At 44.3% G+C, this 230,686-nt stretch carries 204 protein-coding genes, 17 tRNA genes and 1 other annotated feature (2 of these 222 only partly in view); of the genes, 139 read left to right on the top strand and 82 right to left on the bottom strand.

From position 1 onward, the window contains the following. The 3 genes from K5620_RS15015 to K5620_RS15005 form a co-directional block, all read right to left on the bottom strand. Positions 1-109 carry the start of a calcium:cation antiporter gene (locus tag K5620_RS15015; RefSeq protein ID WP_016402900.1) on the bottom strand. The gene continues 983 nt to the left of window position 1, outside the view, so the window shows 109 of its 1,092 coding nt (coding positions 1-109); the start codon lies at positions 107-109; the stop codon falls past the left edge of the window. Between the two features lie 375 nt (positions 110-484). Next, positions 485-2,317 carry a mechanosensitive ion channel family protein gene (locus K5620_RS15010; RefSeq protein WP_016402899.1) on the bottom strand — a complete coding sequence of 611 codons (1,833 nt, stop codon included), beginning with the start codon at positions 2,315-2,317 and terminating at the stop codon, positions 485-487. 59 nt (positions 2,318-2,376) lie between these two features. Continuing rightward, positions 2,377-3,432: an alpha/beta hydrolase gene (locus K5620_RS15005; RefSeq protein ID WP_016402898.1), complete on the bottom strand. Its 1,056-nt coding sequence runs from the start codon at positions 3,430-3,432 to the stop codon at positions 2,377-2,379. Positions 3,433-3,690: 258 nt separating this feature from the next. Between K5620_RS15005 and K5620_RS15000 the strand changes: the two genes are divergently transcribed. Next, positions 3,691-4,164 carry a DUF302 domain-containing protein gene (locus K5620_RS15000; protein WP_246612292.1) on the top strand — a complete coding sequence of 158 codons (474 nt, stop codon included), beginning with the start codon at positions 3,691-3,693 and terminating at the stop codon, positions 4,162-4,164. Between the two features lie 296 nt (positions 4,165-4,460). Then, positions 4,461-6,497, top strand: coding sequence for a methyl-accepting chemotaxis protein (locus tag K5620_RS14995; RefSeq protein ID WP_016402896.1), 2,037 nt, complete (start codon positions 4,461-4,463; stop codon positions 6,495-6,497). 10 nt (positions 6,498-6,507) lie between these two features. On the opposite strand, the gene K5620_RS14990 is transcribed toward K5620_RS14995, so the two are convergent. Further along, on the bottom strand, positions 6,508-7,434 hold the full coding sequence (locus K5620_RS14990; RefSeq protein WP_016402895.1) for a GlxA family transcriptional regulator: 927 nt from the start codon (positions 7,432-7,434) through the stop codon (positions 6,508-6,510). A 270-nt stretch (positions 7,435-7,704) separates the two neighbouring features. On the opposite strand from K5620_RS14990, the gene K5620_RS14985 reads away from it, so the two are divergent. The 3 genes from K5620_RS14985 (at position 7,705) to K5620_RS14975 (ending at position 10,704) form a co-directional block, all read left to right on the top strand. Beyond that, positions 7,705-7,995, top strand: coding sequence for a hypothetical protein (locus tag K5620_RS14985; protein WP_215426455.1), 291 nt, complete (start codon positions 7,705-7,707; stop codon positions 7,993-7,995). Between the two features lie 42 nt (positions 7,996-8,037). Next, positions 8,038-10,110: a protein-disulfide reductase DsbD family protein gene (locus K5620_RS14980; RefSeq protein ID WP_221077389.1), complete on the top strand. Its 2,073-nt coding sequence runs from the start codon at positions 8,038-8,040 to the stop codon at positions 10,108-10,110. A 96-nt stretch (positions 10,111-10,206) separates the two neighbouring features. Further along, entirely contained in the window at positions 10,207-10,704 is a 498-nt protein-coding gene (locus K5620_RS14975) for a protein disulfide oxidoreductase (protein WP_016402891.1), read from the top strand. A gap of 37 nt (positions 10,705-10,741) precedes the next feature. Here the strand turns inward: K5620_RS14975 and K5620_RS14970 are convergent, their stop codons facing one another. The 3 genes from K5620_RS14970 to K5620_RS14960 form a co-directional block, all read right to left on the bottom strand. Continuing rightward, positions 10,742-11,524, bottom strand: a complete 783-nt coding sequence (locus K5620_RS14970; protein ID WP_016402890.1) for a substrate-binding periplasmic protein — start codon at positions 11,522-11,524, stop codon at positions 10,742-10,744. Between the two features lie 105 nt (positions 11,525-11,629). Continuing rightward, a complete protein-coding gene (locus tag K5620_RS14965) occupies positions 11,630-12,160 on the bottom strand; it encodes a dihydrofolate reductase family protein (protein WP_016402888.1) in 531 nt (176 codons plus the stop codon). A gap of 126 nt (positions 12,161-12,286) precedes the next feature. Beyond that, positions 12,287-12,919: a glutathione S-transferase gene (locus K5620_RS14960; RefSeq protein ID WP_016402887.1), complete on the bottom strand. Its 633-nt coding sequence runs from the start codon at positions 12,917-12,919 to the stop codon at positions 12,287-12,289. 169 nt (positions 12,920-13,088) lie between these two features. Here K5620_RS14960 and K5620_RS14955 point away from each other — a divergent pair, with 169 nt between their 5' ends. Together K5620_RS14955 and K5620_RS14950 are read left to right on the top strand one after the other, a co-directional pair. Then, the gene (locus K5620_RS14955) at positions 13,089-14,033 is read left to right on the top strand and encodes an L-lactate dehydrogenase (RefSeq protein WP_016402886.1); all 945 of its coding nucleotides are present in this window, start codon (positions 13,089-13,091) and stop codon (positions 14,031-14,033) included. A gap of 183 nt (positions 14,034-14,216) precedes the next feature. Next, positions 14,217-14,546 (top strand): hypothetical protein, encoded by a 330-nt coding sequence (locus K5620_RS14950; RefSeq protein ID WP_016402885.1) that lies wholly within the window; start codon positions 14,217-14,219, stop codon positions 14,544-14,546. A 78-nt stretch (positions 14,547-14,624) separates the two neighbouring features. Here the strand turns inward: K5620_RS14950 and K5620_RS14945 are convergent, their stop codons facing one another. Beyond that, positions 14,625-17,558 carry a glycoside hydrolase family 48 protein gene (locus tag K5620_RS14945; protein WP_016402884.1) on the bottom strand — a complete coding sequence of 978 codons (2,934 nt, stop codon included), beginning with the start codon at positions 17,556-17,558 and terminating at the stop codon, positions 14,625-14,627. A gap of 531 nt (positions 17,559-18,089) precedes the next feature. After that, the gene (locus tag K5620_RS14940; protein ID WP_016402882.1) at positions 18,090-21,302 is read right to left on the bottom strand and encodes a glycoside hydrolase family 48 protein; all 3,213 of its coding nucleotides are present in this window, start codon (positions 21,300-21,302) and stop codon (positions 18,090-18,092) included. Between the two features lie 1,104 nt (positions 21,303-22,406). Here K5620_RS14940 and K5620_RS14935 point away from each other — a divergent pair. Beyond that, on the top strand, positions 22,407-23,072 hold the full coding sequence (locus K5620_RS14935) for a YoaK family protein (protein WP_016402881.1): 666 nt from the start codon (positions 22,407-22,409) through the stop codon (positions 23,070-23,072). A gap of 33 nt (positions 23,073-23,105) precedes the next feature. Here K5620_RS14935 and K5620_RS14930 read toward each other — a convergent pair whose 3' ends face one another. Next, a complete protein-coding gene (locus K5620_RS14930; protein ID WP_016402880.1) occupies positions 23,106-25,094 on the bottom strand; it encodes a methyl-accepting chemotaxis protein in 1,989 nt (662 codons plus the stop codon). A gap of 583 nt (positions 25,095-25,677) precedes the next feature. On the opposite strand from K5620_RS14930, the gene K5620_RS14925 reads away from it, so the two are divergent. The 13 genes from K5620_RS14925 to pstB all read left to right on the top strand — a co-directional run bounded on the left by K5620_RS14925 (position 25,678) and on the right by pstB (position 37,060). Continuing rightward, a complete protein-coding gene (locus K5620_RS14925; protein ID WP_016402879.1) occupies positions 25,678-26,142 on the top strand; it encodes a hypothetical protein in 465 nt (154 codons plus the stop codon). Then, on the top strand, positions 26,135-26,719 hold the full coding sequence (locus K5620_RS14920; RefSeq protein ID WP_016402878.1) for a flavodoxin family protein: 585 nt from the start codon (positions 26,135-26,137) through the stop codon (positions 26,717-26,719). The genes K5620_RS14925 and K5620_RS14920 overlap by 8 nt, the downstream gene beginning before the upstream one ends. A 10-nt stretch (positions 26,720-26,729) precedes the next feature. Beyond that, complete coding sequence (gene lepB, locus K5620_RS14915) at positions 26,730-27,602, top strand: signal peptidase I (protein ID WP_016402877.1); 873 nt, start codon at positions 26,730-26,732, stop codon at positions 27,600-27,602. A gap of 262 nt (positions 27,603-27,864) precedes the next feature. Further along, on the top strand, positions 27,865-29,133 hold the full coding sequence (locus K5620_RS14910; protein ID WP_016402876.1) for an ABC transporter substrate-binding protein: 1,269 nt from the start codon (positions 27,865-27,867) through the stop codon (positions 29,131-29,133). A gap of 86 nt (positions 29,134-29,219) precedes the next feature. Beyond that, entirely contained in the window at positions 29,220-29,846 is a 627-nt protein-coding gene (locus K5620_RS14905) for a helix-turn-helix transcriptional regulator (protein WP_016402875.1), read from the top strand. Further along, positions 29,839-30,282 carry a hypothetical protein gene (locus K5620_RS14900; RefSeq protein ID WP_040307432.1) on the top strand — a complete coding sequence of 148 codons (444 nt, stop codon included), beginning with the start codon at positions 29,839-29,841 and terminating at the stop codon, positions 30,280-30,282. The genes K5620_RS14905 and K5620_RS14900 overlap by 8 nt, the downstream gene beginning before the upstream one ends. A gap of 21 nt (positions 30,283-30,303) precedes the next feature. Next, the gene (locus tag K5620_RS14895) at positions 30,304-30,843 is read left to right on the top strand and encodes a DUF924 family protein (RefSeq protein WP_016402873.1); all 540 of its coding nucleotides are present in this window, start codon (positions 30,304-30,306) and stop codon (positions 30,841-30,843) included. Positions 30,844-30,952: 109 nt separating this feature from the next. Next, positions 30,953-32,692, top strand: coding sequence for a L,D-transpeptidase family protein (locus K5620_RS14890; RefSeq protein ID WP_016402872.1), 1,740 nt, complete (start codon positions 30,953-30,955; stop codon positions 32,690-32,692). Between the two features lie 154 nt (positions 32,693-32,846). Beyond that, the gene (mepK, locus tag K5620_RS14885; protein ID WP_040307430.1) at positions 32,847-33,413 is read left to right on the top strand and encodes a peptidoglycan L,D-endopeptidase MepK; all 567 of its coding nucleotides are present in this window, start codon (positions 32,847-32,849) and stop codon (positions 33,411-33,413) included. A gap of 217 nt (positions 33,414-33,630) precedes the next feature. Continuing rightward, positions 33,631-34,446, top strand: a complete 816-nt coding sequence (locus K5620_RS14880; protein ID WP_152781665.1) for a phosphate ABC transporter substrate-binding protein — start codon at positions 33,631-33,633, stop codon at positions 34,444-34,446. A 77-nt stretch (positions 34,447-34,523) separates the two neighbouring features. Then, positions 34,524-35,459: a phosphate ABC transporter permease subunit PstC gene (gene pstC, locus K5620_RS14875; protein ID WP_016402868.1), complete on the top strand. Its 936-nt coding sequence runs from the start codon at positions 34,524-34,526 to the stop codon at positions 35,457-35,459. Then, positions 35,459-36,301 carry a phosphate ABC transporter permease PstA gene (gene pstA / locus K5620_RS14870; RefSeq protein WP_016402867.1) on the top strand — a complete coding sequence of 281 codons (843 nt, stop codon included), beginning with the start codon at positions 35,459-35,461 and terminating at the stop codon, positions 36,299-36,301. The genes pstC and pstA overlap by 1 nt, the downstream gene beginning before the upstream one ends. Positions 36,302-36,310: 9 nt before the next feature. Next, positions 36,311-37,060 (top strand): phosphate ABC transporter ATP-binding protein PstB, encoded by a 750-nt coding sequence (gene pstB, locus K5620_RS14865; protein ID WP_016402866.1) that lies wholly within the window; start codon positions 36,311-36,313, stop codon positions 37,058-37,060. Between the two features lie 69 nt (positions 37,061-37,129). Here pstB and K5620_RS14860 read toward each other — a convergent pair whose 3' ends face one another. Together K5620_RS14860 and ygfZ are read right to left on the bottom strand one after the other, a co-directional pair. Further along, positions 37,130-37,342, bottom strand: coding sequence for a DUF1289 domain-containing protein (locus K5620_RS14860; RefSeq protein ID WP_016402865.1), 213 nt, complete (start codon positions 37,340-37,342; stop codon positions 37,130-37,132). A gap of 34 nt (positions 37,343-37,376) precedes the next feature. Continuing rightward, positions 37,377-38,321: a tRNA-modifying protein YgfZ gene (gene ygfZ, locus K5620_RS14855; protein WP_016402864.1), complete on the bottom strand. Its 945-nt coding sequence runs from the start codon at positions 38,319-38,321 to the stop codon at positions 37,377-37,379. A gap of 155 nt (positions 38,322-38,476) precedes the next feature. Between ygfZ and K5620_RS14850 the strand changes: the two genes are divergently transcribed. Both K5620_RS14850 and K5620_RS14845 read left to right on the top strand, forming a co-directional pair. Then, on the top strand, positions 38,477-38,722 hold the full coding sequence (locus K5620_RS14850) for an FAD assembly factor SdhE (RefSeq protein WP_016402863.1): 246 nt from the start codon (positions 38,477-38,479) through the stop codon (positions 38,720-38,722). A gap of 127 nt (positions 38,723-38,849) precedes the next feature. Beyond that, on the top strand, positions 38,850-39,107 hold the full coding sequence (locus tag K5620_RS14845; protein ID WP_016402862.1) for a hypothetical protein: 258 nt from the start codon (positions 38,850-38,852) through the stop codon (positions 39,105-39,107). Between the two features lie 52 nt (positions 39,108-39,159). Here the strand turns inward: K5620_RS14845 and nadB are convergent, their stop codons facing one another. Beyond that, positions 39,160-40,773: an L-aspartate oxidase gene (nadB, locus tag K5620_RS14840; protein ID WP_016402861.1), complete on the bottom strand. Its 1,614-nt coding sequence runs from the start codon at positions 40,771-40,773 to the stop codon at positions 39,160-39,162. A gap of 202 nt (positions 40,774-40,975) precedes the next feature. On the opposite strand from nadB, the gene rpoE reads away from it, so the two are divergent. The 12 genes from rpoE to K5620_RS14780 all read left to right on the top strand — a co-directional run bounded on the left by rpoE (position 40,976) and on the right by K5620_RS14780 (position 50,266). After that, entirely contained in the window at positions 40,976-41,554 is a 579-nt protein-coding gene (rpoE, locus tag K5620_RS14835) for an RNA polymerase sigma factor RpoE (protein ID WP_016402860.1), read from the top strand. A gap of 21 nt (positions 41,555-41,575) precedes the next feature. Further along, complete coding sequence (locus tag K5620_RS14830; RefSeq protein ID WP_016402859.1) at positions 41,576-42,112, top strand: sigma-E factor negative regulatory protein; 537 nt, start codon at positions 41,576-41,578, stop codon at positions 42,110-42,112. Positions 42,113-42,144: 32 nt separating this feature from the next. Then, positions 42,145-43,158 carry a MucB/RseB C-terminal domain-containing protein gene (locus K5620_RS14825; RefSeq protein WP_016402858.1) on the top strand — a complete coding sequence of 338 codons (1,014 nt, stop codon included), beginning with the start codon at positions 42,145-42,147 and terminating at the stop codon, positions 43,156-43,158. Further along, a complete protein-coding gene (locus tag K5620_RS14820; protein ID WP_016402857.1) occupies positions 43,142-43,606 on the top strand; it encodes a SoxR reducing system RseC family protein in 465 nt (154 codons plus the stop codon). The genes K5620_RS14825 and K5620_RS14820 overlap by 17 nt, the downstream gene beginning before the upstream one ends. Positions 43,607-43,805: 199 nt before the next feature. Beyond that, a complete protein-coding gene (gene lepA, locus K5620_RS14815) occupies positions 43,806-45,605 on the top strand; it encodes a translation elongation factor 4 (RefSeq protein ID WP_016402856.1) in 1,800 nt (599 codons plus the stop codon). A 1-nt stretch (position 45,606) separates the two neighbouring features. Next, complete coding sequence (gene lepB, locus K5620_RS14810; protein ID WP_016402855.1) at positions 45,607-46,521, top strand: signal peptidase I; 915 nt, start codon at positions 45,607-45,609, stop codon at positions 46,519-46,521. 7 nt (positions 46,522-46,528) lie between these two features. Beyond that, positions 46,529-47,203 carry a ribonuclease III gene (gene rnc, locus K5620_RS14805; RefSeq protein WP_016402854.1) on the top strand — a complete coding sequence of 225 codons (675 nt, stop codon included), beginning with the start codon at positions 46,529-46,531 and terminating at the stop codon, positions 47,201-47,203. Continuing rightward, positions 47,200-48,099, top strand: coding sequence for a GTPase Era (gene era / locus K5620_RS14800; protein ID WP_016402853.1), 900 nt, complete (start codon positions 47,200-47,202; stop codon positions 48,097-48,099). Before rnc ends, era begins: the two co-directional genes overlap by 4 nt. 2 nt (positions 48,100-48,101) lie before the next feature. Then, entirely contained in the window at positions 48,102-48,809 is a 708-nt protein-coding gene (recO, locus tag K5620_RS14795) for a DNA repair protein RecO (protein WP_016402852.1), read from the top strand. A 24-nt stretch (positions 48,810-48,833) separates the two neighbouring features. Then, complete coding sequence (gene pdxJ / locus K5620_RS14790; RefSeq protein ID WP_016402851.1) at positions 48,834-49,574, top strand: pyridoxine 5'-phosphate synthase; 741 nt, start codon at positions 48,834-48,836, stop codon at positions 49,572-49,574. Positions 49,575-49,577: 3 nt separating this feature from the next. After that, positions 49,578-49,952 carry a holo-ACP synthase gene (acpS, locus tag K5620_RS14785; protein WP_016402850.1) on the top strand — a complete coding sequence of 125 codons (375 nt, stop codon included), beginning with the start codon at positions 49,578-49,580 and terminating at the stop codon, positions 49,950-49,952. 14 nt (positions 49,953-49,966) lie between these two features. Further along, positions 49,967-50,266: a hypothetical protein gene (locus K5620_RS14780; protein WP_016402849.1), complete on the top strand. Its 300-nt coding sequence runs from the start codon at positions 49,967-49,969 to the stop codon at positions 50,264-50,266. A 78-nt stretch (positions 50,267-50,344) separates the two neighbouring features. On the opposite strand, the gene barA is transcribed toward K5620_RS14780, so the two are convergent. Beyond that, on the bottom strand, positions 50,345-53,122 hold the full coding sequence (gene barA / locus K5620_RS14775; protein WP_016402847.1) for a two-component sensor histidine kinase BarA: 2,778 nt from the start codon (positions 53,120-53,122) through the stop codon (positions 50,345-50,347). Positions 53,123-53,216: 94 nt separating this feature from the next. Between barA and rlmD the strand changes: the two genes are divergently transcribed. The 14 genes from rlmD (at position 53,217) to rpoS (ending at position 67,217) form a co-directional block, all read left to right on the top strand. Continuing rightward, positions 53,217-54,527: a 23S rRNA (uracil(1939)-C(5))-methyltransferase RlmD gene (gene rlmD, locus K5620_RS14770; protein ID WP_016402846.1), complete on the top strand. Its 1,311-nt coding sequence runs from the start codon at positions 53,217-53,219 to the stop codon at positions 54,525-54,527. A gap of 51 nt (positions 54,528-54,578) precedes the next feature. Next, entirely contained in the window at positions 54,579-56,798 is a 2,220-nt protein-coding gene (relA, locus tag K5620_RS14765; RefSeq protein WP_016402845.1) for a GTP diphosphokinase, read from the top strand. A gap of 22 nt (positions 56,799-56,820) precedes the next feature. Continuing rightward, entirely contained in the window at positions 56,821-57,636 is an 816-nt protein-coding gene (gene mazG / locus K5620_RS14760; RefSeq protein ID WP_016402844.1) for a nucleoside triphosphate pyrophosphohydrolase, read from the top strand. A 134-nt stretch (positions 57,637-57,770) separates the two neighbouring features. Beyond that, complete coding sequence (pyrG, locus tag K5620_RS14755) at positions 57,771-59,402, top strand: CTP synthase (protein ID WP_040307427.1); 1,632 nt, start codon at positions 57,771-57,773, stop codon at positions 59,400-59,402. A 63-nt stretch (positions 59,403-59,465) separates the two neighbouring features. Beyond that, complete coding sequence (eno, locus tag K5620_RS14750) at positions 59,466-60,764, top strand: phosphopyruvate hydratase (protein WP_016402842.1); 1,299 nt, start codon at positions 59,466-59,468, stop codon at positions 60,762-60,764. Between the two features lie 136 nt (positions 60,765-60,900). Then, positions 60,901-61,188, top strand: a complete 288-nt coding sequence (gene ftsB / locus K5620_RS14745; protein WP_016402841.1) for a cell division protein FtsB — start codon at positions 60,901-60,903, stop codon at positions 61,186-61,188. Positions 61,189-61,211: 23 nt separating this feature from the next. Next, the gene (gene ispD / locus K5620_RS14740; protein WP_016402840.1) at positions 61,212-61,916 is read left to right on the top strand and encodes a 2-C-methyl-D-erythritol 4-phosphate cytidylyltransferase; all 705 of its coding nucleotides are present in this window, start codon (positions 61,212-61,214) and stop codon (positions 61,914-61,916) included. Between the two features lie 6 nt (positions 61,917-61,922). Continuing rightward, complete coding sequence (ispF, locus tag K5620_RS14735) at positions 61,923-62,399, top strand: 2-C-methyl-D-erythritol 2,4-cyclodiphosphate synthase (RefSeq protein ID WP_215426456.1); 477 nt, start codon at positions 61,923-61,925, stop codon at positions 62,397-62,399. Beyond that, positions 62,396-63,451, top strand: a complete 1,056-nt coding sequence (gene truD, locus K5620_RS14730; protein WP_016402838.1) for a tRNA pseudouridine(13) synthase TruD — start codon at positions 62,396-62,398, stop codon at positions 63,449-63,451. The genes ispF and truD overlap by 4 nt, the downstream gene beginning before the upstream one ends. Next, positions 63,432-64,187: a 5'/3'-nucleotidase SurE gene (gene surE / locus K5620_RS14725; protein WP_016402837.1), complete on the top strand. Its 756-nt coding sequence runs from the start codon at positions 63,432-63,434 to the stop codon at positions 64,185-64,187. The genes truD and surE overlap by 20 nt, the downstream gene beginning before the upstream one ends. Continuing rightward, the gene (locus tag K5620_RS14720; RefSeq protein ID WP_040307426.1) at positions 64,187-64,828 is read left to right on the top strand and encodes a protein-L-isoaspartate(D-aspartate) O-methyltransferase; all 642 of its coding nucleotides are present in this window, start codon (positions 64,187-64,189) and stop codon (positions 64,826-64,828) included. The genes surE and K5620_RS14720 overlap by 1 nt, the downstream gene beginning before the upstream one ends. After that, positions 64,825-65,403, top strand: coding sequence for a YqaA family protein (locus tag K5620_RS14715; protein WP_016402835.1), 579 nt, complete (start codon positions 64,825-64,827; stop codon positions 65,401-65,403). Before K5620_RS14720 ends, K5620_RS14715 begins: the two co-directional genes overlap by 4 nt. A 4-nt stretch (positions 65,404-65,407) precedes the next feature. Next, positions 65,408-66,211 (top strand): peptidoglycan DD-metalloendopeptidase family protein, encoded by an 804-nt coding sequence (locus K5620_RS14710; protein WP_152781628.1) that lies wholly within the window; start codon positions 65,408-65,410, stop codon positions 66,209-66,211. Between the two features lie 55 nt (positions 66,212-66,266). After that, positions 66,267-67,217 (top strand): RNA polymerase sigma factor RpoS, encoded by a 951-nt coding sequence (gene rpoS / locus K5620_RS14705; protein ID WP_016402833.1) that lies wholly within the window; start codon positions 66,267-66,269, stop codon positions 67,215-67,217. 69 nt (positions 67,218-67,286) lie between these two features. Here the strand turns inward: rpoS and mutS are convergent, their stop codons facing one another. Next, entirely contained in the window at positions 67,287-69,851 is a 2,565-nt protein-coding gene (gene mutS / locus K5620_RS14700; RefSeq protein WP_016402832.1) for a DNA mismatch repair protein MutS, read from the bottom strand. 169 nt (positions 69,852-70,020) lie between these two features. On the opposite strand from mutS, the gene recA reads away from it, so the two are divergent. From recA to K5620_RS14620, 16 genes are all read left to right on the top strand, one after another. Next, positions 70,021-71,064 carry a recombinase RecA gene (gene recA, locus K5620_RS14695; RefSeq protein ID WP_016402831.1) on the top strand — a complete coding sequence of 348 codons (1,044 nt, stop codon included), beginning with the start codon at positions 70,021-70,023 and terminating at the stop codon, positions 71,062-71,064. Between the two features lie 34 nt (positions 71,065-71,098). Beyond that, positions 71,099-71,548: a regulatory protein RecX gene (locus tag K5620_RS14690; RefSeq protein WP_016402830.1), complete on the top strand. Its 450-nt coding sequence runs from the start codon at positions 71,099-71,101 to the stop codon at positions 71,546-71,548. A gap of 142 nt (positions 71,549-71,690) precedes the next feature. After that, positions 71,691-74,315 (top strand): alanine--tRNA ligase, encoded by a 2,625-nt coding sequence (gene alaS, locus K5620_RS14685; RefSeq protein ID WP_016402829.1) that lies wholly within the window; start codon positions 71,691-71,693, stop codon positions 74,313-74,315. Between the two features lie 38 nt (positions 74,316-74,353). Beyond that, a complete protein-coding gene (locus K5620_RS14680) occupies positions 74,354-75,568 on the top strand; it encodes an aspartate kinase (protein WP_016402828.1) in 1,215 nt (404 codons plus the stop codon). Positions 75,569-75,675: 107 nt separating this feature from the next. After that, the gene (csrA, locus tag K5620_RS14675) at positions 75,676-75,855 is read left to right on the top strand and encodes a carbon storage regulator CsrA (RefSeq protein WP_016402827.1); all 180 of its coding nucleotides are present in this window, start codon (positions 75,676-75,678) and stop codon (positions 75,853-75,855) included. A gap of 243 nt (positions 75,856-76,098) precedes the next feature. Further along, positions 76,099-76,191 (top strand) — tRNA-Ser (locus K5620_RS14670). Between the two features lie 11 nt (positions 76,192-76,202). After that, positions 76,203-76,279, top strand: a tRNA-Arg gene (locus tag K5620_RS14665). Between the two features lie 47 nt (positions 76,280-76,326). Further along, a tRNA-Arg gene (locus K5620_RS14660) sits at positions 76,327-76,403 on the top strand. 53 nt (positions 76,404-76,456) lie between these two features. Then, positions 76,457-76,533, top strand: a tRNA-Arg gene (locus tag K5620_RS14655). A 48-nt stretch (positions 76,534-76,581) separates the two neighbouring features. Then, positions 76,582-76,658 (top strand) — tRNA-Arg (locus K5620_RS14650). 45 nt (positions 76,659-76,703) lie between these two features. Beyond that, positions 76,704-76,796, top strand: a tRNA-Ser gene (locus tag K5620_RS14645). An 11-nt stretch (positions 76,797-76,807) separates the two neighbouring features. Next, a tRNA-Arg gene (locus tag K5620_RS14640) sits at positions 76,808-76,884 on the top strand. 59 nt (positions 76,885-76,943) lie between these two features. Beyond that, a tRNA-Arg gene (locus K5620_RS14635) sits at positions 76,944-77,020 on the top strand. Positions 77,021-77,370: 350 nt separating this feature from the next. Then, positions 77,371-77,613: an OadG family protein gene (locus tag K5620_RS14630; RefSeq protein ID WP_040307700.1), complete on the top strand. Its 243-nt coding sequence runs from the start codon at positions 77,371-77,373 to the stop codon at positions 77,611-77,613. A 20-nt stretch (positions 77,614-77,633) separates the two neighbouring features. After that, on the top strand, positions 77,634-79,415 hold the full coding sequence (oadA, locus tag K5620_RS14625) for a sodium-extruding oxaloacetate decarboxylase subunit alpha (RefSeq protein ID WP_016403961.1): 1,782 nt from the start codon (positions 77,634-77,636) through the stop codon (positions 79,413-79,415). Positions 79,416-79,427: 12 nt separating this feature from the next. Next, positions 79,428-80,558, top strand: a complete 1,131-nt coding sequence (locus K5620_RS14620; protein ID WP_016403962.1) for a sodium ion-translocating decarboxylase subunit beta — start codon at positions 79,428-79,430, stop codon at positions 80,556-80,558. 52 nt (positions 80,559-80,610) lie between these two features. On the opposite strand, the gene K5620_RS14615 is transcribed toward K5620_RS14620, so the two are convergent. Beyond that, positions 80,611-80,778, bottom strand: a complete 168-nt coding sequence (locus K5620_RS14615) for a hypothetical protein (protein WP_016403963.1) — start codon at positions 80,776-80,778, stop codon at positions 80,611-80,613. A gap of 412 nt (positions 80,779-81,190) precedes the next feature. Here K5620_RS14615 and K5620_RS14610 point away from each other — a divergent pair, with 412 nt between their 5' ends. From K5620_RS14610 to luxS, 6 genes are all read left to right on the top strand, one after another. Next, a complete protein-coding gene (locus tag K5620_RS14610) occupies positions 81,191-81,796 on the top strand; it encodes a beta-phosphoglucomutase family hydrolase (protein WP_016403964.1) in 606 nt (201 codons plus the stop codon). Positions 81,797-81,805: 9 nt separating this feature from the next. After that, positions 81,806-82,237, top strand: a complete 432-nt coding sequence (locus tag K5620_RS14605; protein WP_016403965.1) for a YqaA family protein — start codon at positions 81,806-81,808, stop codon at positions 82,235-82,237. A gap of 24 nt (positions 82,238-82,261) precedes the next feature. Then, positions 82,262-85,108 (top strand): M16 family metallopeptidase, encoded by a 2,847-nt coding sequence (locus K5620_RS14600; RefSeq protein WP_246612291.1) that lies wholly within the window; start codon positions 82,262-82,264, stop codon positions 85,106-85,108. An 86-nt stretch (positions 85,109-85,194) separates the two neighbouring features. Continuing rightward, positions 85,195-86,772 (top strand): glutamate--cysteine ligase, encoded by a 1,578-nt coding sequence (gene gshA, locus K5620_RS14595; RefSeq protein WP_040307702.1) that lies wholly within the window; start codon positions 85,195-85,197, stop codon positions 86,770-86,772. 34 nt (positions 86,773-86,806) lie between these two features. Then, positions 86,807-87,403, top strand: a complete 597-nt coding sequence (locus tag K5620_RS14590; protein ID WP_016403968.1) for a transglycosylase SLT domain-containing protein — start codon at positions 86,807-86,809, stop codon at positions 87,401-87,403. Between the two features lie 52 nt (positions 87,404-87,455). Beyond that, positions 87,456-87,965, top strand: a complete 510-nt coding sequence (gene luxS, locus K5620_RS14585) for an S-ribosylhomocysteine lyase (protein ID WP_016403969.1) — start codon at positions 87,456-87,458, stop codon at positions 87,963-87,965. A 64-nt stretch (positions 87,966-88,029) separates the two neighbouring features. Here the strand turns inward: luxS and K5620_RS14580 are convergent, their stop codons facing one another. Beyond that, positions 88,030-89,307 (bottom strand): HlyC/CorC family transporter, encoded by a 1,278-nt coding sequence (locus K5620_RS14580; protein WP_040307703.1) that lies wholly within the window; start codon positions 89,305-89,307, stop codon positions 88,030-88,032. A 71-nt stretch (positions 89,308-89,378) separates the two neighbouring features. Beyond that, on the bottom strand, positions 89,379-90,170 hold the full coding sequence (locus K5620_RS14575) for a cytochrome C assembly family protein (protein ID WP_016403971.1): 792 nt from the start codon (positions 90,168-90,170) through the stop codon (positions 89,379-89,381). Between the two features lie 142 nt (positions 90,171-90,312). Between K5620_RS14575 and ffh the strand changes: the two genes are divergently transcribed. Next, entirely contained in the window at positions 90,313-91,707 is a 1,395-nt protein-coding gene (gene ffh / locus K5620_RS14570) for a signal recognition particle protein (RefSeq protein WP_221077388.1), read from the top strand. Between the two features lie 74 nt (positions 91,708-91,781). Here the strand turns inward: ffh and aroF are convergent, their stop codons facing one another. Together aroF and hpf are read right to left on the bottom strand one after the other, a co-directional pair. Then, positions 91,782-93,785 (bottom strand): 3-deoxy-7-phosphoheptulonate synthase, encoded by a 2,004-nt coding sequence (gene aroF / locus K5620_RS14565; protein WP_016403974.1) that lies wholly within the window; start codon positions 93,783-93,785, stop codon positions 91,782-91,784. A 17-nt stretch (positions 93,786-93,802) separates the two neighbouring features. After that, positions 93,803-93,931 (bottom strand) — a sequence feature (Phe leader region). A gap of 85 nt (positions 93,932-94,016) precedes the next feature. Further along, positions 94,017-94,391, bottom strand: coding sequence for a ribosome hibernation-promoting factor, HPF/YfiA family (hpf, locus tag K5620_RS14560; RefSeq protein ID WP_016403975.1), 375 nt, complete (start codon positions 94,389-94,391; stop codon positions 94,017-94,019). A gap of 271 nt (positions 94,392-94,662) precedes the next feature. Here hpf and K5620_RS14555 point away from each other — a divergent pair, with 271 nt between their 5' ends. The 6 genes from K5620_RS14555 (at position 94,663) to K5620_RS14530 (ending at position 104,449) form a co-directional block, all read left to right on the top strand. Further along, complete coding sequence (locus K5620_RS14555) at positions 94,663-96,870, top strand: putative bifunctional diguanylate cyclase/phosphodiesterase (protein ID WP_215426498.1); 2,208 nt, start codon at positions 94,663-94,665, stop codon at positions 96,868-96,870. A gap of 94 nt (positions 96,871-96,964) precedes the next feature. Continuing rightward, a complete protein-coding gene (locus tag K5620_RS14550) occupies positions 96,965-98,737 on the top strand; it encodes an extracellular solute-binding protein (protein WP_246612290.1) in 1,773 nt (590 codons plus the stop codon). Between the two features lie 7 nt (positions 98,738-98,744). Beyond that, positions 98,745-99,836 carry a microcin C ABC transporter permease YejB gene (locus K5620_RS14545; RefSeq protein ID WP_016402251.1) on the top strand — a complete coding sequence of 364 codons (1,092 nt, stop codon included), beginning with the start codon at positions 98,745-98,747 and terminating at the stop codon, positions 99,834-99,836. A 1-nt stretch (position 99,837) separates the two neighbouring features. Beyond that, positions 99,838-100,890, top strand: coding sequence for an ABC transporter permease (locus K5620_RS14540; RefSeq protein WP_016402250.1), 1,053 nt, complete (start codon positions 99,838-99,840; stop codon positions 100,888-100,890). A 10-nt stretch (positions 100,891-100,900) separates the two neighbouring features. Then, a complete protein-coding gene (locus tag K5620_RS14535) occupies positions 100,901-102,472 on the top strand; it encodes an ABC transporter ATP-binding protein (protein ID WP_016402249.1) in 1,572 nt (523 codons plus the stop codon). Positions 102,473-102,508: 36 nt separating this feature from the next. Then, a complete protein-coding gene (locus K5620_RS14530) occupies positions 102,509-104,449 on the top strand; it encodes a transglycosylase SLT domain-containing protein (protein ID WP_016402248.1) in 1,941 nt (646 codons plus the stop codon). Here the strand turns inward: K5620_RS14530 and pdxH are convergent. Continuing rightward, positions 104,439-105,092, bottom strand: a complete 654-nt coding sequence (pdxH, locus tag K5620_RS14525) for a pyridoxamine 5'-phosphate oxidase (protein ID WP_016402247.1) — start codon at positions 105,090-105,092, stop codon at positions 104,439-104,441. The genes K5620_RS14530 and pdxH overlap by 11 nt on opposite strands. Before the next feature lie 196 nt (positions 105,093-105,288). Between pdxH and K5620_RS14520 the strand changes: the two genes are divergently transcribed. From K5620_RS14520 to K5620_RS14495, 6 genes are all read left to right on the top strand, one after another. Then, positions 105,289-106,308 carry a LacI family DNA-binding transcriptional regulator gene (locus K5620_RS14520; RefSeq protein WP_040307276.1) on the top strand — a complete coding sequence of 340 codons (1,020 nt, stop codon included), beginning with the start codon at positions 105,289-105,291 and terminating at the stop codon, positions 106,306-106,308. A gap of 449 nt (positions 106,309-106,757) precedes the next feature. Further along, positions 106,758-107,591: an SDR family oxidoreductase gene (locus tag K5620_RS14515; protein WP_016402245.1), complete on the top strand. Its 834-nt coding sequence runs from the start codon at positions 106,758-106,760 to the stop codon at positions 107,589-107,591. Further along, a complete protein-coding gene (ltaE, locus tag K5620_RS14510; RefSeq protein ID WP_221077387.1) occupies positions 107,591-108,604 on the top strand; it encodes a low-specificity L-threonine aldolase in 1,014 nt (337 codons plus the stop codon). Before K5620_RS14515 ends, ltaE begins: the two co-directional genes overlap by 1 nt. A gap of 13 nt (positions 108,605-108,617) precedes the next feature. Beyond that, on the top strand, positions 108,618-109,898 hold the full coding sequence (locus K5620_RS14505; protein ID WP_016402242.1) for a CinA family nicotinamide mononucleotide deamidase-related protein: 1,281 nt from the start codon (positions 108,618-108,620) through the stop codon (positions 109,896-109,898). A gap of 76 nt (positions 109,899-109,974) precedes the next feature. Further along, the gene (gene msrP, locus K5620_RS14500; protein WP_016402241.1) at positions 109,975-110,982 is read left to right on the top strand and encodes a protein-methionine-sulfoxide reductase catalytic subunit MsrP; all 1,008 of its coding nucleotides are present in this window, start codon (positions 109,975-109,977) and stop codon (positions 110,980-110,982) included. 10 nt (positions 110,983-110,992) lie between these two features. Next, the gene (locus tag K5620_RS14495) at positions 110,993-111,631 is read left to right on the top strand and encodes a protein-methionine-sulfoxide reductase heme-binding subunit MsrQ (protein ID WP_016402240.1); all 639 of its coding nucleotides are present in this window, start codon (positions 110,993-110,995) and stop codon (positions 111,629-111,631) included. A gap of 78 nt (positions 111,632-111,709) precedes the next feature. Here K5620_RS14495 and K5620_RS14490 read toward each other — a convergent pair whose 3' ends face one another. The 3 genes from K5620_RS14490 to K5620_RS14480 all read right to left on the bottom strand — a co-directional run bounded on the left by K5620_RS14490 (position 111,710) and on the right by K5620_RS14480 (position 115,201). Continuing rightward, positions 111,710-112,675, bottom strand: coding sequence for a GGDEF domain-containing protein (locus K5620_RS14490; RefSeq protein ID WP_016402239.1), 966 nt, complete (start codon positions 112,673-112,675; stop codon positions 111,710-111,712). Between the two features lie 158 nt (positions 112,676-112,833). Then, positions 112,834-113,289: a lactoylglutathione lyase gene (gene gloA, locus K5620_RS14485; protein WP_016402238.1), complete on the bottom strand. Its 456-nt coding sequence runs from the start codon at positions 113,287-113,289 to the stop codon at positions 112,834-112,836. Between the two features lie 37 nt (positions 113,290-113,326). Next, positions 113,327-115,201, bottom strand: coding sequence for a hybrid-cluster NAD(P)-dependent oxidoreductase (locus K5620_RS14480; protein WP_016402237.1), 1,875 nt, complete (start codon positions 115,199-115,201; stop codon positions 113,327-113,329). Between the two features lie 309 nt (positions 115,202-115,510). On the opposite strand from K5620_RS14480, the gene K5620_RS14475 reads away from it, so the two are divergent. The 3 genes from K5620_RS14475 (at position 115,511) to dinB (ending at position 118,691) form a co-directional block, all read left to right on the top strand. Continuing rightward, positions 115,511-116,824: a choice-of-anchor L domain-containing protein gene (locus K5620_RS14475; RefSeq protein ID WP_016402236.1), complete on the top strand. Its 1,314-nt coding sequence runs from the start codon at positions 115,511-115,513 to the stop codon at positions 116,822-116,824. A 54-nt stretch (positions 116,825-116,878) separates the two neighbouring features. Then, the gene (locus K5620_RS14470; RefSeq protein WP_016402235.1) at positions 116,879-117,478 is read left to right on the top strand and encodes a peptidoglycan-binding domain-containing protein; all 600 of its coding nucleotides are present in this window, start codon (positions 116,879-116,881) and stop codon (positions 117,476-117,478) included. A gap of 118 nt (positions 117,479-117,596) precedes the next feature. Further along, positions 117,597-118,691 carry a DNA polymerase IV gene (gene dinB, locus K5620_RS14465; protein ID WP_016402234.1) on the top strand — a complete coding sequence of 365 codons (1,095 nt, stop codon included), beginning with the start codon at positions 117,597-117,599 and terminating at the stop codon, positions 118,689-118,691. Positions 118,692-118,883: 192 nt separating this feature from the next. Here the strand turns inward: dinB and K5620_RS14460 are convergent, their stop codons facing one another. Together K5620_RS14460 and K5620_RS14455 are read right to left on the bottom strand one after the other, a co-directional pair. Then, positions 118,884-120,278, bottom strand: coding sequence for an SPFH domain-containing protein (locus K5620_RS14460; RefSeq protein WP_016402233.1), 1,395 nt, complete (start codon positions 120,276-120,278; stop codon positions 118,884-118,886). Between the two features lie 192 nt (positions 120,279-120,470). Continuing rightward, a complete protein-coding gene (locus K5620_RS14455; RefSeq protein ID WP_016402232.1) occupies positions 120,471-121,931 on the bottom strand; it encodes an aminoacyl-histidine dipeptidase in 1,461 nt (486 codons plus the stop codon). 405 nt (positions 121,932-122,336) lie between these two features. Here K5620_RS14455 and K5620_RS14450 point away from each other — a divergent pair, with 405 nt between their 5' ends. The 6 genes from K5620_RS14450 (at position 122,337) to K5620_RS14425 (ending at position 128,499) form a co-directional block, all read left to right on the top strand. Then, on the top strand, positions 122,337-123,626 hold the full coding sequence (locus tag K5620_RS14450) for an NCS2 family permease (protein ID WP_016402231.1): 1,290 nt from the start codon (positions 122,337-122,339) through the stop codon (positions 123,624-123,626). A 96-nt stretch (positions 123,627-123,722) separates the two neighbouring features. Next, positions 123,723-124,952, top strand: coding sequence for an alpha/beta hydrolase (locus tag K5620_RS14445; RefSeq protein WP_016402230.1), 1,230 nt, complete (start codon positions 123,723-123,725; stop codon positions 124,950-124,952). A 76-nt stretch (positions 124,953-125,028) separates the two neighbouring features. Then, on the top strand, positions 125,029-125,424 hold the full coding sequence (crl, locus tag K5620_RS14440; protein ID WP_016402229.1) for a sigma factor-binding protein Crl: 396 nt from the start codon (positions 125,029-125,031) through the stop codon (positions 125,422-125,424). Between the two features lie 105 nt (positions 125,425-125,529). After that, on the top strand, positions 125,530-126,639 hold the full coding sequence (proB, locus tag K5620_RS14435; RefSeq protein WP_016402228.1) for a glutamate 5-kinase: 1,110 nt from the start codon (positions 125,530-125,532) through the stop codon (positions 126,637-126,639). 10 nt (positions 126,640-126,649) lie between these two features. Beyond that, complete coding sequence (locus tag K5620_RS14430) at positions 126,650-127,903, top strand: glutamate-5-semialdehyde dehydrogenase (RefSeq protein ID WP_016402227.1); 1,254 nt, start codon at positions 126,650-126,652, stop codon at positions 127,901-127,903. A 68-nt stretch (positions 127,904-127,971) separates the two neighbouring features. After that, positions 127,972-128,499 (top strand): SixA phosphatase family protein, encoded by a 528-nt coding sequence (locus K5620_RS14425; protein ID WP_016402226.1) that lies wholly within the window; start codon positions 127,972-127,974, stop codon positions 128,497-128,499. Between the two features lie 209 nt (positions 128,500-128,708). Here K5620_RS14425 and K5620_RS14420 read toward each other — a convergent pair whose 3' ends face one another. Continuing rightward, on the bottom strand, positions 128,709-129,845 hold the full coding sequence (locus K5620_RS14420) for a GGDEF domain-containing protein (RefSeq protein ID WP_215426418.1): 1,137 nt from the start codon (positions 129,843-129,845) through the stop codon (positions 128,709-128,711). A 373-nt stretch (positions 129,846-130,218) separates the two neighbouring features. Between K5620_RS14420 and K5620_RS14415 the strand changes: the two genes are divergently transcribed. Then, positions 130,219-132,633 carry a beta-mannosidase gene (locus tag K5620_RS14415; RefSeq protein WP_016402224.1) on the top strand — a complete coding sequence of 805 codons (2,415 nt, stop codon included), beginning with the start codon at positions 130,219-130,221 and terminating at the stop codon, positions 132,631-132,633. Positions 132,634-132,638: 5 nt separating this feature from the next. On the opposite strand, the gene K5620_RS14410 is transcribed toward K5620_RS14415, so the two are convergent. Continuing rightward, complete coding sequence (locus K5620_RS14410; protein ID WP_016402223.1) at positions 132,639-133,484, bottom strand: LysR family transcriptional regulator; 846 nt, start codon at positions 133,482-133,484, stop codon at positions 132,639-132,641. A gap of 133 nt (positions 133,485-133,617) precedes the next feature. On the opposite strand from K5620_RS14410, the gene K5620_RS14405 reads away from it, so the two are divergent. Beyond that, entirely contained in the window at positions 133,618-134,340 is a 723-nt protein-coding gene (locus K5620_RS14405; protein ID WP_016402222.1) for an SDR family oxidoreductase, read from the top strand. Positions 134,341-134,414: 74 nt separating this feature from the next. Here the strand turns inward: K5620_RS14405 and exaC are convergent, their stop codons facing one another. Then, entirely contained in the window at positions 134,415-135,935 is a 1,521-nt protein-coding gene (exaC, locus tag K5620_RS14400; protein ID WP_016402221.1) for an acetaldehyde dehydrogenase ExaC, read from the bottom strand. A 243-nt stretch (positions 135,936-136,178) separates the two neighbouring features. On the opposite strand from exaC, the gene K5620_RS14395 reads away from it, so the two are divergent. Continuing rightward, on the top strand, positions 136,179-137,942 hold the full coding sequence (locus tag K5620_RS14395) for a sigma-54-dependent Fis family transcriptional regulator (RefSeq protein WP_016402220.1): 1,764 nt from the start codon (positions 136,179-136,181) through the stop codon (positions 137,940-137,942). A 41-nt stretch (positions 137,943-137,983) separates the two neighbouring features. Here the strand turns inward: K5620_RS14395 and K5620_RS14390 are convergent, their stop codons facing one another. Both K5620_RS14390 and K5620_RS14385 read right to left on the bottom strand, forming a co-directional pair. Then, positions 137,984-139,330, bottom strand: coding sequence for a family 8 glycosyl hydrolase (locus K5620_RS14390; RefSeq protein ID WP_084681874.1), 1,347 nt, complete (start codon positions 139,328-139,330; stop codon positions 137,984-137,986). A 256-nt stretch (positions 139,331-139,586) separates the two neighbouring features. Then, positions 139,587-142,163, bottom strand: coding sequence for a DUF294 nucleotidyltransferase-like domain-containing protein (locus K5620_RS14385; RefSeq protein WP_016402218.1), 2,577 nt, complete (start codon positions 142,161-142,163; stop codon positions 139,587-139,589). 360 nt (positions 142,164-142,523) lie between these two features. On the opposite strand from K5620_RS14385, the gene K5620_RS14380 reads away from it, so the two are divergent. The 3 genes from K5620_RS14380 (at position 142,524) to K5620_RS14370 (ending at position 145,615) form a co-directional block, all read left to right on the top strand. Further along, on the top strand, positions 142,524-143,984 hold the full coding sequence (locus K5620_RS14380; RefSeq protein WP_016402217.1) for a DUF3360 family protein: 1,461 nt from the start codon (positions 142,524-142,526) through the stop codon (positions 143,982-143,984). Between the two features lie 694 nt (positions 143,985-144,678). Beyond that, positions 144,679-145,263, top strand: a complete 585-nt coding sequence (locus tag K5620_RS14375) for a PEP-CTERM sorting domain-containing protein (protein WP_016402215.1) — start codon at positions 144,679-144,681, stop codon at positions 145,261-145,263. A gap of 109 nt (positions 145,264-145,372) precedes the next feature. Next, positions 145,373-145,615: a hypothetical protein gene (locus tag K5620_RS14370; RefSeq protein ID WP_016402214.1), complete on the top strand. Its 243-nt coding sequence runs from the start codon at positions 145,373-145,375 to the stop codon at positions 145,613-145,615. Between the two features lie 106 nt (positions 145,616-145,721). On the opposite strand, the gene K5620_RS14365 is transcribed toward K5620_RS14370, so the two are convergent. Further along, positions 145,722-146,651 carry a LysR family transcriptional regulator gene (locus K5620_RS14365; RefSeq protein ID WP_016402213.1) on the bottom strand — a complete coding sequence of 310 codons (930 nt, stop codon included), beginning with the start codon at positions 146,649-146,651 and terminating at the stop codon, positions 145,722-145,724. A gap of 151 nt (positions 146,652-146,802) precedes the next feature. On the opposite strand from K5620_RS14365, the gene K5620_RS14360 reads away from it, so the two are divergent. From K5620_RS14360 to K5620_RS14340, 5 genes are all read left to right on the top strand, one after another. Then, positions 146,803-148,779 (top strand): alkyl sulfatase dimerization domain-containing protein, encoded by a 1,977-nt coding sequence (locus tag K5620_RS14360; RefSeq protein WP_016402212.1) that lies wholly within the window; start codon positions 146,803-146,805, stop codon positions 148,777-148,779. Positions 148,780-148,827: 48 nt separating this feature from the next. Then, the gene (locus tag K5620_RS14355; protein ID WP_016402211.1) at positions 148,828-149,322 is read left to right on the top strand and encodes a hypothetical protein; all 495 of its coding nucleotides are present in this window, start codon (positions 148,828-148,830) and stop codon (positions 149,320-149,322) included. 68 nt (positions 149,323-149,390) lie between these two features. Next, positions 149,391-149,888, top strand: a complete 498-nt coding sequence (locus tag K5620_RS14350; RefSeq protein WP_016402210.1) for a hypothetical protein — start codon at positions 149,391-149,393, stop codon at positions 149,886-149,888. Between the two features lie 3 nt (positions 149,889-149,891). Beyond that, positions 149,892-150,881, top strand: coding sequence for an efflux RND transporter periplasmic adaptor subunit (locus K5620_RS14345; protein WP_016402209.1), 990 nt, complete (start codon positions 149,892-149,894; stop codon positions 150,879-150,881). Between the two features lie 107 nt (positions 150,882-150,988). Further along, the gene (locus tag K5620_RS14340) at positions 150,989-152,209 is read left to right on the top strand and encodes an OmpP1/FadL family transporter (RefSeq protein ID WP_016402208.1); all 1,221 of its coding nucleotides are present in this window, start codon (positions 150,989-150,991) and stop codon (positions 152,207-152,209) included. An 82-nt stretch (positions 152,210-152,291) separates the two neighbouring features. On the opposite strand, the gene lipA is transcribed toward K5620_RS14340, so the two are convergent. The 14 genes from lipA to leuS form a co-directional block, all read right to left on the bottom strand. Beyond that, a complete protein-coding gene (lipA, locus tag K5620_RS14335) occupies positions 152,292-153,260 on the bottom strand; it encodes a lipoyl synthase (protein WP_016402207.1) in 969 nt (322 codons plus the stop codon). Beyond that, positions 153,257-153,913: a lipoyl(octanoyl) transferase LipB gene (gene lipB, locus K5620_RS14330; RefSeq protein ID WP_016402206.1), complete on the bottom strand. Its 657-nt coding sequence runs from the start codon at positions 153,911-153,913 to the stop codon at positions 153,257-153,259. Before lipB ends, lipA begins: the two co-directional genes overlap by 4 nt. Then, positions 153,913-154,191: a DUF493 family protein YbeD gene (gene ybeD, locus K5620_RS14325; RefSeq protein ID WP_040307275.1), complete on the bottom strand. Its 279-nt coding sequence runs from the start codon at positions 154,189-154,191 to the stop codon at positions 153,913-153,915. The genes lipB and ybeD overlap by 1 nt, the downstream gene beginning before the upstream one ends. A 124-nt stretch (positions 154,192-154,315) precedes the next feature. Then, positions 154,316-155,494: a serine hydrolase gene (locus tag K5620_RS14320; RefSeq protein ID WP_016402204.1), complete on the bottom strand. Its 1,179-nt coding sequence runs from the start codon at positions 155,492-155,494 to the stop codon at positions 154,316-154,318. A 93-nt stretch (positions 155,495-155,587) separates the two neighbouring features. Continuing rightward, the gene (locus K5620_RS14315) at positions 155,588-156,397 is read right to left on the bottom strand and encodes a septal ring lytic transglycosylase RlpA family protein (RefSeq protein WP_016402203.1); all 810 of its coding nucleotides are present in this window, start codon (positions 156,395-156,397) and stop codon (positions 155,588-155,590) included. Beyond that, positions 156,387-157,364, bottom strand: a complete 978-nt coding sequence (mltB, locus tag K5620_RS14310) for a lytic murein transglycosylase B (protein ID WP_016402202.1) — start codon at positions 157,362-157,364, stop codon at positions 156,387-156,389. Before mltB ends, K5620_RS14315 begins: the two co-directional genes overlap by 11 nt. 8 nt (positions 157,365-157,372) lie before the next feature. Beyond that, the gene (gene rodA, locus K5620_RS14305) at positions 157,373-158,485 is read right to left on the bottom strand and encodes a rod shape-determining protein RodA (RefSeq protein ID WP_016402201.1); all 1,113 of its coding nucleotides are present in this window, start codon (positions 158,483-158,485) and stop codon (positions 157,373-157,375) included. Between the two features lie 2 nt (positions 158,486-158,487). Then, complete coding sequence (gene mrdA, locus K5620_RS14300) at positions 158,488-160,350, bottom strand: penicillin-binding protein 2 (protein WP_040307274.1); 1,863 nt, start codon at positions 160,348-160,350, stop codon at positions 158,488-158,490. Between the two features lie 10 nt (positions 160,351-160,360). Then, positions 160,361-160,831 carry a 23S rRNA (pseudouridine(1915)-N(3))-methyltransferase RlmH gene (rlmH, locus tag K5620_RS14295; protein WP_016402199.1) on the bottom strand — a complete coding sequence of 157 codons (471 nt, stop codon included), beginning with the start codon at positions 160,829-160,831 and terminating at the stop codon, positions 160,361-160,363. Continuing rightward, on the bottom strand, positions 160,828-161,172 hold the full coding sequence (gene rsfS, locus K5620_RS14290) for a ribosome silencing factor (RefSeq protein ID WP_016402198.1): 345 nt from the start codon (positions 161,170-161,172) through the stop codon (positions 160,828-160,830). The genes rlmH and rsfS overlap by 4 nt, the downstream gene beginning before the upstream one ends. 57 nt (positions 161,173-161,229) lie before the next feature. Next, positions 161,230-161,871, bottom strand: a complete 642-nt coding sequence (nadD, locus tag K5620_RS14285; protein ID WP_016402197.1) for a nicotinate-nucleotide adenylyltransferase — start codon at positions 161,869-161,871, stop codon at positions 161,230-161,232. Then, the gene (gene holA / locus K5620_RS14280) at positions 161,864-162,874 is read right to left on the bottom strand and encodes a DNA polymerase III subunit delta (protein WP_016402196.1); all 1,011 of its coding nucleotides are present in this window, start codon (positions 162,872-162,874) and stop codon (positions 161,864-161,866) included. The genes nadD and holA overlap by 8 nt, the downstream gene beginning before the upstream one ends. Position 162,875: 1 nt before the next feature. After that, positions 162,876-163,370 carry an LPS-assembly lipoprotein LptE gene (locus K5620_RS14275; protein ID WP_016402195.1) on the bottom strand — a complete coding sequence of 165 codons (495 nt, stop codon included), beginning with the start codon at positions 163,368-163,370 and terminating at the stop codon, positions 162,876-162,878. Positions 163,371-163,415: 45 nt separating this feature from the next. Continuing rightward, positions 163,416-165,995, bottom strand: coding sequence for a leucine--tRNA ligase (gene leuS, locus K5620_RS14270; protein ID WP_016402194.1), 2,580 nt, complete (start codon positions 165,993-165,995; stop codon positions 163,416-163,418). Between the two features lie 173 nt (positions 165,996-166,168). Between leuS and K5620_RS14265 the strand changes: the two genes are divergently transcribed. Next, positions 166,169-166,663 (top strand): zinc ribbon-containing protein, encoded by a 495-nt coding sequence (locus K5620_RS14265; RefSeq protein ID WP_016402193.1) that lies wholly within the window; start codon positions 166,169-166,171, stop codon positions 166,661-166,663. A gap of 43 nt (positions 166,664-166,706) precedes the next feature. Here K5620_RS14265 and lnt read toward each other — a convergent pair whose 3' ends face one another. Genes lnt through miaB form a run of 5 tightly spaced genes read right to left on the bottom strand, consistent with a single transcriptional unit; the run spans position 166,707 to position 172,178 of the window. Further along, a complete protein-coding gene (gene lnt / locus K5620_RS14260) occupies positions 166,707-168,260 on the bottom strand; it encodes an apolipoprotein N-acyltransferase (RefSeq protein ID WP_016402192.1) in 1,554 nt (517 codons plus the stop codon). Continuing rightward, positions 168,261-169,145, bottom strand: a complete 885-nt coding sequence (gene corC, locus K5620_RS14255; RefSeq protein WP_016402191.1) for a CNNM family magnesium/cobalt transport protein CorC — start codon at positions 169,143-169,145, stop codon at positions 168,261-168,263. Positions 169,146-169,182: 37 nt separating this feature from the next. Continuing rightward, positions 169,183-169,629, bottom strand: coding sequence for an rRNA maturation RNase YbeY (gene ybeY / locus K5620_RS14250; protein WP_016402190.1), 447 nt, complete (start codon positions 169,627-169,629; stop codon positions 169,183-169,185). Between the two features lie 2 nt (positions 169,630-169,631). Then, positions 169,632-170,693, bottom strand: coding sequence for a PhoH family protein (locus K5620_RS14245; RefSeq protein ID WP_016402189.1), 1,062 nt, complete (start codon positions 170,691-170,693; stop codon positions 169,632-169,634). Between the two features lie 57 nt (positions 170,694-170,750). Then, on the bottom strand, positions 170,751-172,178 hold the full coding sequence (gene miaB / locus K5620_RS14240) for a tRNA (N6-isopentenyl adenosine(37)-C2)-methylthiotransferase MiaB (RefSeq protein ID WP_040307283.1): 1,428 nt from the start codon (positions 172,176-172,178) through the stop codon (positions 170,751-170,753). Between miaB and K5620_RS14235 the strand changes: the two genes are divergently transcribed. Beyond that, positions 172,140-172,409 carry a hypothetical protein gene (locus K5620_RS14235; RefSeq protein ID WP_215426421.1) on the top strand — a complete coding sequence of 90 codons (270 nt, stop codon included), beginning with the start codon at positions 172,140-172,142 and terminating at the stop codon, positions 172,407-172,409. The two genes, miaB and K5620_RS14235, sit on opposite strands and share 39 nt — an antisense overlap. Then, positions 172,396-173,553 carry an FAD-dependent monooxygenase gene (locus K5620_RS14230; protein WP_016402187.1) on the top strand — a complete coding sequence of 386 codons (1,158 nt, stop codon included), beginning with the start codon at positions 172,396-172,398 and terminating at the stop codon, positions 173,551-173,553. Before K5620_RS14235 ends, K5620_RS14230 begins: the two co-directional genes overlap by 14 nt. Positions 173,554-173,658: 105 nt before the next feature. Here the strand turns inward: K5620_RS14230 and K5620_RS14225 are convergent. The 13 genes from K5620_RS14225 to lolB form a co-directional block, all read right to left on the bottom strand. After that, a tRNA-Gln gene (locus tag K5620_RS14225) sits at positions 173,659-173,733 on the bottom strand. 38 nt (positions 173,734-173,771) lie between these two features. Further along, positions 173,772-173,856 (bottom strand) — tRNA-Leu (locus K5620_RS14220). Between the two features lie 22 nt (positions 173,857-173,878). Further along, a tRNA-Met gene (locus K5620_RS14215) sits at positions 173,879-173,955 on the bottom strand. 143 nt (positions 173,956-174,098) lie between these two features. After that, positions 174,099-174,173: transfer RNA gene (locus K5620_RS14210), tRNA-Gln, on the bottom strand. Between the two features lie 122 nt (positions 174,174-174,295). After that, positions 174,296-174,370, bottom strand: a tRNA-Gln gene (locus K5620_RS14205). A 37-nt stretch (positions 174,371-174,407) separates the two neighbouring features. After that, a tRNA-Leu gene (locus K5620_RS14200) sits at positions 174,408-174,492 on the bottom strand. Between the two features lie 35 nt (positions 174,493-174,527). Then, positions 174,528-174,604: transfer RNA gene (locus tag K5620_RS14195), tRNA-Met, on the bottom strand. Positions 174,605-175,002: 398 nt separating this feature from the next. Continuing rightward, positions 175,003-176,094, bottom strand: a complete 1,092-nt coding sequence (gene ychF, locus K5620_RS14190; RefSeq protein WP_016402185.1) for a redox-regulated ATPase YchF — start codon at positions 176,092-176,094, stop codon at positions 175,003-175,005. Between the two features lie 25 nt (positions 176,095-176,119). Then, the gene (gene pth / locus K5620_RS14185; protein ID WP_016402184.1) at positions 176,120-176,710 is read right to left on the bottom strand and encodes an aminoacyl-tRNA hydrolase; all 591 of its coding nucleotides are present in this window, start codon (positions 176,708-176,710) and stop codon (positions 176,120-176,122) included. Beyond that, positions 176,710-177,333 (bottom strand): 50S ribosomal protein L25/general stress protein Ctc, encoded by a 624-nt coding sequence (locus K5620_RS14180; RefSeq protein ID WP_016402183.1) that lies wholly within the window; start codon positions 177,331-177,333, stop codon positions 176,710-176,712. Before K5620_RS14180 ends, pth begins: the two co-directional genes overlap by 1 nt. Before the next feature lie 205 nt (positions 177,334-177,538). After that, complete coding sequence (locus K5620_RS14175; protein ID WP_016402182.1) at positions 177,539-178,480, bottom strand: ribose-phosphate pyrophosphokinase; 942 nt, start codon at positions 178,478-178,480, stop codon at positions 177,539-177,541. A 68-nt stretch (positions 178,481-178,548) separates the two neighbouring features. Next, the gene (ispE, locus tag K5620_RS14170; protein ID WP_016402180.1) at positions 178,549-179,427 is read right to left on the bottom strand and encodes a 4-(cytidine 5'-diphospho)-2-C-methyl-D-erythritol kinase; all 879 of its coding nucleotides are present in this window, start codon (positions 179,425-179,427) and stop codon (positions 178,549-178,551) included. Continuing rightward, the gene (lolB, locus tag K5620_RS14165) at positions 179,408-180,001 is read right to left on the bottom strand and encodes a lipoprotein insertase outer membrane protein LolB (protein ID WP_016402179.1); all 594 of its coding nucleotides are present in this window, start codon (positions 179,999-180,001) and stop codon (positions 179,408-179,410) included. The genes ispE and lolB overlap by 20 nt, the downstream gene beginning before the upstream one ends. Positions 180,002-180,205: 204 nt before the next feature. Between lolB and hemA the strand changes: the two genes are divergently transcribed. The 6 genes from hemA to nlpI all read left to right on the top strand — a co-directional run bounded on the left by hemA (position 180,206) and on the right by nlpI (position 186,133). Next, positions 180,206-181,456, top strand: a complete 1,251-nt coding sequence (gene hemA / locus K5620_RS14160) for a glutamyl-tRNA reductase (RefSeq protein ID WP_016402178.1) — start codon at positions 180,206-180,208, stop codon at positions 181,454-181,456. 68 nt (positions 181,457-181,524) lie between these two features. Beyond that, positions 181,525-182,616: a peptide chain release factor 1 gene (gene prfA, locus K5620_RS14155; protein ID WP_016402177.1), complete on the top strand. Its 1,092-nt coding sequence runs from the start codon at positions 181,525-181,527 to the stop codon at positions 182,614-182,616. Between the two features lies 1 nt (position 182,617). Beyond that, positions 182,618-183,457, top strand: coding sequence for a peptide chain release factor N(5)-glutamine methyltransferase (gene prmC, locus K5620_RS14150; RefSeq protein ID WP_016402176.1), 840 nt, complete (start codon positions 182,618-182,620; stop codon positions 183,455-183,457). A 51-nt stretch (positions 183,458-183,508) separates the two neighbouring features. Next, positions 183,509-184,273, top strand: coding sequence for a SirB1 family protein (locus tag K5620_RS14145; protein WP_016402175.1), 765 nt, complete (start codon positions 183,509-183,511; stop codon positions 184,271-184,273). Between the two features lie 10 nt (positions 184,274-184,283). Next, entirely contained in the window at positions 184,284-185,141 is an 858-nt protein-coding gene (gene kdsA, locus K5620_RS14140) for a 3-deoxy-8-phosphooctulonate synthase (protein ID WP_016402174.1), read from the top strand. Positions 185,142-185,263: 122 nt separating this feature from the next. Continuing rightward, on the top strand, positions 185,264-186,133 hold the full coding sequence (gene nlpI, locus K5620_RS14135) for a lipoprotein NlpI (RefSeq protein ID WP_016402173.1): 870 nt from the start codon (positions 185,264-185,266) through the stop codon (positions 186,131-186,133). Between the two features lie 19 nt (positions 186,134-186,152). On the opposite strand, the gene K5620_RS14130 is transcribed toward nlpI, so the two are convergent. Both K5620_RS14130 and ubiU read right to left on the bottom strand, forming a co-directional pair. Continuing rightward, on the bottom strand, positions 186,153-187,025 hold the full coding sequence (locus tag K5620_RS14130; protein ID WP_016402172.1) for a U32 family peptidase: 873 nt from the start codon (positions 187,023-187,025) through the stop codon (positions 186,153-186,155). 13 nt (positions 187,026-187,038) lie between these two features. After that, positions 187,039-188,037 carry a ubiquinone anaerobic biosynthesis protein UbiU gene (ubiU, locus tag K5620_RS14125; RefSeq protein ID WP_016402171.1) on the bottom strand — a complete coding sequence of 333 codons (999 nt, stop codon included), beginning with the start codon at positions 188,035-188,037 and terminating at the stop codon, positions 187,039-187,041. Between the two features lie 140 nt (positions 188,038-188,177). On the opposite strand from ubiU, the gene ubiT reads away from it, so the two are divergent. The 3 genes from ubiT to K5620_RS14110 all read left to right on the top strand — a co-directional run bounded on the left by ubiT (position 188,178) and on the right by K5620_RS14110 (position 191,875). After that, a complete protein-coding gene (gene ubiT / locus K5620_RS14120; protein WP_016402170.1) occupies positions 188,178-188,666 on the top strand; it encodes a ubiquinone anaerobic biosynthesis accessory factor UbiT in 489 nt (162 codons plus the stop codon). A 123-nt stretch (positions 188,667-188,789) separates the two neighbouring features. Continuing rightward, the gene (locus tag K5620_RS14115) at positions 188,790-189,959 is read left to right on the top strand and encodes a sugar ABC transporter substrate-binding protein (protein WP_221077386.1); all 1,170 of its coding nucleotides are present in this window, start codon (positions 188,790-188,792) and stop codon (positions 189,957-189,959) included. A gap of 59 nt (positions 189,960-190,018) precedes the next feature. Further along, positions 190,019-191,875, top strand: a complete 1,857-nt coding sequence (locus K5620_RS14110) for a sensor histidine kinase (protein ID WP_215426417.1) — start codon at positions 190,019-190,021, stop codon at positions 191,873-191,875. Here K5620_RS14110 and K5620_RS14105 read toward each other — a convergent pair. Together K5620_RS14105 and K5620_RS14100 are read right to left on the bottom strand one after the other, a co-directional pair. Then, complete coding sequence (locus K5620_RS14105; RefSeq protein ID WP_016402166.1) at positions 191,872-192,264, bottom strand: hypothetical protein; 393 nt, start codon at positions 192,262-192,264, stop codon at positions 191,872-191,874. The genes K5620_RS14110 and K5620_RS14105 overlap by 4 nt on opposite strands. Before the next feature lie 49 nt (positions 192,265-192,313). Further along, positions 192,314-192,862 (bottom strand): L,D-transpeptidase family protein, encoded by a 549-nt coding sequence (locus K5620_RS14100; RefSeq protein WP_016402165.1) that lies wholly within the window; start codon positions 192,860-192,862, stop codon positions 192,314-192,316. Between the two features lie 287 nt (positions 192,863-193,149). On the opposite strand from K5620_RS14100, the gene K5620_RS14095 reads away from it, so the two are divergent. The 3 genes from K5620_RS14095 (at position 193,150) to K5620_RS14085 (ending at position 197,178) form a co-directional block, all read left to right on the top strand. Continuing rightward, complete coding sequence (locus tag K5620_RS14095) at positions 193,150-193,869, top strand: substrate-binding periplasmic protein (RefSeq protein WP_016402163.1); 720 nt, start codon at positions 193,150-193,152, stop codon at positions 193,867-193,869. Positions 193,870-194,030: 161 nt separating this feature from the next. Next, positions 194,031-195,035, top strand: a complete 1,005-nt coding sequence (locus K5620_RS14090; protein WP_016402162.1) for a TAXI family TRAP transporter solute-binding subunit — start codon at positions 194,031-194,033, stop codon at positions 195,033-195,035. Between the two features lie 58 nt (positions 195,036-195,093). After that, complete coding sequence (locus K5620_RS14085) at positions 195,094-197,178, top strand: TRAP transporter permease (RefSeq protein WP_016402161.1); 2,085 nt, start codon at positions 195,094-195,096, stop codon at positions 197,176-197,178. 143 nt (positions 197,179-197,321) lie between these two features. Here the strand turns inward: K5620_RS14085 and K5620_RS14080 are convergent, their stop codons facing one another. Together K5620_RS14080 and K5620_RS14075 are read right to left on the bottom strand one after the other, a co-directional pair. Beyond that, the gene (locus tag K5620_RS14080; protein WP_016402160.1) at positions 197,322-198,287 is read right to left on the bottom strand and encodes a hypothetical protein; all 966 of its coding nucleotides are present in this window, start codon (positions 198,285-198,287) and stop codon (positions 197,322-197,324) included. Beyond that, positions 198,277-200,169, bottom strand: a complete 1,893-nt coding sequence (locus tag K5620_RS14075) for a motility associated factor glycosyltransferase family protein (protein WP_016402159.1) — start codon at positions 200,167-200,169, stop codon at positions 198,277-198,279. The genes K5620_RS14080 and K5620_RS14075 overlap by 11 nt, the downstream gene beginning before the upstream one ends. Before the next feature lie 339 nt (positions 200,170-200,508). On the opposite strand from K5620_RS14075, the gene K5620_RS14070 reads away from it, so the two are divergent. The 14 genes from K5620_RS14070 (at position 200,509) to K5620_RS14005 (ending at position 214,602) form a co-directional block, all read left to right on the top strand. Continuing rightward, positions 200,509-201,501 (top strand): Gfo/Idh/MocA family protein, encoded by a 993-nt coding sequence (locus K5620_RS14070; RefSeq protein WP_016402158.1) that lies wholly within the window; start codon positions 200,509-200,511, stop codon positions 201,499-201,501. 183 nt (positions 201,502-201,684) lie between these two features. Beyond that, a tRNA-Ser gene (locus K5620_RS14065) sits at positions 201,685-201,775 on the top strand. Between the two features lie 53 nt (positions 201,776-201,828). Continuing rightward, positions 201,829-201,919 (top strand) — tRNA-Ser (locus K5620_RS14060). A gap of 496 nt (positions 201,920-202,415) precedes the next feature. After that, complete coding sequence (locus K5620_RS14055; RefSeq protein WP_016402157.1) at positions 202,416-203,825, top strand: undecaprenyl-phosphate glucose phosphotransferase; 1,410 nt, start codon at positions 202,416-202,418, stop codon at positions 203,823-203,825. Between the two features lie 23 nt (positions 203,826-203,848). Next, on the top strand, positions 203,849-204,424 hold the full coding sequence (locus K5620_RS14050) for a polysaccharide biosynthesis/export family protein (protein WP_246612289.1): 576 nt from the start codon (positions 203,849-203,851) through the stop codon (positions 204,422-204,424). A gap of 74 nt (positions 204,425-204,498) precedes the next feature. After that, on the top strand, positions 204,499-206,718 hold the full coding sequence (locus K5620_RS14045) for a GumC family protein (protein WP_016402155.1): 2,220 nt from the start codon (positions 204,499-204,501) through the stop codon (positions 206,716-206,718). Then, on the top strand, positions 206,715-207,950 hold the full coding sequence (locus tag K5620_RS14040; RefSeq protein WP_016402154.1) for a hypothetical protein: 1,236 nt from the start codon (positions 206,715-206,717) through the stop codon (positions 207,948-207,950). The genes K5620_RS14045 and K5620_RS14040 overlap by 4 nt, the downstream gene beginning before the upstream one ends. Next, entirely contained in the window at positions 207,937-208,995 is a 1,059-nt protein-coding gene (locus tag K5620_RS14035) for a hypothetical protein (RefSeq protein WP_016402153.1), read from the top strand. The genes K5620_RS14040 and K5620_RS14035 overlap by 14 nt, the downstream gene beginning before the upstream one ends. After that, positions 208,988-210,202, top strand: coding sequence for a polysaccharide pyruvyl transferase family protein (locus tag K5620_RS14030; protein WP_016402152.1), 1,215 nt, complete (start codon positions 208,988-208,990; stop codon positions 210,200-210,202). Before K5620_RS14035 ends, K5620_RS14030 begins: the two co-directional genes overlap by 8 nt. Further along, positions 210,199-211,266: a glycosyltransferase family 4 protein gene (locus K5620_RS14025; protein ID WP_016402151.1), complete on the top strand. Its 1,068-nt coding sequence runs from the start codon at positions 210,199-210,201 to the stop codon at positions 211,264-211,266. The genes K5620_RS14030 and K5620_RS14025 overlap by 4 nt, the downstream gene beginning before the upstream one ends. A gap of 32 nt (positions 211,267-211,298) precedes the next feature. Continuing rightward, on the top strand, positions 211,299-212,006 hold the full coding sequence (locus K5620_RS14020; protein ID WP_016402150.1) for a hypothetical protein: 708 nt from the start codon (positions 211,299-211,301) through the stop codon (positions 212,004-212,006). Further along, on the top strand, positions 211,984-212,415 hold the full coding sequence (locus tag K5620_RS14015; protein ID WP_040307270.1) for a VanZ family protein: 432 nt from the start codon (positions 211,984-211,986) through the stop codon (positions 212,413-212,415). The genes K5620_RS14020 and K5620_RS14015 overlap by 23 nt, the downstream gene beginning before the upstream one ends. Beyond that, positions 212,405-213,127, top strand: a complete 723-nt coding sequence (locus K5620_RS14010) for a tyrosine-protein phosphatase (RefSeq protein ID WP_016402148.1) — start codon at positions 212,405-212,407, stop codon at positions 213,125-213,127. Before K5620_RS14015 ends, K5620_RS14010 begins: the two co-directional genes overlap by 11 nt. 65 nt (positions 213,128-213,192) lie before the next feature. Continuing rightward, the gene (locus K5620_RS14005; protein ID WP_016402147.1) at positions 213,193-214,602 is read left to right on the top strand and encodes an O-antigen ligase family protein; all 1,410 of its coding nucleotides are present in this window, start codon (positions 213,193-213,195) and stop codon (positions 214,600-214,602) included. On the opposite strand, the gene K5620_RS14000 is transcribed toward K5620_RS14005, so the two are convergent. Continuing rightward, positions 214,599-215,669 carry an acyltransferase family protein gene (locus tag K5620_RS14000; RefSeq protein WP_040307269.1) on the bottom strand — a complete coding sequence of 357 codons (1,071 nt, stop codon included), beginning with the start codon at positions 215,667-215,669 and terminating at the stop codon, positions 214,599-214,601. The genes K5620_RS14005 and K5620_RS14000 overlap by 4 nt on opposite strands. 78 nt (positions 215,670-215,747) lie before the next feature. Next, on the bottom strand, positions 215,748-217,112 hold the full coding sequence (hutW, locus tag K5620_RS13995; protein ID WP_016402145.1) for a heme anaerobic degradation radical SAM methyltransferase ChuW/HutW: 1,365 nt from the start codon (positions 217,110-217,112) through the stop codon (positions 215,748-215,750). A gap of 227 nt (positions 217,113-217,339) precedes the next feature. Between hutW and ushA the strand changes: the two genes are divergently transcribed. From ushA to K5620_RS13980, 3 genes are all read left to right on the top strand, one after another. Then, positions 217,340-218,998 (top strand): bifunctional UDP-sugar hydrolase/5'-nucleotidase UshA, encoded by a 1,659-nt coding sequence (ushA, locus tag K5620_RS13990; RefSeq protein ID WP_016402144.1) that lies wholly within the window; start codon positions 217,340-217,342, stop codon positions 218,996-218,998. Positions 218,999-219,463: 465 nt separating this feature from the next. After that, positions 219,464-219,829, top strand: coding sequence for a cupin domain-containing protein (locus tag K5620_RS13985; protein WP_016401794.1), 366 nt, complete (start codon positions 219,464-219,466; stop codon positions 219,827-219,829). A 57-nt stretch (positions 219,830-219,886) separates the two neighbouring features. Further along, complete coding sequence (locus K5620_RS13980; protein WP_016401793.1) at positions 219,887-220,270, top strand: nuclear transport factor 2 family protein; 384 nt, start codon at positions 219,887-219,889, stop codon at positions 220,268-220,270. A 72-nt stretch (positions 220,271-220,342) separates the two neighbouring features. On the opposite strand, the gene K5620_RS13975 is transcribed toward K5620_RS13980, so the two are convergent. Together K5620_RS13975 and K5620_RS13970 are read right to left on the bottom strand one after the other, a co-directional pair. Next, entirely contained in the window at positions 220,343-220,504 is a 162-nt protein-coding gene (locus K5620_RS13975) for a hypothetical protein (RefSeq protein WP_016401792.1), read from the bottom strand. A 99-nt stretch (positions 220,505-220,603) separates the two neighbouring features. After that, entirely contained in the window at positions 220,604-221,614 is a 1,011-nt protein-coding gene (locus K5620_RS13970; RefSeq protein WP_016401791.1) for a 2-hydroxyacid dehydrogenase, read from the bottom strand. A gap of 92 nt (positions 221,615-221,706) precedes the next feature. Here K5620_RS13970 and K5620_RS13965 point away from each other — a divergent pair, with 92 nt between their 5' ends. The 3 genes from K5620_RS13965 (at position 221,707) to katG (ending at position 225,446) form a co-directional block, all read left to right on the top strand. Beyond that, positions 221,707-222,123, top strand: coding sequence for a CidA/LrgA family protein (locus K5620_RS13965; RefSeq protein WP_016401790.1), 417 nt, complete (start codon positions 221,707-221,709; stop codon positions 222,121-222,123). Then, positions 222,123-222,800: an LrgB family protein gene (locus K5620_RS13960; protein WP_016401789.1), complete on the top strand. Its 678-nt coding sequence runs from the start codon at positions 222,123-222,125 to the stop codon at positions 222,798-222,800. The genes K5620_RS13965 and K5620_RS13960 overlap by 1 nt, the downstream gene beginning before the upstream one ends. 480 nt (positions 222,801-223,280) lie before the next feature. Next, positions 223,281-225,446, top strand: coding sequence for a catalase/peroxidase HPI (gene katG, locus K5620_RS13955; RefSeq protein ID WP_016401788.1), 2,166 nt, complete (start codon positions 223,281-223,283; stop codon positions 225,444-225,446). A 62-nt stretch (positions 225,447-225,508) separates the two neighbouring features. On the opposite strand, the gene K5620_RS13950 is transcribed toward katG, so the two are convergent. From K5620_RS13950 to K5620_RS13915, 8 genes are all read right to left on the bottom strand, one after another. Next, entirely contained in the window at positions 225,509-225,970 is a 462-nt protein-coding gene (locus tag K5620_RS13950) for a GNAT family N-acetyltransferase (protein ID WP_040307155.1), read from the bottom strand. A gap of 106 nt (positions 225,971-226,076) precedes the next feature. Then, entirely contained in the window at positions 226,077-226,478 is a 402-nt protein-coding gene (locus K5620_RS13945; RefSeq protein WP_040307154.1) for a hypothetical protein, read from the bottom strand. A 96-nt stretch (positions 226,479-226,574) separates the two neighbouring features. Then, positions 226,575-227,645 carry a hypothetical protein gene (locus K5620_RS13940; RefSeq protein ID WP_016401787.1) on the bottom strand — a complete coding sequence of 357 codons (1,071 nt, stop codon included), beginning with the start codon at positions 227,643-227,645 and terminating at the stop codon, positions 226,575-226,577. Between the two features lie 113 nt (positions 227,646-227,758). Then, complete coding sequence (locus tag K5620_RS13935; RefSeq protein ID WP_016401786.1) at positions 227,759-228,475, bottom strand: hypothetical protein; 717 nt, start codon at positions 228,473-228,475, stop codon at positions 227,759-227,761. 108 nt (positions 228,476-228,583) lie between these two features. Next, positions 228,584-228,991, bottom strand: coding sequence for a hypothetical protein (locus K5620_RS13930; RefSeq protein ID WP_215426396.1), 408 nt, complete (start codon positions 228,989-228,991; stop codon positions 228,584-228,586). A 137-nt stretch (positions 228,992-229,128) separates the two neighbouring features. After that, the gene (locus K5620_RS13925; protein WP_040307152.1) at positions 229,129-229,545 is read right to left on the bottom strand and encodes a hypothetical protein; all 417 of its coding nucleotides are present in this window, start codon (positions 229,543-229,545) and stop codon (positions 229,129-229,131) included. A 35-nt stretch (positions 229,546-229,580) separates the two neighbouring features. Further along, on the bottom strand, positions 229,581-229,964 hold the full coding sequence (locus K5620_RS13920; RefSeq protein ID WP_215426395.1) for a hypothetical protein: 384 nt from the start codon (positions 229,962-229,964) through the stop codon (positions 229,581-229,583). A 113-nt stretch (positions 229,965-230,077) separates the two neighbouring features. Continuing rightward, a protein-coding gene (locus K5620_RS13915; protein ID WP_016401783.1) for a hypothetical protein crosses the window boundary here: on the bottom strand, positions 230,078-230,686 show its 3' portion. The gene runs 159 nt beyond the window's last position; the window shows 609 of its 768 coding nt (coding positions 160-768); its start codon lies beyond the right edge, outside the window; its stop codon occupies positions 230,078-230,080.

The raw sequence follows: 230,686 nt of genomic DNA, 5'->3' as shown, positions 1-230,686 counted from the left end.
CAACTATGCCGCTAGTGGGAGCCAGAAAGCTGTCGCCACCTAGCTTAAGAAAAGCAACAAGTAGCATCCCAAAAATTAGTATGTGTTCGCGTTTCAAGAAAGCTGTCATGGTGTTGTTCCAAATAGAAGTTAAGGATAAATATTTGACTTCTATTTTGCCTATATGGGGCAATGAGTATATGTATTTCAGCAATTCATGTACTAGGGGCTGTTGATCTTTGCTGATGGTTTTTGCAGCAATTTATTAGCCATTTAGGCAAGGCAGTGAGTGTGCAGTTAAGTGGGCTTAATAATCACTCGCTAACGCAGAATAAATGGCTAAGAAATGCTGCCCGAAGGGTTCGGATAAGCGAACTTTACTCTTTGTTAAGCACTTCTTGCTTAGCCCACTAGGCTTCTAAGTGCTCGCCGCGATTAAAGCCCGCTTATCTCGAACAACATTTCAACACCAAAGATCAACAGCCCCTAGTCTTTGCCTACATATTTAGTTGAACTGGCTGTCTTTTCTTACTGCCGATGTGAGGACAGGAAAGATAGAGGTGTCTTTAATTTCATAACGGTAGCTGTAACTAAAGTTAGGGAAGGGGAAGCTTTCCTCATCATGCCACTTTTGTACAGTTTGCTGAGCTTTAAGTACCTGTTCTGCTTCGATAGTTTTAAGTTTTCCGGCATATTGGTGCTGGGTTGAAAACGCTAGTTTTGCGCCAACTTGATCAACAGCTTTGTACAGCATAAATAATAAGTCTTCTTGCAGTGCCATAAACTCGTCGTGATCGCGGCAGCGAATGTACAGTACGATCGAGACATTAAGTGAATAGCTGCCTAGCCCCATAAATCTAACCCGCGTTGGTTCCTCTTCTACTTTGGGGTGGCGCAAAAAGTCGCGCCGTAAATTCACCAGCAGTACTTGCAGTTGCTCTACGCTTATTTCTGGTCTTAGCTTGAGTATATGCTCCATACGGCGCCTGTCTCGCCGTTCTAGGTTATCGATTTCCATATTGGCAAATTCAGAGTTAGGTATGGTAATTACTGAGCGTTCTAATGTTCTAATACGAGTTGCCCGCAGCCCAATATTCTCGATAACACCATAAAGGTTCTTGTCGCCGTAGCGACATAGCTCGCCAATTTTAATGCCGCCATCAGCGTATAGAGTTAAGCCGTTAATTAAGTTCTCAAGTAGTGGGCGAATGGCTAAAGCAATTGCCAAACCACCGACACCTAAACCAGCAACCAGTGGAGATATAGATACGCCCATAAACTCCAAGACGTACAAGCCAAGCAACACAATGGTTATGCCGCCTAAAATTTTAGCTAGCACCAAGATGAGTGAGGAATCTGGGGATGATTCTAAGGGTGTATCTTGATACTTTTTGGTGGTGATAAGGATTGCGATATAGATGAAAATAGACAAGACAAACCAAGCAACAAGCACAAACTGTACACTAAGGATCAAGCTTGAACTGATCTGGTAGACCATGCCATAGAGCCAGATACCATCGTCTATGATTTTGCTAAACAACATCATCCACGAGATATTAAATATTAGTGCCAGTTGCTTACCAAATTGCCAATGGCGTTTGCTATTGTTAAAGCGCGCATTCCATAGCTGGCCTAACAAAAAACTGAACCTAATCGCTTTAAAGCTTACTAGTGACATGCTTAGTAACATTATCCATTGCCAAATAGGCAGTCCCGCAAGCAATTCTTGGCTCCACGCGGGAAGAGACATTACTAAGCTTCGTGATAGCAGCGGACCAGGGTTTAAGATAAATTCTTGATAGAGATCTTGGTGCGCTAAGTTTTGCTTCTCACTAATGGCAAATAGAAAGTATTGATGGGATAAGCGGTTAACTGACAAGGCTGAAAACAAATATTGGCCTGCTCTAAAACCCTCTAGCTGTTTTTCAATGATTAAGTCGGTGCCACTAATGCGCCATCGTGACTTTAGGCCTGCTTCATCTGCGGGCAGAGGAGTAAATTGAACTGACTCTCTGGATTCAATACGATTAAGTATTTCCCTTAGCAATACGATTTTCTCCATTACTACAACATTTCGATTGCGGTTGGCTGTGGTGGATAAGTCGAGAGCTTTGCTGGCTTGGTAAAAGGCAATTTGCCCTTCTAAAGAGTTAAATTGTTCGGAGCGCCATGCGCTAATAACTTGCTTAGAACTACGAAGGAAACTGTCTAAGGTTTGCTGAGGAGAGGATAAATCGATACTGCGTTGCGCTGAGACTGGGTCTTCTGTTGAGGCAGCACTCGCCATTGTTGAAACTGAAAGGCTTAGTAAGGTAATAGCAATGAGTAAGCGCGTCATATTAAGCAATGCCCCGTGTATTAGAAGACCCGCGAGCCCCCCATGAGGCTCGCAGTTATTTAGTTAAGGTGAGTGTCAAAAAAGCTTCCTAACTCAGCCAGAGCATCATCAGATTCTGGTAAGTCATAAAACAGTCCCATCATGTAATCACCGTGTGATTGGCCGTCGTATATATGTAAGTCTGCGGTTACTTCTGCTGCGCGCAGAGCACGGTGCATACGAACTGTGTCACTAAGCAGTAAATCACGAGTACCTGATATTAATAGGGTTGGTGGGAAGCCGCTTAAGTCACCATAAATAGGAGACACTAAAGGGTTGTTAAAATCGCTAGAAGGGACATAAATCTCAAAAGTGCCTTGAATTAAGCCTTCTCGGCTACCTAAGGGATCAAGTCCTTTTAAGGTGTGCCAGCTATCACTAGTGTGAGCCAAATCGGTGGCAGGAGTACCAGCAAACAGCGCTCCAGGTAGTTCTAAGCCCAGCTCTTTTAGCCGTAAGGTTGTCGCCAAGGTTAAATTACCGCCTGCAGAAGTGCCAAATAACACCGTGTTGTTGGCAGGTTGCTGGCGAGTAATCTCTTTCCAAACTGCAACAGCATCATCGATGGCGGCTGGGAAAGGATGTAAAGGGGGCTTGCGGTAATCTACCGAAATTACCTTTACATTAAGACCGTTTGCCATCCAAATTGCTTCGCGCAGTGCTGCCTCTTCTCCGCCAAATACAAAGGCTCCACCATGTAGGTGCATGAAGTAGTGGTCAGCGTAGCGAGGGTCAATTTTATCTGGCGTTACTACAAAAGTATCTACGCCCGCTATAGTCTTTTTCTGATAGCTTACAGGTAGGCTTTCTGCGGCTTTTAGGGCAAGTTTAGAAAACTCACTATTTAATTGTTGTTGTACCTCTAGCCAAGCTTTCGTTGAATCTGGCGCTTTTACTTCACTGTTAGAAACTTGACGATTTTCAATTATTGTTGCCATTGTGCTCGATACGCCAATCGGCGTCGGAGTATTGCGGATTTGGGTGCTAGATTGACTGGCCAGAAGCGATGGGCTTAGCAGTGTCAAGCTAAGGGCTGCCACACCGGTGGTGCTTCTAAAGGTTTTAAGATTGAACATACTAGACTCTCCTGGCTTAAACTATTTCTCGCTGGCATCTATTTTTGAGGCCAGCTATTGATGGCCTCAGAATAGTGGCTTTAACTAAGAAATTGGGGAATTAGAGAAATTCATTTTTGCCGCAGTAAACATTTAAAGCAGCGCAAAAAGTCGCTTGTGGATCTGCAAAACAAATAATGCACTAGACTTGATGGTGGACGGTAAAACAGCCACTAGCTTGTTTTTCCAGTATTTATTAATCAATTAGGATGTGGGCAGATGAAGGAAGTCGGGCAAAGCGTTATCAGTAAGATGAGCGTGCTGTTGATCATGTACTGCAGTGTATTTGTTGCAAATGCTGCTAGTGATGGCGTAATCAGTGTGGCCAGCCAGCATGATGTAAACCAAACCGCAGAGCGTATGTTGAGCATACTCGAGCAAAAAGGCATGACAGTGTTTAACCAAGTTAAGCATTCTGATGGCGCAGAGAAAGTGGGTATTGAGCTTAGAGATACTCAATTGATTATATTTGGTAACCCTAAAGTCGGTTCACCTCTAATGAAGTGCCAACAGCTGATTGCCTTAGATTTGCCGCAAAAAGCACTTATTTGGCAAGATGAAGCTGGGAAAGTATGGATTTCTTATAACGATCCTCAGTATCTCGTTAAGCGCCATCAGGTAGCTGGTTGCGATCCTGTGTTTGGCAAAGTTTCTGGTGCACTAGCCGCAATAAGTAAGGCTGCAGCTAACTAATTCTTTTATCTTACGTAGCCAAAGTAGCATCCAGCTGCTTTGGTTCTTACTCCCTTAAATATGTTAATAAAACGTTATGTGATGCAATTGTCATATAAACGTTTTTGTGAGCGTTCTCGCCGATAAAATATTGCACTTATTGACAAAAAATGCCCGTGTAGAGCGCTTGTTGATATAAAACAAGGAAAGCTCTTGTGATGCCTTTGTGATATTTACTTGACCGGTTGTTTTGCTTAAATTAGCTTTAGTAAGTGAATTGTTGACTTTTTAGTCAGTTTTAAGAAAGGGAGTTTGGCATGATTAGTGGGTTTAAAAGTCGCAGTATCTCATTGCAGTTGCAGTTAGTTATTGGCCTGATCATTTTGTTAGGTTTGGGTTTAATGGCGGCTCTGGTATACAACAAAGCCTCTAAAGCGCTGTTTGAACAAGCGATGGCTGATCATGAATCAAAAGTAAAAGCGGTTGCTTCTATGGTTGAAGGGCAATTTGCGTCTTATTTAGAGCGAGCTCAGGATTTAGAAGCTACCTTTCGAAATGGCTATTTGAGTGGCGTAGAAGTGGCTGAACGCACTGTTCAATTTGAGCAGTTTAGCGTTAAAGATGTTCATATTCGTGGTGCCTCACTGATTGATAACAGTCGCTATGTGGACCGTTTTACCGCCGATACCGGCGCGGTTGCTACTTTGTTTAGTGCCTCTGGCGACGATTTTGTGCGGGTGAGCACCTCATTAAAGAACAGCCAAGCTCAACGCGCAGTTGGCACTAAGTTGGGTTTAAATCACCCTGGCTATATCACTTTGGTAAGTGGCCAAGCCTTTCATGCAAAAGTTACCTTATTCGGAAAAGACTATCTCACTTACTATAAGCCGATAAAAAACCAGCAGGGCAAAGTAGCTGCCTTAAGTTTTATTGGGGTACCTATCGACCAAGCCACAGAAGAAATCTTCGACAATCTTTCACAAATTAAATGGGGCGATACTGGTTACACCATTGTGGTAGACAACGATGCTAGCCATTTACTCGGTAACTACTTATTACACCCAGAAATTAAACCAGGCGAATCAATTATTGATCGCCGTGACTACGACGGTAATCAGCCATTTAAAGAAATCTTTAAGCAGCCTTCTGGTCGTTTGTTTTACCCTTATGAATACAATGGTGTAGTGGGTGAGAAATACTTGGTATTTGCCGAAGTACCAGGTTGGAATTGGAAAATACTAGGTGGCACCTTTGTTAGTGAAATCACTAAAGCTAGCCGCGATTTACTGGTGTTAATTGCTTTAGTATCGGTTTCGGTAGCGGTAGTGGTGTTACTGGGTTTAGCCTTGTTACTAAAACAAATGACTAAACCCTTAGAGGTATTAAGCGAAAACATGCAGCGCATGGGTAACGGTGAAATTAGCGTTAGTTTTCAAGATGGCCGAGCAGAATCAAGCAACGAAGTTGAGCAGTTAAGTGCTGGCGCGAAAGAGATGGCTAGTAAACTAAACGACTTGGTTGGAAGTATTCGAAATACCAGTAGTGCTCTGCAAGAGCGCTCCAGCGGTGTTTATCAAGATGCGGAGCATAGCCTAGGCCAGTTGGATAATCAGCAAGCGCAGGTTGATCAAGTAGCTGCGGCTATTGAGGAAATGTCATCCTCTGCGGCGTCGGTAGCGGAACAGGTTGAAGACATTGCTAGCAGTGTGCGCGCTGCTGACGGTAATACCCAGCAAGGGGCAAAACTGGTCGCTCGAATGGTGGGAGAGATTGATTTACTTAATGACCAATTAAAATCCTCAGCCGAGGCCATTGAGTTAGTGGGTAAAGAAAGTAACAACATTCAAGATGTCACTAAAATGATCAACGATATTGCCGACCAAACCAACTTATTAGCACTTAATGCCGCTATTGAAGCGGCGCGAGCCGGAGAGCAAGGGCGCGGATTTGCAGTGGTAGCAGATGAAGTAAGAACGCTGGCCCAACGTACTCAAGAATCGGTTAAAGAAGTGGAAACCATTATCGCCAAGTTGCAATCAAGCACTAGCAATGCGGTGAGCATGATGAGCGAGAGCCAGAAACGCGGTGAGTTTTTTACCGAGCATGCAGCGCAAACTGGTGAAGCCTTAAATGGCATTACCGAGCAAGTTACTAGTATTGCTAGCCAGTCGGAAACCATTGCTGCTACTACCGAGCAACAAGCGCAGGTATCGCAAGAAATTGCTGCTAATGCCTCGCAAATTAGCAACCTTACCAGTGATAGCCGAAACACTGCGGCGCAAACAGCCAGTAGCGCCACCCAACTGCAAACACTGTCGCAAGAGCTGCAGCAACAGGTGGCCCAATTTAGCTAGCCTAACATCACTACTTGGTAAATCGTCGGCGAAAGTCCCTTGGGCTTAAGCCGATGATTTTTATAAATACTTTTCTAAACGCTCCGGCGTCTTCATAACCTACTTGTTGGGCAATGGCTTCAGTGCTTTGCGGGCTTGTTTCAAGTAGTTCACAGGCTTTCTGAACCCGCAATTTTTGCAAATACTGAATAGGCTTTAGGCCAGTAGCTTTAACAAAACGCCTTAATAAAGTTCGCTCTGTGAGAAAGCATTGTTCACACAGTAGTGCCACGTTGATGTTTTGCTGGTAACGGCTTTGTATAAAGTGCTGCACTTTAATGATGTCGTTGTCGCCATGTTCAAAGTTTGGGTTAAAGCTTTGGTAGTAACGTTGTTCGCGCGGCCCTGTGTCTACAACCAGGCTTTTCCCCAATTGGCGCATGATGCTTGGCCGAGTGTATTGCGCGACTAGCTCTAAACCCAAATCAACCCACGACATTAAACCGCCAGCAGTAATAATATCGCCATCGTTAATGAGAATTTGTTCACTGCGCACTAGGCAATCAGGGAAGCGCTTAGCAAAGTCTTCGGCTAAGGCCCAATGAGTAGTTACCTGGCGTTGGTTTAATAAATTTGTCTTAGCTAATATAAATGCGCCAGCACAGGCCGAGCTTACTATACAACCTTGTTTATGCTGCAGCTTTAACCATTGCAAAAGCTCTGCAGTTGGCGAGAGATAATAATCATGATTAATGCTGGGTGGCACGATTACCACTTGTAAGCAGGATGCTTGTGCTTTTACATCGCAATGTTCAACAATGTTACATTCAAAATGATGGTTATATTGCTGCTGTTGAGAGGTACTGTTGGCTAACAAAAACATTTCTTGTAAGCCAAATATGGCGGCCTGAGAGGCGCCAGGGTAGCGAACAATAGTAATAGCGGTAGTTGGTGTCATAAAAGTGATTACAAGGTATTTTTGTTGTTAAGCTTCGACCTAAAAAGTTTTGCTAAGTTGCACCCTTGTATAACATTTTGTTCTACTGCGAAAATTTCTGACTTTAGCCCTTATCCCACTTACATTTTGTTGATCAATTTTTGGTGGTATTACTTGTAATTTATAGCGAGTATCAGTAAAAGATGAACATCATTTTGCTAATCCCAAGCCATGTTTTTTAAGCACACTACTTTTAAAGCTAAAATTACTTTACTGCTTCTAGCAGTGCTATTGGCTACCTGTTTAGCAAAAAACCTTGGCTTGAGTGTCACATGCCCCAGTGCGCATTTAGCGGATGAACAAAGCTTTTCCAGCCAGGTATTAAACGAGCAAAGCTGTCACTTTACTGAACATTTACTTAAGCAATACGTTCAAACTTTAGAGCAAGTATTTGTAGTGGTGCTATTCGCTGCTTTAGCGCTGGTAATGCTGCCACACTTAAGCGCTTTTCAAACCTTTCTTAAACCTACTATTCCGCCTCCTCGGCGAATGCATCGCTCGGTGTGTCATTTTCGAGAATAAAAACTAACGGCAACCTTTTGCGTTAATGTTTATTAATTGGAGATGATATTGAAAATTTTATTACCTTGGCTGTTGTTATTGAGCTTAACGCCGAGCTTGGCGTTAAGCCAAAGCACGGGTTGGTTAACTCATCAACAACACCCACCTGCGCAAGTTCGGCTTATGCTTACTGGTGAGTTTAATCAGCAAACCAAGCTCTTGCCTGCAGTGTTGCAAGTGAAGTTAGAAGACGATTGGAAAACCTACTGGCGCTCGCCAGGAGAAGGCGGCATTGCGCCCAGTATTCGTTGGGATGAGGCAAGCAGCGTTCAATCACTTGAATGGTTGTGGCCGCGCCCCGAGCGCTTTTCATTGCTGGGTTTGCAAACCTTTGGCTACCAACAAGCGGTCGATTTTCCACTGTTGTTAAGAGTTGATTCCAGCGCTCAGGCAAGCCGTATAAGTGGGGTATTAACCCTATCTACTTGCACCAACGTTTGTGTTCTCACCGAATATCCTTTTACCGTTGATGTGAACTTACAAGCGCTGCGCCCAGACAGTGAAGCGATGTATTTATACAACAAAGCAAAAATGGCGGTACCGCTACTCGCTGAAGCTGGCTCTAGTGACTTTGTATGGGATGAAACCAAGCAGCAATTGCAGGTAACACTGCGTGGTGAACATCAATGGCAGTTGCCGCAACTAGTGGTAGATGGTGACCCTGAAACCACATTTAAACTGCTTAATTTGAGCCTACAGCCTAAGCAAGTAAGCGCGGTTTTTAGTGCTGAAAACTGGTTAGCACCCCCCATGCTTACCGACAAAGTATTGCACTTAACTATATTTGATAAGCAGCAGGCTGTTGAGTACCAAGGTAAGGTTGTTACTGGGCAGCTAAGTGCAGAAGAAATCGCTTGGCCTAAGCTATTAGTGTTTGCACTATTGGGTGGTTTAATCCTCAATATTATGCCTTGTGTATTGCCGGTATTAGGCATGAAGCTTAGCTCGGTGATTGCTGCAGCTAGTGTCGACCAAGGGCGAATTCGCCGCCAATTTTTAGCTTCAGCTGCTGGCATTGTTGTGTCATTTTGGATCTTGGCTGGCTTTGTTATGTTGCTTAAAGTTAGTGGCCAGGCTGTAGGGTGGGGGATTCAATTTCAACAACCTTGGTTTATCGGCTTTATGGCGCTGGTAACTGCGTTGTTTGCGCTAAATATGTTGGGGGCGTTTGAAATAAGCCTGCCGGCTTCTTGGCAAACGCGGTTAGCAACCAGCGGTGGAAATAGCTATGGCGGGCACTTTTTACAGGGGATGTTCGCCACTCTATTAGCGACGCCCTGTAGTGCGCCTTTTTTGGGAACCGCGGTGGCGTTTGCTCTGGGAGCAGAACCCTTATCCCTAATCATCATCTTTAGCGCATTAGCGCTTGGCATGGCGTTGCCTTGGCTGTTAGTAGCGGCATTTCCAAGCTTAGCAAAAGCTTTACCCAAACCCGGTAAATGGATGAAGCAAGTAAAGCTGGTTTTTGCTTTGATGTTGCTTGCAACTTGCTTATGGCTGTTAAGTTTACTGGCCAATTTTTTATCTGGTGTTGGGTTGTTACTTGTAACTGCCGTGGTAGTGCTGACCTTTGTTTGGGTACTGCTTAAACAATACGGCGCTAAAGCATTGCTGATAAGTTTTAGTGCCTTGATGTTGCTTGGCGGCGGCGTTGCATTAGTGGGCGCAATGACGAGTGAGCGCTGGGCAAAAGTATTGCCTAATGATTTAGTTTGGCAGCCTCTCCAACAAAGCAACATTGCCGAGCAAGTGGCGCAAGGCAAAGTTGTGTTGGTTGATGTGACTGCTGATTGGTGCATTACCTGTAAGGCAAATAAAGTGGGGGTGCTGCTTCAAGACCCAACATACAGCCGGCTAAAGCTAGATACCGTGCATTTAGTAAAAGGTGATTGGACTAAGCCCTCTAGTGAGGTAAGTGCCTTCTTACAACGTTACCAACGTTTTGGCGTGCCGTTTAATATCGTCTATGGCCCTGCCGCGCCAAATGGTATCGCTCTCCCCGTCATTTTAAGCCATCAGGTGATTGAGCAAGCACTTGCTCAAGCTGCCGGTGATGCATCTCTTTTTCAGGATTGAATTTATGAACTCTATAATTTTTATCGTCGCAAAACCTGCGCTATCTAGCTTGCTGTTAAGTGTTAATAAGCCTGCCTTTTTTGCGGAGGAACGCTCATGTTAAGTAAGTTATGGTCTGTTTTTAAGCAACTCATCAGCATGGTGCTTTTTGTCACTGTGGTAGGCATTGGTGTGGATTTCTGGCGCTCACAAGATTTACCAGAAGGTGAGTTGCCCAACTTAAGCGCAGTTACTCTAGGCGGTGAGGCAATAGACTTAAAGGAGCTAAGCAAAGATGAACCAGTATTGGTTTATTTTTGGGGATCTTGGTGTGGCGTATGTAATTTTGTGAGCCCAGCGGTAAACACCATGGCTAAGCACTTCAATGTAGTGACAGTTGCATTACGTTCTGGCGAGCAAGCCAAGGTACAGGCTTATTTAACACATCATGAATACCAGTTCCCAGTGATTAACGATCCGCAAGCTAACTTGGGCGGGCAATGGGGTATTTCGGTAACGCCAACCTTGATGGTAGTTAAAAATGGAGAGCTAAAACACTATACCGCGGGTTTTACCACCTTACCGGGTATGTGGTGGCGGATGCTAATGGCATAAGCCCCGATATTGAAACTAGGCTGCTCTGCTTAGCGTGTTAGTTGTGCTCAAGTAAGGCAGCATCATCAATAATTTGTTGATAAGCACCAGATTGCTTTAGTTTCTGAAGTCCACGATTAAAAGCAGCCAACAATTGTTTACTACGTTGTTGGTTGTTTCTTGAAAAAATCACATGCGTATAAGTCTGTTGCACCGATTGAGGGTGGTGGGTGAATAGAGCTGCTTTTTTTGCAGGAAAGTGCTGCTTGATTAATTGATAGCCAACATGAATATCGGAAGGAAATATGTCAATTCTACCGACGAGAAGTTTCTTAAGGTTTAGTAAATCAGAAGAAACATACTCTACTTTTAATTCACTTTTTTCAGCTGCTAGATCAAAGGCATAGCCGTAAGTATATTGCTCTGTTGCACCTATTGTTAGCTGTTTTAAACTGTCTATATTGTGCCAATTAAAGGGCTGCTGGCTTAAGTGAAAAAACACTTTGTTGTGCCAAAAGACCGGCTCACTAAATAGCACTGCTTTTTCTTTACTGGTGGTTTTTGCCCATGTTAAAGAGCCATCTACCTTGCCCTGTTCAACATACATATAGGCTCTAGCCCAAGGTAAGAATTGATATTGCACTTCGTAATCTTCTAGGGCAAAAGCTTGACGAACTATTTCTGAATAAAAGCCTTGATGCGCTAAAGACTTAGACGTAAACGGGGGCCACTCTCCACTAGAAAGGGTAACGAGCTCGGCAGCTTTTGTAGGCAGGACTAGCAATGCAAACACAATGATGGTTTTGCAAACATAAACAAAGTAATAAAAATAGCTGCGCACATTTACTCCATGTCTGTTTGCTTTTTAATCATCCGTATTGTTCTAATTAAAGCAGTTATTGCGGTCTTTTTACAGCTTACTGATAGTTTTATGCCTTCTGGTGCCTTAAGCGCGCACATAGTGGCTTTGTACTAGCTCGTTTAGCAAGACCTTGGTTTGCTTGTGCTTAAAGCTTTGGCTTTGCAGTAGCTCCCCGAATAACGGCGCTCCGCCGCCTAACAAAATGGGGAAACGAGTAAGAATAAGTTCATCAATCAGCTCTTTTGCCAAAAACTGTTGAATGGTAATGCCACCATCAATGTATAGATTATGGTAGCCCTGTTGGTTGAGCGATGTTACCAGCTGCTTAAGCTCGCCGTTTACAATGCGTACATCGCCAGTAAAGCCTTCTGGCAATTTTTTTAGGCTGTTACTCAGCAGCATTACCGGTTTGTTGTAGGGCCAATCAATGCCAAAGCTTACAACCTTTTCAAAGGTATTTCGCCCCATAACTAAAGCGTCGATACCCGCCATAAACTCGCCGAAGCCTAAGTCTCCGCCATCGGGGTTCGCAACACTTTCTAGCCAAGCTATATCCCCTTCTTTGTCGGCGATATAGCCATCAAGGCTTAGGGCGATATATACGATATTCGACATGGTGTGTTCTCCAGTTTGCTTGCTGAAATGCACTTGCTAAAAGCTAACTGCTGAGTTTACAGCAACTAGGCTTGTTTCAAGTATAGGCACCCTATCACGGGGTAATTACCGAACTTTTAGTTGTGGTTAAGGAAAATCGATTTCACTGGCGCTCTCTAACCATGTGGGATGCTTTTGCATAATTGAGCGAAACAATACTGAGTCAATAAACTGTTTTAACCACGCTTGCAAATGTGGATAGGGGGCTTGCTCAAACCACCTTAGATCGACCGAAGCAAATTGACGAATAAAAGGCAGCAATGCCATATCTGCTAGGCTCTGCTGTTCGCCCATTAGATAAGGGGTGCGGCTAAGCTGTTGTTCAAGCTCTTGCAAAAATGCCTCACCTTGTTGGCGGTAGTCTTCTGGGCTTTGCTCCGGAAAACGCACCGCGTATTTATACTTATCTAATAAAGGCTTAAATTGCTCATCATTGCGCTGCACCCAATCTAGCATCTTCTGGAAATTAGGGGAAAGCCAAGCCTTGGGATCGTTTTGTTTAAGTGCCCAAAGCATTATCTCAAAGCTTTCTTCGATGACTTGGCCATTGGCTAATTGCAAAACAGGAACAGTGCCTTTGGGGGATATTTCCAGCATTTCTGGCGGCTTATGTTTGAGGACTATTTCTCGTAGTTTTACTGGTGTTTGGCTAACTGCAATAGCTAACCGCGCTCGCATGGCGTAGGGGCAGCGGCGAAAAGAATACAAAATAGTGGACATAACTAACTCTCAAACATGGCGTAGGCCGACCTTACCCAGTTACCTTTTATCACGCAAGTGATTGGTTTAAAGGCTTGCTAAAAGTAACACTTAGCACTATCACTAATTCATTATTAATGCATTTCATATTATGCGGCTAGCGGTCGCCAAAATAAGTTAAGGATGACTAATGGAACATCGAACGCGCAGTGTGGGCATTGTAGGTGTAGGCAATGTTGGTGTAGCAGGGGCTTACGCTCTGTACTTACGTGAAGCTTGTGAAGAGCTGGTTTTGGTAGATATGAATAAGGCTAGAGCAGAAGGGGAAGCCTTAGACTTAATGCATGGGCAGGGTTTAACTGGCAGAATGCAAGTTAGTGCGGGTGAGTTCTCGGACTTGGCCCGTTGCCAAGTTATTGTTGTTACCGCTGGAGTGGGACAAAAATCGGGCGAGAGCCGCTTAGAGCTATTAGAAAACAATGCCAAAGTATTTAAATCTATTGCTGATCAACTCGACCGCTATGCACCTAGCGCCATTGTGGTGGTGGCCAGTAATCCGGTAGACGTATTAACGTTTATGTTGCAGGAGCTGAGCCAGCGCCCTAAACATCGGATTATTGGTACCGGCACTATGTTAGATACTTCGCGTTTAAAAACATTGTTGGGCGAAATGTATCAAGTCGATCCGCAATCGGTGCATGGTTACATTTTGGGTGAGCATGGCGATTCGGAGTTGGCGGCATGGTCGACGGTGAGCATTGGAGGCTTAGCTATTCAAGGACAAACGGTATTTGGCGTAAGCTATTCTGCTAGCCGATTAGAAGAGCTAGCCGAGAGTGTTAAGCAAGCGGCTTACAAAATTATTGAAGGGAAGGGCTACACCAACTTAGCAATAGGAGTAGTGATTGCACGTTTGGTCGAAGCGATATTGGATGACAGCAAAACAGTGTTGCCTGTATCGGTGCGTTTAAGTGGCGAATATCAACTTAGCAATGTAGCCCTTAGTTTACCGGCGTGCATTGGCTTAAAAGGGGTTGAGAAATTGATTGAGCTACCACTTGAAAGCGAGGAGTTAGCTGCTCTGCAAAAATCAGGTGAAACGATGCGAGAAAGCTTGAGCAAGATTGGATTTTAATTGTATTAGTAGGTTAAGACTAAGAATAGTTAGTCAATTTGCGAAATTCGTGCTTGATAAGTGTTTGATATAAAGTTAATTTTTTCTAGCTTCAACGTGGAGTAGAGATGTTTTTAATACCTCTCTAAATAATTCATTTGTTGTTAACGACAAATGATTCAATGGATTGAACTAGGAAATCATATGAAAACTATTTTCGCTTTTATTGCTCTTTTAACTATTTCATTTTCTTCGAGTGCGGCCTACACCGCTAATGTAACGTCAACAGTGCAATGGGTAAAAATCTACAATAATCAAACCATCTATTTTAAGCTGAATGACCATCCAAGCACGCCTTGTGACCAAGATTATTTTATTCTGGATTCGCTGATGGACGATGCTATGACTGAGCGATTCTTTACTATGCTATTGTCGGCTAAAACCACTAATGCGCCTGTATTGGTTGGTTACGGTACTGCACCAGAAGATTGCCGTAGCGGTCGTTCTTTGGCTTATGCGTTAACTCATTACTAAGTTAAAATGAGTTTTTAGGTATTAGAAAAGGAGGCCGGCGCCTCCTTTTTAGATCTTGCAACAAGCTAGCTGTAGCTGCTAGTTACATACTGCGCCGCTTACTACCGGGATTGGCGCTGGTTGGTTCGCCGCTCCTTTGCTACCTTGCAGGCCAAAACTTACCGATTGGCCAGGTTGAATTTGACCATTCCAAGCCAGTGAGCTTGCACTGTAAGGGTTAGTACCACTAACAGTGGCATTCCAAGCGCTGGTCATACTTGAACCATCGTTATAACTCCAGCTTACATCCCAAGTGTTAATGACTGCGTTAGTATTGTTGCTAATGGTAATACTAGCTACAAAGCCAGAGTTCCACTCGTTATCAACAGTGTAACTGCAGTTAGCGACTACTGGAGCTTCGGTTACGGTAATGACTTTACTGCTAGTATCTACTCCGCCTTTACCATCATCAACACTTAGCTCGGCAGTATAAGTACCTGCAGTTGTATAGCTATGGCTAGTGGTTTCGCCGGTGGCCGTTGCGGTATCACCAAAGGCCCAAGCATAACTAAGCGTATCGCCGTCTGCATCGCTTGAGCAACCTGCGTCAAAGGCAACTGGGTCACCAACATATGCACTGCTTGGTGAAGCAGAAAAACAGGCTTCTGGAGGAAGATTGCTATTGGGATCTTCTACCGTAATGGTTACCGTTGCTGGCTCTGAAGTAAGTTGTTCATCGTCGGTAACGGTATAGGAGAAGCTATCTACGCCGATGTATCCAGCATTTGGCGTATAGGTCACTTGTGGACCGTTTCCAGTAACAGAGCCATTAGCTGCCTGAGTATAGGCATAACTAACAATGCTGCCGTTACTGTCGCTACCCTCAAGGGTAATGCTAAGTGGAGTATCCAAATTGCCGCTAACTTCTAGGTCTTTGGCTGTTGGTGGGCAGTTGGCATCACAGATGATGGGGAACAAATCTTCGTATAGCGCGTTGGCGGTAGCAACATCTACTTGAGCCCAGTAACGGTGGTAAGTATAGCTTGGATCGCGGTCTTCGCTGATGGCTGTTTGCAGTTCTACATAGCCAGGATCTGACTCGTTGTAGAAAGGACGCATGCTAGTAAAGGTAGTATCTGCATTTAGCTCTGCTCCTACACCGTTTACACCACTCCAACCGGGAGGAAAGTATACCGAATCGTTAATTCTTTCTCGGTAATCGCCACGACTTTCGGGAGCTGCTACACCTTTATCGGTGCGATGGTTAGCCCAGAAACGATCTAAGATCATTTGCGCGGCGTCTTTCGCTCCTTGGTGTACTTGGCCTTGGTGTTTCTCTTCAGCAGCGGCGTAGTACATTAAGGCTTTAGCCAAACTGTGTGCTACACCAACATCTTGGTTTTGCGAAGTAACGGTAACGTGTAAGTTGTTGTTAGCTACCGGGTTAGCGGGGTCCCATTTCTCTGGTAAGCCACTAAACTCTAGGCCTGCAGCGAGTTTTACATCGTCATTACTAAAATCTAGCACAGCTAAACCAGTGGCCGGATTGCTGTCTAAAATCCAGCCTATCCATTTATCCATTATCGCTTTAGAGCGCGCTTCGCCAGTTATGTAGTAATACTCGGCTACGCGCTCGGTGCCCCAAGCTTGCCAACCAAACCATGTGCCCGAACCGGGATCTTCATAAACGGGGTTTTCATCGTAAACCATGCCATAGAAAGTGGCATTTTGGCGCTCTACTGGGTAGGTGGAGTAAGTGCCGTTCCAACTATTGGTGGCTCCTCCAGAGAATGCACCTTCCGCAGATTGGGTCCATTGGAAAAATTCTAAAGAACGCTCCAAACCAACGGTCCAGTCTTCTACTGAGTTAGGCGCCTGTGGTTTTAGCTCAGGGATTTGCGATAGCGCATACGCTGCCATTGGGTTTTGATATGCGTAGTGAATATGGCTTGAGCCTATGCGCCAGCCCCAGTTTTGAGTGGTATCAATTGGGCCGCCCCAAGAGTAATACCAAGACATTAAATAGTGCGCAGACTCGTAGCCTACACCTGCGCTACCTTGTTCATCTTGCGAGCCAATTTTTTTGAAGTATTTGTCAAACATGGCCAAACGCAAGTAGTCACCCATTTTGGAGGTTTTAGCCATTAAACCCGGAGCAACCACTTCTGGGTCTACGCCTTGATCCTTCATCCACTGTAAGGCCCAATACATCACTTGTACTACACGCGCGTCTGCGTCCGGCGCATTGGTGTAGCGCCATTGTGCGGCTGGGGCTTGCGGCTCAGAGACAAATAGGTCTAAAAAGCCATATTCTCCACCCCATTTAAATTCTTCCCATGATGGGTGAGGCACAGTTTCCCACACCGATTCTTGTTCCCCTCGTTGGAAGGTATTGATGTAAGAAGGAGTAGAAACACCATCGCCAAGGTTGCCGTATTTGTAGGTATTATCCATGTCTAGCAACCAGTGCATGCCGTACACATCCCAGGTGCCATAAGTTGCAGCTAGCCCTGCGCTAATTGGGTCTTCACCCACTGCTGCACCAGAGTCTAGCGCTAGAGGATAGCTAGAGGGGAGAGGTCCTTCTGGAACATAAGTTGCCTTACCCGAGGCATAGTTCGCTGCGGTGGGCTGCATTTCTGAAGTAGGAATAATCTGCTCTTCAATTATTCTCCAAGCTTCAATTAAGGGTTGCCAATCACCGGTGATTTTACCGTGCACTGCTTCTAACCAAAGAATATAGGAATAAGCTTCCGAGGTTGATTCGTGGCCGTGATCGGGGGCCTCAATAATAAAGGTTTCTACCGAGTGGTAAGGACCTCCATCAGCACTTAGATAACCATTAGCAGGGTTATAAATTTCATTACGTAGCTCAGTAAAGCGGTCTTGATATACACCAGCATTAGCCATGCTACTCAAACCAGCACTGGCAAGGGCGGCAATAACAGATAAACGTAATGAGTGGTGTTTGATTTTTCCTGAGAAGCCGGTGGTTTGTTGTGGCTTTATCCAGGATGTTTTAGATAAAAACATGTGAATCTCCGTTTCGTATGAAAACTCATCATTATGATGAGCGAGTATCATCAATAGCCGACGATTCGTTACCGCATAGCTTGGTGCTGTAAGCTAATTTTCCGTTCGCTAGCTATTTACCTTTTGCTTTGCATGTATGTTCATTCAATTTATTTGTAAGAATTGCTAGCGTTTGCTCTTTGGCAATGTCTTTGCGGCAATCTTGCCCTTACAGTATTGACTAATCACATAATTCCCTCATGCGAATAAAGGTATAAGTCAGCTTTTTGATTTTTATTATGTGATTTGATAATAATGATCGAATGTGTGAGAGCAGCACAAACTTAGTGAGTGTTAAGAAATATTAGGCCGATGTTTCAGAAGGTGAGCGGCTCAAAATGAGATCTGGATTTATCGCCTGTTGCTTAGCGAGGTGGGTTGATTGCGAAATGGGTTCTAGTTTGGAGGAAATGCTCATGCTGTTAGTTTTAAACATGAAAAAAGGAGGCCTAGGCCTCCTTTACTTACGGATTATGAAACGAACATTGGATCTTAGTTACACACAGCGCCAGTTACGGTTGCCACAGGAGCAGGGCCGTTAAATACCGCTTTATTACCTTGCAGACCAAAACTTACTGATTGGCCTGGCTGGATGCGTGAGTTCCAGCTTAATGAGCTAGCAGAGTATGGATTGCTACCACTAAAGTTAGCGTTCCAACCGTTGCTCATTACCGAACCGTCGGCGTAGTTCCAGTTAACATCCCAACCATCAATCACTTCGTTACCGTTGTTAGTAATGGTTATGGTTGCAACAAAGCCAGCGTTCCAGTGGTTTTGCACTTCGTACTTACAGCTAGCGCTAGAAACCGGCGCTTCGCTAATAGTGATAGTAGTGCTAGAGGTATCTACACCACCTTTACCATCGTCTACTGTTAGTACTGCATTGTAGCTACCCGCTTGTGAGTAGCTATGTTGAGTTGAAGCTCCGCTGCCATTGCTGTTGTCGCCAAAGGCCCAGCTATAGCTTAAGTTATCTCCGTCTGCATCGTTTGAGCAGTTAGCGTTAAAGCTAATCGCGTCGCCAACATTAGCGCTGGTTGGGGTAGCGGTAAAACAAGCTTCCGGAGGCAGGTTGCCAGCAGGCTCTTCAATGGTGATAGTTACGTTTGAAGTATCTACGCCACCTTTGCCATCATTTACTGTTAACACTGCGTCGTAGCTGCCAGCGGCTGCATAACTGTGCTTAATGCTTGCACCGCTGCCGTTGCTGTTGTCGCCAAAGGCCCAGCTGTAGCTTAAGGTGTCGCCATCAGTGTCTGTTGCACAGCTTGCGTCAAAGCTAATGATATCGCCTACCATTGCACTAGTTGGTGTAGCAGTAAAACACGCTTCTGGTGGCAAGTTACTGTTTAGATCTTCAACAGTGATAGTTACCGTAGCTGGGGCAGAGCTTAGTTGCTCGTTGTCGGTAACTGTGTAAGTAAAGCTATCAACACCTACAAAGCCATTTTGCGGAGTATAAGTAACTTGTTTACCTGTGCCACTTACTGTGCCGTTGCTCGCTTGGCTGTAGTTGTAAGACTCTACCGTGCCATTGCTGTCACTGCCTTCTAGGGTAATGCTAGTTGCAGTGTTTACCGAAGTTTTAACTGCAATGTCTTTAGCGCTTGGGGCGCATCCGTCTGCACAATCAGCCTCAGGGAACAATTCAGCATACAAGGCGTTTGCAGTTGCAACATCTACTTGGGCCCAGTAACGGTGGTAAGTGTATGTTGGATCGCGACCTTCAGCTAAAGCATTTTGCAGCTCTTGATATCCTGGATCTGATTCGTTGTAGAAAGGACGCATGCTAGAGAATGTGGTGTCGGCATTTAAGTCTGCGCCAACCGCATTTTTACCGCTCCATCCTGCTGGGAAGAATACTGGCTCGTTGATGCGTTCTGCATAGTCGCTGCGTGTTTCAGGGGCCGAGACACCTTTATCTGTGCGATGGTTAGCCCAAAAACGATCCAAAATCATTTGTGCAGCATCTTTAGCACCTTGATGAACTTCACCTTGGTGTTTCTGTTCTGCTGCAGCGTAGTACATAAGGGTTTTAGCTAAGTTGTGCGCAACACCCACATCTTGCCCGTGGTCTATTACTTCAACATGAAGGTTTGTATTGGCTTTAGGGTTAGCAGGATCCCATTTCTCTGGAACACCCGTAAAGGCTAAAGTTGCAGCGAGTTTTACGTCGTTGTCACTAAAATCGAGAACTGGTAGGCCTTTTTCTGGTGTAGCGTTTAGCACCCAGCTAATCCACTTATCTAGGATCGCTTTAGCGCGTGCTTCGCCAGTAATGAAGTAGTATTCAGCTACCCGCTCAACCCCCCAAGTTTGCCAACCGAACCAAGTGCCAGAACCTGGATCTTCATAAACTGGGTTTTCGTCGTAGGCTAAACCATAGAAGGTATTGTTAGCGCGGTCTGCTGGGTAGGTATCGTATTTTCCGTTCCAACTGTTGGTGGCACCACCAGAGAATGCGCCCTCAGCTGACTGTGTCCATTGGAAAAATTCTAAAGAACGCTCTAGGCCAATATCCCAATCGCGAACTGAGTTTGGTGCTTTAGGTTGTAGCTCGGCAATTTGCGAGAGTGCATAAGCCGCCATTGGGTTTTGGTAGGCAAAGTGAACGTGGCTAGAACCAATACGCCAAGCCCAGTTTGCTGAAGGGTCAATGGGACCGCCCCAAGAATAGTACCAAGACATTAGGTAGTGAGCAGAGTCGTAACCTTGGCCAGCGCTTCCTTGCGCATCTTGCGAACCAATCTTCTTGAAGTATTTGTCAAACATGGCCAAACGCAGGTAATCACCCATTTTGGCTGCTTTAGCCATTAGACCAGGTGCTACAACTTCTGGATCTTGTCCTCGTTCTTTCATCCACTGCAATGCCCAGTACATAACTTGAACTGCACGAGCATCGGCATCTGGCGCATTGGTGTAACGCCATTGCTTAGCAGGCGCTTGAGACTCTTTAACAAACAAGTCTAAAAAGCCGTACTCGCCGCCCCAACTAAAATCTTCCCAAGATGGGTGTGGCACCGTTTCCCATACCGACTCTTGTTCGCCACGCTGGAAGGTGTTGATGTATGAAGGCGTAGACGTTCCGTCTCCCAAATTACCGTACTGGTAGACATTGTCCATGTCTAACAACCAGTGCATACCGTAAACGTCCCAGGTACCGTAAGTTGAAGCTAGGTCGGCACTGATTGGATCTTCACCTACAGCTGCGCCGTTAGTTAGTGGTAGGGGATAGCTAGAAGGTAACGGGCCTTCTGGTACATAAGTCGCTTTAGCGTTAGCGTATTTATCGGCCGTAGGCTGCATTTCCGAAGTAGGAATAATGTGGTCTTCAATAAGAGCCCAGGCGTCGATAAGCGGTTGCCAATCACCGGTTAGTTTACCGTGAACAGCTTCTAACCAAAGAATGTAAGAATACGCTTCAGAGGTTGATTCATGCCCGTGATCTGGCGCTTCAATAATAAAAGTTTCGATAGAGTGGTAAGGGCCACCGTCGGCACTTAAATAACCATTTTCTGGTGCGTAAATTTCACCGCGAATTTCAGCAAAACGATCTTCATATACCGACGCATTAGCGATACCAGAAAAGCTAACCCCAACAAGGGCACTAACAATTGCGGCGGTAAGTTTAGAGCGTCGTATTAACCCAGTAGCTTGATTTGAACCGCGTAAATGGTTCGAACCTAAACGTTTAGCAAATTGCATTGTAAACTCCATTTCAAAAAATAAACCCTAACGACAGGGTATTGCTGTCACCTTTAAAACACATTGGCCACTGTTGCCGTGTGTGGCTTTCTAGCCGCATCACCTAGCTACAGATTTTTATACAGCCTAAAAAAACGGAATCTATCGCCAAGCTCTTGGCTAGTTTGAGCGTGTAGTTTTTTTACAAGGGGAGTTAACACCTAGCCAACAGATCGAACGATAAATCCGGGCTAAAGAATCAAACTTATTAATAGAAATATCTATAGCTGTTTTGATGAACAAATCTGGCAGCGTGATGTAAAACATTGAATGGATAAAAAACAATCTACATTTAGAGTTTGTTTCATGTGTTATTGCATAAATATGTGATTGTGATCGCGAGAGGTGTTTGAGGTGATATTGATTTTTTAACAGGTTTATACCAATTTCAGTTTTGTTATAGATATTAACGTATGACTTATATTGGCTGTTTTTATAGTTTTATTTCATTATTATTAATGATTTATATGCATTCTTGTGCCTGTCTCAATGAGGGCTTTTTACCAAGAACTGCATTTCTTTGTGTTGTTGTTTAAATAAATGATGATGAATATTAAATGGTAAATATTCATTTTTGTCAATTATTATGTCCCCAATTTGAGACAGTGTTTTTTAAAGTGAGCGGTGGGCTTAAAAATAAAGGCTACAAGCGAATAAATTGCTTAGTTCATAATTATGAAAGGCTTTTGTTGTCATAAATTTGAGACAGTTTTTTAGTTAAAGCTGAAATACAGCTGAGGCAGTATTGACGTTAAGGCATCAAAGAGCATCGCGCACAGTGAAGTTTAGATTTTAGTCTAAACAATCAAAGCCATGAATGTTCGCTACTGGATTGTTCGGCTCTTTGAATTATCGTTTAAGGCTCATTTTGCGAAGGGGGTTCTTTAACCTTCATCGATTTTAAGAGCGATATTTTTGCCAAGCCCTTAGTTAGCAGAAGTGTTTTGCTTGTGTTGCTTGTGTTGTCACTACTCTGGCGCTTATTACTTACTTCGGTAAGGCCTGGTTGTTTGGTAAACTTTTGTTCGCAAGGATTAAAAACGCGTATAAGTTCAAGGAATAGCTGTGATCTCTAAGTTACCTCGCTGGGTTGAGTATGGAACGTTTTTGTTAGCGTTGAACGCGGGTTTTATTAACGCAGTGGGCTTATTGGGATTTAAGCACCAGTCGGTTTCTCATTTGTCTGGAACGGCCACTTTGCTGGGCACGGGAGCAATGAGTGCTGGCTTTAACGATTTACTATATTTGTTTGGCGTGTTGTTTAGCTTTGTTATGGGCGCTGCAATTTCTGGCTACTTTTTACGTGGTGAGGCGTTAAAGTTGGGGCGTAATTACAGCGCTCTACTTTGCTTAGAGGCAACGTTTCTTTGTGGTGCTAGCTATCTACTAATTGGTGACTTTTCTTATGGGATCTACTTAGCATCCGCCGCGTGTGGCTTACAAAATGCCTTGGCAACTACCTACAGTGGTGCGGTTGTCCGCACCACTCACGTTACCGGTATATTTACTGATTTGGGGATTATGTTGGGGGCTGTTCTTCGTGGTGGCCCATTTGATAAACGGCGCGCACTGTTGTTCTCACTCATTGTGCTAGGTTTTATACTCGGCGGCACTTTAGGGGCACTTGGCTTTGCTAACTTGGCGTTTTACTCTTTATTGATACCAGCTGGAGTATGTTTGTTTTTGGCGCTGTTCTACTCGGTCTATAAGGCTAAACATAAAGCGGTGTGATTACCGCTTTATGTTTATGTAAAAGCCGTTTGTTTATCCCAGCTTAAACCTAGATAGTTCGCTTAGCTGTTGCTGAGACTGCTGCTGCAGAGCATCGCTAATTTGCTGGGTTTGGTTAGCATCTCGGTTGGCCAGCTCGCTCAGTTCGACAATTTTCTCAACGTTGTTTGCTACTTGTACCGCTACGGTGTGTTTATCTTGGGCGTTATTGGCAATGTTCTCGCTACGCTGTTGAATAGCGCTTAGCAGTTGAGCAACTTGCTCTAGCTGTTGAGAGCTTTGCTCGGCTTCGTTGATACAGCTTCCCACCATGGTTTCGCCTTGTACCATCATGTCCATAGCGTGTTGAGCGCGGCTCTGTAGTTGCTCTATCATTGTTAGAATTTCTTGCGTGGCTTCGCGGCTGCGAGTAGCTAATCCTCTAACCTCATCGGCAACGACCGCAAAACCTCTGCCTTGTTCGCCTGCGCGGGCAGCTTCGATAGCGGCGTTTAAGGCTAATAAGTTGGTTTGTTCGGCTATGCCTTGGATAACATCAACGATACGGTTAATGTCATCACTTTGTTGTTTAAGCTCGCTCACTTGTTGGCTGGCATCTACAACGGTGGTTTGAAGTTGATTAGTTGTGGCTAAGGTCGATTGTGCGGCTTGGTGGCTTTGCCCAGTAAGTTGGTTTACTTGGCCAATGTCGTCACGGCTTTGTTGGGCTTGCTCAGATACTTCGTTAACACCTACTTCCATTTGGCTTACCGCAACAGCAACTAGCTGGCTTTGATCTTGTTGCTCTTGAATCACTTTATGTGAATGCTCACTGGTTGCTAAGCCGCTCTTGGCACTGGCAGCAAGTTGCTTTGCGTTATTGCTCATTTGACTAATTACCTGGTTCATTTGGGCACTAAGCTCATGTAAGTGAGTGGCTATTTGACCAAATTCATCGTGGGCATTTACACCTTCAACTGTTCTAAAGTCGCCATCTACCATGCGTTTAATTTGAGCCAGGGTATTTGCTAGCGGTAAGCGAATTTGCCTGCTTACGTTCCAAGCTACAAAGAGGGTTATAGCAATTGACAAAAGCAGCACGAGTCCAGTTTGCAATAGCGCTGAACTCGAGCTTTGTTGAGCTTGCAGGTGAGCGGCTGCAATGATTTGGCTTAGTTGCTCAGAGATATTGTCGAGCAAGTTTAGGGCTTGGTCTGTTTGTTGGTTTAGTGTCACTAGTTGTTCGTTTTGACGACTCAGAACTAATTGCTGATTTTTTAGATTGGTAAATAGACCGTTGTTAGCAAAGGCTTGTTTGAGTAACTCGAAATAGCTGGTTAACTCCTCACCACTGGCTGGGTCTAGCTTGAGCAATTGTTCCTGCTTTTGCTGAAGAGATTTGTAATAACTAGATACCACACTAAATTGGGAGTCAAACTGCTGGGCATTTTGAGCATAAAACAGTTTCTCGAGAGAGCCAGAAAACGCCGCTATGTCGGCTTGCATGCCGGTTACAACCCATTCGGCATTCTCTTCTACCATTTCAATCATAAACTCCATATCACCCGCAAAGTTTTTCCACTTTTGATTAAAGCTTTGGCGCTGATTGGTTAACAACTGCTGTGCTTGTTGCGCTTGGTTGGCCAAGGTTAACTGCGTTTGGCTGGTGGTTTTAATGCTATTAAGGTCTTGGTCTAATTGGCTTAAACCGCTCACTATTTGCGGGTAAGGTTGGGCTAACTGAGAGAGGGACTCGATACGTTGGCTGTAGCTGCTAAATAGGCTGGTAACTTCCTGTTCTAGTTGCTCTGCTTGTTGGCGGTTTTGGCTATTGCTGTGTAAGCCAACTTTGCGCGCCGAGTTAAGCAATAATCCCGATAGTTGATTCACTTGCTCTGCCATTGGCGCTAAGCGGCTGACGGTTTGATCCAGTTGGCTTTCTAGTTGTCGCATATTAAGTTGGCCAATTAGCGCAACAATCAACAACAACGCAAGTAGCACAGCAAAACCAAGTAGTGTGCGGGTTACAACTTTGAGTTTCATGATACAGATCCCTGTTAGTATTCCTGCTGCTCCCAAGCCAAATCAGAACTACAAAGCTAGCCACAGTTATAAGAATGGTTCACTAATTTACTGATTTTTAGGAATAATTATTACGATTCGTTCGTATGACTAATTAGTACCATAAGTAATATTGGTTGACCAGATAATGAATTGTAAAATATACAAAGGCAGGTTGATAATTTTTAACTAATGCTTTTAACCTAGTTCAATACTCTGCTTGTTGAGTTCATGAAAGGTTGGGAAATACTACCGTCAAACCTAGTATCTCTGAACTTGGTTTTTAGTTTAGCTAGTTTTTATATTTGTTATCGTAGTGTTGAGGTAAGCAGCAGATACAGCGCATATTTTTGATAAAAAGTGTTTTTTTGGAGCTGTACTGATGTTTTTCTCGATTGAACATGCGATCTTAAGCAACTATTACTCTTGTAAGAAAAGCATTATCAAATCAAAGGTATAGATTGCTCAGAAAGGTGCCTTAGGCATTTTGATTGGAGTGCTGCGTAGTTTTAGTTTATTGCTAATAAATATAAGTGTGAAATGAAGCTCTGCTTTAAGGATGAAAATGAGAAATTTACTTGTTGCTATTGTCGTAAGCTGTTTACCGACATTAGCTTTTGCCAGTGTGTGTTCTAAAGAAGGTTTTGCCGAAGCTTCCAGCAGCAACCAGCGTATACACCAAGACATTCAAACTTTGAGTAAACAATATGTGGCAATATGTTCTTGGGACTATGACATGCCTCGCGACAAGGTATGTAAATTGTTTACTGATAAGCGAAGCCAACTCGCTTTAATTAACCAAGTGCCTCTTAATACAGTATTAGATAATGCCGAGAAAGCCGCGGAGCAGTGGTATTCGGTGCATGAGGCCTGCGTTAGCGAAGGCAATAAAAGTAATGCAGATCTAGCCTTTAAAGGCTATGAAGAAAGCTTTGAGGTTTACACCAACTTAATTAATGAAATAGATATTCGTTATAAGCAAACCTGCCAGCAGCAGGTTGAAGCAAAGGTCGAGGAGTACTGTGACTAGAGTACAGAAACTTAAAGTTGCGGTGGTGTATTTTACTAAAACCGATGTAACTGGCATTTTAGCTAAAGCCCTACAAGCTGGTCTTGCTGAGTCATATTCAATAGAAGTTGTCAGTATTCAAATTCAAGGTAAGCAAATAGTAGAAGGGCGCTTTTGTGCTCCTGAAGTATTTGAACAACTTGTCGATTGTGATGCCATTATCTTTGGTTCACCCACCTACATGGGCGGAGTAGCAGCACAATTTAAGGCTTTTGCTGACGCAACCAGTGAGCTTTGGTGTAAGCAACAATGGGCAGGAAAAGTGGCCGCTGGCTTTACTTGCGGCAGTGCGTTAAATGGTGATCAAACCAGTACTTTGCAATACCTAGTAACGCTCGCTAATCAACATGGTATGTTGTGGGTAGGTTTAGACTTAGCTAGTGGTTACGATCAACGAGAGTTAAATCGCTTAGGGTGTCAGCTGGGTGTAGTAGCCCAGTCAAGTAATGGAGAGGTTCATCCAAGCGATGTTGCAACTGCGCGTTATTTAGGCCAACGGGTAGGGTCTCTGTTGAAAAATACTTCCGAAAAAGCTTAAAGGAGCCTAAATGGAATGGAAGCCTAAATTTTGGATATCATTTCTATTAGGAATAATAGTCCAACCCTTTGTATTTCTTTACTTAAATCACCTTGGCTTATTTAGCTTGTACTTGTGCGTGTCAATTTTTACTGCCATTGTCGATTGGTATTTTTCAAGCTATTTAACATTAGGACTGGTGTTAGTTATTGTTATTCATAGCTACTTCATTGTTAGGCATTACAATATTTGCTTGCCTAGAGCATGGTTTTCCAAATGGTGGGGCTTAGTCGCTATTCACGCTGGAGTGTTGATATCGGTCACCTTGTTTCGAGCGTTTTTATATGAACCTTTTACTATTCCCGCAAGGTCCATGAATCCTAGTTTATCGGTTGGGGATTACATTGTGGTAGAGAAGCAAGGTTACGGAACTTATGGTACTTTCGGGGTAATCCTTGTTGATAACGACAAGGTGAAGCCAGAATTGATGCAAAAAGGCAATGTGTATGCATTTTACCCACCAAACATGGACGCGCCTCACGTTGCACGCTTAATTGGCTTACCAGGAGATAGGATTAGCTTTAAAGGTAGCAATATACAGTTAAACGGAGAAGAATTGCCTATAAGCTTTGTATCTGGCACAACTCATACGGAAACCTACCAAGAAGTGCTAGCCAATAATAGCTATTTAATACAAAGAGCTATTGGTGTTTCTCACTCTTTTAGTGACGCCTATGTGATCCCCGATAATGCCTACTTTTTTGTCGGAGATAATAGGGATAACTCAGCAGACAGCCGTTTATACGGTGCTGTTGATGGTAATCGTATTCTTGGAAAGCTAGTGTTAACACTTAAACCCAATGACTTCACCTTAAAAACGTCTCTGTCTGAAAGAACTAAATAGGGTGAAGAAAACTGATTTGCTTTACCGTAGTTGAGTTGTGATGTTTCTACAGAAAATTGAATATGTTGAGTGCCAATAAGTAGTATTCATAAATTTGTGTGTTTGGTTTAAAGCAACTTGTTGTGTGCCAAAGAGCTGCTATAACTATAGTTAAATCAATATTTTCCATGGCAATAAGCTAACAATTGGTGCTACATAACGCGCTTGCTTTTGCTTAATGATTAGATTGTTTGAACTAGCAGGCTTAAGGAGTATTGGCGCCTTGAAACATTCGTCTAAGTGGCTAAAGTTCTTGTTGCTATTGTGTTTACTCATTGGCTCTTGGCAAGTTAAAGCAAAGCATGAACTAGATAAACAATACTCGCTCACCTTGGTACTAATGCCCAGTAGCGGCAAACAGCGACAAGCCTACAAGCAGCTTATTGAACGCTTTAGTACTGCCTACCCACATGTTGAGGTGGGGACACAGGTTTACGAAAACGAATACTACAAAAAGAACATTGAAGACATCATGAAGAGTAATGATGGCGAAGGTGATCTGTTTTTTTGGTTTGGTGGTGAGCGGCTTAGGGCATTGGCTAAAAATGACCTAATTCTCGATATCTCATCGTGGTGGCAACAAGCCAATTGGGACAAGACTTTCAGTTCGGCTGCCAAACACGCTTCCCAGTATCAGCAACAATATTACGCCTTACCGATAAATTACTACCAGTGGGGCTTTTATTATCGGCAGTCGATGATTCGCTACCAACCCGATACTTTTACTAGTTGGCAGCAATTTCTGATGAGTTGCCAAAGCTTTGCCAACAAACAACAACACTTAGTCACCATTGGTAGCAAAGAGGCATGGCCGGTGGCTGCTTGGTTTGACTACCTTAATTTGCGCATTAATGGCTTGGCATTTCATCAACAGTTGCTTGCTGGGAACATCGCGTTCACCGATAAACGAGTGGTGCAGGTCTTTAATTATTGGCAACAAGCTATCGATGCTCAGTGTTTTGTGCCAAACAGTGATGAGATGGGTTGGAAACAAGCGTTACCAGCAATGTATCGTGAAAAAGCCGCGGCAGTATTAATGGGGAACTTCTTTCTCGCGACCGTGCCCGATAGAGTGCGTAATGATTTAGGCTTTGCGGCGTTTCCCCAGGTGCTTGAAGGGCAGAAGCAATATGAAGAAGCGCCTATTGATGTCATTGTGGCGCACCCACAAGCGAAAACTAATATCGCCGCTTATTGGTTTTTAGATTTCTTGTCCAAGGGCGATGCCTTAGTCGAGCTTAATCAGCAATTGGGGAAAATTAACCCCTTGTCTAGCAGTAAGGGCAGTGAAGATCGGTTTATTCAAGCTGGCACTCAGCTGTTAAATAGCGCCAAAGGAGTGTCGCAGTTTTTTGATCGTGATAGTCCTAAACAATTTGCCTTGCCTGCTATGGATATAATGGTGGAGTTTTTGGAAGGCAGAGTTACTGCTTTTGAAGCTATTGAGCAATTAGAAGCTCTGAGAATTAAAGTTTTTAAAAGTATTCACTAAGTGGCTTGTTAGCTTAATAAAGTGCTAGCTTTACAAAGCCAGTAGCAATGACAATAATGTGCTTAATAAAGGCGCAGGACAATTGCATGAAAACCACAGATAACATCTTGTATCGAATAAAAAGCCAAGGTGGGCTTACGGTAAAGATGTTAGCCGAGCAGCTTGATATCACAACCATGGGCGTTCGCCAGCATCTACAAAGTTTGGAAAGTGATGGCCTAATTGAACATTTCGACAAAAAAGTAAAAGTAGGTCGGCCTACTCGATATTGGCAGTTAACCGATAAAGGCCATGGACGCTTTCCTGATTGCCACAGCGACTTAAGTGTTCAGCTAATTGGCGCGGTGAAGCAGGTATTCGGTGAGTCTGGCTTAGAGCAATTGGTTAGTCATCGTGAGCAACAAAGTTTTAGTGCTTATCAGCAAGCGATGGACGGAATTACCAGTATTGCCGACAAGTTAGAGCTTTTGAGCAATAAGCGTAGTCAAGAAGGTTATATGGCTAATTGGCAGCGCCAGCAAAGTGCTTACCTGTTTGTTGAAGATCATTGCCCTATTTGTATTGCTGCTACCGAATGCCAAGGTTTATGCCGCTCTGAACTTGATATGCTGCAGAAACTGTTTAGCGAATGTGAGGTAGAGCGCACCGAACACATTGTTGCTGGCTCGCGTCGCTGCGCTTATACCTTAACGCCTTTGGATGGTTATGAATAAGTTAGTTGTTGGATTCTGCACTGCGTTATTAGCAATGCTAAGTAGTGTTGTTTATTCCTGTGAGTTGCAAGCTATTCCAGTGGCAGAGCAGCGACGGGGATGTGGTTGCAGTTATTATTTCCCTTCCAAGCTTCCGATTCGTCCAGACATTGTGTTGCAAACCGCTCTTGATGGAACTCATCCCATTATGATGCGCGAAGGAAAACTAGTGAGTTTATGGGGAGCAAAAGAGAGCCCTTTGTTAACCCAAGCTGGATTGAGTTTAGCTCAAAGTTTTCGCTATCAAGCGACAGCCATAACAGTAGAAAATCAAGTTCGCCCTGGCTGTACTTGGGGAGAACAAGGCTGTGAAGTTGTAGGGTATATAAGTCAAATTTCCACTTTTGAAAACTACCAGCAATGCCAGTGGAACTTACAAGGTGACTGCGGCTGTTAGCCAATGAATAAAGAGGCAAGTATGGCTTATCAAGACGTTTTAGATTTTTGGTTTGAAGAGCTAAATCCACAACAGTGGTTTAGTGTAGACGCTAAGATTGATGAACTCATAAGTAATCAGTTTTCTGCTTTGTTGCAACAAGCTGCCAGTGGCGAGTTATTTACTTGGCGTGAGCAAGCGCAAGCAAGCTTAGCTGAAATCATAATATTGGATCAGTTCTCAAGAAATATTCATCGTGGCCAAGCTGGTGCTTTTGCTAACGATTCATTAGCACTATGCCTTGCGCAGCAAGCTGTAGCAAAAGGGTTTGATCAACAGCTTAATCTAAGCCAGCGAAGCTTTTTATATATGCCGTATATGCATAGCGAATCCCTAGTTATTCACCAGCAGGCAGAGCAGTTGTTTAAGGCTCCAGGGCTAGAAAATAACTATCAGTTTGAGCTAAAGCATAAAGTGATTATTGAGCGCTTTGGACGCTACCCACACCGTAATCAAATACTTGGTAGAGAGTCTAGCCCTGAAGAAATCGCCTTTTTAGCAGGGCCCGACTCTTCTTTCTAAATGATCTCAACAACTTAAAATTGTGACATAAAATTGTCATGTTTTTTTGTGCTGCCAATACCAGTTAGACACTAAGCTTAAAGGGTGTTGTTTGGTGTTGGAGTAGCCAGTGAGCAGGTTGTTGTTGGGCATTTTTGTAAGTTGTTTTAGTTTGCATGTTCATGCAGCGGTAAGCTTGCTTGGGCCTAACGAGCAAGCCAGTAATGTGTTTAAACAAGCCAATCAAACTCATCTTGATACTGACAATTCGCAATCGGCTATTAAGGGTTTAGATACTTCTCCAAATAGTGAATTAGGTGTAGGAGAGCGCTTATTAAGTCGCTTAAGTTGGCCAGTTCAAGCGAGTAGAGAGTCAGCCTTGGTGCTTAAGGCAGAAGACTACCAAGTTCGTTATCCAGATCTTCAACAATCCATTCAATATTTTCATCCCGATTCACTTTGGTATGGATACCCCCAGGCGAGAAATACCCGTGACCAACTGCAGTGGATGTTGCTGGAGTTTAGTTTAGCGGGGGGGCCAAAACAGTTAAGTGATTGGCTGGCGCAAATAAATGCGATAAATAACGATAACCCCCAGTGGGAAGCCTTATATACCGATGCCTTTTTGGGCTTAATGGCATTTTGCCAGCAATTAATGCGTTTAGATTATGCCCAAAGTATGGCCTTAAACAACATTACAGCTACGCCCCTGGTGATACTAATTGATGAACCGTGGTTGGCTCACTTAAGCCGAGCAGATTTGTATCAGCAGTTAAGTAGTATGCGCGGTGAACTGAATATTGAGCGTTTGCGTTATCGTCAGCAGATTTTGCATTGGTTAAATGTGCAACAGCAGCGAAAACAACAAGTGAATATTGCAAGTGGACCGCTGATTAGTTTAAACAGCCGCGATTGGCGGGTGCCCTTAATTCGCCAGCGTCTTGCTGAGTTTGATATCGCTAATCAGTTTGCTGATTTGCAATTAGCTACTATGGACGCAGACACTGTAATTGCGTTAAAGCGTTTCCAAACGCAACATGGTTTAAAGGCTGATGGCATAGTCGGGAGCGATACGCTGTATTGGCTAAACTTTAAGCCAGTGAATCGCTCTAAAATGTTGGCCAGAAATTTACTGCGTAAGCAGTTACTCGAGCGCTTTATGCTCAGCTCTAACCAACAGCGTATTATGGTTAATGTGCCAGCTTACCAGATGACTTATCTAGATAAAGACAGCGAGGTTTTTCAATCAAAAGTGGTAGTTGGCAGAGCTTCTCGAGCTACGCCTTTATTGGTGAGTGAAATAAGTAGTGTGGTGATAAACCCTTATTGGAACGTGCCAAGAACCATTGTTCGTAAAGATATTATCCCTAAGCTGCGTCGTGACCCTGCCTACGTTGACCAGCAACGTTTTGAGTTGTTTGACTATCAGGGGCAAGCCGTGCCTAGTGAACAAATTGATTGGACACGAGTTAAAGACACTGGCGCTTTTCCTTATCGTATGCGCCAGCGCCCTGGGCCTGGTAACGCACTAGGTGCTTATAAGTTTCATTTTGATAATCAGTTTGCAGTTTATTTACATGATACTTCTTCACCGGAACTGTTTTCTGAACAACAGCGGGCTTTTAGCTCCGGCTGCGTGCGGGTTGAAGCAGCTGATTACCTAGCAGAGACTTTGCTCAAACAGGCGGGTTATAGCGAACAATATAAACAGCGTTTGATTGCTAAAGGTGAGCCTAAATGGGTTCCATTGAAACAAAAAGTACCCGTTTACTTGGTGTATTTTACCTCGTGGTTTGATGGTAGTGGTGGGCTACATTATCGAAAAGATATTTATAATTTTGCCTCTGTTGATTCTTTTTTAGCGAGCTAGAAAATCTAGTTTAAACAAACTACTAGCTGGTATCTGTAAACGATCCTTTTCCAAATGGTATGACTAAAGCCTAGTGCTTTGTTTGCTTTTTAGGCTGTTTGTCGGTATTTTTCTCCAAATTGATTGTTTTTTGATCCATTTGGAGTGAGTGTTGATGTTAGACCGAAATATAAAACGGCGGTCGTTGTTGTTAGGGTTAGGCGCTGGGTTAGTCGGTCTTGGAATACCAAAAAGCTATGCGAGTTCTAGTATTGCGAGGGAATTGCCAGGAGAGCGCTTTCTAAGCATGACCAATTTACATACCAACGAAAGCTGTGAGGTATGTTTTTGGAAAAGTGGTGAGTTTCAAGACAAGGAAGTAGGGCAGTTGGACCAATTGTTACGTGATTTTAGACGTAATGAAGCCACCGAAATGGATAAGGCCTTATATATGCAAATGGCCTTGCTGCAGGATCGCTTGGGCGGAGAGGTGCATTTTGACATTATTTCTGGCTATCGTTCACCAGCAACCAATGAGATGTTGCGTAAAAATGGTGGTGGGGTTGCCAGAAAAAGCTTCCATATGACCGGACAAGCTGTGGATCTGCGAGTTAAGGGGCAATCTCTAGCTAAGGTTCACCAACATGCGCTTGATTTAAAACTAGGTGGTGTGGGCTATTATCCTGCTAGTGGTTTTATCCACTTAGATACCGGAAGGGTGCGCAGCTGGCGCGGGTCTTAATACTTAGGGCGAACTGCTAATGCTGTGTTCGCCCTTTTCTTTGTTAAATTTTAGTCATAAAAACCGCTTTAAATATAAAATCCAAATAAAAACTCCAGAATAAATCCAAAAAATCTCCTATTAATTCTTTTTGTAATCTATCTGTCATATTTGATTGTTTCAATGCATCCCGACTTAGACAAATTGATTGTTATTTTTAATTGCAAAGAGAAATGTTATGAAAACCAAGTTAATCACGGCATTAAGTGCTGCTTCTATGTTGTTTGCTACTAGCGCGTTTGCAAGTAACACTGTTACCGTTTCTGGTTCTACTTCGGTATCAGGAATCATGGAAGTATTAGCTGAAAAATACCAAGCAACTCAGCATGACGTTGTTGAAGTTCAAAGTACTGGTTCTTCTGCAGGTATTCGTGCTGCTAAAGAAGGCACTAGCATGATTGGTATGTCTTCTCGTGATGTTAAAGATTCTGAAAAGAATGAAGTAACTCAAGAAATTGTTATGGCAATGGACGGAATTGCAGTAGCTGTAAACAATGCTAATGAGATAAAAGACTTAAGCATTGAGCAGGTTAAAAAAATCTACATGGGTGAGATTAATAACTGGAAAGAAGTAGGTGGCGCTGACCAACCTATCGTTGCAGTTACTCGCGAAGTAGGTTCAGGTACTCGTGGTGCATTTGAAGACATTATGGGTCTAACTCGTAAAATCAACGATGTAACTGTTACAGCTATCTCTCCACGTGCACAGGTTGCTAGTGGTAATGGTGCAATTAAAACTTTAGTGGCTAACAACCCTTACGCTATTGGTTTCATCTCTTTAGGTTCGGTTGATGACTCTTTAGCAGCAGTATCTATTGAAGGTGCAGCAGCGACTAAAGACAACATCAAATCTGGCTCTTACGGCATTGCACGTCCATTCGTATTGTTGGTGAACAACCAGCCTGCTCCTGAAGCTCAACAGTTCCTAGATTTCATTATGGGTACTGATGGTCAAGCGATTGTTGCTGAAGAAGGCTACATCGAAGTTAATTAAGCTTCCCATTTGGAACGAAGAAAAGAGGCATTGTTTAATGCCTCTTTGTTGTACGTTGATTTTGGAATAATTTTAAAATGAATCAAACGATTGCTGCTCCAACTCAAGAATTTGAGTTGAAAAATTCTGCGCTATTAGAAGCGCTTAGCCAGTCTTCCCAAAAGGTCGACTGGGTTGGTCGTTTCTTTAACTTGCTGTTTTTGCTGAGCGCTCTGATTGGTGTGCTATCGGTAGCGACTATTGGCTACTTCTTGGTGCTTGAGGGCTTACCGGCCATTCAGTTTGCTGGATTAACCAACTTCTTACTTGGTGTAGATTGGTATCCGCCAGCGTTATATGGCATTGGCGCGATGATTGTTGCGTCGGTGGTATCGGCCTTAGGTGCGGTAGTTATTGGCGTGCCAGTAGCCTTACTAACGGCAATATTCTTAGCTGAAGTTGCGCCGAAATGGTTGGCAAATATCATTCGCCCTGCCGTAGAGCTACTAGCTGGCATTCCGTCGGTAGTATATGGTTTCTTTGGTTTGGTTATTATTGTTCCGGCAATTGAATCAACGTTTAATGTTCCAGCTGGTAGTACTTTGTTAGCTGCTATCATTGTTTTGGCGGTGATGATTTTACCTACCGTAATCACTATTGCAGAAACGTCTATTCGCGCTATCCCTCGTACCTATAAAGAAGGCTCATACGCATTGGGTGCTTCACCCATGTTCACCATTTTCAAGGTGATGTTGCCAGCTGCTCGCTCGGGGATTTTGGCAGGCGTAGTGCTGGGTGTGGCTCGCGCAGTTGGGGAAACCATGGCAATTATTATGGTGATGGGTAACTCAACGGCTATGCCTGGTTCATTGTTAGATTCAGCCCGTTCGCTTACCGCCAACATTGCATTAGAGATGTCGTATGCGACTGGCATTCACGCTAGCTCTTTGTATTCAACGGGTATTGTTTTATTGGTATTTGTGATGATTTTGAATACCAGCTTAGTGGTATTAAATCGTAAGAGGGTGAAGTAATGCGCCGCCGTATTGAAGACAGAATTGCGCTTAGCCTTATTTGGGGCGGAGCCGGCATGACTATTTTATTCTTGGTTTGGATGCTTTGGCATATTTTAAGCAACGGCTTAAGCCATGTTAGCTGGGAGTTTATTAGCTCTGCTTATACAACCGTTGGCAAAACCTCGGGTATTTTCTCGATGATTGTTTCAACCATTTACATGGTTGGATTGTCTATCGCAATTGCCGCACCTATTGGCATTATGACCGCTTTATACCTGACCGAATATGCAAAGCCAGGTAGTAAATTAGTTAAGGTTATTCGCTTCTGTACTGAGTCGCTAGCGGGCATACCGTCGATCATTTACGGTTTGTTTGGTATGACCTTCTTTGTAGTTACTTTAGGTTTGGGGTTCTCTATTTTGTCGGGCGCCTTAACGCTAGCTATTTTGATTTTGCCAGTGATTATTCGTACTACCGAAGAAGCACTAATTGCGGTGCCTCAAGCTTATCGCGAAGCCTCTTATGGTTTGGGAAGCTCACGTATTTACACCATTTGGCGTGTGGTACTACCATCGGCAATGCCGGGCATTGTTACTGCAGTTATCTTAAGTACCGGTCGAATTATTGGTGAATCTGCACCGGTATTCTTAACCGCGGGTATGGTAACTCGCATCCCTGAATCAGTGATGGATTCAGGCCGAACTTTAACGGTTCATTTATACAAATTAACTCAAGAATTGTTCACTGTTCATGAATGGAATCAGGCTTATGCAACTGCAACAGTGCTAATTGTTTTAGTACTGCTTATTAACCTAACAACTAAGCTGATCGCTAGCCGATTCAACAAAGCTTCTTACTAAGAGATTGATATGAATAAGTTTGACGTTAACCAACTAGACCTACATTACGGTGACACTCACGCCCTTAAAGGGATTAACTTACCGATCCCTGAAAAGAAAGTTACTGCGTTAATTGGCCCTTCTGGCTGTGGTAAATCTACGTTATTGCGAACGTTAAATCGTATGAACGATTTAATTGAGAACGTAACCATTAAAGGTGACGTAAAGCTCGAAGGCAAAGACATTTATCAAGATCGCAATGTAGCAGCGCTTCGGATGAAGGTGGGCATGGTATTCCAAAAAGCGAACCCTTTCCCAATGAGCATTTATGAAAATGTAGCCTACGGCTTAAAAGCTCAAGGTATTCGCAATAAAAAAATTCTAGATGAAACGGTAGAGACAGCGCTACGCAGCGCTGCTTTATGGGATGAAGTGAGTGACCGTTTAAATAGCCCTGCTTTTGGTTTATCTGGTGGACAACAACAGCGCCTGTGTATTGCGCGCACCATTGCGATTCAACCAGACGTGATTTTGATGGATGAGCCAACCAGTGCCTTAGATCCTATTGCTACTCACAAGATTGAAGAGTTGATGGACGAGTTGCGTAAAAAGTTCACTATTGTGATTGTGACGCACTCAATGGCTCAAGCTAAGCGTATTTCAGATAAAACCGCCTTCTTTTGGATGGGCGAGTTGGTTGAGCATGGCGATACCGACCAAGTATTCAATGCGCCAGTGGATGAGCGAACTCGCGGTTACGTGAATGGCGATTTTGGTTAAGTATTAGACAATTAAATAAAAGCCGCAGAGCTATGTTCTGCGGCTTTTTTGTATCTAAAGTATGGCTTTCTAGCGCTTAACAATACTGTGGTTAAATTGCCATTGTGGCGCTAGTTTTCGGCGTTGTTCACAGCGCTGCAAAATCGCTTTTCGAGATGCATTGTCAGAACCACTCCAAGCGCAAATCTCATCGAGGTGGCGAAAGCAGCCAACACAAACATCATCACCGTCAAGGGTGCATTGCCTAATACAGGGCGAATCAATAAGTTTGTGTAATTCCATGGCTAGGCAATCTCTACAGGCGCTTAATACTAGTTTAGTCTACTAAGCTGTAGGGCAGTTGAGCGATGGTATACAAGCTTTGCTCATCGCCTGCTAAGCGAAACTTAGCTTCTGCATCGGTATCGTTGTTTAGCACTGCCAATAGCTCTACGTAACCCGGTTCTAACTGAACTGCTTGCAATACTGTACCTTTGCCGCGCCAGTTGTCACCCATTTGCTGTTCTAGTCTATCTCCAGCTTTAGGCAATGTAGCACCGTGACCTGCTAAACGTAACGAAGCGCGTTTATTTGCCCCGCGATACTTGGCTCGAGCAATGGTTTCTTGGCCGGTATAACAGCCCTTAGAAAAACTTAAGGCGTTTAAATGCTGCAAGTTAAGCGCTTGAGGAATAAATTGCTGCTGAGTTGCCTGTTCAATGGTGGGTAAACCAGAAACAATCTGCAGGGCACGCCAAAGCTCATTGGCATCAAGATCACTGTTAGGAGCATCTGCCCCCCAATTGTTATCTTCTGTGATCACCAAGTAGCGGCGTTTCGGGCCATCAATATGTACACAAATACCTTGCTCAATTAGGCCGCCATGGCTGGCAATTTCTTCACCAAATTGCTCGGCAATATAGTGAGGCGCTTCGGCTCCCATTACCGCTACTGTATGTAATGTGGATTCGGTTTCGATATTTACCTTTGAAAACACCGCATACTTTTTCAGTTCTTTTAATTGTGACTCTGCTAAAGATGCTGGTTGCAAGTAAAGGTAGTCTTGCTCCAAGCGCAGTAGACGTAATACCGACCACATTTTTCCGGTAGGGTCACAGTGAGCAGCCAAGCTTTGTTGGCCCGGTAACAGGCTATTTACATCGCAGCTAAGTTGGCCTTGTAAATAACTTTGGGCGTCTTCGCCACTTACTCTAACTAGGTGCCATTGATCCAAAGGTTGAACCAATAATGGAGGAAGAGTACATAAAGTTTGTTGAGACATAGTCGGCTTCCGTTGAGAGCTAAGTCAAGCTTATAAGGGTGTAATTTTGTTGTTGAAATGGTATCTTCGTCAATACTTTTACAGCACTACTTATAAGGCTTTTAGTCGAAATAAGTTGATGCTGACCAGTGTAACTCATGTCTACAAGGAACAACATGCAGGAAAATAAATCACGTTTAAAATGGGCTTGCCGTCGTGGGATGTTAGAGCTAGATGTTTTGTTTATGCCCTTTGTTGATGAAGCCTACGATGAACTAAGCGACGAGCAAAAGCTTACCTTTAAACGTTTACTAGCTTGTGACGATCCTGATTTATTTGCTTGGTTTATGGGCCATAAAGAATGTGAAGATGCACCGTTAGCGGCCATGGTTGAGCATATCCTTAAGCGTGTCAAAGTGTAACTTTTCGGCTCATCGCTCGCGCAGTTACTTGTACTTGATAGCTGCGAGTGTGCTTTTCCAAGGCTTGGTTTTAAGCCTCTTTCCTCAGTTATTTCCGCTTATAGTTTTTTGTCTGTTAACCAGTGCAGTGCTTGTCTCTCATTGGTGGCATTATCAGCCTAGTGGCTACTTCAGCCCTGACAAAATGGTTTTTGAACAACAAGATGAACAGCTTGAATGCACATGGTCAAGCTATTCTCGAGTTGCATTTGGCTGTTGTTTGGTGATTGTATTTGAGCAAGATGTACCTAAATGTAAACTGATTTTTGCCGACAGCTTGCCAGAGCATATTTATCGCAAGTTGTGCTTTGTGATTAATTTCCCTAAGGCGGAAGTAAGCCTTTAACTAAGCAAACTTATGGCTACAAAAAAGGCTTACCTATGTAAGCCTTTTTTAATTACCTTTCGTTATCTTCTTCTTGATAGAAGGTATTGGGGTCGAGAATGGTTGGTTTGATTTTATCCAACTTATCTGGGTAATCTAGGTTGTAATGAAGGCCGCGGCTTTCATGACGGCGCATCGCACAGCCAACAATTAATTCTGCTACTTGCAGTAAATTACGCAGCTCCAACAAGTTATTACCCACTTTAAAGTTTGAGTAATACTCAAAAATTTCTTGCTGCAGTAAGTGAATACGGCGCATTGCTCGCTGCAGGCGTTTGTTGGTGCGAACAATGCCTACGTAGTCCCACATAAATAAGCGCAGTTCATGCCAATTGTGGTTAATGATGACCTCTTCGTCAGAGTCGCTTACTTGGCTGTCATCCCAAGGCTGAATGCTGTTACATAGCTGCACCTCGTTTAAGTGCTGCTTTATATGTTCACTAGCCGCGTGGGCGAATACCACACATTCCAACAGTGAGTTGCTGGCCATGCGATTAGCGCCATGCAGGCCAGTGTAGGCCACTTCACCAATGGCGTATAAGTTGGCTAAGTCGGTTTCGCCTTGTAGGTTGGTGACTACTCCACCACAGGTGTAGTGAGCTGCAGGAACCACCGGAATAGCTTGTTTGCGGATGTCGATCCCCAGCTCTAAACAGCGCTTTAAGATAGTAGGGAAATGCAGCTCAATAAACTCATCATCGCGGTGGCTAATGTCTAAGTAGACACAATCTGCACCTAGTCGCTTCATTTCATAATCGATAGCGCGTGCTACTACATCTCGTGGAGCTAGCTCTTCACGAGAGTCAAAGTCTGGCATAAAACGGCTGCCATCAGGACGTTTTAGTAACGCGCCTTCGCCGCGCAGTGCTTCGGTAAGCAAAAAGTTTCGCGCTTCTGGGTGAAATAAACAGGTTGGGTGGAACTGATTAAATTCCATATTGCCTACCCGGCAGCCCGCACGCCAAGCCATGGCAATGCCATCGCCGCTACTTACGTCTGGGTTACTGGTGTATTGGTAAACCTTACTTGCGCCGCCAGTGGCCATTGCCACAAACTTGGCTTTAACCACCTCTACTCGCTCTTTGTTGCGGTTCCAAACATACGCGCCAACCACTTTTTTCTGCTCGTTGTCAGTTTCAGTGATTAAATCAACGGCGTTGAAACGCTCTAGCAAAGTAATGTTAGGGTGGCTTAATACCGCACGTACTAACGTTTTTTGTACCGCTTTACCGGTTGCATCGGCGGCATGCAAAATACGGCGACGGCTGTGTCCACCTTCACGGGTGAGGTGGTACTTGGCCTCGCCATTGGTGGCGGTTTCTTGGTCAAAAGGAACGCCTAGATTAATTAGCCAGTCTATACATTGCTTGCTGTTTTCTGCGGTAAATTTAACCGCATCTTCGTCACATAAGCCATCACCCGCGATCAAGGTGTCATTGACATGTTCTTCTACGCTGTCATTCTTATCAAATACAGCAGCGATGCCTCCTTGAGCATAATAAGTAGAACCTTCTTTGAGAGGTCCTTTGCTCAGTACGTGGACTTTGGCATAATCAGCTAAGTTTAAGGCCATAGTTAAGCCTGCAGCGCCACTGCCTATTATTAGAACATCGCTAGTGTATTCCATTAGATGCGCTCTTATACGTAGTTAAAAGAAAAATTGGAGTATAAGCTAGTTTAACTGAAACTTACGCAAGTTTGCAGTGTCTCACAGAGGCGCAAAAATTTTATTTGGTTGGAAGAGAACTTTTTTGAAAACAAGCAGTCTGAAGAGATGTGCCGCCAAAAAAGCTACCGAATCTCAAGCATTAGGAGGACGGTAGTTACAAATGTCAGAACAGTGGACAGATCAAACGTTGGTCGAAAGAACGCAACGTGGCGATAAGGCGGCATTTAATTTGTTGGTACAAAAGTATCAACATAAGGTAGCAAACCTTATATCACGCTATATTGTGAATCACGGGGATGTGGCCGATGTAACGCAAGACGCGTTTATTAAGGCTTACCGTGCACTACCAAACTTTCGAGGAGAAAGTGCGTTTTATACATGGTTATACCGAATTGCAGTAAATACTGCTAAAAACCACATTGTTGCTCAAGGTCGTAGACCGCCTGCAAATGATGTGGATGCTGATGAAGCAGAGTTCTATGATGGCGCAGATGCTTTGAAAGAAGCCGACACTCCAGAAACTTTGTTGTTATCTGAAGAAATAAAAGAGGTAGTTTTTGCTACAATGGAAGGACTACCTGATGATTTGCGCACTGCAATTACTCTTCGAGAGATAGATGGTTTAAGCTACGAAGAGATTGCCAATGTAATGGATTGTCCTGTCGGGACCGTGAGATCACGGATTTTCCGAGCAAGGGATGCAATTGAAAAGCGAATACAACCGCTTTTAAGTAGGTAACTTTGGGGATTGATGACTAATATGGCAAATAAAGAACAGTTATCCGCACTGGTTGATAACGAATTAACCGACGCAGCACTGTTAGATCTGTTAGCCAATGAGCCGGAGCACGCAGAGCAGTGGAGTAATTATCATTTAATTGGTGATGTACTTCGCGGAGAAACTCCCAAGCAAATCGATATTGATATTGCTAGTGGTGTAGCTGCTGCCTTGGAGCAAGAGCCAGCGATTGTAGCCCCTAAACCTCAGGCGGCCGAACAAAAAGAATCGTCAGTACGTGTTGTTCGATTCTTCAAATATGCTGGGCAATATGCAATTGCTGCATCGGTAGCGGTAGCCGCTATTATTGGTGTTCAGCAATATTCATATCAAGCCAACGATGCTGACCAACCTTTACCCGTATTTAGCACAGTACCGGTAGGTGGAGCTGTAGCACCAGTTAGCTTACAGTCTAACCCTCAGCCTCGTGAGCTAAGTGAAGCTGAAATTATGGAACAGCGTAAGCGTATTAGCGCCTACTTACAGGACCATCGCTTCCAGCAACGAATTGTAGAGTAAATAATTAGCCTATGCGCTTAAAGACTATCTCGATGCCAGTAATCTTATTACTGGCATCTTTTTCTGTTTCAGCAGAGTCCCCCGTAACCACCTCTGATGCCTCGGCTACCTCCGTTAGCCAAACCAGCCCTGCGGTGAGTTTATTACACAATTACCAACAGGCTTTTCATCAGCGTCAGTATGAGCTTTCTTATATTGTGGTTCGCCAAGGGCACATTGAGCCAGTGCGCTTAATTCACGGAGTGGTTAATGGGGTAGAGGTTGCCCACCGCGTGTACTTAAACGGCCCTGCGAATGAAGCTGTATACCGTGAAGGTACCGTAGCGTTTTTTGAACCAGGGCAATCACCTTACAGTTTGGCCTCAAGTCGTTTACCCGGCATGTTTGGCAATTTAGCGGCGGTAAAACTGGAAGATTTACAAAGCAATTTTGACTTAGTGATTGCAGGTAAAAGTCGCGTTGCCGGTCGACCCGCACAGGTGATGCGCATAGTGCCGAAGTCTTCCGATTTGTACGGTTTATACCTATGGATTGATTACGCATCTCACTTACCCTTGCGTTTAGATGTGGTTGATCAAACAGGTGAATTGATTGAACAGCATATGGCTGTGACGTTGGCTGAATATGAAAAGCCCAGTGAATGGATGACTGAATTGGCCAGCTTAGAGTTGCCTAGCACTGTAATGGGTAAAGAATCGGTAGATAAACAAGAGCACCAAATTAATTGGCGCTTGGGTTGGTCACCTAAAGGGATGAAGGTTGCCCAAAAAGAACAGCACTCCTTGGCAGCGATATCAGAATCTGTTGATTACATAAAACTTAGCGATGGTCTGTTTGATATTTCGGTTTATGCCAATGCCGTTGGCAAGACTAACCCCTTACGTGAACAACTGGTTCGCCAAGGTGCGACCAGCCTACATACCGTTGTACGTAAAGGCATAGAAATCACCGTTGTTGGTGAAATTCCACCAGAAACTGCCTCAAAAATGGCCGATTCAGTAACCATTGGTCCTTACTTCGAGAAGCCCATTGAGCCGGCCCAGTAATTCCGCATTAATCATCGAAACAGCCAAGGTTGTTGAGGTAAGTGACGGTTACGCGAAAGTTGAATGTGTAAGTAAAAGTGCTTGTGGCAGTTGTGCCAGTGCAGACAATTGCGGAAATAGTGCGATAGCTAAAGCCTTTCCTACTCGGGTTCATCAGCTTCAGGTAAAGCTTACTGAAACGGTTGAGGTGGGGGACCAGATAGAGTTAGCCTTGAACGCCAAAAACATGCTGCAAAGTGCATTGCTTGTTTATCTTGTTCCCATCGCCATGCTGATTATAGGCGCAGCATTCGGTAAATTTATCACTATGCAAGGCTTTGCTGGTGAATGGGCTATTGCCATCTGCACCTTACTAGGTTTAGCCCTAGGCTTTTTATTGGTTCGTGGCTTTACTCGTTACTTTGCACGGCAGCCCCGATATCGCCCCCAAATGCATGCTAAGCAATAAACTTCTTTTAGAAAGCGCCCTGTAATGGGCGTTTTTTGATTTTAGGGAATACAAAACAATTACTAATTTAAGCCTGCATTTTTTTTGGTTCTGAGTGGATTGTGGTAGTATCCGCGTCAACGATATAATGCGCGATTGCTGCATTTTTAAGAAAAGCGAATCTTAATTCGCGTATAGATGACTTTTTATAGGTAAGCTCTTGATAAATAAGAATATTCGTAACTTTTCGATTATTGCCCATATCGACCATGGCAAATCGACCTTATCTGATCGCCTGATTCAACACTGTGGTGGATTGAGCGCGCGCGAAATGGAAGCGCAGGTTCTTGACTCTATGGACTTAGAGCGCGAACGCGGAATTACCATTAAAGCACAAAGTGTAACCTTGGATTACACCGCTAAAGACGGTGAAACCTATCAGCTTAACTTTATTGATACCCCAGGACACGTTGACTTCACTTATGAAGTGTCACGTTCACTGGCGGCATGTGAAGGTGCTTTACTGGTTGTTGACGCTGCGCAAGGCGTAGAAGCCCAAACCTTAGCGAACTGTTATACCGCTATGGAAATGGACTTAGAAGTTATTCCAGTACTAAACAAAATTGATTTACCACAGGCAGATCCAGACCGCGTAGCGGAAGAAATTGAAGATATCGTAGGTATTGATGCCACCGATGCAACGGTTTGTTCAGCTAAAACAGGCCTAGGTATTGAAGATGTATTAGAAACCATTGTGCGTGACGTACCGCCACCAGAAGGTGATGATACGGCTCCGCTACAGGCGCTAATTATTGATTCATGGTTCGATAACTACCAAGGCGTTGTATCGCTAGTACGTATTAAAAGCGGTGAGTTAAGAGCAGGCGAGCGCATGACAGTAATGTCTACGGGCCAAGCACATGTGATTAACGAAGTGGGTATATTTACTCCTAAACAAACCAATACCGGAGTATTAAAAACCGGTGAAGTAGGTTACGTAATCGCTGGTATTAAAGAAATTTTGGGCGCACCGGTTGGTGATACCTTAACTACCCAAAAAAATGGCTCTACCGAAGCCTTGCCTGGATTTAAAAAAGTAAAACCCCAGGTATACGCGGGTTTGTTTCCTACCAGTTCTGATGAGTATGAAAACTTCCGTGATGCGCTAGCTAAGTTAAGCCTTAACGATTCTTCGTTATTTTATGAGCCAGAAAACTCTACCGCTTTAGGTTTTGGTTTCCGTTGTGGTTTCTTAGGCATGTTGCACATGGAAATTATTCAAGAGCGTTTAGAGCGTGAATACGATCTTGATTTAATCACTACAGCGCCAACCGTAATTTACGAAGTCGAGATGAACAAAGGCGAAGTTATCTATGTAGATAGTCCTGCTAAGTTACCACCTACTAACAATATTGCAGAGATTCGCGAGCCAATTGCCGAAGTAAATATTCTGGTTCCTCAAGAATACTTAGGTAATGTAATTACTCTGTGTGTAGAAAAGCGCGGCATCCAAAAGAACATGGCTTATCACGGTAAGCAAGTTGCCTTAACTTATGAAATACCAATGGCTGAAGTTGTGTTGGATTTCTTCGATAAACTTAAGTCTACCAGCCGTGGCTATGCGTCTTTGGATTACAACTTCAAGTACTTTAATGCTGCTAACATGGTGCGTGTAGATATCATGATTAACGGCGATAGAGTTGATGCGCTAGCCTTGATTACTCACAAAGATCACTCTGAATCTCGTGGGCGTCAGGTAGTTGATAAGATGAAAGAGCTTATTCCACGTCAAATGTTTGATATCGCGATTCAAGCATCTATTGGCATGCACATTATTGCTCGTTCTACGGTTAAACAACTTCGCAAAAACGTAATCGCCAAGTGTTATGGTGGTGACGTAAGTCGTAAGAAGAAGCTGCTAGCGAAGCAGAAAGAAGGTAAAAAACGTATGAAGCAAGTAGGCAACGTGGAAGTGCCTCAAGAAGCGTTTTTAGCCGTACTTCATATTGGTAAGGATTAACATGGCCACAATATTTCCGCTAATTCTGGTAATTGCTACGTTTGTTACGGGCATTATTTGGGCCTTAGATAAGTTTCACTGGGAAAAGCAGCGCGAACTAAAACTGCAGGATGCTCGCACCGCTGCAGGTGGCGACTTGCCTAACGATGCAGAAGAAAAGATAACCACACCACCAAGCTGGATTGAGAATGGTCGCTCGGTGTTTCCGGTTATTGCGATTGTGATGGTGCTGCGTTCGTTTATTTACGAGCCTTTCCAAATTCCTTCTGGCTCGATGATGCCCACGCTGTTAGTGGGCGACTTTATCTTGGTTGAAAAGTTTGCTTACGGCTTAAAAGATCCAGTTACTCGTAGCACTATTGTTGAAACTGGTTCGCCTGAACGTGGTGATATTGCGGTATTCAAGTACCCTCAAGATACCCGTATTGATTACATTAAGCGCATTGTTGGCCTGCCTGGCGACAGAGTGATATATCGTGGTAAGCAGCTGTTTATTCAACCTAAGTGTGAAGCTAAACCTTGTCCTGAGCTAAAACCTGTACCCTTGGATTTTGAAGTTTCGGGGCGTTTTAAACAAGGTCCAATGGCTCTAGAGAATTATCGAGAGAGCCTAGCAGAAGTTGAGCACGAGATTTTGATAAATCCTGCAGCACCAGATCGTGTGCAATACTTCTATCAACAGCCGGGCACGGCTAAAGATGAGTGGATTGTACCAGAAGGCCACTATTTAGCCTTCGGTGACAACCGTGATAACAGTACCGATAGTCGCTACTGGGGGTTTGTATCAGACGACCACTTAGTGGGCAAAGCGGTAGCAATATGGATTAGCTTTGAATTTGAGCGTGCTGAAGATTCAGTATTACCGGGATGGATACCCACAGGTGTTCGATTTAATCGCATTGGCGCGATCAAGTAGGTAGATGATGATTAGCTCAAACCCAGAACGCTTGCAGCGTGCTATAGGGTATACATTTAAAGATGACAGTTTATTGCACCTAGCGCTTACTCACCGCAGTGCTGGTGGCGTGCATAACGAGCGTCTCGAGTTTTTAGGGGATGCAGTGCTTAGTTGGGTAATTGCCGACGAACTGTATCACCGCTTTCCAGATGTGTCGGAAGGCGATTTAAGCCCCATGCGCTCAACCTTAGTAAAGGGGAAAACCCTAGCTGAGTTAGCGCGCAGTTTTGAATTAGGCGAGTATATTAAGCTTGGTCCTGGTGAATTGAAAAGCGGTGGTTTTCGCCGTGAGTCAATATTGGCCGATGCCGTTGAAGCTATTATCGGCGCTGTATATTTAGATAGCGGTAACGATAGCGCCAAAGAAATGCTTTTGCGTTGGTATAAAGATCGCTTAAATACTATAGAACCAGGCCTTAGCCAGAAAGATCCTAAAACTAGATTGCAAGAAATACTACAGTCTAGAAAGCAAGCCTTACCTGATTATCAAGTCGTTGAAATTAAAGGCGAAGCTCATAATCAGCAATTTACCGTAAGCTGCTCAGTAGAAGGTTTGGAAAAGCCTATTATTGGGATTAGCACTAGCCGCCGCAAGGCCGAGCAGGTGGCGGCTGAATTGGTATTGGAGCGTTTAGTATGAACTATGATACCCGTTGTGGCTTTGTAGCCATTGTTGGTCGTCCAAATGTGGGTAAATCGACCTTACTGAATGCTATTTTAGGCCAAAAGGTAAGCATTACATCTAAAAAGCCACAAACTACGCGCCACCGTATTTTGGGCATTGATACCGATGATATTTATCAAACAATTTTTGTTGATACGCCGGGTTTACACATTGAAGAACAGCGGGCAATTAACCGCTTAATGAACCGAGCTGCTACCAGTTCGCTGGGCGATGTTTCGATGGTGATCTTTGTGGTTGAAGGTACCAAGTGGAACCCCGATGATGAGTTGGTTTTAGGCAAGTTGCGCCACTTGAAAGTGCCAGTTGTATTGGCAATTAACAAAGTGGATAACGTACAAGAAAAAGAAGAGCTGTTTCCGCACATGCAAATGATGCAGGAGAAATTCGACTTTTCTCATATTCTGCCTATTTCCGCTAAGCAGGGGAAAAATGTTGAACAGCTGCGTGATTGGGCACAGCAAACCTTGCCTGAGAACGTGCACTTCTTCCCAGAAGATTACATTACCGATCGCTCTTCACGCTTTATGGCGGCAGAAATTGTGCGTGAAAAGTTGATGCGATTTACTGGCCAAGAACTACCATATTCTACCACCGTAGAAATTGAGCAGTTCAAAATGCAAGAAAACGGTGTTTACCAAATTAACGCACTTATTTTGGTAGAACGCCCTAGTCAAAAGCGCATGATTATTGGCAGTAAAGGCGATAAGTTAAAAACCATCGGTAAAGAAGCCCGTCTAGACATGGAGCGTTTGTTTGATAACAAAGTATTCTTGGAGATGTGGGTTAAAGTTAAATCTGGTTGGGCTGACGACGAACGCGCTTTGCGTAGTCTAGGTTACGGAGACGAATAAGCTTGCCTGAACAGGCACTCACACCCGCGTTTGTTATTCATACGCGGCCATATCGAGAAACCAGTTTGTTAGTTCAGCTGTTTACCCTCGAATATGGCAAAGTGAGTGCTGTGGCTCGCGGGGCTAGAGCGAAACGCTCTAAGTGGCGAGGCATATTGCAACCCGGCGTTCCTCTATTAGTTGAGCTTAGTGGTAAAGGCAGTTTACGTAACTTTAAGCAGGTTGAAGCCAGTAATTTAGCGCTACCGCTGTTTGGACAATATCTTTATAGCACCCTTTACCTTAATGAGCTGCTCTATTACTTGCTGGAAGAAAATACCGCTTATCCAAACTTGTATCATCATTATCAAGACAGCTTAATGGCCTTAGCCAAACAACAGCCTTTAGAGGGGTGTTTGCGCGAGTTTGAGCTGTTGTTGGTGGCTGAATTGGGTTTTGCCCTAGCCGAGCCGCAAGAATTCGCTCAAGGTCTTAGCTATCAATACCGGTTGCATGAAGGTTTTGTGGTTAGCAACAGCCGCTTTTCGCAGGTGGAATTTAGCTATCAGGAAATACTTATGTTATTAGCTTTTGACCCACAGCAAGCACAACACTTATTATGTGCCAAAAGATTTTGTCGAATTGTGATTGCCCAACTGCTCAATGGCAGAGAGTTGACCAGTCGCAAATTGTTCAGTCAAATTAAAACTACCAATAGAGCCTTCAATTAAGGCCTTGTTGAAAAAGGAATATTTGTGAGTGAGATTTTATTAGGCGTAAATGTTGATCATATCGCCACACTTCGCCAAGCACGCGGCACGACATACCCAGATCCTGTGCTTGCTGCTGGTATTGCCGAGATGGCTGGCGCTGATGGTATTACCATTCATTTAAGAGAAGACCGTCGTCATATTGTTGACCGTGATGTTGCTATCATGAGTCAAACGGTGCAAACCCGCTTAAACCTAGAAATGGCTGTTACCGACGAGATGGTAGCCATTGCTTGTGAGCACAAACCTCACTTTGTGTGTTTGGTGCCAGAAAAGCGTGAAGAGTTAACCACCGAAGGTGGTCTGGATGTTGTTGGCAATCTTGAAAAAATCACCGAAGCTGTTACTAAGCTAACTGACGCGGGTATTTTAGTTTCGCTATTTATCGATGCCGATGATGAGCAAATTGATGCTTCTACTGCATCTGGTGCGCCATTCATTGAGCTACACACTGGTCATTATGCCGATGCCGAAGATGAAGCCGAGCAGCAAGCTGAACTGAAAAAGATTGCCGCTGCGGCCAGTTATGCTGCAGACAAAGGCTTAAAAGTAAATGCTGGCCATGGCTTGCATTACCATAATGTATTGCCGATTGCTGCTATGCCAGAAATTATTGAACTTAACATTGGTCATGCGATTATTGCTCGTGCAGTAATGGTTGGCATGGATGCAGCCGTGCGTGAAATGAAAACCTTGATGGTTCAAGCTCGCCAAGGTGAAGCATAAACTGTGGCGATTGTAGGTTTAGGTACCGATATCGTTCAAGTAGAGCGAATAGCCAATAGCAAGCAAATGCATGCATTGGCTAAGCGGGTATTAACCGAAGCTGAATTTGCGCGGTTTGAGCAACATGCTGCCCCAGCGCGTTTTTTAGCAAAACGATTTGCTGCCAAAGAAGCAGCTGCAAAAGCACTGGGAACAGGAATTGCCAAAGGTGTTGGTTTTCAACAAATAGAAGTATCCAATAACCAATTTGGCAAACCTGAGTTGGTATTTAGCGGCGCTGCAATGGCCTTGTGCGAGAAGCTTGAGGTAAGCAGCCAGTTTATTAGTATTAGTGATGAGCGTGACTACGCGGTAGCTACCGTAGTACTAGAGCGCTAATTAGGAGAAGAACATTGGTTGAACGATATCGCGTTCAGTTAGACCTGTTTGGTCTAATGAAGTTATTAGCCTTGGTAGGTTTTGGTGTGGGTGTGATTGCTGGTTTGGCATTACTTATTTATACGGTAATGAATGGTGGCAACATTATTCAGGCAATATTGCCTATGATTATTTCGCCGTTTAGTAATGCGTTAGTAACAGCCTTATTTGGTTTGGTTAGCTACCCATTTTATAACTGGTACTGTAATCGTAATCGCGGTCAAGTATTAACCGGTCGCTTCCTTAAAGAGCAAGAAGCTAATCAAGATATTTAGTGAGCTTGCTAACAATGATTGCCAAAGAAAAAAGCCGCATAATAGCGGCTTTTATTTTGCGCCAAATACCTTGGAAGCTTAGCTTAGCTGCTGATTTAACTGCTTGGCAGCCTGTTTGACCTTTTCAATTTCATCACTTAGTTCCAACAACTCAGGCTCAACTTGAGCAACATCACCGTGCTGACGTAGGCTATCTTCAATGGTGGTTGTAAGTGACTCTAAGCGCTTACAACCACTATATGCACAACCTCCGCGGAAGCGATGAACTAGCAGCACAAACTCATCCGCATTAATTTGCTGATTCAGTATCTGCTCGATTGCTTCTTCTATCTCTACAAAGCTGTCTTGCAACATAACAAACATATCTATGGCTAATGCTTGGTTGTTGTTAGCGCGTTGCATGGCTAGCTGCCAAGACAGGCTGGCATTTTCAAACTCAATGGTTTTGGGTTGATCCAAGGTGGCGGCAAAGTCTTCTCGGCTAAGCAATTTAGCATTGGGTTGCCAGCGGTGGATAAGCTTCTCTAGTGACGATTCATCTATGGGTTTTGCTAGGTAATCATCAACACCTTGCCCCAATAGCTGCTCTTTTTCGCCGGCTAGAGCATGCGCAGTAACCGCGATAATTGGGGTTTGTTCATTTTTACTGTTCTGGCGAATTTTTTGGGTAGCGCTAATGCCATCTAAAATCGGCATTTGGATATCCATTAAGATGAGATCGTAACTTTCTTCTTCAGCTTTAGTGATGGCTTCTAAGCCATTAGTACAGGTATCAACTTGGGTAACCAGTTCATGCAGCATTGCTGATATAAGTTTTAAGTTTGCTGCGTTGTCATCTACCGCTAGCACCTTTAACACCAGTTTTGAGCGGGAAACTTTTGCCATTGGTGTAACAACATCATTTACAGCAATCTTCTCATCAACTAATGCTTGCGCCAGTTTGCGATGGTTAATTGGCTTACTCATGCAGTGTTTAGCACCTGCTTCAATAACCCGTTGGTGAATATCTGGATCGCTGGAGTTGATTAATACAATCACTTCCGAGCTACGCTCTAGCGCTTCGGCTATTTTCTTTTGTAAGGGCTCGAGTGTTTGCCAGTCGCTATGGCCAATGATTACTGTACCTGAGAAGTCTTTTATCGCGCTTTGCCATTGAGCATCGTCAGTTGCGGTTTGCAGTGGCAATTGCCACTGTTGGGCTAAACCGCTAATCACAGACTGGCTGACTTGGTGTGGTTCATATAGCAACACAGATAGCTGACTTAGCGCGGTTAGTGGCAGCGGGGCTCCCAGTACCATGTTGGCCTGCTCTAAGTGAATATCGAAACTAAACACTGCGCCTTTTTCCGGCTCGGAGCTTAGTTTGATATCGCCACCCATGTGTTGAACCAGCTTTTGAGTAATGACTAAGCCTAAACCGGTGCCGCCGTATTCGCGGTTAATACTGGTATCTGCTTGTTTAAAGGCCTGGAATAGTTGCGATTGCTGTTCTTTAGAAATACCAATGCCAGTATCTTTCACCGCAGCATTAAGCACTACTTGCTGGCCTTGTTGCTTGATTAAACTAATCACAACGGTAATTTCACCCTGATGGGTAAACTTAATGGCATTGCCCAGTAGGTTAGTGAAAACTTGTTGTAAACGCAGTGGGTCGCCACGTAAACCTTCTGGCACACTAGGTTCTATCAGCAAGTTAAGTTCTAAGTTTTTATCTTGAGCACTTGGTGCTAGTAGTGTTACCACGTCGTTGATGGTATCGCGGAAGTTAAAATCAATGCGCTCGAGCTTGAGTTTTCCTGCTTCTAGTTTAGAGAAATCAAGAATGTCATTAATGATGGCAAGTAGATTGTTGGCTGACTTTTCAATGGTAAGCAGGTAGTCGGCTTGATTACTGTTTAGCTGAGTTTTAAGCAATTGACGAGCAAAGCCAATGACACCATTTAACGGAGTTCTTAATTCGTGGCTCATGTTAGCTAAGAATTCCGATTTCGCCTTAGCGCCTTGTTGCGCCTCTTTTTTGGCAATATCTAATTCAATGTTTTGAATTTCAATCTGTTCAAGCGTTTCACGCAAATCACTCGTGGCTTGATCAATGCTTTGGTGCATTTCCTCATGATATTCGGCTAGCGATTTAGCCATGGAGTTAATACCGTGTTTCAGCAACCCCAACTCGCCGGTGTAACTGCCATCAACACGGGCATCTAAGCGACCTTGGCGGATCCGGTCAACAATGTTCACCATGTTGGTAATGGGTTGGGTAACTTGCTTACTTAATTGGAAGGCGAATAACACACTAATGAGTACGCCAAATAACACAATAAACAGCGCTACCGTGGTATCCCTAAACTGCAGCAGTAAGGCGCGGTCTTTGTTGTACTGCATTGAGATGTAACCCAGCAGCTCTGGTTTTCCGTTACTAAAGGCGGCAAAACTACCTTCGGCTTCGGCCCAGATTGGTGCACGCAAAATAATTCGATTGGGGTAAATTTCTACCTGAGTTGATTGCGGCAGCGGTAATTCTGGATCGCTTTGTAGCAAGCGAATATTGCGGTGGTAGTTACTGGTTACAAAAAGTTGGTTGTGTTTATCGTACACTGCAATACTTTTAATTAACGGTGACATTTTTCGATGAGTAACGCTAATCAGCGATTTTACTTTTTCCCGGTTATAGCGGCTTAGGCCAACTTCACTGGCGATGGCGAGAGGCTCAATAACATTAACACCCTGCTCGATAACAAAGTTATCTAATTGCTGATTTCGATTAAAGGTGAAGTAGCTCGCCAACAAGATACCGACAAAAAGTGTAGGTATAATAGTGAGAATATATACGCGGGCGCGTAAGCCATACTTGGTCATAAACGTTTCTTATGGGAAAATGACATGGTTCCAATCGCTTATGATGACATAAGCCCGTCCTTTTTTGTATTCACCGAGTAAATAAGTCTCTTCTATGGCCCAATTTTTTAAAGCAAAAGCAAAATCAACCTCGATAAAGGCAATTAGAGACGCTCAGGTTCTAGCGCTTGATCACCATTTAAACGGAGTGGTAAAACACCAAGGCAAAACCTATTTTGTTGACGAGGTGTTGCCTGGAGAGCGGGTTGATGTGTTGCCTAGTGCTAAATCGGGACCAGCTAAGTTACTTAAACGTTTAAATGATGCGCCCCAGCGCATCGAGCCAGCTTGTCAGTTCTACCAACAGTGTGGCGGATGCCGTGCCCAGTATTTGTCGGCTCAGGCTCAGCGAGATTACAAACAAAGAGCGGTAGCTGAACTCATCAGCCGCCAGTCTGGTTATCAAGACTTACCCGAGTTTGAAATATTAAGTGGAGATGATTGGCATTACCGACGCGCTACACGTTTGAGCACTTGGTTTGATAAGCAGCGTGGTTGGCAGCTTGGTTTTCGTAAAAAGTCCAGTAAAGACATTGTGGCTATATCAGAATGCATTGTGCTTAAACCGCAACTGTCGGCTCTACTGGTGCCCCTTCAGCAATTATTAAAAACATGGCCAAAGTCTATCAATTTAGGTCATATCGAGCTTATTAACTGCCAGCCGAGAATTGTTTGTCGGATCCGTGTTCGTAACCAGCCTTCCGATAAAATTGCAGCGCAATTACGTAGCTTTGCTCAGCAATATTCCATAGCACTTGTCATCGCTACCGATGAGCAATCGAGCTATTTGTTGGGGGAGCAGGCTTACTACGATTTGGCTGAACAGGATTTGCGCTTAGCCTTCACGCCCGGTGATTTCATTCAAGTGAATGAAGCCATGAATCAAGCTCTGGTTTCTCAGGCTTTAGAGTGGTTACAGCCTTGTGCAGAAGACCAAATACTGGATTTGTATGCCGGTATTGGTAATTTTAGCTTGGCTCTGGCGCAAAAAGCGCAGCAAGTGATTGCGGTTGAAGGTGTTGCTGCAATGACTAAGCAAGTGCTAGCTAATGCTGAGGCAAATGGTTTAAGCAACGTTAGTGCATTTAGCGGCGATTTAGAGCAAGTTGAAACCGCTAAAGCTTGGCAGAAAACCAAGGTTAATAAAGTATTACTCGACCCTGCTCGAGCAGGAGCAAAACTAGCCATTTCACAGGTTGCCAAGCTTAGTCCAAGCACCGTAGTATATGTCTCATGTAATCCTGCTACCTTAGCCAGAGATGCCAAAGTGCTTAAACAGGCGGGTTATCGCTTAAGTAAGTTGGCGTTAGTAGACATGTTCGCACACACTGAACATGTAGAAACAATGGCTTTATTTGAACGTTAATGGTTGATGAGCAACCTGTGTTGGTAGCATTGATATAGGAATTTTTGTTGTATGGTTTCGGTACGAGAAACACATCTAAATGAACAACTTTTATTTGATGAGAATCAGTGGGTTGCTAGCCTTGATATTGCGGTAGAAGATCAACAGCACTTGTTTGCCGCCAGCAACTACTTTCGTGCTTTAGAAGCAGATAAAGACCAAGTCCATCGTTGTTTAACCAAGGGTAAGGAGATGGTGGAAATCTTGGTTACCCTTAACATGGATTTGCCTACCCTAGAAGCTGCGTTGTTATTTCCGTTTGTTGATGCTGGTTTACTAGCAGAAGAAAAACTTAGCCCACAATTTAGTGATGAAGTGATCAAGTTGCGTCACGATGCGGCGCAAATGGACGCGATGAAGGCGCTAAGAACCGGTCAAAACAAAAGCCTGTCATCTGGGCAAATAGATAATGTGCGACGGATGCTGCTGGCCATGGTGGGGGATGTTCGCGCTATTGTGATCAAGCTGGCCGAGCGTATTTGCTTCTTACGAGAAGTAAAAAATGAAGAAGAAGAGATCCGCGTATTAGCGGCCAAAGAAAGCCAGGACATTTATGCTCCGCTAGCGAACCGTTTGGGGATAGGCCAATTAAAGTGGGAGTTAGAAGATTTTACCTTTCGCTACTTGCATCCGGTCACCTACAAACAAATTGCTAAGCAGCTAGATGAAAAACGCCTTGCAAGAACCCAGTATATCGATGATTTTGTGGCTAAGTTGCAGCAGGATATTGAAGCTGCAGGCATTGATGCACAAGTTTATGGTCGCCCAAAACATATTTACAGCATTTGGCGAAAAATGCAGAAAAAAGACTTATCTTTCGATAAGTTGTTTGACGTGCGTGCAATTAGGATTGTGGCCGAAAAACTGCAAGATTGTTACGCCATATTAGGCATAGTACACACCTCCTGGCACCATATCCCCAGCGAGTTTGACGACTATGTTGCCAATCCAAAGCCGAACGGTTATCAATCTATTCACACCGTGGTGATTGGACCAGAAGGCAAGTCGATAGAGGTTCAAATCAGAACCAAGCAAATGCATGAAGAGTCTGAGCTTGGCGTGGCCGCTCACTGGAAGTACAAAGAGGGTGGCAGCGGCGGTCGAAATGACTTCGAAGATAAAATTGCTTGGTTGCGTAAGCTATTAGCATGGCAAGACGATATTGCCGAAAATGGTGCAATGCTTGAGGAGCTGCGCTCTCAAGTATTTGACGACCGGGTATATGTATTCACCCCAAGCGGTGAAGTGATTGATTTGCCAGCCGGCTCCACGCCTTTAGACTTTGCCTACTATGTGCATAGCCAAGTGGGGCACCGCTGTATTGGCGCCAAAATTGGCGGCAGAATTGTCCCTTTCACATACCAGTTACACACTGGTGAGCAAGTCGAGATTATTACTCAAAAAGAATCTAGCCCCAGCCGCGATTGGCTTAATCCCAATTTGGGCTATGTGAAGTCCTCGCGAGCGCGCAATAAAATAGCTACCTGGTTTAAAAAACAAGACAAAGACAAAAACCAAGTTGCCGGTAAAGAGCTGCTTGAAGCAGAGTTACATAAACATGGTTTTAAACTGAGTGATGCTGAGCTGTGTGTAGAGCGTTTCAATGTTAAGAATCTCGAAGATTTGCTGGCTGCTGTTGGCGCGGGTGATGTAAAACTAAGTCAATTGATTCACCATTTGCAGGCCACGCTCAATAAGCCAACTGCAGAAGAAGAAGATCGCCAAGCATTAGAAACCATTGCCAAAAAGGCAGAGCATCACGGCCAAAAGAAAAAACGGGCTAAAGATTCCATCGTGGTAGATGGCGTTGGTAACCTGATGACTCATATCGCTAAATGTTGTCAGCCTATTCCGGGTGACAGTATTAAAGGCTTTATTACCCAAGGGCGTGGTATTTCTATCCATAGTCACGACTGTGAACAGCTTGCTGAGTTAGTGAGTCGCACACCAGAGCGAGTTATTGATGCAGTATGGGGCGACAATACTGCCAGCAGTTATAGTTTAACCATTCGCATTATTGCCAATGATCGAAGTGGTTTGTTACGTGATGTAACCACTGTGTTGGCTAACGACAAAGTGAATGTGATGGGGATGCAAAGCCACTCAGATGTAAAAAGCCAAACCGCTACCATTGATATGGAAATAGAGATTTATAACTTGGAAACCTTATCGCGGGTATTAGCCAAAATAAATCAGCTTAACCATATTATCGAAGCGCGCCGTTTACGTTAACTAGTCAGGAATTTTCATTTCAATGTCACAACGCCCTTATAGCATAGAGACGCTGTTAAGCATTATGACGCAGCTGCGCGACCCAGAAACCGGTTGCCCTTGGGACCAAAAGCAAGATTGGCAAAGTATTGTTCCTTATACCATTGAGGAAACCTACGAGCTGGCAGATGCAATTAGCCAAGCTTTAGAGCAAGCAGATTTTTCAGAAGTGAAGCTTGAGTTAGGTGATGTGCTATTTCAGGTGGTGTTCTATGCACAGTTTGCTAAAGAGCAGGGTGATTTTGATTTTGCCGATGTGGTTGATGGTATTTGTGAAAAGCTTATTCGCCGTCATCCCCATGTTTTCACTGAACAAGCTTTTAAGAATGAAGCGGCCATTAAAGCTAATTGGGAAGCTGAAAAAGCTAAAGAGCGCGCCAGTAAAGCGCAATCTAGCAGCGTGAGTGTTTTAGACGATGTTCCCTTGGCGCTTCCGGCTTTAAGTCGAGCGCAAAAACTACAAAAGCGTTGTGCTAATGTGGGTTTTGATTGGCCAGATGTGGCTCCTGTTATTGATAAGGTAGAAGAAGAGTTAGTGGAAGTTAAGCAAGCCATTGCCGAGAAGAATCAGCAAGATATTGCTGAAGAAATCGGTGATTTGTTGTTTTCTTGCGTAAATTTAGCCCGAGCTTGTGATTTTGATGCAGAAGACTTACTACGTTCTGCTAACCAAAAGTTTACCCGTAGATTCCAAGGCGTTGAAGCGCTGGCAAGGGATTCGGGGAAAAACTTAGAAAGTATGAGCCTTTCAGAGATGGATGCGCTGTGGGATAAAGTGAAAGAAAATTACAAAAATTGATTTACAACAAAACCACTAAATCTTAGTCTTGATAGAGTGACATTGATTGTGGTGTTAAAGAGGCTTTGCTATACTATGCCCCCGTCCAAGTATCGCAGATACGCCCTTAACACATCCAACTTCTCAGGTTAGACATGACAACAAAGTACATTTTCGTCACTGGAGGCGTAGTATCCTCCTTGGGTAAAGGTATTGCCGCTGCATCATTAGCTGCGATCCTCGAAGCTCGCGGTCTTAAAGTGACCATTATGAAGCTTGACCCGTACATTAACGTTGATCCCGGCACTATGAGCCCGATCCAACACGGCGAAGTATTTGTAACCGAAGATGGCGCTGAAACTGACTTAGATTTGGGTCACTACGAGCGTTTCATTCGTAACAAAATGACTAAGCGCAATAACTTCACTACGGGTCGTGTTTATTCTGATGTACTGGCTAAAGAACGTCGTGGAGATTACTTAGGCGCAACTATCCAGGTGATCCCTCATATCACTAACGCAATTAAAGAGCGTGTTGTGGCGGGCGGCGAAGGTGTAGATGTAGCCATTGTTGAAATTGGTGGCACCGTGGGTGACATCGAATCGCAACCTTTCTTAGAAGCTATTCGTCAATTAGGTACCGAGATTGGCCGCGAACGCGCCATGTACATGCACCTTACCTTAGTTCCATATTTAGGTGCCGCTGGCGAAGTAAAAACTAAGCCTACTCAGCACTCGGTTAAAGAGTTGCGTTCTATCGGTATTCAGCCTGACATTCTTATTTGTCGTAGTGACCGTGCAATTCCTGCTAATGAGCGAGCTAAGATCGCTTTGTTCACTAACGTGCCAGACCGTGCGGTAATCTCCTTAAAAGATGTTGATAGCATCTACAAAATTCCAGCATTGCTTAAGTCTCAAGGCTTAGACGCTCTAGTGACCGAACGTTTCGGTATAGAGTGCGAAGAAGCTGATTTGAGCGAGTGGGAACAAGTTATTTACGAAGAAGCTAACCCAACCAATGAGATTGTTATTGGTATGGTGGGTAAGTATGTTGAATTACCTGACGCTTATAAATCAGTTAATGAAGCGCTAAAACACGGCGGACTTAAAAACCGTTTAAGTGTGAAAATTCAATATGTAGATTCTCAAGATCTTGAAGTAAAAGGCACCGATGTACTAAAAGACTTAGATGCGATTTTAGTACCAGGCGGCTTTGGCGAGCGTGGCGTAGAAGGCAAGATTTTGGCCGCACAATATGCTCGTGAGAACAATGTACCTTACTTGGGTATTTGTTTAGGCATGCAAGTAGCGTTAATTGAATACGCTCGTAACGTAGCTGGCTTAAAAGGTGCCCACTCAAGTGAGTTTGACCCTAAATCAAAACACCCTGTAGTTGGTTTAATTACCGAGTGGATTGATGAAGACGGTAAAGTAGAAACTCGTGATGTAGATTCTGACCTAGGCGGCACAATGCGTCTTGGCTCGCAGCTTTGTCACTTAACCAAAGGGTCTAAGGTGGCAGAGTTATATGGCAGCGTAGAGATTTATGAGCGCCATCGCCATCGTTATGAAGTTAACAATACTTTATTGCCAAAAATTACCGCGAAAGGCTTACAGGTAACTGGTCTTTCTTCGGATAAAAAGTTAGTAGAAATCATAGAAAACCCAGCTCACCCTTGGTTTGTGGCAGCACAATTCCACCCTGAATTCACGTCTACGCCTCGCGATGGACATCCGTTGTTTGCAGGTTTTGTAAAGGCAGCTGGTGAATTTAATAAAGCTCGCTAGACTCAATTAGCGAGTAATGTTTTTTAGAGAGTTAGAAGTTCATTTATATAGAGGAAATTAGTAATGTCTAATATCGTAAAAGTACTTGGTCGCGAAATCATGGATTCACGCGGTAACCCAACTGTAGAAGCTGAAGTACACCTAGCTGACGGTTCTATCGGTATGGCTGCTGCTCCATCTGGCGCATCAACTGGTTCACGTGAAGCCCTAGAATTACGTGACGGCGATAAAGCTCGTTACTTAGGCAAAGGTGTATTAAAAGCAGTTGAAGCTGTAAACGGCCCAATCGCAGAAGCACTTGCTGGTAAAGACGCATTGGCTCAAGCTGAGCTTGACCAAATCATGATCGACCTAGACGGCACTGACAACAAAGCTAACTTTGGTGCTAACGCTATCCTAGCTGTATCTCTAGCTGCTGCTAAAGCTGCTGCTGCTTCTAAGAAAGTACCACTATACGCTCACATCGCTGACCTAAACGGTACTTCAGGTGTTTACTCTATGCCTCTTCCAATGATGAACATCATCAACGGCGGCGAGCACGCAGATAACAGCGTAGACATCCAAGAATTTATGATTCAGCCAGTTGGCGCTGCTAACTTCCGTGAAGGCCTTCGTATGGGCGCTGAAGTATTCCACAGCCTAGCTAAAGTTCTTAAAGCTGGTGGTCACTCAACTGCTGTTGGTGACGAAGGTGGTTTCGCTCCAAACCTAGAGTCAAACGAAGCTGCACTTGCTGCAATTAAAGAAGCTGTTGCTGGTGCGGGTTACGAGCTAGGTAAAGACATCACTCTAGCTATGGATTGTGCTGCTTCTGAGTTCTACGACAAAGAAGCTAACATCTACGACCTTAAAGGCGAAGGTAAGAAATTCACTTCAGAAGAGTTCAACTTCTTCCTTAAAGATCTTACTGAACAGTACCCAATCGTATCTATTGAAGACGGCTTAGACGAGTCTGATTGGGACGGTTTTGCTCACCAAACTAAACTTCTAGGTGACAAAATCCAATTAGTTGGTGACGATTTGTTCGTAACTAACACTAAGATCCTTAAGCGTGGTATCGACAACGGCATCGCTAACTCTATCCTAATTAAATTCAACCAAATCGGTTCTTTAACTGAAACTTTGGCTGCAATTAAAATGGCTAAAGACGCTGGCTTCACTGCTGTTATCTCTCACCGTTCAGGCGAGACTGAAGATGCAACTATCGCTGACCTAGCTGTTGGTACTGCTGCTGGCCAAATCAAAACTGGTTCACTAAGCCGTTCTGACCGTGTTGCTAAGTACAACCAACTTCTACGTATCGAAGAAGCTCTAGGTTCAAAAGCACCTTACAACGGTCTTAAAGAAGTTAAAGGCCAGTAATTCTTTTGAATTAAGCCGATAGCTTTAAAAATCCTCGCACTAGCGGGGATTTTTTTTGCCTAGGATTTAGATAAATAACACGCTGCTTATGGAGTAACAAACGGCTTTATGGGATTATCTCTGTTAGGGAGGAACCATGCGTTCGTTTAAGATTTTACTGATATTGATTGTTTTGCTGTTGCAGTATCAACTGTGGTTTGGCAAAAACTCGCTTAATGACTACTTCGCGCTGCGTGAAGAGGTCACCAAGCATGACTTAGCAAATCAAGAATTAGCGCAGAGAAACTCGGTGTTAGTTGCCGAAATTGCTGATCTACGCAGTGGTTTAGACGCGGTAGAAGAGCATGCGCGTAATGAACTTGGCATGATTAAGCAGGGTGAAACTTTTTATCGCATAATTCCGTCCTCAGAAATAGAACAATAAGTGGCTCCGAGTATCAACATTTCATGAAATCTGAATGCAAGCAATATACTGCGCTGTTACCTGCCGCAGGTATTGGTAGTCGTATGCAAGCCTCGCTTCCTAAACAGTATTTACGTTTAGGTGAGCAGACCATTTTAGAAACTACCGCCAAGGTCTTTTTATCCCACCCTGCAATTAAAAACTTAATCATTGTATTGCACCCCAACGACACTTGGTTTTACCAATTACCCTTAGCCAAAGACGGACGCATTAATACGGTGGTTGGTGGTGATGAGCGGGCTGACTCTGTGTTAGCTGGGCTCAAGGCGGCTAAGCAAGATGAATGGATTTTAGTCCATGATGCGGCCAGACCTTGTATTACCCAAAGTGACATTAGCAAATTAATTAGCGCCGTAGAGCAACAGCAATGTGGTGGTATTTTAGCCACTCAAGTTCGCGATACGATGAAACGCGGTGCCGATGGCAAAATTGCCCAAACGGTATCTAGAGAACAGCTTTGGCATGCATTAACCCCACAAATGTTTAAGGTTAAGCAGCTTAAAGACAATATACAAAATGCCTTGTTAACTGGCACAGCGATTACCGATGAAGCGTCTGCTATGGAGTGGGCGAACTGCCCGGTGAGTTTAGTGACAGGGCGTAGCGATAACATTAAAGTGACTTGCCCAGAAGATTTGGCCTTAGCAAAATGGTTTATCAGCCAGCAACAGAATGAAGAGGAAATATAATTGAGTATTCGCATTGGCCACGGTTTTGACGTTCACAAGTTTGGTGGTGAAGGCCCATTAATGGTTGCTGGTGTCGCCATTCCTTACGAGCAAGGATTTGTTGCTCACTCTGATGGCGATGTTGCTCTTCACGCTTTATGTGACGCTTTGTTAGGTGCACTAGCCTTGGGCGATATCGGTCACCATTTCCCCGACAATGATGAGGCATATGCCGGCATCGACTCGCGAATTTTATTACGCCAAGTGGTCGCGCAGATATTTGAGCGCGGCTTTAAACTGGCAAATCTTGATTTAACCATTGTGGCTCAAGCACCTAAGATGGCGCCGCACATAGAAGCCATGCGGCTAAATATTGCAGAAGACTTGCAGGCCGATATAAGCCAAATTAATGTAAAAGCCACAACAACCGAAAAGCTTGGTTTTGAAGGGCGTAAAGAAGGTATCTCTAGTCATGCCGTTGTATTACTGGAGAAAATTAAGTGAGTGATTACCTAGAGCAAATTAACCAGCTCAATTATCTCCATGGTAAACCACAAAGCAGCGGTATCTTAAAGCAACAAGCCGCTGATTTTTGTGTGGATGAAGTATTGCCCTTTGAGTTTAGTGGCGATGGCGAACACATGATGGTGAAGGTGGAAAAAACCGGTGAAAATACTTCATGGGTGGTAAAAATGCTGGCCGAAGCCTGCCAAGTAAGCCCTAAAGTGATTAGCTACGCGGGTTTAAAGGATCGCCACGCGGTAACAACTCAATGGTTTAGTATTCAGTTGCCCGGAAAGCCTAATGTTGAGTTACCCGAGCTGTTGGGCGATGGGGTAAAAGTTGTTGCCGTTGAGCGGCATAACCGAAAGCTAAAACGCGGGGCCTTGTCTGGAAACAATTTTAAGATCCGTTTGCGTGATGTATCAGATGCGAAAGATGCGTTAATCCGCGCAGAGTTAGTTGCAAAAGCGGGAGTGCCAAATTACTTCGGAGCGCAGCGTTTTGGACGAGGCGCCAGCAATATAGACAGTGCTTTAGCTATGTTTGCCGGTAAGCGCATTAAAAACCGCGATAAACGCAGTATTTACCTCTCGGCCGCGCGTAGCTTAGTGTTCAACCGAGCTGTGAGTGAACGAATCGCCCAGCAGCATTTTTCTGAAGTACTAACTGGTGATGTGATGAAATTTGCTAGCAGCAATGCTTATTTTGTCGCTGAGCAAGTTGATGCAGATATTGTTGAGCGTTTCCAGCAAGGCGAAATTGAGCTTTCTGCACCTATGGTTGGGAAGGGGGAGTTAGCTTGCTTAGAGGATGCTTTGCGTTTTGAGCAAAGCGTACTGAGTCTCTACCCTCAAATTATTACAGGCTTAAATGAAGCAGGTTTGAAGATGGAGCGCAGGGCTTTGGCTCTTAAACCACAACAGTTTAGCGCGAAGCTTGATGGTAATGACTTAGTACTGAGCTTCTACCTAAGTGCAGGAAACTACGCAACAAGCATATTGCGTGAAATAGTAAATTGCCAAGGTGAAGGTCATGACCATATTAGTGAGTAATGATGATGGTATTCATGCACCTGGCATTCAATGCTTAGCGCAGTGCTTAAAGCAACTAGCGCCGGTGTTAACGGTTGCCCCAGACCGCAATTGTAGCGGTGCCAGTAACTCTTTAACTCTAGAAAATCCCTTACGCATTGTGCACTTAGATGAACAAACTATCTCTGTTAAGGGGACGCCCACAGATTGCGTGCATCTGGCGATTAACGAGTTAGTGGATGAGCTACCAGAACTCGTGGTGGCGGGTATTAACGCAGGAGCCAACCTTGGTGATGACGTACTATATTCTGGTACCGTTGCTGCAGCAATGGAAGGAAGAAACTTGGGTTTACCAGCAATTGCTGTATCGTTAGTAGGCAGTGAAGGGAAGCACTATCAAACCGCTGCAGAAGTAACTTTAAAGTTGATTAAGCAACTGCGCGAGCATGCCTTACCGAGTAATCAAATTCTTAATGTGAACGTTCCTGATTTGCCAATGGAGCAGATTAAGGGCGTAAAGGTAACTCGGGCTGGCAGCCGGCATCGTGCAGAAGTGATGGTTAAACAACAAGATCCACGTGGCCACGATATTTATTGGCTTGGTCCACCTGGAGAAAAGCAAGATGCAGGTGAAGGCACCGACTTTCACGCTGTTGCTCAGGGCTATGTATCAATAACACCTTTAACAATAGATATGACAGCCCACAGCTTTATTGGCAAACTAGACACATGGATCAAGGATTGGGAGGCAAGGTAATGCAATTTGGCGAAAGCCCAAATAGTGTGAAATTGGTGAATCAACTACGTCAGCACGGTATACAAAATCAAGCCGTTTTGAACGCTATCGCTAAACTACCCCGACAGTATTTCATTGATGAAGCGCTTGCACATCAAGCTTGGGATAATACCGCTCTGCCAATTGGTCAAGGGCAAACCTTATCTCAACCTTATATTGTGGCCAAAATGACTGAAATATTGCTGCAAACTCAGCCAAAAAAAGTGCTCGAAATTGGCACCGGTTCGGGTTATCAAACTGCGGTTTTAGCTTCTTTAGTCGACCAAGTTTACTCAGTTGAACGGATTAAAACCTTGCAGTTTCAAGCCAAACGCCGCTTAAAAATGCTCGATTTACATAATGTTGCAACAAAACATGGCGATGGTTGGCAAGGTTGGGCAAGCAAAGGGCCATTCGACGCAATTATTGTAACTGCCGCTGCAGCAGCTATTCCTCAAGCGTTAGTTGAGCAATTGAGTGTAGGTGGCCAAATGATTATTCCAGTAGGTGAGCAACAGCAGCAACAGTCGCTTATCTTAGTAGAAAAACAAACCCAAGGTTTTACCCAACGTAATCTTGAACCCGTTCGTTTTGTTCCTTTAATTAATGGTGAATTAGCGTGAAAATTTTTAGTGCCTTATACGATAGAGTGATGACGTGGTCTGAGCACCGCCATGCGGTACGTTATCTTTCAGGGATGAGTTTTATAGAATCTATCTTTTGGCCTATTCCTGTCGATGTCATGCTGGCGCCTATGGCGCTATCTCGCCCTAATAAAGCGTTACGCTTTGCTATGTTGGCGACTATTTTCTCAGTATTAGGGGCGGCTTTGGGTTATGCCTTAGGTCAGTTTTTCTACGAGCCTCTTGTGGAGCCGCTGATTAAATCGGTCGGCTACCAGCATAAAATGGATGTGGCCTTTGAATGGTTTGAAAAGTGGGGGGTATTAGTAATTTTTGTGGCTAGCTTCACCCCAGTTCCATACAAAGTCTTCACCTTAACTGCCGGTATTCTGAATATGGCATTTATCCCGTTTTTGCTTATCTCTTTAGTTGGGCGCGGTATGCGCTTCTACTTGGTGGCTGGCTTGATGATGTGGGGCGGCGAAAAAATGGAAGCTCAATTGCGTAAATATGTAGAAATTTTAGGTTGGTTAGTTGTGGTTTTAGCTGTGGTAGCGTACTTGATGCTTCGTTAACACTATGAATTACTGGCGTTATTTGGGCTTAGTGTTTCTCGTTTGCTTGCTACAAGGGTGTAGTCGAGAAGGCGGCCCCGCGCCAGTTACTAATGCAGGAACTTATAACGAAGAGACTCGAGGTGTCCTAAATAGCTCCAGTTATAAAGTAAAAAAGGGCGAAACACTGTACTCGATTGCTTGGCGGGCTGGGATCGACCCCGAACAATTAGCAAAAAGAAATAATATTCCGCCTCCATACACAATATATGTTGGTCAAACTATAAATCTGAAAGCTAGCAGTGTTAAAACCAGTAAAGCTAAAACCAATAAGCATAAAACTGTGAAGCCGCAAGTTAAAGATGTTAATAAATCGTCAAAAGAACTTGAATCAACGTCAACAAAGGCATACGCTAAAAACTCGCCGAAAGTTACCGTGAAGGCTCAAACCGGTCCCGTCAAAGGCTGGGTTTGGCCAACAAAAGGCAAGATTATCAAGGGTTTCTCTAACAAAGAGAATGGTAATAAAGGCCTAGATATTCGCGGTAAGCAAGGCCAAAAAATCGTAGCTTCAGCACCGGGTCGAGTGGTGTATGCAGGAAGTGCATTACGGGGTTACGGAAAACTAATAATAATAAAACACAATGATGATTATTTAAGTGCTTACGCTCATAACAGTCGTTTACGTGTCAAAGAAAAACAGCAAGTAGTAGTAGGGCAACATATCGCCGATATGGGCGATACAGGAACAACCGATACGCGATTACATTTTGAGATCCGTTTCAAAGGAAAGTCAGTAGATCCAGCTAAGTATCTACCGGCACTCTAGCCTAGATTGCACATAACAATAATAGCAATCAGGTCTTGTTCAGGGAGGTTATGCTATGACCCAAGTAAAAACTGCTGTAAAACTTAAAAGCGTTTCAACAGAAAATTCGAAGAATCAAACTGTTGATAAAAAATCAGATAAAGACGACATCATGCAAGCCGATGTTTCCAAGAGTTTAGATGCTACTCAGCTCTATCTTGGCGAAATTGGTTTCTCTCCATTACTTACCGCCGAAGAAGAAGTCCTATATGCCCGCCGCGCCCTTAGAGGTGATGAAGCCGCGCGTAAAAGAATGATTGAAAGTAATCTTCGCTTGGTAGTAAAAATTGCTCGCCGCTACAATAATCGTGGTTTAGCACTGCTAGATTTAATCGAGGAAGGGAACCTTGGTTTGATCCGAGCAGTGGAAAAATTTGACCCCGAGCGTGGTTTCCGATTCTCTACCTATGCTACATGGTGGATTCGTCAAACCATCGAACGAGCAATCATGAATCAAACTCGAACTATTCGACTACCGATTCATGTGGTGAAAGAACTAAATGTTTATTTACGTACTGCACGTGAATTAGCACACCGTTTAGATCACGAACCAACCGCCGAGGAGATTGCTGAAACGCTAGATCGTCCGGTTGAAGATGTCACTAAGATGTTACGTCTAAACGAACGCATCAGCTCAGTTGATACGCCTATCGGTGGGGATAATGACAAAGCCTTGCTTGATATCATTTCAGATGAGAATGACCACGGACCAGAACACCGAACCCAAGACGACGATATGAAAAATAGTATCGTTGGTTGGTTAGGAGAGTTAAATAGCAAACAACGCGAAGTATTAGCACGTCGCTTTGGTTTACTTGGTTATGAAGCGTCTACGCTGGAAGATGTTGGCCGTGAGATAGGCTTAACTCGCGAGCGTGTTAGACAAATTCAGGTTGAAGCGCTACGTCGCTTACGTGACATACTTTCTCTACAGAATCTATCTATAGATTCGCTGTTTAAAGTGTAGATAAAGAAATATTAGATAATAAAAAGGAAGCTTAGGCTTCCTTTTTTAGTTGTTGAATGAACATGTAGTTTAATGGCTCTGCTGTTTTAGTTTATACAATAAATCTAAAGCTGCTTTAGGAGTTAGTTCGTTGGGGTCGAGCTGTTTAAGCTGCTCAACAACCGGGTGAGGTTCTGGTTCGCCTAAGTCCATGTTTAACTGAGCAGCTAAGTCTCCATTCACTGCATTTGAGCCAGCAGGCTCAATCGCCTCAAGTTGTTTGAGCTTTCGTTTCGCTTGGTTGATGACTGCTTTTGGAATGCCAGCAAGAGCAGCTACTTGCAAGCCATAGCTTTTACTCGCCGCGCCATCTTGTACTTGATGCATAAATGCGATGGTGTCTTGATGTTCAACCGCGTCTAAATGCACATTAGCTACCCCTTCCAACAATTCTGGAAGCTGAGTTAACTCAAAATAGTGAGTAGCAAAAAGCGTTTGTGATTTAATTTTAGCTAATGCCTGCGCGACAGCCCAAGCTAATGACATACCATCATAAGTGCTTGTTCCTCGGCCAATTTCATCCATCAGTACTAGGCTATTGGCTGTGGCGTTGTGTAATATATTTGCAGTTTCAGTCATCTCGACCATAAAGGTAGAACGACCACTTGCCAGATCATCAGACGCACCAATACGAGTGAAAATCTTATCTATTGGTCCAAGCTCTGCGCTATCAGCCGGAACATAACTTCCCATGTAAGCCATCAAACAGATAAGTGCTGTTTGGCGCATATAGGTCGATTTACCGCCCATGTTAGGGCCTGTAACTATTAATAGCTGGCGCTGTTTGTATAGCTGAACTGGGTTGGCAATAAATGGTGTTTCATTTACATGCTCTACAACCGGGTGACGGCCGCCTTGGATACTAATACCTGAGTTTTTCACAAAGCTTGGGCGAGAGTAGTTTAGGCTTTCGGCTCTTTCTGCCAAACAAGCTAAAACATCTAGTTGAGCAATGGCTTGAGCACTTTGTTGCATTTTGTTTAGCTCTGGCATTAACAGGTCGAGTAGTTGCTCGTATAACTGTTTTTCAAGGGCTAGTGCTTTACCTTGACTAGAAAGCACTTTTTCTTCGTGCTCTTTAAGCTCGGGGATGATGTAGCGCTCCATATTCTTTAAAGTTTGGCGACGAATATAGTGCTCAGGTACTTGTTCTGCATGGGCTCGGCTAACTTCGATATAAAAACCATGCACTTTGTTATAGCCAATTTTTAGATTAGCGATGCCAGTTTGTTCGCGCTCACGTTGTTCTATGTCACTTAAAAACTGAGTAGCCCCGTCACTTAAGTTACGCCACTCATCCAGTTCTTGGTTGTAGCCTGGCGCAATAACCCCACCATCTCGAATAAGTACTGGAGGGTTATCAATAATTGCATTTTGTAGCAGTGCTAGAGTCTCTGGAAACTCACCGATGTTTTTAGCTAAAGGGGCTAACGCTTGGCAGTTAAGTAAATAACTTTGCAGCTCGGGTAGTTGGTCAAAAGCATTGCGTAAGCGAGCAAGATCCCGAGGACGAGCAGAGCGCAGGGCTAAACGCGCCAAAATACGCTCAATGTCGCCTATGGATTTAAGAATGCTTTGAAGTTGCGGATAGAGGTCAGCACTTAAGATCTCGGCAATACAATCTTGGCGAGCGACAACTTCTTGCTGATTGCTCAACGGTTGATGGATCCAGCGGTTGAGCAAACGACTACCCATGGCGGTGGCGCTGCGATCTAAAATGGCGCTGAGAGTATTGTCATAAGTGCCGGCCAAGTTTCGAGTAAGCTCTAAGTTTTTGCGACTAGCTGCATCTAACTGAATAAACTGGCTTTGGCTTTCAATAATAATTGCATTGATATGTGGCAATGCGGTGCGCTGGGTATCCTGTACATATTGCAATAAGCAACCCGCTGCCGACAGGGCGAGGGGATATTCACTCACGCCAAAACCATCTAGATGACGAGTACCAAATTGCTGGTTTAGCACTTTTTCTGCTGTGGCTAAATCAAACTCCCACTCACCGCGTCGGCGTAGGCCTTTGTAGCTTTGCAAACTTGGGTAAAATTCAAAATCGTCGGGGTAGAGCAATTCGGCTGGGTTTAGTCTCTGTAGTTCGGCTTGAAGTTGATCCTCACCATTAAACTGATTGATAACGAAGCGACCACTGGCAATATCCAGATAAGCAAGACCAATTTGTTCCTGCTGATTCACAACGCTAACTAGTAAGTTGTCTTGCTTTTCCTCTAGTAGCGCTTCATCACTTACTGTACCAGGGGTGATGATTCTAACTACTTTGCGTTCGACGGGGCCCTTACTGGTAGCAGGATCGCCAATCTGTTCACAAATCGCGACTGACTCGCCTAATTGTACTAGTCGTGAAAGATAGTTCTCGGCCGCGTGATAGGGAATGCCTGCCATGGGAATCGGCGTACCGGCTGATTGTCCACGTTTGGTTAGCGAAATATCCATTAGTTCAGATGCGCGTTTTGCATCCTCATAAAACAACTCATAGAAATCGCCCATACGATAGAACAGCAGAATATCAGGGTGTTGCGCCTTTAAATTAAGGTACTGGCGCATCATTGGCGTATGTTTTTCTAGGTTTGTTTCAGTCATCAGCGTAATCGAATTATTGCTATTTAGTTGAACGAAGCTGCAAGGATAAAAGCTGCCAGCTAATTAGGCAAAACTCTTTTAGGAATTTTATGGAATAAACTTGATACTGTATGAATACCCAGTATACTACTGTTCAACAAGATAGTTAAAAGCACCTAACGAGGGCGATATGGATCAGAACAAACAAAAGGCATTAGCTGCGGCCCTAGGCCAAATTGAGAAGCAATTTGGTAAAGGCTCAATCATGAAGCTTGGTGATAACCGTACCATGGATATTGAAACCATTTCTACTGGTTCTTTATCAATTGATATTGCTTTGGGTGCGGGTGGCTTGCCAATGGGCCGTGTGATTGAAATCTATGGTCCTGAAAGTTCTGGTAAAACCACACTTACTTTAGAAGCTATCGCGCAAGCCCAAAAAGTGGGTAAAGTATGTGCGTTCGTTGACGCCGAGCATGCCTTAGACCCTATCTATGCAAAAAAGCTAGGTGTAGACGTAGACAACCTATTGGTATCTCAACCAGATACTGGTGAACAAGCTCTAGAAATTACCGATATGTTAGCCCGCTCTGGCGCTGTAGATATGATTGTTATTGACTCGGTGGCAGCCTTAACACCAAAAGCAGAAATTGAAGGTGACATGGGCGATAGCCACGTTGGCCTGCAAGCGCGTTTGATGTCTCAAGCATTACGTAAGCTAACTGGTACCCTCAAGCAAACTAACTGTATGTGTATCTTCATTAACCAAATTCGTATGAAGATTGGTGTAATGTTTGGTAACCCTGAAACTACTACTGGTGGTAACGCACTTAAATTCTACGCCTCGGTTCGCTTAGACATTCGCCGCATTGGCGCAGTAAAAGCTGGCGATGAAGTTGTTGGTAACGAAACTCGCGTTAAAGTGGTTAAAAACAAAATTGCACCACCGTTTAAGCAGGCTGAATTCCAGATTATGTATGGTGAAGGCTTTAACCGCTACGGTGAGCTGGTTGACCTAGGTGTTAAAGAGAAGCTGGTTGATAAAGCCGGTGCTTGGTTCTCTTACAAAGGCAATAAAATTGGTCAAGGTAAAGCAAATGCTTCTACCTACTTAAAAGAGCATCCAGAAGTTGCTCAAGAAATTGAGATGACGATTCGTAATAACCTGTTAAATAAGGTTGAGCTCGAAGAGCAAGAGCCTGCCGCTGAAGCGCCAGTCGATCAAGAAGCATAAGCGAGATAAAGGAGCCTAAGGGCTCCTTTTTGTTATGACTAATCGTAGTGCCTTACATACCACCATCGATTTGCTATCAAGACGTTCTTATAGCCAACAGCAGCTGTTGCAAAAACTGCGGCAAAAAGGCTACCAAGATGACGAAGTTAGTGATGCTCTAGAATACGCGCAACAAAATGCTTGGTTAGATGATAGAAGTTATGCTGCATCGTTAACCCGCGCTAGGGTTAGCAAAGGCTATGGAAAAAACTATATTAAGCAGTATTTGCAAACCAAAGGTATTAGCGGCGATTTAGCGATTGAAGTTTTGGAACAGGATGACTGGGATTGGTACCAAGCCATCGAACTTTGTTTTAACAAGAAATTTAAGCAAGGTTTACCCAGCGACCGAATGCAAAAGCAAAAATGTACAGCCTACTTGTTTCGACGAGGCTTCGATTTCGAACTAATCAATATCTTGTATAGCGAACTACAACAGCAATAAGCCTCGAACACTTTGCCTGCAAAGGTCTGCGTGATATATTGTCGCGATTAATAACGGTTTCACCTTTTTTAGCGCTTATCGACGGGAAACTTTAGGTTTCACCGCTATGTCGAGTTGCTACAAACCCCCAGGAAAGAGTTTCATGAAGATGACTTCAGCTGAAGTAAGAAATGCATTTTTAAGCTTCTTTAACAGCAAAAATCACCAAGTAGTTGCCAGTAGTTCATTAGTCCCTCACGACGATCCTACCTTACTATTTACCAATGCGGGTATGAATCAGTTCAAAGACGTATTTCTTGGCATTGATAAGCGTAATTACAGTCGAGCCACTAGCTCACAACGTTGTGTGCGAGCAGGTGGTAAGCACAATGATTTAGAAAACGTAGGCTATACGGCGCGTCACCATACTTTCTTTGAAATGCTAGGCAACTTCAGCTTTGGTGATTACTTTAAAGAAGAAGCCATTGGCTATGCATGGGAGTTCTTAACTGAAGTTGTTAAGTTACCTAAAGAGAAGCTTTTAGTCACCGTTTACCAAACCGATGATGAAGCCTTTGATTTGTGGGCTAACAAAATTGGCGTGCCTAAAGATCGCATTATTCGTATCGGCGATAAGTCTCCAGATAAGAAGTTTGAGTCAGATAACTTTTGGCAAATGGGTGACACCGGGCCTTGTGGTCCTTGTACCGAAATCTTTTATGACCACGGTGAACATATCTGGGGCGGTCCTCCGGGAAGTCCTGAAGAAGATGGCGACCGTTTCATTGAGATTTGGAACGTAGTATTCATGCAGTTCAACCGTCAAGCCGACGGAACAATGGATCCCTTACCAAACCCATCGGTTGATACCGGTATGGGCTTAGAGCGAATCGCTGCCATTTTACAAGGCGTACACTCTAACTATGAAATTGATATTTTCCAAAACCTGATTGCAGCAGCTGCGAAAATTATTGGCACCAATGATTTGGAAAACAAATCATTGCGAGTAATTGCCGACCATATTCGTTCATGTGGCTTCTTAATCGCTGATGGCGTTATGCCTGCTAATGAAGGTCGCGGTTACGTACTGCGCCGTATCATTCGTCGGGCGGTTCGACATGGTAATAAGCTGGGTGCTACTGATGCATTCTTTTATAAATTATTGCCTGCACTGATCGCTGAAATGGGTGAAGCCTACCCTGAGTTGCAAACTCAGTTACCGGTTATTGAGCGTGTTCTTAAGCTAGAAGAAGAACAGTTTGCCAAAACACTTGACCGTGGTTTGTTAATTTTGGACGAAGCACTTGGCGAATTGGAAGGTTCGGTTATTCCAGGTGACTTGGTGTTTAAGCTTTATGATACTTATGGCTTTCCCGCAGATTTAACCGCTGATATCGCCCGTGAGCGAGAGTTAAGTGTAGATGAGGCCGAGTTTGAAGCGGCCATGCAAGCTCAACGTGAGCGAGCGAAGCAAGCCAGTAATTTTGGTACCGACTACAACGACAATCTAATTATTGACAGCGCGACTGAGTTCCTTGGTTACCAACACTTAGAAGCAGACGTTAAGATTGTTGAAATGTATAAAGATGGCGAGCCTCAATCGTCCCTCACCGGCGGTGACCAAGCTATTATCGTGTTAGATAAAACACCGTTTTACGCCGAGTCAGGTGGTCAAGCCGGCGATGCTGGCGAGTTGATGTACCAAGGCGGAAGTTTTGTTGTGCAAGACACCTTAAAAGTGGGTAAGGCTTTTGTACATAAAGGTTACCTGCAAGGTGGTGACTTAAATGTTCAGCAGCAGGTGCAAGCTAAAGTTGATTCTCGTCGTCGCTGGAATACTGCGCTAAACCACTCGGTAACACACCTATTGCACGCTGCATTGCGTCAAACCTTGGGTGAACACGTTACCCAGAAAGGTTCTTTGGTAGAAGCGGCGCGTTTACGTTTCGATTTTTCACACTTTGAAGGTGTGTCTATGCGCTCGTTACGCCAAGTTGAACACCTAGTAAACCAACAAATTCGTCGAAACCTGCCTGTTGAGACCAAGGTAATGAACCTTGATGAAGCTAAGCAGGCTGGTGCGATGGCCTTATTTGGTGAGAAATATGACGACGACGTGCGTGTTGTAAGCATGGGTGATTTCTCAACTGAGCTATGTGGGGGAACTCACGTAAACCACACTGGTGACATCGGTTTCTTTAAAATCACCAGCGAAGCAGGTATTGCTGCTGGGGTTCGTCGTATTGAAGCGGTAACCGGTCAATTTGCTATCGACTTGATTCACCGCCTAGCCGAAGAAACAGAAAAAGCTGCTAACTTGGTTAAAGGCGACCAATTTAATATTGGTGAGAAAGTGATTCAGTTAGTTGATCGCAACAAAATGCTCGAGAAAGAAGTAACTCAGCTAAAAGCTAAGTTAGCTAGTGCCGCCAGTAATGATGCTGCAGATCAAATACAAACCATTAATGGTGTGAAAGTATTGATTGCTTTAATCGATGGCGCAGAAGGTAAAGCACTGCGTAGTAGCGTTGATGAGCTCAAAGTTAAGCTTGAAAGCGGCGTAATTTTACTAGGCACTGTAAACGACGGAAAAGTTAGCTTGGTTGCCGGTGTAACTAAAGATCTTACTGGTCGTGTTAAAGCGGGTGAAATGGTGAATATCGCTGCGCAATGTGTTGGTGGTAAAGGTGGCGGCCGTCCAGATATGGCACAAGCTGGCGGTTCAAATCCAGATGGTTTACCTAAAGCCCTAGCGGAAGTGAAAGAGTGGCTTGTTGAGAAGCTTTAAATAGTTATACATTAAGTGTTAGAGAAAAAGGAAAGCAAGTGGCACTAATTGTTCAAAAATATGGCGGCACTTCGGTAGGTACTTTAGAGCGTATCCAAGCCGTAGCTGATCGCGTTATTCGCTGTAAAGAAGCGGGCGATGACATCGTGGTTGTCCTTTCAGCAATGTCTGGTGAAACCAACCGTTTATTAGGCTTGGCCCAAGAGATTGATGAAAACGCCAGTGAGCGTGAAAAAGACGTATTGGTATCTACCGGCGAGCAAGTCACTATTGCCTTGCTGAGTATCGCACTGCAGAAGAAAGGTTGTGATGCGATTTCTATGACTGGCGACCAGATCCGCATGCATACCGATAATGCGCATGGTAAAGCGCGTATTACTGATATTGACGATCACAATATTCACGCACACTTGAAAGACAATAAAGTGGTGGTGATTGCTGGCTTCCAAGGTAGGAGCCCAGACAACTACATTACTACTTTGGGTCGTGGTGGTTCAGACACTACCGCAGTGGCTATTGCCGCGGCGCTTAAAGCCGATGAGTGTCAGATATACACCGATGTAGATGGTGTTTACACCACTGACCCTCGGGTAGAGCCTAAAGCTCGCCGTTTAGAGAGCATTACTTTTGAAGAAATGCTGGAAATGGCCAGTTTAGGCGCAAAAGTTTTACAGATCCGCGCTGTTGAGTTTGCCGGCAAATATAATGTGCCGTTGCGTGTTCTATCGAGTTTTACTGAAGGTAATGGCACCTTAATTAGTTATGAGGGAAATAAAATGGAGTCACCCGTAATATCAGGCATCGCATTTAATCGTGATGAAGCAAGTTTAACTATTTTGGGTGTACCAGATAAACCTTCCGTTGCTGCATCAATTTTGGCACCCATTGGTGATGCTAATATTGACGTTGATATGATCATTCAGAACTCGATGGGCGATAATACGGCAGATTTTACCTTTACGGTTCACCGTAATGATTACAAGCGAGCAAAAGAGTTACTAGAAGAAACCTCTAGCAAACTAGGCGCACGTGAAGTTCAAGGTAAAGATTCCTTGGCAAAAATTTCTATCGTTGGGGTGGGCATGATGAACCACCCTGGTGTTGCTAAAACCATGTTTGAAACCTTAGGAGACGAGGGCATTAATATGCAACTTATCTCGACTTCTGAAATCAAAGTGTCGGTTGTAGTAGACGAAAAGTATTTAGAGTTGGCTGTACGTGCTTTGCATAGTGCATATAACCTAGAGCAATAATAATGACTCTTTGGCTTAAACAAGCTAGTCTATACGCTTAATAGCAGAAAAATAACAGCTTAGATAAGTCGCTAAAGAACAAGAATATGAATTTAAGGAGATAATGAATGCTAATTTTGACGCGCCGTGTAGGCGAAACGTTAATGATTGGGGATGAAGTAACCGTAACTGTATTAGGTGTTAAAGGTAACCAAGTACGTATCGGCGTAAACGCACCAAAAGAAGTATCTGTGCACCGTGAAGAAATCTACATGCGCATTCAAGCAGAGAAAAGTGCCGGCGCCTAAGCAAGCCTTACATTGCCAAGATTTATCTTTAGGAAGCCTCTGGCTTCCTTTTGTTTTTTTAGGCTTTTGATGTTGATGAGCAGTGGCCACAAATTCACCTCTCAATTGCCAGAACGTTTGCTTTGTAGTCAGTTGCTAAACAAATACATAGCCAACTGTTCGAAAGCTGAACGAACAAAAGAAAAGTGACAAAAAAGGTTTGACTATATTTTTGGAAGCAGTAATATCTGCATCCGAAATCGCGGTGAGGTGGCCGAGTGGCCGAAGGCGCTCCCCTGCTAAGGGAGTATAGGGTTTGTAGCCCTATCGAGGGTTCGAATCCCTCCCTCACCGCCATCGATTTCAACGCGCGTGTAGCTCAGCTGGATAGAGTACCTGGCTACGAACCAGGCGGTCGGAGGTTCGAATCCTTCCACGCGCGCCATATTTTAAAAGAATGATTCGTCATTCTTATTACAAAGCGTTTTCTGCGCGCGTGTAGCTCAGCTGGATAGAGTACCTGGCTACGAACCAGGCGGTCGGAGGTTCGAATCCTTCCACGCGCGCCATTATTTAAAAAGCTCATAGTTATGTGAGCTTTTTTTATTGAAGTGTTACCTGTGCGCGTGTAGCTCAGCTGGATAGAGTACCTGGCTACGAACCAGGCGGTCGGAGGTTCGAATCCTTCCACGCGCGCCATATTTTAAAAGAATGACTTGTCGTTCTTGTTTACAAAGTGTTTTCTGCGCGCGTGTAGCTCAGCTGGATAGAGTACCTGGCTACGAACCAGGCGGTCGGAGGTTCGAATCCTTCCACGCGCGCCATTCTTCATGAGTTTGCCCTTGGGCGAGCTTGCTGAAGGAAATCGAGGTGAGGTGGCCGAGTGGCCGAAGGCGCTCCCCTGCTAAGGGAGTATAGGGTTTGTAGCCCTATCGAGGGTTCGAATCCCTCCCTCACCGCCATCGATTTCAACGCGCGTGTAGCTCAGCTGGATAGAGTACCTGGCTACGAACCAGGCGGTCGGAGGTTCGAATCCTTCCACGCGCGCCATTTTCTGTTTTTATTTGATGCATTGCCCATTCTCTTCTAGGCTTTGTTTCATAACCCACGCGCGTGTAGCTCAGCTGGATAGAGTACCTGGCTACGAACCAGGCGGTCGGAGGTTCGAATCCTTCCACGCGCGCCATTTTCTCTCTTCTATTTATTCTCTTTCACGCCCTAGATCACTATTCACCTCTTATTCATCTTAAAATTGCATCTCTTGTGATCGACATTACTACTTTTGAGGTAGCTAAGCTGCTAGATTAGTTAATGAATTATGCTGTCGTACAGCTGTAAATCAGTTGTTAACCAAATGTTATCGTTTGGCGGTTTAAGCTGTGTAATGAGCGATGTGGCGTATAATTGCGAATTTTGTCATTGGCAAAATAAAGTTAACAATACCAAGGTTTTGAATAATTATTCAAAAATCAAGTTTGATTTTTGTTGTTTAGCATGTAATTCTTACGCCAATCTCAAAGGATGTGGATTAATAATATGATGGATTTGACTGAGCTGTTAGTGGAAGCAGCAACGTTAATGGGGGTCGGGATGATCGCCGTATTCGCTTTTTTATCGCTACTTATTGTTGCGGTAAATGGCTTAGCTAAGCTAGCGCCACCGCTAGCTGAAGTAGCGGAACCAACGCAAACCTCGTCTCCAACTCCCCAACCTGCCAATAACGCCACTGTAGTAGCCGCTATATCAGCAGCTGTTCAACAGTACCGGAAGGCCCAATAACTAAAAGAGGATTTAACGCAATGTCTAAACCACTTGCATTAACCGATGTTGTATTGCGCGACGCGCATCAATCATTATTAGCAACCCGTCTTCGTATTGAAGATATGTTGCCTATTGCTGAGCAACTCGACCAAATTGGTTATTGGTCTTTAGAAACATGGGGCGGCGCAACCTTTGACGCTTGTATTCGTTACCTTGGTGAAGATCCATGGGAGCGTTTGCGTGAGCTGAAAAAAGCCATGCCTAATACTAAACAGCAAATGCTGTTGCGTGGCCAGAATCTACTCGGCTACCGTCACTACGCCGATGACGTAGTTGAACGCTTTGTTGAGCGAGCGGTTAAAAACGGTATGGACGTATTCCGTATCTTCGATGCGATGAACGATCCACGAAACTTCCAAACGGCGGTAAAAGCTGCTCTTGATTGCGGCGCACACGCTCAAGGTACTATTTCTTACACTACTAGCCCAATTCACACCACGGATAACTGGGTAGACTTAGCTAAGCGTTTAGAAGACATTGGTTGTCACTCAATTGCAATTAAGGATATGTCAGGCTTATTAAAGCCGTATGAAGCTGAAACCTTGATTAAGCGTCTTAAAGCTGAAACAGATGTGGAAATTGCGCTGCACTGTCATGCAACTACCGGTTTAAGCTTACCAACCCACATAAAGGCCATTGAAGCAGGCGTAGACATCATTGATACCGCCATCTCTTCAATGAGCTGTACTTATGGTCACAGCCCAACAGAGACCATTGTAGCGATGCTAGAAGGTACTGAGCGCGATACTGGCTTAGACCTAACTAAACTGGAATCTATTGCCGCTTACTTCCGTGAAGTACGTAAAAAGTACGCTAAGTTCGAAGGCAGCCTTAAAGGTGTTGATTCACGCATTCTTATCGCGCAAGTACCTGGTGGCATGTTAACCAACATGGAAGGTCAGCTTAAAGAGCAAGGCGCTGCAGATAAACTTGATGAAGTATTGCTAGAGATACCTAAAGTACGTAAAGATTTAGGTTACATTCCACTAGTAACACCTACTTCGCAAATTGTAGGTAGTCAAGCAGTGCTTAACGTTTTAACTGGTGAGCGTTACAAAACGATTACCAAAGAAACTGCAGGTATCTTAAGTGGTCAATACGGTAAAGCGCCTGGTGAGCTGAATGCGGAGTTACAAGCGCGTGTTCTTGATGGCGCAGAAGCCATTACCTGTCGCCCTGCTGATTTGCTGCAAGCAGAGATGGAGCGTCTTGAAACAGAAGTTGAGCAACTAGCCAAAGAAAAAGGCTTTGCTCTAGCTGAAGACAAAATTGACGATGCCTTAACCTACGCATTGTTCCCACAAATTGGCCTTAAGTTCCTAGAGAATCGTGGCAACCCAGATGCCTTTGAGCCAGTACCCAGCGCTGATGACGTTAAAGTAGCGGCTCCTGCTAAACCTGGCGCAGTAGAAACTTACTCGGTGCGAGTAGACGGTCAGCTGTACACCGTAGATGTAGGCCCAGAGGGTTCTATTGATGGCGTAACACCAGTAGCCAGCTCAGCGCCAGCTGCGGCCACTCCAGCAGCACCAGCTGCCAGTGGCAAAGGCGAAGCGCTACCAGCTCCTTTAGCGGGTAACATTTTTAAAGTTCTCGCTAAGCCTGGTGCCAATGTGCAAGAGGGCGATGTATTGCTGATTATGGAAGCAATGAAAATGGAAACCGAAATCCGTTCCGCTAAAACCGGGGTTGTTGACGAGGTATTAGTTAGAGAAGGTGATGCGGTTGCAGTGGGTGAAGTCCTACTTAGCATCGCGTAAGGGAGCGAGAACGTGGAAGGAATTACTAAGCTATGGCTGGAAACCGGCCTAGCTAACTTCGAACCTGCACAATTAGTAATGATGGCAGTAGGTTTACTACTGTTGTATTTGGCAATTGTGCGTAAATTTGAGCCTTTATTATTGTTACCCATTGGTTTTGGTGCGGTGCTGGCCAATATTCCAAACGCCGGGTTCAACGATGAAGGTGGTTTGCTTTACTACGTTTACCATGTAGGAATTGAAACTGGCGTGTTCCCGCTACTTATCTTTATGGGAGTGGGTGCATTAACTGACTTTGGTGCGCTTATCGCAAACCCAAGGATGTTATTGCTAGGCGCTGCGGCTCAGTTTGGTATTTTTGCAACGCTATTTGGCGCAATTTTATTAAACATGATCCCAGGTTTTGATTTCACGCTGGCTGATGCTTCTGCGATCGCCATTATTGGCGGTGCTGATGGTCCGACGGCTATCTTCCTTGCCTCTAAACTTGCACCCGATTTATTAGGTGCGATTGCGGTAGCCGCTTATTCATACATGGCGTTGGTTCCAATTATTCAGCCGCCAATTATGAAGGCCTTAACTTCTAAAGAAGAGCGCGAAATTCAAATGGAGCAATTGCGTCCAGTAAGCGTGCGAGAAAAGATTGTTTTCCCTATCGCAGTACTTGGCTTAACCATTTTGTTCTTGCCAGCAGCAACGCCTTTAGTAGGTATGTTCTGTTTAGGTAACCTAATGCGTGAAAGTGGCGTAGTTGACCGCTTAAGCAAAACTGCGCAAAACGAGCTAATCAACGTAGTAACCATTTTCTTAGGTTTAGCGGTAGGTTCTAAGTTATCTGCAGATAAATTCTTAACCGTAGAAACCTTAGGTATTCTTGGCTTAGGTGCAGTGGCATTTGGTATTGGTACTGCCTCAGGCGTATTAATGGCTAAGCTAATGAGCCGTTTAAGTGGCGGTAAAATTAACCCACTAATTGGTGCTGCTGGTGTATCAGCGGTGCCAATGGCTGCACGTGTAGTAAACAAGGTGGGTTTGGAGTCAAACCCACATAACTTCTTGTTGATGCATGCAATGGGGCCAAACGTTGCTGGGGTACTAGGTAGTGCTGTAGCTGCGGGTGTATTGCTGTCTTTAGTTGGTTAATACACAAGCGCTAAATAAAAAGCTTGCCTCGGCAAGCTTTTTTTATGTCTAGCTAATGGGTTAGCCAAATCATTAATGAGAAAAAGCCGATCAATGCGCTGCTAATTCCAATAATCCAATAGTAGCCTTTTAAACCTTGTTTAAAGCTTAAGCCGTAGTGGAATAGAAACAGTGTCCATAAAATGGTTAATAACAAGGGCAACAAGAAAAATCGCACCATAATTGTACCTACTGGGTCACTTAAGTAATTGAAGAACTTTTAGTTTACCTTCATTACTTATAAATTGAAGTAATACCAATCACACTAAGTAAGTGATCAGAAATAACGCAGGAAAAATACTCGAGAATAAGGCAGGATTGTTCGATAAGTAGTTATTCTACAATCAAAAATCCTAACGTAGTTATCGAACATTTTAACCAGATAGAATGAACAGCTACTTAGTACGATTGGTATAAGCTAATCATTAACTTCGCTACGCTTCACACAGATTACTCGTTTTCACTCAATTAACTTTCATTGCTGGTTTCCCGTGTTACCGCGCTTAATAAAATATTCTAGTTAAATCGCCGCTAATTGGTATGATGCAGGCTACATCGGCTGCTGTTCAGTCCGACCGCATACAGAGTAGATTATGAACTTCCAAGATTACCAAAACTATGCCGCTTTCATTTTTGACATGGATGGAACTTTGATTGACTCCATGCAACATCATCAAAACGCGTGGCAGTCTGCTCTCAATCAGTTTTCTATTCCTTTTACCTCTGAGCAAATGCTGGCCATGAGCGGTATGCCAACCTTACAAACAGTTGAAAACTTGCTTGCCGATGCCCATATAAAAGGGATAGATGTTAACAAAGTGGTGGATGCTAAAGAGCAGTGTTATCACCAACTAGTGAATAGTGAAATACTGCCAACGCCCTTAATTAAAGTGTATGAGCATTTTTTAGGTGAAAAGCTGATGGCGGTAGGGACAGGTGCAAGCCAGCAGCAAGCCGAGATGATACTTAGTAAATTAGGTATAGCTGATAAGTTACAGGCGATTGTTGGTGCTGATCTCGTAGATGCCCATAAACCTGCTCCTGACACCTTCTTAAAGTGTGCAGAATTGATGCAGGTAGAACCGCAAGCATGTTTGGTATTTGAAGACGCTGATGCCGGCATAGAGGCTGCTAAAGCCGCCGGGATGGCGGTGGTTGATGTAAGAAACTTGTGGCCAGCGAATTATTTTGTTGATTAGGCGGTTCTATTGTTAGTTGTTTTATTTTTTAGCGCCTTTGTATCGGCTACCTTGTTACCCGGTAGCTCAGAAGTTGTGTTGTTGGGTTTAGCTAGCCAAGTTCCTGAACAATGGCTCAGCTTGTTAGTGGTAGCTACCTTAGGCAATACCCTAGGTGGCTTGGTCACCTTTGCTATGGGCTGGGGCGCTTTTTACTTTGGTAATAGGCATTTTAGTTGGTTACCTAACTTGAACCAACAAGCCAAGGCTAAGCCTTGTTTGGTCAAATACGGTGCTTGGAGTTTACTCATGAGCTGGGCTCCAGTAATTGGCGATGCGCTTTGTTTTGTTGCGGGCGCGGCTAAGCTACCGGTTTGGCAAAGCACTATTGCCATGCTTATTGGCAAAGCGATTCGTTACGCTTTGCTGTTGGCATTAGGCAACGCAGTTGTGAATATTTAATAAATGATTAGAGAGGTCAATATAGTGCTTAGATGGTTAAGTGTGCTTAGCATTCTGTGGTTAGCTGCTTGTACTCAGATAGACCCTAACTCTTCAGTTGAGCTACCCAAAGGGGTGGAGTTAGTCGAAACCTCACAGGCCAATAATAGCGACATCCAGATAGCTTACAAAAAGTATCGCTTAACTAATGGCCTAACGGTATTGCTCTACCAAGATGATAATGCGCCTTTAGCCCATGTAGATATTACTTATCATGTTGGCTCTAATCGCGAAGAGCCGGGTAAATCCGGCTTTGCCCACTTCTTTGAACATATGATGTTCCAGGGCTCTAAGCATGTTGGAGACCAAGAGCACTTTCGCATTATTAACGAAGCGGGCGGAACCATGAATGGTTCTACTACAAAAGATCGCACCAATTACTACCAAACTGTTCCAGCTAATCAGCTTGAAAAAGTACTGTGGTTAGAGGCCGATCGAATGGGCTTTTTGCTCGAAGCGGTAAGCCAGAAGAAATTCGAAATCCAGCGCGATACCGTAAAAAATGAACGTGCACAGCGAGTCGACAATGCTCCTTACGGTTTATTATCAGAGCGGGTAGACGAAGCGCTTTATCCCCGAGAACATCCATACTCGTGGCAACCTATCGGCTATATAGAAGATTTAAATCGGGTAGATGTAAATGACTTAAAGGCATTTTTCCTTCGTTGGTATGGGCCAAATAATGCGGTGTTAAGCATTGGTGGTGATATTGATGAGCTACAAACCTTAGAGTGGATAAACAAATATTTTGGTGGTATCCCCAGTGGCCCCGAAATTCCCCAAATTACTCCAAGCCCAGCCAAGCTTAGTGAAACTCGCTATATTTCTTTAGAAGATCGTATCCATATCCCTTTGCTCTATATCAGCTATCCCACGGTGTATGCCGGTGCTGAAGACGAAGTCGCCTTAGACATGTTTTCTGAGATTTTAGGTGGGGGCAAAAGCTCACTGCTGCATCAATCATTGGTTGAATCAGGTAAAGCCTTGTCTGCGGGCAGCTCGCATTATTGCCGCGAAATGGCCTGTACATTGTCGATTTATGTGCGTGCTAATCCGAAAGCTGGCTTAACTTTGGCCCAGCTGGAGCAAGATGTTGACCAAGCCATTAACGATTTTGCAGAGCGCGGAGTAAGCGCAGAAGATTTACAACGCGTTCGCTCATCGCTTAAAGCTTCAACTATTTATAGCTTAGAAAGTGTCTCTGATGTGGTCACTCAGCTTGCCTTTGGCGAAACCTTCTTTGAACAGCCTTTATATATCAGTGAAGTACTGCAACAGTTTCAAAATGTAAACGATCAACAGGTTCAAGAGGCTTATCAGCATTACATCATAGGTAAGCCGAGGGTGGTGATGAGTGTGGTACCACGAGGGCAAACTCAATTAATCGCTGGCAAAGACAACTTTACACCCGCTCCGCGCACTCTGCCCGAGCAGCAGCACATTGATGACAGTGAGCTAGCACTGCGCGAAGTGAAAGATAACTTTGACCGCAGTATAGAGCCGCCTTCTGGCCCTGCTGTGGCTGTTAAGTTACCGGAATTATGGCATGCAGAGTTAACCAATGGCTTGCAGGTATTAGGCACCTCAGAGCAGCCAACTCCTACAGTTACCCTGCAGTTCAGATTACCCGGCGGCAGTATTTCAGAGCCCAAAGGCAAAGAAGGTTTGGCTAAGCTCACTGCGCAGATGTTAATGCAAAGCACCCAGCAAACCACTGCCGCTGAGATATCAGATCAACTTACAGAGCTGGGCGCGTCAGTTAATTTTAGTGGCGGGTTATACAGCCAAAATATTAGTCTGTCTTCGTTAACCGAGAACTTGCCTCAGGTTCTGGATATTTTGCAGCAGCGCTTATTAACCCCCGCGTTTAATAGTGCCGAGTTCGAGCGTGAAAAAGCCCGCCACCTGCAAAGTATTGAGCAGAAATTTAATCAGCCAAATTGGCTAGCCAGTATTGCCAGTCAAAGCTTGTTCTTTGGGGAAGGCAGCCGCCTAGCAACCTCTAGCTGGGGAAGCCGCGACAGCGTAGCTGCGCTCACCTTAGAAGATGTGAAGCAGTTTTGGCAACAGCATTACCAACCAAACGGCAGCCAGCTGGTTGCTGTGAGCAACCTCAAGCAAGCACAGATTGAACAGGCATTGCAGCCTTTACAACAAAAATGGCAAGGCGAGGCGAGTAAGGCCGCTCATTTAACGGCGAAACCTTCTGCGGACAACAACACCATTTACCTGCTCGATAAGCCGGGTGCGGTGCAGTCGGTGATTCGGATTGGCCGTTTAGCGATGCCTTACGATGCTACCGGTGAGTACTTTAAAGCTAACTTGATGAACTTTAATTTTGGCGGCAACTTTAATAGTCGAATTAACATGAACTTACGTGAAGACAAAGGTTATACCTATGGCGTAAGTAGTGGATTTGGCGGTTTTAAAGATAGCGGTAGCTTTGTTATCTCAACCGATGTGCGACAAGATGCCACCGCATCGGCCATTCAAGAGTTGTTGGCCGAGCTAGAAGCTTACTCAAAAAGTGGACCAAGCGATGAAGAACTCTCATACATGCGCAGTGCAGTCTCTCAGCAAGAGGCCTTAGCCTACGCAACACCATCGCAGAAAGCCTCATTTTTGATGCAAATGTTGGCCTTTGATTTGGGGCCAGAATTTGTCGCCACTCAGAATCAAATTACCGCCAATATTAGCCAAGCTGAATTACAGCAACTGGCTGCGAAGTACTTCTCACCAGAAGAAATGATAGTGGTAGTAGTGGGTGATAAACAGCTGCTTCTACCAGAGCTAAAGAAAATAGGTATGCCAGTTCAAGAACTTGCATTGTAACGTAGCAACGCACAGTGGTGGCAAAACATGGGCGATCTCGCTATGCTTTGCCACATTACGCGTTTTAACAAGATAGTGAGTTCAACTTGACTCAACAGTTTACTACTCGGCTGACGCAATTGAGCGCAGCAATGGCAGATACCGGAGTGCTTGGCATTAAACGCGGTATTGAACGTGAAGCTTTACGCATTTGCGAACAGGGAAAGTTAGCACCTAATGGTCATCCTAAAGCATTAGGCTCAGCGCTTACTCATCCTCTGATTACCACCGATTACGCAGAAACCTTGTTGGAGTTTATCACTCCGGTTTCAGACAGCGTAGAACAGGTGCTGTCTCGACTCACCGATATTCACCATGAAACACTAAAGCAGCTTGATGGACAGCGTTTGTGGCCTTTAAGCATGCCTTGTTACATTGGTGACGAGCAAGACATTGTGTTAGCGGATTACGGCCAATCAAACATTGGTAAGATGAAACATGCTTATCGCCAGGGGCTACGTCATCGTTATGGCAGCGCTATGCAGGTGATCTCTGGTGTGCACTATAACTTCTCTTTGCCGCAAAGCTTTTGGCAGCAACTACAAAAAGTTGATGGCGACCAACAGCCGCTTTCTGAGTACATCTCGCAACGTTACATGGCTTTAATTCGTAATTTTTACCGCTATGGTTGGATGGTGGCTTATCTTTATGGTGCCTCACCGGCGCTATGTGGTTCATTCATGAACGCAGGCGAGAGCCAACTCGCTTTTGAAAAAATGGCTAAAGGTACACTTTATTTACCTTACGCCACTTCATTGCGTTTGAGTGACTTGGGTTACACCAGTTCGGCCCAACATGAACTAGATATTAACTACAACAGCGTTAGTGAGTACGTACAAAGCGTTCGTAAAGCGGTAAGTTCTCATTCTGAAGAGTTTGCCAAGATTGGGGTGAAGGTTGATGGTGAATATCGTCAGCTAAACGCCAACATTCTGCAGATAGAAAATGAGTTGTATGCGCCTATTCGCGCCAAGCGTGTTGCTAAGTCTGGTCAAACTCCTTCTCAAGCTCTAGCTGAAGATGGTATTGAATACATCGAAATTAGAGCCCTAGATGTTAACCCCTTTGATGCTGTAGGTGTAACCGAGGCACAGGTGCGAGTGATAGATAGTTTGTTGCTGGCTTGCGTTTTGATGGACTCACCTGAAATGTGCAAAGAGGAGTTGCAAGCTTGTCGTGACAACTTTAATGCGGTGGCTATTGAAGGGCGTAACCCTGAACTGTCACTCACCATTGCCGGTGAAGAACAAAGCTTGCCAGCACATATCGAAAGTTTGCTAGCTAAGATGCAACAGGCCGCGCAACTGCTTGATACTCAGCGTGCTGAGCCAGACTTTAGTGTATCGCTAGAGCAAGCGATAGCCGACATTGCCAATGACAATACATACTCTTCACGTTTTCTACGTTTGTTAAAATCACAATCGGTAGACAACAGCAGCTTGGGCTTGCAATGGGCTGCACAATATCGCGAAGAGATGCTTGGTCATAAGCCTAATAACTGGCAAGATCAAGACTTTAGCGCGATGGCTGAACAAAGCTTTGCTGAGCAACAAGCAATAGAAGCTAGTGATGACCTCGATTTTGATCACTTTTTAACGAAGTATTTTGAGAATGCCAATAAGTAGGGATGTATCGCTTGTTCAGTGGGCTAAAGTAGCCATGGTAGTTTTGGGTTTAGGTGTATTGGCGGGATGCAGCAGTGCGCCGCCCAAAGATCCTGAGAACCTATGTAGCATTTTTGAAGAAAAGCGCGATTGGTATAAATCAGCGAAGAAGATGAACAAGAAATGGGGCACGCCAGTGCATGTTCCCATGGCAATGATGTATCAAGAATCCAGCTTCAAGCATAATGCTCGCCCCCCAATGCAATATTGGTTTGGGTTTATTCCTGTAGGCCGTGCTAGTAGCGCTTATGGCTATAGCCAAGCTAAAACCATGACCTGGGATGACTACGTGCGTGAAACTGGCAACTCTTGGTCGTCACGAACTAACTTCGACGATGCTATCGACTTTATGGGCTGGTTTACCAACAAAACCCATAAAATAAACGGGGTATCGAAGTGGGATGCGCGCAATCAGTATTTAAACTATCACGAAGGCTGGGGCGGTTATAAACGTGGTACTTATCACCAGAAACAATGGTTGGTGAAGGTAGCGGGTACAGTAGACCAGCGATCGAAACGCTATGCTGCCCAGTATAATAAGTGTAAAGACGATCTAGATAGTAGCTGGCTATGGCGACTATTCTTTGCTTAAATACACCCAAATAATGAGTCTCAGCTAGGCTGAGATATGAAGAGAGAAAATCATGCCTTTATTAGATAGTTTTACCGTAGACCACACCCGCATGCATGCCCCAGCGGTTCGCGTAGCCAAAACCATGTCTACGCCTAGCAAAGACACTATTACAGTATTTGATTTACGTTACTGCGTGCCTAACGAGGAGATTTTGTCTGAGAAAGGTATTCATACCTTAGAGCACCTTTATGCCGGCTTTATGCGTGAGCATTTAAATTCTGCTGACGTAGAAATCATCGATATTTCGCCAATGGGTTGCCGCACTGGCTTTTACATGAGCTTAATTGGTAGCCCTAACGAGCAACAAGTTGCCGACGCTTGGTTAGCCTCTATGCATGATGTACTCGCTGTAGCTAATCAAAATGACATTCCCGAGCTCAATGAATACCAATGTGGTACTTATGCTATGCACTCTTTAGACGAAGCTAAGAGCATTGCTACTAGCATCATTGAACGTGGTATTAGCGTAAACAAAAATGATGAACTGGGATTATCTGACGAGATTCTTGGTAAGCTTTAAGCCGTATTTCGCTACTAAAGAAGCCAGCACTTAGCTGGCTTTTTTGTATTTTTAATGGGGGCGTTTACTTCTTAGGCTTGCTGTAAAACGCTGGAATGACTCGGGCCAAGCTTACAGTGTTGTTTTCTATCTCGACTATTTCGATGGGGTAACCGGCTAAACGTAAACATAAGTTAGCTTCGGGAATGTCTTCTAAGTGTTCCACAATCAAGCCATTTAGCGTTTTAGGGCCATCGATGGGTAAACTCCAGCTCATTTCTTTATTCAAGTCTCGAATATTTACAGCGCCGTCGATCAAATAGCTGCCATCAATTTGTGGATGGATTTCATCACTAGGGTCGGGGGCAATGCTAGTGGTAAAGTCACCAACAATTTCCTCTAGAATATCCTCTAACGTGACTAAGCCTTGAATGTCGCCGTATTCATCCACGATAAGTCCAATACGCTCTTTACGGCGCTGAAACTTCAATAGCTGCACATTTAACGGGGTGCCCTCGGGGATGAAGTAAATTTCTTTGGCGGCACGCAGCATCGAGGTTTTATCAAACTGCTCTCGAGACAATAGTCGCAGCGAATCACGTGAGTGGACAAAGCCTACCGAATCATCAATGGTGTCGCGAAATAACAAAATTTTGGTGTGAGTGCTTTGAGTGAGCTGGCGAAGAATGCTGTCCCAATCATCGTTAATATCGATGGCGGCAATTTCGTTGCGCGGGATCATGATGTCGTCAACCGTCACTTTCTCTAGGTCCAAAATGCTTAGTAGCATGTCTTGGTGACGCTTAGGGATAAGTGTGCCCGCTTGGTCAACTACGGTACGCAGTTCTTCAGGATTTAGCGCTTCATCATCTTTGTTTGTGGGGTTTACCCCTAATAAACGCAATAGACCATTAGTGACGCCATTGGTAGCCCAAATAAATGGGAACAATAATTTCATTAATGGGCGTAGCAATATTGAAGCGGGGAAGGCAATCTTTTCCGGATAAAGTGCAGCCATGGTTTTGGGCGTTACTTCAGCAAAAATCAAAATGACAAAAGTAAGTGCAAGCGTAGCGATAGCTACCCCTACATCGCCGAACAGTCGCAATCCAATAATGGTGGCGATGGCCGAGGCAAAAATATTAACGAGATTATTGCCAATTAAGATTAATCCAATTAATCGGTCAGGGCGATCCAGAAGCTTGTCTACTCGGCTAGCTGCTTTATGTTTAGTATTAACTAAATGCCGCAGGCGGTAGCGGTTAAGCGACATCATGCCAGTTTCGGAGCTAGAAAAGAAAGCAGAGCAAATTATGAGGAACACGAGAAGTAGCAGTAAGCTACTCGTAGATATGTCGTCCAAACAGGAGAGTCCTTGATTAATATAACAGGGCTAATTTATATGCAGCCCCAAAGGGCTGTCAAGGTCTCATTTTAGTTGAGGATGATTTCCTTAACAAAGCGTGAGCCAAAATAGGCCAAACTAAGCAAGATTGAACCAATTACCGTCATGATCACGACCATTTTCCCACGCCAGCCTCGGTAGTGGTGTCCCCAAAGAAGGCTGGCGTAGATAAACCAAGCGATTAAGCTGAAGATTGCTTTATGGCCACGGCCATTGGCAAAAAAGTCGGTTAAAAATACAAAGCCGCTCAATAACGACACGCTAAGCAGGATGAGCCCAACCCGAATCAAGGTGAATAACTGTTTCTCAATGCTCATTAAAGAGGGCATTGCTGGGTGAATTGCCCCAGGCTTGTGGCGTTTTAAAGTCCAATCTAAGTAAGCCATCTGCAAGGCATACAAGCTTGCAATCATTAGTACGGTAAAGGCGGCTAAGGCAACGCTGATGTGGATCAGCACTTGCGGTTTTAACTCCAGATGAATGATGTAGTCACTTGGGATCATTACCGCTAATAACATGCTCACAATGGAAAATAGGTATACCACTGGCAAAATAAACCATAGTTTGAATGGTTTAACTAAAGCGGTAACGGTGAGAGCAATCAGCAAGCTGACTAAACCCGCTACATTAAAGATGCTTAAATCTTGGCCTTGCGCCAAAAATAAATGCTCTACTTCCCAAATGCCATGCAGTAGCATTGCGCAGCCAGCGCTGAGCCATAGCCATATGTTGGCTCCGCTTTGTTTATTCAGCAAACCACTTATACATACGTAAGCGGCTAACAGATAAAAAACGGTGGTAGGAAGTACCAATACATTCATGATTTGAAGCTAACTATATGATTGTTTGGGTTCAGTATACTCGCCCTAAACAGTCAGGGCTAGAATTAGCTTTTAGAATATCGGCGCTTCGGTATAATGTGGCGGCTAAACAGTGCTCGCTATATGATCAACAGGAAAAAGCATGTTTGAAAACTTATCTGATCGACTCTCGAAAACGTTAAAAAATATCAGCGGCCGCGGCCGACTGACCGATGACAACATTAAAGATACCTTGCGCGAAGTGCGTATGGCCTTGTTGGAAGCGGATGTTGCCTTACCCGTAGTTCGCGAGTTTGTTAAAAAAGTAAAAGAACGTGCCCTAGGCCAAGAAGTAAATAAGAGCCTTAGCCCTGGTCAAGTATTCGTTAAGATTGTTCAGCAAGAGCTGGAATCAGCCATGGGCGAATCTAACGAAAGTCTTAATTTGGCAGCCCAGCCTCCGGCAGTCGTAATGATGGCTGGTTTGCAAGGTGCGGGTAAAACCACCTCTGTTGCTAAGTTAGCTAAATACCTAAAAGAGCGCGAAAAGAAAAAAGTAATGGTAGTGAGTGCCGATATCTATCGTCCCGCTGCGATTAAACAGCTAGAGACTCTAGCAACAGAAGTTGACGCTATTTTCTTCCCAAGTAACGAAAAGCAAAATCCGGTTGATATCGTTAACGGTGCTATCGCCGAAGCCAGAACTCAATTTGCGGACGTACTACTTGTAGATACCGCGGGTCGTTTACATGTTGATGAAGACATGATGGACGAAATTAAAGCGCTTCATCAGGTGGTTGAGCCAGTAGAAACCTTGTTTGTTGTAGATGCGATGACTGGTCAAGATGCGGCAAATACCGCTCAGGCCTTTAACGAAGCTCTGCCACTTACCGGCGTGATTTTAACTAAAACCGATGGTGACGCGCGTGGCGGTGCCGCTTTATCGATTCGTCACATTACTGGTAAGCCAATTAAGTTTATGGGTGTGGGTGAGAAAACCGATGCTCTAGAGCCTTTCCACCCAGACCGCATAGCTTCACGTATCTTAGGCATGGGCGATGTGCTTTCTCTTATCGAAGAGGTAGAGCGCAAAGTTGATAAAGACCAAGCGCAGAAGCTGGCTAAGAAAGTTCAAAAAGGTAAAGGCTTCGATTTAGAAGACTTCCGTGAGCAATTAGTGCAGATGAAAAGCATGGGCGGCATGATGGGCATGATGGACAAGTTGCCTGGCATGGGGCAAGTTCCCGATAGTGTTAAAGACCAAATGAATGATAAGCTTACTAACCAAATGGAAGCGATTATCAACTCTATGACGCCGGGCGAGCGCCAACGCCCCGATATTATTAAAGGCTCACGCAAGCGTCGTATAGCTGCTGGTTCTGGCACTCAGATCCAAGATGTGAACAAGTTGCTGAAGCAATTCACTCAAATGCAAAAAATGATGAAGAAAATGTCCGGTAAAGGCGGCATGCGCAAAATGATGAGCCAAATGAAAGGCATGATGCCTCCAGGTGGTATGGGCGGATTTGGCGGCGGTCGCGGACCAGGACGTTTCTAAACACTTATTTAATGTAAAAAAGCCCAGCGATTTGCTGGGCTTTTTTGTTGGTGCTAGTCGTTACTGACTAGCTATTAGTATAGTTCGCTCATCAAGTGTTGTAGTTGTTTAAAATCTAATGATTTATCAGCATCTACACTGGCATCACTTGGTGATGGGTGAGCACAAAGTACAATACCATCGGCACCTAATAACTTGGCTGCTTTGGCCATAGGAGCCACTGCGCTTAGTTCGTCTACTGCTTCACCTGGGTTTACCACAATCGGTAGGTGGGTTCGTTGGCGCAACAAGCTAATTGCGCCTAAGTCCAAGGTGATTTTATTCTTGCCTTCAAGCGTTCTAACACCTGCTTCACATAAAATCACCTGTTGGTTGCCTTGTGCCAAAATGTAGTCCGCGGCATGCAACCACTCATCAATAGAGGCCATGTTGTTGCGCTCTAAAAGAATAGGGCGAGTAGACTTACCCAGTTCTTTTAACAGGTTAAAGTTTTTCATGTGGCGCGAGCGAACATGCAGTATGTCTGCTTTAGCCGCCAAAGTAACAACCTGATCAACCGAGCTTACTTCGGTCATAGTTGGAAGCTTGTACTTTTTACCGGCGGCGTTTAAATAACTTAGGCCTTCTTCGCCTAAACCTTGGAAGCTATAAGGCGAACTGCGTGGTTTAAAGCAACCTGCGGCAAGTACTGCAGCACCACTTTCTTTGGCCGCACCTGCACAGTTTATGATTTGTTGTTCAGACTCTACTGCACTGGGGCCTGCAAAGGTAACAAAGCCACCATCACCAATTTTAACATCGCCAACGCGCACTACCGTAGCACTGGCTTTGTGTGAACGGCTAGAGAGCGCACCATCTTCTTGTACGGTGCTAATTAAGCTTGGTTCGCCACCTTTATTTTTGTCTTTGTTGGCTAAGGCTTCTAGTGGAATAAGTGTTGGGTCAACATTTTCACTTGGGTAGCAGCCAAGCACTTTAATATAGCGGGTAAGGCGCGTTAGTTCTGCCAGTGCCGATTGCATTTGACTAGACTTAACATTGGCGGAAACATCCACATAAAACATTTCTTCCCAAGGATTGCCTTGTACTGGGCGAGATTCCAGTTTGCTCATGTTTATATCGTGCTCGCGCAATACCAACAGCGCTTCTACCAACGAACCTGCTTGCTGTGCCGTTGACATAATAAAAGTCGTTCTCGCTGGCACTTGCTCAGCAACTTCCACCGGTTTGCGAGAAACTACAATGAAGCGAGTGTAGTTTTGTTGTTGATTGGCAATATCGGTTTTCAAGGCTTGCAAACCATACATTTCACCGCCCACTTTACTGCCAATAGCACCAACGGTTAAGTCGTCGCCTCCGGCAACCACTTCCATAGCTTTGGAAGAGCTATCTACAAAATCTACTCGGGTATTAGCTAAAGTGCGCAAATAAAGGCTGCACTGAGCATAAGGTTGAGGGTGAGCATACAAGGTAGTTATTTGCTCTAGTTTGGCTTTTGGATGAGCCAGAATACAGTGGTCAATAGGTATTGATAGTTCGCCAACAATCGACAAACTGGTGTGCTGCAATACATCGTATACTTCATTAATACTGCCAGAGCTGGTGTTTTCAATAGGCAACATGCCGTAGTCAGCTTGGCCAGATTCCACGGTATCAACAATGTCTTGGAAGGCACTGCAGCCAAATTCAACAATTTGCTTTTTATAACGCGAGAAGTATTGATGAGTTGCAATGTTGCTGTAAGAGCCTTTGTTACCTAAAAATGCCACTCTTACCGCTTGCGCATGAATATCTGGATTAGTAATGCCTTGCAGAAATGCTTGTTGCGATAATACCGAGTCTTCGATGATGGTGTGATAAAGCTGAGTTACATAGTGGGCGTCTAAGCCTAACTCTCTGCCTTTATTTATTAGCTTAACCAGCAGCAACTGTTCACGTTCTTGGTCGCGAATCGCTTTGGGGTTTTCTATTTTACTTTTTGCTACTTCAACACTGAGTTGGCGACGCTCAGTCAGCAGTGTTAATAATGATTGGTCGAGCGCTGTTATTTTTGTTCGGATCTGCTCTAAGTCTGCCATCTGTTGTATTCCCTGTTAACAAAAAAGCCTCCTAAGAAGGAGGCTTTATGGATTCTGTGTGTTTTCGTTTTTACACCAATTCCGTCCGCCTCCCTAAAAGGGTGGAGTAAAAAAGAAACCAAACAAAAATCGGGTGTTGAATATTTTCATGACGTCAGACTAAAAAGCAATCAGGGGAAAGTCAAGTAATACCAAGCGATTAGTTGCTTGGTATTACTCTTTATTTAGCCTTTAAGCGGCTTGTTCATCCTCGGAGCTAGGCTCGCCGTCGTCTACTTCACTCGGCGAACGTAAGAAATCTTTTCCAGAGCGGCTAGCGCGGTGCGCATTAGGCTTATCTTGGAAGCGGTGTAACTGGCGTTCAAGTTTTTGCCCTAAATTGTTAATGGCAACGCTCAGGTCTTGATGTTCATCGCTGGCAAACAGTTGTCCGTTTGGCAGATTGATCTTCGCTTCTACTTTTACCTTTTTATTGTCGGTGGTGATAATCACTTTTGGTGATATGAGCGGAATTTGGTTTTTTTCCAGTTTCTTAAAGCGCGCGGCAATGTGCTCGCGAATGGTTGGGGTAATAGAAATTGTCTTGCTGGTAATATCAATAATCATAAGCCTCCCAAAGACTATCTAGTAATTATTTCAACTCCAGAATACGACTTTCATAAATAAAAAACCAGATCTAGCTCACTATTTCTTAAGGGTTAAATTGGCTGAGCTTGTGAATGTGATTGCTTAGCGAAAAGTACTATAAATTACCGAAAATCGCTTGAATGTTATGGCGAACTTGGGCACATTGGAGTGAATAACAAGCGCTTGGTGTTAGCAATTAGTTTTTAATTAGTCATAAGCCAAAGGATGCCTTGCTTCACTGTTGACCACTATGGACAATATTCAACCTACAATCAGCGTTGTGAATTCCCCCGCGTCGTCTTCTGAAACCTCCACTGCACTTACCGAGCTCGCGCTTGCCTTAGCCGCTAAGCCTAGCGAAGGCTTTTTTGACGAACTCATTAGCAGATTGGCGCAGCAAGTTGGTGCTTGCGAAGGCTATATTGCTCACTTCGATTCTCGAACCCCTAGCCTTCCTTGTATTCGCTATTGGCGAGAAGGCCAGTTTATTGGTGGGAAGCTAAGCCCTGCCTCAGCTAACCTGCTGGCTGAAATACGCGCTAGGCGGGTTGTAAATATTGATAATCTGCAACAAGCTCATCCTGATTATGCGAGCACCCAACCTGAGATCCAGCAACCGTTACAAGGTTTCTGGGCACAGCAAATAATTCAGCAACAGCGGGTAATTGGCTATATTGCCTTTAGTTTTAGCCAGGCAAAGTTTGATCATGCTTTGCTCGAACAACTGTTAGCCCCATTCTTTGAACGTTTAAGTAGCGAATTTGAGGTTCAACAACAACGAGAAGCCTTGAGCCTGTCGGCGATCGCCTTTGAGAGTAATGAAGGGCTTATTATTACCGACGTAAATTATCGCATCGTTAAAGTTAATAAGGCGTTTAGCCAAATTACTGGTTATCAACAACATGAAGTATTGGGACAGGAACTCACAGAAGTGCTGGGCAATCCAAGCCCAGTATTTATTGAAGAAGTAGATGGCACGGTTAGGCGTAAAGGTGAGGTAGAACGGCAGCGCAAAAATGGCCAACGTTACACCCAGCAAGAAACCATCACTGCTGTTCACAATGATTTAGATTCGTTGACCCATTACGTAGTGTGTCTTCAAGACATATCGGCAAACAAAGCCACAGAACAGCAAATTCAACATTTGGCTTATTTTGATGAGCTTACTGGTTTGCCTAATCGTCGAAAGCTGCGCGAAGAACTTAGCCTTTGTTTTTCACGTGCTAAAAAGCAGCATGCCATTGGCGCTTTGCTGTTTATCGACTTAGATCATTTTAAAAACATTAACGACTCATTAGGGCATGCAGCAGGCGATTGGGTATTGCAGCAGGTAGCCAAGCGTTTGCAAGAGCTTATTCGTGAAGGAGACGTGCTGGCTCGCTTAGGTGGTGATGAATTTGTTTTGCTGCTGGCAGATTTAGGAGAAAGCCCTCCTCACGCAGAGCAACAAGCCAATATTGTAGGTAAACGCTTAATCCAAACTATTTCCTCTCCTTATCCCTTTGATGGCCAGTCGCTGCATATTGGTGCCAGCGTAGGCATTACCTTGTTTCCTGGTAAGGGGCAAACCGCTGAAGACCTATTGAAGCAGGCTGATACAGCGATGTATCAAGCAAAGTCAGCCGGTCGACGTACCGTTATCTTTTTTGATGATGGTATGCAAAAACAGGCCGATAAACGTTTAAAGCTACATAACGCATTACGTGGAGCCTTGGCCAACGACGAGTTGCTGCTTTATTACCAGCCGCAGCACATGGTGTCTACTGGTGAGTTAGTCGGCGCAGAGGCCTTAGTGCGCTGGCAACCTGAAGGTAAAGGTTTGGTTTCACCCACCGAGTTTATTCCCATTGCCGAAGAGTCAGACCTGATCATTGATATTGGTATGTGGGTATTAGAGCAAAGCTGTAAACACATGGCGCAGTGGCAGCAAAAGGGTTTACTGTTGCCAGAATTATCAGTGAATGTTAGTGCTAAACAGTTTCATCATCCTGAATTTGTTGACCGAGTAGAAGAGCTGATGACGCGTTACAGCATTGATGGCGCGATGCTTAATTTAGAAATTACTGAATCGGTGGTGCTAGGCCATGCAGAAGACACTATTCGAAAAATGGAGCAGCTAAAGGAAATGGGGCTGCGTTTTTCCATTGATGACTTTGGTGCCGGGTACTCGTCTTTAAGTTATTTGAAGCGCTTGCCAGTGGATGAACTAAAAATCGACCGCTCGTTTATTCGTGATATTCCACGTGATAGCCGAGACATGGCCATTGTTGATGCAGTATTGGCGATGGCCAACCATTTAGGCTTTACTGTTACCGCTGAAGGCGTTGAAACGCGCCAGCAATTAGCCTTTCTTAAACAACAAGGGTGTACCTTCTATCAAGGTTATTTATCCAGCAAAGCGATTACTGCAGAAGCCTTGGAGAGATATATTCAGCGTTTTCAGAGCAAATTTGGCTAATAGCCCTTTATCTTTTGCTTTCGAGTCGGTTATAACTAGAGCTAGATATTAGTTAAGTCGATGATTCGACTCACTCAATAAGGAACCGCGTATCATGAAATGGCTGTTATCGGCTTTTGCACTTTTGGTTTTAAACGTAGCTCATGCCGAAGATTTTGTTCGCTCCCACGCCCTAGTGATGCACGGTGAACCTGCCTTAGCCGCAGATTTTAGCCACCTTCCTTATGTTAATGTTGATGCGCCCAAGCAGGGCAGTGTGACCCATGAAGCACAAGGCACCTTCGATACGTTTAACCCCTTCATCGTAAAAGGCAATTCTGCTGCAGGTGTTGGCCAAATTTACGATACCTTATTAACCAGCAATGATGATGAAGCATTCGCTCAATACGGTTTGCTGGCCGAGAGTATTGATTTACCAGCAGATCGCTCTTGGGTTCGTTTTAACCTTCGCCCAGAAGCGCGTTTTCATGATGGCAAACCTGTCACTGCAGAAGATGTTGTATTCACCTTTAATTTATTGATAGAAAAAGGCGCGCCATTTTACCGCGCTTATTACGGCAGCATTAAAGAGGTAAAAGCCGAGTCTGTATCGAGTGTGCGTTTTACCTTTGCCGATGGCACCAATCGCGAGTTGCCACTTATCTTGGGTCAACTGCCAATTTTGCCTAAGCACTTTTGGCAAAATCATGACTTTTCTAAAGCCGATTTAACCATCCCGCTGGGCTCTGGCCCATATAAATTGGGTGAGTTTGATACTGGCCGTTCGGTGAGTTATCAGTTGGTTAAAGATTATTGGGCTAAGGATTTACCGATTAATCGCGGGCGTCATAACTTTGCTGAGATTAAATATGAGTACTACCGAGATTCGTCAGTGGCGCTAGAAGCTTTTAAATCAGGCCGAATTGATTACCGCATCGAAACCAGTGCTAAAGACTGGGCTACCGCATATACCGGCCCAATGTTTGATAGCGGCAAAGTACATACCGATACCTTGAGCAACGAAAATCCTCAAGGCATGCAGGGCTTTGTATTTAATACCCGTCGCGATTTGTTTAAGCAAACCGAAGTGCGCAAAGCAATTGGTTTATTATTTGATTTTGAATGGACTAATGAGCAACTTTTTTACGGGGCGTACAAACGCACGAATAGCTATTTTGCTGCTTCAGAGTTAGCATCAACTGGCTTACCAGAGGGTGGTGAGTTGGCATTGTTGGAACCATTTAAAAAGCAGCTACCGCAAGAGGTATTCACTAAAGAATTTACTCTAGAGAAAACCCGAGGTGACGGTAATATTAGGCCGCAAATGCGCGAAGCTCTAGCGCTGCTAAAAGAGGCGGGGTGGAGTTTAAACAAAGGCAAGTTGCTCGATGCCAATGGCAAGCAAATGCACATTGAGTTTTTGCTATACCAAAAGAGTTTTGAGCGCATCGTATTACCTTACACGCGCAACCTACAAAAAATTGGTATTAGCACCGAAGTGCGCGTAGTTGATGTATCGCAATATGTGAATCGGGTGCAGAACTTTGATTTTGATATGGTGGTCGGCAGTTTTGGTCAGTCGTCATCTCCGGGTAATGAACAGCGTGATTTTTGGGGAAGTAAAGCCGCTGAGCATACTGGGTCTCGCAATATCATTGGTGTAAATAGCCCGGTTATCGACTCGTTGATTGAAGCGGTAATTGCTGCCGAGGATCGTCAGGCCCTGATTGATGCAACCCGTGCTTTAGACCGAGTATTGTTGTGGTCGTATTACGTAGTGCCGCAATGGCACTTAAATGCTTGGCGAGTGGCCTATTGGGATAAACTTAAACGACCTGAGCGTAACCCTAAATATGCGCTGGGTTTAGATAGCTGGTGGGTTGAATAGTTACCCAATGACTAGCTACATTCTTCGACGTTTATTATTGATGATCCCCACTTTGCTGGGGATCATGACTCTTAATTTCATTATTATTCAATCTGCGCCGGGTGGGCCGGTTGAACAAGCCATTGCTAAGATACAGGGCATTGATACCTCTGCTACCCGCCGCGTTGATTCCGGTGTAGATACCGAAATTATTCAATCTAATAATGGCGGGAATTCTAGCCAGTATCGCGGAGCACAAGGTTTACCACCAGAGCTGGTTGAAGAGTTAGAGCAACTGTATGGTTTTGATAAACCCTTACACGAGCGCTATTTTGAGATGCTAGGCAACTACCTTCGTTTCGATTTTGGTGACAGTTTTTATCGTGACAGCTCTGTCGTTGATTTAATTCTAGAAAAGATGCCGGTGTCTATTTCCTTGGGCTTATGGACCACTTTATTAGTCTACGGGATCTCCATTCCATTAGGCATCCGCAAAGCGGTGCAACACGGCAGCCGCTTTGATATATGGAGTTCAACAGCGGTTACCATTGGTTTTGCCATTCCCAATTTCTTATTTGCGATTATGCTGATTGTGCTTTTTGCTGGTGGCAGTTATTGGGATTGGTTCCCGCTGCGTGGTTTAACGTCTAGTAACTGGGACGAACTAAGTTTGCTAGGCAAAGTGGGTGATTACTTTTGGCACCTCACGCTACCTGTAACAGCCATGGTAATTAGTAGTTTTGCTACCTTAACTATGCTGACTAAAAACTCTTTCTTGGATGAGATTAATAAACAATATGTGCTTACCGCTAGGGCTAAGGGCTTAACCGAAAATCGGGTACTTTACGGCCATGTTTTTCGTAATGCGATGTTACTGGTTATCTCGAGTTTACCTGCAACCTTAATCAGTATTTTCTTAACTGGCTCATTTATGATCGAAGTTATTTTCTCTCTCGATGGCTTGGGTTTACTGGGCTTTGAGGCGGTGGTTAATCGTGATTACCCCGTGGTGTTTGGTACCTTGTATATGTCAACGTTAATTGGTTTAGTTCTTAAACTGATAAGTGATATTACCTACACCATGATTGACCCTCGAATTAACTTTGAGGGGAGGCAGTAGCATGGGAGTTGTCGCTCAATGGAAGCGCGCTAAAGCCAGTCCACTCAATCAGCGTCGTTGGTTGCAGTTTAAAGCTAATCGTCGTGGCTACTGGAGTTTTTGGCTATTTATTCTGCTGTTTTTCACTAGCTTATTTGCTGAATTTATTGCTAATGATAAACCCGTGTTAATTCGCTACCAGCAGCAATGGATGATGCCGGTAGTGAGTGAATACACTGAGCTAGATTTTGGGGGAGACTTCGATTTAGCGGCTGATTATTCGGACCCCTACATTCAAGACCTGATTACAGAGCAAGGTGGGTGGATGCTGTGGCCACCGGTGCGTTTTTCTTACGGAACCATAAATTACAATCTTAATGTGCCATCGCCTTCTCCGCCTACTGGTGTTAACTGGTTAGGTACCGATGACCAAGGCCGAGATGTTTTCTCGCGCTTATTATATGGTTTTCGTTTGTCGGTATTGTTTGCTTTAGTTCTGGCGATTAGCAGTTCGGTGATTGGTGTAGCGGTAGGTGCTATGCAAGGCTACTTTGGCGGACGTGTGGATTTGTTTGGTCAGCGCTTCATTGAGATTTGGTCGGGCATGCCGCAAATGTTTTTGCTAATTATTTTATCCAGTTTGGTACAGCCAAACTTTTGGTGGCTACTCGGCATTTTGCTGCTATTCAGTTGGATGAGTTTGGTTGATGTAGTACGTGCCGAGTTTTTGCGAGGCCGTAATTTAGAGTATGTAAAAGCGGCTCGTGCCTTAGGGGTAGGCGACAGAGCGATAATGGCACGACATATACTGCCCAATGCGATGATTGCTACGTTAACCTTTATGCCGTTTATCTTTATTGGTGGGCTTACCGCGCTAACTGGTTTGGATTATCTCGGCTTTGGTTTACCGCCGGGCTCGCCTTCGTTAGGTGAAATGGTGGCGCAAGGAAAGAACAATCTGCAAGCGCCTTGGTTAGGGATAACTGCATTCTTTTCCATGTCGATTATCTTAGTGTTGTTGGTATTTATTGGTGAAGCAGCCCGAGATGCTTTCGACCCTAGAAAACGAGTGTAGGTAGCTGACAATGAACAAGTTATTAGAAGTAAAACAGCTATCTGTTTGTTTTGGTTTGCCAGAGCCGGTAGTAAAGCAAGTTAGTTTTGATGTCTATGCTGGTGAGATCTTGGCCTTGGTGGGGGAGAGTGGTTCCGGGAAATCGGTGACTGCGCTGTCGGTATTGTCTTTACTGGGTGATAAAGCCGATGTTAAGGGCGAGATTTTGCTGCAGCAGAAGTCGGTGCTAAACCAACCTAAAAAACTGCTGCAGGCCTTACGTGGCGACCAAATCGCAATGATATTCCAAGAGCCTCTTACCTCGCTTAATCCTCTTCATAGTGTTGAAAAACAAATAAGCGAAGTATTGTGTGTACACCGAGGCATGCATAAACAACAGGCACGCGAAAGGGTGTTAGAGTTATTGAACCTGGTGGGCATTTTAGAGCCAGAAAAACGTTTAAACAGCTTTCCTCATGAGCTTTCTGGTGGGCAAAGGCAACGGGTGATGATTGCTATGGCCTTAGCCACTGAGCCAAAACTACTAATTGCCGACGAGCCGACCACAGCCTTGGATGTCACAATTCAATTGCAGATTTTGGAGCTTTTGAAAGAGTTACAACAAAAGCTAGGCATGGCAATTTTGCTTATTACTCACGATTTAAATGTTGTGCGTAACTATGCCGACCGAGTCGCGGTAATGAAGGCCGGTGAGTTGGTAGAGTTAAACGCTTGCCAGCAACTATTTGCCGCTCCGCAACATGCTTATACAAAGGTATTGTTAGATTCTGAGCCCGTGCGTGAGCAACTTCCAGCAGCTAAACAAGAGCTGTTACTTGAAGCTAGTAAGCTAAAAGTATGGTTTCCGATTAAGCGTGGCTTTTTGCAGCGTACGGTTGATCATATAAAAGCAGTTAACAGCATCGACTTTCATCTAAAACGTGGTGAAACACTGGGGATTGTAGGTGAAAGTGGCTCAGGTAAGAGTACCTTGGCCCAAGCGGTACTAAGGCTAATTGATAGCGAAGGTGAAATTGCTTTTAAGCGTGAGTTTATTCATGACTATGGTGTAAAACAGATGCGGCCGTTGCGTCGTTTTATGCAAATTGTATTTCAAGATCCCTTCTCCAGTTTAAGCCCTCGTATGTCGGTGCTACAGATTATTGGCGAAGGCTTAAGTTTGCACTTTTCGCTTAACGAGCAGCAGCTTAAGCAACGCGTTTCTGAAGCTTTGCAAGATGTTGGCCTAGAGCCCGAAACTATGCATCGTTATCCACACGAATTCTCAGGCGGGCAGCGTCAGCGGATCTCATTAGCGCGAGCATTGGTATTGAAGCCTGAAGTGCTCATTTTAGATGAGCCTACTTCAGCTTTAGACAGTACCGTACAAAAGCAGTTATTGGAGTTACTTAAAAAACTTCAAGTAAAATATAACCTTAGCTATCTGTTCATTAGCCACGATTTAGCGGTTATTCGCGCCTTGTGTCATCGGGTGATGGTGATGCAACACGGCCAGTTGGTTGAGCAGGGCGAAACCGAGCAAATTTTTTCTGATGCAAAGCAAGATTATACTCGCCGATTAATCAATGCTGCGTTAATCTAAATATCAGTAGTTTCTTTTAATAGGGCGCCACTAGTAATGCTCAAGCGGTTTTGGCGAGTACTGGTTTGTTTGGTGTGTGGCAGCTTGGGCATGGCTCATGCTGCAGAGTTAAGCCCCCAACAGCAGTCTTATAAAGATATAAGAAAACTGCAACGTGCCGATAAATGGGCGCAGGCAGAAAAGTCTATCGAAAAGCTTGGCGCTTACCCCTTGGTGGACCACTTGCAGTACTACCAGTTGCGTGGTCAGTTGCGTAACGCTTCGCGTCAGCAAGTAGAACAGTTTATTTTAGACAATCCTCAGTCTTACTTAAGCAATGCTCTGCAGCGCCGCTTTTTGTTGGAATTAGCGAGGCGTAAACAGTGGCAAAGTTACCTGGAGTTTTATCCAAAGCTACCCAATAGTATTGATTTGCAGTGCCACCATTATTTCGCTCAACTTAAAGTGGGCGATGCTAGTCAAGCTTGGCAAGGTGCCGAGAAACTATGGGTACATGGGCGTTCTCGCCCCAAAGCCTGTGACCCCTTATTTGACAGCTGGCAGAAAGCTGGAAATATTAGCGACCAACTACGTTGGCAACGAATGCTGTTGAGTTTTCAAGCCAGTAAGCCTGGTTTAATGAAATATGTTGCTAAGTCCTTATCTGATTCTAAAAAAGCTGATGCCAAGTTATTAGCGGATGCTTATGTTAAGCCTATGGCGGTGTTAAGTTCCGGTAAGTTAAAATTAAACCAATCTAGCCGCCATCAAGAAGTCGCTTTACTAGCAATTAAGCGTCTAGCTCGCTCAGACTTAGAGTCAGCCGTTGAGCATATTGAGCGTTGGTCGAAAGTACTGGCCAAATCAGACGCCTTATACCTTAATGTTGAGCGCTATCTGATCCGCAAAGTGATTAGTGACAAAAGCCCAGAGCTATTGAAATGGTCAGATCGGCAGTTACGCCTTAATCCTGATACAGCGACAATTGAGCGTCGAATTCGCCTAGCTATAGCAGAGCAGCAATGGGACCAAATTGGCTTGTGGATTGCCCGCCTTCCTGAAGCAAAGCAAAAACAAGAACGCTGGACCTACTGGCAAGCTCGTTCATTAGTGGCTTTAGGGCAGAAAGAACGCGCGCAACCTACCTTAGAGATGCTGGCTAAAGAAAGAAGCTATCATGGCTTTCTATCTGCGCAGTTTTTACAGCAACCTTATCAACTGGGAGAGCAGCGTCATATCACTAGCGACGATACTCTGAAGCAGCTTAACCAACATCCCGTGGTGCTTAAAGTCACTGAACTACTTGCCTTAGGCGAGTATTACTCTGCCCGAACCGAGTGGGATACCTTGTTGCGCCGCTCAAGTTTATTGCGGCAATTGGATTTAGGCGTATTAGCACTTAATAACGATTGGCAAGACCTAGCGGTTCAAGCCTCTATTGTTGCAAAGCAGTGGGATCAGTTGGAAATGCGTTTTCCGCTAAGCTTTGCTAAAGAGTTTGAGTACTTTGCTAATAAACGACAGGTTGAGGCAAGCCTGCTTTATGCGGTAGCTCGTCAAGAGAGTGCCATGTACCCATTGGCTCAAAGCTCGGTAGGGGCGCGCGGTTTAATGCAGCTAATGCCAGCCACAGCCAAAGAAACCGCACGAAAAATCGGTTTCCGTTATCGCTCGCGAAGCCAATTGTTCGAACCCGAAGATAATATACGCTTAGGCAGTGCTTACTTTGATGGTTTACTTAATCGCTATCAAGGTAATCGAATTCTTGCCGCTGCAGCCTACAACGCTGGGCCACACCGGGTAAACCGCTGGTTGAAGGAGCGTGGCGATGTGCCAGCCGACGTATGGGTTGAATCTATTCCATTCAAAGAAACCCGCCACTACGTACAAAGTGTGCTGGCTTATCAGGTGGTATACCAATATCGGCGCAAGCAGCAACTTACGCCGTTTCTTACGCCAAATGAACTGGGCTACCAATACGGAAAATCTAAGGGCTAAGGCGGTCTATCTTCCAGCCTTTGGCATCACTGGTATAGCGAAAGCGATCGTGTAGGCGGTCGGCTTTTCCTTGCCAGAACTCGATCGTGTCGGGGATCACTCGATAACCACCCCAAAACTCGGGTAATGGCACCGTTTTGTCAGCAAACTGCTGTTTGTATTGTGTTACTTGTTGCTCTAACACTTCGCGGTTTGCAATAACTTGGCTTTGATGGCTCGCCCAGGCACCAATTTGACTGCCTCGGCCACGGCTATGAAAGTATTCTTCTGACTCTTTAGGGCTAACGCGTTCCACGCGGCCTTCTATTCGTACTTGACGCTGTAAGATATTCCAATGAAAAGTAAGGCAAGCAAGCGGGTGGTTTTCTAACTCTTGGCCTTTTCTACTGCCATAATTAGTATAAAAAACAAAGCCCTGCTCGTTAAAATCTTTGAGTAACACTACTCTGGCTGAAGGGCGGCCATCGGGACCTACCGAAGAAATGGTCATAGATTCAGGCAATACAATGCCCGACTTCTCTGCTTGTTTAAACCAATCGCCAAATAGCTCAAAAGGATCTTCATTTCCTTTTGGTTCTGGTGGGGAAAGCAGCACCCCTTGGCCTAAGGTTAGCGCGCAGCGTATTTTACTTAAGAGTGACATAATTGATTTGCTTAATTAATTGATGCAACAAACAAAATTTGCATAAAAGGGTGAAAATAGCATAACTGACTAAAGATCATAGTTTACACTCTGTAGCACGGTTTCACTATCAAGTTTTGCTTTGGCTTGATATAGTTTTGCCTTGTTCGAGTTTCAGGTTTAATTCTGCTTAGCAGACGAAAAGAGGGTAAGTAATTTGGCCACAATTAAAGACGTTTCTCAGTTGGCGAATGTATCTATTTCGACAGTATCCCGTGTTATTAACAATACTGCCCAGGTTGCCCCGGAGAAACGAGAGGCCGTACTCAGAGCGATGGAAGAGCTGCATTATCGCCCTAACAGCTTTGCCCAGGCTTTAGTGAGCAAACGCTCAGATTGCATTGGCTTGATTGTTGGTGATTTAGGTGGTGGTCCATTCTTCGTGCAAATGATGAAAGGCATTGAAGAAGTTGTTGATGAGTCTGATAAATACACTATTGTGATGTCTGGTCACCATAGTGCAGAAAAAGAACGCCATGCCATCGATATTTTATTGCAACGCCAATGTGATGCAGTAATTGTTCACTCAATGGCATTAAGTGATGAAGAGTTACGCGAAGTAGCGGATTGTGATACGCCATTTATTTTCATTAACCGTTTGGTGCCTGGTTTTGAAAACCGTTGTGTGTATTTAGACAACCATGAAGGCTGTTATAAAGCCACGTCATTCTTGTTAGAAAAAGGCCATAAAGATATTGCGTTTATCACCACGGATGACTTGTCATTTGCTGATGGTGTAGAGCGTTTATCTGGCTATCGTCAAGCAATGGAAGAGAGCTCTGGTCCGCTTAATGAGCAATTAATTGCGCGTGCTTATCCCGACGAAGTGGGTGGCAGTCAAGCTGTTGATAAGTTGCTAGAGCGCGGCGTAGAGTTTAGCGCCATTGTGGGTTACAACGACTCTATGGTGGCAGGTGCATTATCAGCACTGCGTGACAAAGGTTATGATATTCCAGGGCAAATCTCTGTAGTGGGTTACGATGACAACCACTACGCGCGTTTTGTTCACCCTAAACTAACCACGGTTCGTTACCCAATTGAAGACATGGGCAAACGTGCTGCTCAGTTGGCGATTGACATTTTGGAGTCGAAAGATGACGAAATGGGACCAAATGTTATGGATCTAAAATTCCATCCAGAATTGATCGTTCGCGACTCCGCTAGCGATAAATCGTGATCCAATTCAAAAAATAATAATTAAGGCTGCTTGCAGCCTTTTTTATGACTTGTCTTGAAAAGGTTTTCTGGTATCGTTTTCACATCGAGTGCAACTGTTAGCCGCATTTGAAGATTGAGTTTGAGATGACTTAATTGAAACTTTCCCGCTGTATAGGGTTGTTTGAATTACTTAGCCTTTTCTAGGTATCAACAATTCTAAAAACTTGCTGTTACGACCTAATTTATTAGGTCGTTTTTTTTGCCTGCGTTTTGGCGAAGCTGGTTTTTCAACCCTTCCATAAAAGCCGTTATTGAATGCTCCCTCTTTTCGAAGATGCAAACAATTAATGCTGAACTCTCCCGTTTTTATAGCCAATTGGCTCGCAGCCATATTTTTATTTTTAATAGTGATCAGCTACATAGCTAGATAGGTATACTATGCAAACCTAAGGCACAGAAGGAAGCGCAGTGATTAAGCGAATTAGTATTGTAGGTTGTGGTTGGTTAGGGATGCCGTTGGCAAAGTCATTGCTAGGGCAAGGCTATCATGTGCTTGGCTCTAAGCGACACAATGAAGAGCTGGCAGAGCTTAGTGCCGCAGGCATAGAAGCTTACCGCCTAGAACTAAACCCGCAGCTTGATTCAGACAACATTGACGCTTTACTGAATAGTGATTTGCTGATCATCAATATTCCACCTGGGCGTAAAACCAACACTGCTGAATTTCATATTGCACAAATATCAAATTTGCTCGCTGCAGCCAAACGGCAAGGGTTGAAGAAGGTGCTGTTTGTTTCCTCTACTTCTGTATACGGCCCGATGCAGGGCGTGGTGGATGAATCCAGCCCACGGCTACCAGAGACAACCTCCGGCAAAGCTTTAAAGCAGATTGAAGATGAGCTAATCAATGATGCTTATTTTGATGCTTCGATATTGCGTTTTTCAGGTTTGGTGGGCGGGCAACGTAAACCAGGACGTTTTCTCTCGGGTAAAACGGTGAGTGGCCCGAGTAGCCCAATTAATATTATCCATCGCAGTGATTGTATTAAGATCATCAGCCAAATCATTAAGCGCGATTGTTGGGGAGAGACCTTTAATGCCAGCGCAGATCTTCATCCCACTAAGCAAACTTTCTACCAACTAGCAGCAGAGCAGTTAGGCTTAGCGGCTCCCAACTTTGTTGATGGAACAGCAAGTAACAAGGTTATTGCCAATAACAAACTTAAAGCCAGCCTAAATTTTCAATTTACCTATCCTGACCCTATGGCATGGTTGCAGGACAATATCGAAGAGGCAGAATAATGAGCGATTTTAGAAGTGATACTGTAACCCAGCCTAGCCAAGCGATGCGCCAGTTAATGAGTACCGCTCTGGTAGGTGATGATGTTTATGGGGATGATCCAACAGTAAATCGCCTGCAAAGCTACGCTGCTGAGCGCATGGGCAAGCAGGCTGCGTTATTTTGTAGTTCTGGTACTCAGGCCAATTTACTGGCCATAATGGCCCATTGCCAACGCGGAGATGAGTATATTTGTGGGCAAAATGCACACAACTATAAATACGAAGGAGGCGGTGCGGCAGTACTTGGCAGTGTTCAGCCTCAGCCTATTGAAAACGAAATCGATGGCAGTCTTAATTTAGATAAAGTAAAAGCCGTTATTAAATCCGATGATTTCCACTTTGCGAAAAGTCGTTTGTTATCGCTGGAAAACACCATTGGTGGAAAAGTATTGCCAATGGACTATTTAGCTACGCTACGTCCTTTTGTTGAGCAAAATAACTTGGCTTTGCATTTGGATGGCGCACGCATTTTTAATGCAATAGTTAAAAGCGGCGAAGATGAACGAAAACTTGTTGACCCTTTCGACAGCTTTACTATTTGTTTATCCAAAGGACTTGGTGCACCTATTGGCTCTTTATTGCTGGGCAGCGAAGAGCTTATTGCTCGAGCAACTCGATTAAGAAAAATGTTGGGTGGCGGGATGCGTCAAGCAGGTATTATTGCAGCTGCTGGCCAATATGTATTGGAGAACAATGTACAGCGTTTAGCCGATGACCATAGCAATGCTCTTTATCTAGCCGAGCAGCTTGCAACTATTGAGGAGCTAAGTTGTGAACCTAGCCTTGTGCAAACCAACATTGTGTATGCCACGTGTTTAATGCAGCAGTCTAGCGCATTAGCCGCTGCACTAGCTGAGCAAGGGATTTTGATGACCGCTGGCACGCCAATGCGATTTGTTACCCATTTAAATGTGAACAAACAAGATATAGATACTCTGATAGCCGCAATTAAACAGTTTTACGCAGGACAATAAGGGCCCCAATGCTATGAAAATTGAAATGCTGAGTACCGGTGATGAAGTGTTACAAGGTGATATCGCCGATACCAATGCTGCTTGGTGTGGCCAAGAGTTAAATGAGCTGGGTTTAAGCTTTAGTCGTCGCCAAACGGTGGCAGATAATATGAATGATATTGTTGATGCGCTGCAGCAAGCGGCTGAGCGTAGTGATTGGGTGTTAGTTAATGGTGGCTTGGGCCCAACCAGCGATGACTTGAGTGCTGAAGCCGCAGCGCGATTAACCGCTTGTGAGCTAGAGCTTAACCAAGATTGGCTAAAGCAGCTTGAAGCTTGGTATGTGGCACAAAACACGAAAATGCCTGAGAGTAATATCAAGCAAGCCATGTTACCCAAGGGCGCAGTAATGGTAGATAACCCTATAGGCACTGCATGTGGCTTTATAGTGGAACATGCTGGGGCAAAACTTATCTTTACCCCGGGCGTGCCTAGCGAGTTTAAGCGAATGCTCAAAGAGCAGTGGTTTCCGCAGCTAATCGCCGCTGCACCCAATGCGCAAGCCAAGGTTAAGCGCTTTTATACCTTTGGTTTGTCTGAGTCATCACTTAGTGATCGCTTTAACGATTTAGCGCTACCAGAAGGTGTTCATCTAGGGTATCGCTCGGCGCGTCCTAGTATTGAAGTTAAGCTGTTTTATCCGCGAGAAGCTCCTGAATATGAGCAATTAAGCCAAGTTGTTCGCAACGAGTTAGCCGACCATGTATTTACCGAAGACCAAGGCAATTGGGCCTTGCACCTGCAACAGTTGATGATAGCGCAGGGCAAAAAGCTGGCCTTAGCTGAATCTTGCACTGGCGGGATGTTAGCTGCAGAGCTGGTTGCGGTTGCGGGCAGCTCTGCCTACTTGGATCGCGGCTTTGTTACTTACAGTAATCAGGCAAAGCAGCAAAGCATTGGGGTGCCAACAGCAACTATTGAGCAATACGGCGCAGTATCAATTGAAACCAGTCAAGCAATGGCTCTAGGCGCGCTTAAACATAGCGAGGCAGATATTGCTTTGTCGGTCACTGGCATCGCAGGTCCAAGTGGCGGTAGTGAGGAAAAACCGGTAGGTACCGTTTGTTTTACCTTAGCAGAAGGCGATAAATGTATTAGTCAGCAGCTATTACTCAGTAATCGAAGTCGCTCGGTAGTACGTATTATGTCTACCGCCGTTGCTATGGATATGTTGCGTCGGTACTTAACCGGCTCGCCGGTATTAGGTGATTACCAGCACTTAAAACGCATTGATAGCGCCGATAGAATCCTGTAGCTGAATTAGTTTAACAGCGGCGAGTTTCACGAAATTTATTTGGCACTAGTGTGGTCTGTTATAAAAAGGAGATGCTATGTGGTTGAAATTTAAACGTGATTGGGAAGAGCCCGAGTCGGCTGTTACCCCAGAAGCGCTGTTTAAGCAGCGCCGCAATATTATCAAAGGCTTTGGCGTTGCAGGAGCTGCCAGTTTGCTTCCAGCTACGGGGCAGGCTGCGTCTTGGTTTGGTGGTGACGACGAAGAGCCTGCAGCAATAGTGCGACGCGCTCTCAATAAAACCGATATTCCCCCTTTGCATAACGATGCTTTAACGCCAGAGGCAAAAGCCATTAGTCATAATAATTTTTATGAGTTTGGCACCGCTAAAGATGACCCCGTTAAGAACAGCCGCCAGTTTAATCCTAACCCTTGGTCTTTCACCATCGATGGTTTGGTGGAAAAACCACTGACCTTAGATTTAGATGACGTAATGGCTAAAATGGCTCTAGAGCAACGTATTTACCGGTTACGTTGTGTAGAAGCTTGGTCGATGGTTATTCCTTGGGTTGGCTTTTCTTTGAGTGATTTGCTCAAACAGGTTAAACCTTTGTCATCAGCGCGTTATGTTGCTTTTGAAACGCTGTACGATCCAGAACAAATGCCAGGGCAGAAAAGCCGTTTTGTAGGTGGCGGCATCAATTATCCCTATGTAGAAGGCTTGCGTTTAGATGAAGCGATGAACCCTTTAAGCTTTATGGCAGTGGGCATGTATGGCAAAACCTTACCTGCGCAAAACGGTGCGCCATTGCGCTTAGTTCTGCCTTGGAAGTATGGGTTTAAGAGCATTAAGTCGATAGTACGAATTCGCTTTACCGATGTAGAGCCGCCCACCACTTGGAATATCCTTTCACCCCATGAGTATGGCTTTTATGCCAATGTAAATCCCAAGGTCGACCACCCTCGATGGAGCCAAGCGTCTGAACGTAGAATTGATGACGCGGGTTTATTGGGACGCAAGCGTATCGATACCGAAATGTTCAATGGTTATGGTGAGCAGGTTGCCCACTTATACAAAAACATGGATTTAACCCGCTACTTTTAATGGTGCTTAGGTGAGTAAAGCTATAAACAAAACGCTTGCCAGCTATCGTTGGCAACTAAAAGGCCTATTGCACCTGCTGTTATTATGCCCGTTGTTTTATTGTGTTTTAGCGGTCGTTAATGGCTGGTGGGGAGGAGACCCCGTTCAGGCTATTATTCATTACCTAGCGAACAGTGCATTAAACATTTTAGTTATTACGCTTTGTTTAGCGCCTGTGTCACGTAGGTTTAAGTTACCTAGCTTATTAGCTTATCGGCGCTTAATTGGCCTTTATGTGTTCGTTTATGCACTGTTGCATTTAGCGGCTTACTTGGTGATTGATTTAGGTTTAGATTGGCAGCTATTTTGGCAGGAGAATATCCAACGACCTTACATTTGGTTGGGCATGGTTGCCTTTGTGGTATTGCTAGCAATGAGCATTACTTCGCTTAAAGCCTTACAACAAAAACTAGGGCGTCGTTGGTTGCAATTACATGGCTTAGTTTATCCTATAACCTTGCTTGTTCTGGTTCACTTTTGGTGGTCATTAAAGTCGGGGTGGTTAGAACCGGTGCTTTACTTCGTAGTGGTTGCTGGCTTGTTTTCACTGCGAAAGCTGCAAATTCAGCGTTGGTTGAGTAGTTTTAATAATACCAGTCACTCTAAGTAAGTGATCAGAAATAACGCAGTTATCGAGTATTTTGACCAGATAGAATGAACAGTTACTTAGTACGATTGGTATAAATAGCTACTTCGGAGTAGGGGCCTTCCACAGTGCGTAGTTGTTTTTGCCATTATGTTTAACTTGGTACATGGCTTGGTCTGCGCGATGGAGAATTTGGTTAAATTCTTCGTTGTGACGGTGAAAACTGCACATACCAATGCTTAGGCTCACCGAAACTTCAATATGATTAAAACTATGAGTTTGGTTGAAACTATCGAGCAATGTTTTAGCCTGTTGCTCTAGCTGTTCGGTATCACTAAAGGGCAGCAGTATGGCAAACTCATCACCGCCAATGCGCCCCGCCTTTGCTTTTTCAGGACAGCTATCTTGGATACGTTTAGCACAAGCTTTTAGTATGTGATCGCCCGCAGTATGGCCATACTGGTCGTTAATTGGCTTGAATTGATCTAGATCGACAAACATTAAGGTGCCGCCGTTGGCATCTATGGTTTGGCAAAATCGGTTGAACTCCGTTTCAAATGCATGGCGGTTTAGTAAACCCGTTAAGGTGTCATGGTGAGCCAACTTAGATAAGCGGTGTTGATCTACGCGTAGTTGCGTGACATCGATATGCGTGCCAATCACTCGAAGGGGGTTATTATCGCGATCATACTCTTGAATGGTGCCGCGGTCTTTAATCCAGCGAGTACTGCCATCTTGATGCACCATGCGATATTCAATATTGTATTCATTGCTATGCCCACGAATCATCGATTCAAAAGCATCAATAGCTAGTTCTTTATCTTCGGGGTGAAGGTTAGATTTCCAATTTTCGTAGAGTGCTTCTTGCTCAGAAGCTGAAATGCCACAAATTTTTCCGTATTCACAATTGTAAAGACTAAGCCTACCACTAGGAATATCCTGCTCCCAAAGCACAAGTCCGCTGTCGTTTAGGGCAATATTAAGAAGGTTTTTAGTGTCATTGAGTTGGGATTGTAGATGCCGATTTTGCTCGCGCAGTTCGGCGATTATCTTGTCGCTTTCATCCATTAATGCGGCTTCACAATGTGTTTACAATTGTAAGCAGTTTATCAAATTTTACTCTCGCTTTCCTATAATTATTTGACTCCTTGGTCAAATCTAAAGGGCGATACAGTTTTTTATTCCGTATCGCCAAGTTTACAGGCTGTTATTTAAGGCCTTAATTCTTACCAAGAACCTGTGCTTGGCATAGATGCCCAAGGCTCTTGTGGAGGTAGAGATTCACCTTGTTGTAAGAGTTCTACAGAGATCCCATCTGGAGAAACGATAAATGCCATATGGCCGTCTCTTGGTGGGCGGTTAATGGTTACACCGGCATCTTGCAGTTTTTGGCACAAGCCGTAAATGTCTTCTACCGACACCGCAATGTGACCAAAGTTACGACCTCCGGTGTAGCTCTCCTGCTGGCCATTTTCATCTGGCCAGTTGTAAGTTAATTCTAAGCAAGGCGCGTTTTCGGCTTTTACTCGCTCAATGTCTTCATCGGCAGCCAAATAGATGAGAGAGAAACGCCCTTGTTCGCTTTCGTAACGACGCACTTCGCTCATGCCAAGTAAATCGCAGTAGAAACGCATGGACTCGTCGAGATCTTTAACTCGAACCATGGTGTGAAGAAACTTCATATTGTCTTCCTGTTAGTTTAATAATGATTAGTTTTTGCTAATCCTGAGTAATGCAGACATCTTCTTTGGGAATGCAGCTACAACTCAAAATATAGCCTTGTTGTTTTTCATCGTCGGTTAATCCGCTATCTTCTAATACTTCAACTTCACCACTTTGCAGCTTAACCTTGCAGCTGCCACAAAAGCCGCCGCGACAAGAGTAAGGTAAGTTTAGGCCTGCTTGTTCCGCTTGCTCTAATAAGTTTTGCTGATTGTTGCCTTGAAGGTAGGTATCCCAACTGTCGAATAAAATATTCAGCGCTTTAGTCTCTGAACTCGTGGTAGGGTGATGACCAAAGCTCTCTTCGTAATAATCGTCTTCATGTAAACCTAAGGCTAACAGTTGTTCTTTAGCGCTTTGCATAAAGGTTTGAGGGCCACATACATACACAGCGCGTTGTTCTAAATCAGTTACATCCATCAACATGCCTCGGTTTAGACGACCTTGATAGCCTTGCCAGTTTTCAGGGGCTTGTTGGGTGAGTGTATAGCGGATACTGCAGTGACTAAAGCTTTGGCTAAGTAGCGCTAGTTCTTGCTCAGCAATGAGGTCATTTTCACTATGAGCACTATGCAAAAACACGATGTCGCGGTCGATATTCAAATCACTTAAATAGCGCATCATCGACAACATAGGGGTAATGCCGCTACCGGCGGAGAGTAAAAGTAATTTGGCGTTACTGCTTTGCTTAACATGAAAATCGCCATCAGGGGCATGGGCTTTTAAGCTCATGCCTGGCTTGAGGGTATCATGAAGCCAGTTAGATACTTGGCCATTAAGCACCCGTTTAACGGTAATGGCTAAGCGTTGTGGGCGAGTAGGGGAGCTAGAAAGCGTGTAGTTGCGGCGCAGTGGCTTTCCGTCAACTTCAAACTCGAAGCCTATATATTGGCCAGGCAAATATTCACTCAAGGTTTGCTCGGGGGCCTCAAAGATAAAGGTTTTTACATCGTGAGTTTCTTGTTTTACTGCTAAACAACGTAATTCAAGTGCCTCACCTTGTTGCCACTGCTGTTTGTCTGGGGAAGTTTGGCTTCGTTTATTTACGTTTTCTGGGTAACGCTCTGGTGTGCGAGTTTCAAGCACTTCTACTGGGTCGTATAAGCTAATATTGCCGCTGTTAAGCGCCACGACATTCTGCCCAAAGTAAAGATTGCCGTCTTCACCTTGGCGATACTTAGCTAGAGTACTTAGTGGTTCTTTGTTGGCATCAAACTCACCTGTGCGCTGGTCAAGAGTGGTAAATACACAACGTGAGCAAGGGTTTTGCACTTCAAATTCTACTTCACCAATCTTAAAGCGCTTCCAGCCGTCTTCGGCAAAGGCTTCAGTATTTTTAACCACTAAGTTAGGGCGAAATTGTTCCATGCTGTGCTTGGTGGTAGAGCGTAGGTTCAAGTCTTCGAGTGATGCTTCTGAGAGCAGTAACAGTGGGTAACCATCGGCAAATGCAACTTGGCTTTCACGCTGTTTTACCAAACGAGATGAATGTTCACCAAAAAATACTAAATGGCATTTTTCCCCCAAATAGCGACTAAACCATTGGTCGTAAGATTCACTGCAATGCTGGGCTTGCACTGTATCTTTCCAAATCATTATCTCTTTGTAGTGACTATAGAACTCGGCATATTGTATCGCTAAGTTTGGCATGTTCTCGGCTCTTAGCTGCAAACCGGTTTGGGTAAGCGCAGCATGAACTTGAGCCAGCTTTGGGTGAGTACGTGCGGTAATTTGTTTGCCATCCGGTTGGCAAACCACAAAGCGCCGGTCAAAGGCTAAACCATGCTCTTCAACAAAGGCATGATTTAGATGAATACCTGCGGTTGATTTAATCGGATAAACACTTAATTGACTAACACGAGCATCATTCACTGCTTGAGCTTCCTTTTGCCTATTTAATCTAGCAATAGTACTCAAGCAAAGGCTTGGTAGCTAGGGTGTTCAGCAAAAAACGGGCTACGTTTTCGCTACCTGACCTTAACCACCGGGTCACGAGTTAAGGTGTAATTATATTATAAATGAATCTGTCAGTTTTATTTACAATCAACCCAAAAACTTAGCTGCTATAAAAAACTATTTATATATTTATCATTGCCTTATCTTTATGTTTTCAGCTGGCGTGCTTTTTGCTCACTAAATAGACTTTTAAGTTCACTCGTTATTTAAGGAAGGGAAGCTGTCATGAACAAAAAAGTTTTGCAGGCCTCGCTGGTTTCGTTAGCGATTGGAACGCTCTATGCGCCTATGGCCTCTGCTATCGTTATTACCGAAAGTTTTGATGCAATGGAGCTAGCCGAATCTTTGTTAGTTCCTGATTCAAGTATTGTTATCAATTCGGCGACTTTGTCTCAATCTGGTCTTGGGCAAGCTGGTACTTTCACCAATGAGTCTGGCGTATATGGTATTCCCTCGGAAGGCGGAGTGGTTCTTAGCTCTGGTTTAGTTAAATCGTATGAGGATGGGCCAAATACTGACAGTGGGTTTACCGGAAGTTTTGACACTGCAGCAACTGCTGAGCAAAACGCAATGTTAACCCCTTTAACGGGTATTCAAGGCCATTTTGATCCGGTGCAGTTAGACATTAGCTTCACGGTAAATTCCGTCGACCCTACCACATTGACTTTTTTCGGAGTATTTGGCTCTGAAGAGTGGCCGGAGTTTGTTGGTGGTACTGTCACCGATGGCTTTGGCTTATTTTTAAATGGTGAAAATATCGCAGGAGCCTTACCTACCGGTTCTAGCGCAGGTGACCCTTTGTTACCTATCAATATTGACCATCCAGATATGAGTGACATTCGAGGTACTGAACTTGATGGCGTACTAGCACCAAACGGCAATCCGCAGTTGCGTTTTGATGCGCCAGTTCAGCCAGGGGTAAACACCTTTACTTTCATTTTGGCTGATGCCGGCGATAGCGTGTTAGACACGACTATCTTCTTAAGTAGCTTTGGTGAATTAGGCGAATCTGAATTTGTGCCGATTTTGCCGGATCCGAGTAACCCTACTGATGAAAATGGTGCCTTTGTATTTGACCTACCCGAGGTACAAAGTGGTGAAACGATTTGGATCGACCCTGATGTAGCGGCCGGTTATGTCTACTCTACTGATGGTATGTTTGCTTCAGTTACCGCGCCTTCATTAGCTTCGGTGAATGACCCGGACGGTTACGTGATTGAGTTTTTGTTTGAAGGAGTATTGCAGCAAATTGCATTAGCAGCAGGAGAAACGTTTGAGTTTGGTATCAACTTTGACCCTGTAAGTACCTTCACCTTAAGCGGCATAAACTTAGATCTTGGCTTGGACCCTACCAGTCCGCTGGCATTTGTTACCGGTTTGTCTTTTGTCGAAACGGGCAGCTTCCAAGTGTCGCAGTTACCCGTTACGGTATTTGTGCCAGATAACAACAGCGTGCCAGAGTCGCCAACTTTATTTATGTTTGGTCTAGTTATGGCATTTTGGGCTGGACGAAAAAAACTCAGTGCTTATTATAAATAGTATTGTTTTTAAAAGCCTAAGTGAAAACTTAGGCTTTAATCTTTTTGGGGTGTCATGAAACATATACTGATAGTTGTTTGGTCGATTGCGGTGTTTTTTAGCAGCAGTGCATTGGCTGCTGACGATTCTGGTAAATTTGCTGCAAAAGGCGCCGCAAGAAAAAGCTGTAGTGACTTTACTCAAAGCGCTCAACAGAAAAATTCTGATTACTTACTTTATGGTGGTTGGTTAGAAGGTTACGTGACTTCTTACAATCAATTTCAGCCCTCAAACTATGATGTTGTGCCTTGGCAAACTACCGAGTTGTTGTTGGCATTACTGCAGCGTCATTGTAAAGCTAACCCCGATATTAAGTATTTAGATGCAGTAAATAGCTTAATTAAAACGGTGTTTCCAATTCGCTTAGAAAAAGAGAGCCCGTTAGTGCAGGTCTCTGTGGCCGATGCAAACTCTTATTATTATGTAGAGATTTTGCAGCGTGCAAAGCAGCGTTTAAAGTTTTTAGGGTATTACAATACCGCGGTTGATGGCTCAGTATTTACCCCATTGGATGTGGAAGTATTTGTTAAGTATCAAAAAGACATCGGCATTCCGCAAACGGGTATTCCCGATCAGTTTACCTTGTCTAATTTATTCCTTAAAAAGACTCAATAACACAACTCAATTGTTTACCAAACAGAGCCACTTTGCTTTAAGGAAAGTGGCTCTGTTACTTTGAATTTTTAGTAAAATATCGCATACTGTGTTTATATACAGTTTTGAGGCGATAGCTGTGGCAGATTTACAGCCAATACAACGTAAAATAATCCATGTAGATATGGACTGTTTTTACGCAGCTGTTGAAATGCGAGACCAGCCAGAGTTAGCCAACGTTCCCTTGGCTGTAGGCGGCATGCGCAGCGGTCGCGGGGTGTTGACTACTTGTAACTACCTTGCGCGTGAATATGGTGTTCGCTCAGCTATGCCAACCCATAAAGCCTTGCAGCTTTGTCCGCATTTAGTATTGGTGCCTCCACGCATGCAGGTTTACCAAGAAGTGAGTAAACAAGTACAAGGCATTTTTCATGAATACGCCGATGCTATAGAGCCGCTGTCTTTGGATGAAGCCTACCTAGATGTAAGTAATAGTGAGGCCTGCAAAGGCTCGGCCACACTCATCGCTGAACAAATCCGCCAAGATATCTTTGCTAAAACAGGTCTAACAGCTTCTGCTGGTGTGGCGCCTGTGAAGTTTTTAGCCAAAATCGCCTCGGATTTAAATAAACCCAATGGTGTATATGTTATTAAACCGCAGCAAGTCAGTGAGTTTATCGAGACCCTAGCGCTCGAAAAAATCTCAGGTGTTGGCAAGGTGAGCATTGAGAAACTGCATCATCAAGGTTTGTATACCGGCGGTGATGTACGCCGTGCAGATAAAGACAAGTTAAAGCAGCTATTTGGTAAGTTTGGCGAGATGTTGTGGCTGCGTTGTCAGGGGGTAGACGAGCGCGCTGTAAGCAACGACCGTAAGCGAAAATCGGTGGCAGTAGAGCGCACCTTTGCTAAAGATGAAGGTAACCAAGCTATTTTGGTAGAGCGTTTGTTAGCCTTGCTGCCTGAGCTTAAGCGGCGCAGTGAAAAGCACTTAAAGCAAGCCAAGATGAATAAGCTAGGGGTGAAGGTAAAATTTGCAGATTTTCAACAAACTACTAAAGAGCAACAGTGTCAGCATATTGATGAGTCGGCATTATTGGAGCTGTTTGAAGAGGCGCTTGCTAGAGGGAAGGGAAAGGCGGTGCGGCTAATTGGTTTGCATATTGGTTTGGCTTATGAGCAGCAAAACCAGTCACCACAACTGGTTTTGCCGTTTGATTCGTTAACTACTTAACCTGAACTCGGGATAAGGAAGTGACGATAGCTTTGCAACCAAGTACTTAATCTAGTGTCATGTTTCTGACTAGATAGTATTGCTTAGTTCAAGGCGAAGCTGCGCGTCAATAGCTAGCCTATTGCATGCAGCTTCAACACCGAAATAAGTAAAAATAGCCGCTAGAAACCAGTTTATTATCCCGAACTTAGGTTATTTAGTAAGGTCTCGGTCATAACTAAGTCGTTTAGCTGCATCTAAAGTTAGCATTTGCATAAACGCTCGCGTTTCAGCGTCGCTGCCTGAGGGCGTTCCTGATTGACTACCTGCACCAAAAACGTTTGAGGGTACGTTACGTTTAGCAAAGGCTTCTGCCCAAAGCGCTTGAATCTTTACTTCCGCTTCTAGTTTCTGAGCCAAGGCGTTATCCGCTTCAAGAATTACCCGTTTTTGATAGGCTTCTGCTTCTGCCAAGGTTCGTTTGGTTTCAGCTTCAATGCGGGCTTTTTCTAGGTCGATTTCAGCCGTTTCTTTAGATATCTCTGCCTGAGCCTTTAGTTTCTCTGCATTGGTGATAGCAAGCTGTTTGTCGGTTTGTGCTTCGGTGGTTTTTTGAATCTGCTCAACCTTTGCTTGAGCTTGACGCTCTGCGACTTCACGTTCACCACGAGCAATGGCGAGTAGTCGTTGCTCTTCCTCTTGAACTCGCTGCTCGCGAGCAATGGCTCGGTCAGCTGAGGCTTTTTGTTTGAGCTGCATACGCTCAATAAACTTAGCATTCGGGCGCATATCGGTCACTAATGCTGATACTACCGTTACGCCAAAATCGGTGAAGCGCTGCGACTTACGCATCGGTAAGCCGTTTGTATCTAGTACTTTGTTCACCACAAATACTGTTTTGCTATCGTCACCATATTCTTCTTGGTCGGTGCCCAGAGCAGCGTTGGCAGTGCCTGTAGACTGTTTTGAGTGTATGGTGATTTCTTCACGTTTAACTAAGAAAATACCGCTACTCATTTGGTTTTCAAACTCTGAGTTGAATTCGGTTCTTCCGCCTGCATAGTATTCTTCGGCTGCCATTAATGAAGCATTTGCTTGCAAGGTTTCTTTAAAGGCTGGTATCAGTGCGGTACGTAATAAGTTTTCCGGCGATCTAAATTCATGGGCTAGTTTTAAGAAAGATTCATGGTCGGCAGGAATCGAAAAACGCACGGTGGCTTCGGCATGAGCGTCTACTTGGTCTAAGAACATAATGCTCATTGGCGGTAGGCTAGCTGAGGAGTTGTCAGAGTCTTTTTCTGCGCGGATAGAGTTGGTAGCAGCACCCGATAAAGACTGCACGGTCATTGCTCTCTTCCATGAGTTGTAACGGCCAAAAGGATAAAACTTATAACCAACTTCAGTGACTACCGCTTCATTACCGGTAACAGTTCTAACGTGGTAAATGTAACCCGGTTCTGCATAGAAAAATGAGTTACTTAAGGTGTAGCCTAATCCCGCGAGGGCTAGCAAAATGAAAACAAACTTAAAGTTAAATTGAAATCCACCTTTTTTAAGCTTGTTTAGGCTATCTAGGGCTTTTTCTGCACTGGCATTGGTTTCAGCCATTGTTAGTTCCTTCTAAATCAATGTTTACACTAAAAATTAAAGGCTGCGATATTAGCACAGCTTGCCGTCTTGTTGAGGGCAATATTAATAATTTAATAAACAGAGTTTTGGAACTATAACTAGCTGGCGGAGAGCTTTGATATATAAGGCAAACTGGCAGAGAAACCAGTTTGCCTTCTTAAATAGAATTTACTATTTAGTTGGGATGTTTTTCAGCACACTGAGCAATAATTGCCAGTATTTTTCCACAGCGGCAATTTCTACTTTCTCATCAGGGCTATGTGGGAACTTAATGGTAGGGCCAAAAGAAGCCATGTCCCATTCTGGGTAAGCACTTTTAAATAAGCCACATTCTAAGCCCGCATGAATCACCATCACATTTGGGCGCTTGCCAAATAGCTCTTGGTAACTTTGCTGAACGACGTTTTTCATTACCGAGTTAGCTTCTGGTTTCCAGCCTGGGTAGGCGCCAGTGTGGCTAATCTCAGCGTTGGTTAAGCTGAACAATGACGCCAAGCTCGCTTCAACTTGTAAACGGCTTGAATCGATGAGCGAACGCACTAATATTTTTGCATCAATGGTTGATTCTGTTTGGCTAATTACGCCAAGGTTAAGTGAGGTTTCTACTACACCGGTAACCGTTTGGCTCATGCTTACCACGCCGTTGGTGCAGGCATTTAAGCTGGCGACAATTTGTTGAGATAAGCTAGTGTTCAAGCTTGTCTCCGGAGTAGCAACCTGCTGGCTAGTAATGCTTAAAGCCGTTTCAACTAGGCCAAACTCGTCAACTATCTCAAGGGTTTGTGCTTCGATAACTTGCTCAAGCTCAGCGTGTTTTGCTGCGTTAAACACCAGTTTACAGCTGGCTTCGCGAGGAATTGCATTGCGTAGGCTTCCACCTTGTATCTCGCAAATGATTGGCTCAATGCCTTGCTGTTGCATGGCTGCCAGTAAACGCACTAATAATTTGTTGGCATTGGAGCGGCCAGTATCAATGTCGCAACCCGAGTGACCGCCTTTTAGGCCTTTAACGCTTAATTCAATGGCTAATTGATTACTTTGGGTTGCTTGGTACTCAAGAGGAAAGCTCACGTTGGTATCGCCGCCACCGGCGCAGCCCATGTAAACTTCACCTTCTTGCTCGGAGTCGGTGTTGATTAGCAGTTTACCTTCAAGCACACCGGCTTGCAGACCAAAGGCACCTGTCATGCCTGCTTCTTCATCAATGGTAAATAAGGCTTCAATAGGGCCGTGAGGGATGTCGTTACTGGTTAAAATGGCCAATATAGATGAGCCACCTATGCCGTTATCTGCGCCCAGCGTTGTGCCTTCAGCGGTAACCCATTCGCCATCGATATAAGGGCGAATAGGATCTTTGGTAAAGTCGTGTTGGGTATCATTATTGGCTTGTGGCACCATGTCTAGGTGAGCTTGCAGTATTACGCCTTGGCGATCTTCCATGCCTGCGGTGGCAGGTTTTTTAATAATTACGTTGCCCACTTCATCTTGAAAATGTTCAAGTTGGTGTTCGGCAGCTAAACCCATTACCCAGTCAATCATTGCTTGTTCGTGCTTAGAGGGGTGAGGGATAGAACACATTGTTTCGAAGTGTTGCCATAAACCCTGGGGATGTAGTGAAGATAGTGTAGACACAAAGCCACCTTTTAAACTGTATTACTAGAATTAATAGAACTCTAGCAGCTCAAAACTGTGAATATAAGTCTGTTAATGTGCTTTTTGGTGGAATAATTGTTTGGGCGCAATAAATCATCTCTTTAACTAATAGTGTTGTTACTAGTGGCTAGCATGATAATCACTATCAAGAAAGCATCAAAATTCCCATATAAACTAAATAATTACCGCATTTCAAAGCATATTAACGTTATGAGTTGGTGATTTTAGCTTTTTTTGCTGATCTAGCGCAGGTTGGTTGCATCATCAGGTAGCTTCTTAGATTTGGGATGAATATAATGCCTCGCGATTTCTGCTAGCAGCATAATGGAATGCCTGTTAGTGGCCCAAAATAACCAACTGTCTGTCCAAGGAACATACGCCGTTATGTTAGAGAAACTATTTAAGCTAAAAGAGCACGGAACCAATGTGCGCACAGAGGTCATTGCAGGTTTAACCACCTTCTTAACCATGGCCTACATTATCTTTGTTAACCCTAGCATGCTAGAAAAAGCAGGGATGGATTCTGGAGCGGTATTTGTAGCAACCTGTTTGGCGGCGGCCATTGGCTGTTTCATCATGGGTTTGTACGCTAACTACCCCATTGCTCAAGCGCCAGGCATGGGCTTAAATGCCTTTTTCACCTTTGGCGTAGTTATTGGGATGGGTCATTCGTGGGAAGTGGCTTTAGGCGCGGTATTTCTATCGGGTGTAATTTTCATTTGCTTAAGTTTGTTTAAAGTGCGTGAATGGATTATTAACTCAATTCCACAAACTTTACGTGTAGGTATTGCTGCCGGTATAGGTTTATTCCTTGGTTTTATTGCGCTTAAAAACGCTGGTATTGTGGTTGCTCATCCAGAGACCTTAGTAAGTTTAGGCAGTGAAAATCCGTATCAAATGATGCTGGCTGCTTTAGGTTTCTTTTTAATCATTGGTCTTGAATACCGCAAGGTAAAAGGCGGTGTATTAATTTCTATTTTGGCGATTACGGTACTGTCGATAATATTTGGTTTCACCCAATATGGCGGCATTGTATCTATGCCACCAAATCCAGCGCCTACCTTTATGCAGTTAGATATTATGGGGGCCTTAGATGTCACCATGATTAGCGTTATTTTTGCCTTCTTGTTCGTAGATTTGTTCGATACCGCGGGTACTTTAACCGCAGTTGCCCAGCGCGGTAACTTGCTTGATGAGAAAGGCCGTTTACCTAATCTTAAAAAGGCCTTAATGGCTGACTCTAGCGCCACTATTGCTGGTTCGTTATTAGGTACTTCTAGCACAACTTCTTACATAGAAAGTGGCGCGGGTGTTGAAGCCGGTGGCCGTACTGGCTTAACTGCTGTGGTTGTGGGCATTTTGTTTATTCTTGCTCTAGTGTTCTCGCCATTAGCGGGTATGATTCCTGATTATGCAACAGCAGGCGCACTATTTTATGTGTGTACTTTAATGCTGTCGGGATTAATTAACGTAGATTGGACAGACCTTACTGAAGCAGCTCCAGCAGCGATTGTGGCTATCTTAATGCCTTTGTCGTTCTCTATCGCAGACGGTATTGCATTAGGCTTTATCTCTTACGCGGTTATTAAGCTACTAGCTGGCCGTTACAAAGAAGTACCACTAAGTGTTTGGGTACTGGCTGCTGTATTTGTACTTAAGTTTGCGTTCTTTTAAAGCTTAGTCATTTAGAATGCATCCTAAGCCGTCACATAGTGGCGGCTTTTTTTTGTGATATATTTTATAAGTTGATAAGCAAGTGGGTAGGTTGTTTTGAAAGAAAATCTGTCGGAAGTATTGTTTAAACCTCGTATTAATGTGGTGGAAACATCCACCGTGTCTAATTCGACCGCGGCTCAATTAAGCGCTGTAGGCCAAGAAGAAGGTCGCAACTGGTACCGTATCCTGCGCAGAGAATACTGGGCTTGGTTAGGCTTGGACCCTATCGAAACTGAAAGCCTGTTTGCAGATATCGCAATGTGCGATAAGCCGCGCACTAGCGAGTTGCTCGATACTATTGGTGGTTACCAGCCGGGAAACTGGAACTACGAATGGATGCAACGTGCTGTAAAACACCAAATTACTGCTAAAGATGCCGAGCAAAGTGGTCAGCGAGATAAAGCCTACCAAGAGTTTTTGCTGGCCAGTTATAGCGCCACTATTGCTGCCTACCCACATTTTAAGGGCGATGATTTAGTTGCTTCTGCTCATGCTTTAGCTCACAGCAATTTAATGGCTGCTACAGAGCAAAGTAAACATGAGTGTAAAACCATAAACGTACCAATAGACGGTAAACAAGTTGCTTGTTATTTGCACCTTCCAGATACCGACTCTGTAAAACCAGTGGTGATGGTGAGTGGCGGTTTAGACACTATTCAAACTGAGCTTTACCCGTTTTTTGAACGCTTCTTAGCGCCTGCAGGTATTGCCATGTTAACCGTAGACATGCCAGGAGCGGGGCATTGCCTTAACTGGAAGCTACAACAAGATAGCAGCCGTATCCACTTGGCTATATTAGATCACTTGCCAAAGGTGCCCTGGGTCGATGATGCGCGTGTTGCCATGCTGGGTTATCGCTTTGCCGGTAACGTAGCTGCTCGCTTAGCTTTTGTTGCCGCCGAGCGTTTGCGCGCAGTGGTAACGATTGGCGCACCAGTAGATAGGTTATTTAGTGATATCCAGCGATTTAATAACTTACCGCAAATGTATCAAGATTGTTTAGCTAATCGCAGTGGCGTGAATGCTTCAAATACTGAAGGGCTCTATTATCGCTGTATGCCTTTGTCCTTGAAAACTCAGGGCATACTTGGCGGGCCAAGAACAAAGTTGCCAATGTTTGTGGTTGGCCGTAAAAATGACGCAATATGCCCAGAAACCGATGTTTCTTTGCTTAGTATGGCTTCGCCAAATTGCAAGGTTGAAGTGCTGAAAGAGCTTGATTCACTACAAAATTACAATCAGATCTTCACTAAGGTCACGCATTGGCTACAAAAGCAATTGTGATTTAGCTTAATTGTGGTCATTATGGACATACGGTACGTTATACAAACTATTGTCCTACTGTGGAGAGATTAAGCGCATGGAAGTGACTTGGCCAAGCCATGGAAAGTTAACATCGAGATTTACGGCCATGGGTCCGTATTTTCGTAAAGAACACAGCAGCAAAGAAATGTACTTTTTTGATTGCCTTGCCTCTTGTGTAAGCTCTAAACCTGCAGCTGATGAACGCGAGTTTTATGGCTGGTGGTTTGAATTACGGGTAAACGAAGACAGTTTTGAATACCACTACTGGTTTGGTTTATACGACAAGCAAGGCGAATGGCAGGAAGGTACCATTCCGAGTAAACACCAAACAGAAGTGCAACAGTCACTAGAGGTGTTTTATCAAAAGCTGCTGGATACACTGCAAAAGTTGGAGTTAGATCTAAGCGCTGCCCCCTCTTTGTCCCCCAATTTAGCTCTCCCGGCAGCGTAAGCCGAAGAGTTCCGCAAAAAAATGGCGCACAGGCTCTGTGCGTCGGTTTAATATCAGGTAGAATACTCGCTTTGCATTTTAGCCGAGTTGGAATAGTAAAATAGCATGTCGAAGCAAACCATCGTCGTTAAGTTAGGCACCAGTGTGTTAACCAGCGGCACGTCTAAACTTGACCGCGCCCATATGATAGAGCTGGTACGCCAATGCGCGCTGCTACGAAAGGCGGGTCATCAACTTATTGTGGTTACTTCTGGAGCCATTGCCGCCGGTCGCGAGCACTTATCGCTAACCCATGGCAATATCGCGCCCACCATTGCTAATAAGCAAATGCTTGCTGCAGTGGGGCAAAGCCGACTCATTCAAGTATGGGAAAGCCTATTTAGCATCTATGATATTCATGTAGGCCAAATGCTGTTAACTCGCGCCGATTTAGAAGACCGCGAGCGTTTCCTTAACGCTAAAGACATGCTTAAAGCGCTACTTAATCACGGTATTGTGCCTATCATCAACGAAAATGACGCGGTAGCCACTGCAGAAATTAAAGTGGGTGATAACGACAATTTGTCGGCGCTAGCGGCTATTTTAGGCGAAGCAGACAAACTATTATTGCTAACCGACCAACCTGGTCTGTTTACTGCCGATCCGCGTAATAACCCGGATGCAAAACTCATTGAAGAAGTGGCCGAGATTGATGCCTCTATTCGCTCTTTAGCGGGCGATAGTGTAAGCGGTTTGGGTACTGGTGGTATGGCAACTAAACTGCAAGCCGCCGAAATAGCCGGTAGAGCAGGCATTGAAGTAGTAATAGCCGCAGGCCACAGTGAGAACGTAATTACCCGCTTAAGTGAAGGAAAAAGTGTTGGCACTCGTTTCCCGCCAACCAATAGCCCACTGGAAAATCGCAAACAATGGATTTTGGCTGGGCCTCCTCCACACGGCGAGTTAGTATTAGATGACGGCGCATGTAAAGCAGTTGTAGAGCGTGGTTCTAGTTTGCTGCCTAAAGGGATTACCGCTATTAACGGCGAGTTTAACCGCGGCGATGTAGTACGCATTGTTAATCCGCAAGGTGTTGAAATTGCCCGTGGTATTTGCCGCTATCCGGCCAAAGATATGAATTTAATTAAAGGGCTACATTCAGAGCAAATTGATAAGACTCTGGGTTATGGCTACGGATCAGTTGCGGTGCACCGTGACGATTTAGTTTTAAAATAGGAATTGTTAGATGAGCTTACAAATACTTGGTCAACAGGCTAAACAAGCCAGCTTTGATTTGGCCACCTTAAGTACTAGCCAAAAAAACGCAGCCTTGGCGGCAATTGCTGATCAGCTTGAAGCTCAGCAAGAGAGCATTTTAGCGGCTAACAAAATTGATTTAGATGCAGCTCGCCAATCGGGTTTATCTGAAGCTTTACTTGATCGCTTAATGCTAAACAGTGAGCGACTAGCAGGTATTGCTAGCGATGTTCGCAACGTTATTTCGCTTAACGATCCTATTGGTAGCGAAATGGATTGCCGCGTATTAGAAAATGGTCTGCGCTTATCGCGCCGCCGTGTGCCGCTTGGTGTAGTAGGGGTTATTTATGAAGCCCGCCCTAACGTAACTATTGATATCGCAGCGCTATGTTTAAAAACCGGCAATGCCAGTATTTTGCGTGGCGGTAAAGAGACCTTCCACTCAAACATGGCCTTGGTAGCAGTTATTCAATCTGCTTTAGAGCAAAGTGGATTACCAGCGGCTGCGGTTCAATACATCGAAAAGCCTGATCGTGAGCTGGTGGCAGAGCTGCTTCGTTTAGATGAATACGTGGATATGATTATTCCTCGTGGCGGCGCTGGCCTGCACAAGATGTGTCAGGAGAATAGCACTATTCCAGTGATTATCGGCGGCTTTGGCATTAGCCATATTTACGTTGATAACTCGGTAGACTTAGCTGCAGCACTAGATGTAATTGAAAACTCTAAGGTGCAGCGTCCATCGGCATGTAATGCTTTAGACAGCCTGTTAGTTGACCAAAACGTAGCAGCCGAGTTACTGCCAATGCTAGCTGAGCGCATGAATAAAGCCTCGGTTAAGTTAGTGGCTACCGAAAACGCCATGGCTGGCTTGGCAAATGCGCAAGACTTACAAGCGGCTGGCGAAGGTGATTTTGATACAGAATGGCTAAGCTACACCTTGGGTGTAAAAGTGGTTGCCGATGTAGAAGAAGCAATCGCTCACATGCGTACGCACAACGCGAGCCATTCAGACGCAATTTTGTCGAATAACTTAAATGCTGTAGAGCGTTTTGTGAATGCTGCTGGATCTGCCGCCGTTTATGTAAATGCTTCAACCCGTTTCACTGATGGCGCGCAATTTGGTTTAGGTGCCGAAGTAGCAGTCTCTACCCAAAAGCTGCATGCTCGCGGCCCAATGGGCTTAGAAGAGTTAACCTCTTACAAGTGGATCGGTATTGGCGACATGTTAGCTCGCCCTTAAGTTTTAATTCACTTATGCTAAAAGCCTGCTTTGCAGGCTTTTTGTTTTTGGGATGCAGGAGTATGCGTATGTCTCGCCAACTTTGGTTAATTCGCCATGCTAAATCCAGTTGGGAGGACCCAAGCTTAAGTGATAAACAACGCCCCTTAGCAGAGCGCGGTCACAAAGCTGCACAGCTTATGGCAAGCCACTACGCAAGCCAGTTTTCTCAGCTTGAGTTAGTACATTGCTCACCAGCACTGCGAGCCCAACAAACCTGCGAATATTGGTTAGCACAGCGTAGCCAATACCTCAAAGGCAGTGAAGTAGAGGTCGACCTTCAAATCACCTGTGAAAGCAGCTTATATACTTTTCGCTGGGCAGATTTGCTGGTACATGTTCAAAGCCTGCCTAAGCAAATAAGTAAAGTTGCACTAGTAGGGCATAATCCAGCCTTTGAAGACCTCGTTAACTACTTAACCGGTGAAGACTTAATTAAGTTCCCTACCGCCAGCCTAGCGGTGATTGAGGCTGAATTAGATTGGCAAGATTGGAGTGAGCAGAGCGCTTATTTAAGTTTGTTTGATACACCCAAGAAGTTGGCGGCGAAGTTATAGATAGCCCCTAAACTAAGTGCGCTTTTATTGCTTTAAGTAAGGAGTAATAAGGTGTCAGTGTCTAACGTACTAGCTAGGCCATACCGTTGCTGGTTCCTCTAGTTGTTATAGATTGAACAATTCAAAATGCTACTAGCGGTAAAAATCCGAGATTGCTAGCGAATACCAAGCTGAGTCGTCTGATAGAACATTACTTCATCAGGCGACTGCTATGCAAAACAAGTAGGTTCGGTCATAACACAGTTTTTCCCTGCTTTCTTTGCAGCGTAGTTGCAGCCATCTGCATGTTTAACTAGATCCTCGAATCCATGCATCGCGTCGGTTCTATCGGCGACACCTATGCTGATGCTACCACACCACTTTGCACATCCGGCTTTGATGGTCATTTGTGACACTTTAGCTCTTAGTTGCTCAGCAAATTGAGTTGCGCCAGCTAGATGAGTGTTAGGTAATATAATCAAAAATTCGTCACCACCTAAGCGACAAACCATATCGTCAGTGCGTACAAAATCACGAAATGTTAGAGCGAGTTGCTTGATCACCGCATCTCCTGCATCGTGTCCATAACTATCGTTTACTTGTTTGAAGTGGTCTGCATCAATCAACAAACATGAAATTGGAAGATGCTGTTCAACGGCTTTGTCCCAGAGAAGCTCCAATTGCTGCAAACCATGTCGACGATTGGGTAGCTCGGTCAGCGCATCAGTTAATGCGAGCACCTTCAGCTGTTGGTTTGCCATACTAAGTGCTTTAGTTCGTTCTTTTACACGAAGTTCCATCTCTTTATTTAATAACATTAATTCACGTTGACTGCTCATCACTTCTTCGAACAAATCGCTAAGTGCCTTAACTATTGGGTCAATCGTTGTCTCAGTCGGAATTAGTGCATCCTGAAAAGCTCTATTAGGTGATGCTCCTTGCCTGATGGCTGTTACTTGACGAGCCATTACTAGATCACACCCTAGAATATGATATCCGAGCCAATGAGTTAGGAATTTAAGCATCTGTTTTGCGGCATCTAAGTCATCATTTTCAACTGTCTGACTAAGAAGAGTTACTTGTTCCAAAAAACGTTGGTGTTCTCTTACATGCTGTAGTTGGTGACAAGCGTCTAGTTCGAGCTTCCGCATCAAGGATTCTTCTTCTTGAAAGTGCTGCGCTGTATATAAATGGAGTTGGTGAAGTACTATTTGGGTTTGGTTAAGATTATTTTGTCCATCAACCAGAATTCGACCGAGCTGATTAATGAGGTCACACAACTGTTTATGCTGTGAATCAACAGCCTCAATGCCTGTTTCATACCCATCATTCCATTTGATAATTCCATTTGTTTGACTAGTTGTCACTGTCACTTCGTTCCACTCTTTATTTATTTCGATGCCGGCTTGGTTTTGTCAGCGTATTTGACGTACTTTTTAGTTAGTAATCGCCCGCTCTGTAAACGTTATACACAACTCAACTAGGATGATATACCGTAAAATTACTGTATATAGATAATTTGTTTTGGGTTTAATAAACACGGTGTTTTTACGAATCGGCCTGATAAGTTAATAGGTAGAGAAAAGGTGGAGCAATAAGGTTTCTCTCTTGAAACTCTATCAGCCAACACCGGTAATTTTTGATACCTTCCACAAAGCATTTCTCTATCTCTTGTTCCTGTTATCTGCACTACGTAGGCTGCTTATAAATCTTATGTTGTAATGCTTAGTGAGTGCTTAAATGACGCAGATATTCCTAAATCAAGCTTGGCTGTTAAGTTCTCCAGAATATCCAGAGATTAAGGTAGCTTGCCAGATTCCCGGTGATAACCATTCTGCCTTGCTTGAGGCGGGTTTAATTGCCGATCCTTATCAAGCCTGCAATGAAGCAGATGTTCAGTGGGTGGGCCAGGCTAACTGGGTGCTATCTAGCCGCTTTGAGGTAAGTGTTGAGCAGCTCGACAGCGACTTTATCGATTTACATTTAGGTCGTGTCGATACCATTGCCGATATCTATATTAACCAGCATGTAGTCGCGCAATGCGACAATATGTTTCGTTTGTGGTCTTTCAATATTAAGCCTTATTTAAAGGCTGGCAGTAATCAGCTGCAAGTGCGGTTTTCTCGTTCTGATTTAGCCGCAAAGCAACGAGCAAGTACTTTACCCTTTGCCGTCCCATCTTCCATGGGCAACAACCAAATTCCTTATATGAATAGTTTACGCAAGTCGCAGTGCCACGCTGGTTGGGATTGGGGAATTTGCTTGATGGTGAATGGTATCTACGAACCGGTGGAAATTAAGTTCACCAACCAAGCTCGATTGTTAGCTGTGCAAGTTGAGCAGCAGTGGCATGGCAATAGTGTGGATGTGGTGGTTAAGGTTAGTCATGACTCACCTTGCCACTCACCAATTGATATTCAATTTGCAGAACATGCCATGCAAATACAGCCAGCAGCTGATTCATCCATTACTGAGGCCCGATTCCACATTGCGGAGCCACAGCTATGGTGGCCAGCAGGTTATGGTGAGCAGCCTTTATATTCGCTGCAAGTTAAGTTGGCTGAGCAGCTTATTGAGAAAAAAGTTGGCTTGCGAAAGCTAGAGCTAGATACGCGAGCCGATAGCCATGGTTCTGCGATGACCTTTGTGATTAACGATTGCCCCATTACCGCCAAAGGCGCTAACTGGATCCCGCTTGATGCGATGCCATCTAGGCAAACTGCCGAGCGTTATCGCCAGCTATTAACTGATGCTAAAACCGCCAACATGAACATGCTGCGGGTTTGGGGCGGCGGCCAGTACGAGGCTGATGAATTTTATCAACTATGTGATGAGTTAGGCTTAATGGTGTGGCAAGACATGATGTTTGCCTGTTCATTGTATCCCAGTACCGATGAGTTTGTTGCAAACGTGCAGCTTGAATTAAGCGACCAAATTCAACGTTTACGTGACCATAGCTGTATTGTACTGTGGTGCGGCGACAACGAAGTGATTGGTGCAATTAACTGGTACCCAGAATCCAAAGCTAATCGAGAACGTTATGTGGTGAATTACGACAGGCTTAATCGCGCTATTCAACAGACGGTGGAGCAGCACGATGCTAGCCGGGTATTCTGGCCCAGTTCACCCTGTAATGGCGCATTAGATTATGGCGATGCATGGCATGATGATAGTAAAGGCGATATGCACTTTTGGGATGTTTGGCATTCGGGTAAATCCTTCTCTGCTTACCAACAAATTAAGCCACGTTTTTGCTCTGAGTTTGGTTATCAGTCTTGGCCGTCATTGGCGGAGGTGAAAAGCTTTGTACCTGAAGATGACTGGAATATCTGCTCACCCACTTTTGAAGCGCATCAAAAGAACCCTAGTGGTAATAGCATTATTACCGAGATGTTTACGCGGATGTTCCGCTTTCCGGCAAGCTTTGAACAAATGCTTTATTTGAGCCAAGTGCAACAAGCTCTTGCGATAAAAACGGCTTGTGATTTTTGGCGAGCTAATAGCCCCCAATGTAGAGGAATGCTGTATTGGCAGCTTAATGATAATTGGCCGGTTAGCTCGTGGTCGAGCATCGAATATAGCGGCCGCTGGAAGCAGTTGCACTATCACGCCAAGCGCTTTTTTGCTCCGCAATACCCGAGTTTCATAGAGGATGAGCAGGGTTTAGAACTGCGGATAATTAACGACAGCCCCAAAACCAAATCTATTAAGGTGTTCCTAAAGCGAGTGAACTGGCAAGGCAAGGTGGAATTTAGCGAGCAGTTGGCCTTAAGCCTTGAGCCAGATGCCAATGTATCAGCGTGGCAATGTGCTAAAGCCCAACTTGATGAGTGGCGTACGCAAGGCTTTTTGATTGCTTCACTCTCATGTGAAGGTTCTCGCGTTCAAAATACTTGGGTAGGGGATAGCTACAAAAACTTACCTTTAGCTAAGGCTAAAGTCTCTTGCGCGGTGGATGAAAGTACAAGAACCATTATTTTGTTAGCAGATAAACCGGCATTTTTTGTTCATTTAGAAAGTGACGCTCCGGGGCGCTTTTCTGATTCAAGCATTACTTTGTTGGCTAATCAGCCGCAAACTATCAAATATTTGGGTGATGACTTTGCATCAATGGTGAGAAGTTTGCGGGTTTACCAGTTGGCGGATAGCTATTAGCTCGTTTAGTTGTTGTTTGGCCATGTGTTTGCCGCATCAATTAATGCGGCTAGCGCAGGTTTAGCACTAGCGCTGGCTTTTATGCATAAACCAATGCTGCGGTACATACGAGGTGCTAGCAGTTTTACTTGCTGTAGTTGCGGCGCTGTTTCGAGCACGCCTGTAGGTAAAAATGAGATGCCGATGCCTGCATTTACCAAGTGTTTAACTTGGGTTTTGTGTTGCGCTTTGGCGACCAAGTTAACTGCAAAACCTTGTGAAGCCAGCAAACTCAAGGTTTGTTGGTGGGCTTCACACACTACACATTCAATAAAGTTGTAGTTGTTTAAAGCTGCAATCTCTACCTGGTTTTGCTGCGCGAGCGGGTGTTGGCGAGGTACGCACAGTACGTAATCCTCTTGCCAAAGTGGAATGAATAGCTCGTCTTCTTGTTTAAACACATCGAGAGTTAGCCTAGCCTGAGCGCTTTTATCTTGGTGATCGAGTAGCTCAAAGTTAAACAATGGCTGTTGGCTTTTACAGTGCTGAATAAACTTCGCCAACAAGCTAGGGCTTAGATCGTCAAAATTGGCCAGTTTAATCGGCAGGCTGGCCGGTTGCTCAGCAAATAGATTAGACATGCGCTTGAGCTGACCTAGCGTTTGAACGGCCATCGGGTAAAGGTGATGAGCTTGGTCGGTTAAATCAACCCCGCGCTTATGGCGAATAAATAGCTGAACCCCTAACTCAGACTCAAGCTGTTTAATGGCCGAAGATAGTGATGGCTGAGAGACATAACAACGCTCGGCGGCTGCTGTCATCGAGCGCTCTTCAAAAACTGCCACAAAGGATCTTAGTAAACGCGCATCCATAATTATTGCCTATAACAACCAAAGGAAATCGATATTTTACACCTATATATAGCAGAACTATAGTTAGCGCCAATAAAGCAGCAAGCGCAAATGTAGCGTCTTGTGGTGGGTTATTTATGTATTGGAGAATCTTATGTCTAAGCCTTTAGTTGTTATTACTGGTGCCAGTTCTGGAATTGGCGAAGCATGTGCAAAAACCTTGTCGGCTGCGGGTCATCCGTTGTTATTGGTAGCGCGTCGTATTGAACGATTAGAAGCGCTAAACCTGCCAAATACCCTTTGTCGTAAAGTTGATGTGACCGAACTTGCCGACTTTGAGCAAGCAATTAAAGATGCCGAAGCCTTGTATGGTCCAGTAGATATGTTGTTAAACAATGCTGGAGTTATGTTATTAGGTGCGGCTCACGAGCAAGCACCTAGCGAGTGGAAAACCATGTTGGACGTAAACGTTATGGGCTTACTTAATGGTATTCACTTGGTATTAGCAGGCATGAAGCAGCGCCAGCAAGGCACTATTATCAACGTGAGTTCAATTGCTGGGCGTAAAACCTTTCCTAGTCATGCTGCGTATTGCGGTACCAAGTTTGCGGTTCATGCTGTAAGCGAGAACATTCGCGAAGAAGTGGCAGGAGATAACGTACGGGTAACCGTGATTGCTCCTGGTGCAGTAGAAACCGAATTACTTAGCCATACAACCAGCCAAGAGATAAAAGATGGCTATGAAGTATGGAAAGAAGAAATGGGTGGCGTGCTTAATACCCAAAACATTGCAGACGCTGTCGCTTACGCTTATGGCCAGCCGCAAAACGTGTGTATTCGTGAAGTGGTACTAGCCGCCACTGGCCAACCTGCTTAGGTATTGTTAGTCATTAAGGTAGCAAATAAAAAAGAGAGCCTAAGCTCTCTTTTTTTATGGCTGATTGATAAAGCTTAAAAGAAGCCTAGTGGGTTAACATCGTAACTCACCAGTAGGTTTTTGGTGTTTTGATAATGAGAAATTGCTACTTGGTGCGTTTCTCTGCCAATGCCCGAGCGCTTGTAGCCGCCAAACGCAGCATGGGCAGGGTAGGCATGGTAGCAGTTTATCCATACTCGACCTGCTTCAATTTTACGCCCCATACGCTGCGCTAAGTTCATGTCGCGTGTCCATACTCCTGCGCCTAGGCCATATTCGCTATCGTTAGCAATGGCCAGTGCTTCTGCTTCATCTTTAAAGGTGGTAACAGAGATGACCGGGCCGAATATTTCTTCCTGAAATACTCGCATGTCATTAGTGCCTTTTAAGATAGTAGGGCTAACGTAATAGCCGTTATTGTGCTCACCCGGTAACGCGGCGGTGACACCTCCGGTTAATACCTCGGCGCCTTCGTTTTTGCCTATCTCTAAATAACTCATAATTCTGTCTAACTGCCCTTTAGAAACCTGAGCGCCAACTTGGGTATTAATATCTAAAGGATCACCTTGCTTAATGGTTTTTACTCGCTCTAATACCCGCTGCATAAACTTATCGTAAATAGATTCCTGAATTAGTGCGCGTGATGGGCAAGTACATACCTCGCCTTGGTTGAAAAAGGCTAGAAGTAGCCCTTCAATCACTTTATCTAAATACTCATCTTCGTGGTCCATGACATCGGCAAATATCACATTGGGCGATTTACCGCCTAGCTCTACAGTGGAAGGAATCAATGAATCTGCCGCACATTTAAGAATGTGTTGGCCAATTTCGGTAGATCCGGTAAACGCAAGCTTAGCAATGCGAGGGCTAATGGCTAAGGCTTGGCCAGCCTCTTCACCAAATCCGTTTACTATGTTCACCACGCCTTTTGGAATAAGGTCTTCGATTAACTCCATTAAAACCATAATGGAGGCAGGAGTTTGTTCGGCGGGTTTAAGCACCACACAATTACCTGCCGCTAAGGCTGGGCCGAGTTTCCAGGCCGCCATTAGCATTGGGAAATTCCAAGGAATAATTTGACCCACAACGCCTAGTGGCTCGGGGAAGTGATAACTTACAGTGCTGGCATCTAAGTCGGCTGCACCGCCTTCTTGAGCTCGAATACAGCCAGCAAAATAGCGGAAGTGATCAACCACAAGAGGTAGATCGGCATTGAGCGTTTCGCGGATCGCTTTGCCATTTTCCCAAGCTTCGGCCACTGCCAAATACTCAAGGTTCTGTTCAATTCTATCGGCAATGCGCAGCAACATATTTGAACGCTCGGTAACTGAAGTACTTCCCCAGCTTTCTTTGGCTGCATGGGCAGCGTCTAAAGCAAGACCGATATCATCAGCGTCTGAGCGGGCCACTTGGCAATAAACCTCACCATTAACTGGAGAAGGGTTATCAAAGTACTGGCCGTTTACTGGCGCTACCCATTCGCCGCCAATAAAGTTGTTGTATTGCTCTTTAAAAGTGATTAACGAACCTTCGGTACCTGGCTGTGCGTAAACCATAGTCAATTCCTTTTTGTTTTGTTATCAATATGTTTCTTGTGAGCGCATTTCGTGACACGCCTGTTCTTTACATAGCAAGTGCTAAGCCATTGCACAGAAACTTGTTGTTAACAAAATGTAAAACTATGATTATTCACACAAACAATTTTGCACAGTGTGAGTAGCGAAAACTAGCCGGCTTAATAGGCTTGTCACACTGTTACTTTTTGGCACAGTTACATTGTCTCACTATGGAACACTGCAATGACCAACAAGCTACAACTTCCTAGTTCTATTAATGCATCTTGGTTGCGCAGCCAAGATGCCGGCCTGCAAGAGCAAGTCGCTCCTCAGGTTTTACGCTTGGCAAAAACCGAGTTGGCAGAGCGTCACCATCGACAACAAGCGTTGATTTCATTGGTAGAGCGCTACGCCTATCCCTTGTTTGAGCAAGTAATGGCACATAGTTCGAGCAGGCTCATTTTGTCGGATGTAGACGGTTACCTTATTCACCATTGGGGAGTGAAACGCTACAACGATAAGTTGGCAACTATTGCGCTAGAGACTGGAGTGAATTGGTTAGAGCAATATAAAGGCACTAATGCGATTGGTACCGCTATTGCCACTGGGCAAGCAGTATCGGTAATTGGCGAGCAGCACTTTATTCAACAGCATCGCTTTATGAGTTGCAGCGCTTGCCCAGTATTTAGTCCGAAGGGCGAAATGCTTGCCATATTAGATATCACCAGTGAGCAGCAACGGCATACTCAACAAACCATGTTGCTTGCTGCTAGCCTGGCCCAGCAAGTTGAAACAGCCTTGTTATGCCAGTTGCCCGAGAGCCATTATCGGGTTGATCTTGCCGCACAGCCGCATTTGCTCAACTCTGGTTGGCAAGGCATTGTGGTGGCCGACAGCGACGGCAAAGTATTAGGTTTAAACCCAATGGCGCGTCAGTTGGTGGATAAGTTACACGTAGGCGAAGCCTTGGCCAGTCACTTTGGTGAGGATTGGCAGCAAGCTCACTTGGCAGATAAGGCAAAGCTTCATCTGCAAACTAAGGCTTTAAAAGCAAGGTCAATCGTTAGTAAAGGCATTTCTAGCAAGAGTGAGTCTCGCGACCCTCGGGTTAATACCGCTTGGTGGCAAGCTTGCAAGGTGGTGAGTAAATCAATTCCGCTGCTCATTTTAGGTGAAACTGGTGTAGGTAAAGAGCGTTTTGTAAAACAGCTGCACCAACAAAGCCAACGAGCGAGCAAGGCCTTACAAGCCGTAAATTGCGCAGCCTTGCCAAATGAGCTGGTGGAAGCAGAGCTGTTTGGGTATCAAGCAGGTGCATTTACTGGGGCTAACCCTAAGGGTTTTGTGGGGAAAATTCGTCAAGCCGATGGTGGCTTTTTGTTTTTAGATGAAATTGGTGAAATGCCTTTGGCTGCCCAAGCGCGTTTATTAAGGGTGCTGCAAGAGCGAGAAGTGGTGCCGGTGGGTGGCAATCAGGCCTATAAGGTAGACATTCAAGTGGTTGCAGCAACGCATGTTAACTTGCAGCAAAGGGTGAGTGAAGGCTTGTTTAGAGAAGATCTTTACTATCGCTTAAAAGGTTTGCAAATAAGCCTGCCAGCCCTGCGAGAGCGCAGCGACATTGGTTTGCTCATCAATAAGCTTCACCAACGTTATTGCGAGCATAAACAAGATATAGAGCAACGCTTGTTTAGCAAAATGCTGGCGTATACTTGGCCGGGTAATTTGCGTGAACTAGACAATTTTATGCAAGTAGCTTGTTTAATGACCGAGCAGCAAGCTTTGCTACGCAGTACTGATTTACCCGAATCATTGCAACAACAACTGGCCTTAACTAGCCAAGCTGAGCAAAACTGTGAACAAGCAGAGCTGCAGCAAACCATTGAGCAAAACATCGCGCAGGTTTATCAGCATTGCCAAGGTAATGTGACAAAAAGTGCCAAACTGCTAGGCATTAGCCGCAATACCTTGTATCGCAAGTTACGCCAACTAAAACTTAAACATTAAAAAAGAGAGCCTAGGCTCTCTTTTGTTTTTAAAGTGGTTGTTTACTGATTTGCGTCTGTTGGGCCGTAAATCTTGTACTCACCCGACATTTGCAGTACTGCAAACATGTGCAATAAACCGTCGTAGTAACGCCACTTACCGGTTGGCGTAGCTTGTTTCCACAAACGTTCGGTGAACTCTTTGGCTTCTTGGCTATCGGTAATTAAAGCAGCAGTGCCGTTCATTGCGTTTTGGCCAGAGCTGCCCCATTCAGATGCAACCTTTCCGCCCATTTCATGTACCGCAAAGTTTTGACCTTTACGTTTGTACTCGTCGGCATAGAACGAAATTAAACGGTCAGCTAACTCAGTTTGGCGAGGGTCATCGTTAAACCAGTGGTAGTCCATGGCAATGTTACCAATTACGCGGAACGCATCGTAACCAGATTTATGGCTAATATCGTTAAACGAGGTCTTTTGTGGAGTACCATCAAAAGCTGCGTATTCAGAGTACAAGCCTGTTTCTGGGTGGGCTGCGTTATACAAGTAATCGCGGCTTACTTGTGCGGCATCAAGCCATAGTTGTTGGTCTTCATCTGCCCAACGGCCTAGTAGCTCATAAAAAGCAGCCACGTGGTAAGACGGATCGGTGTATAAACCTAGGCTTTTTTCGGTAACAAATAAGATTTGCTTCTCGTCGCGGCTAAACATCGGAACCTGCGAATTAGTTTCTTCTTTGTTAACCATGGCTTGAAGAATTACGTTAGCTTCATCGCTATATTGGAAAATACCTTCGCCGGCACCCCAGCGGTTTTCTGCAAAGAATAAGGCCATGGCGAAGTATAGCTCGCCGTCTGGCGCAGGGTTGTTATCCATTTTGGCAAACGGCGCTTCTGGTCTTAAATGCCAAGCAAAGTAATCTTTGTACCAGCCTTCATGGTGTTGCATGTAAGTTTTAGAGAACTTCCAAAGCTTATTGAACATCTCTTGGTCGTCCATCTGCACGGCGATCATCATGCCGTAAGACATACCTTCCGAGCGAATATCGTTGCTACCAATATCTTTAATGAAGCCCATGTCGTCACCAACCGGGAAAAACACCGCTTTGCCGCTTTCACTGCGAGAATCAGAGTAAAACAGCTGCTGGTAAGTATCTTGTACTTTCTTATTCACTTGTTCTGGTGAAGCGATACCTAGCTCAACAAAGGCATTGCGGTATTCTCCAGAATAAAAAGCCCCAGGAGCACTAATATTGCTGGTGCTAGTGTTGCTTTGCTTAGTTGCTGGAGCTGATGATTGCTCAACGGGAGCCGCGCAAGAGGCCAAACCTAAAGGCAAGGCGCAAAGCGCCAAGGTTTTCACCGTTTTCATTAGGGTATTACGGTGGGTGGTAAAAATATTCATAGTCATAATATGCTTTGTTACCTTTGTTCTAATTGTAATCACTGTTCATAGGGCTTTTAAATACGTGCTAAGCCAAACGATGTATTCAGGCTAGTGCAAAGGGCTGGGGGCTTATACTGTGATTTTCCGCAAAAGACTGTGAAATCTGGATAGTTTGCGTTGCATCGGCTTAGTCTGGCGAAGGCAAACAAATATGGTAAAAGCAGCTGTGTAAATTTAATAATTACCGGAGGGGAATTATTGTTCATTTATAGATTTCCTTTTAGCTAGATTTAGCATTGAGGAAATCATGGCTAATTTTGTCGTGAAATAAGCTAATTCTTTTCAATACGTTGCGCAGATTTTGTTGCTCCAGTTCGGTTAAATCTGCCAAGGCCAGTACATCATTTACCTTACGCAAATCAGTGTATTCTACAATTTGATTCATAAAGCGCAGCTGCCAAATATGGTCGAAAATGTAGACCATCTCGCGAAAGCTCATGGCGTCGATTTCTTGTTTGGCGGCTAGCTGCTTAAGTCTTGTCATGGTGTTCGCTTCGCGAATATCGTGTTTAAGTGCGTAAATTCGGCAAAAAATTTCCATGGGGCGTAAACAGGCTTTTAGATTAACTGACTCTACGCCGTCGATATTCTCGGTTTTGATTTGTTTAAAGCTAGTGAGCGGCACTTTGTATGACAGGCAATTTTTGGCGTAGGTGGCTAGAAACTGCGGCTGATTTTGCACCGTTGTTTGAATATGCTGTTGGATACTATCGACCAGTTGTTTTTTTCCATAAGTCGCGCGTATATCAAAAAATACATTTAACTCTAATATCGAATCGGGCTTTGCGTGATTAATCCAGGCGCTAAAGTTTGCGGTCCACTCATCTAGGCTTAGGCACCATTGGTGGTTGGTAGCCATAATCAAACCATCGCAATAGGGGTAACCGGCTTGGTTTAGTAGGCCACAAACTCGCTCGGCCAGGTGCAAAAAGTAGCGTCTGGTTTGTTTTAGTTTGCTCGGATCTTTGGGCGTCTCAAATACAATGGCGTTGTCTTGGTCTGAAAATAGCGTCATGTCGTGACGAGCGTTGCTGCCAAAGGAAATAAAGGAAAAGGGGACCGGCGGTTTTCCTAACTCTTTAATACTTAGATCTATAAATCGGCAAATGGCCGCATCGTAGGCACTGCCAATAGCTCGGCGAAGATTATCAGGGCGAGAGCCTGCATCAATCATCTCGCGTATTAAGTCTGGCAGTTGATTAAGGGTTTCTACCACGCCACCTTGGCTATCGCTAAGCGCAATATCTTCGACCACTCGACTGTTTAACACTTGGTAATCGCTGACTTGCTTTACAAGGCCATAGGCGCCGCCATAAATCTTTCGGGTTATTTGGCGGAATGAAATCACATGACCATGCTTTTCAGAAAAGAATATCTTTGACGAACTAACAATTATATCTAGCTGTTTGCCGCTTTTGGTGCTTAAGCAGGCTTCAAATTCTGCAGGCTCGGCGGTGTGTTTGAATAGCCCATCTAAATGCTGCAATAAAGGGGTATTTTTGGCGTTGGCGGGAAATAGCTGCTGCCAAATAGTGGTGCTTTGAAGCTCTGAGTCGCTGTAACCCAGCATACGATGTAGCCGGTTGTTTGAGTAAAGAATATCGCCGTCGGCTTCTAGAATGTAACCTTCGTTGGATGATTCAACCAAGGCGCGGTAACGATCTTTCGCCTCGTGTAGAGCAACTTCGGCGCGCTTTTTCCGGTTCTCGATGGTTCGGCTTTGACCAATGATGTAGCTCATTATGGCGCTAAGCCCTAGGGTAATGAGGAAAAAGGTGGTAAACAGCGTTTGTTCTAGCTTATCGATTTCTTTTTGCACATCGTCAAAATAGACACCGGTTCCGACTATCCATTGCCACTCTTCCACTGCTTGCACGTAGCTAAGTTTGGGCGCTGTTTTGTTGGCATCATCCTTCCATTGCCAGAGGTATTCTAAGTAGCCTTCATGGTTGGCTTTAACCAGCTTGGTGAACTCAACAAAAATGTGTTTGCCACTTTTGTTTTCATTGTCTGAGTAATGAGTGAGATCTTGGCCTTTTAAGTCTTTACGGTAGGGGTGCATGATCATTCGTGGATGCATGTCGGTAATGAAGAAGTAATCTTTATTTTCATCACCATAGCGCATTGCTTTTAGCTCGGTGGCCGCTTTCGCCTGTGCTTGGCTTAGGCTTAGTTCTCCGCTTTGTTCTCGCGCTACATAACTGTCGACAATGCTAATGGCCGAGGAGGTGAGTTCTTTGATCATTTGCTGCTTTTGACCCATCATCGAGTCTTCTACCAGCGGGATAATCACCAAAGCAACCGCACTGACAAACAATATAATGGCCAAAATGGTGGGCAGTACAATGCGAAACGCAAAGCTGCCAATAAAACCTTGTTGATTAGCTTCGTTATCACGTAGGCCATCAAAATATTCCGCCAGCTCTTTGGCGTCTAATACTGCACTGAGTTCTTCATTGTGGGTGGCATCGTGGTATTTGGCGGTAAAAGTACCATTTTCAAAATCGGCTCGAGAAGGCAGGTAGCCGTCGTAGTCATCTTTAATATGAGTCTCGACAACGTTCTTAATTTGCTGGCGAGAGTACTTGCCATCGAACTCTTGGTAGGCTTCTTGAAGTGCTTCTTTGCAGTGCCTAAACCGGCGATGGTCGTAAGGGTCATATTGGTCTAGCTTGCCTTCACGCAGGTAGTGATCAAACCCGTCGTGGTCGAAAAAGCCGTCAATCCATTTGTGGATGTCTTCTGCTCGTATGCCAAATAGCTGTTCTGTGCGCTGGGCGTGCTCGGAAATTTTCATCGTAATCAGTTGGTTGAACTAAGTTCAGCATAACAATTAGTAGAGAATTAGCATATCGATGAAAGGGTAAAATAAAAAGCAGTTAACTTGCATGAAAAGTAATCTAAATCAAAAAGTCATCAAACTTTATTGTCTTATACTAAGACAAATTTTCCAGTACCAGTTACTAAGGGCGCGTATCGTACCCTTTTTTCAGCCTGCGGGAAAATATGTGGCTTTAGCTCCCAGCTTTTAGGCACCTGCTTACTAGGTGTTCTGTAGCGTCTGGGATGTCGTCTCGTGTTAGCCGAAGGTTAACATACAGAGCATAAATGGAAGTTAATGCGCAATGGCCCCCGCAATTACATAGGAAGTAAAAACATGTCTAGTAAGAACAAGACATTCTATAGAGATATGCGCCGAAAAGCGCAGGAATTCGACAACCGTGAAGAATTTTTGAACCACGATCTCAAAATTATGAGTTTTCGTCGCTGGGGGATCCATTTACCACTGCGAGATTACAGCATTGAGATTGAGGATTGGGTTCCAGCCTTAGCCGCCACCATTGGTAAAGTAGTGATGGTAACCGCAATGGTTGCCGCGTTTGCCGCGCAATTTGGCTTATCGCCAGAGTTTGTTGCCGAAAACGTACGTTATGAGCTGCTTATTGCCGGCGCCTTATTTGTAATTTTGTTCTCTGCTATTTTAAACCCCAATGCAAACTTGGCCGGAACCCATGGGCCAATGATCCCCTTAATTCCCTTGATTGCTGCTGCAGGAGGACACCCGCTAGCGCTGGGTTTAATGGTGTGTGTATTTGGTTTGATTTTGGCTTATACCAAGGGGGGCTCTAAGTTAATGACACTAACCGGGGTTGGTGTTAGAGGGGGCTTGTTGATTTACCTTGGTGCTGTGGGTTTAATTGGTCAAATTAACAAAACAGAAGCTTGGGCGTCAGCTGGAAACCAAGGTTACATATCATTTGCGGTGATTGGCGTTACCGTTTTAGTGTATGCCTATTTAGCAAAAGTAGGTAAGCGTTGGTTAGCTATTCCGCTTTGTTCAGCGTTAGCGGGTATTGTTGCCTATGTATGTGGAGCAGATTTTGCCTTTACTACCGCGCCAGGTTTGCCACACTTCAGTCCATTTTACTGGTGGGGTGAAGATACTGGTTGGCAATTAGGCTGGCCGAATCTTCAGCACTTCATTGCGGTTATTCCTTTTGCTTTGCTTGCGGTTGCTATGTGGTCACCAGATTATTTAGGTCACCGTGTATTCCAAGAGCTTAATTACCCGAAAGAAGCCAAAGGCGTGTTAATGGATGTGGATGACACCATGGTGGGTGCATCTGTGCGTCAAGGTGTTGGGGCATTATTGGGCGGAGGTAATTTAGCCTCATCGTGGGGAACCTACATGATCCCTGCCGCTATTGCTAAGCGCCCGATTCCTGGTGGTGCTTTGTTAACCGGTATCTTGTGTGTATTGGCATCGGTACTTGGTTATCCAATGGACTTAGCCATGTGGGAGCCTGTGTTGCGTGTTGCTCTTATCGTTGGAGTGTTCTTGCCTTTGCTTGAAGCTGGCATGCAAATGATTCACAAGCACAAAGATTCTTTAAGTGCCGGTATTTGTATTTTTGCCTGTGCTTTTGTTAATCCAGTGTTTGGTTGGGCCACTACCATGCTCCTAGATAACATGGGCTTAATTGGCGACCATGAGCGCGCTAAAGAACTATCAGCTAAAGATAAGTACCTTATTCCGGGCGTAGCCTTTGTGATTTGTGTGGGATCGCTAGCGATGGTGGGCCAGCTTCCTGGCATTCCAGCTTTAATTGGTAATTAAACGAGATAAATGCAATCTGGTTTAGCTACAAGGCAGCTTCTTTGGCTGCCTTTTTATTTCTTCAAAAAACACTACTACCAAAGTACCTTAACTACATTAATTCGGCTTTTACCTTTTGTTTTCTGACTAAAGTAGCTCGCTTTAAATGCCGATGAGCATCAATTCCAGTTGTTTTTGCTGATGTTTTTCAGTGTCGGGTTTCTTTACACTTTATTCTTTGGTTAGGATCTAGCGCTGTAATGACCATATTTATGATGAATAGCGCTTTCATAAAAACATCATAAAAACATCATTTATTGAGTGGTGTTTTGCGGTTGATTAAATTTTCGACGTATTATTCTGTAGAAAAATTTCATCATTTTAAATGCTGGTGTTTTTTACTTGCTTAAAGACAAATACCAGAACTTTTAGAAACAGCGGATGTATAGACATATAGCGCCTCGCCTAGCTGCTACCACCACAAATTGTCATATAAACCTAGGCTAGAAGCGCTTTGATAAAGGTTTGCTTTGTCGATATAGCTTACACTTTGTGTGATCTGCATCACTATGTGGTTTTGGGCTACTAAGAATAAAATCTTTATAAAACATAGCCTTAATTATTTTATAAGTCTTTCTATAGATTTGGCTTAGTACTTGCGAAGAATCTAGTGCGTTAAAGGAATACCTTTTAATAACAGCAAAGGATCTGAGCAATGAAAGCACTACTATTAACCTTAACGACATTGTTTATGGCTATGTCGGCAAATGCAACGGTAATGTTAACTAGCGACAACCCAGCGCAAGCACCGGGAGTGGAAACCTATTTAGGTGATTTTCCAACACCTTTTAGTGATCCGACTGCTTTTCCTAACGTTCCTGTTGCTCAAAGCGTGTTTGACGCAGGCTCTGACATTCGAGCGGCATTTATGCTTGATCTTGATATGTTAGATGAAACTACAGATGAAGGTACTGGCTTCTACTTAAATGGCCTATTGGACCTCGAGTTTTACTGGTTTAATGGCGCTAATTTAGTGTGGCAAAACTATAACCCTTACTCTTGGGATCAAATCGAAGCTTGGCAGCCTACCTTTGATGTTCTTGCTGTATGGAGTGATAGCAGTTTGTTTGACGACGGCCTAGTAGAAAGTGGCGCTTGGACAGTGGTTGCTGCAGTTGAAGGAAGTGTAATTGGCGGTAAGCAATTTTCAGTTCCAGAACCAGCAAGTTATGCCTTAGTGCTATTTGGTTTACTTGCCATTGTGGGCAGAAGAATGCGCGGTTCATTTTTCGCTAAATAAACTATAGCAGCTTACAGGGTCATTGAATTTTCATTTAATTAATCTTGTTAATAGCTGTTTTTATATGTAGTTTATATTTTGTTCGACGTTGTAACAGAAGGAGCCAATTATGGTTTACGTAAAACGGACTTTGACAGCAGCTTTGTTGCTTTCTAGTACCTATGCCGTTGCGGCGGATGCGCCTGCAGCACCAACGCTGTCTCCAAACGATTTGTTTGCAGCGATTAGTGCTGGAACGCCTATTACTACAGCTAACTTGTTAGCTAGTGCTGGTTTGCCAGACTTTGTGCCTAGCTTACCGGGTAACGGTGGCGGTGCTGGTGGTGGTGGTTTAACAGCTTCACCAAACTAGTTGAATAAGTATTTAAAAAGAGAGCCTTAAGGCTCTCTTTTTTTATTGTGCTGCTAATAGATTTATCTTTTGCCAAGCGTCAGTTTATAAACTAGGTCTTGGGCACTTATTGAAAATTTTCCTGCATATATTCTTCAATTTTATTAGCTATGTTAATCAACTCATTTCTTAGCCAAGTATTTGCGGGATCTTGAGTAACCTTTTTCGGCCAAATAAGGTAATTGGACACAGGTTTAAATTCGAATGGTGGTCTAAAAACCTGCAGCTGTAGCCGTTCTTCAAACTGTAACGCCATGGATAAAGGCACAGCAGACAGGTAGTGTGATTGGCTACACATCATAATATTGCTAAACAGCGAACCACCGTGGTAAGCCACCCGCCGTTTGCTTAAATCAATATTGGTATAGTGGCTCATGGTGTAAAGGTGTTGTCTTTTTCTTTCTAATACTGCGTGCTCTTCTTGCATATACTGCGCTTCAGATAAGCTGCCTTGAATCCTAGGATGGTCTTGGCTACATACCACCACAAAGTCGCCGTCATAGAGTTTTTGGCTATTCAAGCTTGGCTCTTTGGGCGGCAGAATATCAATCATTAGGTCGTATTCTTGCGTGATTAAAGCGTCGTATATGTTTTCTTCGTATACCGGTTGGTCGAACACTTCGAGGCTGATATTTTTATTGGGCAGCTTGGCAAACTGATCGAGTAATACCCACTGTAAGTGCTCGGGAGCGGTTATCACAAAATTTCGTTTTGAGTGAGCAGCGTCAAACTGTCCAAAGGAGTGGAACACCGAGTTTAGTTGCTGCAGCGGCTCTTGAATTTGCGCGTAAAGATTTACCGAATAATTGGTGGGGGCTACACCGCGGCCACTGCGAATAAACAGTTCCTGCTGTACCTCATTTTTTAGGCGCCCTAGCATAGTAGAAATGGTCGACTGATTTGTATTTAGGTGCTCTGCTGCCTTGCTCAAACTGCCATGCTCCATTACCGCTGCAAATGCCGCCAGCAAATTGTATTTGGGGATATCGTTGTGCATTTTGCTCACCGTATTTAACGCTAGTGCTAAAGCTCTTATAAGTAATTATCGTATTTACGATAGTTTGAAATCATATCAGCCTATTTTTTAATGCTCCAGATATAAATAAAGTGGCTGCAATTTCATAATTGTAAGGCTTTAAGGTTGAACTATGACAAATCGATGTAAGCAGGTGTTATTGCCACTAGCTATTTCTAGTACTTTGCTTGTAGCGGGATATACCCAAGCAACACCCGTAATCGAAGCTAGCTCTAGCGTAGGACAAGAACTGCAAACGAGTGCAGCAAGCCAATACCAAAATATTGATTTAGGTGCTCGCTATAACGACGGCGTGTTGATTGAGCATTCATCAAACCTGTTCTGGGGTAAAGGTGAGCGAATCAAGGTATTGTCTAAAACCGGTGAGACTTTAGCTTACACGGCTGAATCTGAGCATGTTCACCCAACGTTGACTAAACATAGCCGCAAGATGGATCAAGCCATCATTCAGGTAGACCACAATGTTTACCTAGGCTACGGATTTGGTATTGATACACCAGTTATGATTGAAGGTGATGATGGCATCATCATTGTTGATCCTGGTGAGTCTGTAGAGATGGCTGAGTCGGTTAAACAGCAATTTAGGCAAATCACCACTAAGCCTGTGAAAGCAATAATTTACTCGCACAATCATATCGACCACATCTCTGGTGTGCGAGCTTGGGTTAGCGATGAAGAGGTAAGCTCTGGTGCAGTTAAAATTATTGCTCAGGACGGCCTAACCGATGCGGTAGCAAACTGGTCATCTAACCTTGGTACTTTGTTTGGTCACCGTACTTCATACACTGGGGCAAAGCATGTTGAAGAGGGCGAACACGGTACCGTAAACGACGGTCTTGGCCCGCGCTTTATGCAGGGCGCTATTTCTTTTATTGAGCCTAATACACTAATTGCGGCCAACGCTACCTTAGATATCACTATTGCTGGCGTGCACATGCAAATTGTAAACGTACCTTCTGAGACTAAAGACGAAGTGGTTGTTTACCTACCCGAGCAAAAAATCCTGCATGCTGCGGAAGTATTGCAAGGTGAAAACTTCCCAAACTTACACACTATTCGTGGTACTAAGTTCCGCGACCCAGCAATGTGGTTTAAAGGTATTGATGTGATGCGTCAGTTTGATACTGAAATCATGATCAACTCACATGGGCGTCCAGTTGAAGGTAAAGCAGCGGTAGCTAACGTTTTAACGGCTTATCGAGATGCGATTCAATATACCCATGACCAAACTATTCGTTACATGAATAAAGGATTAACACCGGACGAATTAGTTGAAGTGGTGAAGTTACCTAAGCATCTAGCAGAGCATCCTTGGTTAGGCGAACACTACGGCACCGTTGCGCATGCTGTTCGTCAGATTTACGTTGGCTATGTGGGCTTCTTTGAAGCTGATCCTTGGCAACTAGAACCGATGGCTTATCAGCAACGCGCTAAGGCTTTCGTTGAACTAATGGGCGGACGTGACAACATTATCAACACAGCAAAAGTGGCAATTGAAGCCAAAAACTACACTTTTGCGGCAGAGATCCTATCGTACCCAATTACCGTGAATAAAGATGATATGCAGGCTCGCCAGCTTAAGGCTGATGCTTATAAAGCCTGGTCTGCTGAGCAAGTAAACATTAATTGGCGTAACTGGGCTCTTAACGCTGCAGCTGAGCTAGAGGGAGAGCGTGATTTCTCTAACCTAATTAGTTTTGCCTCGGTTGACGTATTAACGGCGCTACCAAGCAAACAAATCTTCGACATGATGACCGCTACCTTAATTGCTGAAAAAACCATAGATGTGAACATGTCTATGAGCTACAGCTTTGCTGATACTGGTGAGTCTTTCACTATTGAGATCCGCAATGGTATTGCTCAGTTACATGAAGAAGTGCTAACTGAGGCCAATGTGCAGATCAACACATCTCGTGCAGTGCTTAACCAAATACTCATGGCTGGACCAAATGCACTGCAAGTGATCGCCCGCAATATGGAAACAGGCAGCTTTAGTTTTGCAGAAGGCAGCATTAAAGACTTCGGTTTATTCATGAGCTACTTTGACCAAGCAACTCGCCCACAAGACTTAATGCTAATTGTACGCTAAGCAAAGCTGGTAAGGGGCCTTTGCGGCCCCTCTTTTGAGGGGACTCAGATGTTTAGATTGTTTAGCTATCTTTTGGTCATTATTCCAATCGCAGTATCTGCATGTGGCCTTCACCAGAGTACCGGTTTGTATTTACAGACCGAACCTGGCTCTTTAGCGGTAGTTGAAAGTGTTGTAAACGCGAGAATGCGTGACGCTTTAGGCAATGCTAATAAGCCTGAGCAATTTCAGCTTTATTTGTTTATGCGTAGCCTAGCTAAAGCTAATCCAGACAAAATTAGTTTTAGCTTATTTGAAGCAATTAAAGGGCACTATCGACAAATTTTGCTTGAGCCAAAGCTGAAAATAGTGGGGCGTAATACCCGGCCTAGTCAACAAGAGTTGCTAGTGATCACCGAGCTGGATGTATTAGACGCACTTGCATCAGGAACGCTAAGTTGGCAGCAGGCGCATGCTCAAGGTTTGATTGCCATAAATGGCAACGCCGAGGATGTAGCACAACTAGAGCGTTGGTTTGCATCGCTGTTTTTAGCTAGGGCTTAAACATTAAGGCGTAGGCAAGGTTTTTGAACATTGCTAGCGGCTTTCAACTTTATTTTGAGGAGGGCTTTATGCGCCTACTTCGCACGATTATTTCTAAGATCCGCATCATCTTTATGGTGTTAGTTAAATTTACCTGCTTCATGTTGGTGATGCTGGGTGGTGCTTATTTGTTAGCCCCAATGGGAACGATCAATTCTAAAGACATCGACATGAGCATCTACAGCAACACACCGAATAACACCATGATGGTGTTATTTAACTCTGAGTATTTTAGTGGGTACCTGTTTGCAGTCACTATCGCCTTAGTGGGTTTTGTTGCTTATTTGCTGTGGGAGTTACACGAAGTAGCAGTGCATAAAGCACATGAGAAAAAAAGTGCACATATTCAATTGGTTTTTGCTTTGTCGTTATGTGGCCTATTTCTGCATAAGGCTTGGTGGGTATTGGCTATTATTATCGCTTTTGCTAACTGGGCACATATTGGTGCGTCGATTAGTAAAATTATTAGCAATGGCAGACAAAAAGCGCATTCTCCTCGTCGTCCATCCGAACATTCAGAGGCCTAAGCAATGAAAGAGGTAATGATTCCTTACATCCTAATTATGTGGATTTTAGTTTCTACTGGGGCGATTAAATGGACATTAAAAAGCGCGTTTTGGATTGTATCTGGTGGACTGATGATCTTGGTATTGCTAGGCGTGCTTTCTCGCCTATGGGCGCCAGTAGATTTAAGTTACTCATCAACGGTTAAAGCTCCGCATTCGGTATTGTCGCCGCTATTGCGCGAACAAATCGATAAGATCCATGTAGAGCATAATCAATACGTTAAACAGGGTGAGGTGATTTACACCCTTATCGACACAACGTCGAGTGCCGAGTTAGAGAAGATTAAGGCGTCTATTGTTAAACAAGAAGAGGCTATTGCCCAGTTAAAGCGGGATGTGGCTAGGGCTAAAAAATCACCAGAGATTTTCAAACAGCGTGAGGTTGAGTACTACCATTCGCAATTACGTATTGCTAATTCGGCCCTCGCTTCGCTACATGCAGACGCTAAAAAAACTGAGTTTGAACAGGAAAGGAAAACAATTCGTGCGCCATTTGATGGCCAAGTTGCAGTGGTTAATGTGGCCGACGGAAGCCGTGTGGGCAATATGCATATATACGATACTGGACGTAAGTTTATGGAAATGCGTATTCCGGATCAAACCTATCGTTACGTTGAGGTAGGGCAGTTTGCCGAGTTTTATGTGGATGCTTATCCAGGCGAGATTTTCCGAGCTAGAGTTCACAGCCTTACTGCAGGTACCGGTGAGTCAGCGGTCTCTCCAATGCAGGGCCCGCAAAGTGTTCGCCAACATGTGGGAGCAAACGCCAGCTCGCATGGCCGAACGGTGATATTAGAAATTGTTGAACCCGAAGGTAAAGTTATCCCTATTGGCGCTACGGGTTCGGCGTGGATTTCGGCTAATAAACCGCATCCATTCTTTGGCTTTATTGATGTTATTGGTGCGGCTACCGTGCGCCTGCATTCTTACAAGTCTTACTTAAACGCGATGTAATAGCTGTTTAAAAGTACGCCCGTTGTGAGGGCGTACAACACACGTTTTAATCCCCACTTATTATTTTTACAGTACTAATTTTGTTTAGTGCTGAACTTAGGTTATTCATGAATACAATCAAAATGTTGCTGCTAGTAAGTGCTTCCTTCTTATTTGGAAAAGCTTATGCCGGCGCTTACATGTTCCCCGAACTTGGCATGATGAGCATTAGCACTGCTGGTGCAGGGGCTCAAGCCGTTGCCGAAGGCGCTGAAACAGCTTTTGCTAACCCTGCTGCAATGACGGAACTTAACACCACCACGTTTGCATTTAATGTGCAGGGTATGGTGTCTAACATTAACTATACCGACAATGGTTCAACTGGCGTGTTTGCGGGTGGGGAATCATCTTCGAAAGCTGGTACTGCGATGCCAGTGGGATCTATATATGCCGTTACTCCGCTTAACGATAGTTGGTCTGTTGGTTTAGCTATAGCATCTGCCGGCGGTTCCATTATTGATTATGGGCCGAATTTCGCTGGTTCACTATTGCTACAAGATGCACAGTTAACTACTGTACAGTTTAATCCTAGCATTGCTTACCAAGTGAAAGATGACTGGTCGATAGGTTTAGGCTTAGTTGTTGAATATGGCATATTAGAACAAAACTTTGCTGGTTACTCCGATTCCTTTTTACCTTCAGTTTCGGCGGAAGGTAGCAGTATCGAGTTTGGTTACACCCTTAGCAGCCTTTATAAATTCAATGACGACAATCGTATCGGCTTTACTTATCGCTCTGAATTAAACCACGATATGGATGGTGATATTAGCTCTGACAATCGCAGCAGTTCTTCATCCATTAACATTATTATGCCAGCTGTGGCCATTGTTAGTGGTTATCACCAACTTGAAAGCAAACCTGCTTTATTATGGAGTTTAGGCTGGAGCGATTTTAGCAAAGTGTCTGAAACAGCTATTTCGCTGGCTAATCGTGAAGCAGGCATCGCGCGAGAATGGCAAGACACCTTTTCTGCCAGTGTTGGTATGCATTACCCCTTAAACCAGCAGTGGCGCTTAGAAAGTGGTGTATATTACGAGACCTCACCGCAAGATGATCCGAGCTTACAATACCCAGATGTGCCTACCGGAGAGCTATGGAAACTTGGGCTTGGTGCTAGCTACGAGATTAACCAAAACTGGCGGATGAAAATGTATTACGAGTACTACTACGGCGGCACCCCAAGTATTGATTACACCTTATTCGAAGGCTCTGCTGCAGAAAGCTCGTTAAAAGGTGATTATGAGGCGGCAGTTCATTTCTTTGGAGTATTGTTCAACTACCAGTTCTAGTTTGTTGTATTAAGCGCAAGGCAATAAAAAACCAGCATGTAATTGCTGGTTTTTAATGAAGAGGGAACTGGTTTAGCTAAGCTTACTTCACTTCTTCGCCTTTGGCTTGTAAGTCTGCGTGGTAGCTTGAGCGTACTAATGGCCCACAAGCTGCGTGAGTAAAGCCCATGGCCTCTGCTTTTTCTTTTAGTTCATCAAACTCTTCTGGCGGCACGTAACGCGCTACTGGTAGGTGATGACGACTAGGTTGCAAGTATTGGCCAAGCGTTAGCATGGTTACGCCGTGTTCGCGTAAATCTCGCATAACCTGCAGGATCTCTTCATTGGTTTCGCCCAGCCCCATCATTAAGCCAGATTTAGTCGGTACATTGGGGTGTAGCTCTTTGAAACGCTTTAGCAGCGTTAATGACCATTGGTAATCTGAACCAGGGCGAACTTGCTTATATAAACCTGGAGCTGTTTCTAAGTTATGGTTAAAAACATCTGGTGGGTTTTTGTCTAAGATTTCTAAAGCGCGATCCATACGGCCTTTAAAATCAGGTACCAAGGTTTCTATTTGAATATGTGGGCTGCGTTGGCGAATTTCACTCACACATTCAGCAAAGTGGGCGGCACCGCCATCACGCAAGTCGTCGCGGTCTACCGAGGTAATTACCACATATTTTAGCTTCATGTCGGCAATGGTGGCAGCTAACTTGGCGGGTTCTTCGGCATCTAGTGCTAAGGGCTTACCGTGGCCAACATCGCAGAATGGGCAACGACGAGTACAAATGTCACCCATAATCATAAAGGTAGCAGTACCGTGGTTAAAACACTCTGCCAAGTTTGGGCAAGATGCTTCTTCACATACCGAGTGCAAATTATGCTTGCGCATAGCACTTTTAATTTCATTGATTCGAGTGCTATCAGAAGGAAGTTTAATACGCATCCAATCTGGCTTACGTAACATGGTTTCCTTTTCCGAGGGTATTACCTTCACTGGAATAAATGCCATTTTGTCGGCATCGCGAAGTTTTACTCCGGGCTCCATACGCACTTTTTTTGCACTCATAGTGTGGGTAGTCCTTGTTGATGTTCTGTACTGCTATAAGCCAGCTGCTTCACTAACACCTTGCTAAGGTGTTCGGCAACCTGACTAATGTTTGGGCTAGCAACATAGTCGCTAATTTGTGCCATTTCTAAACCGGCATAACCACAAGGGTTAATTTGCAAAAACGGACTTAGGTCCATGTCTACGTTTAATGCTAAACCGTGGAAAGAGCAGCCTTTGCGAATACGTAAACCTAGAGAGGCTATTTTCTTTTGGTCTACATACACACCGGGTGCGTCTTTTTTAGCAAAAGCCTCAATCTTATAATGACTAAGGGTTTCGATGATGCTTTGTTCGATAATGGTGACTAAGTCGCGAACACCAAGTTTACGGCGACGCAAGTTGAGCAAGGGGTAAGCCACTAGTTGGCCAGGACCATGGTAAGTGACCTGACCGCCTCTATCTGCTTGCACCACCGGAATGTCGCTACTGGCTAGTAGGTGTTCCGCTTTACCCGCTTGACCTTGAGTAAACACTGGCTGGTGTTCTACCAGCCACAACTCGTCATCCTGCTCAGCGCTGCGTTGATCAGTAAAATCACGCATAGCTTGCAAGATGCTTGAATAGTCTTGAAGGCCTAGTTGGCGAATGATTAAGCGGTTTTGCTCAGGCATTATAGTACGTGGCGTACGTCTTCAATGGCACCAATTTGGGTGTAAAGGCTCTCAATGTGTTGTTTGCTGGTAACTTTAACCACCAAGGTAATTGATTTGTAATTGCCTTTACTGCTTGGACGCGTTTTAGGGCTGTAATCACCCGGCGCTAAACCTTGAATAACACTTAATACTTCATCTTCTAAAGTGTTGTTGTTTACGCCCATGATTTTAAAAGTAAAATCACATGGGAACTCTAAATATTCATCAAATTTAGTTTGCATTTCTGACCTAAGAATACTGATTTAAGCCGCGATTTTTGGTCGAGCTAGAAATAAAAAACGCGTTATTCTAACGCGTTTTTGTGAGCTTTGCCTAAAATTTCCGCCAATTGGCTTAGAGTTTATGCATTGGTCTTATTGCTTAACTAAATAAAGACGCAAAGAACAACTTAATGTAATCCAGTAAACGTTTGAAGATCCCGCCTTGTTCTACTTCTTGCAGAACAACTAGTGGGTACTCGGCAACATCTTCTTCACCTACTTGGAAATATACAGAGCCTACAGTTTGCCCTTGGCTTAATGGCGCTTTTAGCTCTTCTTTTAGCTCAAAGCTTGCTTGAAGCTGACTGGCTTGGCCGCGTGGTAGGGTAAGGGCGATATCTTGGTTAACACCTAAAGATACTGTGTCTTGGTCGGCCATCCAAACAGTTTGTTCTACAAAGCTGTCGCCAGCTTTATAAGGTTTAACGGTTTCGAAAAATCTAAAGCCCCAGTTAAGTAGCTTTTTACTCTCGGCTGCACGGGCTTTCGCAGAGTTAGTTCCCATAACTACTGCTACTAGACGCATGTCTTGGTTGGTAGCTGAAGAAACTAAGCTATAACCGGCCTTGCTAGTATGGCCAGTTTTCATGCCATCTACATTTAGGCTTTTATCCCATAGTAGTGTGTTGCGGTTGTGCTGAGTAATGCCGTTAAAAGTGAATGATTTTTCTTTGTAAATGGCGTACTCATCTGGCACATCGCGGATCATTGCTGTGGCCAAAATTGCCATATCTTTAGCCGTGGTATATTGCTCGGTGCTGTCTAGGCCGTGGCTGTTAGCGAAGTGAGTATTTACCATGCCTAAGTGGCCAGCCCAAGAATTCATTAAGCTGGTGAATGAGTCTTCGCTGCCGGCAATATGTTCTGCCATGGCTACACAGGCGTCGTTACCTGATTGAATAATGATGCCGCGGTTTAAGTCAGCAACTTTGACTTGCTTGCCTACTTCGATAAACATTTTTGAAGAATCTGGGAAGTTCTTCGACCAAGCTTTTTCGCTAATGGTTACCATGCCATTTGGGTCAAGCTTGCCCGATTTGATTTCTTTACCAATGATGTAGCTGGTCATGATTTTGGTTAAACTGGCAGGCGCTAAGCTGTCTTCTTCATTTTCGGCAGCGAGCACTCGGCCTGAGTCAAAATCTACTAAGTAGTAGGCTTTGGCTGAAACAATAGGAGCATTAGGGATAACTTGAGGAGCGGCATAAGCTACGCTCATACTACTTGCAATCAGAAGCGCAGAGGCGCAGCTAACACGCTGAAATACATTTTTTATCATGGTTGGCTCTTTGGCTTGTTAGTCAATAAACACGGACGGCAAACACTATAACAAAACTTTTCGGCTGTTTGTTAGTATCCTGCTCTAAATCCACTAGTTTGCTTTTAGATTAATGATATAAGCGTCTTTATAGGGACCTTTACGCATGTTTGCCAAGTACTTCTCGGCGCTTAATACATCATAATAGGGGCCCAATCGCAGTTTCTGCCAGCCATTCTCGGTAACTAATTGAGTGCTTAAGCCTTCAGCTTGCAACTGTTGCTGGTGTTGCTCTAATACCTGCTGATTTTTACTGGCGAGCAGTTGAACATAGTATTGCTGAGCACCCGGTTGAGGCTTTGTGGCGGTATTATCGTTATCAAAACGCAACAGCTTGATTTTTACTTTGGCAGTACCAGATTTAAGCATGTCGAGCTTGTAAGCCGCAGCGTAGGATAAATCGATGATGCGTTTTTGGTGAAATGGACCGCGGTCGTTCACTCGCACAATAACGGTTTTGTTATTGCTTAAGTTGGTAACTTCTACATAGCTAGGCAGCGGCAAGTTTTTGTGGGCAGCCGACATACTATACATGTCGTAAATCTCACCGTTGGAGGTGAGGTGACCATGAAACTTTTTGCCGTACCAAGACGCTTCGCCTTCAACTTCGTGCTGCTCTATATCCCGCCAAACTTGGTAGTTTTTTCCACGCACTGTGTAGTCACGATTGCCTTGGCGGCTGTATGGTTCAAAGCGAGGGATGGGGTTTTCAATATGATCTAGCTCTGGAGCTGAATCGGGTGCCTTGTCATTACTCATCCCGTAGCGCTGATCGCTTGGTGAAGAGCTACAAGCACTAAGCAGTGCCGCTAAGGCAACACTGCTCAAGTAAGCGGTGACAAGGCGTTTAAACTTAATTGGCATTGGTTTGCACCTGAGCCTTTCGTAGTTGCTCACTAAATTGATACACGGCCATGGCATAAAGCGGGCTGCGGTTATAGCGAGTAATCACATAGAAGTTATGTTCCGCTAACCAATAACTGTGGCCTTCCGCTTCTTCCAGCTCTAGCAGCTTAACGCGGGTGTTATTTGTTAAGCTCGCTTCGGTTTTAATTCCCGCTTGATACAGCTCTTGCCAAGTATTGTTAATTTCTAACTTTTTGCTTAACCATGGTTTGGCTTGTGTAGTGTTTGAATCAGCGGCATGCACTACGGGTTTGCCTAATTGCCAACGGTGTTTAGCAAAGTAGTTAGCTACGCTGCCTATGGCATCAACTGGGTTGTTTAGCATATCTACTTTGCCATCGTTATCAAAATCTACGCCGTAATGAATATAGCTAGAAGGGATAAATTGACCAAAGCCCATTGCGCCAGCATACGACCCTTTAACTTCGTCTAAGGCCCAGCCTTGTTGTTCTGCTAAACGAATATAATAAGCAAACTCTTTGCTAAAAAACTGGCCGCGTTTAGGGTAATGGAAACCTAAGGTATACAAGGCATCAATGACTGGATAAGTCCCTTTGTGTCGCCCGTAGTAGGTCTCTACGCCAATAATGGCGACTATTATTTGTGCTGGAACCTTAAACTCTTTTTCAGCACGCTCTATGGTTTCTTGGTGCTTTTGCCAAAAGGCTAAGCCAGCTGCTAAACGTTCTTCGGTAAGGAATAAATCGCGGTAAAGGTGCCAAGGTTTGGCTTCCCATGGGCGAGTAATCGCATCGATTACCGCTTGCTGATAGGTGGCTTGCTCGGCGGCTTTTTCTAAGCTCTCGAGCGGAATATCAAGTTCTTGGCTTAATGCTTCAATACGTTGCTGCTGTTCGGTATTGGCCAAGGCAGAAAATGACCAGATTTGAGACAGAGCAAGTAATAAGCAACAACATAAGCGCATAGCAATCCTTATTGGGCATAAAGCCGTTTGTGAGTATGAACAGACATCAGAATGCCAAAACCTGCCATCAGTGTCACTATCGATGTGCCACCATAGCTCACTAAAGGAAGCGGAACACCTACCACGGGTAGTAAACCGCTCACCATGCCAATGTTTACAAAGATATAAACGAAGAAGGTTAAAATAATGCAACCAGCCAATAAGCGGCCAAAGGCTGTTTGTGCTTGAGTAGCAATAAACAAGCCGCGCCCAATGATGTAGAAATACAAACACATCAACAGCACTACGCCTAAAAAGCCAAACTCTTCGGCAAATACGGCAAAAATAAAGTCGGTATGCCGCTCTGGCAAAAAGTCTAATTGAGATTGGGTGCCCTGCAGCCAGCCTTTACCGGCGAAGCCACCAGAGCCAATAGCAATTTTAGATTGAATAATGTGGTATCCCGCACCGAGTGGGTCACTTTCTGGATTAAGTAAAGTGAGTACTCGCTGGCGCTGATAGTCGCGCATTAAGAAGAACCATAGCAAAGGGATAAAGGCGGCAATCGCTGCACCCGCTGCGCCCACTAATCGCCAGCTCATCCCGGCTAAGAACAAGGCAAAAATCCCAGAGGCCGCAACCAGTAAAGATGTTCCTAAATCGGGCTGCTTAGCAATAAGCAAGGTTGGCGCAATTGCAATGGTGGCACCAATCAGTAAGTGTTTGAAGCTAGGTGGAAGAGGATGCTGACTAATATAACGCGCGACCATGAGGGGCACCGCGAGCTTCATAATTTCAGACGGTTGGAAACGGATAAAACCGAGATCTAACCAGCGCTGAGCACCTTTACCCACATCGCCCACTATCAGCACCGCCAATAGCATCAACAAACCGGAGAAAAAGAAAAAGGGCGCCCAGCGCAAATATACGTCGGGGGGAACTTGCGCCAGTACAAACATCACTACAGTCGCTAAGGCAATGCGCACCAGTTGGCGATTTAGCATCGCCATGCTCTCGCCGCTGGCGCTGTATAAAACAAACATGCCCAAGCCCATTAATAACACTAAACCAAGCAATAAAGGCCAATCTAGGTGCAGTCGCCACCACAAAGAGTTTTTCTGCTCTTGGCTATAGTTGCCCATGCTTAAAAGGTTTCCTTGGTTTCAAAATAACTATCAAATAACTCGCGAATTACTGGCGCTGCATTGGAGCTACCACCACCGGCATTTTCTACAACCACTGAGGCAACTATCTCGGGTTTTTCGAAGGGCGCATAGGCGACAAACATCGCGTTATCGCGGTGTTGTTCTTTAAGGCTTTCGGCATCGTATTCTGCATCTTCGGCAATGCCAACAACCTGCGCAGTACCGGATTTACCAGCAGCGACATAAGTGGTGTCTTCAAAAGCTTTACGCGCGGTACCGTTACTTTTGTTGATTACGCCGTACATGCCATCTAAAGCAACCTGCCAGTTTTTATCACTGTTTAAGGCTATAGGCGCTTGAATTTGTGGCGGTAAGCCAATGTGTGAGTTGGCATCGCCGACGCTTTTTAAAATGCGTGGAGTAATAATTTTACCTTTGTTCACCAAAATATTGGTGGCCTGAGCGAGCTGTATTGGTGTGGTGGTCCAATAGCCTTGGCCAATGCCAACAGAAATTGTGTCACCTTGCCACCAGGGTTGACGGTAGCGAGCTCGCTTCCATTCACGGCTAGGCATGTTGGCCCGGCTTTCTTCATGAATATCAATACCAGTATATTTACCAAAACCAAACTTGCTCATGTAGGCATGCATTTCATCGATGCCGGTTTCATAAGCCAATTTGTAAAAATAGGTATCTACACTTTGTTCAATAGCTTTATAAACATCAACCCAACCATGTCCCCAGCGTTTCCAGTCGCGGAAGCGGCGTTTGGTATTAGGGATTTGGAACCAACCAGGATCCCACATGCGTTGCTCAACAGTAATCTTACCCAGCTCTAATCCCATTACAGCTAACTGTGGCTTAACCGTAGAAGCTGGGGGGTAAACGCCTTTGGTGGCTCGGTTAATCAGCGGGCGGTCGGTAGAGTTAAGCAGCTTGTTGTAATTTTTGCTGCTAATGCCATTTACAAACAGGTTAGGGTCATAACTTGGGCTAGATACCATGGCTAGTACGCCACTGGTTTTGGCATCAAGAAGAACCGCTGAACCACGGCGCCCTGCCAGCAACCTTTGAGCTTCTAGTTGCAAGCGAATGTCTACGTTGAGGTAGAGATCTTTACCTGGAATAGGTGGGACAATCTTCATGGTACGAATAATTCGGCCACGGTTATTCACTTCAACTTCTTGATAGCCAACACTGCCATGCAGAATTTCTTCGTAATAGCGCTCGATACCTTGTTTGCCGATAGTGCGCGTTGCATCGTACTCGGCCAGTTTGTTTTCTTTTTCTAACCGCTCTAAGTCTTTTGCGTTAATGCGCGCTACATAGCCCAATAAGTGGGTGAGGCTGTCGCCATAGGGGTAGAAGCGAATTAAGCTGGCATCGATGCTGGCGCCATGAAATTTGTGCTGTTGCACGCTAAACATGGCCACTTGTTGCTCAGTAAGTTGCGACTTAAGCACTACTGGTTTAAAGCGACGTGTGTGTTTGCGGTTTTGCTGAAATCGCTCAACATCGTTTTCGCTGAGCGCTAATAATTCACTTAGCTCGGCGATCATTTGGTCGAGGTCGTCTACATTCTCTGGGATGATCTCTAAACTAAAGTTGGGGCGGTTTTCTGCCAGTAATACCCCATTCCTATCGTAAACCAAGCCGCGGGGAGGGGCGATAGGTAAAACTTTAATGCGGTTGTCGTTAGAGCGAGTGGTGTAGGTTTCGTGCTGTTCAAATTGCAGGTAATAAAGGTTGCCCAGTAATACACAAATAAGCGCGAAGGTACCTAAAATAGCCACTAATGAACGACGGTTAAACAACCGTGATTCAGCCGAGTGGTCTCGCATTGCGACGCGCTGTCTTGCCATACTTTAGCGTTTATTCTCTGTGATAAGGGTGGTTAGCCGTAACACTCCACGCGCGATAGAGAGTCTCGGCAACGATAACTCTCACCATTGGGTGGGGCAAAGTGAGTGCCGATAGCGACCAGCGTTGTTCGGCGATGTTGGTGCAACTTGGGGCTAAACCTTCTGGGCCACCAATTAACAGGCTTACATCGCGGCCGTCCATTTTCCAGTTGTCTAGTTGCTTCGCAAGCTGCGGGGTGGTCCAAGCTTTACCGGTAACCTCTAGAGTTACAACACGGTTGCCTTTAGGTATAACCGCTAAGGTGGCCTCACCTTCTTTATCAAGAATGCGCTTTATGTCGGCATTTTTACCGCGGTTCCCGGCTTTTACTTCAACCAGCTCTAGTGGCATATCTTTAGGAAAGCGACGCGCATACTCTTGATAGGCCGTCTCAACCCAAGCAGGCATTTTAGTGCCTACAGCCACTAACTGTATTTTCATCCGGCTTTAGACTCAGAAACAGCGGGTGCCCATAGTTTTTCAAGTTGGTAAAAGTCGCGAGCGCTGTCTTGCATTACGTGCAATACCACATCACCTAGATCAACCAATACCCACTCTGATTCGTCCATGCCTTCGATGCCAATCACTTCAAGTTCAACTTGCTTGGCTTCTTTAACTACATTGTCGGCGATGGATTTAACATGTCGCTTAGAATTACCACTACAAATTATCATGGTATCGGTCACGTTAGAGAGTTGGCTTACGTCTAGATTTTGAATATCTCGACCTTTCATATCTTCAATTTTGTCTACTACAAAATCGATCAGTTGTTGGTTTTGCAACAAAAGAACCCCAAATTTGGATTAAAAGATAAGTATATCACGCTCTGTCTGGCTAGGTTAAGCGCCGTAAAGCTTATGTTGAAGAATATAGCTAAGGACTTTTTCAGATAACTGATTTTTCAGCAAGTCTGGGTTTGCTTGGTTTTGCAAGTGCTGGCGGATCTCGCTCGAAGACATATCCATTTTTTGCAGCTGACAAAAGTATACTTTGCCATTGTTGTGAGCGCTTAGCTCACTAACATCTTTGCATAACTTGGTTTCAAGCCACTGGTTTAGCTGCTCTGAGAGTTGTAAGTGGTAACCGGGACGGGCAATCACGATCAAATGAGCGTAGTCGCAAAGCGTTTGCCATTCACGCCATTTATCTAAATGGTTGAATGAATCTAAACCCATCACAAAGCCAAGCGGCTGATTTGGGTATTCATTAGCGAGTTGTTTAAGGGTATCGCAGGTATAAGAGTGGCCGCCTCTAGCAACTTCGCGCCAGTCTAGCTTAAGCTGAGGATAATCACTGAGTGCTAGCTCTAGCAATTGTTGGCGATGTTGTGCGGTACTAAATTGCTTCTCTTTAAGCGGTGATAAGGCATTGGGCAGCAGCGTTATGTCGGCAGCATGTGTGGTAGCTAGCAATTGCTGAGCACTGATAACGTGTCCAAGGTGAATAGGGTCAAATGAGCCGCCAAAAAACAGCTTAAGCATGTTTTACCGCTGGTGATGCCAGTTCAAATACTAAGCGTTCTAATTGGTGCCAAGCATGGTCACCGGTAAATTGCTTAATGGCTTTGTCTATTTCGGCAACTTGCATACGCGCAGCGTTAACTTGTTGTGGGCTATAGCGTTTTGCTGCGCTACTCACTAAGCCTTGGCGCTTATTCCAAACGCCGTGCTGCTTAAATAAGCTGGAATGGTGGCTAGAAGGCTGCTCTTGCAAAAGCTGTAGCAACTTAAACTCTTTGTCTAAGCCCCAATTGATTAAGGTTGGCTCTTCGCCCTCAAGTTGCAGCTGCTTAATGATTAATAAGCTGCGCTGAAAGTCACCGCCTAATAGGGCATCGACCAATTGAAAACTAGAGAAATGATTGGCATGTGACAAGCCCGCTTCAATTTCTTTTAACGAAGGAAGTTGCTGCCCCCAGCGTAATGCAATGGTTGATATTGCCTGGCTAAGCGCGAGTAAGTTCCCTTCGTAATAATGCAGTAATAAGGCTATTAGGTCGTTATCGGCGGGCAGTTTCTGTTGGCTTAAACGTTGCCTTACCCAAGTGTGCAATTGTCCACCTTCTGGTGGATAAATCATTACCACTAAGCCTTGTTGGTCAAAAAGCTTGTACCAATTTTGCTTTTCATTGGCTTTGGTTAACTTAGGCACACTGAGCAAAAATCGAGTCTCAGGGTTGAGCAACTGGAGTAGTTCATCAAGCTGATTTTGAATGGCTTTGTCGGGTACCCGATCAAGTTGCAGTTCAATTAAACGATACTGGCTAAACAGCGACAGCTCAGACATTGCATCAAAAATATCTGGCCATTGAAAGTCTGCATCAAAGGTGAACTTTAAGCGTTCTTCAGCCAAACCTTGTTGTTGCAATTGGTGGCGAATGCTGTCGATAGTTTCAATCTTAATCAGCGGTTCTTCACCTGCTATTAAATAGCAGCTGTAGTTTGCGGCATTTTGCTGTGACAGACGGTCAGCGTAGATGCGCATATTACCAACTAACCGTAGCCAATTGACGCATAATTTGGTCTGCAGCCATTACCCGTAACTCGTCGTACAATAGCTCCCGCTCACGTTGCTTTGCTAGCGCTGCTAAGGGGTTATCTTGGAAGTCTCGGTGGAGTTGTACATTAATTGGGAAGTTGCCTTGGTCGGCAATTTGCAAATAACCGCCCACTTGATAACTTAACTCGTATTCTGCGACCTGACCGTTTTCGAATAGCGATAGCGTGCGCTTGCTAATATCTTCGCCTCTTAGGTGCAGGGTTGGAATGCCACTTTCAGGAAACTCAAATACTGCGACATTGTTTTGTGCTAGTTGACGTTTTAGCTCACGAACTAGTGGGCTAAATTCATCACTTGAAGATACGTAGATTTGAGTGAGTTTCTCATCTAACAAATAGCTGCCACGTGGTGCAAAACCACAGGCCGAAATTAGGCTAATGGCTAAGGCAATAACGGCGAAACGAATGGTTGTTAAAGTCATGCTTTCTCGTAGTAAAAAACGGCGGGTGTTAGCCCGCCGTATAACTTAGTTAGCAACAATGTTAAGCAGTTTACCTGCAACATAAATCACTTTGCGTACGGTTTTTCCGTCAACAAACTTAGCGACATTTTCGTCGCCCATTGCTAGCGCTTGAACTGCCTCTTGGTCTGCATCTGCAGCCACAGTAAGTTTAGCGCGTAGCTTGCCGTTTACTTGCACAACAATGAGTTTGCTGTCTTCTACCATGGCTTTTTCATCTGCGCTTGGCCAAGCCGCTGTATCAATGTCACCTTCGTTGCCTAGTAGTGTCCATAACTGATCACAGATGTGCGGCGTTATAGGCGATAGCATTAGTACCACTGCATTAATCGCTTCACGGGTTACTGCGCGGTTATTGGCATCACTTTGATCAGCTTTAGTGAGTTTGTTCATCAACTCCATAATCGCTGCAATGGCAGTGTTAAAGGTTTGACGACGACCAACATCATCACTCACTTTAGCGATGGTTTTATGCACTTCACGACGTAGATCTTTTTGTGCTGCGCTTAAGCTTGCAACATCAAGCTCTGGTGTTTTGCCAGCATTAACGTGGTCGTAGGCGAGTTTCCAAACACGACGTAGGAAGCGTAATGAGCCTTCTACTGCGCTGTCTTGCCACTCAAGTGTTTGCTCGGCAGGAGCAGCAAACATCATAAACAAGCGCACAGTGTCGGCACCGTATTTGTCTACCATTACCTGTGGGTCGATGCCGTTGTTTTTTGACTTCGACATTTTACTCATGCCGGCGTAAACAAGTGCTTTGCCATCGGCAGTTTTAGCACTGGTAATACGGCCTTTTTCGTCTTTCTCAGTGATGGCATCAACAGGAGAAACCCAAACCTTACCGCCTTTCTCGTCTTCGTAGTAGAAGGCATCGGCTAATACCATGCCTTGAGTAAGCAAGCGTTTAAACGGTTCGTCTGAATCCACTAAGCCTGTATCGCGCAACAGTTTGTGGAAGAAACGTGCGTAAAGTAGGTGCAAAATCGCGTGCTCGATACCACCAATGTATTGGTCAACCGGCAACCAGTAGTTTGCTTGCTCTGGGTCTAACATCATGTCTTCGTTGTTAGCACTACAGTAACGCGCGTAGTACCAGCTAGATTCCATGAAGGTGTCGAAAGTATCGGTTTCGTGGAAGGCTTCTTGACCTTCAAATTCAGTTTTTGCCCACTCTGGATCGGCTTTAATTGGCGAGGTTACGCCATTCATCACCACATCTTCAGGAAGAACAACCGGTAGTTGGTCTTCTGGCACTGGCACAACATCACCGTTAGCTAGGTTTAGCATTGGGATTGGTGTGCCCCAGTAACGCTGGCGGCTTACGCCCCAATCGCGTAGGCGGAAGTTAACTTGTTTGTTACCTTTGCCAATGGATTCAAGTTTGGCGGCAACGGCATCAAAGGCGGCTTTAAATTCTAAGCCGTCAAATTCACCCGAGTTAAACAATACGCCTTTCTCGGTGAATGCTTGCTCTGATAAGTCTAGCTCGGCATCGCTTGGCTTAATCACACCTACAATGTCTAAACCGTAAGCTTGAGCAAATTCGAAATCACGTTGGTCGTGTGCTGGCACGGCCATTACTGCGCCAGAGCCGTAACCCATTAATACAAAGTTAGCGACCCAAATTGGTACTAGCTTACCGGTTAGAGGATGAACGGCATTCAGGCCGGTGGCCATGCCTTTCTTCTCCATGGTCGCCATATCGGCTTCGGCCACTTTGTTGTTTTTGCATTCTTCGATGAAGGCGGCTAATTCGGGGTTAGTTTTAGCGGCTTCTAAAGCAAGTGGATGTTGCGCAGCTACGCCTACGTAGGTTACACCCATTACGGTGTCTGGGCGGGTGGTGTAAATAGAGAATTGCTCGTTGCTGTTCTCTAAACCAAACTGCATTTCTACGCCTTCAGAACGGCCAATCCAGTTACGCTGCATGGTTTTTACTTGCTCAGGCCAATCGTCTAGTTGGTCGAGATCATCAAGTAACTCTTGTGCGTAATCGGTGATTTTAATAAACCACTGAGGGATTTCTTTTTGCTCTACTAAAGCGCCAGAACGCCAGCCACGGCCATCAATAACTTGTTCGTTGGCTAATACTGTTTGGTCTACTGGATCCCAGTTAACCGTGGCCATCTTTTTGTAAACTAAGCCTTTTTCGTAAAGCTTAGTGAAGAACCATTGCTCCCAACGGTAGTAATCTGGCTTACAGGTTGCCAGTTCACGGTCCCAGTCGTAGCCAAAACCCAACTGCTTTAGCTGAGTTTTCATGTATTCGATATTCTCGTAGGTCCATTTAGCTGGCGCAGTATTGTTGTTAATCGCTGCGTTTTCTGCTGGAAGACCAAATGCATCCCAACCCATTGGTTGCATAACGTTTTTACCTTGCATGCGCTGGTAGCGAGAGACTACATCACCAATGGTGTAGTTGCGCACGTGACCCATATGCAGGCGGCCGCTTGGGTAAGGGAACATAGACAGACAGTAAAACTTCTCTTTACCCGGCTGTTCAACAACTTTAAAGGTTTGCGCTTGCTCCCAGTGCTGTTGCACTTTGGTTTCAATATCACGCGGATTGTATTGCTCTTGCATTGATGGAATCTTCCAGAATGAACCAAATTTGGATTAGGCAGCCTATTGCTACCATACTCGATCCGCATAGGATACCGAGTCCGCCTGCCGACAACAATAGCTAGCGCACATTTGCAGTGAAACAAAAGGTCTATGCTTAATAATGTAAATGCACTTTAGACTGTGGGTGAGTTATGCCAAAGCGAGTAAAAGCCTATCAAGCCTTTGTGGAAGACCTTGAAAAACGCATTCAAGAAAGTGGGGAAGTGGGTCAAGAAGAGCTGTCTAAGCTAATTGATACCACGCAAGAGTATTTACAAGCTGCCAGTGATTTAAGCCAAGATGAATGGCAGCTTATTGCTAACTACGTTCGTCGAGATTTAAGCGACTGGAAAACCGATTACCAGCGCGCTTATGACGAAAGCCCTGGAATGGCACTGCTTAAAGAAAGCATATGGTATTGGCTGGCTAAGTTAAGTGACCAAAGCCAAGTAGAGTGGCATGAGTTGATTGGTGATCTGCAACATCAAGGCGTGTATCAAAGCGGCGAGCTAATTGGTTTAGGGGTGATAGAGTGCGCTGAATGTGGTGATAAAACCGCACTGTGGCACCCAACCATTATTAGTAGCTGCGAACATTGCCAAGGTAAGCGATTTTATCGTCATCCTATTAGTGAGCAGCAGGCTTGAGATAACTCAAAGCGCTTATAAAAACAGCGCTTTGATGCTTAGTTTAATAGTTGGCAGCAGGTTGCAGCTTTCGCTGGCGGATCCGTTGTACCAAGCCAGAGGCTAAACCTAGTAACATGATTAATGCGACAGGCCATAGGCCAAAGCGTTGATAAGGTGTTATTCCCGTAGCAGGGGTAACATCATCGGTGAGTGTTAGCTGTTGATACTCAGGCGCACGCTGCTGAATATTGCCAAAGCGGTCGATTATTGCGGTTACCCCAGTATTGGTGGAGCGCACTACTGGCCGGCCAAATTCTAAGGCGCGCATTTGGGCAATCTCTAGATGCTGCTGTGGTCCAATAGAGGTGCCAAACCAAGCATCGTTGCTGACCGTTATAATCGCGTCGGTCTCTGGCGTAAATTGTGGTCTTAGCAATTCACCAAAGGCGATTTCATAGCAAATTGCCGCTAGCCATTGATGTCCTTTTACTTCCAAGTTCTGCTGCATAGCATCTCCGCGATTAAACGAAGACATTGGCAAATTGAAAAACGGCGCTAAGGGGCGCAGCAATTGCTCAAAAGGCACAAATTCACCTATCGGTAATAAGTGATTTTTATAGTAGCGATTAGGGTTTTCGTAGTAATAGGCAGAGCTTGCACCTGCTTCTTCCGTTTGCTGGCCAAGTGTTATTAGCGCGTTGTAATACTGGTTGTTTTGTAAATCGTGAGCAATAACACCAGTGATTAAGGCTTGTTGTTTATTAAGTAATTGACCGTCTAAGTCATGTAAGAAATCAATGACTTCATATTCCAAGGCTGCGATAGCGGATTCGGGCCAAACTATTACATCGGCATCTTCTATCGCGGCGGTTTCTTGTTGGTACATAACAAGGCTTGCTGCACGATGTTGTGGTAACCATTTTATATCTAAAGGCACATTGCCTTGTACCAATGCGACTTTCAGTGAGTCCTGAGCTTGGGTCCAGCTTACCCCTTTAAAGGTTAATCCCAGTACCAGCGGTAAGGCAATTGTTAGGCAAGCGACCCAGCGAACCTTTCCCTTATTAACCAAGATAAGTGCAGCCGATGCTGCAATTAACAACACTAGCCAAGTAACCCCATAAAGGCCAAGCACTGGTGCAATAGTTGATAATGGCGAATCTATTTGACTGTAACCAGGTTGCAACCAAGGAAAGCCGGTTAACACCCAGCTGCGCAACCATTCACCTAGTAACCAGCAGGCGGGAAACCACAGCAAGAAAAATGTAAGCCGGCGCGGCCCTTGCCATTTGTTTGCAAGCCAACAGGAAAAGGCAGGGTACAACGCAAGGTAGGCAACCAATAGCGCCATAAGTGCAAGGCTAACTATCAAAGGCATGCCGCCAAACTCGGCCATGCTTACGTGCACCCAGTGAATGCCATAGCCAAACCAGCCTAAGCCATAGCAAAAGCCCAGTTTAAAGCCTGACTGCTCTGGCTTTAACAGTAGCAATAAGCCTAATAGTGAGAGAGGCATCAGTGGCCAGAGGCCATAAGGAGCAAAGGCGAAGGGGGCGATAAGGCCACAAACAAAAGCGGCTAACAAACGTAGCCGCGGTGTTAATACTTGTTTCATTTATTCTTGAATGCTTAATTGCAAGGCTTTCTCTTCCGGTATGCTAACCTGTAGCTGCACTAAGCGGCGGCGGTCGGCGGTGCGAACCTTAAAGCGGTAGCCTTCAATTTCAATTGATTCCCCCCGACCAGGTAAATGGCCAAAGGCGTGAGTCACCATTCCACCAATCGTATCCACTTCTTCGTCGCTAAATTCGCAACCAAAGTATTGGTTAAAATCTTCGATGTCGGTGAGGGCATTTACCGCAAAGGTTTTATCATTGATGCGGCGAATATCATCTTGTAGGGCTTCTTCGTTAGCAAACTCGTCTTCGATATCACCCACAATAATTTCAAGTATATCTTCAATGGTCACCAGACCGGACACACCGCCAAACTCATCAACTACAATGGCCATGTGGTAGCGTTCGCTGCGAAACTCTTTTAGCAGTTTGTCGATGCGTTTACTTTCTGGCACTACAACTGCTGGGCGAATCACTTCGCTAAGGGGCGTGGTTGATGCTTCTTCGGTAAAAGCGAATTTGAGCAGATCTTTGGCGAGAAGTACGCCTTCAATGTGGTCTTTGTCTTCGTTGATAACCGGAAAGCGAGAGTGACGTGCTTCGGTTAGCGTTGGTAAAATCTGTGCAATGGTTTGGCTAACATCTAAGGTTACCATTTGCGAGCGAGGGATCATGATGTCTCTTACACGCTGGCTTGATACATCAAGCACACCTTCAATCATCTCTCGGGTATTTTGGTCGATCAGTTCTCGTTGATTGGCGTCTTGAATTACTTCTACCAATTCCTCTTTGCTTTTCGGCTCTCCTTGTACCAGCTGAACAATTTTATCTATCCAGCCTTTCTTAGCAGAACCGTTGCTAGAGTGAGGGTTGTCGTCGCTCATATCTTTCTTTTTTACCTAGTTAGTTATTCAACAGGTATTAGTAAGGGTTACTAATACCTAATTTGGTAAGCACTGCGATTTCTAGTGCTTCCATTTCTTCTGCTTCTTGATCCTCGATATGATCATAACCTAGCAGATGAAGGCTTCCATGTACAACCATGTGTGCCCAGTGATCAAACACTGGTTTTCCCTGTTCTTCGGCTTCACGTTCTACCACTTGGCGGCATATCACTAAGTCACCTAATAGTGGCAAACTTACTCCCGGAGGCGCTTCAAATGGGAAAGATAACACGTTGGTTGGTTTATCTTTATGACGGTATTGAGAATTTAACGCTTGGCTTTCGGCTTCGTCAACAATGCGAACGGTAATTTCGCTATCATGGTCTTGTTCTACCAAAGTTGCATGCAACCATGCTTCAAATGCACTGATGCTTGGCAGATTTTCTTCATCACCCGTGGCGATTTGTAAATCAACAACCGCCATGTTTATTCTCCGCCACTTTGGCTAAGTTTTTGCGCAGCTTCGCGGCGTTGCTTTTGTTTTTCTTCGGCAATGCGGTCGCGCTCATCTTGTTCTTCGTAAGCTTCTACAATGGCGGCGACAATGGGGTGGCGAACCACGTCAGCGGCTTGGAAGAAATTAAAGCTTAGTGCTGGCACCTCACTCAGTACTTCAATGGCGTGGCGTAGGCCAGATTTTTGATGGCGTGGTAAGTCAATTTGAGTGATATCACCGGTAATCACCGCACGCGAGTTAAAGCCAATGCGGGTTAAGAACATTTTCATTTGTTCTACCGTGGTATTCTGGCTTTCATCGAGAATGATGTAGGCATCATTTAGAGTACGGCCACGCATGTAAGCTAAAGGAGCAACTTCAATAACATTGCGTTCTATTAAGCGCTCTACTTTTTCGAAGCCGAGCATTTCAAACAAGGCATCGTAAAGTGGGCGTAGGTAAGGGTCGACTTTTTGGCTTAAGTCACCGGGTAAAAAACCCAGTTTTTCACCGGCTTCTACCGCTGGGCGAGTAAGCAAAATACGGCGTACCTCTTGGCGCTCTAAGGCGTCAACTGCACAAGCTACTGCTAGATAGGTTTTACCGGTACCTGCAGGGCCAATACCAAAGGTTACGTCGTGGCCAAGCATATTACCAATATAACTTGCTTGGTTTGGTGTACGCGGCTTAATTACACCCCGTTTGGTTTTAATGTTTAATTCTTTACCGTAGTGCTGAGTATTTTCTTCGTCTTGCTCGAGTGCGTGGCTCTCTTGTATCGCTAAGTGGACCTTTTCTGGGCTTAGCTCTGGAATATCGCCACCTTTTAGCGGCGCGGTTTCAACATATAGCGAACGCAAAATGCTACCGGCAATCAAACACATGCCATGGCGGCCAGTAATTTGGAAATTGTTACTACGGTAACTAATTTCTACACCTAAACGGCGTTCAAGTTGCTTTAAGTTGTCATCAAGTGGGCCGCAAAGTTGGGCAAGGCGAGGGCTAGAGGCTGGCTCTAGATGTATTTCAATAGAATTGATTTTATTACTCAAATTGTTTTCGGGCTGGCTATGGTAGCCAGCCTCAACTCCTTAAAAGCGTATCGGCGACTAAGGCGTAAAGCTTGCCACACCTAGGTGGTCAGCTTGCCCATCGGTTTTGTCGATAATAGTGGCAGGGGCAACGTCATTACGCAACTCCATTTGTTGTTCTGTTCTTAGCAATTCACCACGCAAAGAGTGAGCAAACACATCAACAATTTTCACATCAACGAATTGACCTATAACGTCATGGCTGCCTTCAAAGTTCACTACGCGGTTGTTTTCAGTGCGACCACGCAATTCCATTGGGTTTTTCTTCGAAGGGCCTTCAACCAAAATGCGTTGCTCGGTATCTAGCATACGGCGGCTAACTTGCATCGCTTGTTGGTTAATGCGCTCTTGTAGAATATATAAGCGTTGTTTTTTCTCTTCTTCACTTACGTCGTCTGGTAAGTCTGCCGCTGGCGTACCTGGGCGTGCGCTGTAAACAAAGCTAAAGCTCATATCAAAGTTAACTTGCTCGATAAGCTTCATGGTATCGGCAAAATCATCTTGGGTTTCACCAGGGTAGCCAACAATGAAGTCAGAGCTAATTTCGATGTCGGGGCGGGCTTTACGTAGCTTGCGAATAATCGATTTGTACTCAATGGCAGTGTGGCCGCGCTTCATTAAGTTAAGAATGCGGTCGGCACCACTTTGTACAGGTAGGTGTAAAAAGCTCACTAGCTCAGGGGTATCAGCATATACCTCAACAATATCGTCGGTAAATTCGATTGGGTGGCTAGTAGTAAAGCGAATACGGTCGATGCCGTTAATGCTAGCAACGTAACGTAGTAGTTCGGCAAAAGTACAAATGTTGTCGTCGTGAGTAAGGCCGCGGTAGGCATTAACGTTTTGCCCAAGCAGGTTTACTTCACGTACCCCTTGTTCGGCTAACGAGGCGATTTCGTATAGAACATCGTCAAGCGGGCGGCTTACTTCTTCGCCACGGGTATACGGCACAACACAGAAGGTACAATATTTACTACAGCCTTCCATAATTGATACAAACGCGGTTGCGCCTTCGGCTCGAGGCTCTGGTAAACGGTCAAACTTTTCGATTTCTGGGAAGCTTACGTCTACTACAGACTTCTCGCCGCCTTTCACTTGTTTGATCATTTCCGGCAAGCGGTGCAGGGTTTGCGGGCCAAACACGATATCTACGTAAGGAGCGCGCTCACGAATGGCTTTACCTTCTTGCGAGGCTACACAGCCGCCTACACCAATCACTAAGTTTGGTTTCTTATTCTTGAGTGTTTTCCAGCGACCTAACTGGTGAAATACTTTTTCCTGCGCTTTTTCGCGAATAGAGCAAGTGTTTAGCAACAGTACGTCGGCATCGTCAGCTTCTTCAGTAAGCTGAAAACCATGGGTTGCATCGAGTAGGTCGGCCATTTTCGAGGAATCGTACTCGTTCATTTGGCAGCCCCAAGTTTTTATATGCAGCTTATTTCCCATCGTTTTACTCATCATTACATCGTTAAAAAAGGAGGCGTATTTTACTGGTTTATAGCAAGCCTTGCTAGTAACAATAACGGTGTTTGCCGGAAAAAGGTCAAAAAACATCCGCGTGCTGTTGTGTGGGCTTTGTCGCTCAAATTTTTATTTCAAGATTCGCATCCATTTATCGCTTCAGGTTACACTGCAGAAAATAGTGAGAACAAATTGAAATACCATGGAAAAATTTGATGTTGTGGTAATTGGCGGCGGTATGATTGGCGCGGCTAGTGCGCAAGGTTTTGCCTTGCAGGGCTTATCGGTATTGATGTTGGAGTCTTTTGAGCCTAACGCTTTTGACATCAATCAGCCGATAGACTTGCGCGTAAGCGCAATTAGCCAAGCCAGCGTTAATTTACTTAAGCACTTGCAAGCTTGGCCGCACATTAGCGCTATGCGCTTGTGCCCCTACCAACAACTGCAAGTGTGGGAAGACCCCAAAGATAAGCTGATTTTTGATTCAGCCCAACTCGATTTGCCTGAATTAGGTTTTATGCTAGAAAATCGCATTATCCAATTAGGTTTATGGCAAGCCAACGAGCAGGTCGGCGTAACACGTAATATCGTTAAGCAAGTACAACTTGTTAGTAATACCGCGCAAGGTGTAGAGCTTAATGTTGATGGGAAAGCGGTGAGTGCTGGCTTGATGGTAGTCGCAGACGGTGCAAATTCTCAAATGCGCCAGCAGCTAGGTTTAGGCATTAGCGCTTGGGATTATCGCCATGATTGCTTTGCCATTAACGTTAAGCTAGATGCGACTCAGCAAACGGCTACTTGGCAACAGTTTTATCCTACTGGCCCTCGAGCATTGTTACCACTGGCAGATCAACACGCTGCCCTTATTTGGTATGACGCTAAAGCCACTATTCAAGGCCTCAAGCAGCTTAACAAAGTGCAGCTAAAGCAACGCATCGAATCAGAGTTTCCAGCTTTACCGGGTGATATTGAAATATTAGATAGCGCCAGTTTTCCGTTAACTCGACGCCACGTAGATCGTTATGTAAAACATAGTGCAGTGGTGATTGGCGATGCCGCTCATACTATTAACCCATTAGCAGGGCAGGGGGTGAACCTTGGTTATCGCGACGTGAAGTGCTTGTTGGAACAATTCGAGCGCTATGGCATGGCGGATAAACAAAAGGCATTACGTCGCTTTGAAGTACGCCGTAAACCGGATAATCACCTTATGCAAAGCGGCATGGATTTGTTTTACTTAATGTTCTCAAACAGTTTACCGCCGCTGCAGGCCATTCGAAAGTTTGCAATTAAAAGCGTACAACAGGCGGGCCCAGTAAAAGACTGGGCACTCAAATATGCTCTAGGAGATTTGCAGTAGCGCTATTGTTTATTCGCTAACATTGAATGAGCCTGCTTTAAGCAGGTTTTTTATTGTTTGAAAGGCAGAAAGAAAAAGGCCTGCTAAAAAGCAGGCCTTTCAAGGTGGCAGGGATAGCTGGATTTGAACCAACGAATGGCGGCATCAAAAGCCGCTGCCTTACCGCTTGGCGATATCCCTACAAAACTCTTTGAACTGGATTCTTCATTAGAGAAGAATGGTGCGGAAGGAGAGACTTGAACTCTCACACCTTGCGATACTAGAACCTAAATCTAGCGCGTCTACCAATTCCGCCACTTCCGCACGAAATACTTCTTAAAACTAATGGTGGCTATGGCGGGACTTGAACCTGCGACCCCAGCATTATGAGTGCTGTGCTCTAACCAGCTGAGCTACATAGCCATCTGCAATTTCACAATGTGAACTTACAAATTTATCGGCAGGGCAAGCAAATACTAGTCAACAACATAGCTTTTACTGTCTTACCTGGGCACATTGCCCTATTCAGTTACTGCATTCTCAGGTAAACCTGAGCACAATAAAAGTGGCAGGGATAGCTGGATTTGAACCAACGAATGGCGGCATCAAAAGCCGCTGCCTTACCGCTTGGCGATATCCCTGCAGAAACTTTTCGAAACAAGCTTACCGATGTTTCGAGTGTCTAAACCTAAGGTTTAGACTGCAACCAAGAATCATGGTTCTTGCTGCTTAACTCAAGTTACTAAACTCAAGCCTTAAAATGTGGCAGGGATAGCTGGATTTGAACCAACGAATGGCGGCATCAAAAGCCGCTGCCTTACCGCTTGGCGATATCCCTGCAGGGTCTTACTATTGGTTTCTTCTAAAAAGAAGAATGGTGCGGAAGGAGAGACTTGAACTCTCACACCTTGCGATACTAGAACCTAAATCTAGCGCGTCTACCAATTCCGCCACTTCCGCAAATTTCTTACTGTAACTTTAGCAGTATACAGTAATGGTGGCTATGGCGGGACTTGAACCTGCGACCCCAGCATTATGAGTGCTGTGCTCTAACCAGCTGAGCTACATAGCCTTGTTTTCTACGCTTTGCGTTGAGAACGGGGCGTATTATGCTGATGAGACCCAACAGCGTCAACCGTTTTTTTGCCAAAAAACGGCAAAAAAGTTTGTTTGCGCAGTTTGTGTACGCGATGCACTTAGTTTGCTCATTTCTGCTGTTTGCTTTGTGCGCAATTGACTGTTACTTGCTCGCTTTGGCCTAATGGTTTTTTAGGGGGCGCTAATTAGCTGTTGCTAATAATAGAGTGAATAAGCCTAAAAACTATCTTTTGGAGATGCTTTAACGCTTTTGTTTAGAGCTTAATTTGGCGTGAGTGGCGGTTAAACTGTTAAAAGCGTTTTTGCTAAACCTGAATTGCAGATACAAAAAAAGCCAACTTAACGTTGGCTTTTTGGGTTTACAGATAAGGTTTATACGTTAAATAAGAAGTGAATCACATCACCGTCTTTTACTACGTAAGTTTTACCTTCTTGGCGCCATTTACCCGCTGTTTTAGCGCCGGCTTCACCTTGGTGCTCAATGTAGTCGTCGTAACCAACCACTTCTGCGCGAATATAGCCTTTCTCAAAATCGGTATGGATTTTACCGGCTGCTTGCGGGCCTGTAGCACCAACGGGTACGGTCCAAGCGCGAACTTCTTTTACACCCGCAGTAAAGTAGGTTTGTAAGTCTAGTAGTTCGTAACCTGCGCGAATTACCCGGTTTAGACCTGGTTCTTCTAGGCCCATTTCTTCCATGAATTCGGCTTTTTCTTCGGCGTCAAGCTCGGCAATTTCGCCTTCAATTTCAGCACAAACGGCTACTACTACTGCGTTTTCGCTTGCTGCAATCTCTTTTACTTTGTCTAAGTAAGGATTGTTCTCGAAACCATCGTCATTTACGTTTGCAATGTACATGGTTGGCTTAGCAGTTAAGAAGTTCATGTAAGCAATGGCCGCTTTTTCTTCTTTGCTTAACTCTAAGCTACGTAGCATTAAGTCTGCTTCTAAATGCGCTTGTACTTTTACTAATACTTCTGCTTCAAATTTGGCATCTTTATCGCCACCTTTGGCTTTCTTAGCAACGCGGATTTGCGCTTTTTCGCAGGTATCTAAATCAGATAACGCTAACTCGGTGTTAATGGTGTCGATGTCTTCTGCAGGATCAACCTTGCCAGACACGTGAACGATGTTGTCGTTTTCAAAACAACGAACAACATGGCCAATCGCGTCGGTTTCACGAATATTAGCTAAGAATTTATTACCTAAGCCTTCACCTTTAGAAGCGCCGGCAACCAAACCTGCAATGTCCACAAATTCCATGGTGGTTGGAAGAATACGCTGTGGGTTAACAATGGCTGCTAGGGCGTCTAGGCGCTCATCAGGAACCGGTACTACGCCGGTGTTTGGCTCAATAGTACAAAATGGAAAGTTAGCAGCTTCAATGCCGGCTTGCGTCAGAGCGTTAAAAAGGGTCGACTTGCCTACGTTTGGCAAACCAACGATGCCACATTTAAATCCCATAATAATACCTATTTGTGTAAGGGGCTTAGCCCGCTTTGTAACTGTGTAATCGATTCATTGCTTTGCTTAAACCATCTTTAAGCAAAACATCGGTACTGCGTACCGCCTCATCAATTGCATCATCAATCAGTAGTTGTTCGTTCTTAGGCGCTTTACCTAGAACAAACCCAGAAACACGGTCTTTATGACCGGGGTGTCCAATACCTATCCGCAAACGATGAAAATCTTTATTGTTGCCAAATTTGCTGATGATATCGCGCAGACCGTTGTGGCCGCCATGCCCACCACCTTTTTTAAAGCGAGCTACGCCAGGTGGTAAATCGAGTTCATCATGAGCAACCATAATCTGCTCAAGTTCAATGCGATAGAATTTGGCTAAAGAAGCGACAGACTTGCCACTAAGATTCATAAACGTTGTAGGAATTAACAAACGCATTTCTTGACCCGCCATTTGAATGCGGCCGGTTAATCCGAAATGTTTGCTATCTGGTTTTAGTTGGACGTGATGATTGTTGGCTAGCTGAGTGACTAACCATGCGCCAGCGTTATGGCGGGTGGCTGCATATTCGGGGCCTGGATTACCCAGGCCCACGAGTAAACGAATATCGTTTATCACTATTCTTCAGTAGCTTCTTCTTCAGAATCAGAAGCTTCTTCAGATGTACCCTTAGGAGTAGTAATAGATACTACTGCTTGGTCGTGATCTTCACCTTTAGCTAACTCAACAGAGGTAACGCCTTCAGGTAGAGCGATATCTGAAATGTGTAGTGAGCTACCTAGTTCTAGGTTAGCTACGTCCACTTCAATGTACTCAGGTAGATCTTTAGCTAGACAGCTAACTTCGATCTCAGTAGCTAAGTGATGTACTTTACCACCGTTTTTAACTGCTTCTGCAGAATCTTCGTTTAGGAAGTGCAGAGGTACAGCTTTGTGGATAGCTTTAGTGTTATCAACACGTTGGAAATCGATGTGTTGAACACGTGGCTTGTATGCATGACGCTGCATGTCTTTTACTAATACGTCTACTGCTTCACCAGCAACACTTAAAGTAATGATGCTTGAGTAAAATGCTTCAGCTTCTTGAGCTTTCATCACGTGACGTTGCTCAAGAGTGATTGATACAGGTTGTTGACCAGCACCGTAAACGATAGCAGGAACTTTCTCTTCGTGACGTAGGCGGCGGCTCGCACCTTTCCCTAGGTCTGTACGCAGTTCAGCGTCAAGTTTAATGTTAGACATTGTGTTTCTCCAAATAATAAAATGAGGCTAAAGTTTCGCGACCAAACTCTAACCAGTACCTCGTTGAATCAGCGTTAAAGTGAGTAACACCTAGCCACTTCAATTCAAAAGGCGCGGCATTCTACCATTGACGTTTTTGAAAGCCAATAAAAAAGCGCGGTAATTCACATTACCGCGCTTTTTAAGATTCTTTGTCTAATGCTACTTAGAACATTGCAGAGATAGACTCTTCGTTACTTACGCGACGAATGGCTTCTGCTAGCATTGGTGCAAGCGACAATTGACGAACTTTCTCAACATTACGCATTTCTTCAGTTAGCGGAATAGAGTCAGTGATAATCACTTCATCTAGTGCTGATTCGGTAATATTGTTTGCAGCATTACCAGAAAATACTGGGTGAGTAGCATAAGCAAATACGCGCTTAGCGCCTTTTGCTTTAAGTGCTGCAGCTGCCTGACAAAGTGTGCCACCAGTATCGATCATGTCATCAACCATGATGCAGTCACGGCCATCAACATCGCCAATAATGTTCATAACTTGAGCCACGTTAGCGCGAGGACGACGTTTGTCGATAATCGCTAAGTCGCTGTCGTTTAGCATTTTAGCTACTGCACGCGCACGTACAACACCGCCGATGTCTGGTGATACAACTACTGGAGACTCTAGGTTCTTGTCTAGCATGTCTTGTAGTAATACTGGGCTACCAAAAGCGTTATCAACTGGTACGTCGAAAAAGCCTTGAATTTGCTCAGCATGAAGATCAACAGTTAGTACGCGGTCAACACCTACACTTGATAGGAAATCTGCCACTACTTTTGCGGTAATTGGCACACGCGCGCTGCGTGGGCGACGGTCTTGACGAGCGTAGCCAAAGTAAGGGATTACTGCAGTAATACGACCCGCAGAGGCACGACGTAGAGCATCAACGATAACAATCAGCTCCATCACGTTGTCGTTTGTTGGAGCGCAAGTGGATTGGACAACAAAGATGTCTCCACCACGAACGTTTTCATTGATTTGTACACTAATCTCGCCATCACTGAATCTACCTACTGAAATATCACCTAGGGTGGTATAGAGGCGGTCAGCAATACGCTGGGCAAGTTCGGGCGTGGCGTTACCGGCGAAGAGTTTCATGTCTGGCACGATGGAAACCTCAGATTTATCGGGTCAAAAGAGCGTTACGTTTTTTAAGTTTGAAAGAATGAAATTTCTTAAAAACCTGCTGTGTTTAAGAGTGTTTTTTCGTTAGCCAACTGCCGATGAAGCGGCGATTGGTTACAGGCTTTACACACAAAACCAGAAATGTTTTTAGGGCGTTTATTCAGCACTGACAAGGCTTCACGCTCTGTTGCAAAGGCGGCAAAAACACATGAACCTGTTCCTGTCATCCTCGACGGCGCGTATTCTACCAACCAGCTAAGAGCTTGTGCAACCTCCGGATAAACTTTAGCCACAATTTCTTGGCAATCATTTTGCCAATTATCGTTCAAAAGCTGCTGCCATGTTCTTTTAGGCGTGTTTCTTGGCAACTCTGGGTGACCAAATACACTTTGCGTAGAAACATGTACATCGGGATGCAAAACAACGTACCAAGGATCATCAATGTCTACTGCTTGAATTTGCTCTCCTACACCTTCGGCAAATGCACTATGGCCATGAATAAAAATAGGCACATCGGCGCCAAGTTGCAAACCTAGCTGGGCTAACTCGGTTAAGCTCAAATCGCATTGCCATAAGCGGTTTAGCACCAATAAGGCCGTTGCAGCATTTGAAGAGCCACCACCAATACCACCGCCCATGGGCAGTTGTTTGTCTAGTTTAATATTGACGCCTCGGCTAACAGCGCAGTATTGCTGTAGCAAACGCGCAGCTTTTACAATTAAGTTATCTTCGGCTGGGAAATCTAGTTGGCTTTCTAAATTAATTACGCCATCGTCTGTTAGCTGAAAATAAAGCTGGTCACAACAGTCAATGAATTGAAACAGGGTTTGTAAATCATGGTAGCCATTGTCGCGCTGACCTGTGATGTATAGAAACAGGTTTAACTTAGCTGGTGAAAGCCAAGGACCGCTAATGGGGTGTTGAGTCATTAATTTGCCATTTGTGAATATTCAGTTTTAGTAAGTTGTCGGCCGAGCGAAGTGTTAGCTGACGGGGCAGGGTATGTTGGTTATATTGCCCATAGTTTAAGTAATCAATCTGCCATTGCTCTTCGGTGGTGAATTCGGCTAAACGGTTTTGAGCATTAAGCTGGTAATCATTTTGAGTTGGAATGCCAAGCAACCAAGAAGGCAGCTGCTCTACCGGTACTTGCCAACCGGTTAAACGGTAAACTAACAATTGCGCATCGCTGCCCTGGTACTCTTCATCTTTGGTTTTTACCCATACTTTACCTGGCTGGTAGTGCAACTCGATGCCTTGCATGCCAAGTGGCCCATTAATACGCAGTACACTTTTATTGTTGTTTTGTTGCCAGAATAGGTTAGCGGCTTGCCTTTCATTGTCATTGATAAAGGCTATTTTGCCACTAAGTTGCCAATTTTTTATCTGTTGAAGTTCGCTTAGGTGCTGGTCCCATTCACTGTTTTGCGTAGTAATAGGCGGAGGAGAAGTACATGCGCTAAGGCCAAGTACCAAAATGAATAGAGCAGCTAGATGACGCACAGCAATTCCGATTGTTTTTTTGCAGTATAAAAGTTCAAGGTAGCGGCTGTAAATTGCTTAAAAGCAAAGATGTGTCGATTTAGGCGATAAATTTTAGCTAATCAGGCGCGGCTTAACGTGCGAGTTTCTTTTATTTAGCCCTATATTCCCGTACAATTTGCTTTTTTACCCCATTAGGAAAAGGCGCAACAAAGCCCCACTACGATGACTCTGCAAGTCTTAGGAATCAATCACAAATCGGCTCCCGTTGGCCTGCGTGAAAAAGTCGCGTTTAGTCCAGAACAGGTTAACCAAGCTTTAAGCCATGCTGGTACTCAGCTTGGTGTGGAGATGGTGATCGTATCAACCTGTAATCGTACCGAGCTTTATTGCAACTTAGGTGAAGTAAGTTGCGATGATGTTGTGCAATGGTTGATTAGCTATAAGGGCTTAAATCAGCAAGAAGTATTACCTTGCCTTTATAAATACCAACAGCAGCAAGCTGTGGCTCATTTAATGAGGGTGGCAAGTGGTTTGGATTCGTTGATTTTAGGCGAGCCGCAAATTCTGGGGCAAATAAAACAAGCCTATACCGAATCTCGTGAAGCGGGGTCTGTAGGTAGCGTATTGGAACGTTTTTTCCAACGCGCTTTTTCTGTTGCTAAGCAAGTGAGAACAGATACCGATATTGGGGTGAATGCGGTGTCGGTGGCTTTTGCCGCGGTAAGTTTAGCCAAACAGATTTTTGATGATTTAAGTGACTCTAAAGTATTGTTAGTGGGAGCCGGTGAAACCATAGAACTGGTTGCTAAACACCTTGTAGACCAAGGCGTAAACAAACTAATGGTGGCTAACCGCACGGTGTCGCGGGCAAAAAACTTGGCCGACCGTTTTGGCGCCGAAGTGATAACCCTAAACGAAATACCTAATCACTTAGCCGAATCCGATATTGTGATTAGCTCCACCGCTAGCCCGTTACCGATTATTGGTAAAGGCATGGTTGAAACAGCACTTAAAAAACGTCGCTTTCAACCGATGTTTTTGGTGGATATAGCTGTACCAAGAGATATAGAAGAACAAGTGGGTGAGCTGCGCGACGCTTACCTTTATACGGTAGATGATTTGCAAGGTATTGTTGAACAAAACATTGCGTCACGCCGAGAAGCAGCTGAGCAAGCTGAGTTTATAGTAGAAACGCAAAGTGAAGACTTTATGGGCTGGTTGCGCTCGTTAGAGTCGGTTACCACCATTCGAGATTATCGTAGCCATAGCGAACGCGTTCGCGACGCTGCTGTTGAAAAGGCCCTTGAGTCTTTGGCAAATGGTAAAGATCCCACAACGGTGATCCGCGAAACTGCGTTTCAGCTAACCAACAAACTTATTCACGCTCCTACCGAAGCCATTAATAAAGCAGGCCGTGATGGCCGACTTGAAGAGCTTGCGGTAATACGAGAGGCCATTGGCCTAAGAAAATAACCCGATTGTGGTCGATACTTCGTTGCTAACATTAGCAAGCGAGGTATTGCGTTTAACAGAGAGAAAGCATGAAAGCGTCAATTTTATCCAAACTTGAAACCTTGCAAGAGCGTTATCAAGAAGTTCAGGTTTTGCTGGGCGAGCCAGACATTATTTCTGACCAAGACAAGTTTCGCGGATTAACCAAAGAATACTCTCAGCTTGAAGAAGTGGTAAATTGTTTTACTGCCTACCAACAAGCTCAAGAAAATTTAGAGTCAGCAAATGAAATGCTACAGGACGACGATCCTGAAATGCGTGAAATGGCTGAGATGGAAATTGACGAAGCTAAACAAAGCATGGAGACCTTATCGGAAGAGCTTCAGCTATTGTTGTTACCTCGTGACCCTAACGATTCTCGCAGTGTTTTCTTAGAAATTCGTGCCGGTGCCGGTGGCGATGAAGCTGCCATTTTTGCTGGTAACCTATTTAGAATGTACAGCAAGTTCTCTGAGAGCCAAGGTTGGCGCATGACTATTATGTCGTGTAACGAAAGCGAACAGGGCGGCTACAAAGAGCTTATTGCTAAAATTGACGGTGAAGACGTATACCGTTTGATGAAGTTTGAGTCAGGTGGTCACCGCGTACAACGCGTACCTGAAACTGAATCGCAAGGGCGTATTCATACCTCGGCTTGTACTGTGGTAATCATGCCAGAAATTCCAGAAGCTGAACAAATTGAGATTAATCCCGGTGATCTGCGGGTTGATACTTTCCGTGCATCGGGCGCGGGTGGTCAGCACGTAAACAAAACTGACTCGGCAATTCGTATTACCCACATTCCAAGTGGCGTAGTAGTGGAGTGTCAGGAAGAACGTTCGCAACATAAAAACCGCGCTAAAGCGATGTCGGTATTGTCATCTCGTTTACAAGCTGCAGAAGACGAAAAACGCCGTGCAGAAGAAACTGGTATGCGCCGCGAGTTGGTAGCCAGTGGTGACCGTAGTGAGCGTATTCGTACCTATAACTACCCGCAAGGGCGCGTGAGCGACCACCGCATCAACTTAACCTTGTACCGCTTAAACGACATTCTTGAAGGTGAGCTATTGGCCTTGCTTGACCCAATTTTGCAAGAATACCAAGCCGACCAACTTGCTGCCTTAGCAGAAGGTGAAGGCTAAGTTGCCCAGCATTATTGAGGCTCAGCAATGGGCCAAGCAGCAACTTGCAGGTGGTGAATCCCCTAAGGTTGATGCCAAGGTCATTCTGCAACATGTATTGCAATGTAACCAAACCTATTTGCTCACTTGGCCCGAAAGGGCCTTAAGTGCAGAGCAATGGCAGCTTTACCAAACACTAGTGACTAAACGCGTGGCCGGTGAACCCGTGGCTTACGTTATCGGTGAGCGAGAGTTTTGGTCTTTATCGTTAAAAGTGTCACCTGCAACTTTGATCCCGCGCCCAGATACCGAAGTTTTAGTTGAGCAAGCACTAAAGAAAGTGCTTAACCACGCCGATACCCATATAGTTGACCTAGGAACCGGCACTGGAGCAATAGCGCTAGCCTTAGCTAGCGAACTACCAAAAGCGGAAGTATTTGCCAGCGACCTACATGAAGATGCAGTAAACTTGGCTAAGTACAATGCGAGTGAGTTAGGTTTATCGCGGGTTCAGGTTAAACAAGGATCTTGGTTTAGTCCTTTTGTGGGGCAGAAGTTTGATTTAGTGGTGAGTAATCCGCCTTATATCGACCCGGCTGATCCACATTTGTCGCAGGGCGATGTGCGCTTTGAGCCAAGCTCAGCATTAACCGCAGAGCAGCATGGTTTAGCAGATATCGACCATATTGCGAGTCAGGCGCCAAGCTATTTAAAAGCCGGTGGTTGGTTATTGCTAGAGCACGGTTTCGACCAAAAGGGTGCAGTACAACAGCTGCTCACTGCCAAGGGGTTTGTTGAGGTGTTTACCGAGCAAGACTATGGCGGTATGGATCGCGTTACCGGTGGCCGTATTAAAGAATAAGGCAATACACCTGGTGTATTGTTAGAACAAGATTGTAAAGGAAAAGCTTGAGTGATTTTTCGAATTTTAGGTATTGAAGAAGAAATCTCTGGGCAGCCTATGGTGCTGGTACGTAAAACCTTGCATCGACTATGGTTAGATTGGCTCAAACTTAACCCTCTAGAAGAGAAGGTTGAGCTGCGCTTTGAACAGCTTAAAAAGCTGTTTTATGTCGACTTAGGCTTTACCAGTGATTGGCAAGCTTACTATCACAGTCAAAATTTGTTGATAGGTGAGTCGCTTAGTCGACGCTGCGGCAATGCAACCAGCCTTGCGATGTTATTGCATTACTTTGCCCGTAAATTGGATATTGAATGCCACGCTATTGAGTTTCCCGCCCAAACTATTCTCGCTTTTAAAATGTCGCAGCGCTTTGTTTATTTTGATGCCTGTAATGGTGAAGAGTGCAGTTTAGCGCAGCTCGAAGTTATTCATCGAGGTCACAAAGGTAATCTGGCTCGTTTATCGCAAGATGACTTAGAACCTATTTCTTCAGCACAAATGACCGAGCGTTGGTTAGCAGAGCTTAAGAGTGCTTGTTTACGTGAAGATGACTTTGAAATAGCGTTGCGGGTTTCTCAAGTATTACTACGCTTAAAGCCTGGCGACCCGCATGAAATGCGCGACCGTGGTTTTATTTATCAACAGTTGGATTGCAACAACGTTGCAATTAACGACTTTGAATATTTTATTGAACAGTGTCCCGATGACCCCTTATCGAAGATACTAAAGGTGCAGATCCACTCGATGGATTCGCAACCTGCAATTTTGCATTAAGAGGAATAGCATGCAGCAAAAAATCGTTAATATCGGCAAAATAGATGTGGCTAACGATGCGCCATTTACCTTGTTCGCTGGTATGAATGTATTGGAGTCTCGTGACTTGGCAATGCGCATTGCCGAGCACTTTGTAGAAGTGACCAACAAGCTAGGCATTCCCTACGTTTTTAAAGCGTCTTTTGATAAAGCCAATCGCTCTTCTATTCATTCTTATCGTGGTCCAGGCATGGAACAGGGCCTGCGTTTATTAGAAGAGATTAAACAACAGTTCTCTATTCCTGTTATCACCGATGTGCATGAAGTGGCACAAGCCGCACCCGTGGCCGAAGTTGCTGATGTTATTCAACTACCTGCATTTTTGGCGCGCCAAACAGACTTAGTGGAAGCAATGGCAAAAACCGGTGCGGTAGTAAACGTTAAAAAACCTCAGTTTTTAAGCCCTTCGCAAATGGGCAATATCGTTGATAAGTTTGCTGAATGTGGCAACGAAAAAATCATTTTATGTGAGCGTGGTAGTAACTTTGGTTACGATAACCTTGTGGTAGATACCTTAGGTTTTGGCACCATGAAAAAAGTCAGCAAAGGTTCACCGGTTATTTTTGATGTGACTCATGCTCTGCAATGCCGTGATCCACTGGGTGCTGCATCGGGTGGTCGCCGTGAGCAAGTTGGTGAGTTAGCTAAAGCTGGCATGGCAACTGGTCTTGCGGGCCTGTTCTTGGAAGCTCATCCTGATCCAGACAACGCGCAGTGTGATGGTCCAAGTGCCTTGCCTTTGTCTAAGTTAGAACCGTTCCTAACTCAAATTAAAGCCTTGGATGATTTGGTTAAGTCCTTTGCTGAGCTAGATACCCACTCAAAATAAGAATTTTATCGATAATGCTAAGTTTAGGTTTCCCTAAGCCAGCACTCTTGTTAGGGTTAATAACAATGATGAGCCAAAGTAAGCGTTGCTTTGGCTCAAGTTAGAAGAAAAATGGAAGTGATATGTTAATAAAAGCCTTGCGCACAGGGTGCATGTTAGTAACGTTTGGTTACCTTAGCGCTTGTGCTAGCACTTCGAGTCAAGCTCCGCAAACCGTGGTGTTGGCAAAACCTCTGCAAGTTAATTATCAATCCGAAGTTGCTTTGGCTCGCCTTGGGCAAATGCTTAACTCTGGTGAGTACAATCAAGAGCAAATGGCGCAATTGTATTACGAACGCGGTATTGTTTTTGACCGAGTAGGCCTGCGCGCCTTAGCGCGTTTTGACTTTAATCGAGCAATTCAGTTAAAGCCAGATTTTGTTGAAGCCTACAACTTTTTGGGTGTGTATTTTACCCTAGCGGAAGAGTTCGATAGCGCTTTTGAAGCCTTTGACTCAGCCGTAGAACTGGCGCCGGATTATAGCTTTGCTTATTTCTACCGTGGTATAGCGCTTAATTACGCCAACAAACCTCAGCTTGCTATGGCCGATGTAAATCATTATGCCGACCAAGCGCCTAACGACCCATACCGAGTACTGTGGCGCTACCTTATTCAGCTAGAGGCGGGTGAGCCTGAAGCCCAGAATGAACTGGTTGAAGCTTTAAAAACCTACCGCAATGAAGATTGGGGTTGGCAAATTGTGCGTTTATACGCTGGCGAGATTGACCAGCAAACTTTCCTAGGTACCACTATGGATGTGCAAGGGGATAACCGCGCCTTGGCCGAGCGACTATGTGAAGCGTATTTCTATATGGCGAAGTTAGCGCAGCGTGCTGGCGACCCACAATTAGCCAGCAGTTACTTTAAGCTTTCACTGGCCAATAACGTGTATGACTTTGTTGAGCACCGTTTGGCTTTGTTTGAACTAAATCGTTACGAGAGCCAAATCTAACTGGCTCTCGCAAGTTGAGTTAATCTTGCTGGCGAATGCCCGCAATTTGATGCCAGTATCCATTCACACTATCGGGCGTTGGAAAATGCTCGTTAGTGTTACTTCTCAAGCGAAATGCTTCTAAGTGCTCAATACTTTCTTCACCTAAAGGGCTTATTCTTACAATATCAACCAGCCCTTTCATGCTCTGTTGGTCATTAATTAAGTCGTAGCATTCACCAGAAAGCGTTTGAATACCATTTAGTACAAATAATGGCTGTCCTTCTTGGCTATTTACCACTCGCCCCGTTGGATAGTTAATACAACAGGTTTCGCAGTTGTCCTTACTCTTACCTTCTGATTGCGCCGTAAAGCAGCGAGCAGAGTAGGCGAGTGGTAGGTGGCCGTAAGCAAATACTTCTATTTCAAAGCGCTCTCTTATGCCCATCTCTAAACATTCATTACTCAACTTTTGCAGCCAATCGCGAGATAGCTCCACTGGCATTACCCAGCGTTGCATACCTTGGTCGAGCAATACTTTAAGGGCATAAGCGTTATATATGTTAATTGCTGGGCCGCACACAAATGGCAGCTTCGCTTTATGGGCTTCTTCTACCGCACTAAAGTCGTTGGCTTCAATGGTAAAATCACCATTGTCGATGAGTTTCTTTAAGTTACGGATCTCTGAGGGTGCCTCTAGCAAAGCCATAGTGGAAATAACCACTTGCTTGCCTGCTTGAGACAATTGTTGGCCTAGGTCTATCCAATCTTGCGCTTTCATATTGCGGCGCTTACTGCACACCGTTTCGCCCAAATAGACAATGTCGGCACTGCTGGCTTTGGCTAAATGGTAAAACTCTTCAATTTGTTGGTTTGGCCAATAATATAAGATTGGCCCAAGTGAGTACTTCATAATCTACCTATAGTTATTGCCAAGCTTTGTGATAAGCACCCAATGTAGTTTGGCTACCTTCAGACAATTTAGCGAGTTGGCTCATCCATTGTTGTTTGGCGGCGTACTGTTCGGGTTGCGCTTGGTAGCTATTGATTGCTTCGCGCCATACTTGGGTGACTTGAGCTACGTAGGCTGGACTGCGTTGGCGACCTTCAATTTTTACCGCAGAAATATTGGCGGCAAATAACTCGGGCAGTAATTCAAGGGTATTTAAACTAGTAGGTTCTTCGAGCGCGTGATAGCGCTGCCCATCAACATCAAAACGGCCTTTACATAGAGTCGGGTAACCGGCTGTTTCATTTGGCCCATAGCGGTCGATAAGTATATCGTTTAAACGAGATTCTAAGCCTTGTTCGGTTTCTTGCCAGCGAACAAATGAGGCGGGTGAACAAGCACCTACCGTGTTGGGGGATTCTCCAGTGAGATAGGAAGACAAGTAGCAGCGCCCCTCAGCCATTACACATAGGCTACCAAAGGCAAATACTTCTAGTTCCATATCTGGGCAAGCGCGTGATAATTGTTTAACTTGATGAATAGAGAGAACGCGCGGTAATACCACTCGCTTAACATTAAAGTTTCGCTGATAAAATGCGATTGCCGAAGCATTGGTGGCAGAAGCCTGAACCGATAAATGAACGGTTAAATTTGGGTAGGTATTTTTGGCGTACTCTAACAAAGCAATATCCGCCAAAATAACCACATCGGCACCAATTTCTACCGCTCTATCAATGGCCGAGTACCACAATTGATGCTGCTCTGGGTGAGCAAAGGTATTGATTGCAATGTGTAGCTGACGTTGGTGTTGCTTTAAATAATCTACTGCTTTATCGAGCTTTTTCCCATCAAAATTGAGACCAGCAAAATGACGGGCATTAGTGGCATCTTTAAAGCCAATATAGATAGCATCGGCACCATGATCCACCGCCGCCTTAACTGCAGGCAAGGAGCCAGCAGGGCAAAGTAATTCCATATTTCCCTCAACGCGAGATTTTTTGTCATTCTACTGGGCTTAGTTAGATGGGATATTGACTCAGCGCAGCTTTGCACTAGGGAAAACTGCGTAAACTGAGCCACTTATCAGCTTTGTTTGTTAATTTTATGAGGTCTTTAGTGCTTACTCGCTTAAAACAATCTTTAGTCAAAGACATGCCACGTTTGTTAAGTTTGCCAGTTAAAATGTGTCCCTTTGCGCTGCAAGGCAAAGCCATGGAAAAAGCACTGGCATTAAGTTTTGCTGAAGCGATAGAAGAAGGTGATTTAGACTTTTTAGAACAGCGTTGGTTAAAACTTAACGTGAGTGATTTAGCCGCAAGCTGGTATATCACTTTTGATGAAGAGCGATTAAAAGTGCAAGCCAATGCTCCGCAAGTTGATGTAAGTTTCTCTGGCGAGCTCAATGACTTTGTGCTGATGATGGGGCGTCAAGAAGATCCCGATACGCTGTTTTTTCAGCGCCGCTTAAAAATTGAAGGTGATACAGAGCTGGGTTTAGAGTTAAAAAACCTCTTGGATAACCTTGATATTGATGATCTACCAAGCTGGATGAGCGAGCCGCTAAAGCACGGTGCGGCTATGGTATCTGAATATCGTGTAGCGTAGACCTTATTTTTAAAAATTCAATGGCTTAAATGCATGCTATCTCCCGAATACTAAACGCGTTTTCAGCGCAACTTAGTTCTTTTGAACTACACTGAAAACAGGGTGGATGAAGAAGGGGGTTGCATGCGAGTTGTGCTGCTGTTGCTAGCAATAGTGTGGGGAAGCGCTAGCGCCGAGCAATTGAGCTTTCTTTATTATAGAGAGCAAGGCAAAGCTATTTTTCAAGAGCTGCTGGATGAGTTTTCAGCGCAAAGCCAGCATCAAGTTAGTCTTTATCAGATCACTTCTGAAAGCTTAAAACCGGCACTGATTAAATCGGTCTTGCAGGGCACTGCTGCCGATGTTGCTTTTGCTCCTTCCGATATTATTGGCATTGCAGAGCAAGCTAAGCTGTCGGCTGTTCCTCGCGAATTTATCGAAGCCAATACACCTGACACCCTGTTACTTACCGCCACAATCGATGAGCAATTGCATGGGATCCCGATTTTGCAGGGCAATCACCTTATGCTTTTTTACAATCGCAGTTTGGTTGAGAAGCCCGCCAGCTCTTGGCAGGAGTTGTTAGAGCAGAAAAAACATCTAGATGAACAAGGTATTGCCACCATCGGTTGGAATTACTCCGAGATGTATTGGTTCGCTGGTTTCTACAATACTTTTGGTGGCCGAATGACGCGAGGAAAGCAAGTAACGCTTGATGAGCCCCCTATGGAAGATGCGCTTAATTTTTATAAGAGCTTGGCTAAACGCAGTTTAGTGAGTGCTGAATGTACCTACGACTGTGGTTACAAAGATTTTATCGAAGGTAAGGTTGCGTACGCCATTAATGGCGAATGGGCAGTGGCTGACTTTGAGCACCACTTAAGAGATGATTTAGGCATTGCTTTAATCCCGAATATTGGCAAGAGCGCTTTTAAGCCACTGTCTTCTAGTCTGGTATTGGTTTTTCCTGATAAAAGCTTGAGTTCTAACAAAGCCGCTGCGCTGAAAGAATTGAGTGAGTTTTTACAAAGTGAAAAAGTACAAAAGCGTTTATACCAAGAGGCTCGATTCCTGCCAGTAAACGCCGACTTAATTAATCAAATAAAACAGCAATCAAACCCTAATCAGGCTGCGATGCTAGCCCAGTTAGAGCAAGCGGTTCCTATGTCGGCAGAGGCAGCGCAAGCCAGTGCTTGGCTTGGCTTGCGTAAAGGCTTTGAGTTATTTAGTAAAGGCGTGCTGGATGCCGCAAAAGCTAGAGAGTATATGCAGCAATTTGCTGAAAGAGATTATAGGCAGACTCAAAAGCAATGATGATAAAAGCCAATCAGCTGAGAACAACATTAGCGCTTAGTATTCTGTTAGGGGCTTTATTGCCCAGTATACTCATTGGTTCTTTTCTTCTTAAGCAAATCTCAGAACAAGATCAACAAGCTGTTACGCAAACTTTGTACCTAAAAGCCAACAATATCGCGCAAAATATTCAGTACCAAGTAAGGCAGTTGCTACTGGATTTACAAAGCCTAGCCCAAGTTAACGATGTAGTGCTTACACCAACCTCTGCCATTTTTGGCTTCCACTCTAACCAACTTATTAGTGAGGTACTTCAGCAAAACAGCTGGGCTTCCGCGATTTATATTGTCGATTTAGAAGGACAAATTATTGAAGGCGCGCCTTTGCAGGCTGAGATACTGGACTTACAGGTGCATTACGCAGCGATTCAACGCTTAAATCAACAAGTCAAAGAAGGCAGCAAAGAAGCATTAATTGAAGTTTATCAAGATTCCGAATTTGCACAGCTAGTGACTGGTATTGATGATATAGATAGCGATTCGGGTCTGCTTTTTATGCAGCCACTGTTGCAGAAAAATCTAAATGCCATTCAAGATAGCCAGCAAGTGGGCGCTTTAGTGGTTTTTGTACCTATGCAGTCGATTTGGCGCGAAGCGGCTTCACGAATTTCTCAGCAAGGCTCCTTAGAGTTATTTCATTCACAGCGCTTATTGTTTAAAGGCTCTAAGGGAGAGCCACCTAAAAGACGATTTTACATAGATGTCGATTTGGATTTAAGCCAAATGGCAGAACCCCTCTCACTATCGTTGAGTGCACAAAGTCGCTCACTTTGGGGGTTGTTGGTGGAGCGCCAATCAAATGTGGTGATTGTGTTGTTGGTTGTGTTTGTATTGGTGGCCGTTATTGCTTTAGCGATGACGCGCAGAATTATTGAGCCTTTAGAGCACTTAAGTCGCTTGGTAAGTAATTACTCGAAGGGGCGCTACGATACTAAGGTTCCCTCGCTGGCCTATGATGAGTTTAATCAGGTTGGGGGCTTGCTTAAAAGCATGGCGGCAAAAGTTATCAGCGATCAGGAGCAGTTAGAGCAACGGGTAGCAGAGCGAACTCAAGAGTTAGAGCAGGCTAATCATACTTTGCAGCATACTCTAGCGAAACTAAACGATACCCAGCTAGAGCTTGTAGAAAAAGAAAAAATGGCCGCATTAGGTGGCTTAGTTGCGGGTATGGCTCATGAACTTAATACGCCTTTAGGTGTGGGCATTACGGCAGCATCTCAGTTAATCAGCAACTATCAGAGCATAGGGCAGCAACTTAAAGATGGCTCCTTAGCACGTTCAGAGCTGGAAGCTATGCTGGATCAAGGTATTGAAGGTGGGAAGTTACTTGAGAGTAGCTTACAGCGCTCAGCGGCCCTAGTGAACACCTTTAAAGCCTTAGCGGGCAGTGATATAGATTCAAGTCTGCAACGACTTAATTTGAAAACCTGGCTTGAGCAGCAGTTGCAGATGTTCTTGCAGCCCTTTAGCGATTTACATGTTCAATTAAGTGTTTCTGGTAGTAATCCAAGTATGCTGGTGAATCAACGGGCGCTAGAGCTGGTATTGTCTTGCCTTATTGATAACTCCATTCAACATGGTTTTGCTAGTCATGCTTATCCACATGTGAAGGTGGATATTGATGCTAACCAAGAAATGGTAGAAATTAATTATCAAGATAATGGCAGCGGAGTATCTAACGAAGATATAAACCTTATTTTCAATCCTTTTTATACCACTGGCCGCAGTTCTGGAAATGTGGGTTTAGGTCTAAATCAAGTATACAACTTGGTTCATCAACACTTGCTAGGTAGCGTAGAAACCTTTAATGCGGAACCTCAAGGTTTGGGTTTTACCATTCGCTTACCGCGCGAGTATGGCCAACATCACGCTGCTTAGCCTTTCTTAGGCCAAGTAACAATGCGTCCATTATCAAAAATGCTGCCTGATTGAGCCACCCTCAGAGAGACAAAAATGTTATCTAAGGCAATATGGCTATGTTGATGGATTACCTTAGCTAAAACACTAACAAGTTGTTGTTGGCGCTTATCACTATGTACATCGGGGATAAACAGTTCAACCATGAGTGGCGGCTGATTAGCTTGTTGCTGGTGGTGAACTTGTTGGTTTACAAAGTAGTGGCCCGGATGAATGTAATTCCATTCTATGCTTATGTGCTCTAGTTGAATCTTGGCTTGTTGGGCAAAAGCATTGGCCAGCTTATCTAGTAGGCTAGGCATATCAATGGCGTTGGGTAAGGCTAAGGAGCGAATATGCACGATTGGCATTTACAGCTTCTCCTACTTGGTTGTTATTACTTTCCTCTAGCCTAACGCATTACTTAAATTGTTCAAATTGTTGTTGAATTTGTTGATATAGCTCGGCGGTCCACTCTGGAAGATGATCTGGTACTGGGAACAGCGGTAATAGCCTTGGGTCATGCGGGGCAATAACAACCTGGCTGTTGCCCGGTCCAATGCGTTCAACCAGTACAAACAAATCTTCTATAGCTTGGTCCCCCATAGCTAAACAGCCAACCGAGGATGTTTTACCGTGAATAAATATATTGGAACCGGGTTGATGGCGTTGCTCTTTTTTGGCCATGGCTAAATCAAAGCTATTGGGATAGTTCAGCTTCATCGATAAATGGAATTTACTGTTAGGGTTTAAGCCTTCAATTTCATAGATACCTTCTGGAACCTGTAAATCACCTTCACGTAATTTGGGGCCCGCGGTTCCGCTTGCATGGCGTATCCAATAGGTATGAATGTACTTATATCCCTCCCCAGAATCGGCCCATAACTCTAATCTGCGTGAGCGCTTGCTGGCCAATAAGGTGATTTTTTGTGGTGGGTAATCCACTTTTGCAGCTACAAATAGCGGCAATAGTCGCTTTAGACTATCGTTATGGTAAGTGTTAATTACTTGTTTAATCGACCGTTTACTCGCTGGTAGTGAAGACGACTCAGACCAATTGCTGGCAAACAGTGAAAAGCTGCAGCAAGCCATAAGCGCCGCGCAGCACAGTCGATAAAAACGCAAAAGTTAATACTCTATCGATTAAGTGAGAGAGAAGTGTACTTGTAGTTGCTGGTGAGCGCCATAGTTGACGCTTTAATGTGAATGAAAGCCGCGATACTTACTCAATCTTTATCTCAAGAGGAGGACCTTATTTGCTAGGTTTTAAACTTGTTGTATTCATACTGAGCTTGCTTTGTTGTAGCCAACTGAGCGCCCGCACGCTTGAGCAATTAGACTATTACAGTGAAGAATTTTTTCCTTATAACTATGTTGAAGACGGACAAGCGGCTGGCTTTTCTGTTGAATTACTGACACTTATATTTGCCCAGCTAAATAGTCCTGCGCCAAAGGTGAAAATTGTTCCATGGACGCGTGGTTACGCCACCTTGCAACAACAAGCCTATACCGTTTTATTTTCAACAATTAAAACTGAGCCGCGAAAAAATAAGTTTGAATGGGCGTGCCCGATCAACGTGAGTCGCGGAAAGTTTTATGGTTTAAGTGATAGCAAGCTTGAGATCAGCTCTTTAAAGGATGCTGAAAACTTAAAAATTGCGATTATGAAGGGACAAGCCATTGACGGATTTTTAACTAAATCTGATTTTTCCGCCGAGCTGGTGCCGGTGAAGAGTGTTGAGCAAGCTTTTAAATTGTTAGCGCTGCGAAGAGTGGATTTGATGGCGTTAACTGAACAAAGCTTGGAAGGGCATCAGTCTAGCTTTAAGCCTTTATACACTCTGTTTGAAAATGATTACTGCTTTGCTTTCAATCGCTCAATTAGCCAGCAACAATTAGCCAGGTTTCAACATGCACTTGCGCAAGTAAGAGAAACCGAAGCTTTTCAACAGCTCTATCAAAAATACTTCTATTAAGCCTTAAGGTTGCAACTTTAGTCTTACTAGGCTTGTTAATAACTTGTTAATGCTTGCAACTGTGTCTAGGATGAAAATTCAATAAAATCATTATGATTGACTAATTAGCTATTTGTTTGGCTCTAGCGCTAGCAGGGCTGTTTACTAAGGAGAGTAACATCATGCGTCATTGGTTATGCAAGGTTGCGCTAATCACTAGTGCTTTATCTTTTTCAGTACAGGCCGACACGGGGACAAACTACCTTTTGGCTACCGCCAGTACTGGCGGTACTTACTATCCGGTTGGTGTTGCGCTGGCAACGTTAACTAAGGTGAAAATTCAGCCAAAACACAAGGTGAGTGTGTCTGCTATAAACTCAGCTGGTTCGGGCGAAAATATTAAATTGCTACGTGATAAAGAAGCTCAATTTGCCATTCTTCAAGGTTTATATGGTTCTTATGCGGTGAATGGCAGTGGCCCCTTAGAGAAAGAAGGCAAGCAAACTCATTTACGTTCAATCACCATGTTGTGGCAAAACGTAGAGCAGTTTGTGGTTAAAAATGAGCATGCTAAAAATGGTGATCTAAGTGACTTAATGGCCTTAGTGGGTAAAAAAGTCGCTTTAGGTAAAAAGAACTCTGGCACCATTGGTTCTAACCGCTTTTTGCTAGGTAACTTAGGCGTAGATATTGATAAACAAATGGAGCTGTTTTCTGCTGGTTATGGTCCTTCCGCAGAAGCGCTACAAAATGGGCAAGTAGAAGCCATTAATACTCCTGCCGGCGCACCAACAGGGGCTGTAACCAAACTGTTTGCCGCAGCGGCAAAGGATGTGAGCCCATTAGATGTAACCGATGAGCAAATGGAAAAAGCTAACGGTGGCTTAGGTCTGTGGACGCGTTATGTTATTCCAGCGGGTACTTATCCAAATCTTGATAAAGATTGGAACACCATGGCGCAGCCTAACTTTTTAGCAGTGCATGCAGATGTAGACGAGGAGTTTGTCTATTTACTTACCAAAACCATTTATGAAAACTTAGGCTTTTTACAAGCTATTCATAAAGCGACCAATGCAATGGCCTTAGATAAGGCATTAGCGGGTTTACCTGCTCCATTGCATCCCGGTGCCGCACGTTACTACCGTGAAGCAGGTTTAAACATTCCCGATAACTTAGTTGCACAATAGTTTTTTCACCTAGGCCTTCGGGTCTAGGTCTCCTTTATTCTCCTCAGGATTCATCACTATGCAATGGAATGCCGTACCTGACAGTATTCGCCAAGAAATTGAAGATACTCGTGCTGTACCTCTAATATACGTTTTAGGCATTATTATTAGTTTGGCGCATGTCTACTTTAATATTTTTGCGGATATTGCCGTGCTACAGCAAAACATTCTTCATTTTGCTGGTTTTATTTTGTTGTGTGGCTTATTAAAACCATTAAGTTTGCAGCGCCATTTGGCCATTCTGGACAAATTGTGGGTGCTGGCTATTGCCTTTTCGGCGATATATCTATTGTTCGCGGAAGACCTCATTTATGAACGAGGTGTGCGCTTAGTCCCCTTAGATTGGTTATGTGGCTCGTTGGTGATTTTGGGGGCAATTGATATGACCCGTCGAGCCACTGGCTGGGTGATTCCTATCTTAATTGTAACTGCCATCTCCTATCTCGCCTGGTGGGGGAATTTTGTCCCGGGTGTCTTTCAGTTCAAGGGACTGAGCTTAGAGACATTGCTGTTTAGAAGCATTTATGGCGATGATGCTATTTTTGGCAATATCGCGCGAATTTCTGCAAGTTTTGTCTTCATGTTTATCCTGTTCGGCGCTTTTTTGCTGCGCTCTGGCGCGGGTGATTTTGTTATTCATTTGTCTAAAAGTATTGCTAGCCGCTTGGTTGGTGGGCCAGGAATAGTGGCCATAATTGCATCTGGACTTACTGGCACTATTTCTGGCAGCGCTGTTGCCAACACTGCGTCTACTGGCGTTGTGACTATTCCCTTGATGAAAAACGCAGGCTTTAGCCCGCGGTTTGCTGCTGCGGTAGAAGCATCGGCTTCTACTGGTGGGCAAATTGTGCCGCCAATAATGGGGGCAGGGGCTTTTGTCATGGCTAGTTACACACAAATTCCTTATAGCACCATTGTGATGGTGAGTATTCTTCCGGCTATTTTGTATTTTGCATCGCTGGTTTTTTATGTGAGAACAGAATCTTATAAAGCGGGGTTAACTCGAACTATGGAACAAGCTCCTCCTCTGCTACCTATGGTGATGCGTGAGGGCTTGTCGTTTATTGTGCCGGTTACCTTGTTGATTGTATTACTGGTAATGGGCTATACACCCACTTACGCAGCTGTTATTGCAATTATCGCGGTGATTGTGAGCTCATGGTTTACCCCAAACAAAATGGGGCTAGCGGCAATTGCTGATGCCTTCGCGCTGGGTTCGCGCAATATGGTGGTAACCGCAGTACTGTTATGTTCAGTAGGCTTGGTTGTTAATGTGATTGCCACTGCTGGTATCGGCAATACTTTTTCCTTGATGATTACCGAATGGTCTGGTGGGAGTTTGCTGGTGGCGCTGCTGCTGGTTGCTGTAGCATCTTTAGTGCTAGGCATGGGGCTGCCAGTAACCGCTTCTTATATTGTGTTGGCTACTTTGTCTGCTCCGGCGTTATTACAATTAATGGCTAATGTAGAGCTAGTGAACGCTTTAAGCTCAGGTGCTCTGAGTGCAGATGTGCAAGCTATTCTAATGTTGGTTGGGGTTAGTCCAGAGCAAGGTGCGATGAGTGTTGCCGAAGCCCAAGCATTAATAAACGATATGCCTGATGAAATGATGGCCTTACTGCGGCCAATGCTACTTGATGAAAATCAGTTATCTATGTTGCTATTAGCGGCACATTTAGTCATTTTCTGGCTCTCTCAAGACAGTAACGTTACCCCGCCAGTTTGTTTGTGTACCTTTACTGCTGCTGCGATCGCTAAATCTCCTCCAATGGCAACGGGCTTTACATCATGGAAGATTGCCAAAGGCCTGTACATCATCCCGATATTGTTTGCTTATACGCCGCTTGCTCAAGGAGACTGGCTAGCTGCTTTTCAAGTGTTTATTTTTGCTTTACCGGGTTTATATGCCTTTACTTTGGTTATGCAAGGTTGGCAAAAACGTCAGCTAAAGCATTGGGAGCGCGCAGCCCTAGCGGTAATAGCGCTTGTATTGTTAAGCCCCATCGCGATGGCTTGGCAGATTGCGGCCTTAGTTAGCTTATTGGCAGCGGTGTTTTATATTGGACGTGGCGGTAAGCGAGCAAGTGAGTGGCGTTTATCTTAAATGCTTATTATTTGAGGTTTAGTCATTGAAGCAATAAAGGTTTGCGGTAAACCTTTATTGCTTTGTCCTTAATTGAATGAGTAAATTCTTTTACTCTTAGCAGTTTTAGCTGCATAGGGGATCATTACGTACTGAGTGTACTTTTAATTCCAACCGAGTAGTTCTATACAACCATTAGAATAATACCGGTTTGTAGCATCTTCGTCGTAATATACATATGCTCTAACACCACCACTAGCTACTTCATTTTGCCAAGAGCCGCTTTGCGAGCCATCTGTTTGATTTACTTTCGGTTTGATGTTGATGCTAGCAGGGTAATCACCGCTAACCGATATATCGGTATGAAGTTTAAGCTTTATTCTCCCCTTACTATTAACCTTTCCTACGATGATAGTCGGAGTTTGTTGATAGCCGTAGTCTTCCGTTCTTTGAGCAATAATTACGCCATTTTGCTGTTTGAAACAAAATACATCTTGAGCAATGCTGCTGAAGTCATTTGAACCATTTCGAATAAAGTCTCGGTATGTGTATATGACACCGTGCCTAATTTGCTTCCCATCGCCACATTGGTCGTATATGGAATAGCAAGTATCTGCTCCCGATCCAAAGCTATCGCCTGAGCCAAAGCTATCGCCTGAGCCAAAGCTGTCGCCTGAGCCAAAGCTGTCGCCTGAGCCAAAGCTGTCGCCTGAGCCAAAGCTATCGCCTGAGTCAAAGCTGTCGCCTGAGTCAAAGCTATCGCCTGAGCCAAAGCTGTCGCCTGAGTCAAAGCTATCGCCTGAGCCAAAGCTGTCGCCTGAGCCATAGCTGTCACCTGAGCCATAGCTGTCACCTGAGCCATAGCTATCACCTGAGCCATAGCTATCACCTGAGCCATAGCTATCACCTGAGCCATAGCTATCACCTGAACCATAGCTATCGTTTGATGTAAAACTCGAGTCTGAATTACTCGTCCGCTCTACCATACTGCTTTGAAGAGGCTCCGAACGGTTAATTGAACTAATAGCGGTGTAGGTGTTGCTGGCGATATCTACTGCATTTGCTACTCCTGTCGCGGTAAACATAGCTAGACTGACGGTAGGTAGTACCGACTTAGTGCTAAATTTCATCTAATTTCTCCTTTGTTGTCATTAGACGATGCTGAGCTTCAACGAACATTGTTTTAAGGCATGATTGAGCTTGAATGGTGTAATCAAGCTGCTTATTTGACGGGATTCTTGCTAGGTGTCCAGTAGACGTAACCTCGATGTACTTAAGGATCCCTGAGAAAATCACTTGAGAAGAGGTAGGATACTTGCAGCCTATTTGTTTTAAATACTTAGAGATAGAACAATAGTCTGTTTTGGCATTAGTCTCTTTATTCAATAGCTGATTTGGCACTTCTGCTAATGAGTCAAGAAATAGGGCGATGCTTCTTATATCAAGCTTTATATAAGAAGCCCTATGTTTACTTAAAGCTTGTTTATTGATTATTGGTTTATCGTAAGGTTTTAAACCTATAGACTTTAAAGGGATATAAGGAACATCTTCAATTTTTGCGCCCCTAGACGAATTTGTTACTTGATGGCTTGAGAGTTCCTTGGCTAAGTTCTCTATAGCTTTACGAGCCTGATTAAAAACTCTGTTAGTATAAATTTTATCTCCAAAAACACTATCTACCGAAAGTGTAGAGTTATACTTTGCTTTTGATAGAGGCCCACTAGTTTTGAAGTATTCAGAATGTTTTGAGTGGTGTTCTTCTGCATTCAGGTATCCATAATCGCACCCGACTAAAATTATGTTTCTGAGTCCTATATTTGCAACAGCAGCTAAGGCGAAGTTTGTTACAGTGGGGTTACAGTGTGACAAGATAGAAGGGCGGTGAGTTGTAGCGTTTGTTATTGCTTCTGATCCAACATCTAGCTTTTTTAGAAAAATCAGGCTGTTTTCGAAACGGTTTGTTATCTCTGGTGAAACAGTGTTTAACGCTAATAAGGTGGTATTGCGGGTTATGTCATTAGAAAACAAAGGGGCTTGAACTTTTGCCGTGAATGTACTTCTTTCCATTTCAGCATGGAAATCTGGTTTGATACCCGCCTTTATTAACGCCGCAAGAGCTGTACCGCAGCTTACTATGATGAACTTATTTTGATGATTTGAAATGTAGTCGATATCTTTATCTAAAGATGGCCCATTACCCACAACAAGAGTTGGATAGCTCTCGGTTACCTGGTTTAAAGCTTTTTCACCATCAATTTTGAATAAATGCCGCTTAGCATTGTCAATACTATGGTTCAAGCCGATGAGTTCATCATCGAAATGCCCCCAAGCAGATAGCCAGGCGAGTCTATATGAAACAAAATTATCCACTATCTCATCGAAAAATTGGGTATTGTAATGGCGATATATCAGCATCTCAGCTAATACTCCCCAACCGCTTCGTTCAAATACTTGTTGCATTGCTTTGTTAAAAGCTAAACCTGACTTAGGTTGAAATATGTAAAACTCGCCTCCTAAGTTGGAACAATGTTCTACCAGTTTGGAAAGGTCACAGTGGTGACACAACGCCAATAGTTGCTGGTCGCTGGGCTCTATTAGAATGATGTCTTTTAGCTTGAATTCATTGCAAAGAATGTTGAGGTAATAACCAATACCGCTGCCTAAGGCGATCAAAGTACTGGAGTACGGTTTACCTTTTTTTCGTCCAAGTTCTATTGCTACTGAATTTAGTTGATTTATGGCTTGTTGGTGAATGAATGAACTGGCGGGTGAGTCTTGAAATGACATGGAATAATGGTTGGGAGATGACAGAAACTGCTTAACTTGTTGCCTACAAGCGTTTAAACCATCACCTTTATAAAATGGTTCACCATTGATGCAAAAATCGTTATTTGGGCTTAGTTTAAGGCCATTCTCTTGCCCAGCTAATTCATCAAGCTTAATGGAAAGCGCTGGGTAGATACTGCGGATTGTCCGAATGTTTTTAGCAAATAATGGCGATTGTTTTTGCAAAATAATTCCATTTTTAAATGATGTCTCGTTCTCTAGTGAAGAGAAACACAACTATGCAAATAAAAAGTCAAATTTACAAGGGTAAGTGATAATTAAGTTATTAATTTGAATTGATTGGAATTATGTGATGCGTTTGCTTTGAACTGAGGTTTAGGTCTAGATTGGCGTTATGTTTTTTGTTGGATTTATGGCGAAAAATTTCATCACTAAAGTATGGCACAAGAGGTACTTCACAGTTTGCTATTTGGAGTGTTTAGACTGCTTATGATTACTAGTAAGCCTCTAAAATCGAGTTAAGATAAGTGTTGTTTTATTAATTGTTTAGCTAAGAGAGCCCAAATGTCTATTCATCCTTTTAATTGGGGAGTCATTGCTCCTGGTCGCATTGCGCGTAACTTTGCTGAAGCCTTAGCGGTTATTCCTCAAGCTACTTTATATGCTGTTGCTAGTTCTAATCTGCAACGTGCGCAGGACTTTGTTGATGAGTTTGATGGCCAATTAGCGCTAGATGATTATCAACAGTTAGCAAACGATCCCAAGGTTGATGCTATCTATATTGCCAACCCCCATCGGTTTCATTTCGACAGTATTAAAATGTGCCTAGAAGCAGGCAAGCCTGTATTGTGTGAAAAACCACTCACTGTAAACGCGGCGCAAACTAAAGAACTAGTTGCCTTAGCAAAGGCTAATAATGTGTTCTTAATGGAAGCATTATGGACTCGCTTTCAGCCTGCATGGCAACAGGTAAAATCTTGGCTTGAGCAGCAAAAAATTGGTGAGATTAAACTTATAAGCTCCAGTTTTGGTTTTAACATCCCACGTGATGAAGATGATCGTTTGCTTAACCGCGAGTTAGCCGGTGGTAGTCTATTAGACATGGGAGTGTATAACGTATCTATGTCTCAGTTTGTTACCCAAAGCAAACCTAATAAAATTGTAGCTGATGGCCTTGTTGGTAGCACCGGTGTAGACGAGCGCAGCAGTGTGGTTATGAATTATGGCCATTGCGCTAGCCAATTTACCTGTAACTTTTTGGCTAATACAGAAAACAGCTTCACCATTTTTGGTTCAAATGGGCATATCCGCGTACCGAGTATGTTCTGGGTTGGGACTCAAGCTTGTCTGAGTGTGCATGGTGAGCCAGATATAGTTGAAGACTTTCCATTTCGTGCATCGGGCTTTGAGTACCAAATAGAAGAAGTGATGAGTTGTGTTGCTGCCGGTAAATTACAAAGTGAAGTGATGAGCTGGCAAAAGAGTATTGAAACCATGCAGATTATGGATGAAATTCGCTCTCAAATAGGTGTGAGATATCCTTTTTTAGGTGAGTAAAGTTATTGGTTTTTTGCTGTAAAAATGGCTATTAGTGCGTAATCACTTTTCTCAAAGCTTATAGATTTGGACAATTTATCATCTTGCCTTAAAAAAGTTGTGGATAATTGTCTGATTTGCGAGCGGTTAAACTTAATGGGTCTTTACATTCGAAAATCATAAACGTAATATTCACACCGCTGCGGAGGGGTGGCAGAGTGGTCGAATGCACCGGTCTTGAAAACCGGCAAGGGTTAATAGCCCTTCGAGAGTTCAAATCTCTCCTCCTCCGCCATATTAACTTAGCCATGCACTGCATGGTTTTTTTAATCGCAGCAACACCCCTGCGGAGGGGTGGCAGAGTGGTCGAATGCACCGGTCTTGAAAACCGGCAAGGGTTAATAGCCCTTCGAGAGTTCAAATCTCTCCTCCTCCGCCATTTTTAAAGCCACGCTTAGCGTGGCTTTTTTCGTTTTATATCTTAGTCAATATTCAAAACTTAAGTCGCTGATATTAATAACTAAAATGTCAATTTCTTAAGCTTCCTCCGTTGTTTTTCTGTTTCTCATCTTAGATCTTTTTATTGAAACGCCAGCGTAATACAAATGAAATTGGTTCTACTTAAGCTCAGTTTTTGCTAAAAAATCTGTCAACTTTTCAGCTGAAAAATAGTTGAGTTTGTTGATTGTTTTGTGTTGACAAACACTATTCAGCTACTTATAAATGAGTAATGTTTTTTCTTGTTTTGAGGCTTGTATCACCTTTAATTTATATTACCAATTAAATTTTGTGATATTTGTCAGGTTAGTTTTTTGTTTATGAAGAATCAAAATTAAGAGCGGTAAACGCCAAATTTTGGTTTAGTAACCACCCGTAAGATACAGAGATATACAAGCAATACATGGAATTTTTAAGCTTGATACTAGGGGTGTGCAATGGATATGCAGAAACAAAATGGCGTAGTTCGTTCTAACGAATTTGAACTCGCTGTTGTCTACCGAATTTCAGATGTTTTTATCATTATTGCCGTTTTAGCTGGCTTGTCTTGGCTTAAAAATGGTTCCTTCGATTTGGCCTTTCAGCTAATGGGTGTTGGCCTCTCAGCCATCTACTTGGTCGTAGCGGAATCCTTCAACTTATACCGTTCGTGGCGGGTTTCTTCTCTCAAGGAACAAGCCATGGTTAACCTATGGGTTTGGATTATCAGCATTGCCTTGTTGTTCGCGGTTAATTATTTCCTAAAAATCTCGGCTACCTACTCGCGAGTGGTGGTGGGTTCATGGGTAGTGGCCACGCCAATGTTGCTGATAGCTTGGCGCCTAGTATTTCGTGAGAGTTTAGCGGTAATGCGTCGCTTTGGTTATAACACTCGCCGCGCAGCCATTATCGGGGTGTCGCAAAACGGTGTGCAACTCAAGGAAACCTTCGAAAACTCAGAAGAGCTAGGTATTCAATTTGTTGGCTTTTTTGATGATAGGGATGTTTCTCGTTTAGAAAGTAGTGGCTATACAGGGCCTGTAGCTAAGGTTGATACCGCGCTAGAAATGGCTAAACGCGGTGAAGTCGACCACGTGTATATTGCGTTGCCTATGCATGCCAAAGACCGCATTACTGGTTATTTACAACAACTTTCCGATACCACCACAACCACTTTTATCGTGCCAGATTTCTTTACCTACAACTTACTGCATTCACGATGGAGTTCGCTGGGGGATATTCAAACCGTAAGTGTATTTGATAGCCCATTCCGTGGCGGCAGTATGTTGGTGAAACGCATTCAAGATATTGTATTGGCGTCGATCATCATCATGTTGATTAGTCCGATTTTGTTGGCGGTGGCTATTGGTGTTAAGCGCTCATCTCCTGGCCCCATCTTGTTTAAGCAAGATCGCTATGGCCTAGACGGTAAGAAAATCCGTGTTTGGAAGTTTCGCTCAATGAGCACCCAAGATAATGGTGCTGTTGTGAAACAAGCAACTAAAAATGATCCCCGAGTCACCAAGTTTGGTGCTTTTATTCGCCGTACTTCTTTAGATGAACTACCTCAATTCTTCAATGTGTTGATGGGCAGCATGTCTATTGTTGGGCCGCGTCCTCATGCGGTATCTCACAACGAAGAATATCGTCAAATCGTTAACCGTTACATGCTGCGTCATAAAGTGAAGCCTGGTATTACCGGCTGGGCGCAAATCAATGGTTACCGTGGTGAAACCGACACCTTAGAAAAAATGGAAAAGCGGGTGCAATACGATCTTGAGTACATTCGTGTGTGGACGCTTTGGATGGATATCAAAATTGTATTCCTCACTATCTTTAAAGGATTTGTAGGTAAAACTGCCTACTAAATAAAGCTGTTCAAGGAGTTGTGATGAATAGGGATGGTTCTCTCTTGGCTAGATTGTGTAACACCAAACACGCCTGGTATTTGCTAATAACGGTGTTGATGTGGGGCGGATTTAGCGCTGATTCTCTGGCCAATGACCTAGAGCAAAGCTACCGCTTAGGCGCAGGTGACCGCATCCAAATAGTGGTATACGGCGAGAGTGATTTGTCGATGGAGTTGCTAGTGACCAATAGTGGCAAAATCGACTATCCCTACTTGGGGCGAATTCCAGTTAATAACCTTACTGCCCAGCAACTTAGAGATAACATCGAGCAGGGTTTGCGTGGTGATTACCTGATTAACCCTAAGGTAGCGGTAAACATTATTGGCTACCGACAGATCTTTATTAACGGTGAGGTAGAACACCCTGGTGGTTACGCTTACCAACCCGGTCTCACGGTTGAAAAAGCGATAGCTTTAGCGGGTGGCTTTACAGAGCGAGCGTCGAAAACAAATATCAATATTACTCCCGGAAATGGCACTAATGACTTAGTGAAAGCTGCGTTAAAGCACCGCATCGCTCCGGGAGACATTATTGTGGTTAAGGCCAGTTTCTTTTAAGGCCTAGCTTCTTTTACGGCAAGGGTGCCAACAGTAATACTCCGTAAGTTTGCTAACAGGGAAGTGTTTAGTTAATGACAACAACAGTGAATAATGCAGCTCTAATGCGCAACGGCAATAATGCAGATGATGAGTTTATTAACATCATGCAATATTTGTCGATTTTGAAGTCGCGATGGCTGATGATTTTGGGTTTTACATTTATCAGTGTTTTACTGGCCATATTGCTGGTTTTTGCGATTAAGCCAACCTATCAGGCAACTGCGGTATTACTGATTGAAGCTGAGCAGCGTAAAGCGGTGTCGATTGATGATGTGATTGGCATCGACACCTCGAAGCAGGAGTATTACCTCACGCAGTTCGAGTTACTTAAATCGCGAAGCATTGCTCAACGAGTGATTGACGAATTTCAGCTCTATGACAACCCTGAGTTTAACGGCGCAAACGATGGTAAGGGCTTTAATGCCGCTGGCCTTAAAAGTTTGTTGCGCTCGGTGCCTCTTATACAAAGCTTTATGCCTGAAGAAGAACTTCCAGATTTAGAGCAGCAGCAAGAAATTGCGCGCCAAAAAGTAATGAAAACCTTCCAGCGCAATCTACACATTAATCCGGTTAAAAAGACCCAGTTAGTAAATATTAGTTTTGACTCTAGGGATCCTAAACTAGCCGCCAAAATTGCCAACGCGGTAGGGGAGACTTACATCAACTCTAACCGTGAAAGTCGCATTATTGCTAATCAAGAAGCCACCAACTGGTTAGCTGACCGGATCGGCGTATTACAAGCAGCGGTAATAGAATCACAGAGCCGTTTGAGTGATTTTTTGCAGCGTGAGCAACTAGTAGATGTAAGCGGTATTGACAGTTTAGCTAGCTCAGAGCTGGGCAACTTAAGCCGCCGTTTAGCCGATGCGCAAGATCGCCGCACCGCTTCGGAGTCTATTTACTACTTACTGCAAGATAATAAAAATACCGCTATCTCAGAGCTCTCTTCGGTAACGGCAATCTCTAACCATCCGCAGCTACGTGATGTACGGTTAGCGCAAATTGAAGCAGAGCGATTGGTTTCTGAGCTTAGCAAACGCTATGGCCCTAAACACGACAAGATGATTCGTGCTCAAGCTCAGTTGGCTTCGGTGAAAGAACGCTCCGAAGTGCTGCTTAGAGTGCTAGCTTCTGGTGTTGAAAAAGAGTTGCGTAGTGCTCGTGCTCAAGAGAACGCGATCCGCACCGAGATGGAAAACAAAAAGGCCGAGTTTCAAGATATTGCGCTTAAGCGAGCAACTTACGATGCCTTGAAGCGTGAAGTTGACAGTAACCAAAACCTCTATGATTTGTTTGTTACTCGCCAAAAAGAAACCAATGCTACTAGTGACTTTCAAGCTGCAGTAGCGCGCTTTGCCGACAGGGCTGTTACGCCATTATTTCCCGCTAAACCAAAGAAAGGCATCATCATAGTGCTGGCTGCAGCCTTCGGCTTGGCCCTTGCCATAGTGCTGGCGCTGCTTAGTCAATCACTTAACAACACCATTGAAAGCGCCAGCGGCATTGAAGACAAGCTTCGTCTTACTCCGCTTGGGGTTATTCCTCTGGTTAAACGCTCTCGCTTTAATAAAGAAAATTTACCGCTAGAGCAGTTCTTTGATGAGAAACAGCTCAACTTTAGTGAAGCGGTACGCAGTATTCGTACTTCAGTAATGCTGAACATGATGAGCCAACAGCGTAAGCTTTTGTCGGTGACCTCATCGGTACCCAATGAAGGCAAAACCACCACCGCCTTAAATTTAGCTATCGCGATGGCTGGTATGGAAAAAACCCTATTGATTGACGGTGACTTACGTAAACCCTCGATGGGCGAACGATTTAATCTTAACCGTGCTCACCCAGGCTTAAGTAACCTGTTAGTGATGGATGCAGAACTAGATGATTGCGTGGTTCATCACGAGCGCTCTGGCCTTGATTTATTGCCTGCGGGAATGCAAACCGCTAACCCTCAAGAGCTATTGGCGGGTTCGAAATTTAAAGCACTTATCGAAGAGCTCAGCGAGCATTACGACAAGATTATTATCGATACTCCGCCAATTGCGGCGGTAAGTGATGCCTTGATTATTGGTCAAATCACCAAATCAAGCATTGTGGTTGTAAATGCTGGGCGCACCAAGGTGAATCAAATTGAACATACCTTGCAGCAGATGATCAATCACAAAGTAGTGGTTGATGGGGTTATCTTGAACCGAGTAAACGCCAAAAACGAAACACGTTATGGTTACTACCGTGAATACGGAGTAAGCGCATGAGTGGGCTAAAGCGCATAGAGTCTTTAGTTAAGCGCTTTGGCAGCATTACCTTGCTGCGAGCTTTTAGTGCGACCGGTTTAATTTTGTTTTCGTCGGTAATCACTTGGCTTTATGGCATGGACAGTTTTGGTCAGGTTTCCTTTGCTATTTCAATTGCCAACTTAATTTTGGTGATTGGCCGTTACGGATCTGAATATTCATTTTTTGGTCGCTATTTCGACTTATCAAGCCAAGGTGAAACAGATAAAGCGGCGCGCGTATTGTTTGAAAAGTGTCGCTTGTCACTTATTTTAAGTTTAAGCCTAGCCATTGTGGTCGTGCCCTTAAGCTTTAGTAGCATTGAGATAATCGTATTTTGTTTTTTGTATATTGTTGGCTTTGCGATTATTCAAATGGTGTCTCTATCTCACCGAGTGATCAAAGAGTTTTACCGATCTTATTTGTTTGAAGCGGGTGTGTTTTTTGTCTTCAGCTCGCTGATTTTCTTGTTGCTGGCCTTGTCGGGCAATACTAACGATGTATTTGTGGTGTTAAGCGCATGTTTACTCGCTTACTTTTGTTTATTTAGCCTGTTTGGTAATAAAAAGCTGCTGCAGGGTTTTAAGCTATCAGATGAAAGCGAAGGCATAAAACTTAGCCAAAGTTTAAAGCAAGACTCTAAGTTTTTAGCTTTTACTTTGAGTGAATACGTATTGTTTTGGGGCATCATCTTAATTAGTGGTTATACCCTTAGCGAATACGATACCGGCGTTATTGCATGGGGGGGGCGGATCTTCCAGTTGTTTGTATTTATCTTGGCGATTCGCAACAGCGTGCAAGTACCGGAGATTTTAGCCTCAAACGATATCAAACAAAGCTATCTCAAAGTCCGTAAAGACGGCGTGCCCTTAAGCGTGGCTGGCTTAATTGTTTCTTCACTGGCCGTTGTTGGGGTGTATGTTGTTGCAGATTTAGATTCCAACACCTTGGTAATTTGGTCGCTGTTTGCTTTAGCGGCCTGCGTTCGTTTGTATTTTGGTCCGGTTTACCACATCTTCGTGAAATTTTCGGCCGACAAGCAGGTATATACCAACTGTGTGCTAACGGTGTTGGTTTGTGTGCTTTGCTCCGGCCTTGCTTTGTCCTTATCAACAGGCGCTCTTGGTTTAGCTGCGTGTTACCTAGTTACTTGGCTAGTCTCTCTAATTTATGCCGATAGTCAGTCTTTAGGTGGGCACTATGGTCGAGTTTAAACGCACTAAACTCGGTGTTTGTTACCTACTATTTTGGTCGCTGATGCTGTTATTGCTGATGACCGTTGGTAAAGACTTTTTGCCCTGGAAATGGGGCTACGATGCCATGAAGATAGAAGGGCGCTTTGTTTTTTTTGAACTAGATGGCTCCTTCCTAGCCACCCGTGAATTACTTTATTTTTTAGGACGCGAAAGCGCAGTGCTGAGCACGGCTACCATTGGTTTTTTGTGGCTTTTGGTTATTTCCAAATATGTGGTAACTCTTAAAGATTTACTGGTAGTGAGTTTGTTTACCCTACCTAGCATGCTGCTTAATGTTATTTGGCCAGCTAAAGAAACCATAGTAATGGCTCTTTGTCTGCTGGTGTTTTACTCCACTTATTTTAGCCGTAAAGCCTTTATTTTTAGCGTTGTGGTGCTTTACGTGAGTTACGCCCTGCAAGTTCGTTCCTACTATTTTCTTATTCTAGGGGTATTTCTCGCTGGCTATGTCATGCAGTATTTTAGTGATAAAGGCTTTCCTATGCGTAATAGCCTTAATCGAACTGCATTTAAACTCGCAAGCTTTAAACCTGCTTGGTATTTTCTTGCCTTTTTTGTTTGCTTAGCCTTTTTGTTACCTGATGCCTTTTATCAAATGTCTCAAGGCCAGCGAGATATTTCCAATAACTACGCCAAATTAGAGGGTAGTTTTAACGTAACTGCTTTCGACAATTTAGTGGATGTAGCACGTGGCTTGCCCTTTATTATTAATTTTGGCTGGGCCTTGTTGCAGCTGAGCTTGCCGCTGATTTTTGCCCAAGGGCTTAATCAACTGTTACTGCTGTTGTTTAGCGTGGGTGTTTTGATGATTTGCGGAAAAATGATTAAGCGTAAACAGGGAGACTTGTTACTTACATTGTTTTGCTCTCATATGTTTGTACTGCTGCTATTTGAGCCAGATCAGGGAAGTTACTTTAGGCATATTTTGTCGGCAGCTATTTATTTACTCCCCGCTTATTCACTTATTTTTGGTAGTTCTCGACAAGGAGTCTTAGATGACTAAAAAGGACACCCATTACCTTATTGCTGCAGTTCCTTATAGTGATAATTTTGGTGATGCATTAATTCATAATTCGCTGGCATGGAAGCTAGAAAATTATGATATCTCCAGTGAGGCCTTAGATATTGCCGGAAGGCATAACTTTGAGCGCAGTGCTCAGCAAAATGCAATTAAAGACAAGATCTTGAAGAGCCGTTTTGAATGGGTACGCCAGCTATTTATCCCTCTCAATAGTATGCTGGTGGCGGTTAAAAACTACCGTAATTGGATGAGTAAAGTGAAGGCCGCTGATGTGGTGTTGATGGGCGGCGGTAACCTAATTAGCGATGTTTATCTTAACTTCCCGCTTAAGCTTTATTTTCTATCACTGTTTTGCTACTTCGCTAATACCAACTACGCGGTAGTGTATGTTGGGGTGGCTAAGCGGATGTCTGGGCCAGGGCGCTGGCTGTTCAAGCGACTGTTTGCGGCTAAGCAGTGTTTGTATATTTCGGTACGCGATGCTGCCAGTAAAGACAATATCGCTTACTTGTTTGGCGCGCAGATTGCCGACAAGGTGGTGGTGAGCATAGACCCCGCTGTGAACTTGAACCTTAGTTACAGTGAAGCGCCACACTCTGAACTTAGTAAACAAGCATACGCCGCCATTAACATCGTGAATCCGGTGGTATTAATGGTTAATTCTGACAACGATGTGAGTTTTAACGAGCAAGACTACCAGCAATGGATCAGCCAGTGTGTGGCTAAGGTTAAGGCTGCTGGTTTGTTACCGGTGCTTTATACCAATGGTGCCCAAGAAGACCAGCAATATATGCAAGATATTGCCAGTAATTTGCCCGATGTAAAGGTAGTAAGCGTAGAGCAAGTTGATGATTTGGTTAAAGTAGTTAGTCAGGCGCAATGTGTATTTGCTACTAGGCTTCACTCGGCAATTAGTGCCTTTTCTTTTTCGGTACCGTTTACCGTAATGAGCTGGGACAGCAAAGTGAGCGCCTTTGTTGAAGCGGTCAAGCTACCTGCTTCAATGTTGTTTGATTTTAGCCGCGAAGGCATGCAGAAACACAGCGAAACCATTCAATTGGCCGATATGCCCGAGCTGCAGCAACAAATTGTTCAAGCTCGTCACAAGGTAGTAAATGCTTGGGATGTAGAGTTTAGAGATATGCTGCAACGCTTAGAGCAGTATCAAGCGGAGAGCCAGTTATCATGAAGATATTACATGTAACCGAAACCTTGGTAGGCGGCGTAGAAACTTACTTAAACACTATTATCCCTTACCAAGCAGAGTGCTACGGCACCGACAATATTTTGGTGCTAGCACCGCAGCAACACGTAGCGGAAGACGCGCCCTTAAAGGCCTATTATCGCTGCTTTGATCGGCCAAGCCGCAGTCTAGGTTCGTGTGCAAGTTTAGCTAAGTTGTTTAAGCAAGCGGTTATCGATTTTGACCCCGACGTGATTCATATCCACAGTACTTTTGCGGGTGTGGTTTGTCGCATACCAGGTTTAATAACCAAGCGTAGTCAGCGGAAGGTGGTGTATTGTTCCCATGGCTGGTGCTTTGATGGTTACAGCGGCATTAAAGCGAAGGTGTTCTCACAAATCGAAAAGGTATTGGCCTACCGAGTTAGCTCGGTGATTAATATTTCTCATCATGATTTTGAAAGTGCCCGCCAGCAAAAGATTCCTGAGCATAAAATGGTGGTGTTTGAGAACGCTTTAGATGATTTGGAACAAGACATACAGCGAAGCGAAAACCAAGGCATGTTAAAGCTATTGTTTGTAGGGCGTTTAGACAAACAAAAAGGCGTAGATCTGCTAATAGAAGCCATTCGCCAAGTAGATAGCGAAGTAGAGCTGCACATTGCTGGCGCGAGTGTTGTGTCGAAACAACAGCTTAATGTTTCCGATTGTCGAGTGATTCAACATGGTTGGTGTAGCCAAGAGCAACTTCGTGAGCTGTATGCCAGTGTTGATGCGCTAGTTGTGCCTTCGCGCTGGGAAGGTTTTGGTTTGGTGGTGATAGAAGCGTTCCGCCAAGGTTTGCCGGTTGTTGTTAGTGATGCAGGGGCTTTGCCAAGTCTAGTTGCCGAGGGAAGCACCGGTTACGTGTTTGAAAACAGTAACAGTAATGCACTTGCCAAAGTCATTGGTCAACTTGATAGAACAACGCTTAGCGCGATGTCTCAACAATGTCGTGAAGTATTTGTAAGCCGCTTTGAGGCAAAACGTTTAAATACCCAATTAACCGATCTATATGCAGCGGCCGATTAGCCTATGTATATATGTGCGGGAGGGCATCATTGATGAACCAAGTTAAGCATAAGTTGTTTTTATTTGGGCTATTAGGCACCGCTCTATGGGTGGCTGTTGTTGCAGTGCAATATGGTCTAGCCAATGCAAACAGCTATGCGGTTGGCGCTTGGCATCAACGTTGGCAGAAAGATCTTAATCAGCAACTCACGCAAACTAACTTAGAGGTAGCCGAACACGTCACTCGTGACATGCTCGCTTGGCAGGCTAATCACCCTCATTATCAGGTATTGGCTGCCAAACAAGTAGAGTGGAGTAACTTTTACAGCTTAGTTATTAGCCCCGATACTGCGAATAAGTCCTTGTTAAAAAAGCAGAACTTGCTTAAAGCTCAGCAGTTCTATTTACGCTCTGCTGAACTTAGGCCAACTTGGCCAAATACCTATGTTGATTTAGCTAAAAATGCCCTTTATCGCCAAGCCAGTAGCCAAGAGGCGATGGCGTATTTGGAGTTGGCCGCAAAGGTGGGCGAGAACGCCCCCGTTACTTTATTTGCCTATGTAGAGATTGGTTTAAGCTTGTGGCCCGAGCTAAGTATTGAGCAGCGTACAACGGTGGCTAAAGCCTTACTTAAAATTGAACAGCACACCTTTATGCATAAAGGCTTAAGCCAAGCAATGAAGCAACCGCAGTTTAAACAACGCGCCTGTGCTTTGTATTTGTTAGCCGGGATAGATTATGTCGCTTGTGCCAATACCTAAACAGCGATATTGGCGTATTGCTTGCTGCATCGTTGCGCTGTTGCTATTGCTGGCGAGTAGCTTAAAGAGCCTAGGCAACAATCGTGTGTTTTTTGTTGAGTTAGAAATTTTGTTGGGTGGCGATAGCGTGGTGCACTTTAGTGCTGCATTTATTGTTAGCACCTTGGTAATGATGGCGGTGAGTGACAAGTTGTACCGCTTAAAGCTAGTTAAGTTGCCATTGGTATTTGTAGTGTTGTGCGTAGTGTTTGCGGTTGATGAAGGGCTACAACTGTTTTCTGCCCATCGACAGTTTTCCTGGGGCGACTTAGGCTTTAACTATGCAGGGTTAATCTGCGCAGGCGTTCTAGTTTGGCGCTTGCGGCGACCACATGTATGGCAAGTAGCAGGAGAAGAAAATGTTCATTGATTTGCATTGTCATATATTGCCGGGGATTGATGATGGCGCACAGAACCTAAAGCAAGCTATTGCAATGGTAGAGATGGCAATAGCCAGCGGAACCAAAGTGATGGTGGCTACGCCACATATGCACCCAGGAATTTACAACAATAATCCAGCCACCATTGAAGCTGCTTATAACACGCTTAAACATGCTATCACTCAGCGCGAACTAGACATCGAGCTTCGCAGTGCAGCTGAGGTGCATTTATGCCCAGAGGTGATGCTGTGGGCTCAAAAAGGTTTGCTGCCTTTTATTGGTGAGTATAAACATAAGTCTTTGTTGTTACTTGAGTTACCACATGGCAGTGTCCCTCAGGGAACAACCAGTTTAGTGCGCTGGCTACACAGCAACAATATTCAAGTCATGATTGCTCATCCAGAGCGTAACCATGGTATTTGGAAGAATCCTTACCAGCTCTCTCAGTTACTCAAATTAGGGTGTTTGTTTCAAGTGACCGCTGGTTCTTTTTTAGGGCACTTTCGCCAACAAGCACAGAACATAGCAGAGAGTTTACTTAAGGCAGATTCAATTCATATTGTGGCTAGTGATGCCCATGACTTGGAAAAGCGTCCCCCCGATTTACGTGAAGCCTTTGAACAGATAAGCCTACTAAGCAGTGAGCAGCACGCAAAACGTTTGCTATGGGATAACCCGGCGCAAATGCTAGGCAAACACTAACAAGCAGCAATTTAATCACTAGATTTTTCCGGGCTTTGCCCAGAGATGACAAGGAAGCGCCGACTATGCGAGTATCGACGGGAAGATTAGAAGCGATAATCTTTGCCAGCTTTATCTTTTTACTAGTTTGGTTACCCATCCCTTTAGGCAGTAATCGCCCTTGGGCATGGTCAATAATGGAATTGATCATTGCCTTACAAAGTATTGGCTTGGTGTACTGTTTTAGAGCAAAAATCCCTTGGCAGTATCTGCGCCCTGGCTGGTGGTTATTAGCAGCGTTGGCAATATTTCAATTTTTTACTTTGCTGCAATTGGTGCCGTTACCTGCCGGTTTACTGGCTTGGCTTGCACCGCAAAATGCAGAGTTGCGCGCCGTTGCCAGTTTATCTGGTGAAGCCGTCAACGGCTTTGCACCGCTCTCGCTAGATCCAGAGCAAAGTAAAATTAGTTTATTAAAAGGTGTGAGTTATTTGTTGCTGGCAGTGAATACCTTGCTGCTAGTGAACCGCCCAGAACGTATTCGAGCAGTGTTAATTGCCATTGTGGTAAGTGGTACCTTTCAGGCCTTTTATGGGGCGATGTTGTTATTGACTAATGTTGAGCAAAGCCCAGTGTTTGGCACCGATATTGGCCCGGTGGCGACAGGCTCTTACATCTACAAAAACCACTTTGCTAATTACTTGTTACTTAGCTTAATGATGGGCTTAGCACTGATTGTCGCCGACTTAAAACTAACCGGCGCAGAGACTTGGCAGGCTCGTCTCTCTGGTTTGCTAGAAGCTGCCCTAAGCCCCAAAATGTTGGTGCGGATGTGCATGATTATTATGGTTATTGGCTTGGTTATGTCGCGTTCACGCATGGGCAATAGTGCGTTTTTTGCAACCACTGTTATTGGCGGCATATTGGCGTTGTTGCTTTATAAGCAGCGACCCAAAAGCCTTACCATATTAATGGTGAGTATTCTTATTATCGACATGTTGATTGTGAGTTCACTGTTTGGCTTAAGTAAAGTAAGGGAGCGTTTGAGCTCTACGGTATTGGTAGACGAAGGGCGTATTTATATCTTTGATTGGGCGCTGAATATGCTCAAAGATTTCCCGATTTGGGGCAGTGGTGCCGGCAGTTTTTATTCGGTGTTTCAAGCCTATTTACCTCAGCCTATCAGTGCTTTTTTCGACCATACTCATAACGACTATTTGCAGTTCGCAATTGAGTCGGGCTTGCCTGTTACTTTGCTTTTAGGAGCAGCGGTTTTATGGGTAGCCTATCGCTGCTTACGTACCTTGCGAAAACGTAACGACCCCTTAATGAAAGGCACTGCCTTAGGCTGCTTTATGGCCATTACCGCCATGCTAATACACATAAGTGTTGATTTTAACTTGCAAGCGCCCGCTAACGCAGCCACGTTTGTAGTGGTGTTAAGCCTCGCTCTAATTGCCAGTAGAATGCCTAAACAAGGCTATCAAGTGGTTTAGCTAGCGGCTTTATATTGACCGCTGGCTTTATCGCGAATTGACTTGCGTAAGCGCTCAACGGGTAGGTCGATACATTTGATAACTAATAGCGAAAGCAATACCAGTATTAGGCTTACCAGCAGCAAGGCCACTGAGCTGAAGTGTTGTTTAAATTTACTTACTTCGCCTAACAGCAGCACACTTGCGATGATGCTCGCTTGGTAATGAAGGAGGTAAATAGGGTAGGAAAAGTCGCCAACAAACTTATCGAAGCCAGCAGATATTTTGTTATGTAGGCTATGCCCCAAGGCTAAACTCAGTACTAGCATCGCACTAATTAGCATATTTGTATAAAACAGTATCTCAGCGGTAATTAAGTGCAAACCTTGATTAATTTGCCACGCGGTAAAACCAGAAATACTGACCATAACCAGCAATATTAATGCTGGTTTTTTTAGAATAACTTGCCAGCTAATCGGCACTTTATTTTGCTGTACGACAAAATAGATAATGGCCCCAATGGAAAATGGCAGTGACCCTGCAGGAATGGAAAAGTAACGGGCATGCCAGTATAGGTCGCCGATGTAGCTAGCAACAACATACAGCACAGATAAGGCTAACCAAATAAGGCTGCGTTGTAATGTTTTAGATATGCCCAAGCAAATGGCGCAATAGAAGAATATTTCTACGGTAAGTGCCCATGCCGCTGGAGATAAACGTGGCGTAATAGAGTGGGGTAGCCAACTTGGGTAAACCATGGTGAAGTTACCCAACAAACTAGCGGCATTGCTCGGTATCGCAATGGTTGAAAAGCCCGCTAGAGGAAAGTAGCGATTAAAGGCCAGCAGCAAAAGCAAACTTAACAGGCAAGCAAACCAATACCCCGGATAAAGGCGTAAAAATCGATTAAGGGCAAATCGCTTCTTTCCTGAAGCTTGATAACCGTAACGCTGCTGCATTACATAGGTCATCAAATATCCACTAAGAATGTAGAAGCCAAACACTGCAAAGCGACCGAAGTCGCTAAGCCAAAACAAGTGTCCAAATACTACCATTAACGCCCACAGTGTCCTTACCGTGCCAAACATATTGTTACTCGTAGAAAACTTGAATAATCAGCTTGGCAGCCTAAGTGGGTAATAACAAGCTACTAACAAATTAATAGTTTACTGGCTGTTAGTTAATGGATACATCTGCAAATACTGGGTCATGGCATTGGCTAAATTCACCGACCAAAACTGCCCCGCCATGGTCAATGCGGCTTGTTGGCCAGTTAAACTGACTAAACCATTTGTTTGCCAAGCTTTAAACAAGGGTTCGCAATGTTCAAAAAGCGTTCTTCCATGGGGAAGTTTATCTGCATCAATCAGCCCCTGATCACAAGCACTGGTGATTGCTGCTTTTAGCTGAGCATTGTTAGCCGGCAAACTTAGCTGCTCAAAAGCCCAGTTATTCTCTGTTATGCCTGCGCGCCAAGTATCTATATCTCGAGTTTGCATTAAGGCGTAACCGTTGATATTGCCACCGGCTCCTGCGCCAATCGGCAAAATTTCGGCTCCCTGTTTGGCTAAGGAGTTATAGCGGCTCTGCTCTTGTTCTCCATTTGCCCAATGGCAATAACTAAGCTGTCGGAAAGCGTTTTGGGCGAAGAACTGATGCCCTTGTTGGTACATTAACGCTTTGTCGCTGGTGCTCAATGGAACGGCTTCACGGCCCGCATCAATATTGCGTTGTAAGCCGCTGCCACCAAAGGTAAGCAGTTGATATAAATCTACACCATGCACGCCTGTATCCAATACATCTTGTAAGTCTTGTTGCCAGTTCTCTGGTGTTTGGTGGGGGAGGCCATAGATAAGGTCTATCGCAATGGTTGCGCGATTACTGGCTGTTAGTTGGCTTAAGCGCTCTACGATGTAGTCTCGCTTATCAAGGCGTTTAGCAGCACGGCGAACTTTGGAGTTAAAGCTTTGTACACCAAAAGAAAAACGATTGAAACCACCGGCAAGTGCTGCCTCAAACTTGTTATCGTCAAAGCGATTTAATCTACCCTCTAGGGTTACTTCACAGCTATCGCTTAAGGGAAAATAACGATGAATAAGTTGTCCAAGCTGGTTAAGTTGCTCTGGACTTAAATCAGTGGGTGTTCCACCACCTACATATACTGCATCAAAGTTTCTTGCTTGTGTCCAAGGGTAGCGAGATTTAGCAATCAGCTCCTGTTCCAACAGCGTAAAATAATCATCTATCATTTGTTGATTGCTGGCGTATTGGAAGAAGTTACAAAAGGTGCAACGAACTCGACAAAACGGGATGTGAATGTAAATAGCGCGAGGTAACTTACTCGCTTTGCTTTGGCTTAATTGCTTGCTTAGCATCTGGTGTGCTTGCTCGCCATTTAGAGACTCACGCTTGCCATGGTTTGCATGAGCGCCAGTTTTTTTGGTGAAGGCAAATTGTAATGGAGAAGGGCTGGCTTGGCCGGTTAATGCTTCGGGCAATTGCTGTGTTGGTGCGAGATCAATGGTAGACATGCTGTACTCAAATAACTATTTAAACTTAATGTAAATCATTATCATTTGCGTTTGTTTGATCTAAGCCAAGTTTGCGTTTCTCATCTTTTAAATGTTTGTTATCAACACCTTTGGCTAAGATGCAAAACAAGGCCACTAATTAGGCATTTTTATGCTGGTTGTTATGCTTGTAAGTGATTGTTATTGAACTATGATTAGCCTACTAACCATCGAATCAAGGAAGAAAGATGAAGCCTTTCATTTATCGCGTATTTGTTCCCTCTGTGTTGGCTGGCTTACTCGCAGCCTGTAGCTCTAGCCCTGAGCAAACTTGGCAAGTCGATCAAAGCTATAAAATCACCGTACTACATACTAACGATCATCATGGCCGCTTTTGGCACAACAAATATGGTGAGTATGGCTTAGCTGCGCGGAAGACCTTAATTGATAGTATTCGAGAGGAAGTGGCCGCCGAAGGGGGTAGTGTATTGTTGTTATCGGGTGGCGACATTAACACCGGTGTGCCTGAGTCAGATTTATTAGACGCCGAGCCAGACTTCAAAGGCATGAATATGTTGGGTTACGATGCCATGGCGATAGGTAATCACGAGTTTGATAACAGCCTAGAGGTGTTAGCCAAGCAGCAACAGTGGGCTAACTTTCCATTCTTATCCGCCAACATCTATTCAAAATCCACTGGAGAACGTAAGTTTCAAGCCTATCAAATGTTTGACTTACAAGGCGTAAAAGTGGCGGTGATAGGTTTCACTACCGAAGACACCTATAAATTGGTACTGCCAGATACTGTTGCGGATTTAGTCTTTGAAGATCCTAAAGTAGAAGCTAAAAAAGTGATTGCCGAGATTAACCAGCAGCACCAACCCGACCTAGTGTTTGCGGTTACTCATATGGGCCACTATGCCAATGCTAAACATGGCGTTAATGCGCCGGGAGATGTAAGTTTAGCGCGCTCACTTAACGAAGGTGAATTAGATTTAATTGTGGGTGGCCACTCGCAAGAGCCGGTGTGTATGGAAGGTCCTAATATGTACACCCAAACCTTTAAGCCTGGTGATGAATGTAAACCCGATCAACAAAATGGCACTTGGATCGTCCAAGCCTATGAATGGGGTAAATATGTAGGGCGCGCCGATTACACGTTTAAAAACGGCGAGTTTACTTTAGACAGCTACAAACTCATCCCGGTTAACCTAAAGAAAAAAATCAAAGTAGACGGCAAAAAACAGCGGGTGTTTGTGCAAGAGGAAATTGCCCACAACCCCGAAGTACTGGCTTTGTTAACTCCTTACCAAGAACAAGGCCAAGCGCAGCTTAATGTTAAGATTGCTGAACTAAGCGGCCGCTTAGTGGGTGACCGAGACAAAGTACGCTTTGGCCAAACCAATTTAGGCCGATTAATTGCCTCTGCCCATAAAGAGCGCGTAAATGCTGATTTTGCAGTAATGAACTCTGGTGGTGTTCGAGCCTCGATTGAGGCAGGGGATATAAGTTATAAAGACGTGCTTACCGTACAGCCTTTTTCTAACACTATTACCTATGTTGATATGAATGGTGAAGAAGTGATGGAGTACTTATCGGTAGTTGCGGCTATGCCTGTGGATACCGGTGCTTACGCGCAATTTGCTGGCATTAGCATGAAAGTAATTGATGGCGAGGTGAGCGATGTAGTGATTGCAGGCAAACCTTTAGATGAAGCCAATATGTACCGTTTCACGATCCCAAACTTTAATGCTACTGGCGGTGATGGTTATCCTAAAATCACTGACCATAGAGGCTTTGTTGATACTGGCTTTGTCGATGCCGAAGTGCTTAAGGCTTACTTAGAGCAGCAAAGCCCAGTTAATGCCGCCGATTATGATGATAAAGGTGAGATTAGCTACCAGTAGTTACACGATATAAAAAAGCCTCTTTATGAGGCTTTTTTATTGGCTTTCTTTGAGGATTAGTTGTTAGGGTCTGTTGATCTTTGGTGTTGAAATTTTGTTCGAGATAAGCGGGCTTTAATCGCGGCGAGCACTTAGAAGCCTAGTGGGCTAAGCAAGAAGTGCTTAACAAAAAGTAAAGCTCGCTTACCCGAACCCTTCGGGCAGCATTTCTTAGCCATTTACTCAGCGTTAGCGAGTGATTATTAAGCCCACTTAACTGCTCACTCACTGCCTTGCCTAAATGGCTAATAAATTGCTGCAAAAACCATCAGCAAAGATCAACAGACCCTAGCTACACCCTTGATACACCCTCAATTAAATATTTGGTTTTGGTGGCTGTTATTCACTAAATGTTGATTGCGAAATTGTATTAGCTCGCTATCTTTTAGTTTATGTTCATTAAGTACTTAGTTGTTAAGGATGCTAATGAAAACCACCGCGCAATACTGGAATGTATTAGCTACAAACAATGCTAACCAATGGGAAGAGATAGAGGGCAGTGATGGGCAGTTACATCAGCTTACCCTAGCCATAGATAACAGCACCGGTGACTATACACGCCTAACTCGATTTAAAGCTGGAGCAAATACCAAAGCCTTTGGCGCTAAATCACATACTTATCCAGAGGAGATCTACATTATCTCTGGCCGTTTGTATGACGCGGCGTTTGACCTTTGGTTAGAGGCTGGTCATTACGCCAGTCGACCACCAGGCGAGGTTCATGGACCATTTAAGTGTGAGCAAGAGTGTTTGGTGTTAGAAATTTCTTACCCAAGCCAAGCGTTAAGCTAATGCTGGCTAGTTTGTTCTACTATTGAAATAACATCACTTGATTGCTTGGGAGAAAATATGGGCAGCCAGTTAAAGCAGAATAAAGCTAACGCCGTGGCATTTTATCAAATGGCTTATTTGGGTGAGCCAGCTAAGGCGGTAAAAATGTATGTCGGAGATGAATACATTCAGCATAACCCTTTAGTTAAAAATGGCTTGCAAGGTTTTATTGACTACTTCGATGAAATGCAGCGTGACTACCCCAACAAACAAATTAAGTTTCTACGCTGTATTGCCGAAGGTGACATGGTGGCGTTACATACTCACCAGATTTGGCCGGGAAATGACCAATATGTCACCATGGATTTTTTCCGCTTTGATGAGAATGGCAAAATAGTAGAGCATTGGGACAGCATACAAGAAGTGCCAGAAGGCAGTGCTAATGGCAATAGTATGTTCTAGTAAAAATGGAGCTGCAGCATTGGGTATAAAGCCGACTAAAGGTCGGCTTTGTTGTATCTGGGAGCAGAAGAATTAAAAGTACTTTATCCAAGCTTTGTTGCTACTGTGCTTATAGCGTGAGAACGCACGAGTAGGCAGGTACAACACAACAGCTAATACCTCAGTTAATAACCATACTTGCCAAAGCGCGGCGAAGCCAAACAAACCGTCTACATTGGGACCAATGGTCCACATAACCAACTTATAGCCAATGTGCACTCTAAGTCTAAAAAGGCAGCATTTTTATGCTGCCTTTAGTTTATGGTTTGGATTGGTATTTCACCAAAATTTAGATTAGCTGTTGTCTACCACTTCAGCGGTTACTTCATTGCCGTTACGTTGTCCTTGGCTAAATGCGTTGGCGTTTAGCAAGGTGGTGTCGGCAATGCTTTGCAAGGCCTCTTGGGTTAAAAAGGCTTGGTGACCAGTAAAGATAACGTTGTGACAAGCTGACAAACGGCGGAACACGTCATCCAAAATGACTTCGGCGGATAAATCTTCAAAGAACAATTCTTTCTCATGTTCATACACATCCAAAGCTAAGCCGCCTAATGTCCCATCTTTTAGTGCTTCAATACAGGCCGTGGAATCTACCAGTTTGCCGCGACTGGTGTTAATCAGCAAAGTGCCTTTTTTCATCTGGCTAAAAGCCGATTTACCAATTAAGTAAGTATTTTCAGGGGTAAGCGGGCAGTGCAAAGTAATGATGTTTGATTGCGCCAGTAGCTCTGCCATGCTTACGTACTCTATGCCTAGCTCTTTAGCTGCGTCATTTGGGTAAGGGTCAAAAGCAATGACTCGGCAACCAAAACCCTTGAGTATGCGCGCAGTGGCTAAGCCGATTTTCCCGGTGCCTATTACTCCCGCGGTTTTACCAAAGATGTTCATGCCGGTTAAACCTTCTAAAGAGAAGTTGGCATCGCGGGTGCGTTGGTAAGCTTTGTGAATACGGCGGTTTAAGGTCATCATCAACGCGATGGCATGTTCGGCCACCGCTTCCGGTGAGTATGCCGGTACGCGTGAAACGGTAATGCCTAGTTGCTCTGCTTTGGCGAGATCAACATTGTTAAAGCCAGCACAGCGCAACAGTATAAGTTGGATCCCGTGTTCGGCTAAGGCTTCCAAAGTTGCGGCAGATAAGTCGTCATTTACAAAGGCACATACCGCATCAGCGCCATGGGCTAAGCGGGCAGTTTTTGCCGAGAGGGCAGTATCGAAATACTCGATGCTAAAAGCTGAAGATGTATTTTGGGCATCAAAATGTTCGCGGTCGTAGCGCTTAGCGCTGAAAAAACTAATCTTCATAGCGTCTCCTAAAACAATGTTAGCTAACGATAGCTTGTTTTGTAATTTTATTACATAATAGCGTCATTGAATAACAAAAGTCGACAAGAGTTATGAGAAAGTTTCAGAAATTAGCTGTTCTAGAAATTGCCTCTGGTTTGTTAGTGATTTACGCCGCGTTGTGGGCTGGCCTTTGGTTAAGCGATCTTAGCGGAAACCTTCTCCCTGCAAGCATTGTGGGTATGCTGCTGTTAACTATAGCCTTACAGTTTCGCTGGATTAAACTGGCTTGGGTAGAGCGAACTGCTAATCAATTTGTCCGCTGGATGTCACTTTTGTTTGTGCCTATTAGTATTGGTTTAGTAGAACATATTGAAACTTTATTACAGGCTTTGCCTGCAATGTTGCTTACTTGTGCTTTGGCGACTCTGATTTTACTGGTAGTGGTTGGCAAAACTTACCAACACTGGGAGAATAAGCACGAGCTTAAGGCCACTCAGCCACAATCCGTAGACGGGGAGGCAAAATAATGGTGAATTTTCTTTACCTGCCACTAACCATTGGATTGTTCATTGCTGCAAAACATCTGCAACAACGTTTTTCGGTTACCTGGCTTAATCCCGTTCTAATTACCTTGAGTATATTGGTGGTTAGTTTGTTGGCATTAGACATCTCTTTTGACGATTACAATCAATATAGTGGGTGGCTAAGTAAGCTACTAGAGCCGGCAGTGGTTGCCTTAGGTGTTCCTTTATATAAGCAGTTATACGATATAAAAGCAGAACTACCACGTATTGCTATTACCATTGTTGTTGCGGCAGTTGTGGCTATTGCTACTACAGTTGGCTTGGCGCTGGTGGTTGGGGCATCGCCTGAAATCGCAGCGTCTTTAGCACCTAAATCAGTTACTACGCCTATTGCGGTGCTAATTAGTGAACAAGTGGCAGGTGAGCCCGCATTAACGGCTATTGCTGTACTGATAACTGGCTTAGTGGGTGCGGTAGTAGGGATACCGGTACTTAAATTATGTGGTGTGCATTCAAGCAAAGCGCAAGGCATTGCCATGGGCACCGCCTGTCACGCTTTAGGGACAGCCCGTATTGCTGAAGAGGGGCATCAGCAAGGCGCTTATGGCGCCTTAGCATTAGTGCTCAGTGCTACTTTTAGCGCAATGCTTTGTCCACTTATTGTGCCGTTGTTTGCCTGAGTTCAATCTTACTCAACCCTTAAAGCTTGATGTCTACACTAGCTAAGTGAATACCTTATTCCCGATTAAGCAGCATAGCTACGTTGCTTGATTTACTATTAGCTATAATTTGAAGCCTAACTTCCAGTCACTCGCCTAGTTTCTAGCGCTAAGCTTACCCAGCGTGTTAGCAAGTTTAGGCATATCTTAAACTGCCTCAGTTGCACAAGTTTTGCTCTAACAATTGTTGGCTCTGCGCTCTAATTACTCACCTAAAAGTAAAGTTTTGTAAAGTTCTTAGTTCTCCATAATTGTTTTGAGTTAAAACATTAATAACCACATTTATTTTAAGGTTACTGTCGCTTATTGCTGCGATAGTTTATACAAATTGGCTAGCTCAACGATAAGGTTATACGCTTTATCTTGAGTCGAAAATTAGTCTACGGCTTTTTTGTAAAGCCGATACAAAAACAATGTAAACGCGATAATTAAGGAATGAATATGAGCAACGATAGTTCTGGTGGAAAGTGCCCAGTAATGCATGGTGGAGCAACTACACCACAAGCGGCAAATATGAATTGGTGGCCCAAGTCACTGAACCTAGATATTCTTCATCAGCATGATACTAAAACCAACCCTTTTGGTGAGGCGTTTAGTTATCGCGAAGCGCTCAAAACCCTTGATGTAGAAGCCTTAAAAAAAGACTTAAAAGCCTTAATGACCGATAGCCAAGGTTGGTGGCCAGCAGATTGGGGGCATTATGGTGGTTTGATGATTCGTATGGCTTGGCACTCGGCTGGTACCTATCGCGTTGCAGATGGCCGCGGGGGCGGTGCTAGTGGTAGCCAGCGTTTTGCACCGTTAAATTCTTGGCCAGATAATGCCAATTTAGATAAGGCGCGTCGTCTATTATGGCCAATTAAGAAGAAATATGGCAACAAGCTTAGCTGGGCCGACTTAATGCTGCTAGCTGGTAATATGGCTTATGAGTCAATGGGCTTAGAAACCTTTGGTTTTGCTTTTGGACGCGAAGATGTTTGGCACCCAGAAAAAGACATTTATTGGGGTGCTGAAAAAGAATGGTTAGCAGAAAGTGGCGGAGAAGGATCTCGTTACTCCGGTGAACGTGATTTGGAAAACCCATTGGCTGCAGTAATGATGGGTTTGATCTATGTAAATCCCGAAGGTGTAGATGGTAAGCCAGACCCACTTAAAACCGCTCAAGATATGCGTACTACCTTTGCACGTATGGCGATGAACGACGAAGAAACTGTTGCCTTAACTGCTGGTGGTCATACCGTAGGTAAGTGTCACGGTAATGGCGACGCTTCTTTATTGGGTGCAGAGCCAGAAGGCGCGGGCATTGAAGAACAAGGCTTAGGCTGGAATAACCATAGCAAGCGTGGCATCGGCAGAGATACCGTTACTAGCGGTATTGAAGGTGCTTGGACTACCCATCCAACCCAATGGGATAATGGCTATTTTGAGTTGCTGTTTGGTTATGAATGGCAGTTATCAAAAAGCCCTGCAGGCGCTGTTCAATGGGAACCTGTAGATATTAAAGAGCAAGACAAACCTACCGATGTTGAAGATCCTAGTGTTCGTTATAACCCAGTAATGACCGACGCGGATATGGCACTTAAAGTAGACCCAGAGTATCGCAAGATTTCTGAGCGTTTTAAGAATGACCCAGAGTACTTCTCTAAAACCTTTGCACGAGCTTGGTTCAAATTAACCCATCGCGACATGGGGCCTAAGTCTGTTTATGTCGGGCCAGATATTCCAGCCGAAGATCTTATTTGGCAAGATCCTATTCCTGCAGGTTCAACATCTTATGATGTAGATGCAGTAAAACTACGCATTGCTGCTAGCGGCCTAAGCGTAGCTGAATTGGTGGCTACCGCTTGGGATAGCGCCCGCACGTATCGTGGCTCTGATAAACGTGGTGGAGCAAATGGCGCGCGGATCCGCCTAGCTCCGCAAAAGGATTGGCAGGCTAACGAGCCAGAAAAACTGGCTAAAGTATTAAGTGTATTGGAAGCAATTGCTACAGATACAGGTGCAAGCCTTGCCGATGTAATTGTACTTGCTGGTAATGTGGGAGTTGAACAAGCCGTTAAAGCAGCCGGTTTAAACTTGGCTGTACCGTTTACGGCTGGCCGAGGCGACGCAAGCCAAGAGATGACCGATGTGGAGTCTTTTGAAGTATTGGAGCCACAAGCAGACGGTTTTCGTAACTACTTGCCGAAGCATTATGTGGTTACTGCAGAAGAGTTACTGCTCGACCGCGCTCAGTTAATGGGCTTAAGTGCGCCAGAAATGACTGTGCTAATTGGTGGTTTGCGAGTCTTAGGCACCAATTATGCGGGTTCTGAAGCGGGAGTGTTTACCGACAAGGTTGGCACATTAAGCAATGATTTCTTCGTAAACCTTACCGATATGGCTAACACCTGGAAGCCAACGGGCAGAAACTCTTACGACATTTGTGAGCGGGTTAGTGGAGAAGTTAAATGGACAGCAACGCGAGTTGATTTGGTGTTCGGTTCTAACTCAGTACTGCGTTCTTATGCTGAGTTTTACGCACAAGACGACAATAAAGAAAGGTTCGCCAAAGACTTTATTGCCGCTTGGACTAAAGTAATGAACGCTGATCGCTTCGATGTATAAGCTCAATCGATAACTAACCACAGGGCTCCTTGTGGAGCCCTTTTTATTTGATGTGTACTGTCCTAAACAAGTTCATATAAAACATCGGGAACGTTCTCTTCGTTCGCCGAGCCATCACTAAATTCAATCGCTTCAAACCCTTGCTTTTCATAAAATTGTCTCGCTGCTCGATTTTCCTGAAAAGTATATAGTCTGCATGGTCTACCAACTCGAGCTAATGCTTCTCGTAAAAGAGCCGTGCCGATCCCTTTTCTAACCTCAGAAGGCTTGAGGTACAAGTTGTCAATCCAGTCAACTTCCTCCGCTTCTGATAGGGAACACATACCAACTAATTTACCCTTTAGTTCAGCCACAAGCACTCCACCACTGGGTATCAGCTGCTCCTTAATCCAAGAATGTACTTCTTCGTCAGAGTGGACAACTGGCGCAAAAGCAACCAGTTCTTTTCGAGATTCAAGATAAATAGCAGCTGTATCATTAGCATCGCCCGATTTGGCTGTACGAACTTCTATTGATTTCGACATGATTTTACCTGGCTGTAACCCCGCAAGCACGGGCAAAGGCCTGCGGCTTGCCGCATTGTGGCCTTTGTTCTTGAGGAACGTAGCGACGAGTTAGTGACTTGCATTGTTATACATCTCGAAGGGCTAACTTCCCATTTGTGAGCTTTTGAAGCTTTTTGGCTACCCTAGCTGATACGATTAGTTGCTTGAATAAATGCTCTGTATAAAAGTCATTGGAAATTATTATTACTTTATAGCCAATAAATTCTCTTTTTATTGATAACTCAAGATCATTTATATCAAGCAGTAAACTAAAACTTGGAAAACCCCCTATGATTCCTAACTGCTCTTTTCCGACAATAAAATGTACAGGTTGAGAATCCCAGTCAACTCGAACAAAGCCAAAAAACTTTTTGCCGACCAGGTCGCCTAAAGCATCGTATTTCGGACGTTTGGGAGTGTTTAGATACAAGGGCACAAAAGCCACAACCAACCCAATCAATGCCAAAAAAGGTACAACGTAGTCCAAAATTCAACCTCAGTCGTGTAACGTTTCAATAACCGGCACAGTTTTGCTGCGTCCGGCACCGAGGGTGCGAAGTTGATTGACTTGTTACATGCCGTTTCATGATTTTGCTGACTTTATTAGCTTTCCTATTTGCTCTACACCATCAAAAGTAGAGGGCAAGTTTCCATCCTCAGTAACAATTCCAGAAAATATAATGTTCTCAAATTTCGCCAATGACTCTGAGTCTTGCTTCTTGATTTCACTGGAGTATTCAGAGTAATGTTGAATAAACCTACAAAGAGTCTTTCGTAAATCAATTTGCAATAGCTGAGATTTTACTGATTTATAGTTAAAGAGTAACACCCTGAAATAGTAAATCGCGATAGCAGCCAAGGATAGTGTTGGAAATATAGAAACGATTAGCCCATCTTTAATAGCTGCTATGTTGTCGATATTTTTATAAATTATTATAAGCTCTGCCAATACTGGTAAAACTACAAGTGCAGATAATACCTTAAGCCAAAAGAGTATATTGTCTCGCTCATCAGATTTTTCCTTTGCTAGATCATCGAAACCTTGAAAGAGACCGACGAAATTAAAACCGTTTTCATACTCTGAAAGGGATTCCTTTAGCTTATTTACTCTAGTTTCTTTATCTACAATATCTTTTTCCCACTCTTTTTTTAGTTCTTCAGCTTTTGCAGAAATAGAATTGAAATCTTTAATGCTCTCTATCGAGTCACTATTCGCAATTGATTTGAATATACTGATTGGCATGTCACGGATTGCAAATTCAATTTGCTCCTTCGCGTGACTCTCAAACAAACCCACATTATTGAAAACAAAACGTCTAGCAGACTCAAATTCCATAGCGAGGTCATTCTTCATTGAAAGGTATAATTCAAATAGAAACCTAAAACACATTGAGCAAATATCATCTAGCCTTTCCTTTGACAGTTTCTGTTCTTCATCTGAAAGTCGGCTAATGAATTGATCCCCTATCCATTCAATGTTTATCTGGCAAAGATTATCCCATTGCTCTGGCTTATTCTCCATTGAGCTGACAACCAATCGAATCAGACTGTTTCTTTGTTTTCCAAAATCATCATCGGGAACAAGCACATCTACCTTGTGTTTAAATTTAGATAGAACAGTCTTGCTCTGGTTTGTATCAAATATAACCTTCATTCAATCTCCGTACAGTGAGCTTTAGGCATGTAACGCCGCCAGCACGCGCGGCTTTGTAGTGAAGGCGAAGCCGCAACGAAAAAGCCGTCGCTGTGACTGGCCTTGTTAAATTGCTACTTAATTTCCTCGGCCTCGCCAGATAGAAAGGAGCTAGTCTGATTGCACTTTACGTCTTGGAGTTTCTCCCGATACTTCTGCACATCAAAGAACCAAAATCCTCTTCCACAAGATTTACCAGCTCTTCCCGGCTTGGTATTGAACTTTGTGTCCAAATAGTACCTTTCGCCTACGCGATATCCAGTAGCGCTGACTATACGCTTGTCATTTTCGTCGGCGAATTCGTCAAGTGTTTCCTGAGTTGCAGTTTTGCACAGCCTAGACTTAGATACCCATTTTACAGGCCATCTGCGTGCTGTTTGGTCTACAACCTCAACCCTATAAATATCTGTGATATCGAGCCCATCGGGCAATGAGATGACTATTTCCCTTTTCTCACCTTCATTGAGCTTAATACTTTCCCTTGGCTTCTGATTCCACAACCAGCGCCCTTTTTTGTGCTGCCAAGCTCTAGTTATTCTATGATGCCAAAGCTTTGGCCTAATAAAATATTTTACATTGTCGATCGCTACTGGCCGCCGACCAACTGAGCGAATCGTTATTTTGTGATTAGGCCGATTGGGGGAATCGAATCCGAAGGAGGCCTCGCAAACCAGTCGTGGTTTATCTAGGCCGTGCTGCCTAAATCTAAGCCAGAGACCAAGCAAACCGGCGACTGTACCAACGGTTCCTGTAACTGCGCCCCATATCGCAAGGATTTCGGTTTGACTCATAATTTTCCTAGCAATTTAACGCCCGCATAACGGGCTAATAAAGCTTGGCTACAATTGGTGAGGCTCGAACCAAGCCAAGCTTTATTAGTCCATGCGTTGATGCGTTTGTTATATTTCAACTTTATACGCAACGTATTCAATAACGGTGTTCGCATCCAGAATAGTAAGGTAGCGCATAAATTGCTGGTTAACTTCTAATAATTCATATACTTTTGGCGAATCTTTATTTGCACCGTTTATAGACTCATATTTTGTTAAGATATTTTGCTCACATTTCCAGTAACCTATTTCAGTATCCTGTGTAACTTCGCCTTGGTACTTAGTCGTAAAAGTAACTGAAGAGCTGCCATCTCGTTGGTAGGTAGATACCCAAGATTCATGAGCATTAATGTCAGGGTATGACTTTTCCCCTTTCCAGCTACCGATTAGGTTTGGGCATAAATCTGCTTTATTTGTTGCAACCCCAAACACTGAAGAGCACTGAAGTATTGTAATTAGTAGTAATGCTATTCTCAAAGCACTCTCCGTTGAAATATAACGCCGCGTTAAGTGGTGAGCAACGCTACCACCCTACCTAAACCATTGTGCCTTAAACACTAAAGCTGAATCAAACCGAAAATGCCAAGCGTTGGGAATCCGTCTTAAACGCTTTGTTATATGCTCTGTTTCACCAGAACTTTTGACTTGTCGATAGCTAGAGCCTCGCAAAACCCCTCCACGAAACCGGACATTAATGCAGTACCTAATGCCATAGTTTTGGTATCTTCTACAAGAGTTTGATAAACCTTATTTCTATGCTCAAGGTCGGTGAACAAGTAGTTATTTTTAATGTAAAACTCGTGAGCAATATAGTTACGTTTAACTAGTGCTTGCTTCAAGATAGAAGCACCAACATCATCAATGTCGGCGTGGCTTTTTAGTAAACCGATGAGTTGACCTAGGGTTTTACGGTCTTCACGGATTACGAGTGCTTCAACTTCTATTTCAACATCAAAATTGTCGTTCAATATCGCAACAAGCGTCCGAGTAAGAAACTCTAGCGTTTGCCCCATATGAAGAGCCTCACCCACTGTTTTAGTTCCGTTTTAAATGCCTTGTTATATGCTTAGGCTAAAACTACGCCGTATATAAAAAAATATGCGCCACATGAATACAAAATAACTTGAGACCAGAACATTGACCAAGTTAACTTACCTACATGCCTAGCTACAAATGCATTAACGCATGTTCTTTTTCTTATTTTTCTTGATGTATAGCGGAAGTCTAACAACCGAAAGATAGTTGCCAAACACCCAGCAATAGCGCTGTAAGCCCAGATAGTTAAAACTAACTCTCCTATTTCATTGCCCTTCAAATCCTTAAGCAACATGCTAATAAGTAAAGCTATTGAAGCCACCGAAAAGCTTAAAAACAAATTTATTGAAAAAGATAAATGATTAATTCGGTAATCTTGCCATCTAACATATCTTTCATTTCTAGATTGAGTCATCAATTCTCACTTGCATATAACGCCTTGCTAAGAGGCGAAAAATGCTTGGCTATACTTAGCGACGAAGGAGCGCAAGCCAAGCGTTTTGCGTCCTTTTGGGCAACTTGTTAGAACTACTTTTGCACACGCTCTAATTCTTTTAACATTTGCAGTCCCATATATAGAGCTTCCTGAGCATGCCCATTAGATATTTGCTGACCATGAATAGCGGCGTTGCATATTTTAAGTATGTAATCATAAGAACTGTGCATCCCTTTATAATTAGGGTATTCAATCGTAAGTTCTTTAAATAGCTGCCTAGCCGACATGAATTTTGATTTCATTTCGGTAGGATCTGATGTTTGAGTTCTTTTACCCAAAATTGCACGCATCGATTTCTCTAAATCCATTCGCAGGCGAGCCAGAGCAAAGTTAATGTCATTACCTGAAAGACTGATGTATTCCTGCAATTCATCTTCGATACTGAAGCCGTTATCTTCCTGCTGAATCGTTGATTTCAACTCATCTTTAGCTTCTTGGACTTGTTCTTTTCCTGGGAGATGAACATTTACAGTTTGATTAACAGTATTTGATATGGCCGTAATCATATTACTGTAGACATTTAAGAACTCTCTTGTCTCGCCCTTAAAATCTGTAACTTCTGTCTTTACCTTTTCTATTTCTCGCTCAAAGGTAAGTAACTTACCTAAACTAATCTTTTTGGCTAACGGCAACAAAATGAA

Origin of the sequence: Agarivorans albus, assembly GCF_019670105.1 — a bacterium.
GTDB classification, from domain to species: Bacteria; Pseudomonadota; Gammaproteobacteria; order Enterobacterales; family Celerinatantimonadaceae; genus Agarivorans; species Agarivorans albus.
Note: the sequence above shows the minus strand (reverse complement) of the source record. Positions and strands in the feature narration are given on the sequence as shown.

Coding starts and splice junctions, on each gene's coding strand:
- K5620_RS15010 (WP_016402899.1), bottom strand. CDS start 2,317: ATGACGCGCTTACTCATTGCTATTACCTTACTAAGCCTTTCAGTTTCA.
- K5620_RS15005 (WP_016402898.1), bottom strand. CDS start 3,432: ATGTTCAATCTTAAAACCTTTAGAAGCACCACCGGTGTGGCAGCCCTT.
- K5620_RS15000 (WP_246612292.1), top strand. CDS start 3,691: ATGAAGGAAGTCGGGCAAAGCGTTATCAGTAAGATGAGCGTGCTGTTG.
- K5620_RS14995 (WP_016402896.1), top strand. CDS start 4,461: ATGATTAGTGGGTTTAAAAGTCGCAGTATCTCATTGCAGTTGCAGTTA.
- K5620_RS14990 (WP_016402895.1), bottom strand. CDS start 7,434: ATGACACCAACTACCGCTATTACTATTGTTCGCTACCCTGGCGCCTCT.
- K5620_RS14980 (WP_221077389.1), top strand. CDS start 8,038: ATGATATTGAAAATTTTATTACCTTGGCTGTTGTTATTGAGCTTAACG.
- K5620_RS14975 (WP_016402891.1), top strand. CDS start 10,207: ATGTTAAGTAAGTTATGGTCTGTTTTTAAGCAACTCATCAGCATGGTG.
- K5620_RS14965 (WP_016402888.1), bottom strand. CDS start 12,160: ATGTCGAATATCGTATATATCGCCCTAAGCCTTGATGGCTATATCGCC.
- K5620_RS14960 (WP_016402887.1), bottom strand. CDS start 12,919: ATGTCCACTATTTTGTATTCTTTTCGCCGCTGCCCCTACGCCATGCGA.
- K5620_RS14955 (WP_016402886.1), top strand. CDS start 13,089: ATGGAACATCGAACGCGCAGTGTGGGCATTGTAGGTGTAGGCAATGTT.
- K5620_RS14950 (WP_016402885.1), top strand. CDS start 14,217: ATGAAAACTATTTTCGCTTTTATTGCTCTTTTAACTATTTCATTTTCT.
- K5620_RS14945 (WP_016402884.1), bottom strand. CDS start 17,558: ATGTTTTTATCTAAAACATCCTGGATAAAGCCACAACAAACCACCGGC.
- K5620_RS14940 (WP_016402882.1), bottom strand. CDS start 21,302: ATGCAATTTGCTAAACGTTTAGGTTCGAACCATTTACGCGGTTCAAAT.
- K5620_RS14930 (WP_016402880.1), bottom strand. CDS start 25,094: ATGAAACTCAAAGTTGTAACCCGCACACTACTTGGTTTTGCTGTGCTA.
- K5620_RS14925 (WP_016402879.1), top strand. CDS start 25,678: ATGAGAAATTTACTTGTTGCTATTGTCGTAAGCTGTTTACCGACATTA.
- lepB (WP_016402877.1), top strand. CDS start 26,730: ATGGAATGGAAGCCTAAATTTTGGATATCATTTCTATTAGGAATAATA.
- K5620_RS14905 (WP_016402875.1), top strand. CDS start 29,220: ATGAAAACCACAGATAACATCTTGTATCGAATAAAAAGCCAAGGTGGG.
- K5620_RS14900 (WP_040307432.1), top strand. CDS start 29,839: ATGAATAAGTTAGTTGTTGGATTCTGCACTGCGTTATTAGCAATGCTA.
- K5620_RS14895 (WP_016402873.1), top strand. CDS start 30,304: ATGGCTTATCAAGACGTTTTAGATTTTTGGTTTGAAGAGCTAAATCCA.
- mepK (WP_040307430.1), top strand. CDS start 32,847: ATGTTAGACCGAAATATAAAACGGCGGTCGTTGTTGTTAGGGTTAGGC.
- K5620_RS14880 (WP_152781665.1), top strand. CDS start 33,631: ATGAAAACCAAGTTAATCACGGCATTAAGTGCTGCTTCTATGTTGTTT.
- pstC (WP_016402868.1), top strand. CDS start 34,524: ATGAATCAAACGATTGCTGCTCCAACTCAAGAATTTGAGTTGAAAAAT.
- pstA (WP_016402867.1), top strand. CDS start 35,459: ATGCGCCGCCGTATTGAAGACAGAATTGCGCTTAGCCTTATTTGGGGC.
- pstB (WP_016402866.1), top strand. CDS start 36,311: ATGAATAAGTTTGACGTTAACCAACTAGACCTACATTACGGTGACACT.
- K5620_RS14860 (WP_016402865.1), bottom strand. CDS start 37,342: ATGGAATTACACAAACTTATTGATTCGCCCTGTATTAGGCAATGCACC.
- ygfZ (WP_016402864.1), bottom strand. CDS start 38,321: ATGTCTCAACAAACTTTATGTACTCTTCCTCCATTATTGGTTCAACCT.
- K5620_RS14850 (WP_016402863.1), top strand. CDS start 38,477: ATGCAGGAAAATAAATCACGTTTAAAATGGGCTTGCCGTCGTGGGATG.
- nadB (WP_016402861.1), bottom strand. CDS start 40,773: ATGGAATACACTAGCGATGTTCTAATAATAGGCAGTGGCGCTGCAGGC.
- rpoE (WP_016402860.1), top strand. CDS start 40,976: ATGTCAGAACAGTGGACAGATCAAACGTTGGTCGAAAGAACGCAACGT.
- K5620_RS14830 (WP_016402859.1), top strand. CDS start 41,576: ATGGCAAATAAAGAACAGTTATCCGCACTGGTTGATAACGAATTAACC.
- K5620_RS14825 (WP_016402858.1), top strand. CDS start 42,145: ATGCCAGTAATCTTATTACTGGCATCTTTTTCTGTTTCAGCAGAGTCC.
- lepB (WP_016402855.1), top strand. CDS start 45,607: ATGGCCACAATATTTCCGCTAATTCTGGTAATTGCTACGTTTGTTACG.
- rnc (WP_016402854.1), top strand. CDS start 46,529: ATGATTAGCTCAAACCCAGAACGCTTGCAGCGTGCTATAGGGTATACA.
- era (WP_016402853.1), top strand. CDS start 47,200: ATGAACTATGATACCCGTTGTGGCTTTGTAGCCATTGTTGGTCGTCCA.
- barA (WP_016402847.1), bottom strand. CDS start 53,122: ATGACCAAGTATGGCTTACGCGCCCGCGTATATATTCTCACTATTATA.
- rlmD (WP_016402846.1), top strand. CDS start 53,217: ATGGCCCAATTTTTTAAAGCAAAAGCAAAATCAACCTCGATAAAGGCA.
- relA (WP_016402845.1), top strand. CDS start 54,579: ATGGTTTCGGTACGAGAAACACATCTAAATGAACAACTTTTATTTGAT.
- mazG (WP_016402844.1), top strand. CDS start 56,821: ATGTCACAACGCCCTTATAGCATAGAGACGCTGTTAAGCATTATGACG.
- pyrG (WP_040307427.1), top strand. CDS start 57,771: ATGACAACAAAGTACATTTTCGTCACTGGAGGCGTAGTATCCTCCTTG.
- eno (WP_016402842.1), top strand. CDS start 59,466: ATGTCTAATATCGTAAAAGTACTTGGTCGCGAAATCATGGATTCACGC.
- ftsB (WP_016402841.1), top strand. CDS start 60,901: ATGCGTTCGTTTAAGATTTTACTGATATTGATTGTTTTGCTGTTGCAG.
- ispD (WP_016402840.1), top strand. CDS start 61,212: ATGAAATCTGAATGCAAGCAATATACTGCGCTGTTACCTGCCGCAGGT.
- surE (WP_016402837.1), top strand. CDS start 63,432: ATGACCATATTAGTGAGTAATGATGATGGTATTCATGCACCTGGCATT.
- K5620_RS14720 (WP_040307426.1), top strand. CDS start 64,187: ATGCAATTTGGCGAAAGCCCAAATAGTGTGAAATTGGTGAATCAACTA.
- K5620_RS14710 (WP_152781628.1), top strand. CDS start 65,408: ATGAATTACTGGCGTTATTTGGGCTTAGTGTTTCTCGTTTGCTTGCTA.
- rpoS (WP_016402833.1), top strand. CDS start 66,267: ATGACCCAAGTAAAAACTGCTGTAAAACTTAAAAGCGTTTCAACAGAA.
- mutS (WP_016402832.1), bottom strand. CDS start 69,851: ATGACTGAAACAAACCTAGAAAAACATACGCCAATGATGCGCCAGTAC.
- recA (WP_016402831.1), top strand. CDS start 70,021: ATGGATCAGAACAAACAAAAGGCATTAGCTGCGGCCCTAGGCCAAATT.
- K5620_RS14690 (WP_016402830.1), top strand. CDS start 71,099: ATGACTAATCGTAGTGCCTTACATACCACCATCGATTTGCTATCAAGA.
- alaS (WP_016402829.1), top strand. CDS start 71,691: ATGAAGATGACTTCAGCTGAAGTAAGAAATGCATTTTTAAGCTTCTTT.
- csrA (WP_016402827.1), top strand. CDS start 75,676: ATGCTAATTTTGACGCGCCGTGTAGGCGAAACGTTAATGATTGGGGAT.
- K5620_RS14630 (WP_040307700.1), top strand. CDS start 77,371: ATGATGGATTTGACTGAGCTGTTAGTGGAAGCAGCAACGTTAATGGGG.
- oadA (WP_016403961.1), top strand. CDS start 77,634: ATGTCTAAACCACTTGCATTAACCGATGTTGTATTGCGCGACGCGCAT.
- K5620_RS14615 (WP_016403963.1), bottom strand. CDS start 80,778: ATGGTGCGATTTTTCTTGTTGCCCTTGTTATTAACCATTTTATGGACA.
- K5620_RS14610 (WP_016403964.1), top strand. CDS start 81,191: ATGAACTTCCAAGATTACCAAAACTATGCCGCTTTCATTTTTGACATG.
- K5620_RS14590 (WP_016403968.1), top strand. CDS start 86,807: ATGGTAGTTTTGGGTTTAGGTGTATTGGCGGGATGCAGCAGTGCGCCG.
- luxS (WP_016403969.1), top strand. CDS start 87,456: ATGCCTTTATTAGATAGTTTTACCGTAGACCACACCCGCATGCATGCC.
- K5620_RS14575 (WP_016403971.1), bottom strand. CDS start 90,170: ATGAATGTATTGGTACTTCCTACCACCGTTTTTTATCTGTTAGCCGCT.
- ffh (WP_221077388.1), top strand. CDS start 90,313: ATGTTTGAAAACTTATCTGATCGACTCTCGAAAACGTTAAAAAATATC.
- aroF (WP_016403974.1), bottom strand. CDS start 93,785: ATGGCAGACTTAGAGCAGATCCGAACAAAAATAACAGCGCTCGACCAA.
- hpf (WP_016403975.1), bottom strand. CDS start 94,391: ATGATTATTGATATTACCAGCAAGACAATTTCTATTACCCCAACCATT.
- K5620_RS14555 (WP_215426498.1), top strand. CDS start 94,663: ATGGACAATATTCAACCTACAATCAGCGTTGTGAATTCCCCCGCGTCG.
- K5620_RS14550 (WP_246612290.1), top strand. CDS start 96,965: ATGAAATGGCTGTTATCGGCTTTTGCACTTTTGGTTTTAAACGTAGCT.
- K5620_RS14545 (WP_016402251.1), top strand. CDS start 98,745: ATGACTAGCTACATTCTTCGACGTTTATTATTGATGATCCCCACTTTG.
- K5620_RS14540 (WP_016402250.1), top strand. CDS start 99,838: ATGGGAGTTGTCGCTCAATGGAAGCGCGCTAAAGCCAGTCCACTCAAT.
- K5620_RS14535 (WP_016402249.1), top strand. CDS start 100,901: ATGAACAAGTTATTAGAAGTAAAACAGCTATCTGTTTGTTTTGGTTTG.
- K5620_RS14530 (WP_016402248.1), top strand. CDS start 102,509: ATGCTCAAGCGGTTTTGGCGAGTACTGGTTTGTTTGGTGTGTGGCAGC.
- pdxH (WP_016402247.1), bottom strand. CDS start 105,092: ATGTCACTCTTAAGTAAAATACGCTGCGCGCTAACCTTAGGCCAAGGG.
- ltaE (WP_221077387.1), top strand. CDS start 107,591: ATGAGCGATTTTAGAAGTGATACTGTAACCCAGCCTAGCCAAGCGATG.
- K5620_RS14505 (WP_016402242.1), top strand. CDS start 108,618: ATGAAAATTGAAATGCTGAGTACCGGTGATGAAGTGTTACAAGGTGAT.
- msrP (WP_016402241.1), top strand. CDS start 109,975: ATGTGGTTGAAATTTAAACGTGATTGGGAAGAGCCCGAGTCGGCTGTT.
- K5620_RS14490 (WP_016402239.1), bottom strand. CDS start 112,675: ATGGATGAAAGCGACAAGATAATCGCCGAACTGCGCGAGCAAAATCGG.
- gloA (WP_016402238.1), bottom strand. CDS start 113,289: ATGAAGTTTCTTCACACCATGGTTCGAGTTAAAGATCTCGACGAGTCC.
- K5620_RS14475 (WP_016402236.1), top strand. CDS start 115,511: ATGAACAAAAAAGTTTTGCAGGCCTCGCTGGTTTCGTTAGCGATTGGA.
- K5620_RS14470 (WP_016402235.1), top strand. CDS start 116,879: ATGAAACATATACTGATAGTTGTTTGGTCGATTGCGGTGTTTTTTAGC.
- K5620_RS14460 (WP_016402233.1), bottom strand. CDS start 120,278: ATGGCTGAAACCAATGCCAGTGCAGAAAAAGCCCTAGATAGCCTAAAC.
- K5620_RS14450 (WP_016402231.1), top strand. CDS start 122,337: ATGTTAGAGAAACTATTTAAGCTAAAAGAGCACGGAACCAATGTGCGC.
- crl (WP_016402229.1), top strand. CDS start 125,029: ATGGAAGTGACTTGGCCAAGCCATGGAAAGTTAACATCGAGATTTACG.
- proB (WP_016402228.1), top strand. CDS start 125,530: ATGTCGAAGCAAACCATCGTCGTTAAGTTAGGCACCAGTGTGTTAACC.
- K5620_RS14430 (WP_016402227.1), top strand. CDS start 126,650: ATGAGCTTACAAATACTTGGTCAACAGGCTAAACAAGCCAGCTTTGAT.
- K5620_RS14425 (WP_016402226.1), top strand. CDS start 127,972: ATGTCTCGCCAACTTTGGTTAATTCGCCATGCTAAATCCAGTTGGGAG.
- K5620_RS14415 (WP_016402224.1), top strand. CDS start 130,219: ATGACGCAGATATTCCTAAATCAAGCTTGGCTGTTAAGTTCTCCAGAA.
- K5620_RS14410 (WP_016402223.1), bottom strand. CDS start 133,484: ATGGATGCGCGTTTACTAAGATCCTTTGTGGCAGTTTTTGAAGAGCGC.
- K5620_RS14405 (WP_016402222.1), top strand. CDS start 133,618: ATGTCTAAGCCTTTAGTTGTTATTACTGGTGCCAGTTCTGGAATTGGC.
- exaC (WP_016402221.1), bottom strand. CDS start 135,935: ATGGTTTACGCACAGCCAGGTACCGAAGGTTCGTTAATCACTTTTAAA.
- K5620_RS14395 (WP_016402220.1), top strand. CDS start 136,179: ATGACCAACAAGCTACAACTTCCTAGTTCTATTAATGCATCTTGGTTG.
- K5620_RS14390 (WP_084681874.1), bottom strand. CDS start 139,330: ATGACTATGAATATTTTTACCACCCACCGTAATACCCTAATGAAAACG.
- K5620_RS14385 (WP_016402218.1), bottom strand. CDS start 142,163: ATGAAAATTTCCGAGCACGCCCAGCGCACAGAACAGCTATTTGGCATA.
- K5620_RS14380 (WP_016402217.1), top strand. CDS start 142,524: ATGTCTAGTAAGAACAAGACATTCTATAGAGATATGCGCCGAAAAGCG.
- K5620_RS14375 (WP_016402215.1), top strand. CDS start 144,679: ATGAAAGCACTACTATTAACCTTAACGACATTGTTTATGGCTATGTCG.
- K5620_RS14370 (WP_016402214.1), top strand. CDS start 145,373: ATGGTTTACGTAAAACGGACTTTGACAGCAGCTTTGTTGCTTTCTAGT.
- K5620_RS14365 (WP_016402213.1), bottom strand. CDS start 146,651: ATGCACAACGATATCCCCAAATACAATTTGCTGGCGGCATTTGCAGCG.
- K5620_RS14360 (WP_016402212.1), top strand. CDS start 146,803: ATGACAAATCGATGTAAGCAGGTGTTATTGCCACTAGCTATTTCTAGT.
- K5620_RS14355 (WP_016402211.1), top strand. CDS start 148,828: ATGTTTAGATTGTTTAGCTATCTTTTGGTCATTATTCCAATCGCAGTA.
- K5620_RS14350 (WP_016402210.1), top strand. CDS start 149,391: ATGCGCCTACTTCGCACGATTATTTCTAAGATCCGCATCATCTTTATG.
- K5620_RS14345 (WP_016402209.1), top strand. CDS start 149,892: ATGAAAGAGGTAATGATTCCTTACATCCTAATTATGTGGATTTTAGTT.
- K5620_RS14340 (WP_016402208.1), top strand. CDS start 150,989: ATGAATACAATCAAAATGTTGCTGCTAGTAAGTGCTTCCTTCTTATTT.
- lipA (WP_016402207.1), bottom strand. CDS start 153,260: ATGAGTGCAAAAAAAGTGCGTATGGAGCCCGGAGTAAAACTTCGCGAT.
- lipB (WP_016402206.1), bottom strand. CDS start 153,913: ATGCCTGAGCAAAACCGCTTAATCATTCGCCAACTAGGCCTTCAAGAC.
- K5620_RS14320 (WP_016402204.1), bottom strand. CDS start 155,494: ATGATAAAAAATGTATTTCAGCGTGTTAGCTGCGCCTCTGCGCTTCTG.
- K5620_RS14315 (WP_016402203.1), bottom strand. CDS start 156,397: ATGCCAATTAAGTTTAAACGCCTTGTCACCGCTTACTTGAGCAGTGTT.
- mltB (WP_016402202.1), bottom strand. CDS start 157,364: ATGCGCTTATGTTGTTGCTTATTACTTGCTCTGTCTCAAATCTGGTCA.
- rodA (WP_016402201.1), bottom strand. CDS start 158,485: ATGGGCAACTATAGCCAAGAGCAGAAAAACTCTTTGTGGTGGCGACTG.
- mrdA (WP_040307274.1), bottom strand. CDS start 160,350: ATGGCAAGACAGCGCGTCGCAATGCGAGACCACTCGGCTGAATCACGG.
- rlmH (WP_016402199.1), bottom strand. CDS start 160,831: ATGAAAATACAGTTAGTGGCTGTAGGCACTAAAATGCCTGCTTGGGTT.
- nadD (WP_016402197.1), bottom strand. CDS start 161,871: ATGCTTAAGCTGTTTTTTGGCGGCTCATTTGACCCTATTCACCTTGGA.
- holA (WP_016402196.1), bottom strand. CDS start 162,874: ATGCGCATCTACGCTGACCGTCTGTCACAGCAAAATGCCGCAAACTAC.
- K5620_RS14275 (WP_016402195.1), bottom strand. CDS start 163,370: ATGACTTTAACAACCATTCGTTTCGCCGTTATTGCCTTAGCCATTAGC.
- leuS (WP_016402194.1), bottom strand. CDS start 165,995: ATGCAAGAGCAATACAATCCGCGTGATATTGAAACCAAAGTGCAACAG.
- K5620_RS14265 (WP_016402193.1), top strand. CDS start 166,169: ATGCCAAAGCGAGTAAAAGCCTATCAAGCCTTTGTGGAAGACCTTGAA.
- lnt (WP_016402192.1), bottom strand. CDS start 168,260: ATGAAACAAGTATTAACACCGCGGCTACGTTTGTTAGCCGCTTTTGTT.
- corC (WP_016402191.1), bottom strand. CDS start 169,145: ATGAGCGACGACAACCCTCACTCTAGCAACGGTTCTGCTAAGAAAGGC.
- ybeY (WP_016402190.1), bottom strand. CDS start 169,629: ATGGCGGTTGTTGATTTACAAATCGCCACGGGTGATGAAGAAAATCTG.
- miaB (WP_040307283.1), bottom strand. CDS start 172,178: ATGGGAAATAAGCTGCATATAAAAACTTGGGGCTGCCAAATGAACGAG.
- K5620_RS14230 (WP_016402187.1), top strand. CDS start 172,396: ATGGAAAAATTTGATGTTGTGGTAATTGGCGGCGGTATGATTGGCGCG.
- ychF (WP_016402185.1), bottom strand. CDS start 176,094: ATGGGATTTAAATGTGGCATCGTTGGTTTGCCAAACGTAGGCAAGTCG.
- K5620_RS14180 (WP_016402183.1), bottom strand. CDS start 177,333: ATGTCTAACATTAAACTTGACGCTGAACTGCGTACAGACCTAGGGAAA.
- ispE (WP_016402180.1), bottom strand. CDS start 179,427: ATGACTCAACACCCCATTAGCGGTCCTTGGCTTTCACCAGCTAAGTTA.
- hemA (WP_016402178.1), top strand. CDS start 180,206: ATGACTCTGCAAGTCTTAGGAATCAATCACAAATCGGCTCCCGTTGGC.
- prfA (WP_016402177.1), top strand. CDS start 181,525: ATGAAAGCGTCAATTTTATCCAAACTTGAAACCTTGCAAGAGCGTTAT.
- kdsA (WP_016402174.1), top strand. CDS start 184,284: ATGCAGCAAAAAATCGTTAATATCGGCAAAATAGATGTGGCTAACGAT.
- nlpI (WP_016402173.1), top strand. CDS start 185,264: ATGTTAATAAAAGCCTTGCGCACAGGGTGCATGTTAGTAACGTTTGGT.
- K5620_RS14130 (WP_016402172.1), bottom strand. CDS start 187,025: ATGAAGTACTCACTTGGGCCAATCTTATATTATTGGCCAAACCAACAA.
- ubiU (WP_016402171.1), bottom strand. CDS start 188,037: ATGGAATTACTTTGCCCTGCTGGCTCCTTGCCTGCAGTTAAGGCGGCG.
- K5620_RS14115 (WP_221077386.1), top strand. CDS start 188,790: ATGCGAGTTGTGCTGCTGTTGCTAGCAATAGTGTGGGGAAGCGCTAGC.
- K5620_RS14105 (WP_016402166.1), bottom strand. CDS start 192,264: ATGCCAATCGTGCATATTCGCTCCTTAGCCTTACCCAACGCCATTGAT.
- K5620_RS14090 (WP_016402162.1), top strand. CDS start 194,031: ATGCGTCATTGGTTATGCAAGGTTGCGCTAATCACTAGTGCTTTATCT.
- K5620_RS14085 (WP_016402161.1), top strand. CDS start 195,094: ATGCAATGGAATGCCGTACCTGACAGTATTCGCCAAGAAATTGAAGAT.
- K5620_RS14080 (WP_016402160.1), bottom strand. CDS start 198,287: ATGAAATTTAGCACTAAGTCGGTACTACCTACCGTCAGTCTAGCTATG.
- K5620_RS14070 (WP_016402158.1), top strand. CDS start 200,509: ATGTCTATTCATCCTTTTAATTGGGGAGTCATTGCTCCTGGTCGCATT.
- K5620_RS14055 (WP_016402157.1), top strand. CDS start 202,416: ATGGATATGCAGAAACAAAATGGCGTAGTTCGTTCTAACGAATTTGAA.
- K5620_RS14050 (WP_246612289.1), top strand. CDS start 203,849: ATGAATAGGGATGGTTCTCTCTTGGCTAGATTGTGTAACACCAAACAC.
- K5620_RS14045 (WP_016402155.1), top strand. CDS start 204,499: ATGACAACAACAGTGAATAATGCAGCTCTAATGCGCAACGGCAATAAT.
- K5620_RS14040 (WP_016402154.1), top strand. CDS start 206,715: ATGAGTGGGCTAAAGCGCATAGAGTCTTTAGTTAAGCGCTTTGGCAGC.
- K5620_RS14035 (WP_016402153.1), top strand. CDS start 207,937: ATGGTCGAGTTTAAACGCACTAAACTCGGTGTTTGTTACCTACTATTT.
- K5620_RS14030 (WP_016402152.1), top strand. CDS start 208,988: ATGACTAAAAAGGACACCCATTACCTTATTGCTGCAGTTCCTTATAGT.
- K5620_RS14025 (WP_016402151.1), top strand. CDS start 210,199: ATGAAGATATTACATGTAACCGAAACCTTGGTAGGCGGCGTAGAAACT.
- K5620_RS14020 (WP_016402150.1), top strand. CDS start 211,299: ATGAACCAAGTTAAGCATAAGTTGTTTTTATTTGGGCTATTAGGCACC.
- K5620_RS14015 (WP_040307270.1), top strand. CDS start 211,984: ATGTCGCTTGTGCCAATACCTAAACAGCGATATTGGCGTATTGCTTGC.
- K5620_RS14010 (WP_016402148.1), top strand. CDS start 212,405: ATGTTCATTGATTTGCATTGTCATATATTGCCGGGGATTGATGATGGC.
- K5620_RS14005 (WP_016402147.1), top strand. CDS start 213,193: ATGCGAGTATCGACGGGAAGATTAGAAGCGATAATCTTTGCCAGCTTT.
- K5620_RS14000 (WP_040307269.1), bottom strand. CDS start 215,669: ATGTTTGGCACGGTAAGGACACTGTGGGCGTTAATGGTAGTATTTGGA.
- hutW (WP_016402145.1), bottom strand. CDS start 217,112: ATGTCTACCATTGATCTCGCACCAACACAGCAATTGCCCGAAGCATTA.
- ushA (WP_016402144.1), top strand. CDS start 217,340: ATGAAGCCTTTCATTTATCGCGTATTTGTTCCCTCTGTGTTGGCTGGC.
- K5620_RS13985 (WP_016401794.1), top strand. CDS start 219,464: ATGAAAACCACCGCGCAATACTGGAATGTATTAGCTACAAACAATGCT.
- K5620_RS13980 (WP_016401793.1), top strand. CDS start 219,887: ATGGGCAGCCAGTTAAAGCAGAATAAAGCTAACGCCGTGGCATTTTAT.
- K5620_RS13975 (WP_016401792.1), bottom strand. CDS start 220,504: ATGTGGACCATTGGTCCCAATGTAGACGGTTTGTTTGGCTTCGCCGCG.
- K5620_RS13970 (WP_016401791.1), bottom strand. CDS start 221,614: ATGAAGATTAGTTTTTTCAGCGCTAAGCGCTACGACCGCGAACATTTT.
- K5620_RS13965 (WP_016401790.1), top strand. CDS start 221,707: ATGAGAAAGTTTCAGAAATTAGCTGTTCTAGAAATTGCCTCTGGTTTG.
- K5620_RS13960 (WP_016401789.1), top strand. CDS start 222,123: ATGGTGAATTTTCTTTACCTGCCACTAACCATTGGATTGTTCATTGCT.
- katG (WP_016401788.1), top strand. CDS start 223,281: ATGAGCAACGATAGTTCTGGTGGAAAGTGCCCAGTAATGCATGGTGGA.
- K5620_RS13950 (WP_040307155.1), bottom strand. CDS start 225,970: ATGTCGAAATCAATAGAAGTTCGTACAGCCAAATCGGGCGATGCTAAT.
- K5620_RS13940 (WP_016401787.1), bottom strand. CDS start 227,645: ATGAAGGTTATATTTGATACAAACCAGAGCAAGACTGTTCTATCTAAA.
- K5620_RS13935 (WP_016401786.1), bottom strand. CDS start 228,475: ATGAGTCAAACCGAAATCCTTGCGATATGGGGCGCAGTTACAGGAACC.
- K5620_RS13920 (WP_215426395.1), bottom strand. CDS start 229,964: ATGACTCAATCTAGAAATGAAAGATATGTTAGATGGCAAGATTACCGA.